The organism is Cytobacillus sp. BC1816, assembly GCF_051353635.1.
GTDB classification, from domain to species: domain Bacteria; phylum Bacillota; class Bacilli; order Bacillales; family Cytobacillaceae; genus Cytobacillus; species Cytobacillus oceanisediminis_C.
The window spans coordinates 763,323-994,008 of the sequence record NZ_CP195611.1 but is presented as its reverse complement, the minus strand read 5'-3'; the positions used below and the strand labels follow the sequence as shown (position 1 = coordinate 994,008).

233 protein-coding genes, 3 pseudogenes and 1 other annotated feature (2 of these 237 only partly in view) are annotated in these 230,686 nt (G+C 43.5%); of the genes and pseudogenes, 60 read left to right on the top strand and 176 right to left on the bottom strand.

Annotated features, from left to right (window positions below):
- The 8 genes from abc-f to ACR42H_RS05260 all read right to left on the bottom strand — a co-directional run.
- A protein-coding gene (gene abc-f, locus ACR42H_RS05295; RefSeq protein WP_436374962.1) for a ribosomal protection-like ABC-F family protein crosses the window boundary here: on the bottom strand, positions 1-246 show its beginning. Its footprint begins 1,635 nt before the window's first position; the window shows 246 of its 1,881 coding nt (coding positions 1-246); the start codon lies at positions 244-246; its stop codon lies beyond the left edge, outside the window.
- Between the two features lie 321 nt (positions 247-567).
- Positions 568-702, bottom strand: a complete 135-nt coding sequence (locus ACR42H_RS05290; RefSeq protein ID WP_258549820.1) for an RAxF-45 family protein — start codon at positions 700-702, stop codon at positions 568-570.
- A gap of 173 nt (positions 703-875) precedes the next feature.
- The gene (locus tag ACR42H_RS05285) at positions 876-1,826 is read right to left on the bottom strand and encodes a cation diffusion facilitator family transporter (RefSeq protein WP_113883067.1); all 951 of its coding nucleotides are present in this window, start codon (positions 1,824-1,826) and stop codon (positions 876-878) included.
- A 129-nt stretch (positions 1,827-1,955) separates the two neighbouring features.
- Positions 1,956-2,588 (bottom strand): response regulator, encoded by a 633-nt coding sequence (locus ACR42H_RS05280; RefSeq protein ID WP_436374961.1) that lies wholly within the window; start codon positions 2,586-2,588, stop codon positions 1,956-1,958.
- A 45-nt stretch (positions 2,589-2,633) separates the two neighbouring features.
- On the bottom strand, positions 2,634-3,650 hold the full coding sequence (locus tag ACR42H_RS05275) for a sensor histidine kinase (RefSeq protein WP_113883065.1): 1,017 nt from the start codon (positions 3,648-3,650) through the stop codon (positions 2,634-2,636).
- Entirely contained in the window at positions 3,647-4,381 is a 735-nt protein-coding gene (gene liaF / locus ACR42H_RS05270) for a cell wall-active antibiotics response protein LiaF (RefSeq protein ID WP_113883064.1), read from the bottom strand. The genes ACR42H_RS05275 and liaF overlap by 4 nt, the downstream gene beginning before the upstream one ends.
- Before the next feature lie 189 nt (positions 4,382-4,570).
- Positions 4,571-5,203, bottom strand: a complete 633-nt coding sequence (locus tag ACR42H_RS05265; protein WP_113883063.1) for a PspA/IM30 family protein — start codon at positions 5,201-5,203, stop codon at positions 4,571-4,573.
- A 16-nt stretch (positions 5,204-5,219) separates the two neighbouring features.
- Positions 5,220-5,567 (bottom strand): flagellar basal body rod protein, encoded by a 348-nt coding sequence (locus ACR42H_RS05260; RefSeq protein WP_113883062.1) that lies wholly within the window; start codon positions 5,565-5,567, stop codon positions 5,220-5,222.
- 247 nt (positions 5,568-5,814) lie between these two features.
- On the opposite strand from ACR42H_RS05260, the gene ACR42H_RS05255 reads away from it, so the two are divergent.
- Positions 5,815-6,327 carry a hypothetical protein gene (locus ACR42H_RS05255; protein WP_113883061.1) on the top strand — a complete coding sequence of 171 codons (513 nt, stop codon included), beginning with the start codon at positions 5,815-5,817 and terminating at the stop codon, positions 6,325-6,327.
- 636 nt (positions 6,328-6,963) lie between these two features.
- Here ACR42H_RS05255 and shc read toward each other — a convergent pair.
- Positions 6,964-8,856, bottom strand: a complete 1,893-nt coding sequence (gene shc, locus ACR42H_RS05250) for a squalene--hopene cyclase (protein ID WP_436374960.1) — start codon at positions 8,854-8,856, stop codon at positions 6,964-6,966.
- Between the two features lie 213 nt (positions 8,857-9,069).
- Between shc and ACR42H_RS05245 the strand changes: the two genes are divergently transcribed.
- On the top strand, positions 9,070-10,005 hold the full coding sequence (locus ACR42H_RS05245; RefSeq protein WP_436374959.1) for a VanW family protein: 936 nt from the start codon (positions 9,070-9,072) through the stop codon (positions 10,003-10,005).
- Between the two features lie 54 nt (positions 10,006-10,059).
- On the opposite strand, the gene ACR42H_RS05240 is transcribed toward ACR42H_RS05245, so the two are convergent.
- Positions 10,060-10,317: a hypothetical protein gene (locus ACR42H_RS05240; RefSeq protein ID WP_436374958.1), complete on the bottom strand. Its 258-nt coding sequence runs from the start codon at positions 10,315-10,317 to the stop codon at positions 10,060-10,062.
- 91 nt (positions 10,318-10,408) lie between these two features.
- The gene (gene rraA, locus ACR42H_RS05235) at positions 10,409-10,888 is read right to left on the bottom strand and encodes a ribonuclease E activity regulator RraA (RefSeq protein ID WP_436374957.1); all 480 of its coding nucleotides are present in this window, start codon (positions 10,886-10,888) and stop codon (positions 10,409-10,411) included.
- A 435-nt stretch (positions 10,889-11,323) separates the two neighbouring features.
- On the opposite strand from rraA, the gene ACR42H_RS05230 reads away from it, so the two are divergent.
- Positions 11,324-11,467: a hypothetical protein gene (locus ACR42H_RS05230; RefSeq protein ID WP_436374956.1), complete on the top strand. Its 144-nt coding sequence runs from the start codon at positions 11,324-11,326 to the stop codon at positions 11,465-11,467.
- Between the two features lie 33 nt (positions 11,468-11,500).
- On the opposite strand, the gene mutM is transcribed toward ACR42H_RS05230, so the two are convergent.
- Positions 11,501-12,310 carry a bifunctional DNA-formamidopyrimidine glycosylase/DNA-(apurinic or apyrimidinic site) lyase gene (mutM, locus tag ACR42H_RS05225; RefSeq protein WP_436374955.1) on the bottom strand — a complete coding sequence of 270 codons (810 nt, stop codon included), beginning with the start codon at positions 12,308-12,310 and terminating at the stop codon, positions 11,501-11,503.
- A 171-nt stretch (positions 12,311-12,481) separates the two neighbouring features.
- On the opposite strand from mutM, the gene ACR42H_RS05220 reads away from it, so the two are divergent.
- On the top strand, positions 12,482-12,973 hold the full coding sequence (locus tag ACR42H_RS05220; protein ID WP_436374954.1) for a hypothetical protein: 492 nt from the start codon (positions 12,482-12,484) through the stop codon (positions 12,971-12,973).
- A 3-nt stretch (positions 12,974-12,976) separates the two neighbouring features.
- Here ACR42H_RS05220 and ACR42H_RS05215 read toward each other — a convergent pair whose 3' ends face one another.
- From ACR42H_RS05215 to ACR42H_RS05195, 5 genes are all read right to left on the bottom strand, one after another.
- Positions 12,977-14,113 carry a trans-sulfuration enzyme family protein gene (locus tag ACR42H_RS05215; RefSeq protein WP_436374953.1) on the bottom strand — a complete coding sequence of 379 codons (1,137 nt, stop codon included), beginning with the start codon at positions 14,111-14,113 and terminating at the stop codon, positions 12,977-12,979.
- A gap of 124 nt (positions 14,114-14,237) precedes the next feature.
- Complete coding sequence (locus ACR42H_RS05210; protein ID WP_436374952.1) at positions 14,238-15,431, bottom strand: Ger(x)C family spore germination protein; 1,194 nt, start codon at positions 15,429-15,431, stop codon at positions 14,238-14,240.
- Positions 15,428-17,014, bottom strand: a complete 1,587-nt coding sequence (locus ACR42H_RS05205; protein WP_113883053.1) for a spore germination protein — start codon at positions 17,012-17,014, stop codon at positions 15,428-15,430. The genes ACR42H_RS05210 and ACR42H_RS05205 overlap by 4 nt, the downstream gene beginning before the upstream one ends.
- Positions 17,011-18,132 carry a GerAB/ArcD/ProY family transporter gene (locus ACR42H_RS05200; protein ID WP_113883052.1) on the bottom strand — a complete coding sequence of 374 codons (1,122 nt, stop codon included), beginning with the start codon at positions 18,130-18,132 and terminating at the stop codon, positions 17,011-17,013. The genes ACR42H_RS05205 and ACR42H_RS05200 overlap by 4 nt, the downstream gene beginning before the upstream one ends.
- 54 nt (positions 18,133-18,186) lie before the next feature.
- Positions 18,187-18,420 (bottom strand): hypothetical protein, encoded by a 234-nt coding sequence (locus ACR42H_RS05195; RefSeq protein ID WP_436374951.1) that lies wholly within the window; start codon positions 18,418-18,420, stop codon positions 18,187-18,189.
- 212 nt (positions 18,421-18,632) lie between these two features.
- Between ACR42H_RS05195 and ACR42H_RS05190 the strand changes: the two genes are divergently transcribed.
- A complete protein-coding gene (locus ACR42H_RS05190; RefSeq protein ID WP_436374950.1) occupies positions 18,633-20,159 on the top strand; it encodes an FAD-dependent oxidoreductase in 1,527 nt (508 codons plus the stop codon).
- A gap of 361 nt (positions 20,160-20,520) precedes the next feature.
- On the opposite strand, the gene ACR42H_RS05185 is transcribed toward ACR42H_RS05190, so the two are convergent.
- The 6 genes from ACR42H_RS05185 to ACR42H_RS05160 form a co-directional block, all read right to left on the bottom strand.
- Complete coding sequence (locus ACR42H_RS05185; protein WP_258549819.1) at positions 20,521-20,655, bottom strand: hypothetical protein; 135 nt, start codon at positions 20,653-20,655, stop codon at positions 20,521-20,523.
- Positions 20,656-20,717: 62 nt separating this feature from the next.
- Positions 20,718-22,193: an amidase family protein gene (locus tag ACR42H_RS05180; protein WP_436374949.1), complete on the bottom strand. Its 1,476-nt coding sequence runs from the start codon at positions 22,191-22,193 to the stop codon at positions 20,718-20,720.
- A 127-nt stretch (positions 22,194-22,320) separates the two neighbouring features.
- The gene (locus ACR42H_RS05175; protein WP_436374948.1) at positions 22,321-23,445 is read right to left on the bottom strand and encodes a DEAD/DEAH box helicase; all 1,125 of its coding nucleotides are present in this window, start codon (positions 23,443-23,445) and stop codon (positions 22,321-22,323) included.
- Positions 23,446-23,675: 230 nt separating this feature from the next.
- Complete coding sequence (locus tag ACR42H_RS05170) at positions 23,676-23,867, bottom strand: 5'-nucleotidase C-terminal domain-containing protein (protein ID WP_436374947.1); 192 nt, start codon at positions 23,865-23,867, stop codon at positions 23,676-23,678.
- A 118-nt stretch (positions 23,868-23,985) separates the two neighbouring features.
- Positions 23,986-25,224, bottom strand: a complete 1,239-nt coding sequence (locus ACR42H_RS05165; RefSeq protein WP_436374946.1) for an ATP-binding protein — start codon at positions 25,222-25,224, stop codon at positions 23,986-23,988.
- Positions 25,225-25,362: 138 nt separating this feature from the next.
- On the bottom strand, positions 25,363-26,496 hold the full coding sequence (locus ACR42H_RS05160) for a zinc-dependent alcohol dehydrogenase (RefSeq protein ID WP_113883044.1): 1,134 nt from the start codon (positions 26,494-26,496) through the stop codon (positions 25,363-25,365).
- Between the two features lie 223 nt (positions 26,497-26,719).
- Here ACR42H_RS05160 and ACR42H_RS05155 point away from each other — a divergent pair, with 223 nt between their 5' ends.
- Positions 26,720-27,976, top strand: coding sequence for a S8 family peptidase (locus ACR42H_RS05155; protein WP_113883043.1), 1,257 nt, complete (start codon positions 26,720-26,722; stop codon positions 27,974-27,976).
- A gap of 66 nt (positions 27,977-28,042) precedes the next feature.
- Here ACR42H_RS05155 and tatC read toward each other — a convergent pair whose 3' ends face one another.
- The 4 genes from tatC to ACR42H_RS05135 form a co-directional block, all read right to left on the bottom strand.
- Positions 28,043-28,768 carry a twin-arginine translocase subunit TatC gene (gene tatC / locus ACR42H_RS05150; protein ID WP_436374945.1) on the bottom strand — a complete coding sequence of 242 codons (726 nt, stop codon included), beginning with the start codon at positions 28,766-28,768 and terminating at the stop codon, positions 28,043-28,045.
- Positions 28,769-28,823: 55 nt separating this feature from the next.
- Positions 28,824-29,009, bottom strand: coding sequence for a twin-arginine translocase TatA/TatE family subunit (locus tag ACR42H_RS05145; RefSeq protein ID WP_113883041.1), 186 nt, complete (start codon positions 29,007-29,009; stop codon positions 28,824-28,826).
- Between the two features lie 9 nt (positions 29,010-29,018).
- Positions 29,019-30,659 carry a PhoX family protein gene (locus ACR42H_RS05140; protein ID WP_436374944.1) on the bottom strand — a complete coding sequence of 547 codons (1,641 nt, stop codon included), beginning with the start codon at positions 30,657-30,659 and terminating at the stop codon, positions 29,019-29,021.
- Between the two features lie 309 nt (positions 30,660-30,968).
- Positions 30,969-32,426, bottom strand: coding sequence for an alanine/glycine:cation symporter family protein (locus tag ACR42H_RS05135; RefSeq protein ID WP_113883039.1), 1,458 nt, complete (start codon positions 32,424-32,426; stop codon positions 30,969-30,971).
- Between the two features lie 263 nt (positions 32,427-32,689).
- Here ACR42H_RS05135 and ACR42H_RS05130 point away from each other — a divergent pair, with 263 nt between their 5' ends.
- The gene (locus ACR42H_RS05130) at positions 32,690-33,901 is read left to right on the top strand and encodes an MFS transporter (RefSeq protein WP_113883038.1); all 1,212 of its coding nucleotides are present in this window, start codon (positions 32,690-32,692) and stop codon (positions 33,899-33,901) included.
- 37 nt (positions 33,902-33,938) lie between these two features.
- Here ACR42H_RS05130 and ACR42H_RS05125 read toward each other — a convergent pair whose 3' ends face one another.
- The 9 genes from ACR42H_RS05125 to ACR42H_RS05085 all read right to left on the bottom strand — a co-directional run bounded on the left by ACR42H_RS05125 (position 33,939) and on the right by ACR42H_RS05085 (position 43,059).
- Positions 33,939-34,286, bottom strand: a complete 348-nt coding sequence (locus ACR42H_RS05125) for a VOC family protein (protein ID WP_243856188.1) — start codon at positions 34,284-34,286, stop codon at positions 33,939-33,941.
- A 101-nt stretch (positions 34,287-34,387) separates the two neighbouring features.
- Positions 34,388-35,722: a CoA-disulfide reductase gene (locus tag ACR42H_RS05120; RefSeq protein ID WP_436374943.1), complete on the bottom strand. Its 1,335-nt coding sequence runs from the start codon at positions 35,720-35,722 to the stop codon at positions 34,388-34,390.
- A gap of 101 nt (positions 35,723-35,823) precedes the next feature.
- Positions 35,824-36,612 (bottom strand): class II aldolase/adducin family protein, encoded by a 789-nt coding sequence (locus ACR42H_RS05115; protein ID WP_436374942.1) that lies wholly within the window; start codon positions 36,610-36,612, stop codon positions 35,824-35,826.
- 207 nt (positions 36,613-36,819) lie between these two features.
- Entirely contained in the window at positions 36,820-38,091 is a 1,272-nt protein-coding gene (locus tag ACR42H_RS05110) for a S8 family peptidase (protein WP_243507406.1), read from the bottom strand.
- 395 nt (positions 38,092-38,486) lie between these two features.
- Positions 38,487-39,548 carry an S-methyl-5-thioribose-1-phosphate isomerase gene (gene mtnA, locus ACR42H_RS05105; RefSeq protein WP_436374941.1) on the bottom strand — a complete coding sequence of 354 codons (1,062 nt, stop codon included), beginning with the start codon at positions 39,546-39,548 and terminating at the stop codon, positions 38,487-38,489.
- 13 nt (positions 39,549-39,561) lie between these two features.
- The gene (mtnK, locus tag ACR42H_RS05100) at positions 39,562-40,785 is read right to left on the bottom strand and encodes an S-methyl-5-thioribose kinase (RefSeq protein WP_436374940.1); all 1,224 of its coding nucleotides are present in this window, start codon (positions 40,783-40,785) and stop codon (positions 39,562-39,564) included.
- A 148-nt stretch (positions 40,786-40,933) separates the two neighbouring features.
- Complete coding sequence (locus ACR42H_RS05095) at positions 40,934-41,749, bottom strand: STAS domain-containing protein (protein ID WP_436374939.1); 816 nt, start codon at positions 41,747-41,749, stop codon at positions 40,934-40,936.
- Positions 41,750-41,869: 120 nt separating this feature from the next.
- Positions 41,870-42,166, bottom strand: a complete 297-nt coding sequence (locus tag ACR42H_RS05090) for a hypothetical protein (protein ID WP_113883030.1) — start codon at positions 42,164-42,166, stop codon at positions 41,870-41,872.
- 128 nt (positions 42,167-42,294) lie between these two features.
- Positions 42,295-43,059 carry a hypothetical protein gene (locus tag ACR42H_RS05085; RefSeq protein ID WP_436376844.1) on the bottom strand — a complete coding sequence of 255 codons (765 nt, stop codon included), beginning with the start codon at positions 43,057-43,059 and terminating at the stop codon, positions 42,295-42,297.
- A gap of 126 nt (positions 43,060-43,185) precedes the next feature.
- On the opposite strand from ACR42H_RS05085, the gene ACR42H_RS05080 reads away from it, so the two are divergent.
- On the top strand, positions 43,186-44,229 hold the full coding sequence (locus ACR42H_RS05080; RefSeq protein ID WP_436374938.1) for a lactonase family protein: 1,044 nt from the start codon (positions 43,186-43,188) through the stop codon (positions 44,227-44,229).
- 109 nt (positions 44,230-44,338) lie between these two features.
- Here ACR42H_RS05080 and ACR42H_RS05075 read toward each other — a convergent pair whose 3' ends face one another.
- The 7 genes and pseudogenes from ACR42H_RS05075 to ACR42H_RS05045 form a co-directional block, all read right to left on the bottom strand.
- Entirely contained in the window at positions 44,339-45,334 is a 996-nt protein-coding gene (locus ACR42H_RS05075) for a zinc-binding dehydrogenase (protein ID WP_436376843.1), read from the bottom strand.
- 192 nt (positions 45,335-45,526) lie between these two features.
- Positions 45,527-46,249 (bottom strand): annotated as a pseudogene (gene tyrS / locus ACR42H_RS05070) (tyrosine--tRNA ligase); the annotation flags it as partial.
- Positions 46,250-46,266: 17 nt separating this feature from the next.
- Positions 46,267-46,473: a binding site (T-box leader), on the bottom strand.
- Between the two features lie 145 nt (positions 46,474-46,618).
- Positions 46,619-47,359, bottom strand: coding sequence for a type I methionyl aminopeptidase (gene map, locus ACR42H_RS05065; protein WP_436374937.1), 741 nt, complete (start codon positions 47,357-47,359; stop codon positions 46,619-46,621).
- Positions 47,360-47,563: 204 nt separating this feature from the next.
- Positions 47,564-47,974, bottom strand: coding sequence for a hypothetical protein (locus ACR42H_RS05060; protein WP_436374936.1), 411 nt, complete (start codon positions 47,972-47,974; stop codon positions 47,564-47,566).
- A gap of 17 nt (positions 47,975-47,991) precedes the next feature.
- Positions 47,992-48,624 (bottom strand): NUDIX hydrolase, encoded by a 633-nt coding sequence (locus ACR42H_RS05055; protein WP_436374935.1) that lies wholly within the window; start codon positions 48,622-48,624, stop codon positions 47,992-47,994.
- Positions 48,625-49,446 (bottom strand): DUF2268 domain-containing putative Zn-dependent protease, encoded by an 822-nt coding sequence (locus tag ACR42H_RS05050; protein ID WP_436374934.1) that lies wholly within the window; start codon positions 49,444-49,446, stop codon positions 48,625-48,627.
- Positions 49,447-49,504: 58 nt separating this feature from the next.
- Positions 49,505-49,948 (bottom strand): GNAT family N-acetyltransferase, encoded by a 444-nt coding sequence (locus ACR42H_RS05045; RefSeq protein WP_436374933.1) that lies wholly within the window; start codon positions 49,946-49,948, stop codon positions 49,505-49,507.
- Positions 49,949-50,102: 154 nt separating this feature from the next.
- On the opposite strand from ACR42H_RS05045, the gene ACR42H_RS05040 reads away from it, so the two are divergent.
- The 5 genes from ACR42H_RS05040 to ACR42H_RS05020 all read left to right on the top strand — a co-directional run bounded on the left by ACR42H_RS05040 (position 50,103) and on the right by ACR42H_RS05020 (position 55,591).
- On the top strand, positions 50,103-51,872 hold the full coding sequence (locus ACR42H_RS05040; protein WP_436374932.1) for a LytS/YhcK type 5TM receptor domain-containing protein: 1,770 nt from the start codon (positions 50,103-50,105) through the stop codon (positions 51,870-51,872).
- On the top strand, positions 51,841-52,572 hold the full coding sequence (locus ACR42H_RS05035; protein WP_113883022.1) for a LytR/AlgR family response regulator transcription factor: 732 nt from the start codon (positions 51,841-51,843) through the stop codon (positions 52,570-52,572). The genes ACR42H_RS05040 and ACR42H_RS05035 overlap by 32 nt, the downstream gene beginning before the upstream one ends.
- Before the next feature lie 444 nt (positions 52,573-53,016).
- On the top strand, positions 53,017-54,468 hold the full coding sequence (locus ACR42H_RS05030) for a carbon starvation CstA family protein (RefSeq protein ID WP_436374931.1): 1,452 nt from the start codon (positions 53,017-53,019) through the stop codon (positions 54,466-54,468).
- Positions 54,468-54,614, top strand: a complete 147-nt coding sequence (locus tag ACR42H_RS05025; RefSeq protein ID WP_166672506.1) for a hypothetical protein — start codon at positions 54,468-54,470, stop codon at positions 54,612-54,614. The genes ACR42H_RS05030 and ACR42H_RS05025 overlap by 1 nt, the downstream gene beginning before the upstream one ends.
- A gap of 56 nt (positions 54,615-54,670) precedes the next feature.
- Positions 54,671-55,591 carry a ketopantoate reductase family protein gene (locus ACR42H_RS05020; protein WP_113883020.1) on the top strand — a complete coding sequence of 307 codons (921 nt, stop codon included), beginning with the start codon at positions 54,671-54,673 and terminating at the stop codon, positions 55,589-55,591.
- A gap of 42 nt (positions 55,592-55,633) precedes the next feature.
- Here ACR42H_RS05020 and ACR42H_RS05015 read toward each other — a convergent pair whose 3' ends face one another.
- Entirely contained in the window at positions 55,634-57,469 is a 1,836-nt protein-coding gene (locus ACR42H_RS05015) for a M6 family metalloprotease domain-containing protein (RefSeq protein WP_436374930.1), read from the bottom strand.
- A 209-nt stretch (positions 57,470-57,678) separates the two neighbouring features.
- Here ACR42H_RS05015 and ACR42H_RS05010 point away from each other — a divergent pair, with 209 nt between their 5' ends.
- Genes ACR42H_RS05010 through ACR42H_RS05000 form a run of 3 tightly spaced genes read left to right on the top strand, consistent with a single transcriptional unit; the run spans position 57,679 to position 59,360 of the window.
- Positions 57,679-57,867, top strand: a complete 189-nt coding sequence (locus ACR42H_RS05010; protein ID WP_113883018.1) for a hypothetical protein — start codon at positions 57,679-57,681, stop codon at positions 57,865-57,867.
- On the top strand, positions 57,867-58,061 hold the full coding sequence (locus ACR42H_RS05005) for a YwbE family protein (RefSeq protein ID WP_113883017.1): 195 nt from the start codon (positions 57,867-57,869) through the stop codon (positions 58,059-58,061). Before ACR42H_RS05010 ends, ACR42H_RS05005 begins: the two co-directional genes overlap by 1 nt.
- Positions 58,062-58,109: 48 nt before the next feature.
- A complete protein-coding gene (locus tag ACR42H_RS05000) occupies positions 58,110-59,360 on the top strand; it encodes an ATP-binding protein (protein WP_436374929.1) in 1,251 nt (416 codons plus the stop codon).
- Positions 59,361-59,415: 55 nt separating this feature from the next.
- Here ACR42H_RS05000 and ACR42H_RS04995 read toward each other — a convergent pair whose 3' ends face one another.
- A complete protein-coding gene (locus tag ACR42H_RS04995; protein ID WP_436374928.1) occupies positions 59,416-60,024 on the bottom strand; it encodes an exonuclease domain-containing protein in 609 nt (202 codons plus the stop codon).
- A gap of 70 nt (positions 60,025-60,094) precedes the next feature.
- A complete protein-coding gene (locus ACR42H_RS04990) occupies positions 60,095-60,319 on the bottom strand; it encodes a hypothetical protein (RefSeq protein WP_436374927.1) in 225 nt (74 codons plus the stop codon).
- Between the two features lie 114 nt (positions 60,320-60,433).
- Here ACR42H_RS04990 and ACR42H_RS04985 point away from each other — a divergent pair, with 114 nt between their 5' ends.
- Together ACR42H_RS04985 and ACR42H_RS04980 are read left to right on the top strand one after the other, a co-directional pair.
- Positions 60,434-61,156, top strand: coding sequence for a DUF3784 domain-containing protein (locus ACR42H_RS04985; RefSeq protein ID WP_113883013.1), 723 nt, complete (start codon positions 60,434-60,436; stop codon positions 61,154-61,156).
- 107 nt (positions 61,157-61,263) lie between these two features.
- Positions 61,264-62,220 (top strand): calcium/sodium antiporter, encoded by a 957-nt coding sequence (locus ACR42H_RS04980; protein ID WP_113883012.1) that lies wholly within the window; start codon positions 61,264-61,266, stop codon positions 62,218-62,220.
- A 34-nt stretch (positions 62,221-62,254) separates the two neighbouring features.
- Here the strand turns inward: ACR42H_RS04980 and ACR42H_RS04975 are convergent, their stop codons facing one another.
- The 4 genes from ACR42H_RS04975 to ACR42H_RS04960 form a co-directional block, all read right to left on the bottom strand.
- Positions 62,255-63,478 carry an MFS transporter gene (locus ACR42H_RS04975; RefSeq protein ID WP_436374926.1) on the bottom strand — a complete coding sequence of 408 codons (1,224 nt, stop codon included), beginning with the start codon at positions 63,476-63,478 and terminating at the stop codon, positions 62,255-62,257.
- Between the two features lie 87 nt (positions 63,479-63,565).
- Positions 63,566-65,032 carry a cbb3-type cytochrome c oxidase subunit I gene (locus ACR42H_RS04970; protein ID WP_436374925.1) on the bottom strand — a complete coding sequence of 489 codons (1,467 nt, stop codon included), beginning with the start codon at positions 65,030-65,032 and terminating at the stop codon, positions 63,566-63,568.
- Complete coding sequence (locus ACR42H_RS04965) at positions 65,025-65,576, bottom strand: cytochrome c oxidase subunit II (RefSeq protein ID WP_436374924.1); 552 nt, start codon at positions 65,574-65,576, stop codon at positions 65,025-65,027. Before ACR42H_RS04965 ends, ACR42H_RS04970 begins: the two co-directional genes overlap by 8 nt.
- Before the next feature lie 129 nt (positions 65,577-65,705).
- A complete protein-coding gene (locus ACR42H_RS04960) occupies positions 65,706-66,203 on the bottom strand; it encodes a DinB family protein (protein WP_113883008.1) in 498 nt (165 codons plus the stop codon).
- A 140-nt stretch (positions 66,204-66,343) separates the two neighbouring features.
- On the opposite strand from ACR42H_RS04960, the gene ACR42H_RS04955 reads away from it, so the two are divergent.
- The gene (locus tag ACR42H_RS04955) at positions 66,344-67,858 is read left to right on the top strand and encodes a glycine betaine uptake BCCT transporter (RefSeq protein ID WP_113883007.1); all 1,515 of its coding nucleotides are present in this window, start codon (positions 66,344-66,346) and stop codon (positions 67,856-67,858) included.
- A 116-nt stretch (positions 67,859-67,974) separates the two neighbouring features.
- Here ACR42H_RS04955 and ACR42H_RS04950 read toward each other — a convergent pair whose 3' ends face one another.
- From ACR42H_RS04950 to ACR42H_RS04935, 4 genes are all read right to left on the bottom strand, one after another.
- The gene (locus ACR42H_RS04950; protein WP_436374923.1) at positions 67,975-68,838 is read right to left on the bottom strand and encodes a GyrI-like domain-containing protein; all 864 of its coding nucleotides are present in this window, start codon (positions 68,836-68,838) and stop codon (positions 67,975-67,977) included.
- Positions 68,839-69,329: 491 nt separating this feature from the next.
- The gene (locus tag ACR42H_RS04945) at positions 69,330-71,417 is read right to left on the bottom strand and encodes a catalase (protein WP_113883005.1); all 2,088 of its coding nucleotides are present in this window, start codon (positions 71,415-71,417) and stop codon (positions 69,330-69,332) included.
- 134 nt (positions 71,418-71,551) lie between these two features.
- Positions 71,552-72,829: an MFS transporter gene (locus ACR42H_RS04940; RefSeq protein WP_113883004.1), complete on the bottom strand. Its 1,278-nt coding sequence runs from the start codon at positions 72,827-72,829 to the stop codon at positions 71,552-71,554.
- On the bottom strand, positions 72,830-73,282 hold the full coding sequence (locus tag ACR42H_RS04935) for an ArsR/SmtB family transcription factor (protein WP_113883227.1): 453 nt from the start codon (positions 73,280-73,282) through the stop codon (positions 72,830-72,832). It abuts the gene before it with no gap.
- 303 nt (positions 73,283-73,585) lie between these two features.
- Here ACR42H_RS04935 and ACR42H_RS04930 point away from each other — a divergent pair, with 303 nt between their 5' ends.
- The gene (locus ACR42H_RS04930; protein ID WP_436374922.1) at positions 73,586-74,845 is read left to right on the top strand and encodes an ATP-binding protein; all 1,260 of its coding nucleotides are present in this window, start codon (positions 73,586-73,588) and stop codon (positions 74,843-74,845) included.
- Positions 74,846-74,880: 35 nt separating this feature from the next.
- On the opposite strand, the gene ACR42H_RS04925 is transcribed toward ACR42H_RS04930, so the two are convergent.
- The 7 genes from ACR42H_RS04925 to ACR42H_RS04895 all read right to left on the bottom strand — a co-directional run bounded on the left by ACR42H_RS04925 (position 74,881) and on the right by ACR42H_RS04895 (position 78,624).
- A complete protein-coding gene (locus ACR42H_RS04925; protein WP_436374921.1) occupies positions 74,881-75,480 on the bottom strand; it encodes a histidine phosphatase family protein in 600 nt (199 codons plus the stop codon).
- A 151-nt stretch (positions 75,481-75,631) separates the two neighbouring features.
- Entirely contained in the window at positions 75,632-75,802 is a 171-nt protein-coding gene (locus tag ACR42H_RS04920) for a hypothetical protein (protein ID WP_166672505.1), read from the bottom strand.
- 48 nt (positions 75,803-75,850) lie between these two features.
- A complete protein-coding gene (gene lepB / locus ACR42H_RS04915; RefSeq protein ID WP_113883001.1) occupies positions 75,851-76,372 on the bottom strand; it encodes a signal peptidase I in 522 nt (173 codons plus the stop codon).
- Positions 76,369-76,908, bottom strand: a complete 540-nt coding sequence (locus ACR42H_RS04910; RefSeq protein ID WP_436374920.1) for a DinB family protein — start codon at positions 76,906-76,908, stop codon at positions 76,369-76,371. The genes lepB and ACR42H_RS04910 overlap by 4 nt, the downstream gene beginning before the upstream one ends.
- A gap of 58 nt (positions 76,909-76,966) precedes the next feature.
- A complete protein-coding gene (locus tag ACR42H_RS04905) occupies positions 76,967-77,791 on the bottom strand; it encodes an MBL fold metallo-hydrolase (protein ID WP_436374919.1) in 825 nt (274 codons plus the stop codon).
- 96 nt (positions 77,792-77,887) lie between these two features.
- Positions 77,888-78,286 (bottom strand): GNAT family N-acetyltransferase, encoded by a 399-nt coding sequence (locus tag ACR42H_RS04900; protein ID WP_113882998.1) that lies wholly within the window; start codon positions 78,284-78,286, stop codon positions 77,888-77,890.
- Between the two features lie 119 nt (positions 78,287-78,405).
- Positions 78,406-78,624, bottom strand: coding sequence for a hypothetical protein (locus ACR42H_RS04895; protein WP_436374918.1), 219 nt, complete (start codon positions 78,622-78,624; stop codon positions 78,406-78,408).
- A gap of 227 nt (positions 78,625-78,851) precedes the next feature.
- Here ACR42H_RS04895 and ACR42H_RS04890 point away from each other — a divergent pair, with 227 nt between their 5' ends.
- Positions 78,852-80,540, top strand: a complete 1,689-nt coding sequence (locus ACR42H_RS04890; RefSeq protein WP_113882997.1) for a hypothetical protein — start codon at positions 78,852-78,854, stop codon at positions 80,538-80,540.
- 40 nt (positions 80,541-80,580) lie between these two features.
- Here ACR42H_RS04890 and ACR42H_RS04885 read toward each other — a convergent pair whose 3' ends face one another.
- The 5 genes from ACR42H_RS04885 to ACR42H_RS04865 all read right to left on the bottom strand — a co-directional run bounded on the left by ACR42H_RS04885 (position 80,581) and on the right by ACR42H_RS04865 (position 86,793).
- Entirely contained in the window at positions 80,581-81,426 is an 846-nt protein-coding gene (locus tag ACR42H_RS04885) for an STAS domain-containing protein (RefSeq protein ID WP_436374917.1), read from the bottom strand.
- A 78-nt stretch (positions 81,427-81,504) separates the two neighbouring features.
- Positions 81,505-82,818: an MFS transporter gene (locus tag ACR42H_RS04880; RefSeq protein ID WP_436374916.1), complete on the bottom strand. Its 1,314-nt coding sequence runs from the start codon at positions 82,816-82,818 to the stop codon at positions 81,505-81,507.
- Positions 82,819-83,113: 295 nt separating this feature from the next.
- Positions 83,114-84,403 (bottom strand): C4-dicarboxylate transporter DctP, encoded by a 1,290-nt coding sequence (gene dctP, locus ACR42H_RS04875; protein ID WP_436374915.1) that lies wholly within the window; start codon positions 84,401-84,403, stop codon positions 83,114-83,116.
- Between the two features lie 121 nt (positions 84,404-84,524).
- A complete protein-coding gene (locus ACR42H_RS04870) occupies positions 84,525-85,211 on the bottom strand; it encodes a response regulator (protein WP_436374914.1) in 687 nt (228 codons plus the stop codon).
- Complete coding sequence (locus ACR42H_RS04865; protein WP_436376841.1) at positions 85,201-86,793, bottom strand: ATP-binding protein; 1,593 nt, start codon at positions 86,791-86,793, stop codon at positions 85,201-85,203. The genes ACR42H_RS04870 and ACR42H_RS04865 overlap by 11 nt, the downstream gene beginning before the upstream one ends.
- A gap of 89 nt (positions 86,794-86,882) precedes the next feature.
- Here ACR42H_RS04865 and ACR42H_RS04860 point away from each other — a divergent pair, with 89 nt between their 5' ends.
- Entirely contained in the window at positions 86,883-87,938 is a 1,056-nt protein-coding gene (locus ACR42H_RS04860) for a TRAP transporter substrate-binding protein (RefSeq protein WP_436374913.1), read from the top strand.
- Positions 87,939-87,998: 60 nt separating this feature from the next.
- On the opposite strand, the gene ACR42H_RS04855 is transcribed toward ACR42H_RS04860, so the two are convergent.
- The 3 genes from ACR42H_RS04855 to ACR42H_RS04845 all read right to left on the bottom strand — a co-directional run bounded on the left by ACR42H_RS04855 (position 87,999) and on the right by ACR42H_RS04845 (position 91,613).
- Positions 87,999-89,192 carry a class I SAM-dependent rRNA methyltransferase gene (locus tag ACR42H_RS04855; protein ID WP_436374912.1) on the bottom strand — a complete coding sequence of 398 codons (1,194 nt, stop codon included), beginning with the start codon at positions 89,190-89,192 and terminating at the stop codon, positions 87,999-88,001.
- Positions 89,193-89,299: 107 nt separating this feature from the next.
- Entirely contained in the window at positions 89,300-90,835 is a 1,536-nt protein-coding gene (locus tag ACR42H_RS04850; RefSeq protein WP_436374911.1) for an acetyl-CoA hydrolase/transferase family protein, read from the bottom strand.
- Positions 90,836-90,968: 133 nt separating this feature from the next.
- Positions 90,969-91,613, bottom strand: coding sequence for a LytTR family DNA-binding domain-containing protein (locus tag ACR42H_RS04845; protein WP_113882988.1), 645 nt, complete (start codon positions 91,611-91,613; stop codon positions 90,969-90,971).
- 138 nt (positions 91,614-91,751) lie between these two features.
- Between ACR42H_RS04845 and cbpA the strand changes: the two genes are divergently transcribed.
- Positions 91,752-92,396, top strand: coding sequence for a cyclic di-AMP binding protein CbpA (gene cbpA / locus ACR42H_RS04840; RefSeq protein WP_436374910.1), 645 nt, complete (start codon positions 91,752-91,754; stop codon positions 92,394-92,396).
- A 35-nt stretch (positions 92,397-92,431) separates the two neighbouring features.
- On the opposite strand, the gene ACR42H_RS04835 is transcribed toward cbpA, so the two are convergent.
- The 20 genes from ACR42H_RS04835 to ACR42H_RS04740 form a co-directional block, all read right to left on the bottom strand.
- A complete protein-coding gene (locus tag ACR42H_RS04835) occupies positions 92,432-92,887 on the bottom strand; it encodes a hypothetical protein (protein ID WP_113882986.1) in 456 nt (151 codons plus the stop codon).
- A 60-nt stretch (positions 92,888-92,947) separates the two neighbouring features.
- Positions 92,948-94,156, bottom strand: a complete 1,209-nt coding sequence (gene lhgO, locus ACR42H_RS04830; protein WP_436374909.1) for an L-2-hydroxyglutarate oxidase — start codon at positions 94,154-94,156, stop codon at positions 92,948-92,950.
- 18 nt (positions 94,157-94,174) lie between these two features.
- Positions 94,175-95,440 (bottom strand): (Fe-S)-binding protein, encoded by a 1,266-nt coding sequence (locus ACR42H_RS04825; protein ID WP_436374908.1) that lies wholly within the window; start codon positions 95,438-95,440, stop codon positions 94,175-94,177.
- Positions 95,433-96,848 carry an FAD-binding oxidoreductase gene (locus ACR42H_RS04820; RefSeq protein ID WP_436374907.1) on the bottom strand — a complete coding sequence of 472 codons (1,416 nt, stop codon included), beginning with the start codon at positions 96,846-96,848 and terminating at the stop codon, positions 95,433-95,435. The genes ACR42H_RS04825 and ACR42H_RS04820 overlap by 8 nt, the downstream gene beginning before the upstream one ends.
- Positions 96,845-97,564 (bottom strand): FadR/GntR family transcriptional regulator, encoded by a 720-nt coding sequence (locus ACR42H_RS04815; protein WP_113882982.1) that lies wholly within the window; start codon positions 97,562-97,564, stop codon positions 96,845-96,847. Before ACR42H_RS04815 ends, ACR42H_RS04820 begins: the two co-directional genes overlap by 4 nt.
- 13 nt (positions 97,565-97,577) lie before the next feature.
- Entirely contained in the window at positions 97,578-99,542 is a 1,965-nt protein-coding gene (locus tag ACR42H_RS04810; RefSeq protein ID WP_436374906.1) for a TRAP transporter permease, read from the bottom strand.
- 13 nt (positions 99,543-99,555) lie between these two features.
- Positions 99,556-100,572: a TAXI family TRAP transporter solute-binding subunit gene (locus ACR42H_RS04805; RefSeq protein WP_436374905.1), complete on the bottom strand. Its 1,017-nt coding sequence runs from the start codon at positions 100,570-100,572 to the stop codon at positions 99,556-99,558.
- A gap of 235 nt (positions 100,573-100,807) precedes the next feature.
- Positions 100,808-101,305 carry a GNAT family N-acetyltransferase gene (locus ACR42H_RS04800; protein WP_113882979.1) on the bottom strand — a complete coding sequence of 166 codons (498 nt, stop codon included), beginning with the start codon at positions 101,303-101,305 and terminating at the stop codon, positions 100,808-100,810.
- A 15-nt stretch (positions 101,306-101,320) separates the two neighbouring features.
- A complete protein-coding gene (locus ACR42H_RS04795) occupies positions 101,321-102,607 on the bottom strand; it encodes a M20 family metallo-hydrolase (protein WP_436374904.1) in 1,287 nt (428 codons plus the stop codon).
- Positions 102,608-102,860: 253 nt separating this feature from the next.
- Positions 102,861-103,313 carry a hypothetical protein gene (locus tag ACR42H_RS04790; protein ID WP_113882977.1) on the bottom strand — a complete coding sequence of 151 codons (453 nt, stop codon included), beginning with the start codon at positions 103,311-103,313 and terminating at the stop codon, positions 102,861-102,863.
- Complete coding sequence (locus ACR42H_RS04785; RefSeq protein ID WP_035326022.1) at positions 103,306-104,127, bottom strand: DUF3100 domain-containing protein; 822 nt, start codon at positions 104,125-104,127, stop codon at positions 103,306-103,308. The genes ACR42H_RS04790 and ACR42H_RS04785 overlap by 8 nt, the downstream gene beginning before the upstream one ends.
- Before the next feature lie 26 nt (positions 104,128-104,153).
- On the bottom strand, positions 104,154-105,014 hold the full coding sequence (locus ACR42H_RS04780; RefSeq protein ID WP_436374903.1) for an NAD(P)-dependent oxidoreductase: 861 nt from the start codon (positions 105,012-105,014) through the stop codon (positions 104,154-104,156).
- A gap of 11 nt (positions 105,015-105,025) precedes the next feature.
- Entirely contained in the window at positions 105,026-106,522 is a 1,497-nt protein-coding gene (locus ACR42H_RS04775; RefSeq protein ID WP_436374902.1) for an aldehyde dehydrogenase family protein, read from the bottom strand.
- 108 nt (positions 106,523-106,630) lie between these two features.
- Entirely contained in the window at positions 106,631-108,217 is a 1,587-nt protein-coding gene (locus ACR42H_RS04770; RefSeq protein ID WP_436374901.1) for a helix-turn-helix domain-containing protein, read from the bottom strand.
- 79 nt (positions 108,218-108,296) lie between these two features.
- Positions 108,297-108,659: a MazG nucleotide pyrophosphohydrolase domain-containing protein gene (locus ACR42H_RS04765; protein ID WP_436374900.1), complete on the bottom strand. Its 363-nt coding sequence runs from the start codon at positions 108,657-108,659 to the stop codon at positions 108,297-108,299.
- 77 nt (positions 108,660-108,736) lie between these two features.
- A complete protein-coding gene (locus ACR42H_RS04760; RefSeq protein ID WP_436374899.1) occupies positions 108,737-109,942 on the bottom strand; it encodes a benzoate/H(+) symporter BenE family transporter in 1,206 nt (401 codons plus the stop codon).
- Between the two features lie 104 nt (positions 109,943-110,046).
- On the bottom strand, positions 110,047-110,832 hold the full coding sequence (locus tag ACR42H_RS04755) for an STAS domain-containing protein (RefSeq protein WP_113882970.1): 786 nt from the start codon (positions 110,830-110,832) through the stop codon (positions 110,047-110,049).
- Positions 110,819-111,463 (bottom strand): cobalamin B12-binding domain-containing protein, encoded by a 645-nt coding sequence (locus ACR42H_RS04750; RefSeq protein WP_436374898.1) that lies wholly within the window; start codon positions 111,461-111,463, stop codon positions 110,819-110,821. Before ACR42H_RS04750 ends, ACR42H_RS04755 begins: the two co-directional genes overlap by 14 nt.
- A gap of 1 nt (position 111,464) precedes the next feature.
- Complete coding sequence (locus ACR42H_RS04745) at positions 111,465-111,830, bottom strand: hypothetical protein (RefSeq protein ID WP_113882968.1); 366 nt, start codon at positions 111,828-111,830, stop codon at positions 111,465-111,467.
- Entirely contained in the window at positions 111,827-112,132 is a 306-nt protein-coding gene (locus ACR42H_RS04740) for an antibiotic biosynthesis monooxygenase family protein (RefSeq protein WP_113882967.1), read from the bottom strand. Before ACR42H_RS04740 ends, ACR42H_RS04745 begins: the two co-directional genes overlap by 4 nt.
- A gap of 454 nt (positions 112,133-112,586) precedes the next feature.
- On the opposite strand from ACR42H_RS04740, the gene ACR42H_RS04735 reads away from it, so the two are divergent.
- On the top strand, positions 112,587-115,652 hold the full coding sequence (locus ACR42H_RS04735; protein ID WP_436374897.1) for an efflux RND transporter permease subunit: 3,066 nt from the start codon (positions 112,587-112,589) through the stop codon (positions 115,650-115,652).
- Between the two features lie 417 nt (positions 115,653-116,069).
- On the opposite strand, the gene ACR42H_RS04730 is transcribed toward ACR42H_RS04735, so the two are convergent.
- The 4 genes from ACR42H_RS04730 to ACR42H_RS04715 form a co-directional block, all read right to left on the bottom strand.
- Complete coding sequence (locus tag ACR42H_RS04730) at positions 116,070-116,624, bottom strand: CBO0543 family protein (RefSeq protein WP_436374896.1); 555 nt, start codon at positions 116,622-116,624, stop codon at positions 116,070-116,072.
- 209 nt (positions 116,625-116,833) lie between these two features.
- On the bottom strand, positions 116,834-116,971 hold the full coding sequence (locus ACR42H_RS04725; protein ID WP_436374895.1) for a hypothetical protein: 138 nt from the start codon (positions 116,969-116,971) through the stop codon (positions 116,834-116,836).
- A gap of 2 nt (positions 116,972-116,973) precedes the next feature.
- Positions 116,974-117,735 (bottom strand): MerR family transcriptional regulator, encoded by a 762-nt coding sequence (locus ACR42H_RS04720; protein ID WP_436374894.1) that lies wholly within the window; start codon positions 117,733-117,735, stop codon positions 116,974-116,976.
- A 330-nt stretch (positions 117,736-118,065) separates the two neighbouring features.
- A complete protein-coding gene (locus ACR42H_RS04715; RefSeq protein WP_009335095.1) occupies positions 118,066-118,437 on the bottom strand; it encodes a hypothetical protein in 372 nt (123 codons plus the stop codon).
- A 134-nt stretch (positions 118,438-118,571) separates the two neighbouring features.
- On the opposite strand from ACR42H_RS04715, the gene ACR42H_RS04710 reads away from it, so the two are divergent.
- Positions 118,572-118,829: a DUF3949 domain-containing protein gene (locus ACR42H_RS04710; protein WP_113882963.1), complete on the top strand. Its 258-nt coding sequence runs from the start codon at positions 118,572-118,574 to the stop codon at positions 118,827-118,829.
- A gap of 128 nt (positions 118,830-118,957) precedes the next feature.
- Here the strand turns inward: ACR42H_RS04710 and ACR42H_RS04705 are convergent, their stop codons facing one another.
- Entirely contained in the window at positions 118,958-120,571 is a 1,614-nt protein-coding gene (locus tag ACR42H_RS04705; protein WP_436374893.1) for an acyl-CoA dehydrogenase family protein, read from the bottom strand.
- Positions 120,572-120,664: 93 nt separating this feature from the next.
- On the opposite strand from ACR42H_RS04705, the gene ACR42H_RS04700 reads away from it, so the two are divergent.
- From ACR42H_RS04700 to ACR42H_RS04690, 3 genes are all read left to right on the top strand, one after another.
- Positions 120,665-121,054 (top strand): MerR family DNA-binding protein, encoded by a 390-nt coding sequence (locus ACR42H_RS04700; RefSeq protein WP_113882961.1) that lies wholly within the window; start codon positions 120,665-120,667, stop codon positions 121,052-121,054.
- 27 nt (positions 121,055-121,081) lie between these two features.
- Positions 121,082-122,566 (top strand): class I adenylate-forming enzyme family protein, encoded by a 1,485-nt coding sequence (locus ACR42H_RS04695; protein WP_436374892.1) that lies wholly within the window; start codon positions 121,082-121,084, stop codon positions 122,564-122,566.
- Between the two features lie 383 nt (positions 122,567-122,949).
- Entirely contained in the window at positions 122,950-123,828 is an 879-nt protein-coding gene (locus tag ACR42H_RS04690) for an aminoglycoside 6-adenylyltransferase (RefSeq protein WP_436374891.1), read from the top strand.
- Between the two features lie 25 nt (positions 123,829-123,853).
- On the opposite strand, the gene ACR42H_RS04685 is transcribed toward ACR42H_RS04690, so the two are convergent.
- On the bottom strand, positions 123,854-125,161 hold the full coding sequence (locus tag ACR42H_RS04685) for a uracil/xanthine transporter (protein WP_436374890.1): 1,308 nt from the start codon (positions 125,159-125,161) through the stop codon (positions 123,854-123,856).
- A 297-nt stretch (positions 125,162-125,458) separates the two neighbouring features.
- On the bottom strand, positions 125,459-126,685 hold the full coding sequence (locus tag ACR42H_RS04680; protein WP_436374889.1) for a DUF819 family protein: 1,227 nt from the start codon (positions 126,683-126,685) through the stop codon (positions 125,459-125,461).
- Between the two features lie 204 nt (positions 126,686-126,889).
- On the opposite strand from ACR42H_RS04680, the gene ACR42H_RS04675 reads away from it, so the two are divergent.
- Both ACR42H_RS04675 and ACR42H_RS04670 read left to right on the top strand, forming a co-directional pair.
- Positions 126,890-127,579 carry an ABC transporter ATP-binding protein gene (locus ACR42H_RS04675; RefSeq protein WP_436374888.1) on the top strand — a complete coding sequence of 230 codons (690 nt, stop codon included), beginning with the start codon at positions 126,890-126,892 and terminating at the stop codon, positions 127,577-127,579.
- Positions 127,576-128,913 carry an ABC transporter permease gene (locus ACR42H_RS04670; RefSeq protein WP_436374887.1) on the top strand — a complete coding sequence of 446 codons (1,338 nt, stop codon included), beginning with the start codon at positions 127,576-127,578 and terminating at the stop codon, positions 128,911-128,913. The genes ACR42H_RS04675 and ACR42H_RS04670 overlap by 4 nt, the downstream gene beginning before the upstream one ends.
- Before the next feature lie 39 nt (positions 128,914-128,952).
- Here ACR42H_RS04670 and ACR42H_RS04665 read toward each other — a convergent pair whose 3' ends face one another.
- From ACR42H_RS04665 to ACR42H_RS04645, 5 genes are all read right to left on the bottom strand, one after another.
- Entirely contained in the window at positions 128,953-129,405 is a 453-nt protein-coding gene (locus tag ACR42H_RS04665; RefSeq protein ID WP_436374886.1) for an SRPBCC family protein, read from the bottom strand.
- Positions 129,402-129,746 carry a MerR family transcriptional regulator gene (locus tag ACR42H_RS04660; RefSeq protein ID WP_436374885.1) on the bottom strand — a complete coding sequence of 115 codons (345 nt, stop codon included), beginning with the start codon at positions 129,744-129,746 and terminating at the stop codon, positions 129,402-129,404. The genes ACR42H_RS04665 and ACR42H_RS04660 overlap by 4 nt, the downstream gene beginning before the upstream one ends.
- Before the next feature lie 130 nt (positions 129,747-129,876).
- The gene (locus tag ACR42H_RS04655) at positions 129,877-130,047 is read right to left on the bottom strand and encodes a hypothetical protein (RefSeq protein ID WP_436374884.1); all 171 of its coding nucleotides are present in this window, start codon (positions 130,045-130,047) and stop codon (positions 129,877-129,879) included.
- Positions 130,048-130,111: 64 nt separating this feature from the next.
- Positions 130,112-130,267 carry a hypothetical protein gene (locus ACR42H_RS04650; RefSeq protein WP_436374883.1) on the bottom strand — a complete coding sequence of 52 codons (156 nt, stop codon included), beginning with the start codon at positions 130,265-130,267 and terminating at the stop codon, positions 130,112-130,114.
- Between the two features lie 103 nt (positions 130,268-130,370).
- Complete coding sequence (locus ACR42H_RS04645; protein WP_436374882.1) at positions 130,371-131,102, bottom strand: DUF1836 domain-containing protein; 732 nt, start codon at positions 131,100-131,102, stop codon at positions 130,371-130,373.
- Positions 131,103-131,277: 175 nt separating this feature from the next.
- On the opposite strand from ACR42H_RS04645, the gene htpX reads away from it, so the two are divergent.
- Together htpX and ACR42H_RS04635 are read left to right on the top strand one after the other, a co-directional pair.
- Positions 131,278-132,159, top strand: a complete 882-nt coding sequence (gene htpX / locus ACR42H_RS04640; protein WP_436374881.1) for a protease HtpX — start codon at positions 131,278-131,280, stop codon at positions 132,157-132,159.
- Positions 132,160-132,417: 258 nt separating this feature from the next.
- The gene (locus tag ACR42H_RS04635) at positions 132,418-132,651 is read left to right on the top strand and encodes a DUF378 domain-containing protein (RefSeq protein ID WP_436376839.1); all 234 of its coding nucleotides are present in this window, start codon (positions 132,418-132,420) and stop codon (positions 132,649-132,651) included.
- Between the two features lie 34 nt (positions 132,652-132,685).
- Here ACR42H_RS04635 and ACR42H_RS04630 read toward each other — a convergent pair whose 3' ends face one another.
- From ACR42H_RS04630 to kynU, 6 genes are all read right to left on the bottom strand, one after another.
- Positions 132,686-133,279, bottom strand: coding sequence for an SAM-dependent methyltransferase (locus ACR42H_RS04630; RefSeq protein ID WP_181782325.1), 594 nt, complete (start codon positions 133,277-133,279; stop codon positions 132,686-132,688).
- A gap of 67 nt (positions 133,280-133,346) precedes the next feature.
- Positions 133,347-134,183: an STAS domain-containing protein gene (locus ACR42H_RS04625; protein ID WP_113882947.1), complete on the bottom strand. Its 837-nt coding sequence runs from the start codon at positions 134,181-134,183 to the stop codon at positions 133,347-133,349.
- 213 nt (positions 134,184-134,396) lie between these two features.
- Positions 134,397-135,740, bottom strand: coding sequence for a sodium-dependent transporter (locus ACR42H_RS04620; protein ID WP_113882946.1), 1,344 nt, complete (start codon positions 135,738-135,740; stop codon positions 134,397-134,399).
- 82 nt (positions 135,741-135,822) lie between these two features.
- A complete protein-coding gene (gene kynA, locus ACR42H_RS04615; RefSeq protein WP_436374880.1) occupies positions 135,823-136,677 on the bottom strand; it encodes a tryptophan 2,3-dioxygenase in 855 nt (284 codons plus the stop codon).
- A gap of 315 nt (positions 136,678-136,992) precedes the next feature.
- Positions 136,993-137,622, bottom strand: coding sequence for an arylformamidase (gene kynB, locus ACR42H_RS04610; RefSeq protein WP_436374879.1), 630 nt, complete (start codon positions 137,620-137,622; stop codon positions 136,993-136,995).
- Positions 137,619-138,890 (bottom strand): kynureninase, encoded by a 1,272-nt coding sequence (kynU, locus tag ACR42H_RS04605; RefSeq protein ID WP_436374878.1) that lies wholly within the window; start codon positions 138,888-138,890, stop codon positions 137,619-137,621. The genes kynB and kynU overlap by 4 nt, the downstream gene beginning before the upstream one ends.
- Positions 138,891-139,007: 117 nt before the next feature.
- Between kynU and ACR42H_RS04600 the strand changes: the two genes are divergently transcribed.
- Positions 139,008-139,625, top strand: a complete 618-nt coding sequence (locus ACR42H_RS04600) for a TetR/AcrR family transcriptional regulator (RefSeq protein WP_436374877.1) — start codon at positions 139,008-139,010, stop codon at positions 139,623-139,625.
- 144 nt (positions 139,626-139,769) lie between these two features.
- Here the strand turns inward: ACR42H_RS04600 and ACR42H_RS04595 are convergent, their stop codons facing one another.
- The 5 genes from ACR42H_RS04595 to ACR42H_RS04575 form a co-directional block, all read right to left on the bottom strand.
- On the bottom strand, positions 139,770-140,468 hold the full coding sequence (locus ACR42H_RS04595; RefSeq protein ID WP_436374876.1) for an ABC transporter ATP-binding protein: 699 nt from the start codon (positions 140,466-140,468) through the stop codon (positions 139,770-139,772).
- A gap of 14 nt (positions 140,469-140,482) precedes the next feature.
- Entirely contained in the window at positions 140,483-141,943 is a 1,461-nt protein-coding gene (locus tag ACR42H_RS04590; protein WP_436374875.1) for an ABC transporter permease, read from the bottom strand.
- Between the two features lie 14 nt (positions 141,944-141,957).
- Complete coding sequence (locus ACR42H_RS04585; protein ID WP_436374874.1) at positions 141,958-142,836, bottom strand: peptidylprolyl isomerase; 879 nt, start codon at positions 142,834-142,836, stop codon at positions 141,958-141,960.
- Between the two features lie 14 nt (positions 142,837-142,850).
- Positions 142,851-144,050, bottom strand: coding sequence for a S1C family serine protease (locus ACR42H_RS04580; RefSeq protein WP_436374873.1), 1,200 nt, complete (start codon positions 144,048-144,050; stop codon positions 142,851-142,853).
- Between the two features lie 418 nt (positions 144,051-144,468).
- Complete coding sequence (locus ACR42H_RS04575; RefSeq protein ID WP_436374872.1) at positions 144,469-144,864, bottom strand: MmcQ/YjbR family DNA-binding protein; 396 nt, start codon at positions 144,862-144,864, stop codon at positions 144,469-144,471.
- Positions 144,865-145,053: 189 nt separating this feature from the next.
- Between ACR42H_RS04575 and ACR42H_RS04570 the strand changes: the two genes are divergently transcribed.
- Together ACR42H_RS04570 and ACR42H_RS04565 are read left to right on the top strand one after the other, a co-directional pair.
- On the top strand, positions 145,054-146,427 hold the full coding sequence (locus ACR42H_RS04570) for a PepSY-associated TM helix domain-containing protein (protein ID WP_436374871.1): 1,374 nt from the start codon (positions 145,054-145,056) through the stop codon (positions 146,425-146,427).
- Positions 146,428-146,452: 25 nt separating this feature from the next.
- Entirely contained in the window at positions 146,453-146,914 is a 462-nt protein-coding gene (locus tag ACR42H_RS04565) for a FixH family protein (RefSeq protein ID WP_436374870.1), read from the top strand.
- A 101-nt stretch (positions 146,915-147,015) separates the two neighbouring features.
- Here ACR42H_RS04565 and ACR42H_RS04560 read toward each other — a convergent pair whose 3' ends face one another.
- Both ACR42H_RS04560 and ACR42H_RS04555 read right to left on the bottom strand, forming a co-directional pair.
- The gene (locus tag ACR42H_RS04560) at positions 147,016-148,137 is read right to left on the bottom strand and encodes an NADH-dependent flavin oxidoreductase (protein WP_436374869.1); all 1,122 of its coding nucleotides are present in this window, start codon (positions 148,135-148,137) and stop codon (positions 147,016-147,018) included.
- Between the two features lie 222 nt (positions 148,138-148,359).
- A complete protein-coding gene (locus tag ACR42H_RS04555) occupies positions 148,360-148,809 on the bottom strand; it encodes a GreA/GreB family elongation factor (protein WP_113882934.1) in 450 nt (149 codons plus the stop codon).
- A 675-nt stretch (positions 148,810-149,484) separates the two neighbouring features.
- Between ACR42H_RS04555 and ACR42H_RS04550 the strand changes: the two genes are divergently transcribed.
- On the top strand, positions 149,485-149,634 hold the full coding sequence (locus ACR42H_RS04550) for a hypothetical protein (protein WP_166672503.1): 150 nt from the start codon (positions 149,485-149,487) through the stop codon (positions 149,632-149,634).
- A 103-nt stretch (positions 149,635-149,737) separates the two neighbouring features.
- Here the strand turns inward: ACR42H_RS04550 and ACR42H_RS04545 are convergent, their stop codons facing one another.
- Together ACR42H_RS04545 and norA are read right to left on the bottom strand one after the other, a co-directional pair.
- Positions 149,738-150,181 (bottom strand): SRPBCC family protein, encoded by a 444-nt coding sequence (locus tag ACR42H_RS04545; RefSeq protein ID WP_113882933.1) that lies wholly within the window; start codon positions 150,179-150,181, stop codon positions 149,738-149,740.
- Positions 150,182-150,272: 91 nt separating this feature from the next.
- Positions 150,273-151,460, bottom strand: a complete 1,188-nt coding sequence (gene norA / locus ACR42H_RS04540) for a multidrug efflux MFS transporter NorA (RefSeq protein ID WP_436374868.1) — start codon at positions 151,458-151,460, stop codon at positions 150,273-150,275.
- 99 nt (positions 151,461-151,559) lie between these two features.
- Here norA and ACR42H_RS04535 point away from each other — a divergent pair, with 99 nt between their 5' ends.
- Positions 151,560-152,387, top strand: coding sequence for a MerR family transcriptional regulator (locus ACR42H_RS04535; protein WP_436374867.1), 828 nt, complete (start codon positions 151,560-151,562; stop codon positions 152,385-152,387).
- Positions 152,388-152,635: 248 nt separating this feature from the next.
- Here the strand turns inward: ACR42H_RS04535 and ACR42H_RS04530 are convergent, their stop codons facing one another.
- Positions 152,636-152,836 carry a cold-shock protein gene (locus ACR42H_RS04530; protein WP_009335135.1) on the bottom strand — a complete coding sequence of 67 codons (201 nt, stop codon included), beginning with the start codon at positions 152,834-152,836 and terminating at the stop codon, positions 152,636-152,638.
- A 570-nt stretch (positions 152,837-153,406) separates the two neighbouring features.
- Between ACR42H_RS04530 and ACR42H_RS04525 the strand changes: the two genes are divergently transcribed.
- Positions 153,407-153,940, top strand: a complete 534-nt coding sequence (locus ACR42H_RS04525) for an MEDS domain-containing protein (protein WP_436374866.1) — start codon at positions 153,407-153,409, stop codon at positions 153,938-153,940.
- A gap of 133 nt (positions 153,941-154,073) precedes the next feature.
- Here ACR42H_RS04525 and ACR42H_RS04520 read toward each other — a convergent pair whose 3' ends face one another.
- From ACR42H_RS04520 to ACR42H_RS04510, 3 genes are read right to left on the bottom strand one after another with little or no spacing between them, the layout of a single operon-like run.
- Positions 154,074-154,490 carry a GtrA family protein gene (locus ACR42H_RS04520; RefSeq protein WP_243856182.1) on the bottom strand — a complete coding sequence of 139 codons (417 nt, stop codon included), beginning with the start codon at positions 154,488-154,490 and terminating at the stop codon, positions 154,074-154,076.
- Complete coding sequence (locus ACR42H_RS04515) at positions 154,465-155,502, bottom strand: glycosyltransferase family 2 protein (protein WP_436374865.1); 1,038 nt, start codon at positions 155,500-155,502, stop codon at positions 154,465-154,467. Before ACR42H_RS04515 ends, ACR42H_RS04520 begins: the two co-directional genes overlap by 26 nt.
- A 16-nt stretch (positions 155,503-155,518) precedes the next feature.
- Complete coding sequence (locus ACR42H_RS04510) at positions 155,519-157,192, bottom strand: DUF6044 family protein (protein ID WP_436374864.1); 1,674 nt, start codon at positions 157,190-157,192, stop codon at positions 155,519-155,521.
- Positions 157,193-157,322: 130 nt separating this feature from the next.
- Between ACR42H_RS04510 and galU the strand changes: the two genes are divergently transcribed.
- On the top strand, positions 157,323-158,183 hold the full coding sequence (galU, locus tag ACR42H_RS04505; RefSeq protein WP_113882926.1) for a UTP--glucose-1-phosphate uridylyltransferase GalU: 861 nt from the start codon (positions 157,323-157,325) through the stop codon (positions 158,181-158,183).
- Here the strand turns inward: galU and galE are convergent.
- The 6 genes from galE to ACR42H_RS04475 all read right to left on the bottom strand — a co-directional run bounded on the left by galE (position 158,163) and on the right by ACR42H_RS04475 (position 164,541).
- Positions 158,163-159,170 (bottom strand): UDP-glucose 4-epimerase GalE, encoded by a 1,008-nt coding sequence (gene galE / locus ACR42H_RS04500; protein ID WP_436374863.1) that lies wholly within the window; start codon positions 159,168-159,170, stop codon positions 158,163-158,165. The two genes, galU and galE, sit on opposite strands and share 21 nt — an antisense overlap.
- A 434-nt stretch (positions 159,171-159,604) precedes the next feature.
- Positions 159,605-161,467 carry an FtsX-like permease family protein gene (locus ACR42H_RS04495; RefSeq protein WP_436374862.1) on the bottom strand — a complete coding sequence of 621 codons (1,863 nt, stop codon included), beginning with the start codon at positions 161,465-161,467 and terminating at the stop codon, positions 159,605-159,607.
- Positions 161,442-162,206 (bottom strand): ABC transporter ATP-binding protein, encoded by a 765-nt coding sequence (locus ACR42H_RS04490; RefSeq protein WP_436374861.1) that lies wholly within the window; start codon positions 162,204-162,206, stop codon positions 161,442-161,444. Before ACR42H_RS04490 ends, ACR42H_RS04495 begins: the two co-directional genes overlap by 26 nt.
- An 88-nt stretch (positions 162,207-162,294) precedes the next feature.
- Positions 162,295-163,296 carry a sensor histidine kinase gene (locus ACR42H_RS04485; protein ID WP_436374860.1) on the bottom strand — a complete coding sequence of 334 codons (1,002 nt, stop codon included), beginning with the start codon at positions 163,294-163,296 and terminating at the stop codon, positions 162,295-162,297.
- Positions 163,297-163,310: 14 nt separating this feature from the next.
- Entirely contained in the window at positions 163,311-164,000 is a 690-nt protein-coding gene (locus tag ACR42H_RS04480) for a response regulator transcription factor (protein ID WP_436374859.1), read from the bottom strand.
- A gap of 73 nt (positions 164,001-164,073) precedes the next feature.
- Positions 164,074-164,541 carry a hypothetical protein gene (locus tag ACR42H_RS04475; protein WP_113882921.1) on the bottom strand — a complete coding sequence of 156 codons (468 nt, stop codon included), beginning with the start codon at positions 164,539-164,541 and terminating at the stop codon, positions 164,074-164,076.
- A gap of 188 nt (positions 164,542-164,729) precedes the next feature.
- Here ACR42H_RS04475 and ACR42H_RS04470 point away from each other — a divergent pair, with 188 nt between their 5' ends.
- From ACR42H_RS04470 to ACR42H_RS04455, 4 genes are all read left to right on the top strand, one after another.
- On the top strand, positions 164,730-164,888 hold the full coding sequence (locus tag ACR42H_RS04470) for a Spo0E family sporulation regulatory protein-aspartic acid phosphatase (protein ID WP_113882920.1): 159 nt from the start codon (positions 164,730-164,732) through the stop codon (positions 164,886-164,888).
- A 121-nt stretch (positions 164,889-165,009) separates the two neighbouring features.
- Complete coding sequence (locus ACR42H_RS04465; protein WP_113882919.1) at positions 165,010-165,462, top strand: hypothetical protein; 453 nt, start codon at positions 165,010-165,012, stop codon at positions 165,460-165,462.
- A gap of 495 nt (positions 165,463-165,957) precedes the next feature.
- Entirely contained in the window at positions 165,958-166,704 is a 747-nt protein-coding gene (locus tag ACR42H_RS04460) for an ABC transporter ATP-binding protein (protein ID WP_113882918.1), read from the top strand.
- A complete protein-coding gene (locus tag ACR42H_RS04455) occupies positions 166,701-168,656 on the top strand; it encodes an FtsX-like permease family protein (protein WP_436374858.1) in 1,956 nt (651 codons plus the stop codon). Before ACR42H_RS04460 ends, ACR42H_RS04455 begins: the two co-directional genes overlap by 4 nt.
- 6 nt (positions 168,657-168,662) lie before the next feature.
- Here ACR42H_RS04455 and ACR42H_RS04450 read toward each other — a convergent pair whose 3' ends face one another.
- The 12 genes from ACR42H_RS04450 to ACR42H_RS04395 all read right to left on the bottom strand — a co-directional run bounded on the left by ACR42H_RS04450 (position 168,663) and on the right by ACR42H_RS04395 (position 177,712).
- Positions 168,663-169,658, bottom strand: a complete 996-nt coding sequence (locus ACR42H_RS04450) for a sensor histidine kinase (RefSeq protein WP_436374857.1) — start codon at positions 169,656-169,658, stop codon at positions 168,663-168,665.
- On the bottom strand, positions 169,655-170,329 hold the full coding sequence (locus tag ACR42H_RS04445) for a response regulator transcription factor (protein WP_436374856.1): 675 nt from the start codon (positions 170,327-170,329) through the stop codon (positions 169,655-169,657). Before ACR42H_RS04445 ends, ACR42H_RS04450 begins: the two co-directional genes overlap by 4 nt.
- 129 nt (positions 170,330-170,458) lie before the next feature.
- Positions 170,459-170,938, bottom strand: coding sequence for a hypothetical protein (locus tag ACR42H_RS04440; protein ID WP_436374855.1), 480 nt, complete (start codon positions 170,936-170,938; stop codon positions 170,459-170,461).
- A gap of 63 nt (positions 170,939-171,001) precedes the next feature.
- On the bottom strand, positions 171,002-171,343 hold the full coding sequence (locus ACR42H_RS04435; RefSeq protein WP_436374854.1) for a hypothetical protein: 342 nt from the start codon (positions 171,341-171,343) through the stop codon (positions 171,002-171,004).
- 100 nt (positions 171,344-171,443) lie between these two features.
- Positions 171,444-171,929, bottom strand: coding sequence for a nitroreductase family protein (locus ACR42H_RS04430; protein ID WP_436374853.1), 486 nt, complete (start codon positions 171,927-171,929; stop codon positions 171,444-171,446).
- A gap of 51 nt (positions 171,930-171,980) precedes the next feature.
- Entirely contained in the window at positions 171,981-173,234 is a 1,254-nt protein-coding gene (locus ACR42H_RS04425) for a multidrug effflux MFS transporter (RefSeq protein WP_436374852.1), read from the bottom strand.
- 39 nt (positions 173,235-173,273) lie between these two features.
- Positions 173,274-173,663, bottom strand: coding sequence for a hypothetical protein (locus ACR42H_RS04420; RefSeq protein ID WP_436374851.1), 390 nt, complete (start codon positions 173,661-173,663; stop codon positions 173,274-173,276).
- 129 nt (positions 173,664-173,792) lie between these two features.
- Positions 173,793-174,692 carry an EamA family transporter gene (locus tag ACR42H_RS04415; RefSeq protein WP_436374850.1) on the bottom strand — a complete coding sequence of 300 codons (900 nt, stop codon included), beginning with the start codon at positions 174,690-174,692 and terminating at the stop codon, positions 173,793-173,795.
- A 92-nt stretch (positions 174,693-174,784) separates the two neighbouring features.
- Complete coding sequence (locus ACR42H_RS04410) at positions 174,785-175,477, bottom strand: AraC family transcriptional regulator (RefSeq protein WP_436374849.1); 693 nt, start codon at positions 175,475-175,477, stop codon at positions 174,785-174,787.
- 432 nt (positions 175,478-175,909) lie between these two features.
- Positions 175,910-176,338 carry a DUF4181 domain-containing protein gene (locus ACR42H_RS04405; RefSeq protein WP_113882908.1) on the bottom strand — a complete coding sequence of 143 codons (429 nt, stop codon included), beginning with the start codon at positions 176,336-176,338 and terminating at the stop codon, positions 175,910-175,912.
- Between the two features lie 311 nt (positions 176,339-176,649).
- Positions 176,650-177,147, bottom strand: a complete 498-nt coding sequence (locus ACR42H_RS04400) for a methylated-DNA--[protein]-cysteine S-methyltransferase (RefSeq protein WP_113882907.1) — start codon at positions 177,145-177,147, stop codon at positions 176,650-176,652.
- Positions 177,137-177,712, bottom strand: a complete 576-nt coding sequence (locus ACR42H_RS04395) for a bifunctional transcriptional activator/DNA repair enzyme AdaA (protein WP_436374848.1) — start codon at positions 177,710-177,712, stop codon at positions 177,137-177,139. The genes ACR42H_RS04400 and ACR42H_RS04395 overlap by 11 nt, the downstream gene beginning before the upstream one ends.
- A 119-nt stretch (positions 177,713-177,831) precedes the next feature.
- On the opposite strand from ACR42H_RS04395, the gene ACR42H_RS04390 reads away from it, so the two are divergent.
- Positions 177,832-178,752 carry a DNA-3-methyladenine glycosylase 2 gene (locus tag ACR42H_RS04390; RefSeq protein WP_436374847.1) on the top strand — a complete coding sequence of 307 codons (921 nt, stop codon included), beginning with the start codon at positions 177,832-177,834 and terminating at the stop codon, positions 178,750-178,752.
- Positions 178,753-179,089: 337 nt separating this feature from the next.
- Here the strand turns inward: ACR42H_RS04390 and ACR42H_RS04385 are convergent, their stop codons facing one another.
- The 11 genes from ACR42H_RS04385 to ACR42H_RS04335 all read right to left on the bottom strand — a co-directional run bounded on the left by ACR42H_RS04385 (position 179,090) and on the right by ACR42H_RS04335 (position 190,416).
- Complete coding sequence (locus ACR42H_RS04385; protein WP_436374846.1) at positions 179,090-180,034, bottom strand: 3-hydroxyacyl-CoA dehydrogenase family protein; 945 nt, start codon at positions 180,032-180,034, stop codon at positions 179,090-179,092.
- Positions 180,035-180,076: 42 nt separating this feature from the next.
- Entirely contained in the window at positions 180,077-181,534 is a 1,458-nt protein-coding gene (locus ACR42H_RS04380) for a purine-cytosine permease family protein (RefSeq protein WP_436374845.1), read from the bottom strand.
- Positions 181,535-181,621: 87 nt separating this feature from the next.
- Entirely contained in the window at positions 181,622-182,890 is a 1,269-nt protein-coding gene (codA, locus tag ACR42H_RS04375; RefSeq protein ID WP_436374844.1) for a cytosine deaminase, read from the bottom strand.
- 31 nt (positions 182,891-182,921) lie between these two features.
- Positions 182,922-184,181 (bottom strand): amidohydrolase family protein, encoded by a 1,260-nt coding sequence (locus tag ACR42H_RS04370; RefSeq protein WP_436374843.1) that lies wholly within the window; start codon positions 184,179-184,181, stop codon positions 182,922-182,924.
- 14 nt (positions 184,182-184,195) lie between these two features.
- The gene (locus tag ACR42H_RS04365) at positions 184,196-185,539 is read right to left on the bottom strand and encodes an FAD-binding oxidoreductase (RefSeq protein ID WP_436374842.1); all 1,344 of its coding nucleotides are present in this window, start codon (positions 185,537-185,539) and stop codon (positions 184,196-184,198) included.
- 71 nt (positions 185,540-185,610) lie between these two features.
- A complete protein-coding gene (locus tag ACR42H_RS04360) occupies positions 185,611-186,441 on the bottom strand; it encodes a creatininase family protein (protein ID WP_436374841.1) in 831 nt (276 codons plus the stop codon).
- A gap of 67 nt (positions 186,442-186,508) precedes the next feature.
- Entirely contained in the window at positions 186,509-186,934 is a 426-nt protein-coding gene (locus tag ACR42H_RS04355; RefSeq protein ID WP_436374840.1) for a cupin domain-containing protein, read from the bottom strand.
- An 87-nt stretch (positions 186,935-187,021) separates the two neighbouring features.
- Positions 187,022-188,485 (bottom strand): aldehyde dehydrogenase, encoded by a 1,464-nt coding sequence (aldA, locus tag ACR42H_RS04350; RefSeq protein WP_436374839.1) that lies wholly within the window; start codon positions 188,483-188,485, stop codon positions 187,022-187,024.
- A 143-nt stretch (positions 188,486-188,628) separates the two neighbouring features.
- Positions 188,629-189,354: a FadR/GntR family transcriptional regulator gene (locus ACR42H_RS04345; protein WP_436374838.1), complete on the bottom strand. Its 726-nt coding sequence runs from the start codon at positions 189,352-189,354 to the stop codon at positions 188,629-188,631.
- Positions 189,355-189,526: 172 nt separating this feature from the next.
- Positions 189,527-189,688, bottom strand: coding sequence for a hypothetical protein (locus ACR42H_RS04340; RefSeq protein WP_436374837.1), 162 nt, complete (start codon positions 189,686-189,688; stop codon positions 189,527-189,529).
- Positions 189,689-189,807: 119 nt separating this feature from the next.
- Positions 189,808-190,416: a YitT family protein gene (locus tag ACR42H_RS04335; RefSeq protein ID WP_113882904.1), complete on the bottom strand. Its 609-nt coding sequence runs from the start codon at positions 190,414-190,416 to the stop codon at positions 189,808-189,810.
- A 78-nt stretch (positions 190,417-190,494) separates the two neighbouring features.
- On the opposite strand from ACR42H_RS04335, the gene ACR42H_RS04330 reads away from it, so the two are divergent.
- Complete coding sequence (locus ACR42H_RS04330) at positions 190,495-191,004, top strand: GNAT family N-acetyltransferase (protein ID WP_436374836.1); 510 nt, start codon at positions 190,495-190,497, stop codon at positions 191,002-191,004.
- 92 nt (positions 191,005-191,096) lie between these two features.
- On the opposite strand, the gene ACR42H_RS04325 is transcribed toward ACR42H_RS04330, so the two are convergent.
- Together ACR42H_RS04325 and ACR42H_RS04320 are read right to left on the bottom strand one after the other, a co-directional pair.
- On the bottom strand, positions 191,097-192,980 hold the full coding sequence (locus ACR42H_RS04325) for a Xaa-Pro dipeptidyl-peptidase (protein ID WP_436374835.1): 1,884 nt from the start codon (positions 192,978-192,980) through the stop codon (positions 191,097-191,099).
- A gap of 271 nt (positions 192,981-193,251) precedes the next feature.
- Positions 193,252-194,514 (bottom strand): YeeE/YedE family protein, encoded by a 1,263-nt coding sequence (locus ACR42H_RS04320; protein ID WP_181782318.1) that lies wholly within the window; start codon positions 194,512-194,514, stop codon positions 193,252-193,254.
- Between the two features lie 171 nt (positions 194,515-194,685).
- Between ACR42H_RS04320 and ACR42H_RS04315 the strand changes: the two genes are divergently transcribed.
- Positions 194,686-196,116, top strand: coding sequence for a polysaccharide deacetylase family protein (locus ACR42H_RS04315; protein ID WP_436374834.1), 1,431 nt, complete (start codon positions 194,686-194,688; stop codon positions 196,114-196,116).
- Here the strand turns inward: ACR42H_RS04315 and ACR42H_RS04310 are convergent, their stop codons facing one another.
- Positions 196,117-196,635: a GNAT family N-acetyltransferase gene (locus ACR42H_RS04310; protein ID WP_436374833.1), complete on the bottom strand. Its 519-nt coding sequence runs from the start codon at positions 196,633-196,635 to the stop codon at positions 196,117-196,119.
- Positions 196,636-197,076: 441 nt separating this feature from the next.
- Between ACR42H_RS04310 and ACR42H_RS04305 the strand changes: the two genes are divergently transcribed.
- From ACR42H_RS04305 to ACR42H_RS04295, 3 genes are read left to right on the top strand one after another with little or no spacing between them, the layout of a single operon-like run.
- Positions 197,077-198,411 carry a spore germination protein gene (locus tag ACR42H_RS04305; protein WP_113882899.1) on the top strand — a complete coding sequence of 445 codons (1,335 nt, stop codon included), beginning with the start codon at positions 197,077-197,079 and terminating at the stop codon, positions 198,409-198,411.
- Positions 198,392-199,480, top strand: a complete 1,089-nt coding sequence (locus ACR42H_RS04300) for a GerAB/ArcD/ProY family transporter (RefSeq protein WP_436374832.1) — start codon at positions 198,392-198,394, stop codon at positions 199,478-199,480. The genes ACR42H_RS04305 and ACR42H_RS04300 overlap by 20 nt, the downstream gene beginning before the upstream one ends.
- On the top strand, positions 199,467-200,549 hold the full coding sequence (locus ACR42H_RS04295) for a Ger(x)C family spore germination protein (RefSeq protein ID WP_436374831.1): 1,083 nt from the start codon (positions 199,467-199,469) through the stop codon (positions 200,547-200,549). The genes ACR42H_RS04300 and ACR42H_RS04295 overlap by 14 nt, the downstream gene beginning before the upstream one ends.
- Before the next feature lie 448 nt (positions 200,550-200,997).
- Here the strand turns inward: ACR42H_RS04295 and ACR42H_RS04290 are convergent, their stop codons facing one another.
- A complete protein-coding gene (locus tag ACR42H_RS04290; RefSeq protein ID WP_436374830.1) occupies positions 200,998-201,438 on the bottom strand; it encodes a GNAT family N-acetyltransferase in 441 nt (146 codons plus the stop codon).
- 296 nt (positions 201,439-201,734) lie between these two features.
- On the opposite strand from ACR42H_RS04290, the gene ACR42H_RS04285 reads away from it, so the two are divergent.
- Entirely contained in the window at positions 201,735-203,702 is a 1,968-nt protein-coding gene (locus tag ACR42H_RS04285; protein WP_436374829.1) for a M6 family metalloprotease domain-containing protein, read from the top strand.
- Between the two features lie 75 nt (positions 203,703-203,777).
- Here ACR42H_RS04285 and ACR42H_RS04280 read toward each other — a convergent pair whose 3' ends face one another.
- The 9 genes from ACR42H_RS04280 to ACR42H_RS04240 all read right to left on the bottom strand — a co-directional run bounded on the left by ACR42H_RS04280 (position 203,778) and on the right by ACR42H_RS04240 (position 208,593).
- Positions 203,778-204,278, bottom strand: coding sequence for a hypothetical protein (locus tag ACR42H_RS04280; RefSeq protein ID WP_436374828.1), 501 nt, complete (start codon positions 204,276-204,278; stop codon positions 203,778-203,780).
- Positions 204,275-204,901, bottom strand: coding sequence for a DUF5957 family protein (locus ACR42H_RS04275; protein WP_436374827.1), 627 nt, complete (start codon positions 204,899-204,901; stop codon positions 204,275-204,277). The genes ACR42H_RS04280 and ACR42H_RS04275 overlap by 4 nt, the downstream gene beginning before the upstream one ends.
- A 172-nt stretch (positions 204,902-205,073) precedes the next feature.
- Positions 205,074-205,763 (bottom strand): response regulator, encoded by a 690-nt coding sequence (locus tag ACR42H_RS04270; protein WP_436374826.1) that lies wholly within the window; start codon positions 205,761-205,763, stop codon positions 205,074-205,076.
- Positions 205,748-206,854, bottom strand: a complete 1,107-nt coding sequence (locus ACR42H_RS04265; protein ID WP_436374825.1) for a sensor histidine kinase — start codon at positions 206,852-206,854, stop codon at positions 205,748-205,750. Before ACR42H_RS04265 ends, ACR42H_RS04270 begins: the two co-directional genes overlap by 16 nt.
- Positions 206,855-207,227: 373 nt before the next feature.
- Positions 207,228-207,428 (bottom strand): hypothetical protein, encoded by a 201-nt coding sequence (locus tag ACR42H_RS04260; RefSeq protein WP_113882890.1) that lies wholly within the window; start codon positions 207,426-207,428, stop codon positions 207,228-207,230.
- Positions 207,425-207,625, bottom strand: coding sequence for a hypothetical protein (locus ACR42H_RS04255; RefSeq protein ID WP_436374824.1), 201 nt, complete (start codon positions 207,623-207,625; stop codon positions 207,425-207,427). The genes ACR42H_RS04260 and ACR42H_RS04255 overlap by 4 nt, the downstream gene beginning before the upstream one ends.
- A gap of 297 nt (positions 207,626-207,922) precedes the next feature.
- Entirely contained in the window at positions 207,923-208,135 is a 213-nt protein-coding gene (locus ACR42H_RS04250) for a hypothetical protein (protein ID WP_436374823.1), read from the bottom strand.
- 27 nt (positions 208,136-208,162) lie between these two features.
- A complete protein-coding gene (locus tag ACR42H_RS04245) occupies positions 208,163-208,384 on the bottom strand; it encodes a hypothetical protein (protein ID WP_436374822.1) in 222 nt (73 codons plus the stop codon).
- Positions 208,385-208,416: 32 nt separating this feature from the next.
- The gene (locus ACR42H_RS04240; protein ID WP_166672502.1) at positions 208,417-208,593 is read right to left on the bottom strand and encodes a hypothetical protein; all 177 of its coding nucleotides are present in this window, start codon (positions 208,591-208,593) and stop codon (positions 208,417-208,419) included.
- A 72-nt stretch (positions 208,594-208,665) separates the two neighbouring features.
- Between ACR42H_RS04240 and ACR42H_RS04235 the strand changes: the two genes are divergently transcribed.
- The 5 genes from ACR42H_RS04235 (at position 208,666) to ACR42H_RS04215 (ending at position 214,693) form a co-directional block, all read left to right on the top strand.
- Positions 208,666-208,851, top strand: a complete 186-nt coding sequence (locus tag ACR42H_RS04235; RefSeq protein WP_436374821.1) for a hypothetical protein — start codon at positions 208,666-208,668, stop codon at positions 208,849-208,851.
- 24 nt (positions 208,852-208,875) lie between these two features.
- Positions 208,876-209,526, top strand: a complete 651-nt coding sequence (locus ACR42H_RS04230; RefSeq protein ID WP_436374820.1) for a pyridoxamine 5'-phosphate oxidase family protein — start codon at positions 208,876-208,878, stop codon at positions 209,524-209,526.
- 162 nt (positions 209,527-209,688) lie between these two features.
- Positions 209,689-211,251: a histidine kinase N-terminal 7TM domain-containing diguanylate cyclase gene (locus ACR42H_RS04225; RefSeq protein ID WP_113882886.1), complete on the top strand. Its 1,563-nt coding sequence runs from the start codon at positions 209,689-209,691 to the stop codon at positions 211,249-211,251.
- Between the two features lie 29 nt (positions 211,252-211,280).
- Positions 211,281-211,877: a hypothetical protein gene (locus ACR42H_RS04220; RefSeq protein WP_436374819.1), complete on the top strand. Its 597-nt coding sequence runs from the start codon at positions 211,281-211,283 to the stop codon at positions 211,875-211,877.
- Between the two features lie 311 nt (positions 211,878-212,188).
- Positions 212,189-214,693: a cyanophycinase gene (locus ACR42H_RS04215; RefSeq protein WP_436374818.1), complete on the top strand. Its 2,505-nt coding sequence runs from the start codon at positions 212,189-212,191 to the stop codon at positions 214,691-214,693.
- Positions 214,694-214,855: 162 nt separating this feature from the next.
- On the opposite strand, the gene ACR42H_RS04210 is transcribed toward ACR42H_RS04215, so the two are convergent.
- From ACR42H_RS04210 to ACR42H_RS04200, 3 genes are all read right to left on the bottom strand, one after another.
- Positions 214,856-215,206 (bottom strand): YciI family protein, encoded by a 351-nt coding sequence (locus ACR42H_RS04210; protein ID WP_436374817.1) that lies wholly within the window; start codon positions 215,204-215,206, stop codon positions 214,856-214,858.
- An 814-nt stretch (positions 215,207-216,020) separates the two neighbouring features.
- On the bottom strand, positions 216,021-216,680 hold the full coding sequence (locus tag ACR42H_RS04205; protein WP_436374816.1) for an NAD(P)H-binding protein: 660 nt from the start codon (positions 216,678-216,680) through the stop codon (positions 216,021-216,023).
- A gap of 55 nt (positions 216,681-216,735) precedes the next feature.
- Positions 216,736-216,927: a hypothetical protein gene (locus ACR42H_RS04200; protein ID WP_113882882.1), complete on the bottom strand. Its 192-nt coding sequence runs from the start codon at positions 216,925-216,927 to the stop codon at positions 216,736-216,738.
- A gap of 207 nt (positions 216,928-217,134) precedes the next feature.
- On the opposite strand from ACR42H_RS04200, the gene ACR42H_RS04195 reads away from it, so the two are divergent.
- Entirely contained in the window at positions 217,135-217,623 is a 489-nt protein-coding gene (locus tag ACR42H_RS04195; RefSeq protein WP_436374815.1) for a pyridoxamine 5'-phosphate oxidase family protein, read from the top strand.
- Between the two features lie 156 nt (positions 217,624-217,779).
- Here the strand turns inward: ACR42H_RS04195 and ACR42H_RS04190 are convergent.
- From ACR42H_RS04190 to plsY, 3 genes and pseudogenes are all read right to left on the bottom strand, one after another.
- Positions 217,780-218,000, bottom strand: a pseudogene (locus ACR42H_RS04190) (VOC family protein); the annotation flags it as partial.
- A gap of 183 nt (positions 218,001-218,183) precedes the next feature.
- A complete protein-coding gene (locus tag ACR42H_RS04185; protein WP_436374814.1) occupies positions 218,184-218,663 on the bottom strand; it encodes a DinB family protein in 480 nt (159 codons plus the stop codon).
- A 106-nt stretch (positions 218,664-218,769) separates the two neighbouring features.
- Positions 218,770-219,345, bottom strand: coding sequence for a glycerol-3-phosphate 1-O-acyltransferase PlsY (gene plsY, locus ACR42H_RS04180; RefSeq protein ID WP_436374813.1), 576 nt, complete (start codon positions 219,343-219,345; stop codon positions 218,770-218,772).
- Positions 219,346-219,674: 329 nt separating this feature from the next.
- Between plsY and ACR42H_RS04175 the strand changes: the two genes are divergently transcribed.
- Positions 219,675-220,733, top strand: a complete 1,059-nt coding sequence (locus tag ACR42H_RS04175) for a Ger(x)C family spore germination protein (protein ID WP_436374812.1) — start codon at positions 219,675-219,677, stop codon at positions 220,731-220,733.
- A 621-nt stretch (positions 220,734-221,354) separates the two neighbouring features.
- Here ACR42H_RS04175 and ACR42H_RS04170 read toward each other — a convergent pair.
- Both ACR42H_RS04170 and ACR42H_RS04165 read right to left on the bottom strand, forming a co-directional pair.
- Positions 221,355-221,789, bottom strand: coding sequence for an NUDIX hydrolase (locus tag ACR42H_RS04170; protein WP_436374811.1), 435 nt, complete (start codon positions 221,787-221,789; stop codon positions 221,355-221,357).
- A gap of 354 nt (positions 221,790-222,143) precedes the next feature.
- Positions 222,144-222,521, bottom strand: a pseudogene (locus ACR42H_RS04165) (DinB family protein); the annotation flags it as partial.
- A gap of 47 nt (positions 222,522-222,568) precedes the next feature.
- On the opposite strand from ACR42H_RS04165, the gene ACR42H_RS04160 reads away from it, so the two are divergent.
- Positions 222,569-222,766: a hypothetical protein gene (locus ACR42H_RS04160; protein ID WP_436374810.1), complete on the top strand. Its 198-nt coding sequence runs from the start codon at positions 222,569-222,571 to the stop codon at positions 222,764-222,766.
- A gap of 108 nt (positions 222,767-222,874) precedes the next feature.
- On the opposite strand, the gene ACR42H_RS04155 is transcribed toward ACR42H_RS04160, so the two are convergent.
- The 5 genes from ACR42H_RS04155 to ACR42H_RS04135 form a co-directional block, all read right to left on the bottom strand.
- Positions 222,875-223,402, bottom strand: a complete 528-nt coding sequence (locus ACR42H_RS04155) for an AAA family ATPase (RefSeq protein ID WP_436374809.1) — start codon at positions 223,400-223,402, stop codon at positions 222,875-222,877.
- A gap of 353 nt (positions 223,403-223,755) precedes the next feature.
- A complete protein-coding gene (locus ACR42H_RS04150) occupies positions 223,756-224,271 on the bottom strand; it encodes a DinB family protein (RefSeq protein WP_436374808.1) in 516 nt (171 codons plus the stop codon).
- 1,558 nt (positions 224,272-225,829) lie between these two features.
- Positions 225,830-225,907 (bottom strand): hypothetical protein, encoded by a 78-nt coding sequence (locus tag ACR42H_RS04145; protein WP_436376837.1) that lies wholly within the window; start codon positions 225,905-225,907, stop codon positions 225,830-225,832.
- 398 nt (positions 225,908-226,305) lie between these two features.
- Positions 226,306-227,037 (bottom strand): class I SAM-dependent methyltransferase, encoded by a 732-nt coding sequence (locus ACR42H_RS04140; RefSeq protein WP_436374807.1) that lies wholly within the window; start codon positions 227,035-227,037, stop codon positions 226,306-226,308.
- A 403-nt stretch (positions 227,038-227,440) separates the two neighbouring features.
- Positions 227,441-228,316 carry an RCC1 domain-containing protein gene (locus ACR42H_RS04135; protein ID WP_436374806.1) on the bottom strand — a complete coding sequence of 292 codons (876 nt, stop codon included), beginning with the start codon at positions 228,314-228,316 and terminating at the stop codon, positions 227,441-227,443.
- A 215-nt stretch (positions 228,317-228,531) separates the two neighbouring features.
- On the opposite strand from ACR42H_RS04135, the gene ACR42H_RS04130 reads away from it, so the two are divergent.
- On the top strand, positions 228,532-228,936 hold the full coding sequence (locus ACR42H_RS04130) for an RrF2 family transcriptional regulator (protein ID WP_113882873.1): 405 nt from the start codon (positions 228,532-228,534) through the stop codon (positions 228,934-228,936).
- Between the two features lie 76 nt (positions 228,937-229,012).
- The gene (locus ACR42H_RS04125; RefSeq protein WP_436376835.1) at positions 229,013-229,918 is read left to right on the top strand and encodes an NAD(P)/FAD-dependent oxidoreductase; all 906 of its coding nucleotides are present in this window, start codon (positions 229,013-229,015) and stop codon (positions 229,916-229,918) included.
- A gap of 201 nt (positions 229,919-230,119) precedes the next feature.
- On the opposite strand, the gene ACR42H_RS04120 is transcribed toward ACR42H_RS04125, so the two are convergent.
- Positions 230,120-230,686: the 3' portion of a PAS domain S-box protein gene (locus ACR42H_RS04120; RefSeq protein ID WP_436374805.1), read on the bottom strand. It continues 207 nt past the right edge of the window; only the last 567 of its 774 coding nucleotides appear in the window; its start codon lies off the right edge, out of view; it ends in the stop codon at positions 230,120-230,122.

Sequence of the window (230,686 nt, the reverse complement as noted above, 5' to 3'; positions counted from 1 at the left end):
CTTCATACCTGCCGGATAGTCCGGAATCTGTGTCAGATAGCCAATCTCACACCCCTTTCTCCAATGAATTTTCCCGGTATCCGGGACTTCTGCTCCAGCGAGCAATTTGAACAGAGTCGTTTTTCCGCTTCCATTTCTTCCTGTCAAACCAACCCTATCCCTCTCATGGATTTCAAAGGATATATTTTCAAACACTGTATTTCCGCCGTAACTTTTTCCGACTTGCTGTGCGCTGCATGCAATCATAGATTTTTCCTCCAAATTTATAAAAATATACATAAAAATAGCCATAGGAAACATACTCCTATGGCCTAGGTAAAATCTGATAAAATGAAGCTCTTACTGGACGGTTTTCGGCCCCAGTTAGCTGTGGGGCAATGCGCCGGCCACCCAGTTGCTGCCAAAATGCGGCAGCTTTATACTGAGTTCATTTAATCGGACTTTTATTGGAAGCTTAACGCATCAAGATTTCTATTGCGAAGCTTCCCACAATTAAACGGGATAAAAAAAAGAGAGCTTGAAGAAGCTCCCTTCACCGTTCTTTATAATGGCGTTAAAGAGATGTTCTCACTGTTTTGTTTTCATATGAAATTTGCTAAAAAAGGGCAGACTTGTCCCGTAAACAGCAAAACCATGAAAAATTGCACGGTAAATAGTCAGGAATTCAATCCATTCACCACGTGCCAAAACAGTTCCACTCATCTCTTCTCCACCTCCATTCAAATAAGTTAGTTTTATTTTAATATTTCTTCAATTTAAAAGCAATGGATACTTTTCCAGCATAATGCGCATTTTTTAGAAGCAGGGGTCCACGGATAAGGAAAAGTTATAATCGCTAAAAAAGGAAGCCCTTGGTGCGGGATTCCTTTTCAATATTATTTCCACGTTTGGATTTGATCTGTCTCAAGGATGCCAAGTGTAACGTCACTGATATCAGGGTCATCAAGCAGCTGATTTCTTACACCAATTTTTATATCATCCGCATCGGCAAGTGTGAGGCCTTCGACCAGCTCAATGTAACCTTCCACATGATATCTTCTTCCCTCCTGAATCAGCCGCAGCTGTTTAATATCCACGACCTGAGGATCTCCGAGAATAATTTGGGCGATCCGGTCTTCAATATCTTTTGGTGCCGCTACACCAATCAGGCCTAGCGTATTTTCAAATCCGATTTTTACAGCGATACCCACCAAAAGCAGCCCAATTAATATCGTGCCGACTCCATCCAGGAAGTAAAGTCCTGTAAAATGGGCAATTAATATCGAAACAAGGGCAAGCAAGGCGCCAAATGTCGCAATAATATCTTCATAAAAGACCAGCCGCGTTGGAGGGGAGGCCAGCCTTACATTTTTAAAAGCAACAGGCACAATGCCAAATCCTTTGGCAGGATTCCTGGTTTCATGGCCGATTTCTTTCATGGCCTTCAATAAAATAAATCCATCGACAGCAACGGCAAGAAGCATAACTCCTACATTGAGCCAGAGGTCGGTTGATTCCTTTGGATGCTGAGTTAATTCCCAGCCTTTATGTAGCGTTTCATAGGCCATGATGGAAATGACGATAACGGCAATTAATACGAACAGATTGATCACCCGGCCAAATCCTGTAGGGAATCTTTTGGTTGGCGCCTTTTCGGCAAGCGCACTGCCAAAAAATACAAAACCCTGGTTCAGTGCATCAGCAAGGGAATGGAGGGTTGTGGCAAGCATGGCCCCGCTCCCGCTTGCAAAAGCTGCAAGCCCTTTAGCAATCGCCAATGCCGTATTTCCGATTGCTGCCATTCCCGATGATTTGTTTCCTTTTTTCAATAAAGCAATCACAGACATTTCATCACCGCCTAATTTTTTTGTTTGGTTTTATTGTTACCCTCATGAGCCGATTCTGAATCATTTTTTTCCGGTTCATCTTATAGGCAAAAATAAAAAGAGCTAATATCACAATTAGCTCTCCAACATTTATTTAACCAGCGAGTGCTTGAAGGCATAAATGACTGCCTGGGTTCTGTCCTGCACCTGCAGCTTGCTTAATATATTGCTCACATGTGTTTTGACTGTTTTTAAGGCAATGAAAAGTTCGTCGGCGATTTCCTGATTCGTTTTGCCTTGTGTCATTAAAAGAAGAATTTCCATCTCTCGGCTCGTCAGCTCTTCATGGGGCAGCTGGTGATTTTTCTGCCTCATTCTCACCATCATTTTGCCGGTCACTTCCGGTTCCAGCACCGATTGTCCATGATAGGTCGAACGAACTGCCTCAGCTATCTCACTGGCTTTCGAGGTTTTCAGCATATAACTTGTCGCCCCTGCCTCCAAAGCCGGATAAACTTTTTCATCATCAAGGAAGCTTGTAACAATAATAATTTTAGCTTCCGGCCATTGCTCGATGATTCTTCTTGTCGCTTCTATACCGTCCATTTCTTTCATGACGAGATCCATCAGAATGATATCCGGCTTCAATTCGAGTGCCAGATCGATTGCTGTTTTCCCGTTATCCGCTTCTCCTATAACCTCAATATCCGGCTGTGCCGTAAGATAGGAAGACACTCCAATCCGAACCATTTCATGGTCATCCACAAATAAAACTTTAATCATTGGCCTCACCCTCAGAATTTAGTCTTGCCTAACAGCAGATATTATTTACATAATCGGAACCTTCACTTCAAGACGGGTTCCCTTATTTCTTACACTGACGATTTTCATGCTTCCGCCAACTTCAGCGGCACGTTCATACATATTCTGAAGACCGTAGGAGCCAGCCCTCGTTTCCTCTACATCAAAACCGACTCCATCATCAGCCACACGGAGAATGGCATAATCATCTCTTTGAATCAGGAGCACTTCAAGGTTTTGCGATTTGGAATGGCGGAGTGTATTGGATACAGCTTCCTGGAGGATGCGGAATAGGTGGTCTTCCACCCCTTTATCAAGCGGAAAATTCTCTACCTTCCATTCAATCTCCATCGCTACTTTTTGAAGCAATTCGACCAGAAGCTCTTCAATTCCTTCCTGCAGGCTTTTCCCCTTAAGGGCCGCTGGACGAAGGTGCAGGAGCAGGGCACGCATTTCCAGCTGTGACTGATGGATCATTTCTTCCACCATTTTCAGCTGTTTTGCCTGCCTTTCTTCCGGATCCTGCTGGGTTTCAGTAATCGCGGACATCATCATGGATGCTGCAAACAGCTGCTGGCTGACAGAGTCGTGAAGCTCGCGTGCAAGCCTGTTCCGTTCCTGGGAAACGATTTCCTGCATTCGGTTCTCGATATCTTCCGCTTTTTCATTTGCCAGCTTTTGAGAAATCTTTGCCTGATCTGTCATATGTTTTTGAATCTTTTCGGCCCTGACTGCTATAGAATGCAATTCTTTACCTGTTTCCTGCACATCCAACTGGCGTCCTTCCTCCACCTGATGGAGCATTGTATCTACTGCAAAAAGCTGCCGGCGCCAGTAAATGCCTGACAATAATCCAAAAATCAGGCCAAGAGCCAGGCTTACGCTCGGCACAAATAGGATAAACGGAATATCGAGTATTTCCGTTTCCCACAGATCCCGCCAGCCGGGAATAGGAAACATCGTAAAAAAAGAAGCTGTCAGGACAGCAAGAATAAAAAGGGACATGCCCGCTCCCCAGGCAATTTGCCGCTGAATGATACTCATACGCGCTTCACCTCGATATCCCCGACTGCAAGTGAAGTGAAAATCTTAATACGCTGTCCTGATTGATCATAGCCTGGAGTCTGAAGCTGAAGGAGCTGGTTAAACATTTTTGATTCTTCATGCTCTAATATTCTGGCCTTACCCACAATGGCTGAATGGCTGACACTAACCTCCACGTCATAGGGAACAAGCACCTGCACATTTCCGATGAAGTTCCGGATGAAAATAACGGTTTCTCCCTTGGGAATAACCGTATAGCTTAAATCTATGACCGTATCACCTATGCCGGTCTGGATATTTATATCATTCCATTCGTATACTTGCTCAGGTGTTTTTTGCTGGCCGACAAATATATTGGAAAAAAGAGGATTCTTTTTTATGACTGTTTCTTTCTGGAGATTCACTGCCGGTTCCTTGAACTCCGGCTGAATCCGTTTAGGTTCCTTTTTGGACTGCCCAAACTGAATCAGCAAGTGAATTAAAATAGCCAGCAGGAAAAATTTCAGCGTCATCATGCTGAAAATATTGATAAGCAGAAAAATTAGTCCAAGCCAGAAAAGCCATTTTCCGGAGCTCTTAGGCATCCTCTTCCTTCCGATATATACCATTCCAATTGGCACAAGAAGAGAGAATATCACACCGCTATTAAAAAAGGCTATTTCCACAAAGAGAAAGACAATGCCCAATATGATAATCCAGCTCATATAATCGCTTTTGTTGTTAAAGTTCATGTGGCATCCCCCCTTTTGTGTATATGGAATGATCAATTAAAGGCGCAGTATCCCTACGCCTTTTTAGAATACCATTTTTTGTTCATAAAATAGAAAGAGTTTTTATCTTTTTTGAGAAAAAGATAATACAGGCAGGCTTCATTTTTGTATTTTGCATGTTACAAATTTTTTCTGACTTGATATCAAATATTACAATACAGGCTTCTTCTCAAGCTCTTTTTCCAGCTGTGCGATGCGGGCATCGATTGTGCTCCGGTGATAGGAGCTTTTCACCTGATGTTCAAGCCGGTCAAGATAGGATTCGATTTCCTGGAATCTTGTAAAGTTTTTATCATTGTTTTGATCAAGCACCTTATCCATTTGGTGATTTGCGCGTGTGATGTTTTCACGGCCCATCAGCTCCATGCGGCGGATATGCATATCCTTCAGTTTATGCTTCATTTCCTCGTATTTTCTTTCAAGATCACCCATTTGCTGTACAGCCTGGTTCAGGAGATCCTTCAAACGGCTGGCACGCTCTTCATACTGCATATGCTCCTGAGCTGCAAACTGATAGAGTTCTTCCTCACCTGCCTGCGATGCAACTTCTGCCTGGCGCTTGCGTTTGTCTGCAAGGTTTTTCGCCTGCTCGTATTCTCGGGTGAACTCTTCTTTCAATGTATATTGACGTTCCAAAAGCTTGCGGACCTTTTCGGTTTCGCGCTCACATTCACGAAGGTATTGGTTTAAGAGTGCGATTGGATTCTTTTTCTCCTTTTTATCCAACACTTCATGAAGGTCTGCCATTACTGTATCTTTGATTCTCGTTAATAGGTTTGCCATATCTATCTCTCCTTTTTTAGTTTCTGTTTAAATCCGCCCATTGCTTCTCAAAGTTAGCAAAAGGGTCATTGTCTTCTTCCATTACACTTGAGCTTGAATCGTTCCACTTTTTATAGACCAGATATAGAACGTATGCAGCTGCGAGCCCTAAAATTGCCGGGAAGTTGGAAGCGGTGGCCATCAATGCGATGAACCCGATGATTCCATAGCCGATTTTTGCCATTGTGCTTTCTGCTTTTAAAAATTGTTTAAACACAAAATATAGAATCGCCGCGCTTACCGCCAGACCCACGATCGGTCCAAGATTTGAAACCAGCACCATAGCTGCAATTCCACCTGCTATCAGTAATCCAAGTTTTTTCATTTTCGTTTCCTCCTTTCTTGATTTCATCTTACCTGTATTGTGTAAATGCTATAACGAGCCTCAGCTTTATTTTCAAATAAGACCTGAGACGTAGCAGATGGTCGGCCCCTTACAATCCAGATGGGAAATATGGAAAAAGAATGTACGTTAATGGGGAAAAATGCAGGGTACACATGGGGTAGGCAAACAAATAATGAAGCTGCATCGCGCAGATTTTTCATACATCTATGGAAAAGGAGGTCCTCCAATGTTTGGGTATGATGATTTTTTGAAATTCATTCAAGCCTTTTTTGTGGTTTACCCGGTAGTCACACTGATTCATTTATTAGGTCATATATTCTTTGCAGGCATTTTTGGCGGAAGAGGGATCCGTGTTATTATTGGCACAGGCAAAATCCTATTCTCAATGAGGTTTTTAGAGGTTAGACGGTTTTACTTCTGGTATGGAGGATGTGAGTTTTCAGCATTAAAATACAGCAATAAACTGACCAAATCTCTTATCTTTTTAGGAGGGTCTATTTTTAACATAGGCAGCATTTTTATTGTGAATTACCTGATCCAGCTGGGCATTCTGGATGCTAGCATGCTGTGGTACCAATTTGTATATTTCTCCTTTTATTACGTCTTTTTCGCCCTGCTGCCAATGGATATGGCAGATGGCACACTTAGTGACGGGAAGGCTATGTACAAGCTCTGGTTTAATAAAAATAAAGATGATTCCTCAGCAGACTGCCAGCTGATTGATGAGGAGAAAAAATAGTGAGCAGGTTCATGAGCCAGAATTTCTGTTTTTTAGGCGGAATTTCAAAGTTATGAGCGAATTCTCAGTTTTATCGGCGATATTTCAAAGTTATGAGCGAAACCTCGGTTTTATCGGTGAATTTCCAAAGTTATGAGCGAAATTTCGGTTTTATCGGCGAATTTCCAAAGTTATGAGCGAATTCTCGGTTTTATCGGCGAATTTCCAATGTTATGAGCGAATTCTCGGTTTTATCGGCGAATTTTCAAAGTTATGAGCGAATTCTCGGTTTTATCGGCGAATTTCCAAAGTTATGAGCGAATTCTCGGTTTTTCGGCGAATTTCCAAAGTTATGAGCGAATTCTCGGTTTTATCGGCGAATTTCCAAAGTTATGAGCGAATTTTCGGTTTTATCGGCGAATTTCCAATGTTATGAGCGAATTCTCGGTTTTATCGGCGAATTCCCCAAAGTTATGAGCGAATTCTCGGTTTTATCGGCGAATTTCCAAAGTTATGAGCGAATTCTCGGTTTTATCGGCGAATTTCCAAAGTTATGAGCGAATTCTCGGTTTTATCGGCGAATTTCCAAAGTTATGAGCGAATTCTCAAACACCGCAAAAACCCAAATTAATAAGCCAATAAAAAAGGAAGTCCCGATCATTCGGAGCTTCCTTTTTGCATGAATTTCTTTTCATAATGGCCTAGTGCCAATAGCGGCCAAATATACCGGTAACTGTGATAGTGCATGTATAGGAAACCGGCCACTCCCTGCCCTTTTGGGTAATCTGTCGTCCAGTCATTTCTTTGGCCTTCGCGAATCAGGAAAGCCATGCCTTTTCTGATCTCAGGGCTGTTTTCATGAGAAACGGCAATTAAAGCATCAACGGCCCAGGCAGTATGTGTTAATGTACTGCTTCCCAATGAAACATAGCGTTTTTCAATGTCGCTTCTGCAGGATTCTCCCCACCCGCCGTCTTCATTTTGAACAGATTTCAGCCACTCAACCGCTTTTCTAATGTACTCCTCATCTTCCTTTTCCCCTGCAGCGGCGAGGCCGGTAAGGGCTGCCCAGGTTCCATACAGAAAGCAAATTCCCCAGCGTCCATACCAGGAACCGTCTATTCTCTGATTCTTTTTCAGCCAGCCTATTCCTCTTTTAATTGAAGTTTCAGCTCCTGTAGTGAAGGTGCCTAAATATTCAATCGTTCTGCCTGTTAAATCTGCTGTGGATGGATCAGTGAGAATAAACTCTGCTCCTTGAATGGGAATTAGATTCAGCAGGGGATTATCGACATTTTTTTCAAATGCCGGCCATCCCCCATCACGGTTTTGCATGGATAGAGCCCATTGTATTCCTTTCTGCCTGGATTTCTTGGCAGCTTTTCCTGTTTGATTGTGAATGCTCCTCAGATTGGCGGTCGTATCATCCACATCTGGATGCATGGTATTAAAGTCTGAAAATCCCCAGCCTCCAGGAACTCCCTTGCGGTTGTGGACCGTCCAGTCTCCATGCCGGGTTTGCTGTCTTGAAAGCAAATAGTTATTCGCCTTTAGAATCGCCGCATCTGATTCATCTGCACCTGCCTCCTGGAGGGCGTGGGAAATTAAAGCGGTATTCCATACTTTAGCGTCTGTTAACTGAAAATGGATATGTCCATCTATTGTGCAGGACATTCCCTTTAATCCCTTCACCGCCTTAATGATGACTGGATTTTTGGGAGAGCAGCCGAGAGCGAGGAGGGCAAAAATCATATAAAAAGTGCTGCTGAAATAATTTAATGATGTTCCGTCCGGTTCAATCCGCTCGAGCATATATTGCTTTGTTCCCTCATATGCCATGCTGCGGAGCCGCTCAGGTAATCCAATTAAGCTTTCGGCCATACCGGTAAGAACGTCAACAAGTTTTCTCCATTCATCAGAACGGCTTTCTTCCCATAGTTCTTCCCTGTCCCTTGTTCCATAGATTTCACCCAAATCCGGACTATTTTCCGTTCTTCGCCTGAATTTCTTACTGCCAAGCAGGACCACCGGCAGGAGATGTATTCTGGCAAAACTCGAAAGCTGGTAGATGCTGATTGGGCTGGATGGAGGAAGCAGCACAATTTCGATAGGGACTGGAAAAACGGCCGGCCATGGATATAGGCCTGTCATGGCAAGCATGATTTTTGTAAACATCCCTGCTTTTTTTATCCCGCCCTTTGATAAAATAAATTTCCGTGCAGCTGTCAGATGCGGGTCATTCTTCTGTCTATAGCCTGAGTATAAAAGGGCGTAATAGGATTCAATGGTTAAAGATAAGTTCCCTTCTTTTTCGTCTCTAAAAAGCTTCCAGGCACCACTCTCTTCCTGGCGGCTTTCTATTCTCTCCGCCAGTTTCTGAATTAGCTCTTCATCCTTCATTTTGAGCGTCCTCAACAGGATAATCATATAAGCATCAGTCATGATTCCAATTTCAAACGGATACGCCCATGAGCCATCCTGTGATTGGCTGCTTTTCAGCAAATCAGTTAGCCGGTTAATTTCTGCCTTGACTAGCTGCACATTCCTCATTCCCTCACTAAAGTTTTATTACACTATATTCCTTAATCAATTAAAGAATTCGACCTTCCAGGAGAGTGTGCTAAGGACTTTCTAACGGACAGAGAAGGATGCAGCAGTCCGGGGCATGATGACATGGCTTCATGGCAGCTGTAATCAATCATTTTTTTGGCACATGAAACAATTCTCTCCTGCCCATACTAAGGGCGGAGGTGCGCCAGCGATATGAAATTCTCATGGGTATTGGGGATCATGCTATTAACACAAACACAAACTGCCAGTCTTCCTGATGACTTATCCATTGAAAATGACGGTAAATCCATTGCAAGGGTCAACAGGACGGAATATGAACTGCCGTTTCCCGGACTTCCGCTAGTGGACAGTGAACAATTTATTACGCTTCTGGAAAAATTAGATCGCCAGACGTATATTCCGCCTAGGAACGCGTTCATAGGTGAAAGCGGACGTGTCGTTGCTGAGAAGCCTGGAAAAATACTGCACCGCAAAGCATTCACAGATATTTTTTATACTTATTTTTTTAATAATGGGCCAGCTCGCATTGAGATCCCAACGCTCCCCGTTTACCCGAGAGTGGATCGGGATCTTATCTCCCATATCCGAGTTAAAATGATCGGCCAGTATGTTACGTATTTTAATCCGAATAACGCCTCACGCTCCCATAATATCCAGCTTGCAGCCGAAGCCCTTGATAATTATGTTGTTTTTCCGGATGAAGTATTTTCTTTTAACCGTGCTGTCGGCAAAAGAACGGCGGGGAAAGGCTATAAGCGTGCTCCGGTTATCGTTAGAGGAGAACTGTCAGAAGACATCGGGGGCGGGATCTGCCAGGTATCCTCCACTCTGTTCAATGCAGTTGACCGGGCAGGAGTCAATGTGATCGAGCGTTATTCCCACAGCAAAAAGGTTCCCTATGTACCGCCTGGCCGGGATGCAACCGTAAGCTGGTATGGCCCGGATTTCTCATTTAAAAACCGTTATAGTTCTCCCCTGCTCATTCGGGCAAAAGCTATGCATGGCCAGGTGGTAATCAGAGTATACTCCTCTGATGAAATTGACTATGAGCCCCGCCAGGTCCCGAAAGCTTCAACAATGCTGCCGGAAGAAATCAGCATTGAAAAGGAGGCAGTTTTAGAGAACTGATAGCTTTGTTAGCTGCATTCAGGCAGGCATCCAAATCTGACTAATTTAATGGCACTATAAAAAAAGGCTGATGACCATTATTACCAGCCCGAAGATTGCAGAGCCGCGCTTCACGCTTCTATTCTGCCGGGGCTTTAGGAATAAACTGATTATAAAACCAACTGGCAAAACAATGCCATTAATGCTAAAAGTAAATGTGCCTAATAGATAATAACCAATCAGTTTCAGGATCAAATGCTCTTCTTCCTCATTCCTGCTGCGGAACAAAAGATAAATCCCGGCTGCCCAAAATAGTATAAAGATCATAAACATATGATGCACCCCCTCTTAAATACGGTATTCTGTGTTAAGCAGGAAAGTGCTATAAAAAGGAAACACCCGCTTATCAGGCGGGTGTTTAGCTTTAGATGAGGGCTTTTGAAGAGACTATCACGCCATCTTCATCTGCATAGACATATTCTCCCGGCTTCCAGTCAATCCCGCCGAACGTAACAGGGATGTTCCGATCCCCTTTTCCTTCTTTTCGGCTTTTTAAAGGATTGCTGCCGAGTGCCAAGATGCCTGCATCAAGTCTTCCAAGCTCTACTGTATCCCGGACGCACCCATAAATGATCACACCGGCAAGCTTTCGAGATTGAGCAATTTCACCAAGCCGGTCACCCATTAAGGCGCATCTTTTTGATCCGCCGCCATCCACCACCAGTACACTTTCCTCTGGAATGGACTCCAGTGCCTCTTTTACCAGCACGTTATCTTCAAACACTCTAACCGTCGAAATGGGACCCGAAAACTTTCTTTTTTGCCCATAAGATTTAAACTCCTGCTGACAAATGAGCAGTTCTTTGCTGTGGTCATCACATAAATTGGCCGTTTTGAAATCCAAAAGAGATCTCCTCCTTTAGCGCTATTGGCTGTAAAACACTTTATGCCATCCTCTTTACTTCGATATGCAGCAGCCTGTTCCCTTCCTTTTTTAATAATCGAAAGGAAAAGATTGAAGATTTCAGGCATATACCTTTTAGTAAGGAAATGCTCTTAGTTCAGAAAAGCGGAAGCGCCTTGCCCACGAAGGAACGCAGACTAAAAGCGCCACGTCCTGGCTATGTCTGCATGACCCCCATCCTGGGGGCCTCAAGCACAAGACGGTTCCTGTAAGAAGGCGTTATCCCTTCTGAAAGTAAACGGTTAATGACCCCGAGTCCCTAGGAGCCGCAACAAGACATGCTTGTGACCTTGAGGAGGCAGGTGCAGAAGCTAGACAGTTATCGACGTTCAATATTTTATACTTTCTATCTTATGAAAATAGGGAGGTTAAAGGATGGCTCTAATGTGGGCAATTACAATCGGTTTTATGGTTTCATTGGGACTGGCCGGATTTATGCTTGTCCATTTTTTAAAGGGGGCAATGGATTCCCGTGATTCGACGACAATTGATAGGATTCAGAGTGATCCGGAAGAGTAGGGAAAAGAGGCTGCAGGAAAGGCAGCCTCTTTCTTAGTTTTGGCAATTTGCGCAGTAAAACGTTTTCCGGGAAGATATTTCTTCTTTCACTATAGGGCTGCTGCAGCGGAGGCATTGTTCTCCTTCTCTGTCATACACTCTGCACTGCTCATTATACCCCCCGGTTTTGGCATCTCCTTTAAACAAAGGCTCTTCCATATACCCCCCAAACTGAATGGCCCGGGTTAAGACGCCCTTCATGGACTGATACAGAATTTTTATTTCATCCTCATTCAATTCATCTGCTTTTCTCATAGGCAGCAGCCCAGCCTCAAAACAGATTTCATCACTGTAGCAGTTGCCGATTCCCGAAAGAAACTGCTGATTGATGAATGTCGTTTTCAGCATGCCTCTTCTGCTTCCGATCAGTTCGCGGAAGGCCGGAAATCCCAGCGTTTGACCCAGAGGCTCCGGTCCAAGATCTGAAAGCTCCTTTTCCACCTCTGTATTTGTCAGCAAGTGCAGATAGCCAAGTCTTAGTCCTATAAAATAGAGCTTTTTATCTCCAAAAGAAATAATAACCTGTTTAGTGCGGTCAGGATTGTCCGATTCGCTGCCAATATACATCCAGCCGCCCAGCATCAGGTGCAGCAACATATTTTTACCGGAACTCAGCTTGAAAATAAGATGTTTAGCCCTTCGGGTGATTTCGGTTATTTGCGAATTTATCAGCTGACTTTTAAATTGGGCAGGCTGAATGTTGATGGACTTTTCCCGATTTACTTCTACATCAGTAATGACTTTACGTGCCAGCTGCTCCGTTAACAGCCTTCTGTATGTTTCCATTTCCGGTAGTTCAGGCATAGTGTCAGCTCCTTCCTAAAATACTGTTACCTTAGTATTTAATGGAAGGAATCACTTCATTCCTAAACTACAACTTGAATTTTTTTACAGTTATTCAATATTTCGTAACATCCGTTTCCAATATTTTAATGTTAGAAATGGTACGATGATGTTAAAGGGAGGTTTTTCCAGATGCAAAACAACCGTTCCAGCAAGCAAACTTTTATGTTTTTTATCATTTATTTTGCGTTATTATGCTGTTTAATTTTTGCGGCTGTCATCCTTAATCCTTCTTTTCAACAAGAAAAACCTTCAGAAATTTCTTCTGCTTTTTCAAAAGAACTCCAGATTCAGAAGCACAAACGGGAAATGAAAGAAGCTGAGAATGAAGGAAATTGGCAGCCATCCAATACCTTTGTGATCACAGCCATTTCCATTGGCTCTTGTTTAGATATTATCGTTGTGCTTCTCTGGGCCCGTCATGAAAATAAAAAGAAACAGCAAGGGCACTTCTCTAACCCGAATAGATTGACCAATAAGAGGTGGTTCTGGTACTTGGTTTCAATGGGGATTGTTCTGCCCAGGGATGGTAAATTGACTTTCAGCTTGAAAAACTTCATCTTAACTGTTACCTTTTTGGTTTTATTGAAGTTTTGGCTGTTTGACCAGCTTGAGAGCATCTAATATTCATCCCAGACTCCGAATAATAGCCTTATTCAGCTGCGCAATGATATCATCCGCATGCTCAATTCCGATGGATATCCGCACCAACTGCTTGGTTATGCCGAGTTTCCTGCATACTTCAGGAGGCAGTGCCCTGTGCGATGTTGTCAGCGGATGGGATACGGACGTTTCAACACCTGCGAGTGTCGGCACAATTTTAATCCACCCCAGCTCTTTAAAAAACTCATTCACATCAGCACTGTCAGCCAATTCAACCGTAACAATGGCGCCGAACCCCTCTTCACCGTGCTGAAAAGGATAATAGACATTTTTTATTTCTTGATTTTGTTTTAATGCCCTTGCCACTCTTGTAGCATTTGCTGACTGCTGCTTCATTCTGAGAGCCAGAGTTTTCGCTCCCCTGCATGTCAGCCAGGCTTCAAACGGACTTAAATTAGCCCCGAGGTTTACAATTTTTCCGCGTGCTTTTCCAATCAGCTCTTCATCTCCAGCCAGGACACCTGCTGTAATATCGCTATGCCCGCCTATGTATTTGGTTGCACTATGGACGACTAAATCAATACCTTTCAAATAAGGCTGGCAATGATATGGAGTGGCAAATGTATTATCGATCAGGGTTACGAGATTATGCTTCTTAGCCACGCGGACGGCTTCTTCAAGGTTTTCCACCCGCAATAAAGGATTTGTGATGGATTCAGAATAAAGAAGTTTTGTATTCTCCTGTATGGCTGCCTCTACATGCACAGCATCAGAAAAAGGAACAACGGTTACTTCTATACCTAGCTGTGTCAGCTCTTCCTTGATTAAATGGAAGCTGCCGCCGTACAGGTCATCTGCTGCCACAATATGGTCGCCGCTTTTTACCACAGCAAGAACTCCCGCCAGAATGGCGGATAAACCGGATGAGGCAGCCGTCCCGGCCGGTGCTCCTTCCAGGGTGGCAATTAATTCACCAAGCTCATCCGTATTCGGATTGCCGACCCGGGAATAAAGATAATTGCCGTTTCCCTGATAATATCCCTCCAGCTCATCCAGATCATTGAATGCGAAGGCGGAAGTTTGATAGATCGGTGTTACTTTACTTTTAATCTTGCGATTGCTCTTATTTTTCAAGTGCAGAACAGAAGTCTCGAATTTCATTTGGCCTTTCCCCTTTAAAAGAAATAAGGGCTGGACAATGCCCAGACCTTTAATGCGAAAATTAGCTGAATTATAGAAAAATTATATCAATACAACTTTTATGCGTCAATGAAGGAAAAGATCTCTACTTTACTTCATTCAGAAAGCTTTTAGTCCTGATGCCTGTTCGCCGGATAATTAAAGTTGTGTCTACATTTATATCAGCTTCAGCAAATTTTTCATCCCAGTTTTTCTTGACTTTTTTGAAATTCTGATAATCCTGCCTCATCACAACTTCACCAAAACCAAAAATATCGGTGCCATATTCCTCCTGAACCTTCTCAATCGTTTTTGTGACCATTTCATTAATCTGTTTTTGGGCAGTTTCCCCACTTTCTTTATATGTCTTTGCTTTATCAAACTGATCGTTGCAATGAGTCCCGTCAATATAGGCCTCTGCTCTGATTTTTATATTAATCTTTGCTTTTCCATTTTCGAGTTTCCCTTTAATCTTTGTCCTTGTATCATATACTCTAAGCCCCATATACTGGCTTTCACTGCATTTTACGGTAATTGATGTTTTATTGATTTTATTCTGGATCCATAAGTAATTTCTTGAATCCTCCAATGTCAAAAATCCTTCCAGCTTATCACCTTTGAATATAGCCAGTGAGTCCAGGATGACAAGAGCATCCGGGGTGACTTTCATCATATTTTCCGCACTGGGGCCAGCTTCCGGGTCTCCCTTAATACTGACAGCCGCCATTACAGGCTGTCGTCCCGGGGCGGTCCAGGCTGTAATGACATCATTCATCCTCACTCCTGGGTCTCCACCCCAATCCTTCATCATGGTGTCCAGCTGAGTGTGCAATTTTAAAGAGGTAGATTTCTGAAATTGATACGTCACTTTTAATACATCCGATCCCTTTCCCCCTCTTGCAATCAGAATATTAAAATCATCCCGGATTTCCCGGTTTCTCTCCAGAAAATCAATAAAGTCAATTATGCCTTCTTTAGCAAGTTCCTCTCCAATAATCAAAGTGCGCATGTGGGAATAGATCAAATGCCTGGAAATCCCTTCATTCACTCTATAAGTCAGTTCTGCCAGAGAGTTTCCTTCAGCAGAATAAACAATAGATGGCGCATTTCCGCTGGCGGTGCGGTTATTCAATTCTGTTGCATTTATGCCTTCTACAGTCAGAGTATACTTATCATCCTCGCCCTTATCCACAGCCATTCCTGTCACAACGGTTATTTCACCCAGCTCTCTCTGATCCCAGCACCCAGAGAGCAGTATAGCCGTCAAAAAGGCGGCGAACATCACACCATGTTTTCTCAATTGGACTGCTCTCCTTCCATTGGAGGAGGAGAAGGCGACCCGGTCTTTGGAAATTTCTCAGGATTCTGTGACTTTAGATAAGCTGGCCTCTTCCTCATACTCCAAATCGGGAATCGGAAAAAGACATCTTTCTGCTGCTCAATGATAAATGGCGCAACCGGTGAAAGATACGGAACACCAAAGGATCTGAGAGAGCTTAAATGGGCGACAATAAAAACAAGAACAATCAGGACTCCATACAGGCCCAGAAAGGCTGACACAATGATCAGCAGGAATCTTAATAGTCTTGCTGCTGCAGCAAAACTATAAGTGGGTGATACAAAATTGGCGATGGCTGTAATGGCGACAATGATGACCATTATGTTTGATATAATCCCTGCCTCAGCTGCAGCCTGTCCGATGACGAGAGCTCCTACAATTGAAACAGTCTGCCCTACAGCCCTAGGCATTCGAACACCGGCTTCACGCAGGATCTCAAAGGTAACTTCCATCAATAACACTTCAATGACTGCCGGAAACGGCACTCCTTCCCGCTGTGCAATGATCCCGAGAAGCAGAGGTGTCGGCAGAAGCTCATGATGAAAGGTTAAAATCCCGACATATAAGGATGGCGTAATCAAGGCAATCATAAACGATAAATACCTGATCATTCTTAAAAAGCTTCCCATCATGAAGTTTTGATAATAATCTTCTGCAATGGAAAAGAAATCTACCAGAACAGCCGGAACCACCAGCACAAAAGGAGTCCCGTCAACAAGGATGGCGATTTTCCCTTCAAGCAAATTGGATGCTACTGAGTCAGGCCTTTCTGTATTCAGTGCAAGCGGAAAAGGTGTGGCGGATTTGTCTGCAATCAGCTCTTCAATATTTCCAGATTCGAAGATGGCGTTCACTTTGATTTGGCCAAGTCTTTTGCGGACTTCCTGGACGATCTTCTCATTTGATATGCCTTTCATATACCCGATGTATACAGAAGTATTAGTCTCAGATCCAATGATGAATTTTTCAAAACGAAGATGTTTATTTTTAATTCTTTTCCTCAGCAGCCTTACATTTGTTGAGATCGATTCCACAAACCCATCCTTAGGCCCCCTAATGACCGTCTGGGTGCTAGGCTCTGTTATAGACCGGTCTTCACCTGAATCCATGGAAAGGGAAAGCGCTTTTTCCATATCTTTAAAAATAATAATGATGTTTCCATAAAGCAGAGCAGTAATGATATCATCGAACGATTCAACCAGCTGGTAGCCTGCCCCTCCAAATTTCTCCTTACATAGTGATTTCAGATCGTCCTCCGTTGTTAACTCAATGCCATCCTCCTTTACGCTGAGTGATTGAAGAATCGTTTCCTTTAATAATTTTGTATCAATCATAGTTTTAAGATAGATAAGCAAAGCATCTTTCCCTTCTGTTTTCAGCTCATCCATGCTTAAATCAACCGTGCTCCCGAACTCTGCATTTATTCTTTTTTTCAGCTGTTCCAGACTCATGCTTTTAAGATCTGGGCCAGTTTCAGCAGCTTCCTGAGGCTGAACAGGATATTCTTTTTTGCGCATTTTTAATAGTGATTTAAGAATACTCAAAACTTCATCCCCTTCACGCCGGGTTTAGCCTTTTTCTTTCGCCGCTTCCATAAAACTGTGATCAGCAGAAGTGATGGCAGTCCGAACTGCAATGGCAAGTGCAAAAAGTATGGAACTATCTCAAGCCCCTCCTGCCAATGATCACCGAAATTCACTGATATCAATATAGAAAATGATGAAACAATCATGGCTACCGGCAATGAAAAATACCTATAAGGAAGACGGAAGGTGTACTCAAGGCCTTTCAACCCTGCAAACATGAACACAGAGCCCTTAACCAAAATCCCCAGCATCATAATAAAAACAACGAGCGCATCAATTCTTTCAATGAAATTGCCGATGGAGACCTCACGAGCTGAGCTGAGCATGGGGAAATTGGAACGCTGCAAAGCATCAGCCCCCAGTGTGACAATCATCAGAAACATCGCAAATAATAAAAGCGAACCTGCAATTCCCACTCCCAGCATGGACACACGCAGGCAATATTTAAAGTTGGTTACAACTGGAAGAATGAGTGTAAATGCAATAAGCTCGCCAAAAGGGAACACGATCAATGTTGGAAATAGCGCATTCAAAACAGGCTTAAGCCCATCTCCGAGCACTGGCTTAATCTCATATAAATTGGCATTGCCGCTTGCAAATAATAGGATGGTTAGAAGAAACAAAAATCCGAATAAATAAGGAGTAAAAATTTCCGAAGTTCTGCCAAGGACTTCAAGACCGAGATATAAAATATAGGCCATCAGCAGACAGATAGTCAGCGAGATAATTTCAATCGGTGTCGATGGCAGAATGGCCGAAGCAATTAATTCACCAAAATCGCGGACCACCCTGCAGGCAAGGTATAAGAAATAAACCACGTAAGTTATAGAAAAAATGATAGCTATCGGCCTTTTAAAGCCAAACTCCATAATCTCGAAAAAATTTTGTCCCGGCACACGGCTAATTAGGAAGTAATAGAATAGCATGATTCCAAACCCTATCATTATGGCGGCTGCTATTGCAATCCAGGCATCTTTCTTGGCATCCCCGCCTACTCCGACAACGATGGCGCTTCCTAAAAGGAAATTGATCAACAATGTCAGCAGCTGGCTGAGAGAGATATTCTCTTTTAACATTCCACACCAATCCCTTTTAAATGTACGTTCAGTTAGCATGTCCAAGCGGTTCCTTTAACTGGATGAACCTGTTTTTTTTTTCGCTTTAAAGAGACGAAAATCAATGACTGCACTTGAAAGCAGTCCAATAAGTACAGAAACAATAACGATCATTCTTCCAGTGGCAATCTCTGTATACAGTAAATTCCTCAAAGATTCCCAGAACGTATAATCAAATATTTTCATATCAAAAAGTGCAGCTAATATAGTTAATAGCAGAAAAATGCTCAGATAGCTAAATGTAATCATGACTGTACCCCATTAACATTCGATACTGTATATCTTTTCTCGGGCTGCACATTTTATCCAGAAATGATGAAAAAAACAGTGGAGAGCCTGATTTGTCATTCCTCCTGATTAATTAACAATTTAATGGGTATGGTTAGAGAAGGAGAATTTGTATAGGAATAGGGTTTGCAGGAAAAATTATGAATGAATATAATGTTACAGGAGGACAGGGTATGACGACATCCAATCACAAAACGCCCCAATATCCAGAGCCTTATTGGAGGGAGGAGGAACTTCCGGCCTTCGATAAGCTCAGAGAAGATGCTCAAACGGAAGTTGCAATTGTAGGCGGCGGCATCACAGGCATTACAGCGGGTTACCTTCTTGCCAAAGAAGGCTATAAAGTGGCCATTCTTGAAGCCGGCAATATCTTAAACGGTACAACCGGCCATACTACAGCAAAATTAACAGCACAGCATGGATTAATTTATGATGAATTGATCAGTCATTTCGGCGAGGAAAAAACCAAACTTTATTATCAGGCTTCAAGAGATGCTATAGAATTTGTCCGGAACATTGTATCAGAAAAACAAATTGATTGTGATTTCAGCAACGAAGAAGCAATCATATATGCTGTTTCAGAAGAGTATGCACGAAAAGTTGAAAAAGAGCGGCAAGCATACGAAAAACTCGGAATTCCAAGCGGAATGAAAGAGAGCATTCCTTTTAACATCAACACAACAGCGGTGCTCTCCATGCTTGATCAAGCCCAGTTTCATCCGCTGAAATACCTGAAAAAGCTTCTTAAAGACTTTGTGGATTTGGGCGGTATTGTTTATGAAAATACAACAGCTGCAGACATTGAAGAAGGCAGCCTCCCTGATGTTGTGACCAGAGAAGGCCATCGCCTGAAATGCAAATATGTTATTTCTGCTTCCCACTTCCCTTTTGCGGATATGAAAGGTTTTTATTTTGCCAGATTATCTCCGGAAAGATCTTATGTACTTGGCGTAAAAACCAAAGAGGATTTTCCTGGAGGCATGTATTATAGTGCCGATTCACCAACCCGCTCACTGAGGTACACTCCCTATAACGGAGACAAACTTATTTTAGTGAGCGGCGACAGCCACAAGACCGGCCATGGACCAGATACGATGAAGCATTACGAAGCCCTTGAAGTCTTTGCGGAAGAGGTGCTCGGCATAACCGATTATCCTTATCGCTGGTCTGCCCAGGATTTATATACGCTCGATAAAGTCCCGTATATCGGCCCAATTACGTCCAAACAGAAGAATATCTTTGTCGCAACCGGCTACCGGAAATGGGGAATGACAAACGGGACAGCAGCCGCCATGCTAATAAAAGATCAGATTATGAAAAGGGACAACCCTTATGCCGACCTGTTTACGCCATCCAGATTTCAAGCTGACCCAAGCATCAAAAAATTAATTGCTGCCAATACCGATGTAGCTGGACAGCTGATTAAAGGGAAGCTTGAATTTGTGCCTAAAGAAACAGCAGATTTGTCTCATGATGAAGGCGGAGTCGTGATGATCAATGGCAAGCGGACAGGTGCTTACAGGGATCCTGACGGCAGCCTCCATCTTGTAGATACAACCTGCACCCACATGGGATGTGAATGCGAATGGAACCACGGTGACCGCACCTGGGACTGCCCATGCCACGGCTCCCGCTTCTCCTATGACGGAACAGTCGTTGAAGGTCCGGCTGCCAAGCCTCTGAAAAAGGTTGAAGAATAACTTGAAGAAAAAAGACAGTTCTCCTGAGAAAACTGTCTTTTTCTATGGATTAATCCGCATTTTCGCGAGGATTCACTTGCTTGGTATGGAAATAGTTCCGATTTATGTACACATAAGAATTTTTCTGTGCGGATATCCCAGTTTTAATGTGCGGAAGCACTTTTACTTAATAAATCTGGCCGTCTGAGAGATTATGCACTGCTTTTACTTTCGGCTAGCTGGATTTTACTTGCAGAAAGCTCATTTTTTTTCGGATAGACCTTTTTATTGCCGTATCACTCACTTTTATTTTCAGACAGCCTTTTTTCTTGGTGTCTGGCGGCAACAAAAAATCCCCCTTTTAAAAAGGGGAATTTTTTCATCAGTCCTGCACGTTGTTTTCTTTCTTTTCTTTGCTTCCGGTTGTGAATTCAACAAGCTCTTCACTTGTGCGCTGCGGTCTGTGTTTATTGTTATTGCGCTGTGCATTGCCGTTGCCGAGTTTAGTTCTGCCCATATTCTCATCTGCTCCTTTTTTGTTTTTCAGAAGTAGTATGAGTCAATTAACCGGCCGTTATTCTATGCCCGCACTCCAAGTTCTGGAGCCTTTCTATGCTTGGTGGCCTGCTCAAATGCATAAGCAAGCTTAATAAGGAGAGGCTCACTATAGGCAAGCCCTGTAAATGTAATGCCCACAGGCTCTCCTTCAGGGGTATAGCCGGCCGGTACTGTGATAGATGGATATCCCGCTTTTGCAGGAATGCCTGCTCCATAATTATTCGGGAACACGATGGCATCGAGACGATGCTCTTTCATCACGTAATCAATGCCCTTCTCTCCTGAAAAATAAATATCCTTCTCAAGTGCAGCTATATAGGCCATTTCCGTCAAATTTCCGCTTGATTCCTCCGCTTCAATCAGGAGGGATTGGCCGTATTTTAAGCACTTTACGCTATTATTTTCATTAAAATTAATAACATCGGACAGGGTGCGAATATTAAGATGCGGTGCGACCGTTCTCAGGTAAGCATTCAAATCCGCTTTAAATTCATATGTCATGACATCTCGGCTCCACTTCTCTTTTGTAGATGGAATCACGACATCGTCCACCACCTCTGCCCCCAGCTCTTTTATATGACTTACTGCCTTATTCATAACTGAGAGCTTTTCAGAACTTAGGTAGTCAAAATAAGTCTCCCTGGCAATGCCGATTCGAGCACCCTGCAAGCCGGCTTCATCAAGGAAAACGGTAAAATCCTTGCCCTGCAGATCTTTATTTGTCATGGTAATCGGATCATTTTCGTCAGGTACTGCAAGCACGTTCAATAATAAGGCGGCATCCTTAACCGTCCTCGCCATAGGACCAGCAGTATCCTGGCTATGGGCAATTGGAATAATGCCGGTTCGGCTGACAAGTCCGACTGTCGGCTTAATTCCAACGAGAGAATTCTGGCTGGCTGGACTTAAAATGGAACCTGATGTCTCCGTTCCAATGGCAGCGGCCGCAAAATTAGCGGCGATGGCTGCACCAGATCCTGCGCTGGAGCCTCCCACATCAAATTTTCCCGGCCCATATGGATTCAGCGTCTGTCCGCCTCTTGAGCTGTATCCGCTTGGCATCCCTTCCGTCATAAAATTGGCCCATTCTGTCATATTGGTTTTTCCTAAAATGACGGCTCCCGCTTGCCTTAATTGAGAGGCCACATACGAATCCATTTGTGCACAATGATTCTTCAAGGCGAGAGAACCTGCAGTTGTCTGCATATTGTCCCCTGTATCGATATTATCCTTTAACAATATCGGAATGCCGTGAAGAGTGCTGCGCGGCCCCTGCTCTTCTCTTTCCGCATCCAGAGCCGCTGCAATATGCAGTGCATCCGGATTGAGTTCTAAAACAGAATGAATGTTTTTATCCAGCTGTCCAATCCGGTTCATGTACATTAATACAAGTTGATTGGAGGTAATTTCCCCATTCTGCATTTTTTCCTGCAATTCATCTATCGTCGCCTCAAGCAGATAGTCATCATGAAATCTCTTTAGCCTTGGATTCTCCATTATTTAAATTCCCCTTATTCTTTAGTTAAATAAAGTTCCACTTACTAATTCGCTTAGAAAAGGATAAATTCCTTTTTATAAAAAAATGCCAGGCACCAACTGATATAGGTGCCTGGCTGTTTGATCTTTATACGATTTGGCCGCCGCGCATTACTTTCTTTTCTGCAGTGAGACCTAGTTCTTTTGCCATTTTCTTAAGTTCGCGCTCTTCCCTTTCAGTAACCAGAGAGATAACGGTTCCGCTTGCGCCGAATCTTCCTGTTCTTCCTGAACGATGGACATACTGATTCATATCTTTCGGGAAGTCAAAATGCACAACATGGGTTACTCCTTTGATGTCCAGCCCTCTTGCCGCAACATCTGTAGCAATCAGCATATTGGTTTTGCCGGTGCGGAAGTTCTTGATTGCTTTCTGTCTGTCGAATTTGCTCAGATCGCTGTGCAGCGTGCTTGAAGAGATGCTTTTAAAATCAAGCTTTTCGGCCATGACAGTCAGGTTGCCAATATCCTTAACGAATACCAGTGCTTTAATGTCGTCGAGTCTTGAGATTTTTTCAAGCATTTTAATTTTGTCCCGTGCTTCTGCTACAAAATAAATATGGTCCACACCTGCAGCCTGAATGGTTTCATCCTTCTCAACACGAATCACTTCAGCATCAGCTGTCAGTTCTTTCGCAAGCTGTTCAACAACCGGAGGCAGTGTGGCTGAGAATAGCAGGACCTGGCGTTCTTTAAGCGTAGATTTAACAATATTTTGGACAGTCTGAGCGTGTTCTGGAACGAGAAGCTGATCTCCTTCATCGAGAACAACCGTTTTTACTTCATGCATTTTCAGCTTTTTCTGTTTAATCAGCTCCAGCACCCGTCCTGGCGTACCCAAAGCGATATGCGGATGCTTTTTCAATTTCTCAAGCTGCCTTTTCACATTGGCTCCGCCAATAAAAGAAGCGGCTTTAATCCCGCTGCCTTCTGCCCATTTTTGGATCTCGCTTAATATCTGCATCACAAGCTCCTGTGAAGAAGCTAAAATGACGGCCTGAACCGCCTGTTTATCCGGGTCAATATTTTCAAGGACCGGCAGCAGGTAAGCAAGTGTTTTGCCTGTTCCAGTCGGGGACTCCGCAATAATATCCCTGCCTTCCAAAGCCAGCGGAACCGCCTCTGCCTGAACGGTCGTTGGCTGTGCAAATGCAGATTTTTTCCATGCCTCCTGGATAAATGGCTTCATATTTTGAATGATAGATTGTGTCATGGGTAACTCCTTTTTATGTAAATTAACTATTCTCCGCAAATGTTTTCTAGCCTATAGTATAGCCGATTATGAAAGAAAAGAGTACCAGCATATTCAGCTGGTACTCTGACATGTATTTATTCAATTTTGTAAATTCTTCGTTCAACTCGCTGGGTTTACTTCTTTCTGTCCTTTGTTGTAGTTGATTAAAGCATCAAGATCGACGATATTCACGGTGCGGTTCTTGCCTTTTAATAGGGCACTATTGCCGTCCCCGCCATCAGCATATAGTTGTTTACCATCACAGAATATTCTTGTTCTGCAGCGATTGGCGTTCCATCGATCTTTACTAAAGAAACGACCCGATCTCCTGCAGCTCTCCAAGAATCATACGTCACCTTAAAATGCATGATCTTTTCTTTTTGAACCCCATTACTGTTCACAAAGTTCCTTATCTAAATACAGCATCCTCAAAGGATGCTGCACGATTTCGAATATATTATTATAATGTCAGTTACTATTTTCCAGGCCTGCCCTGTACATTACCTCCCCTGAATTCTTTTATTGGGTTGGCTGCTCTATAGGAATAGTAAGGTTCACAATTGTCCCTTTTCCCTTTTCACTTTCAAACGTGATTCCCGCCTTGTGTTCATCCACAATCTGTTTGGTTACCATCAGCCCTAAACCGGTTCCATCCGGTTTAGTTGTATAAAATGGATCCACGACCCGTTCCATATTTTCAGCATCGATCCCGCAGCCTTCATCCTTAATGCTGATTAAAACCTGTCCACCCTCCGCCACTTTGGCCGAAATCAGGATCGTTCCGCCTTCTGTCATAGATTCCATCGCATTCTTGACCAAATTAATAAAAGCCTGCTTCAGCATATTTTCGTCACACTGAATTTTAGGAACAGCTTCCAGATTTTCTGTTTCAAGACGGATGTTCTGATTGGCTGCCTGTTCATGTATGATCGAGATAACATAGTTAATCACTGCATTCAGTTCTACTTTTTTAAACATCGGCAGCCTTGGCTTGCTTAGTATCATAAGGTCATCGGCAATTAGATTAATGCGGTCGATTTCCTCAATCATGATCTTATAGCGGTCCTGGTCTTCAGGATGTTTTTCCATCTGCAGCTGAGTAAATCCTCTTAATGCTGCTAAAGGATTTCTTACTTCATGGCCGACTGCCGAAGCAATCTGTCCGACAGCAGCCAGCTTTTCAGTCTGACGGAGCTCCTGGAAAACATGTGTCAGCGAGTGAATATAGGAATAGAAGCGGTTAAGCAAAACATATGAAACACTTGAAAAAATGGCCATAAGCACGATTGGCACCATTACATTTTGGCTGCTCAACAGTAACCCAGCCAGAAGATACTTTGCAATCATTCCGCCGGTTACTATCCAAAAATAACGCTTATTCACAAATATAGGCGCAAATATAATAAATAAAAGTTCTACTGCGCTCCCGCTCTGAAATTCCTTCGACTCACCGAAATAGATAAGCATGCTGTTACTAAAATCTATTAGGAAAAAACCTGCAAAAAATAAGTATTTTATCTGAAAAGGGCGTTTTGTCCTGATTAAATACAGCGCTAAGGGCAAGAGCGCGATAATAGCCAGATAATAAACCCATCCAAGCCCGCCCTTTGGCAGCCCGATACTGACGCCAGTATTGAGGGGAAGCAGATAATAATAAAACAAATCATAAAGTGTTAATATAATATAGAATAGCCATATAAAAAGCTTAACTGCTTTTGTTTCTTCTTTTATCAAAGTCTGTTGGTTAAAGCCTTTCATTTCAATGCTCCTTGGTTAACTCTATTAATAATGTGTCTTTAGCACTATTATATACGTTTATGTCGAAACATGTATATTATGTTATATTCTTAAACTTCAAAAAACCGGCCATGGTATATCCTGGCCGGTTTTTGTTTGTTAAGGCTTTAAGATGACTTTAATGCAATCATCTTCATGGTCATTAAAAATCTTATACGCCCGATCAGCTTCTTCTAGCGGTATCTGATGAGTGATGATAGACTTCGGATCGAATTCCTTATTCGTTATTTTTTCAAATAGCTCAGGCATGTAGTGCACCACAGGGGCCTGGCCCATTTTAATGGTGATGTTTCTCGAGAAAAATTCCTCCAGCGGGAACATATTATATGTCAGCCCATACACACCCGTCAGCTGGACAGTTCCGAATTTGCGGACAGCTTTCGTCGCGATTTGAATCGGGCCCAGCGTTCCGCCCTGGAGCTTAAGCTTCTGCTCGATTTTTTCAACAGCGGATTTCTTCCCGTCCATGCCGACGCAATCAATGACGACATCAGCTCCGCCCTGGGTGATTTCTTTTAGATAATCTCCCATGTCATCATATTTCGTAAAGTCATAGACTTCCACATCATTGGTAAGCTTGGCGTGATTGAGGCGGTAATCAAGATGATCTACTGCAATTACCCGTTTAGCTCCTTTCATCCAAGCAAATTTCTGGGTCATTAAACCGATGGGACCGCAGCCGAGGACGACGACCGTATCTCCCGCTTTAACGCCTGAATGTTCCACGCTCCAATAGGCTGTCGGCAGAACATCCGATAAGAAAAGCAGTGATTCATCCTCCAGTTCGCACGTTTCCGGTATAACAAATGGCATGAAATTACCAAACGGCACCTTTAGAAACTCTGCCTGACCGCCCGGATGGTTTCCGTATTTCTCGGTATAGCCAAAGTAGCCGCCTGAATCATTATGCGGATTCGAATTATCACATTGGCTTTCCATATTATGCTGGCAATAGAAGCAATGCCCGCACGATACATTAAATGGGATGACGACCCTGTCGCCTTTTTTTACCCGTGTAACATCTGGACCTGTTTCCTCAACGATTCCCATGGGTTCATGCCCGATAACATAACCGGGACGCAATGGCATATTACCCTGATATAAATGAAGGTCCGATCCGCAAATGGCGGTTGACGTGATCCGGACAATGACATCATCCCGCTTTTCAATTCTGGGATCCTCCACATTTTTTACCTGAATATCTTTCGCTCCCTGGTAGGTTACTGCTCTCATATTTCACACTCCTTTATTCACTTACTAGGCTATACCCTCCTCGGGGCTCAAGTAACTCCATTTATATCCAATTTATGAATTGAAATATTTTCCTTAAAAGTTAAAATTCTATTAATTTAGTAAAATAGTACAAAAGACCAGTTTGATTATTCTGAATTTTGTAAATATAATAGAGTCACAGCTTTTTAGCTGTAACCATACATATTCTGAGAGGAGATTTTGGATGAAGAAAAAAAGAGTCATTGGGTCAGCAATACTAAGTGCAGCCATGGGACTATCTGTATTTGCGTCAGGAGCGTTCGGTCAGCAGGTTGAGAGCAATGAAACCTATCGGGTCGTCATTCAGGGCCCAAGCGCAGAAAAGGCAAAGGCAAAATCGAACTATGGAGTACGATGGGATTTTGGCCAGAATGGTTTTACTACTACGGTTAATGCTAAACAGTATCAGGCACTTTTAAAAAATAAAAACTTAAAGATTGATAAAGTTGAAGAAGTGAAGAACTCACCTGTGACCGCTGCAAAACCTGGATCGGGGGCTGCATCAGCTCCGGCAGACGGTACACCTTGGGGAATTGAGGCCATTTATAATGATAGCTCCATCCAAAGCACTTCAGGCGGAAACGGGGTAAAGGTTGCCGTGCTGGACACAGGGGTAAATACAGCACATGCTGATCTTGCCGGACAAGCTGAACAGTGTAAGGACTTTACTCAAAGAAAGACCCCTTTAATTGACGGAAGCTGCGGGGATAAGAACGGACACGGCACACATGTTGCAGGTACTGTACTGGCTCATGGCGGTGCTAACGGACAAGGTGTTTATGGGGTAGCTCCAGAAGCAGATCTCTGGGCATATAAGGTGTTAAATGACAGAGGATCAGGGTATTCTGATGACATAGCCGGTGCTATAAAGCATGCGGCCGATGAAGCGGTCCGCACAGGATCTAAAGTGGTCATTTCCATGTCATTAGGCTCAAGCTCTAAGAGCACATTGATTGCAGACGCAGTTGATTACGCCTACAGCAAAGGTGTCCTGGTAGTGGCTGCTGCCGGAAATGATGGTCCTGGCGATAACACGATTGGCTATCCTGGCGCATTGGTGAATGCTGTTGCAGTGGCTGCTCTGGAAAATGTTCAGCAAAATGGTTCATACCGTGTTGCAGATTTTTCATCAAGGGGCAACCCTGCTACTGATGGCGACTACCTGATCCAGGAGCGTGATGTCGAGCTGTCTGCACCAGGCAGAGCAATTGAATCCACATGGTATGATGGCAGCTACAGCACAATCAGCGGCACATCCATGGCTACTCCTCATGTATCCGGATTAGCTGCTAAGATCTGGGCTCAGAATCCATCCATGAGCCACACCCAGCTTCGCACCGAGCTTCAGAATCGGGCCAAGCAAAATGATATTCTTGGCGGAACAGGAGCTGCAGCGGGTGACGATTATGCATCAGGCTTTGGCTTCCCGCGTGTAAAGTAAGAGAATAATAGAAAAGCTTGGACATTTACAGTCCAAGCTTTTTTCTGTTTTGATTTTAATTTAAAGTTACTGCAAAACAGCCTGCTTTTTCTGCTTTCGGGTATAAATGATTTTGGACAGGCTCACACTCGCCTCGTACAGCAGCAGGAGAGGCAATGTGACCAATATATCTGAAATAAAATCAGGCGGTGTAACTAAAATCGCAACCACAATCAGCACGAAATAGGCATACTTCCTTATCCTCTGCAGCGAATAGGGATTGAGGATGCCAAGGCTGGTCAAGAACATAATCACAACCGGAAGCTCGAACAGAAAGCCGAATGGCAGTGTTAAATGCAGCACGAATTGAAAGTATTTTTCCGTTGTAAAAAAAGCGGTGAACATATCTCCGGATAAGGCCATTAAAAAATTCAGAACCAGCGGCAAAAGAATGAAATATCCGAATGCTATACCGGTAATAAACAGGAAAAATAACGCGGGAATATAGGATAAAGCCACCTTTTTCTCCATTCCGGTAAGCGCCGGGCGGACGAACAGCCAGATTTGATGGGCAGCCACCGGGATGGCGGCTGCAATGGCGACAACAGACGCAAGCATAAAATAGACCCATAGAATCTCAGAAGGACCGAGAACAGCCAATTTAAAGTCCAGATCCCTAACCAGCCACTGGTAAATATCGCTGACAAAAATAAAGGATATTGCCAAGAACGCTATAAAGACAGCCGCTATAAGCATCAGCCTCTTCCGAAGCTCTTCAAAATGCTGGAGGACATTTACTGCCTCATTATTCATATTAATCACCTCACTATAAAAGGAAGGAAGATATCTCTCCCTTCCCTATTCATTCTTATAGCAATTCTTTTTTCTTTTCTTCCGGCTGTTCGTCTGAAACAAGTTCGCGTGTGGATTTCTTGAATTCTTTCAGGGTTGTGCCGAATGCCCTGCCGATTTCAGGAAGCTTGGCTGGGCCGAAAATGATCAGCGCCAGCACTAGAACAATAATTAATCCTGGTATCCCGATATTTGATAGCATAATAACCTCCTAGTATTTGAAGCCTGTAATTGCCACAACTCCCGGGCGCGGCATCGTATCTCCCTTGCGGTGCGGCCATTTGCTTGTCAATTTGTTCAGGTCTTCCGTCTCTTCTCCCGGATGCTGAATGGACAGGAACAGGGTTGTTTCATTTGGTGTAAAGGATGGTCCAGTTAGTTCTGCTTCTACGGGAGCTGAAGCAAACTGAAAGGCTTCGCCGGTATTTTTTCCGATAGTCGGGATGACGAACATGCCATTATTGGCAAAATGCGTGTAGATTCCTGTATTCAGCTTGCTAGATGACATATCTGTTACCGTCCATAGATTGCCAAGGCTATCGAAAGTTAGATTATCAGGTGCGCTGAAGCCGCTCTGTTTTCCGCCGGCTGCGAAGATTTCAAAATCAAAAGTCAGTGCACCCAAGTCATCTCCCTCTTCGATGAATCTAGTAATATGGCCGTGGAAGTTGCCATGTTTATCATTGTTGGTGTGGGCAATGAATACCGTTTTATCGAACGGGCTTATTTCCACATCTTCTGGTCGGTCAGTAGGTGTTCCGCCAACAAGAAGAGCTGCTTCATGACAGTGAACAGTCACATCGGCCTGTGTTTGGAATTTCTTTAAAAGATCTGCATTCCCCTTGACAGCTTTCTGCACATTTTCGATAGTTAATGGCACCCATTTTCCGCTGCCCATATTGGCCACATAAAGTGTCCCTTCTTCAAGAAGGTCTGCGTTGGCTTTTCCGCGGGATTTTACATATTTATTTTTGCTGATGAACTTATACACGCATGCATCTTTCTTATCATCACCCATATAAACCACAGCCCGATTGTCATTGGTCAGTCCGACTGCTGCATTTTCATGGTTGAAGCGACCAAGGGCGGTGTGCTTGCGTGGCTTGAAATTTGGATCAAACGGATCAATTTCCACAATCCAGCCATAATGTGTTTCATTTAATCCTGCATCCTTTGAGGTTGATTCGAAATTCTCCTCAGCTGATAAAACCGTACCCCACAATGTCATGCCCCCAGAACAATTGGCAAAAGTCCCCTGTACATTCGTTGCACCGCCCACTGCTTTTGAACCTTTAGCAGGACCTGTAAGCTGGAACGGAGTCAAGCCTGTAATACGGCGCGCATATTTGGAATCCGTGTCCATTTTCCAGGTACCTTCTTTATCACGGTATACCTCGATAATCGAACCTCCCTGGTTATATAGCATTTTCTGAATTTGCGCTGCCGTATACTTGCCATTTGCCGGCCTTGCACCATGAACAAAAAGATCGCTTGAATATTCATGATTCACCCATAAGAGGCCACGCTTGTCCTTATCAATTGGAAAATATAATGTAAAGTCATTGTTAAACCCGAATGTATCGCCTTTTTTGTTAATGACATCTCCATAGGCTACCACAACATCGTATTTGTATCCACGCGGCAAAACAAGGTCGTCTTTATCTGTCGGGCCAATCGGCTTAAAATTTAAACCAGAGATTTTCTTCTGGAATCCGAATAAATGGGAGGCTGCCTCAACACCCTTAGCTTCCGCTTTTGGAACCATTGCCCCCAAACCTGTCGAAGCTACTGTCAAAGCTCCCACACCTGTACCTACATATGTTAAAAACTTGCGGCGATTCAATTCAGTCATCCTAAGCACCTCTTCATATTATTTAATAATGTTTGCATCGTATTTATGTATCAAGCCCAAGTACAATACTAAAAGATGAATATTAAGAGAATGCTAAGAAATAACCTGAAAATTGTAAAAGAAGTTTAAAGATTGTAAAATCAAGAAAAGCTGAAGCACCTCGCCCACCCCCAAGAACCGCAACTAGACATGCTTGTGACCCTGAGGGGGGTGGCGCTGGGCGAAACAGTTATCTGCCTCAAAAAATAATACCTATCATATCTCTACAAAAAAAATGCCCGGCTTCAGCCGGACATCTCTTATCTTCTATTAAGATACTTTTTCTTCCTGCGGCTTGTATTCTTCTTCCCAATACTCCGCATTTTTAATGCCAAGCTTCTTGGAATTGAATACTGGATCAAGCCCTTGTTTCTTCTGGGCTTCGTAATCTTTGAGGGCAATCAGGGCCGGTTTTCTCAATATCACGATGGCAATTAAGTTCAGCCAAACCATCAGCCCCAACCCAACGTCTCCAAGTGCCCACGCAAGGCCTGCTGTTTTAACAGCACCATAGAATGTTGCAGCAAGCAAGACAACTTTCAGTATAAAAATAGCCAGCTTACTGTTCTTGCCATTAATTAAGTAAGCTACATTTGTTTCAGCTATATAATAGTAAGCCATAATTGTTGTAAATGCGAAGAAGAACAGAGAAACAGCAACAAATCCGGCACCAAAACCAGGAAGTGCAGATTCAACTGCAGCCTGTGTGAAACCAGGGCCGGCTTCCACTCCAGGAAGATTTTCTACAATTGGAGTCTTTCCATCAGCGCCAACTGTATTGAACATGCCTGTAAATAGAATCATGAAAGCAGTTGCGGAACATACGAATAGTGTATCAATGTATACAGAGAATGCCTGCACAAGACCTTGCTTTGCCGGATGGGAAACCTCAGCAGCTGCAGCAGCATGCGGGCCTGTACCCTGACCTGCTTCGTTTGAATAGATACCGCGCTTAACTCCCCACGCGATCGCGCTTCCTATAATTCCGCCAAACATGGAATCTGCACCAAAGGCACTGCTGAAAATTAACGAAATAACACCAGGCAGTTCGCCAATGTTCATGCCAATAATAATTAAAGCTACTAAAATATAACCCACAGCCATAAATGGTACAGCATATTGAGCCACATTAGCAATACGCTTAACACCGCCGAAAATAATCAGCGCAAGTAAAGCGATAATGACAAGGCCTGTTACTGTTTTATCAATGCCAAACGCATTTTCCATTCCAAGAGCGATCGAGTTTGACTGGATGCCAGGCATTAAAAGTGCCATTGCCAGCAATGCAGATATAGCGAAAAGGACGGCAAACCATTTAATTCCGATTCCCTTTTCAATATAATAGGCCGGACCGCCTCGGTATAGCCCGTCTTTTTTCACTTTGTAAATCTGTGCCAGCGTTGATTCAACAAATGCACTGCCTGCTCCGATAAAAGCGATGGTCCACATCCAGAATACAGCACCAGGTCCACCCATTGCGATGGCAGTGGCAGTACCTGCGATGTTACCAGTTCCTACACGGCCGGAAAGAGCAATAGATAAGGCCTGGAAAGATGAAACGCCCGCTGCGGAACTTTTCCCTTTAAACATGAGCAGTACCATATCCTTGACATGGCGGATCTGTAAAAATCGAGTTAAGACAGAGAAGAATAAACCTATTGCCAAACAGGTGTAAATAACAGGTGTACTCCATAAAATGCCGTTTAGCTGATTAACAAAAGCTTCCAAACAACTTCCCCCTTTTTAATATATATTCTGAATCTTTTTCCTATTAGGAATTATAGAATAAATACTGTTATAAGACAATGTTTTTTTCACGGACTCTGGTAAAAATGTCATAGAAAAAACGATTGTCCTATAAAAAAGCTGTTTTTATCATCGTTAACAGGCTATATAAAAACTAGAGTGATAGCATAACTCTTCCTCTTTTTTGAAATTTTTAGTATTATATATTTAGGGAAACGAAATGTTTGCCGGAAAGAAGTGTTTCTATGATAAAACAGACGAAAAGAAATTTAATGATCATGTGGTTTGCCAATTTCTTTGTAGCAGGCAGCATGACGATGGTGCTTCCCTTTATTTCGTTATATATAGAAAGTTTTGGCGACCACTCACCAACCTATGTACAGCATTGGTCAGGGTGGACATTTGCGATCACATTTGTGACTGCATTTCTTTTTTCACCTGTATGGGGAAGAATCGGGGACCTTTTTGGGCGCAGGAAAATATTGATACTGTCCGGAATCGGGATGGGCATATCCATATTCCTGATGGGGTATGTGACAAACGTCTGGCAGCTGTTTTTTCTCAGGCTGTTTACGGGGGTTTTTACCGGCTTCATCGGAATGTCCCAGGCGTTTATTTCCACGCAGACTCCGAAGGAAATTGCCGGCAGGGTGATGGGGACACTGCAGACCGGAAGCATTACAGGTTCATTGATGGGCCCGCTTCTCGGCGGAGTCCTAGCTGATTTATTCGGATTTTCAGATACCTTTAAATGGACCTCCATCGCCATCTTTATTTCTGCCTTTCTGGTCTTTTTTACAAAAGAACACAAAGTTCAAACAAAAAAAGGCGAGAAAACACGTTATTCAAGCAAGGCAGTCATCCAGCATATTACCGGCAATCCCGTCCTGCTGACAGTTATGCTGATTTCAACGCTTGTTCAAATCGCACACTTCAGCATCCAGCCTATATTATCTTTATATGTCAGTGAATTGCATGGACCGGAAAATCTGGCGTTCTTTGCGGGAATTGCCTTTTCGGCTGCAGGGCTTGGCAATCTGCTGATGGCCAGGCAATGGGGGAAAATCGGGGACCAGCATGGATATATAAAAACATTGGTTATTCTCCTCTTCCTTGCAGGCGTGTTTTATCTGCCGGGAGGATTTGTCTCAAATATGTGGCAGCTTGTTCTTGTTCGCTTTGCGCTTGGAATAACTATCGGCGGCATCATCCCTGTCCGGATCGCTTATATCCGCCAGGAAGCCCCGGTTGCCATGCAAGGTGAGGTGCTTGGCTACAACACTAGCCTCCGCTTTTTCGGCAACATCATCGGACCGGTCATCGGCGGTTTGATCTCCGGCTATCTGGGTTTTTCCGCAGTGTTCGTAGTCACAAGCTTACTCCTCATCCTGAGCGGGCTGATTCTGCTCGGAGCGATGAACCGCCATCCCAAGCTTGCGAAGGATTCTTATTCATAACTTTAAAAGCTGCCCTAAAGTGTGGCAGCTTTTTTCCTTATTCTTTAAAATGGCATACGCCCAGCTTATTGCCGTCAGGATCTTCAAACTCAAACCACTTTACCGTTCCATCATCCTGGATTGGACCTGCTTTCACCTTATGCCCTGCCAGATGCTGATGTGCTTCATCAATTTCGGAAACATAAAAGTTAAATGGCAAATGGGAGGAAGGAATTACTTTTTCAGAACGAACAAGGGTTAAAGGTGTTTCCCCGACTTCCAAAGCTGCATACCCTCCCCGGTCATCCCTCCATCTTACCGGGAAACCAAGCACTGTGCTGTACCAATCAATGGCTTTTCCAAAATCAGTTACCTGCAGAAAGACTGTATCGATTCTTGTAAACATTTCAACCTCCATAAAAGGGATTTTAAATGGACAATATTCAGCAACTTCTTACAAAAACCTCCTAAAAAAAATAAAAAGCCAGCGTTTCCGCTGACTTTAATCTATTTTTTCGCTGCGTTGCTTGCGATATGGACAGCATCCCAGACACCCGCAAAAGGCGGGGCATAACAAAGATCCACCATGCCAAGTTCTTCTGCTGCCATATGATTATGGATGGCAACGGCAAATACATCGATTCGCAGGACCACCCCTTTATTGCCGATGGCGTGGGCTCCGAGGATTCGGTTTGTTCCTTTTTCACAGATCAGCTTGATCCAGATAGGGGTCTGATTCGGGTAATAGCCCGGATGATCTGTGGCTTTCACAAATTCAGTTGTATAGCTGACGCCAAGCTTTTTTGCATCCTCCTCGGAAAGTCCCGTTCTTCCGAGCTCCATATTAAAAATTTTAATCGCGGCGCTTCCCAGAGTTCCCACATATTTTTCATGGCTCCCGGCTATATTGGCCCCAGCCAGGCGGCCGCATTTATTCGCGTTTGTTCCTAACGGGATATAATCATTTTCTTCAAGCACTTTGTGATAAACCTGAGAGCAGTCCCCCGCTGCAAAAACACCTTCAATATTTGTCCGCATTTCACGGTCAATGATGATAGCTCCATTTTCCGCCAGCTCTATACCCGAACCTTCCAGAAACTTTGTAGCGGGTTTTACACCTACAGCAACAAGAACTAAATCTGCTTTATAAGTTCCTTTATCGGTTTTGACACTCTCCACTTTTCCATTGCCGCTGAAGCTCTCTACCTTTTCTCCCAGGTTAAGTTCTACACCATGATCACGAATTTCTTTTTCAGCGATATCTGTTATTTCCTTATCGAAAGGAGCTAGGATTCTCTCCCCCATTTCAATGACACGAACATTTTTGCCAAGGGTTTTCATTGCTTCGACCACTTCGATTCCAATATAGCCTCCGCCGACAATGACCACATCTTTCACTTCTGATTTGCGGGAAATTTCTTTTAATACCATCCCATCTTCCATTGTTTTAAGCACCTGAACATTCTCAAGATCGGCTCCAGGAAATGGAGGCATGATGGGAAACGTGCCTGTACCGATCATCAGCTTATCGTATGTATCCGTAAACATTTCTCCTGAGGCAAGGTCTTTAACAGTTACCTCCTTCTTGTGTGTATCCACTTTTAATACTTCATGCTGAAGATGTGTTTTGATGTTCCTCTCAGAAAATTGCTCCTGTGTTCTTGCGATCATTTTCCGGTAATCATCATTTTCTCCTGATATATAATAAGGAAGACCGCAGGCACCGTAAGATAAAAATTGGCCTTTTTCGTAGACGGAAATTTCAGCTTTTTCGTCCATTCTCCTTAATTTCGATGCGGCAGACATACTCGCAGCCACCCCGCCAATGACCAGCAGTTTCATCGGAATCTCTCCTCACGTTTCAATAAGTTATTCAAGATAGGTTTCGTTAAAAGGTTGAAATTATACAATATTGCTTTACCCTTGCAGCTATTCCCTTTTGGCTATTTTAAAACGTTTTTCAAGACTTCTTCTGTTACTTTTTGAACAATGCTTTCGATCATTTCTTCCTGCAGGCCGGGGGCTGTCCGGATTTTTTTATCAATGCCAGGAACCGGTATTCCGCCTGTTTTAATGCCCATTTTCTCACGTATTGAGATCAGCTCTGCAATTTGTCCTGTACTTAGTTCGTTTGACTTGTGCATGATGTGATCGGAATACATCAGCATGAGTGCATAGTGTTCCAGGGATTCCATTCGAAAATAGGCCTCTGTGATGTCCCTGCCCCAGGTTAGGGCGCCATGGTTGGCAAGAAGAACAGCATTGTAATCCCTGCAGTATGGGGCAATTGAATCAGGAACTTCCTGTGTGCCCGGTGTGGCATACTGGGCAACCGGCACTTTGCCAAGCAGGACTATCGCTTCCGGTGATACAGGTTTTTCCAGGCTGATTCCGGCTATGGCAAACGAAGTGGCGACAGGCGGATGAGCATGGACAACTGCCTTTGCTTCAGAGTTTTCCTGATACACTCTGAGGTGCATCTTTACTTCGGATGAAGGTTTCAGATTGCCCTCAAGCACATTGCCTGAAAGGTCCATTTTGACCATCATTTCAGGGTTCATAAATCCTTTGCTTACTCCGGTTGGTGTTGTCCATAGTTCATGGTCGCCCACCTTAATGGAGATATTTCCGTCATTTGCTGCAACGAAGCTTTTATTGTACACTCTTTTGCCGATTTCGCAGATCAGTTCCTTTGCTTCCCGATCGCTTATATATGTATATTGAACAGCCATGGCTGTCAGCTCCCTTCCTATTCATATCCACTCCTTATTGTATATTCAAAAGTGATTTGCATCAGCAATTTTTATAAGTTTTCATCTTTCGCTAAAATATGATCATTTCCGCGGAAATATTTTGTAATTTGCGCTAATTCATTCTACTTAAAAGAAAACCGCCCGATCAGAGGATCGGACGGTTTTTCGGGGTATGATGCTGCTTGCTTATTTCACGCGTGGATATCCAAAGCCTGATGCATAGTCATCACCAGCTGCTGCTCCGTATCCGCCTTTAATGTCATATTGCTTGGCACGGTTTTGAAGCTCGGTGCGAAGCTGAGTATGGCTCATGGATGGGCTGGATGACCAAATTTTTGCTGCAAGACCAGCTACGTGAGGTGTAGCCATAGATGTTCCGCTGATCGTGTTATAGCCTCCGTTATACCAAGTAGACTCAATGCTTGCTCCCGGTGCAGACACTTCCACGTCTTTTTCCTGAATGACATAATCACCGTCAGTGTTAGGGTTTCCTCGGGACGAGAAGTTGGCTACACGGTATGTACCGTTTTGCTGAACGTTTTCAAGGGCTGCAACCGCAATCGCATTCTTTAATGCTCCAGGATAGCCGATTGTATTAGCGCTGTAGCCGGAGTTTCCTGCTGCAGCAACAACAAGGACACCTTTGCTGTAGGCATAATCAACCGCACTGCTGATTAATGAATCTTTTCCGCTTGAACCAAGTGACATATTGATGACCACTTTTGATCCTGTTCGGGATGCTTCGTCCGCAACGTGGCGGATTGCTGCTGCTATATCATCTGAGTAGCCTGAACCATTATCGCCAAGAACTTTGTACGCCCATAATTTCGCCTGAGGCGCGACTCCATAAATTCCCTGGCCGTCGTATCCCCCATGTGCTAAAACTGTCCCAGCTACATGTGTACCATGTCCCTGACGATCAGTACATGAGCCATTTACAATCGGGCTGGATTGAGTGAAATCCTTACATTGCTCTGCAGAGCCTTCGAGGTCGATATGACTTGTATAAACGCCTGTATCAAGAACAGCAACCTTAATGCCGCTTCCGCCTGATGTACTCGTAATGCTGCTGTTATTATAGATGGAAGCAATTCCCCATGGTGTCTGATCACTAGGGTATCCTGCTGCCTGAATAGAAACAGAATCCTTCTTGGACGCTTCCGTTCTGGCAGTATCAAGAGTAACTTCGCTTACCTTTTCAATCTTTAAGTTCTTATTTTTCAGCAGTGCCTGATATTGCTTTGCATTGACTTCTGCAGTCATGCCATCGCTGCCAAAATCCCAGCGCTTGTCTACCTGTGAATTTACAGAAGCTTTAGCGTTTGACGGTCCCTGGATCAATACCCGGTAGGTTTCGTTTTGAGTCTCGGGCTCCTTTGCAAATGCCCCCGCTGTGAAAACTGATAAACCCATAGTCATACTTAGAAGTGCTGCTCCTAATGCCCTTTTTTTCTTCATCCTTTTTCTCCTCTCGATTCTTTATTTTTCCTGTCGTTTCTTGTTGTAATTAAAGTATATTTAAAATATTCAGACTCTAACAATATGCTAAATTATTTAATTATCAGACTTTGGAATCAGGCACAGAAACATAGTTTCTCAAAAAGTATCAGGCATTTTGGAGGGTTTACAAATAGTTTCTACTATTCACACGTTGTTTTCTTCGTGAATTTTCTATAAATAAAAGAATTCCCCCAAATAAAATAGTACCTTTGATTGATGCAAAGAGTTAAATTACACTCCAATTTCATCGAATTCAGGGATATTTTCCTAGTTAAACGCTTTAAAGATATGAAGAATAGAAGTGTATTCATGAAAATGCCTCCTGACCACTTGGCCAGGAGGCGGTATTCTTCCTATTTAAACATTTTAGACAGACTTTCAGTGAACGGTGCATAAGCTATGCCGTTCTCCGTTATTATGCCTTTGATCAGTTCATGATCTGTTACATCGAATGCGGGATTATAGGTTTTCACGCCCTCCGGCGCCATCGGCTTTTCATACCATTTAGAAGTAATCTCTTCTGAATCTCTTAATTCAATATGGATATCGTCCCCTGTTTTGCATGCGAGATCGATTGTTGACAGCGGGGCACAAACATAGAAAGGTATATTATAATGTTTTGCGAGAATCGCAACGCCCGATGTTCCAATCTTATTGGCTGCATCCCCATTGGCTGCGACACGGTCACAGCCGACAAGTACCGCTTGAACCTTGCCTTCTTTCATGACAATGCTGGCCATATTATCGCAGATCAGCGTAACATCGACACCTGCTTCCCCGAGCTCCCATGCAGTCAGGCGGGCCCCCTGCAGAAGCGGGCGGGTTTCATCGGCGTATACTTTAAAATCATATCCCTTTTCCTGCCCTAAATAAATCGGAGCAAGAGCTGTCCCATATTTAGCGGTCGCAATTGTACCGGCATTACAATGCGTCAGAATGCCCCATCCAGGCTCAAGAACGGAAAGCGCGTGCTGTCCAATCGACTCGCACACCTTTTCATCCTCAGCGCGTATTTTTTCTGCTTCCACTTTCAGTGCCTGCTTTATTTCAGCTGCAGCTTTGCCTTCTTCCTTCTGGAAACGGGCTTCCATGCGGTCGAGCGCCCAAAACAGATTGACTGCAGTTGGCCGTGATGATGCCAGATATTCCTTCGCCTTTTGAAAATCCAGATAAAGTTCTTCATAGCTTACTGCCGCTGATTGCTTTGTGCCCAAATAGACACCGTAAGCCGCGGCTATTCCAATAGCAGGTGCACCTCGGACCTTCAAATGATAGATTGCATCCCATATATCCTTTAATTCTTTCAAATGCAAATAGTTCTTTTCATTCGGCAGAACTGTTTGATCTAATAGAATGAGCGTGTCGTTTTCATCGTCCAATCTGACCGACTGGATGACATCCACTGGTTTTCCCATCGTGCTGCCTCCTTTAGAATCTTTTTTCACAGTCTTTTAGAATATGTACAAAATCCTCACCTGTTTGAAAAGATTCCCTATCCATAATAAACATTTTTCCGGCTGCCAGACAAATCTTTTCCGCTGCAGCTCTGCTGCTGTATGCTTCAATGGAAGTAATATCCTTTACAGATGCCAGCCCAATAATCCTCCTGCACAGTTCAAGTCCCGTAACAGCTGCTGTGTCACGCAGGACTGTATCCAAATAATATTCTTTAAACCCCTCATAACGGGCTGTTTGCTCTGTTGCTTTTTCATCCCATGCCTGCATGAATTTCTTTTTGAACAAGTCGATAATATCTACCATTGTATTTTCGAGATATTCCAGCTGAACCTGTCTTTCTTCACCATCTGCCATTGTATATTTAGCGTTCACATAGGCAAAAATCAGGTTGGCAATCACGTTTCCGACATCGTATCCGGCTGGGCCGCAGAATGCGAATTCGGGATCAATGATTTTAGTAGAATCTTCTTTTACAAAAATCGAGCCAGTGTGCAGATCACCATGCAGAAGGGACTCGGCATGGGTCATAAACTCGAATTTAAGCTTTGCAGTTTCAAGCTGAAGCCTGGAATCTTCCCAAATTTCCTTTTTGACAAATTCCCTGGTACCTTCAAACACTTCATTTCTCGGACAATCGTAAAATGGTTCGGTGAAGACGAGGTCCTCTGAAATTTCACACAATTCCGGGTTGATGAATTTTTGGACCAGCTCTTTCTTTTCTTTATGCCCCATTACGACATCGGAAGTAAGCAATAGGGTATTTACCAGGAAAGTTGAGATATGGTCAGCAAACAGCGGGAATTTTTCATGCTGCATTAAGGCTGTTCTCATAATAGTGTAATCAGACAGATCCTCCATAGCGGTACAGTTCATTATGGGATCGTAGCTGAAAACTTTTGGCACAAAACCTGGGGCAAGTTTATTTTGCAGATCAAGAATCTCGTATTCAATGCGGTTACGGTCAGGAGACAGCTTAAATTCATCAGAGATTCTGGCAACAGGTCCAGCCTGCTTGATAATCAGAGACTTATTGTGTTTATGGTCAGACAGCCTGAACACATAGTTTAAATTGCCATCGCCAATTTCCCTGCAGTCCAATTCGGCATCTGGAGCAAAATAATTCAGTCTGGATTTGGCATATTCAATGGCTTCCTGTTCAGTCATTGTAAAATAGGCGGATGTAAAAACAGTCATGCAAAAGCCTCCAATATCTTTTTGATAGTATCTATGATTTTGTGAATTTAATATATTTGAAAATATCTAAATACTATCATGTGAGTGGGGGTTCGACAATATTTTTTTGTATAAAAAGAAGCTGCTTCAGCAGCTTTAACCAATTCATTTATTTAATACTTCTAATTGCCTGCAGCACGTTTGAATATACTTCAAGAGATGATAAGTCGATGCCAAGGGTAACTGCTTTCTTGGCTAAATCCGGTCTGACACCTGTGGCAATGGTGTTGACACCGATCAGAAGAAGGATATTCCGGATATCAAAAATGTGCTTGGCGATTTCAATATCTATATTTACCGTGCCGGAAAAGTCGATAATTAAGGTTTCAATTCCCAGCTGGCTTACGCGCGGGACTGTTTTCTCAATAATGATTTGCGCTCTGTCGTAGTCTATGCTGCCGATCAACGGTAGAATGGCAATGCTGTCCTGAATCGGTACAATGGCAGCAGACAGTTCATTTACCTGGTATTGCGTCTCCTTTAATTGTTCCTCCGAGTGCCGTTCAAAAGCAAATACGGTTTCATTAATGCTGATGTCGAGTATGTAGTTTACTTTTTTCACAATTGAAATAACTTCATCCGCTGTTAACTCAAATTCCATTCCTATATTACGTAATCTATCAGTAAAAACAATGCGGGTGTCCGGATATCGGGTGACAATATCGGAAATTTTTCCTCCCATGGAGGCAGCCCGTTCGCCGTTTCCTTTACTCCACTCGACCAGTCCTTCAGGAACCCGATCTTCGCTGTTCGCAATCATGGCTCCCAGATAATTTATAAACTCAACATACATCGAAACGGCCGCATCAATTTCCTGTTTGGGAATTTCGAAACCAAACCGGCTTACGATTTCTGCAACAATCTCTTCGGATAATACCTCCGCATTTTGAGTAAGATACGCTGAAACTTTTTGAATAGGCTCCATCTGTATGTATATCCCCCCTCTTATGTCTTGCTTCGATTATATCCTACTATATCTTCAAAATGACAGAATGGGAAATAAACAGGAGAATCTCCTCAAGAGGAAGAGTCATTATCTATGGTTTTAAAGCCAATCCTCATAATCCTCTTCCACTATATCGCTGATCAGCAGAGATTCAAACCTTCTGTAAAGCTCCTGGATGTCGGGATTGCTGTTAATCAGCGGCAGCTTGTTTTGATAGTCTTCTACCGACTTAAAAAAACTGATTTCTGTCCACTTTGTCTCATCTATCATGTTTTTTAACATTTTTGTATGAACATCGATGTACTTCCGGTAGATTTGACCGGCTTTCTGCTGGATCAGCAGCAGTTCCTGTTCGTTTTCGGGTCGGATATGATATTGATAGAGTTTTATATGCATGGCAGCTCCTTTAGTTTTTGGCGTTTTGGCGAAGTTTGGGATGTTATTTAGCGATTTTTTGTGTTTATAGGCGAAATCCAATTTTTGAGTGACATTCAGATAAAAAGATGCTAGCCCGCATCAGTTTTTCAACCTCCCAGCTTCTTGTAGAAGCCCAATGCTTCTATTAAAAACTCCCTATCATACCCTGTCTTATCATGAATCCTGGCTGCCCATTCTTCAATAGTATCCATAGGGGCGTCATGATACAGGCCTTCTGTTGTACTGAGGAAGCTTTTCCAATTATAAAATTCCCAATGGGCGGTTTCGTTTTTATAGAGGATCCGCTGTTCCAGCAATGCCTTTGGATAAATAGTGTTTTGAGATCGCTCAGCTGCTTCCAGGAAAATGTTCATGTCTGCCGCATCCGTATCATAACTCTGCCGAGATATTTTCCCGTTCGGCCGGTGATAGGCAATTACCAGCTGTCCGTCTTCAGATGAGACCTGAACATCTGCTGCCGGGAAAAATCCGCTTACTTTTTCCGGCGTAAAGTCTCTTGCCTCTTGATCAATTAATATGGGCTGCAGCCATTGGTCGCCCAGGTCACATAGAAAGCGGCGCCTCTCTTCATCCACTGCCACCACTGCCGCATGGGCTGAAGGTGTTTTCAATTCGTGGCCAACCGGATAGGCATGGATTCCAGCCTGCTTAAAATCATGAAGGAGCCAGATCGCCAGGTCAAAACAGTTTCCAGTAATGCCATACTGAGCATGGTGCTCCTTCATTAAGGAAACCTCCCGCTGCTTTTTAATGCCGGCTTTATTGTAAAACCATGCTTTTGTCAGGGTCTCCATCGGAAAGCGATCAAATTTTTTCCAAACTGACAAAATCGAATGGGGTGCGTTCAACAAAATCATCCTTTCATATAAATACCTTTTTACTATTCTTTTTCTATTGTAAAATTCCTCTTCCTTTTGTTTGAACTGCGATGTATGATAGAGTATTTTCAGAAGAATGTATTTAAAGGAGGCTTCGTTATGGCCAAGTACAGAGGATACATAGGAACATACACAAAGGGTGAAAGTGAAGGGATTTATTCATTCATTCTGGATGCAGAAGCAGGCAGAATTTCCGATGTGAAAACGGCAGCGAAACTGGATAACCCCACTTATTTAACAATCAGCCAGGGTAATCAACTTTTATACTCGGTTGCTAAGGAAGGCGAATCCGGCGGAGTAGCTGCATATCGTTTGGACATCAGCAGCGGTTCACTTGAAAAAATCAATAGCCAGGTGGCAGAGGGCTCTCCCCCTTGCCATGTCAGTGTGGATTCATCCGCACGAAATGTTTTCAGTGCAAACTACCATAAAGGGACTGTGGAGTCCTACTTAACAAATGAAGACGGCTCTCTAAACCCTGCTGTCTCAGTCATTGAACATAGTGGATCCGGTCCTGACAGCAGGCAGGAAAAACCCCATACTCACTATGCAGGACTTACTCCCGACGAAAAGTATTTAGTTGCAGTTGACCTGGGAACGGATCAGGTGATTACGTATGAAGTGAATGATGGAATTCTGAAGGAAAAATGCATCCTGTCTGTAAAGCCTGGAAGCGGTCCTAGACACCTTGTGTTCCATCCAAATGGAAGGTACGCCTATGTGATGACTGAGTTTAGTTCAGAGGTTCTTTTGCTTCAGTATCATGCGGATGGAAGCTTAGTTCAAAAGCAGGCCATTTCAACGATTCCGGAAGGTTTTACGGAAAATAACCAGGGAAGCGCCATTCATATTGCTTCAGACGGCCGCTTCATTTATGCCGGCAACCGCGGACACGACAGCATTGCGGTGTTCTCCGTCAATCCGGATAATGGAGAGCTTGCCTTTGTGGAACATGCCTCCACAGAAGGAAACTGGCCGCGCGACTTTGTGCTGGATCCAACCGAAAAATTTGTGATTGGTTCCAACCAGAATTCCAGCAATATTGTTTTGTATTCCCGTGATGAGAATACCGGGAAGCTTTCATTACTTCAATCTGATGTTATGGTTCCGGATCCGGTTTGTGTGAAGTTTTTACATGTGTAAGTAAAGCGGAAGAGCCTTGCCCACCCCGACACCCCGAGGGGGCAGGCTCTGTAGCTGGACAGGAAGAAACAGGGTGAGACACTGCTTTTCGCAGAATCTCACCCCTTTTTTATACACTAATTTTAAAAGCAATCTTCCCCCATTGTTCCGCGTTTTCGAGTCTGTCAAAAGCTTGCTCGAAATCTTCCAGCGGAAGCGCCTGATCCAATACCGGCCTGATTTGATGCTTTTCAATAAACTGGAGCATTTCATGGTATTCCTCCGCGCTGCCCATTGTTGAGCCAAGCAGGTTTTGCTGGGCATAAAAGAGGCTGCGGAGATTTAGTTCCAGCTGATCTCCTGTGGAGGAGCCAAATGTTACTATGGTGCCGCCATTACGCAGGATTTCGAGCGATTTATTGAACGTCGCGGGGCCAACTGATTCAATGACAAGATCCACCTTCTCCCCGCCAAGCACTCCATTCCAGTCTTCTCCGCTGTTCAGGGCTTTATCCGCACCGAGTTCAAGTGCTCTCTGACATTTTTCCTCCGAACGGGAAGCTGCGTAAACGGTTGCTCCCGCTGCTTTTGCGAATTGCATTAAGAAAGTCGCAACGCCCCCTCCAATACCAGGAATGAACACCTTCATGCCTGACTGAAGCTTTCCTCTTGTGAACAATGCTCTGTAGGCGGTTAGTGCTGCTAGGGATAGGACGCCCGCTTCCTCCCAAGTTAAATACGCCGGCTTGGGTGCCGCGTTTTCAGCCGGAATGATAATATATTCGGCAAATGTGCCATGAAATGGAAAGCCGATGATTTCAAAGCCTGCCGGAGGTGCATCACTCTTTTCCTTCCAGCCCAGTCCGGGATTGATGAGAACTTCATCGCCTGGCTTTACATCTGTAACCCCTTCTCCGACTGCGTCAATGATTCCCGCCCCGTCTGAACCGATGACAAGCGCTGGATCTTCTGGCTTGTGGCGATTCAGGACAAATAAATCACGATGGTTCAAGCCTGCCGTTTTTAATTTCACCCTGACCTCGCCTTTACCCGGATCGGACTTTTCCAGTTCACCATAAGATAATCCGGCGCGGCCAGTTTTTCCTTCATGAATGATCGCTTTCATTTCCTCCACCTGCTTTTCTTTAAAAATTTCGTCTATTCTATCATAGCTTGAAAGTGCCAGGAGGAAAAAGCGATTTGCCTGCTTTGCAGAGCTAAGCCTTAGTTTCACAAATTTTCTTGTGCCTGCTTGAAGAACTAATCCGTCTGTGATTTTTAAGAGCATCTGAACATCGCCGAAAATTGTTTTTTAATTGGACATTTTCTCTTTGCCCTCCAGGCCTTCAAGGAGCGGCATCAGGATGACCACCTGCTTTTTTTTTGGAAATGCTTCCTGCAGATGGCGTCCCATCAGGACATTGAAGTGCCGATTATTGCCGCCAAGCTCGATATCGCTTTCGAGTACCCCCGAGTCATAGCCCTCTGCATCTGTAGGTAGAAAAATTCGTGGACAGGCGCTCTGAAAAGTCATTGCGTTCCAGCAGCAGGCGGGCAACTGTAATGCTGGCAGACAATCGGATAACGAATTCGAACTGGAGGTCCGATAGCCATGCTGAGTTATAGTGAAGATCAACCTTATCCATGTCCAGCTCTTTGCTGAATTGCTCAAAGTATGTTTTGGCATTATGCTTCACCTCTTCATCGGTGAGCTGGTTTCGGACTCCCGATTTGCCTGTCGGGTCGCCCATTTTTCCGGTGAAATCCCCAATAATCAGCTGGATGATATGTCCGTTCTCCTCGAACTGTTTTAATTTATTCAGCACAACCTATGGACATCCGGGTGCAGAAGAGGGTCTGGACCCAGCTTAATGTTTAAAGGCTGGTTTTGAATAATGGATTTGGCTATTTTATTCTTTAGCTCCGCTTCAGTCAGAACTCCTGGACACCGGCGATAAACCTCCAGCTGCCTCTCTGTTTCGAGTTTTTGCTGGGCTGTTAATTTTCCATGTTCCCCATCCTTCCTGTTATCGGAATACAAAAAACCACGCCCCTAAAGTAAGGGACGTGGCAAACGCGGTACCACCCTTTTTGAAGACTGCTCTTCCACTCGGGGGATTAACGGACCGTGCCGTTCCCTGCTGCTCCTGTTCACAGAGAAGTTCAAGAAGGTAATTCACTGTTATCGATGTGCTGGTTTTCACCGTGCATCAGCTCTCTAAAACAGGGAGATAAGCAGCTGCTTATTTCTTTCATTACGTTAAAATTTAAAATTTTCATTATTTTAGCGGAATGGAAGGCACTGTTCAAGTGTATTTTCGCAAGCAATATTAAATGAAGGTTTTTTGGAAGGAATTTCAACCATAATACTATATAAAAACCAGGAACATGCAATGCCCCTGGTCCATGGTTATTTCGTTAAAATAATCGGTCCTTCTTTTGTGATGACAATGGTATGTTCACATTGGGCGACATGGCTTTTGTTAGGTGTAACGAACGTCCAGCCGTCGCTCATTTCCCTTACTTCTTCATCTCCGCTTGAAATAAAAGGCTCGAAGGCGACAACCATGCCTTCTCTTAACAGCTGTTTATCCCATGGATCAAAATAGTTCAGGATATGGTCCGGCTTTTCATGAAGGGAGCGGCCGATACCGTGTCCAGTCAGATTCATGATAACGTTGAATCCATTGTTTTTAGCAACTTTGTGAACTGTCTTTCCGACAAGGCTCAGCTTGCCGCCCGGCTTTAATTTTTTTACTCCTTCATCGAATGCCTCCTGAGCCGCATCACATAATTTTTGCAGCTTCTCGTCTTCACCAACGACAAATGATAGGCCTGTGTCTGCGAAGAAGCCATCCTTTGATCCTGAAACATCAATATTTACAAGATCGCCCTCTTTAATCACTCGGCTTCCCGGAATGCCATGGGCCACCTCTTCATTCACGCTTATGCATGTGAAGCCTGGAAAATCGTATTCTCCTTTAGGGCCTGAAATCGCTCCGTGCTTTTCAAAAAGCTCTCCGGCAAAGTCATCAAGTTCCTTCGTTGTTACTCCCGGCTTTGTACTTTCAATCATCGCATCGCGAATCTCCGCGACAATTATGCCGATTTCCTTCAATTTTGCTAATTCTTCCTCATTTTTTACAATCATAAGAATCCTGCCTTTTCTTTTGTTGTTATTTCTCTATTATAATCTAAATGTGGCACGCTTAATAAGATTTCGCCTTTTCACTTGCTAAAACCCTAATAATCAACAGGGAAGTGACAAGGCCTGTTAAGGAAAACAGCAAGACTTCAAGCAGATTTCCTCCTCCTTCATTTAATTTAGAAGGGCTGGGTGTTCTTCCTTCTCCACTCAGTATCTGTCCATAAAAATCCTCATTTCCTGATAAGCCTGCACTTGAACCATTCCATTGGGACCGGCGACGGGAACTAGAAAGCGGGCTTCCTTTGTTTTCTCCAAAAATAACAGGAACTTGCCGCCCTCCTGCTGAAATTCCTCTGCCCAACCATTATCGTGACTATCAATGCCTGCCGTAATGATTTCTCCTGCTTCTCCTTTATATACCTTTTCGACTTGAAACTGTCTTCCATAAAAAATACCCTTGCTTGATTTTTGTTTACTTTTAAAATTATATGTTCCCAGCACAATCACTTGTGAGCGGAATTTGACCTTTTCAGGATTAAGTTCAATCCATTTTGATGCAAATGATGGTGAACTCCCTGCCAGCAAAAGCGCAAAAAGTATGAAGAACACCTTTCTCATTGAACTCTTCCCTTCAATCATACCTTTGATTGAACTATCTGCTCACGCATCGAATGCAGCACACACTTATAATAGTAATCCTGGTGCGGGACAAAATCCGTTTTCCTTACATCTAAGGAGTTGGGGATTCTTATGCCATTATCCACCTGGAATCCTTCTGCCTCAATGAGCTCTGTTCCGCCAAACCACAATCCATAAAACTCCTCCAATGCAATCCGGTAAATCCCAGTAACCTCTTCAGGCTGCGGGCTAAACTCTTCTAAGGAATAATTGCTGTGATATAGGAAAACGTGGGCCAGTTCTTTGTCGATAAAATTTTCTTTCTCTGCGATGTAATCAATGACACCCAGTGGCACCAAGTCCGCAAAATCAACATAAATCCCCAGTTCTTCCTCCACTTCCCTCATGCCGTCCATGACAGATTCATGGCTTAAAAGGTGGCCAGCGGCAGTTATGTCCAAAAGTCCAGGGTAATCCTTCTTCTCCTTGCTGCGGTATTGAAAATAAATATAATCCTGATCTTTTTCCCTGCTGACGAACCAGCAATGAAATGTTTCATGCCAGTGGCCTTGTTTATGGACCTCCTCACGAGATGCGACACCGATTTGTTTTCGGTTATGATCAAATATATTCAGAAGTTCTGTCTCCAATTAAATGGCCCCCTTGATTATATAGCTATTGAATATTTCATGCGGGTCTGCCTGATATAAATCCCGATACCTCGCAATTTTCTCCTGCTCTGCATAATGCCTTGCCATTTTATAAGCAAAAGTATAGCCGGCAAATATCGGGATGCCCATCTCTTTATTGCCAAAACAGATTTTGCTTTTCAAAAATTCGTCTGCTGTATTCAGGTTTTGCCGGGCAATTTCCATATAGTTCTGCTCGATTTCCTCAGTAAATTCCTGCTTCCACCAGCGTTTATCCTTGTAAAGTGAAAGACTGAAATGCTCAGCGCCCCCCTCCATTTTGTACCAGTCCGCAAGAGTAAAGGTTTCCAATGTAAGATTGTAGATCGGATTTTCAGGGGAAGCATGATGGAGCTCATGGGCAAGCATATATTTTAAAAAGTCGGGGTCCGGCTGAGGAGGTATTGCAAGGAAAATGGTATCAGGACCTATTGTATAGCCATTTGTCCACAAAGATTGATCTACATTCTGAAACCATGGGAAAGGAAGGGCAGGCACGATTATTATGGTTAGGCTTTCAAAGTGAAGATGTCTCTCAGCTTCTCTGCACGTTTCTTCTGCGGTTGCTTCGATTTCCTCAGGATTCCAGCAGTATTTAAGAGCCTCCGCTTCTGGCAAAGCTGCAAATTTAAATAGCTGAAATCTTTTGGCCAGCTGTTCCCAGTTCTGCATCCAGGAATTGCTGCCGATCAAGGGACTGATTTGAGATTGAAGGAAGCCCTTTAGGTTTATCCGGTTTTCAATTAGTTCTTCTGGTGTAATTTGATTGAGGGTGTACTTCATAGAAAATCCTCCTTATTAGAGATAAGCAGAAGGGATACTCAGCTTCCGGCATCCCCTGTCACTGCTTTCCTGATTGATTCTGATAATTCCGCTGTACCATCCCGGAAGATTTAATCATTCCGAATCTTTCATAATACTTCTGCATGGCAGGGTCACACATGATGTCAATCATATAAATGCCGTCCAGCTCCTCCAGCATGCGGGTAACCAGCTTTTGTCCGATTCCCTGCTGCTGGTATTCAGGCAGTACTTCAAGCAGCGGAATGTAGGCTGATAGCACTCCATCGCTGATTGCTGTGATGAACCCAGCCACTGCATGTTTATCACGGTCAACGGCAAGCACGATTTTCGTGCTGTTTTTTAGAAGCATCAGATGTTTTTCAGGGGTCGGCGGATTTGGCCACCCATCAAAAAAACCTTCCAGCATTTCTGCTGATATTCCTTCTAGATCCACAGCATATTCGATCATTTTATCAGCTCCATTTCTATCAGAAAGAAGCATCAAAGATTCTCCTGCCCCTTTAATACAATAAATTTTCGACAATTATGCAGGAAAAGCCTGTACATTTTTTTGAAAAATTCAAACGGGTCATTTTTCATTTACTCTTTAATCCATTAGAATAATGTTAACAAACTTGGTTAAAGGGGTTCTGAGGATGCTGGAACTGCTGATTACGATGCTGGAGCGGCTTGGAATCATTGTCACCATTGCGCTGATTCTGACAAGGTTCCGCTTTTTCAGAGAGATGATTTATGGCGAAAGATTAAAACGGCAGCAGGAGTATAAAGCCATTCTTTTTTTCGGCTTCTTTGGCATCATTGGAACCTATTCCGGGCTGGCCTTCAATACGGATACACTTCAGTTTAACCGCTGGGCATCCGAGCTTGCTTCAGATGAAGCCATTGCCAATTCCAGGGTGATCGGGGTCGTGCTTGCCGGATTGCTTGGCGGCCCTAAAGTAGGAATCGGCGCAGGAATTATAGCAGGATTCCATCGATTTACGCTTGGCGGCTTTACCGGGATTGCCTGCGGTTTGGCGTCCATAGTGGCGGGACTCCTTGCCGGCTTTTTCCGCCGGAAAAATGAACATGTGAAGCTATCATCAGCATTCTTCATCGGTGCTACCGCTGAAGCCGTGCAGATGCTGATTATTCTAGGTATGTCACGGCCTATAGAAAAAGCGATTGCGCTAGTCGAAATGATTGGGATTCCCATGATTATAGCAAATGGTCTTGGCAGTGCCTTATTTTTGCTGATCATAAAAAATGTCATTAACGAAGAAGAAAAAGCAGGAGCTTTTCATGCACAGAAAACACTTCGGATTGCTGACCAGACGCTTGCACACCTTCGTGAAGGCATTAATCATAATTCCGCTCTGGCAGTCTGCCTGATTTTACATAAGGAACTTCAGATGAAAGCAGTTGCAATCACCAATCACACCGAAATCCTTGCCCATGTCGGCCTTGGAAATGACCACCACCGTTCCGGAAGCCCTATCCAGACCCAGATAACGCGGGATGTCATTCAGAACGGGGAAATTATGGTTGCCAATGACCAGACCATTCACTGCCGGCAGGAAAACTGTCCTCTTGGCGCAGCCATTGTCGCTCCTTTAAAACTGCGCGGCGACACCATCGGAACGCTGAAGTTTTACTTCACTTCGGAAAAAGAAATGACTAATCTCGTGATGGAGCTGATTTCCGGACTAAGTGTACTGCTCAGCAATCAGCTTGAGATCGCTGAGGCTGATAAAGCCTACCAGCTGGCAAAGGAAGCTGAGATTAAAGCGCTGCAGGCGCAAATATCACCGCATTTTTTATTTAATTCATTAAATACGATTATCTCCCTTGTGCGGATCGAGCCTTCCCAGGCAAGGAAATTGCTCGTTTCCTTATCTCATTTTCTGCGGCAAAACCTGACGGCCACGACAGTCAGCTGTACGACCCTTGAACAGGAGCTCAGACATGTAAAGGCCTATCTTTCAATTGAAGAAACCCGGTTTGTGGATCGGCTCGAAGTCATTTACGACATTGATGAAGATGCCCTTTTGGAAAGAATCCCGCCGCTCACTCTGCAGCCGATTGTGGAAAATGCCGTAAAGCATGGGATTAAGAACAAGGAACAGGACTGTATCATTATGATAAAAATTCAGAAACAGGACGGAATGACGATAGTAAAAGTGAAGGATAATGGACAGGGAATGAGCCGGGAAAGAGCCGAACAGCTCGGCAAGGAAACCCTGCAGTCAGAATCGGGCTCCGGACTTGCATTGTACAATGTAAATCGCCGGCTGACCATGATGTTTGGTGAGGAAGCTTCGCTGCAAATTGCCAGCACTCCAGGCATCGGCACTGACATTCATTTCGCCATTCCGCAAACGGAGGAAAAAACTGATGGAAAAAACGATCCGAACCTTAATCGCTGATGACGAACGATACAGCAGAGATGAATTAAAGCATTTACTGGAGGAATTTCCTGCGATCCAAGTTGTCGGCGAGGCTGAATCGGGCGAAGCAGCCGTAATGAAAGCCCTACAGCTTCAGCCTGACGTCGTTTTCCTTGATGTGGAGATGCCCAAGATGAACGGGATGGAAGCTGCCAAATCACTGCAGGAGCTGAAAAAAGTTCCGCTCATCATCTTTGCAACTGCCTATCCGCAATTTGCTGCTGAAGCCTTCCGCTATGAGGCAACCGATTATTTACTGAAGCCCTACGACGAGGAGCAGCTCGAACAGACCATCAGGCGAGTGGAAAAATTGATTGGTGCCAAAAAAGAAAACGACATCAGCAAGCCGGCCGGCAAGCTGGCTGTTGAGGAAGATGGGGAAATTCTCTACCTGGATCCCAAAGAAATCCTCTATATTTACCGGGATGAAAAGGTATCCCGGATCATAACCAGGACTAGTGAGCATGAAACCAAAACCCCGCTGAAAGATTTGGAGAGCCGGCTGCTTCCCTTCAGCTTTTTCCGGATTCATAAAAGCTATCTGGTGAATCTGGATTATGTCACACGACTCACTCCCTGGTTCAACGGGGCATACCAGCTTGAGATGGAAGGCCGGGAAGAACTTCTGTCTGTGAGCCGGAATTATGTGAAGGCACTGCGGGTGCGATTGGAATTGTGAAAGAGCATCGGAGACGATGCTTTTTTTGTTTTTTGAGGGGATTAAGCTTTTGAGGGAGATTGCGCTGATTTAGAGATTGATTGCGCTTTTTTAGGGGACTTGCGCTTTGAGATCGGGTTTGTGCTCTTTTTACTGGGAATTGCGCCAAACTGGATGAGGATCGCGTTTTCCTTGATTGAAATTGTCCTCAAAAGCTGTAATTGCGCCGCTTCAAAGCTTAAGTGCGCCAAACTCCATGAGGATTGCGCTCTCCTGCTAGTTTTGGCCCTATTTAACCGGACTGCCGAATATAACGAATTTTCTATACATTCACACCCTTCGATGCATGTTAATCCCCCATCACTGCATTTTAATCTTTGTTTTTTACATGTTGGACACAAATTGTTCAAATTTCCTCCTCTTCTTATATAATTAATGTAAACGCATTCATAAAGGGGGATAATGATGATTACTTTTTTAGTCTGTATTGCACTTTTAATTATTGGTTATTTTACGTACGGCAAGTTTGTTGAAAAAGTATTCGGTGTGAAGGAGGCACGGACGACTCCGGCCTACACGCATGCTGACGGTGTGGACTATATCGCAATGAGCACACCAAAGAATTCGTTGATTCAGCTATTGAATATTGCTGGTACTGGTCCGATTTTCGGCCCTATCATGGGAGCGCTATACGGACCTGTAGCCTTTATCTGGATTGTGGTCGGCTGTATTTTTGCCGGTGCCGTTCATGATTATTTAACTGGAATGATTTCGATCCGCAACCGTGGCGCGCATTTGCCTGAGCTTGCGAGCAAGTTCCTCGGGAAAGTTATGAAGCATGTTGTGAACGCTTTCGCCGTTCTTCTTCTGTTATTGGTTGGTACGGTGTTTGTTACAACTCCGGCTGATCTGCTTTATGTTGTAATGGATCAAAAAATCTCACTAACTCTAATCATTGCTGCTATTTTCATCTATTATATTTTGGCGACTTTGCTGCCTGTTGATAAAATTATTGGACGCCTGTACCCTTATTTTGGCGCATTGCTTTTAATCAGCGCACTTGGTGTAGGTATCGGTTTGGTTGCGACCGGAGCTGATATTCCGGAAATTTCACTGCAGAATTTCCACCCGGCTAACGCACCTATTTTCCCATTGCTGTTTTTCACTATCACTTGCGGTGCTCTTTCCGGGTTCCATGCAACACAGACACCGATTATTTCCCGTACAACCCAGAATGAGAATCAGGGACGCAAGATTTTCTATGGCATGATGATTGCAGAAGGTGTTATCGCCATGATCTGGGCGGCTGCCGCGATGAGCTTATTCGACGGCTATAATGGGTTAAGTGATTTCCTTGCTAACGGAGGTCCTGGTGCCGTGGTAAGCGAAGCTTCTACCTTGATGCTCGGGGCAATAGGCGGAACACTTGCGATTCTTGGTGTCGTGGTCCTTCCGATCACTTCCGGGGATACGGCTTTCCGAAGTGCACGTATGATTATTGCTGACTATATTAATTTCTCTCAGAAGAAAATATCAAGCCGTTTATGGATTGCTATCCCATTGTTTGCTCTTTCTTTGGCACTTACGCAAATCGACTTTAACATTCTATGGAGATACTTCAGCTGGGCTAACCAATCCACTGCGGTTATCGCGCTGTTTGTCGGTGCAATGTACTTGTATATCGCGAAGAAGAATTACTGGATCTCCCTTATACCTGGAACGTTCATGCTGTTAATGGTCCTAACGTATATCTTTAATGCGCAAATCGGGTTCGGTTTATCGATGAATGCTTCCTGGATTGGCGGAGCCATCGGTACAGTCATTCTTGTGGCACTATTCTTCTCCGCTGCTAAAAAGGCTCGGGCGAATAACCTGCCGCTGGAAGAGGATATTTCCGGCTGGAAGAAATCCGCTTAATGGGCTGCTGCAGCCCCAAATACCGTGAAACGGTAATTGAGGAAGAGAAGAAAGTAAACGAAAAAGGCACAGATTCTCTTCCTCTTCCTGCCAAGTTGATTTTTGGTGTAACATCTGTAATCGGGTTATTCTTCTATTTAACTTAGCAAAAGTGCACGTACATGCGTGCACTTTTCCAATTAACCTAAGGAGGCACTATAAAATGAGGATACTAGTTGTCGGAGCCGGAGCCATTGGCGGCTATTTTGGCGGAAGGCTTTTGGAAAAAGGCGAGGATGTTACGTTTTTGGTAAGGGAGAAAAGAAAGCAGCAGCTTGAGAAATACGGGCTTCTGGTGGAAAGTGTGCATGGGGATATGACGTTTCCTGAGCTGAAAACGATCCAGTCCGGAGAAAAGGCAGATGCATTCGATGTCATCCTGCTCTCTACAAAAGCCTATCATCTTGAGGGTGCTATAAAGGATATCCGTCCATACACAGGCGGTAATACCTTGATTCTTCCTCTCTTAAATGGAATTGCCCATGTGGATGAACTGACAGCCGCTTTTGGGGAAGCGAACGTTCTTGGCGGCCTTTGCTTTATTGAAACCACTCTTGGTGAAAATGGGGAAGTGATTCAAACAAGCCCGGTCCATGACTTTGTTTTTGGGGAACGATCCGGGGAAAAAACGGAGAGGATCCTGAAGCTTCAAGAAGCTTTTTCAGGTACAAAAGCAAACTTCCGCCTCTCCGAAAATATCGAACAGGAGATGTGGCATAAGTACCTGTTTATTTCCACACTTTCTGGCGTAACCTCCCTATTCCGCTCTCCAATTGGGCCGATCAGAGATCAGACATTCGGATTGAATTCGGTTAAAGAAGTTTTAAGAGAAGCATCTGCCATTATGAGGGACTTGGATGCTCCGCTGGCTGATGGGATTGAAGATGCCCAGGTGCAAAAAATAAAAGAAATGGGCTATGAAATGAAATCCTCCCTGCAGCGCGATATGGAAAAGCTGCAGGCAATCGAAGCTGATCATTTCTTTGGATATTTGCTGAAAAAAGCTGAGCTGCTGGATTTGGATGCTCCTATTATCGGTGCGATTTATGCTAACTTAAAAGTTTATGAAAAAAATAGTCTTTAAACAAAAATCCGAGCAGGACTCCCCGCTCGGATTTTTCATCTATTATTTTTTGCTGCTGTTTGTATTATAGTAGAATTTCGCTGTGATGGATCCATCGGCATTTTCTTTAATATCTGTTACATGGATTCCGGAATCAGCTGGCGTTGAGCTATTGCCCTTCCAGAAGTAGTAAGAACCGGTGTGAACATTTCCGGATACAGGTGTGATTTTCCCTCCAGTTTTGAAGAAATCACCTGCATCTCCGCGGTTTAGATTTTTCTCCAAGTCATACTTGCCATCAGCCTGAAGAACAGATAGGCCGTAGTGAGTTACAACTGTACCATCACTTGCTGTTTCAGACTGGTTATACTGGAAGCGTTTGTTCATCCAGTTTTCCACGTTATTCGGACGGAAGCCGGCAGTCTGGTACAGGTTGATGATGTTTTCATCTACATGCCATGCCATTAATCCTTTAGAATCGGCCCCCTGGCGGACTAAGCCCTTGTTGAATCCATCCTGCTGAACGTTTTCGAATAGGAAGTACTCTGTTCCGTTAGAGCCCGGCACTTCCATTTTGACGATGCCATTGTTTGCATCGGCTTTATTGATTGCCGGCAGTGTAATTTCCTGCATGCCGTCTTCAGGCTTCACTTCAATCGGATTTACCCATCCTAAGAAAATCTTAGAGAACGGATCAAAGTGAGTCGGAGAGTTTCCGGCATATGCAGCAGCATCCGGGTAGCGCATCCAGGAGCCGCCCGCCATCATCGAGTAATTTCCTACACCTTCAGAGCTGTAAACCGTATCATAGAAATCAGGCAATCCTAACGCATGTCCGAACTCATGGGCATAAACCCCTGTTTGTGCCGGGAATGGACCCGTTTTTGCTTCTTCTTTGTAAGTATTTGTAGCTGCATCAAAACCGGCAACGTTTCCGCCGATGCCCGGCTGGATATTGTAGTTGTTTACAATCACTCCATCGTAGGTCATATCTTCTGCAACGGTTTTATTAATCCAGGCATCTTCAGCCATTCCTTCTTCTGCTGGTGCCGGCTTCCCAGTTTCATAGTATTTGCCATAGTAAAGCGCACTAAGGATATTCCACTTATGAGACCAGAACTGCGCCGGGTCACGGCTGAATTCAGCTCCTGTACCTTCATGAATTACGAAGATATTAGGCACTTCTCCATCCTCGGCATACTTTGAGAAGTCAACCTGCTCGTCTGCCGCTTTCAGCAAATCACGGATGAATTCGCCTGTATGGGCATCCCCATTCACGTTGCCATTAACGTATGTACCGTTTTCAGCATATGTGCCTTCCTGATCCAAGTAGTATGATGCACCTTTTGGCATCTCTACCCAGACAAATTCAGTGTTTTCCTTGCGGACCAGGTTGGTTTTTCCATAGCTGGATTCTTTATAAGCGTTTTGCATCGTGCGGTCCTTTGGAACACTCTCACCATCATATTTCTGGAATTGAGGAAGCTCATAAGGATTATACTCTGTTCCAAAAATTAAATCCTCATAATACTCAGCTGGAACTTGTCCAGGCATATCACCGACCGGCTCATCACCATCCGGATACTTTGCGAGAAGAACCAGAACCGGTATATCCCCTGTTGCTTCCCTATACGCAACATGATTGTCACCAGGCTGCTGGAATTTTGCACCTGCCATGGCTGCTTTCTCACCCGGATCCACTTTTGATAGATCAATCCCCAATTCCTTCGCCTTTGCTGCAAGCTCCGGCGATGCACCTACATGATGGGCAAGACTGATTTGATGCTTACTTTCCTGCTTGGCCTGAGTATCTGCCGGTCCCGCTCCTGCAAAAACGGCACTTCCTGCTAAAGCAAGGGATAAAGCTGAAGTTGATAGAACTTTTAACAATTGACTCACTCCCTATAATCTATTTCTGTAATCTAAATAGTACAAAATATTCAGTATTTTCTAAATAGGACCAAGGGATGGTTTGATAAGATTTATTATGGTATAAAAGACTTATTTTTCTGAAAAGTTACAGGTAAAAAGATTATTTCTCTGGGAAATTTCCTTTAACTGTTTAATGATTTATAATAGAGGGATATGTAGATAAAGGAGACTCTAACATGACTCATATAGAAGACAATGATCGAAAAAAAATCAGTCTAAAAGAAGCAATGAAACAGCAGCTTATGAATAAAAAACAAGAGCAGGCAGGCGGAAAGTTCAATAATACTCCGGTTAAATCGGCGAAAGCATTGAAAAGCCAGCAGACAAAGAAGACCAATAATCAGCGGAAACGGACGGGTGTGTAATGGAAGGGCAGAATCGCGCTGCAATCGCGCCTGGATTAAAAGTAAAAATTGTTCTTAAAAAGGATCAGCGGACAGGTGTGCTGACTGAAGGAGTCGTGAAAGACATTCTAACAAAGTCACCATCTCACCCGCACGGTATTAAAGTGAGACTTGAAGATGGACAGGTTGGCCGGGTAAAACAAATTTTACGTTAATAGGGATAGATCCTTTTCACTAGATTTGATTATACTGGGAGGAGACTATTGGTTACACTGATCAAGCCTTTACTAGTAAACATTACAATACTTTTTTCATTTACGTTTAACGGGAATTTGTTTTTTCCATATCAGACAAAGACCCCTCTTACTCTTAAACAAAAATTGATTTATGGACTTCTCGGCTCATTCGGAGCACTTTTGTGCATGTTTTATCCAATTGAAACGCTGGGGGAAACCCATTTTGATTTGCGCATGGTCGCAATCATGATCGTGACGCTGTATACAGGATGGCTTCCCGGATCTATTGTGATGCTAAGTACCGTCATTACCCGCTTTTTAATTGGCGGACAGTTCATTTATATTGGAATTTTGGTTTCCATTCTGGCATTTGTGATTACCCTTTCCCTAAGACGAGTGTTTCTTAATTCCAGCCATCGGGTGGTGACTGGTTCTTTCATTCTGTTCTTTTATTTTTACTTATATATATCCATCATTTCTACAGCCGTCATTTTTCTGGATACATTCTTTTACCTGACTTACTTCGCAGCGTTTTACCTGACATTTATTGCTCTTATTTTTGTCATCGAAAATCTTTTCAGAACGAATAAACAGATCAGTGAAATGATGTATATGGATAAGCTGACAATGGTCGGCCAGCTGGCAGCTTCCATCGCACATGAAATCAGAAATCCTTTATCCACTGTGAGGGGCTTCATTCAATATTTGAGCCAGGATACGGAAGATGAAAGCTTAAAAAAGTTCTCCCCGCTCATTATTGAGGAATTGGATCGTACAAACAGCATCATTACGAACTATTTAAAAGTCTCAAAGCCCGAGCAATTCCATCTGGCTAATGTCCCCCTGCATGACGTGATTCAGGATTGCGTACTGCTCATGAGGCCGCTTGCTTCTTATTCCAATGTGGTGATTGAGTACGCGGATAAAGGGCCTTTTTATGTGCAGGGAGATGAACACCACCTAAAACAGGCCATCATGAATGTGATCAAGAATGGTATAGAATCAGTTCCGGAAAAGGGAAGGATTCAAATTTTCACCTCTGCAGATTATTTTCACAACACGGTTCATATAACCATTGCAGATAATGGCCGGGGCATGACATCCGAGCAATTAGAGAATATCGGACTGCCTTTTTATACAACAAAGACTAAGGGAACAGGCCTTGGCAGCATGGTTACGAACAAAATCATCCGTGAAATGCAAGGAACGATTGAATATGATAGTGATATTGGCAAAGGAACGACAGTGAAAATCATACTGCCCCTGCTGAGTGAATAAACAAAGAGAAATTTAAAAAAGAGTGCCTGAGTGCACTCTTTTTCTGTATTGCCTTTTAACCAAACCGGCCCTGAACGGCGGGCTGGTATTTTCTCATCGGACCTTTTGCCAGAACATCACGCATATAGAAATCCCCGGCAGGATTTGTTTTTTTCAGCAGTTCTAAGAGGTATGTAATATCATCCATGGCCCTATGCGTCTGGCTTTCTGCAATCTGATGGGACTGAAGGAGCGTCAGCAGCTTGCTGTCTGTATAACCGTATTCCTTCCATGGGACACTTCTCATCGTGCAATACCATTTTAATTCGTTGATGTCTTCAGGATACATCCGGTATAAAAAACTGCGGTCAAAGGATGCATTATGAGCGAAAACAGAATCGGCATGAAAGAAATATTTTTTTATTTTGATATCATCAAAGCTTTTACCGCTGACAGCTTCATAAGGAATTCCGTGGACCCTGAAAGCGCGGCTGTAATTATTTTTGGCCGATTTGCTAATTGGCTCCCGCAGGAATGCAGCTTTATCCTTAATATCAAGGATTTCCCCAGTATCCGCACGGTACGAAAACAGCTTTAATGCCAGTTCGATAATTTCATCGGAATTTGGTCCAAGACCCGTCGTCTCCACATCCAGCAGCAGCCCCATCTTTTCCTGGTTTCTCATGGCCAGCCTCCTCTATTCATTTTAAATTAAGCATATAATAGAGGAGTGCTGAATGCCAGCGGAACCACTATTAGATCTTTTTATCGTTCTTTAAGCGGTCCACATAATCGGCATGATAATTCTGATGCATATATTCGCGGTTTTTCATGGAATAGAAATATCCTGTGGAAAGAGACAGAAATGCGAACAGGAACCCTACCCCAAAGCCGAATTTATAGTAGCCCATGACAATGCTGACAACGGTAGTGAGCAAAAGTACCAGCAATATATAAAACAAAATATTTTTGCCTTTCAAGGATGGTCCTCCCCTTATTTCAATACATTTTTTTAAAGAAACTGTCTTATTATTATACCAAATATGAAACAAAACTGCGGTTTTCTCCGTAAGAATAGTAAGGAGGTTTTTCCCATGATCGGACTTGTCATTACAAAGATTGCAGTGATCGCACTCTTCCTGATTCTCGGGTGGGCTGTAAGGTTCAAAAAGGCTTATTGGCTCATTTCGGGATTTGCTTCGCGGCCCGAAGAAGAGAAGGAAACATTAATAGAAAAAAGGTATCCGCAAAAAATCGGCAGCCTGCTCATCGGCACCGCTATCGGAATGCTGGTGCTCCTGCCTCTCTCGTTTACCGAATTCAGATTCGCAACCGAAGCGCAATTCGGCTTCATGCTGGTCATATTGCTTTGCGGACTCATCTACTTATCCAGATATGAAGTGCCGGCCAAAAGAAAACGCAGTTATATAATTGCCAGCATCCTCTTCATTGTAACGTTTGGCCCTATCGTTTATTTAACCGTCTCCAGTCAAAAAGGCTATGAAATGGCATTAGCAGAGGATTCTTTTGAAATCTCCGGTATGTACGGAGATGAATGGGATTATCGGGATATTAAGTCCGTACAATTATTGGAGGAGATGCCTGAAATAACCTGGAAACAAAATGGCATCGGCCTCCCAACCCTTGCACAGGGACATTTCAAAGTGACTGGCTATGGCAGCAGCCTATTATTCATCCAAAAAGACCATACGCCCATACTATACATTGAGGTCAAGGATGAGCAGATATTTGTTAACAGCAAAAATTCCGCAGTAACTCAGAGCTGGTATGAGGAGCTTAAAAAAGAAGCGGAATAACAAACGAAGCCGCCGGCAAAACATTTCCGTCGGCATTTAGTTGAAGATTTACTTAATCCAATCCATAATTGGATAATCATAGTAATTATTAGGAGGTGCTTCGAAAAGTGTCATATTTACTTCTGATCATAGGATTTGCCCTTTTGATCGCAGGGGCAAACTTCTTTGTGGATGGCGCTTCAAAAATTGCCGGGTTTCTCAAGATTTCTCCGCTGCTGGTCGGGCTGACAATTGTTGCGTTTGGAACAAGCTCGCCTGAAGCCACCGTCAGCATTCTGGCAGCACTGGATGGCAATGCCGATGTGGCTATTGGGAATGTCGTCGGCAGTAATATTTTTAACATCACACTGGTTGTCGGCATTACCGCCATGATTTTTCCCCTGAAAGTGGACAGCACCACCATCCGCAAGGAGATTCCATTTACTCTGCTTGCCACAGCAGCACTTATGATTTTCATTAGTGATACATATTTGGACTCTATCGGCAGCAATGTGGTTTCACGCAGTGATGGCCTTGTTTTGCTGCTGATTTTTGCTGTATTCATGTACTATTTATTTGAAGTGGCCCGGGAAAGCAGAAGCAGTACCCAGGCTGATCCTATTAAGACAAGTGCTGGCCAATGGACGAAGCAAAGTCTTTTGACGATTGCCGGATTGGCTGCCATTATTTTTGGCGGTAATTTGGTAGTCAGAAGCAGTACAGAGATTGCTTACTCTTTGGGAATGAGTGAAACATTGGTTGGCTTAACAATTGTTGCCATCGGGACTTCTCTGCCGGAACTGGTGACCTCTGTCGCCGCAGCCATAAAAAAAGAAAGTGAGATCGCTCTTGGAAATATTGTTGGGAGCAATATCTTTAATATTCTGTTTGTCCTCGGGGCTTCAGCTGCCATATCACCGCTCCCTGTAGACCCTAAAATATTCATCGATATTACGATTTTAATTTTAATCACATTTGTGCTCCTCATATTCTCAAGAAGCCACTATGCTGTAGGAAAATATGAGGGAGGCTTTCTCGCAGCCTCTTATATTATGTATTTGATTTATATCATTATGAGGAATTGATGCCAGCGCCGGTCCGATTGGGCCGGCGTTTCTTTTAAGCGGGGGTTGTTTCTGAAAAATACTGCTGCTTCCCCGGCTTCAGCAGCTGACGGCAGACATAAAGAGAAAGGATTAAATTCAGGACTGCTAAAATGACAATCGTATAGCGAAGCGGAAACAGATCTCCGAGAACACCGATTCCAAAGAGCAGGATAATCTGAGCAAAGCTTTGAATGACACCGATCACACTTGTCATTCTGCCCATAATTTCCACAGGCACATTATTCTGATAAAAGGTTTGGTATCCCGCACTTGAAAAAGCATTAAAAATACCCAGTACAGTAAATCCCATGACCACCAGCATAAAGGAGTCTGCCATTGCATAAATCAGATAGCCCACTGCTGTCAAAAGCATGCCATAGCCCATGAGCTGTTTGATGCTAAGCAATTTTGAAACGATTGTGATAAAAAGAGCTCCCAGCGCAAAGCCAATACCGCTGATGCTGACAAGGAAACTATAATCCGCTTCTGTCAGCCCCACAACATCCTGGATAAAAACAACCTCCTGGGAATCCATTGCGAGCGAGAACAAACCGAATGCCAGGAAACACCCGTAAACAGAAATGATAAAAACTTCTCTCCCAGCAAACGTGATAACCTGCTTCCAATCATCCCGGAGCGTTTCATAGGCTGATGTTTGTACCAAAGGGGGCTTTAAATCTTTATCCATATCCGGAAGCACCCAGATGATGACAGCCGAAAAGACAAAGGAAGCCGCATTTAAAAAAATGGCAGTTTCGATGGTTCCAATCAGAAATAATCCGCCTGCGATAGCTGGCCCCACGATAAAAGCGCCTGAGGTAACAAGACTGTTGATGGAGTTGAACCTTTTTCTGCTTTCAATCGGAACCAGCTTGGCTATATACGTTGCGGAAGCCGGCATAAATAGAGCCTTCGCCATACTGATTAGTAAGAGGACTGCATAAATGAAGCCAATGCTTCCGAGAAATGGTATCAGAGCTACACCCATGGCCCTGGCCAAGTCCGTCCAAATCATAATGCTCTTTTTATTTTTCCGATCTATCAAGCCTCCGCTCCATGAATTGGTTAAAACGGAAGTGATTGGCCCTATGATCCATAATCCTGCAACAGCAGCAGCTGATCCGGTCATGTCATAGACAATCAAATTAATAGCAATCAGGTAAATGAAATCTCCCAATCTGGATATTCCAATCCCTGTCAGCAGGCAGGACGCCATTTTCCAATTAAATTGTTTCATAGATCACCTTTATATATTTAGAATTTTCCTAATTGTTAGTATAGCATAAGAAAAGCCCTGGAGAAGAATCTCCAGAGCGCCTATTTCTCAGCTGGCCGCTGATTTTTTTGGGTAAGGAACCTTACTGCCAACACTTCTTAACCCGGAAAAAAATCTTGTGGTGAAGATGATCGCGGCCAGAACGATAAAGATTCCGCTGACTGCGCCTGCCTGGTCGGACAGCACCCATTGCGGCAGGTGTTCCGCCCATCTTCTTGGTGCACTGATTCCGCCTGCATAAAGGAAAGAGCCCACAAGTCCCATAAAAAAGGCAAAATAGAGAGCAATGGTGAACGTATCGATCCCCCTGTGCTCCTGATTGCCTTCGGTCTTATTAAAATAGTACATAAACCCAATAATCATGGCGACTACACCCATTCCCATATACGTATGGAAATGGCCCGGAACCCATTTCGTGTTATGCATCACATGATTGACAACAATGGTGGCATCAATGATAGCCGGAATCGCTCCTGCCACCCATCCGAACATGGACAGGAAGAACAGGCTTGATGCAAAGTCCCATTGCATCCGCGAGCGATAGACAATCATCAGCGCTCCGTAGGCTGTAACGACCATAACGGGCAACCCGTTTGCATAGGAAAACACCTGCCCGATGATGAGCATCCATTTTGGCACCGCAAAGTCCATCAGTAAATGGTGCGTATAGATCATTAAGGTAAAGAGTGTCGAACAGTTCCACGCAATTAAAAAAACCTTGTTAGCTTTCCACGGCCGTTTTGTATATTCCGGGAGGACCTCATAGACGGCAATAACAGCCATATAGATGGTGCAATTCGCAAAGATATGGCCGAACGCATAGGTAAGATGCTTGGCAAGCAAGGGGTCCATCGTGACGGCCGGATTGATAATATTTACGAGGGATGCCGCCAGCACCGTGGCTCCTGCCAGCAGTGCAGTCGAATTGGTGATGATGACCATGGCTGTCGCCACGACAGCAGCAGGCGGACCATACCCTTTCTTCCCCCTGAAAATGATATCCCATCCGAGTGCCTTTCCAAGGCCCCCATAAACTGCTGTCAGCCTTGCAGCCAGGTACATATAAAGAATTAAAAAACCAATGCCAAGAACCAGCATGCCCGATAAGAAGAATACCGCCCCTGCCGCCCCATACATTTTGGCTGACTGAGCAGGAAGCGGATATAAAAATGTCCAGCCATCGGAAAAGTCAAAGACAAAAATGGCGATAAGAACCATCGAGACTCCTGTTAAAAAAAGAACAAAATTTACAATGAGGATGCCAGGGTTCAGTTTTACATATTTAGACAGGAAGTACCATAAAATGGCCGTTCCGCCCAATGCAGCAATGCCGACCATGCCTGTTCCGTGTGCAGTCATGATTTTATAAAACCACTGCGGCGTGATTCTGATCATTTCACCCTGATTCATCAGCATAATAACACCAAAGATCATCATAAGAATTAAGACAAGTGAAGTTACAGCCAGATACCAGACCACTGTTTTCTTGGCTAATGGGTGAATCGCTTCATTCATAAGAAGCTCCCCCTTCCGGTTCGACAACAATTTCCTTAACCATCACATGATGTCCGGCTGAACAGTATTCAAGGCATAATATTTGATAAGTTCCAGGTTCTTTAAAAGTATAATAAACTGTATTTGTATATCCAGGCATAGCCTGAGTTTGTGCGACAAGCTCCATATTCTCATTGTATAAGCCAAAACCATGGGTAACGTCCGAGGCCGTCACATCAAATTGGACTTTGTCCCCTGCTTTGAATGTTTCCTCACTCATCTCCCACGCATATTGGATTCCAGTTACCTGCACTACTTTCGCATCATTAAAGCCTTCCGCTTCGGCCTGATTGCTGTTGTACGGCAGCCTGCCAAGCGTCATGACAGTAGCAAAAGCCATAATGGCAATTAGCCCCAGAAAATAGAATTTCCTGATTTTATATCCTTTTTTCTGGATGGTGCTATACTCTCCGCTTCGCTTGGATTCACCGTAGACAAACGCAAATGCCAGCGCCAGCAGGAACACAAAGAAAACAGTCGCATACATGGCGATTTGCTGATACATTCATACCCCTCCAATAAAATTTTCAAATCCCCCCAAACCTTATTTTATGGAAACTCGCTATTTAATTCGGTGATATATGTCCTATTTGACTATTTTTTTGAAATTTTCCCGTAAAAAAAATGCCCTGGATCAGGACATTTTCTCTTCATTTGCCACTCCCCTTATTTGATTTAATTCCCTTCCTATCAGATTTGCTGATATCGGCGTTAGATTCATCTCTCTTGCCCATACAGACAGCTGGCCGATATGATGGATTTCATGGGCAATAACATGATTCAGGATATCTCCCTTTTTATATTGCCTCTCCTTCCATGGAGGTGTAACAAACTCATTGTATGGAACTGGCCATTCCTCCTGAAAAAAGCTTTCTAATTCCCTGCGGTATTCTTCAGATAGAGTGATTACTTTTTCCAATTGATCATAGTCAGAAAACAGCGGGTCTTTTACTTCCTTGCCCCGGATAACACAAATCCAGCTGTATTCTACATCCACGATATGAAAAAGGGTTTCCAGGATGCCTCCTATTCCTCCGGTCCGATTGACATTAAGCGCCTCGGCCGGGAGCTGCCGGCACCATTCAAACCATTCATCACGCACCTGCCAGTTATAGCGGAATAATGTTAACAAATCCTCTTACCTCCTTGTCCTGATACAATGGAAATTCGTCAGCATAAGAGAATTTCCTTTAAATTTCTTTTTCACCCGCATAATTACTTCAAATGTATTTAATCCTAAAGGAAGCGATATGTGAAGAAAGGGGATTGTATGTGAAGAAAAACTTAACGGTTTTCTATATATCGGTTGGCATTTTATTATTGCTTGTTTTATTCGGTGTTTTTGTCCCGGATTCGCTGGAAAGTGTGACAGCAAATGTACAGGCTTTTATCACCGATAAATTCGGCTGGTATTATTTAATTCTTGTATCATTTATCGTTATTGTTAATTTGTACTTTTTAATAAGTCCATTAGGCAGAATTAAGCTCGGGAAGCCGGATGACAAACCCGAATTTTCCCGCCCTACCTGGTTTGCGATGCTGTTCAGTGCTGGTATGGGGATCGGGCTTGTTTTCTGGGGTGCTGCTGAACCAATTTATCATTATGCAGTCGGGTCTCCAACAGGCGGGGAAGTAGGGACTGACCAGGCCATCAGGAATGCCATGAGGTACACTTATTTCCATTGGGGAATCCATGCATGGGCCATTTATGGTATCGTTGCGCTTGTTTTGGCTTACTTTATCTTCCGTCAAGGGGAGCCTGGTTTAATCAGTGCCACTTTGAAGCCGATTTTAGGTGACCATACACAGAAAGCTGCAGGGAAGGTCATTGATATACTTTCAGTCGTAGCGACTGTAATTGGCGTGGCAACAACACTTGGATTTGGTGCTGTGCAGATTAACGGAGGGCTGTCTTATCTTTTTGGCATACCGGTTAGCATTACAGTCCAGTTTATTATCGTGGCGATTGTTACAGTTCTTTTCATGATATCCGCCTGGTCGGGACTTGGAAAGGGCATCAAAATCTTGAGTAATGCCAATATGATTTTAGCAGTGGTTCTATTCCTGCTCACTTTTTTTCTGGGACCTTCTTTGTTCATCTTAAACCTGTTCACCAATACTCTCGGGTCTTATCTGCAAAATTTGCCTGGCATGAGCCTAAGAATTGCACCATTAAACCCAGAGGTCAGGGAATGGATTAATGGCTGGACGATATTTTACTGGGCCTGGTGGATTGCCTGGGCACCTTTCGTAGGGATTTTTATCGCACGCGTTTCAAAAGGAAGAACAATCCGGGAATTTGTATTTGGTGTCCTCCTTGTACCATCTCTAATAGGCTTCTTATGGTTTTCCGCATTTGGTGGTACTGCCATAATGCAAGAGTATAATGGTGTTGCCAAAATTTCCGAATTAGCTACTGAGGAAGCATTATTTGGTGTATTTTCGAACTTGCCGATGGGGACGATCCTTTCAGTTATCGCCATTCTGCTCATTTGTACGTTTTTTATAACCTCTGCCGACTCCGGCACATATGTATTGGGAATGATGACGACAAATGGCTCACACCATCCTGGCAACAAGATAAAAATGGTCTGGGGAATATTGCTTGCTGCTATTTCATTGGTTCTGCTCTATTCCGGCGGGCTTCAAGCACTGCAGAACACAATGATTGCAGCAGCACTTCCTTTTTCCGTTATCATGGCTTTAATGACCTTCAGTCTGATCAAGGCCTTGCAGAAAGAAGCGAAGGAGCTTGGGATTGGAAAGATTCCGAAGAGGAAGGTTTAAAGAAAAACGGAGGGAGACCGCCTATCGGCTTATGACCTAGAGCCGATGGCGCTAGGAGCTAGACAGTTATCGAAATAAAAACCTGCAGATATAGCGTCTGCAGGTTTTATTGCTGTTTATTTTACCGGAATCCAGATCTCTGAATAATAATCAGGATTGGACGCATTACCGGCAGAATAGACTTCCAGTTCCGGTGCAGCAGCATGCTCATAGCCGCTGGATGGAAACCATTCCGATAAGATTTTTTTCCAGGTGTTTTGCATGGCATGCGGCATGGCCCCATGCACTTCGAATACCGCCCATTTAGAGGCCGGGACTTCCAGGCACTCGAAGCTGTCAGGCTTATCTCCTTTGAAGCTTGCCCCAATCCAATAATCCATGCTGTCAGGCTTTTTGCTGCGGTTATCGACACACACACCGAGAACCCCTTTAATTTCGCCATTATTCAGCATGAATAGGTTGTCAGCGGTCCCGTTACTATTTACTTCATCCCACATTTTCGGGATGCCGGCCAGATTCTCTTCATTGCACAATGAGAACTCCCTTTTGATTCCTGCTACTTGAAAAGCTTCTTTTTTGACAATTGCATATTGCATTGGTTCTGCCCCTTTCAGACTCACCTGGATTACCAGGCGGTTATATGATTTCAGCTTTCCGGAAAAGTTTCTTGCTTCAGTCGGGGTCATGCCATGCTGCCTGCGGAAAGCCTTAGTAAAAGCTTCGGGAGTGTCATAGCCGTATTTATAGGCAAGATCAATCACTTTGCGGTCTGTTCGGACCAGTTCCTGTGCTGCGAGGGTCAGTCTTCTTCCCCGTATATATTCGCCCACCGGCATATCAGTCAAAATGGCGAATGTACGCTGAAAATGAAATACGGAGGAGTTGGCTTCCTCCGCGGCTTTCCCGATGGAAAGATCCTCATCCAGCAAATGCTCCTCTATATAATCAATCGCCTTCTGCAGCGATACGATCCATGACATTACTGATCACTCCCTTGACTATATCCTACCGTTTTCTTTTTCTGCCTTCCTGTCATTTTTTGCTTTGTTTTGGCAGGTTGTTATTAAAGAATTCTTATTTTAGGAGGGGAATACCTGCATATTGGGGAAATTTTGATGCGGCTGCTGGCGGACGGAGCAGAATCAGGAAAAAACCGGCCGAAATGGGGTATTTATCGGCCAATTTTGCCGTTTCACCGGCCAAATTAGGAAGATACCGGCCAATGTGGGGCTTTTACCGGCCAAAATTTAAGACTTATCGGCCAAACTCAACGATGGACGAACAATTTTCCGTTTATCGGTCACTTCATCAGCTTTATCGGTCATAATTTTAATTTATCGGTTACTATTCGATTTTATCGGTCAGTTTCTCCAATATTTCGGTCAGTTTCCAGCTATATCGGTCAGTCCTTAATCTATCAAGGATTCAGAAAAAAAGCCAGCCGTCCGATAGCGGGCAGCTGGCATCAATTTTATATGGCACGTCCCCAATGACGGTGCATGGCAATGCTATTAATTAAATTCTCGCTTGCGGATGCATCGCCGCTTTTGATTTCGACGATTCCCATTTCCGATAGGGTTTGGGATTGCCCCAGCGTGTCCATTGCTTCTGCAGGCAGCAGTTCGGCTCCTTCGCCTCCAAACGCAATGGTTTTAAAATGCTTGTAAGCTTCGCTGACGAATTCCTTGGCCTGAGGCACCTTCTTCAGGGATTCAGCACTTTCTTTTCCTCCTGCTATATAGATAGCGTCATACATAACGGAGTGGGAGGTCAGGAATGTTTTCACTACTTCCAATTCTCCGCCGTCTCCTTTGATCATGCCCAGGTTTTTGCTGACAATCTCCGGCATGATCCCAGCACTTTTCAAAGCTTCCATTACGCTTTTGACTTCAGAATAGCTGAATCCATTTTCAGCGAGAATGGCGACTTTTCGGGTCTTAGGTGATTTGGCTGTATTCATTTGGCTTAATGCTGGTGAAGAGAGCGTCACTTTGGATTCATTCACTGCTTCCGGCACTTTTGCGCCAACTCCGCGGGCAATTTGCTCAGCCAGGAAGCTATCTACGTTGCTGAACATGTCGACAACCTGCTGCTTCACATCCTTGTTCTGCACCTTTCCGACTTCAAAGCGGAACGCCTCGATCATATGCTGTTTTTCCACTTCAGACATGCTGTTCCAGAACATTTTCGCCTGGCTGTAATGGTCCTTGAAGCTATCACTGCGCTGGCGTACCTTTCGTCCTTCAACCTTTTCCTGATAATGAACATAGCCTCCCTCTTCTGCTGTGGCAGGGCTTGGATCATTATTCTGCATCGAGTTTTTATGATAAGCAACCGGCCCCTTATTAATTGTCATGCGATGGTAGCCGTCATATTGATTATTATGGAACGGGCACACCGGACGATTGATCGGGAGCTCATGGAAGTTCGGACCGCCAAGGCGGATCAGCTGAGTGTCGGTATAAGAAAATAAACGTCCCTGCAGCAGCGGGTCATTTGAAAAGTCAATGCCAGGTACTACATGTCCAGGGTGGAAGGCGACCTGCTCTGTTTCAGCAAATACATTATCCTGGTTGCGGTTCAGGGTCATTTTCCCGATAATTTTAACCGGGACCATTTCCTCCGGCCATAACTTTGTCGCATCCAGAATATCAAAATCAAAGGAGAATTCATCTTCCTCCTCAATCATTTGAACACCGAGCTCAAATTCAGGATAGTCCCCCATTTCGATGGATTCCCAAAGATCACGGCGATGGAAATCCGGATCCTTTCCGGCAAGTTTTTGGGCTTCATCAAAAACCAGGGAATGCGTGCCAAGAACAGGCTTCCAGTGAAATTTCACAAAACGTGCCTTGCCCAGCTCATTCACAAATCGGAACGTGTGAACGCCAAATCCCTCCATCATGCGGAAACTGCGCGGAATGGCACGGTCTGACATTGTCCACATGATCATATGGGCTGTTTCAGTATTGTTGGCGGCAAAATCCCAGAACGTATCATGGGCCGTTGAAGCCTGCGGCATTTCGTTATGCGGCTCCGGCTTGAATGAATGAACGAGATCCGGGAATTTGATGGCATCCTGAATGAAAAACACCGGAATATTATTGCCGACTAAGTCGTAGTTGCCCTCTTCCGTATAAAACTTCGTTGCAAATCCGCGGGCATCACGTACAGAGTCTGCCGAGCCGCGGGAGCCGGCAACAGTCGAGAAGCGAACAAAGACCGGGGTTTTGACAGATGGATCCTGCAGAAACTTTGCCCGGGTATATTCTGTCATGGGTTCATACACCTGGAAATAGCCATGTGCGCCAAAACCGCGGGCGTGGACAACCCGTTCAGGGATGCGCTCATGGTCAAAATGCGTCATTTTTTCCCTGAAGTGAAAGTCCTCCATCAAGGTCGGGCCACGGGAACCAGCTTTTAACGAATGCTCATCCTCCGAAACCTTGACTCCCTGATTCGTCGTAAGCTTCTTGCCTGTGTTATCCATGCGAAATTCTTCAAGCTGTTTGTCCTTGCTGTGCGCATTTACACCTTTGTTTTGCGGATCTTGTTTCAAATGGTTTTCCTCCTTATATAAAGAAGCAATCGCTTCTGGGCTACGATGTAAACTATGTATCTATATGTTGAAATACCCCAGAACGAATGCGATAAACGGCAAAATAAAAGAAAGCAGCGGAAAACTGCTTTCTCTCAGGCTTGTGAGCTAATCTCTGTTTTAGGCTGATCTTCATCTCTCAGAAGCTGGATAAAGGTTCTTTTTTGCAGATGATACAGGATGAGCACCAGAATACATCCTCCGCATGCAGCCATCAGGATCCAGACAGGCATTTTTTCAAGCAGGATGCCAAAAAAGATAAAGCCGAGCGGTGTCATGGCACTTGCTCCTGTTTCAAGGAGTGACATGACCCTGCCCCGATAGGCATCAGGCGTGCCTTTTTGCAGTAAAACCATCACAGGGATATTGACCACCATGATAACTGATGATAACAGCAGGACCATACCAATTAAAAAAGGAAACATGATGCTGTTTGAAATGCCCATTAAGCCAGGAAAATTCGGGAGGCCAAGCAGAGCAATGATCAGGGACATGGCCATTATGCCCCCAAAGATGGTCACTTCTTTTCTCTTTACTTCAGGACGGGCAGAAAGAGCGACCGACATAATCAGCATCCCGACAGAAAAGGCTCCTTCAATAATGCCCAGCTGAAGGGAACTCATTTCCCGTACAGTCAGAACCAGATAAGGCATGGCAACGGGAAAAACCGCGAACCAAAAATTCAGCCAGATGCTAATGATAATGAGATTTTTTATGAATGGCTGATTTTTCACATATGAAACACCCATTCTCAGATCATAGATCATACTCTTTTCTTCTGGTCTTTCTTTTTTCTCTGCAAATAGATTGTATTGAATTAGTAAACTGGTGATGCCGGAGACTGTGAAGGCGATGATGTTGATAAGCATGAAGACTGATAAATGAAAGATGCCAAAGAAGACGCCCCCAAGAACGGGTCCCAAGATGGCGGATGATGAAGCTGCGGCCTGATTGAGTGACATCGCTTTTTGCAGAGTATCAGGACCGACCATATTGTAAATCGCTGAAGTGACTGCCGCTGAATAAAAGGTATTCAAAATGCTTAGAACGGCTGTGGCTGTGTAGAGGAGCCAGATTTCCTGTGTGGCAAAAAGATACAGCAGCAAAATGGCAAGAAGCCAGACCGCACAGGCAAAATCGGAAATTATGATGATTTTTTTGCGGTCCCACCTGTCACTGAGCGCGCCCGCAACAGGGGAAAGCAGGATTCTTGGCAGCGCACTAAGAATGAGGGTTATGGCAAAGTTCAGGCTGGACCCTGTTTCTGCAAGGATATATAAGCCAATGGCAAAGCCGTAAATGGAGGAACCGAGCACCGCTGTCATTTTCCCTGTCAAAAACAGTGTTATATTTTTTTTGATCTGGGCTTCCATCTAATCTTCCTCCTCGGAATTAAGCAATTTGAAGCTGCAGGAGATTTCATATGAATTGCGCTTTATAGCTCCCTTTACGCTCTTTTCCATGTATTTAACCATTAGTTCATACAAATCGTCCTGAAATTCCTTTACTTCATCATCTGTGAGGGAGATGCTTATTCCCATAGAGCTGCTGGATCCTTTATCCTGCCCGTTCACTTCTTTCAAGTTGAATTGCGTCGCTTTTGAACGGTAATACTTTTCGATAATTCCCCTGTTTTCTTTCGTTTCCTCAATTTCCAGTATTTCGCCTTTATAAAGCTGCTGAATATGGTAATGAATGCTTCCTGCAGACTTTCCGAGCTCTTCAGCAACCTGTTTGGCTGTCATGGCTCTTTTAGCGAGGAGGTAAATAATTTTTATCCTTAACGGGCTGGATATCAGCTTCTGCTGTTCCAGATTGATCTCCATCGTTTTCTTGATTAAATCCAAAGTGGCTTCACCCTTTCTAATTCATTTATTTATTCTGATTTTATTATATGTTCTAAAAATTTTGAATGATACATTTTTTTAAAAAAATAACAAAGACATATCCCTACAGGGATAAGATTGTTTTCGGCAAACCAAATTTCACTCGCATTGAAATAGTAATCTTTACCCTCGACAATTTCGTATTTTCTGACAATATTATATAAAAAAAGCAAATGAGTATTGTCATAAATAGTAAAACAATATAGAATTTTCTTATAACCTCACAAAGAGGCAGGTGAAACGGTGGAAATCACAAAGCATTTTTTCTTTAATCTATCGCTCTTGATTGTCATCTTGTTTATTGTGCTGGTATGGGCGGAAAAAAGCTCTAAATTCCGGTTTTCCAAAGGCTGCTCTTTTATATGGCTTTTGTTCATGATCTGGATATGTTTTCAATTTTCCTATCAGCCAAGCACGCATTACTTTTTTGATTTACGATTGATACCTGTCATCATCGGCGGTTTATATGCGGGAATCGGCCCCGCATTAGCCGGGAGTGTGATTTTGATGAGAAGTTTTTATGGAATAGAACCTGGGTTTTATTCTAATATTCTTTTATATTTGCCCCTTGGGATTATTCTTTGGAGGCTCTATCCCTGGTTTTGGAAGCAGGTGCCGCGAAAAAGGATTCGCCTTTCGATTATCATTACCCTGATTTTAAGTGTGCAGACTGTTGTTGTTATGGAACTATCGGTGCCCCCTCAAAACCGGTTTGATGCCTGGTTTGCCTTCCTGGTGATTCCGCCACTGGGTGTCTTCATGATTTCATATGTATTTGAGTTTGCCAAAAGAAATCTGGATATCCGTGAAAATCTCGTACGGGCAGAAAAACTTGAAGCTGTGGAGCAAATGGGAGCTGCCATCTCACATGAAATCCGCAACCCTCTGACGGCTGCAATCGGATTTGTGCAGCTGCTGCAGGAACAGCGGCTGCCGCCACGAAAAAGGGTCGAGTATTTGGGCATCGTGAAAGCCGAACTGGAATCGGCAGAACAGGTCATTCAAAATTATTTAACCTTTTCCAAGCCTTCCTTAGATAAAATCGAAGAAATTAATGTAAAAAAAGAACTAATTCAAGTCATGAATATATTAAAACCGACCGCCAACCAGAATTCCGTAGAGATCAATGCCCATTTTGCCCTTCTCGGATCGATTAAAGGTGATCGGCAAAAATTCCACCAATGTTTTCTGAATGTAATTAAAAATTCAATTGAGGCCATGCCGCGCGGCGGGCAATTATACATAGAAACACACTATAGCAGCAGCCAGATCACCATCGAAATAAAAGACACCGGTGTCGGCATGACGTCCGATCAGCTTCAGCGTTTAGGTGAACCCTACTATTCCACAAAAGGCTCCAAAGGGACCGGCCTTGGAATGATGGTTGTTTTCAGTATTGTAAGGGCCATGGATGGCAGTGTTCGCGTCAAAAGCGAAATCGGTAAAGGCACCGTTTTCAGGTTTACTTTTCCGAACTTTAAGTCGAAGATACATAATGAATAAAAAACAGCAGGGGCAGCCTGCTGTTTTTTTACTGCTTAACATGATTCTACTATCTGCTTCACTTCAAGATGCTTCGTGCAGTTATACAGCTCACAATCCCACTGGCTTTCTTTGATCAAAAGCTTTGTGATGGATGTGTTTTTCAGCGGGGAGGACAGATCCGTGTGCGGCACCAGTTCTCTTAAAAGATGGCGGATGAAGGAGCCGTGGCTTACGATCAGCACGTTTTCGCCCGGGTGCTTATCTGTAATTTCCTGGAGGAACTCAAGTCCTCTATTAATGATGTTTTCTTTCGGCTCAAAACCGAGGTCCATTTCCCGCCAGTCTTTGCCCCATTTTTCAAGACGCTCTGCTTCGGTTGTGCCTTCAATCATTCCGCCGCCGACTTCCCTTATTCGGGGATCGAGGTGAAGGGGAATGGAACCGATTTTCTCCTGGATGGCTTCTGCAGTCTGCTTTGCCCTCAGGAGATTGCTTGAGTAAATCACATCCCAGCTTTCTCCGCCAAGCCGTTCTGCCAGGCGTCCTGCCTCAGTCAATCCTTCTTCATGGAGAGGAATATCCGAGCTTCCCTGCGCCCGCCCCTCCTTATTCCAGGCTGTAATCCCGTGCCTGATCAATCCGATATTTGTCATCTATAACACGTCCTTTCTTTCACTTGCTTCGAATTCAATTAAAATAGGGATTTTGCTCTTGGAGGATTCAAATAGATGGACAGCTTTCGAAAAATAGAATCTCGCCATCTGCAAATGGAATAGCGGCTTCAGCAAATAGGCTTCACCCTCATCACCTGCCGAACCAGAAATATCCGCTCAGGACTAGGAAGCTGATCAAAAAGATAAAGCTCTTATGCCTTAGTGCGTTTTTTCCAGCCGGTTTTCTTACTCCGCCGAAAAAGAAATAAAAAGACCCGGCAGCAAAGATAAAATAGGCAGCTACTTGAAGAAACAATTCCATAAGATCCCCCCTATTATGTAAAAAGAGCGGTGCTTGCCGCTCCTGAAGCTAATCTACTTTTCTTATGCTTGTAAAAGGATACCAGACAAATTCGCTGACGCCGATAATCCGCTCCTTCTCAATAAATCCGAGTCCATTTCGGCTGTCCAGGCTGACAAGGCGGTTGTCGCCCATCACGAAATAGTGATCTTCCGGAACAGTGAGGGGGCCGAAGTCGCCGGTCAGTTTGTTGACAATTCCTTCTGCTGCTTTGCGATTTTCTGAGAGATAGTCTTCATCCCGCTGCTTGCCGTTTATATACAGGTGGTCATCTTTCATTTCCAGTTCATCGCCAGGGAATCCTATTAATCTTTTAACATAGTTTTTTTCTTCGCCCTTGATGATGACAATATCGCCTCTGTCCGGTTCTTCAAATTTATTTACGAATATTTTTTCTTCGTCATGAAGGGTAGGATCCATGGAGGCTCCTTCCACATAGTAAGGTGAAAAAAGGAAGACCCTGATCACCATAGCGATTCCAAAGGCAATCAGAATAGATTTCAGCCAGCTCGCTATTTCATGTTTATTCAATATGTTCCACCAAAGCTTTCTGCAGCCATATACCGGTCTTTGATTAAGGTGCGGTGATGAAGTTCATGGCCGGCAATGATATAGGCGATGGCCCGGGCGGTTACTTCCGTGCCGTTGGCATTCCCTCTCCTTAGCAGTGACTCATCATCCAGGCTTTTTAGTAAAGCAATCGTGTTTTGGCGTACATAGGACAGCTGCTCTACTAGTTCCCGGATGCTGAAACGGTTGAATTGCCCATTCTTCACATACTCATTATCATCATAGCCCGGCAGCTTGGCCAAATCCCCTCTGCCAATGCAAAGCAGGCGGTAGCTCATAATGCGTTCGGTATCTGTGATATGCCCGATAACTTCTTTAACGGTCCATTTTTCCGGAGCATAACGGAATTGAGCCTGATCCTCATTCAGATCTTTTACCAGATTCATCGTTTCCTTTATTTGCTCATCGAGGATCTGCAGCAGGTCCCCTTCCGGTACGGAGCTGACATATTTCTCATAATAGGGTGCATATTCATTGGATTTAGGTTTCTTTAACATCGTGTTCCCTCCCATTCTGTTACCTTATTTTACTAAATTTCTATTTCCAGAGCCAATATTAGGTTTGAAATAGCTCGCCCCGGACTGCTTTTATATAGCGTTTTGCTGACCGCTGCACTGCAAGGTCTGCCTCTTTTTTTATTACTCTGTGGAACGCGTTGTAAAGCCGCTCAAATGTTAGCGTTTTTATTTTGCCAGCCATTCGTTCTACCGTTTCAGCCGGAAGAGGGATGAGATTCGGGTAGCTGTACATGAAACTGACCCACCCACTGTCTGCGACAACCTGAATGATGTCGCCGGTGAGCAGAACGCCTATGCCATGATTCCCATTTTCCCAATGAAGGACAGCACCGCCTTTAAAATGGCCGCCAAGGCGGTGGATGACCAGGCCATCTTGAACTTTAAGCGTTTCTCCGCTCCAGAAAATAATGTGTTTACTGTCCTTCATCACCCATTCCCTATCGTCTTCGTGTATATAGATCGGCACATTGAATGTTTCCGCCCATTCCGCCTGAGCTGAATAGTAATGAGGATGTGACAGTGCGATAGCGTCTATTCCTCCCAGATCTTTTATCGTTTCAATCGTGGGCTCATCAAGATAGGTAATACAGTCCCACATCAGATTAAAACCGTTATGCTGAATAAGATAAGCTGTCTGGCCGATGGCAAACTCCGGCACTGTTTTCATGCTGTATAGGCTGGATTCCTCCTGCTGTATTTTATTTATATAAATTTGGCTTTCCTCCATTTCATGTAATGTTGTCCATTCCTGGCCGCGAGGGCCAACGTACTGGCGCTCTTCCATGCAGATCGGGCAGCTTTCAGGCTGATGGACCGAAAAAGGAAATTGTGTTCCGCACGTTTTGCATATATATTTTTCCATAAGAATTGCCTCCGTTTCTCATATTGGTTACATTACCCATTTTAATGCTGGAAACGTTATGCTAAATCGCCGTTCTGGCTGAAAATGGCTACAACTTTAGCCTGAAAACTTATACTTTAAGCCTAAGGTAAAAACCTCAAAGTCCAGCTTTTCATAATAGCCCGCTTTCTCCTCCTCAGCCATCAATTGTACATGCAGCCGTGCCTTCGAGCACTCTTCTGCCAGCCTTCGCACCATTTCCTTTCCGATGCCCTGGCTGCGATAAGCTGGATCAACGATTAATCCGCAAAGATAGGCGTTAATGACTCCGTCTGAAATAATGCGCCCTGTCCCGATCAGGCACTCTCTATCAAAGGCACCGATCACAAGCCAGCTCTGCTTCATCGCCTGATGCAGCTTTTCTTTCGGCAGCTTCAAAAATTCATTCCAGCCGTCCTTTTCATATAACTGAAATAATTGATCCTGATCCGGTATGGCAAATTCATATTTGATCATAAAAAATCTCCTTATCAATGGAATGATACTCTTATTCTGGCTTCAGGCGGAAAATCCTTTTTCTTAACGTTTTTCAAGCATTGATACACAGGCTTCCTCAATAGGTTCCGTATTCTCTGTTACAAACTCATATGTAGAAGAGCATTTTTCACAAAACTTAACGACATCCCAAACCACTTCTTTTTACCATAGTAATAGATTATGTTCGGCTCATCTTTGAAAATGATATAATAATGGGCCTGGTAAAAATCAAGATTGATGTCCATTTTAGGTATGTTATCGCTGTGCTCCTGAAAATCATTTTCGTCATAGCCTGTTCCATCCAGATGCTTCTTCACCTCATGGGTTATCCATTGCTATTATTCAATACATAAAGAAAAAGGACAGGGGAAGCCAGAAATAACTAGCCTGCAGTAATCAACAGTAATTTTTTCATGACTCCCAGGTCATTTGTTTAGTGTAATTTTACATCACCAACAACTTAGGATGGTGATTTTTCTTTATGAAACTTTTTTGGCTGCCGCCCGTATTACATAATAACGAACTAATATTAGGAGAGATTCTTATGGGAAATATTTTTATTTTTTCACTGATTGCCGGACTGGCAATTTCTATCCTGCTGATTCCGTTCAGCTATAAACCGAAGACTAAGGCGAAGGAAAAGGAACGCAGGAAACTTGGGACCGGAATTATGGCCGGCACCGCCGCTGTGTCTGTGCTGCTTGTTTTTTCCGTGTATTATTTCACCAATCTGGACCGGAACTTGACCGGCCTATGGCTATTTGCGGTTATCTCTTCATTAATTGGAGCTGTTCTTGCGACAGGCAGGGAACGAATGATCAAAACGGGTCTGTTTGCCATCAGTCTAATCGCAGGGATATTCTTTCTGACAGCTTTTCTATTCAATGCAGATGATAAATATGAAAGTGCCAAAATGAATGAAAAAACGGAGATTGAGGCGTTTGATGAAAAGGAAACACCAGCGAGCGTGCCGCCGCAGTTTGCGCGCAATAAGATGAAGAAGGCATTCGGGCAGGTTCCGAACACGAGCTATTATGAACTTGGCAGCCTGCAGATCCAGAAAGTCGATGGGAAATATGTTTATATTGCGCCTGTAGAGTTTTCGGGTTTTTTCAAATGGTGGAATGGGGATAAAACACCTGGTTATTTTACAATCAGCGCGACTGACTCCTCAGCCAATCCAAAGTTTGTGAAAAGCGATATGGTGTATACACCATCCTCTTATTTTAATAAAAATATTGAGCGTCATATCCGGATGCAGTATCCGCAGGCCATTTTTTACGGAGATGTGCAGCTGGAAGTGGATGACGACGGAAAGCCGTTTTATATCCGTTCATATGGAGAGTTTATTTCGGCGAGAAATGGCTTTGATGTTCAAGGAGTGGTCATGGTTGACCCGCTGAACGGACAGACGAAGTCCTATAAACTTGCGGATGTGCCGGCCTTTATTGATGGAGCTGTTTCCCCTGAAACGGTCAGTCTGCAGAACAGCTATTTCGGGAATTATGTCCACGGCTTCTGGAACAGCAAATTCGGAAAATCCGATGTAAGGCTTCCATCAGATGAAGGAACGGAAGCCAATGTGAGTCCGATTTTTGATGAAAATGGCGACATGTATTACTTTACAGATTTTACAAGTCCAAAAGAAGGCGTCGATTCAATGCTGGGCTATTCTCTGACAAATTCAAGGACGGGCGAAGCGACCTTCTTTACAGGTAATCTTGAGGACTCTTATATGGATTCCCAGGGCGCCCTCCAGATTATCGAGAAGAAATTCATCGAGAAAAAATGGAGCGGCGAAATGCCTGTTCTTTATAACTTCTACGGGGAAGCCAGCTGGCTGACACCTGTGCTTGATGCCAATGGATTCCTGCAGAACTACTTTATTGTATCAGCTGCCAATCCGGAAATATCTGTATATGGGACAACGCCAAATGAAGCATTGCGTTTATATAAAACCGCTTTGCAGCGAGGCGGAGGCACGGTAGACGGAAGCTCGAAAGCAGAGGAAAAACAGATGAGCGGAACTGTACTGCGGGTGTACAAGGAGAAATCCGGCGAATTCACAATCGTATCATTCCTGATGGAAAACCGCCAGAGCTACGTGGTTTCATCTGAAACCGTGCCGATGGCCATTTATCTTCAGGAAGGCGATCAGGCAGACGTTAACTACCTGGATACAGGTGAGGCATTCCTGCCAGTGAAGGAAATGACCATTAAAGGATTGGAATAGATCAAAAACACGATGAAGACATCCTTCATCGTGTTTTCTATTACTCTGCTATTATGTTCGCTGATTTAATGGCACTGGATAGCGTGGATTTGATGCTGACGTGATCAAATGACAAACCGAGCTGTACTGCGGTCTGGGCAATTTCCGGTCTTAAGCCGGAGATTGTTGTCTTTACGCCGATCAGGCTTAGCGCTTCTATCAGCTGGAAAAGCTGATGGGCTACCATGGTATCAATCATGACTACGCCTGAAAGGTCAAGGAACAGCTGGTTGACGCCTAATTTATTGCATTGCTGAAGTGTATTTTCTAGCATGGCTTTTGCGCGGGCCGTATCAATATCCCCAACAAGCGGCAGAAGTGCGATATCTTCTGTCAGAGAAATGACCGGGGAACTGAGTTCAAGGATTAAAGCCTGCTGAGCCTGCAGCCTCTTTTGGGAATGATTATTATACTCTTCCGTGAACCAGGTAACCACCTCACCAATGGTTCTAATAATCATCCTGCGCCATAAGGTAATTTGTTTTTCATCATATTGGCCCTGGTTAAATTCAACGAACTGCTCAAGCAAGTTCAAATATTGTTCCTGGGTGTTAAAGAACTCCTGCAGGATCATCTCCAGAGGCGTGCGGAGGTGTTCATCATCCTGCGCCACTTTGACAATCCAGCTTTCCAGCTCATGAAAGAAAGCGACTTCTTCTTTATGGAAGACTTCGGAGAACTGCTTGTGGAATTCGTAATTTTGCTTCTTTACTCGTTCAATCACAGCGGGGTCTTCTGAGGTATATATTCCGCCGCTCTCTTCTTTGTTCACATTTTTATACCATTCTTCTGTTAAGTCCCAGGTTTTTTCAAGGAAAAATTGATATAGATCATGATTACGATGCATGCCTGTCTCCCCTAACCGAACTGCTATTTCAATATTATTATTTTAACCTATGAGAAATAAAGTGTCGATTTTAAGCCCTTAACTATTTTCCGCTAATTCCCTGCTGTTCGCATACTGATGGTCTGCCCCTTGTCTCGGAAGCATAATGCTTAAGGCGGATGCCAGAACAAGAAGTACGATGGACGCAATGAAAGAACTGTCATAACTCCCTGTCAGATCAAATATTACACCAGGGAAGAAGGAACCAAGTGCAGAACCCAGCTGATGGCTCAAATAAATCCAGCCAATCACCGCTCCGGCGGAAAGATGGCTGAAATATTCCGCAGCCAGTTTCATCGTCGGCGCGACAGTGGCAAAATTGACAATCCCAAAGCTGATGGCAAACAGAATCAACAAATGGGATTGAGTGACGAAATAGCCAAACAGGGAAGCATCATTCACGATGATGAGCAGAAGAACAATGGTCAGGGCCCGAATTCCATAGAGAAAGGCAAGGATCCTTCTGCAATTCCACCTATCTGCGAGGAACCCGGAAACGACTGTGCCGAGAATATTAAAGCCGGCAAGCAGACTGACAGCGGCACCGGTAACGCCAGGCGTAAATCCGCAATACTGGGCAAAGGGAATAAGATGGGTATCCATCAGGCCTGTAGTGGTGACGCCGCAAACGAAAAACGGGAGCATGAGAAACAGGAATTCTTTTCGCTTTAAGAGCTGGAATATAGATAGCGTTCCTTTTGTCGCTTCCTTTTTCCCCTGCCTCTCCTTCGCATTATCACTCACTTTCACTCCATAAGCCTCGATATTTAGATCTGCCGGGTTCGAACGGATAAAGAGCAGAAGAAGCGGAAAAATGAATACAATCAAGAAGCAGCCGAGCACAAGAACGGTTGTCTTCCAGCCCATCTGGTCAATTAGGAATAAGGACAGCGGCACAAGAATAAGCTGCCCTGCGGCTGTTCCTGCAGACATCAGTCCCATGGCCATTCCCTTTTTATCGGCAAACCAGGTCGCCACTGCCATCGTTCCCGCTACATTGGATGCACCTCCAAAACCAACCGAGGCGATTACACCATAAATGATAATCAGCTGAACAGCATTAGTAGTGAAAAAGGTCAGAAGTGTTGAAAAACCGATCACCAAAATGCTGCAGGACAGAATATAGCGGATGCCATATTTATCAATCAGCCTGCCAACATACGGCTGTGAAATGGCAAAAACAATATAGCTGACAAAGGCAACGAAGGATATGACACTGCGATTCGCGGAAAACTCATGCTCCCATGGCGCCATAAACGCCCCGAACGACAAGCGTACACCCTGTGCAGCCAGCAACGCCAAAAACGTCAATATTAAAATAATCCATGCATAATGAACCTTCAGGCGCTTCACGATGTGAACCTTCTTTCCGGTGATAGGCACCTATACAGGTTGCTTAAATGATATAGATGCCTGCCACTTTTTTAAGAATAATCATACCATACAATTTTTACAACTTTCTAAATTTTGCCTGTTTTTCGTGGTTATTCAACAATTATCCTTTCAATCAAACGTTTGATTGAAAGAACAGACATTCCTTCTTATACTTGATTTTTTCCCGGGAAATAGGTGCAGGAATTGTCGGAGCTTTGGATGGTTTTCGACAATAAATAAAGGCCATTCCCTTGTTGGAAATGGCCTTTACCTTTTATACAGCCTGTTTTTGCTGTTCCTGCTTCATTAATTTCATTTCACTAATGGCTTTCTTAGCCTTATTTTCATCAAATTCATTCTCGCTTTTTGCTACAACCATCGTTGCGATTCCGTTTCCGATCAGGTTCACTATTGCTCTTCCTTCACTCATGAAGCGGTCTACACCAAGAAGAAGAGCCAATCCTTCAAGAGGGATAACCTGTAGTGCGGCAAGCGTCGATGCCAATACGATAAATCCGCTGCCTGTGACACCCGCGGCACCTTTTGAAGTCAGCATGAGCACTAAGAGAATGGTAACCTGCTGTCCGATTGTCAGATCCACTCCGAACACTTGTGCAAGGAAGACAACTGCCATGGACAGGTAGATGGATGTACCGTCCAGGTTAAAGGAGTAACCTGTTGGAATGACCAGACCCACAACCGATTTGGAGCAGCCGATGCGCTCCATTTTATCCATCATTCTCGGTAGCACTGATTCTGATGAACTTGTGCCTAATACGATTAAAATTTCATCTTTGATGAACTTCAGATAATTCCATAAGCTGAATCCGTACATTTTGCAGATAATATTTAAAACAACAAAGATAAATAAGAACATCGTCACGTACACGGAAACCATCAGTTTGCCAAGCGGAACAAGTGAAGCCAGTCCGAAATGTCCGATGGTATAGGCCATGGCTCCAAAGGCTCCAAGCGGGGCTGCCTTCATGACATAGCCGATGATTTTAAAGAAGACTAATGATAGCTTATCCAAAAATTCAATGACGATTTTGCCCTTTTCTCCAAGTGCAGCCAAACCGACACCAAATAAGATAGAGAAGAATAATACCTGCAGGATATCCCCTTTTGCAAAGGCATCCACCATGTTGGAAGGAACAATATGTGTCACAAACTCAATCCAATTGATGCCTTCTCCGCCATTGGCTGTATACTGTGAAACATCCCCTTTTTCCAATTCATTAAAGTTCAGTCCTGCACCAGGTTTTATGACATTAACGACGATCAGACCGATCATTAAAGCAAGTGTAGTAACAACCTCAAAATAGATGAACGCTTTGCCGCCAACCTTGCCGACTTTTTTCATATCACCCATTTTGGCGATTCCAAGGACGATGGTCAGGAAAATAATCGGGGCGATGACCATTTTGACTGCGCTGATGAAGGTGTCGCCTACCGGCTTCATTTCTTTTCCGACTTCCGGCCAAATCAGTCCGACCATAACACCGATAAAAATAGCCGTTAACACCTGAAAGGTTAAATTCTTATAAATCCGCTGCTTCTTCACTTTTATCTCATCTCCTTTTTTCTAACTATTCATTCTATTAGAAATGATAGCGTTTTCAGATAAAAGCGAGAAGCTTATGGTCATAACGGATATTTTGTTCATTTTGGTCTCGGGATGTTAACTAAACGATGACATACCGATTGACTGGCCTGCCCACTCCCCCGTATTGCACATCCAGCCGGATTGCACCGCCTTTTTCAAGATAATCGAGATAGCGGCGGGCGGTTACTCTGGCTATGCCGATGCCGTTGGCGACTTCTTCGGCAGAGCGGGGTTCGGTCTGCTGCTGCATGAAAGAAGTAATTTCATTCAAGGTGAATTCATTCAGTCCTTTTGGCAGAACATTTTCTTCTTTTTTCGCCTGCCTGGCATAAATAAGGGCATCGAGCTGATCCTGTGACAATGTGCCTGATTCCTTCAGGCTCTCCCTGTAATGGCGGTATTTTTCAAGAGCCTGCTGAATTCTGTTCAGCTTAAAAGGTTTAATGATATAATCTCTTGCGCCATTTTGAAGCATCAGCTTAATGGTTTCCTTATCTTTTGCAGCGGAAACGACGATGACATCAGAATCGAGGTGCTGCTTTCTGAATTCATGCAGAGTTTGTATGCCATCTTTTTTTGGCATAAAAATATCCAAAATAACCAGGTCAGGCTTCAGTTTTTCCGCAAGGCTGATGCCTTCCTCCCCATTTCCGGCTGCCGCAATAATCTTAAATCCATCCACACTTGCAATGAATTCTCTATTAACTTCCTGGACCATTGGGTCATCTTCAATCAGCAGCACACTGATTTCTTCTTTAACCGCCATATGCTTCTCCCTTCGCTTCCATTGGAAAAGTGATCGTAAAGGAAGTTCCTTCATCCCTGCCAGTTGAAACCTCGATCGCTCCTCCGCCTTTTTCTGTAATTTGTTTGACAAGGTAAAGCCCATAGCCTGTTCCGCCTGATTTTTTGGCGGTAAATCCTTTTTCATATAGCTTCGGCAATATCGCTTCTTCTATCCCGCTGCCGTTATCTTCCACCAGCACCGCACAAATCTCATCCGTCTGTTCAATGCTGATATCTATTTTTCGATCTTCACGTTCACTATGCTCAAAAGCCCCGAAAGCATTCTCAATCAGATTGCCCAGGAGCAAAACAAAGTCATGGTGATCCAGGCGGTTTGGAAACTCCTCCAGATTACTGTTTGGGTCGATAACCACCGTGATGCCCAATTCCTTTCCGCGCCGTACCTTACTTAATAATAGGCCTGCAATGGCATCGTTCCTGATTTTATCGCTGAGGAAATTTGAGAGGTTTTCCTGCTCTTCAGATGCATCAAACGTCAGCTTTAAAGCTTTGTCTGCTTTCCCGAGCTGAATCAATCCGGCAATGGTGTGAAGCTTGTTCATATGTTCATGGTTCTGCACTCTCAGCGCCTCAACAAAGCTTTTTACACCGGTCAGCTCTTCGGCTAGCTTCGTGACTTCCGTGCGGTCCTGGAAAATAGCTACCGCTCCGATCATTTCGCTGTCTTTCCGGATGGGAATTCTGGTGCTTAAGATGACCTTGCCGCTTACAATGATTTGTTCATTATAAACTGCACGGCTGCGCTCCACTATTTCAGGAAGCCTGGTGTCTTTTAAAACAGATCTGATTTTTTTGCCGGCGACATCGCCAGTTACGTTAAAAATTTTCTTTGCCTTTTCATTGAAAATCGTAATGTTTTCCTGGTTATCGATCGCGATTACGCCTTCATTGATCGAATGAAAGGTGGCTGTCCTTTCCTCCAGCATCCGTTTGATTTCATGGGGCTCAAGCTGGAACATCTGCTTTTTAATATGATTGGCAAGCATCAAAGAGCCGATCAGTCCAAATATGAGCGTCAGCAGGACAATAATGCTGATTTCGTCTGTAAGATCAGTGATAATCTCCGTAATTGAAGGGATCTTATTGCCGACAACGACCACTCCGATTTGATTGAGGCTTTCATCTTTAATCGGGATAAATGCGCGAATAAAGGTACCGACGTCTCCCTCTGCCTTGGAAAAATAAATATGCTCGGCAAAAGCCGGTTTCTCGTCCTCACCTGCAGATGGTTGGCCGATCAGTTCCCTGACCGGATGGGAATAGCGGATACGCTCCATATTCATGATCACGATATAGTCTGTTTCATTAATAATCCGGATTTCCTCTGCAACTTTATTAACCGTCTTCCAGCCCTGCGGCTGCAGGATTCCTTTTTTTACATCTGACAGCTCTGCCACCGTCCTGGCTGTATTCATCGAACGTATCCTCAGTTCTTTTTCTTCCTGCTCCTGGATGTTTGCAATAACGACCATTCCGCCAATCAATAAAGAAAAAATAACGACTGCATAAGACAGGATGGTAATCTTCCAGCGGATGGGCATCTGATTCACAAAGGTCCCTCCCTTCTGTCTTTACGGATAGAATTCTTGTAAGTATGATAACATTAATAGTTTTAAAAAGGAGGATTCAAATGAAAAGCGCCGCAGGCTATATTCTCCTTGCCGGTATGGTTTTGCTGCTGGCTGCCTTCTTTGGGTATCAAAGCTTTTTTCCAAGGGAAGCGATTCCCTATGATGATGACCAGGAAGGGCTCAAGGATCAAATTGTCTTCAAGTTCAGCCATGTGGTGGCTGAAAATACGCCAAAGGGCCTTGCCGCCCAAAGGTTTGCAGAGCTTGTCGCTGAAAAGTCGAATGGCCATATTAAAATAGAAGTGTTTCCAAACGGCAGTCTCTATTCCGATATTGAAGAAATTAATGCTCTTAGAGAAGGCCAGGTTCACTTTATTGCCCCTTCCACCTCCAAGCTAGGTATGCTTTCACCGCAATGGGGAGTGCTGGATCTGCCTTTTGCGTTCCCTTCGCGTGAAGCTGCTCTTGAAGGCCTGAACGGAAAAATCGGCCAACAGCTGCTGAGATCCCTGCAGGGGGATGGCATTAAAGGGCTCGCCCATTGGCCAAATGGATTTAAGCAGATCACTTCAAATCAGGGTCCTATCCAAAAACCTGGGGATCTGAAAGGGCAATCTTTCCGGATCATGCAAAGTGATGTGATATCCGCCCAATTCAGCCGCCTGAAGGCAAAGGCTGTTCAGGATTCATTCAATTCCACTTATAAACTCCTGGAAGAAGGCGATGTGGATGGTGAAGAGAACACAATTTCCAATATCTATTCAAAGAAATTTTATAACCTGCAAAAGCATATGACAATCAGCAATCATGGCTATCTTGGATATGCGGTGATGATGAGCGAGAAGGTCTGGAATGAACAGACAGAGGAAACAAAGAAGATTCTGCTCGAGGCAATGGAAGAAACAACCGCCTGGAACAGCCGGATGGCATTTGAAATGAATGAAGAACTGCTTGAAAAAATTAGGCAGAATTCCTCCATTCAAATTTATGAACTCTCACCTGAAGAAAAACAGGAATGGCAGGCTAAGCTGGATCCAGTCTATGAAGACTTTTTACAGGAAATCGGGAAGAACCTTGTGGAAGAGATGAAGGAGCTGCGGGTTAAATATGAATAAAAAGGTGACAGGAACCTATACCAGCTGGCCAAAGTGGTATAGGTTCCTGTCACTCTTTTTTTACAGTTTCTGTATGAATACTACTTTAAGGTAGTCTCCTTCTTTGAATTCCTTAATGGTGCGGAAGTCTTCAGGAAGGGTGAATTCCTCAATGATTTTGTAGCGGTCCCCTGTTTGTGCGAACGCTTTTTTGATAAAGTCTTTGAATTTTTTCATGTTGAATGTGCTGCAGTTTGATGATGCCACAATGATTCCGTTCTTTTCTGTTATCTGAATGGCCAGCGCAAGCAGTTCCGGGTAATCTTTTCTGGCGCTGAATGTATGCTTTTTGGAACGGGCAAAGCTTGGAGGATCAAGGATGACCATATCAAATTTCAGCTGCTTCCGAACGGCGTATTTGAAGTAGTTGAACACATCTTCCACAATGATATCCTGTCCCTCAAAATCAATGCCGTTGACGCTGAACATTTCGATGGTTTTGCTTTTGCTGCGGTTGGCAAGGTCAACACTTGTTGTTCTCACTGCTCCTCCTAATGCGGCAGCCGCTGAAAAAGCGCCCGTATAAGAGAACGTGTTCAGTACCGTTTTCCCTTCGGCATACTTGTCCCTGATCGTCTTTCGGACATGCCTCTGATCAAGGAATACACCTACCATGGCGCCATCATTCAGATAAATGGGAAATCTGATTCCATTCTCCTTCACCATCAGCGGAAAAGATGCCCGTTCTCCTGCTGCGAAATCATCATCCTCTATATAGGTGCCTTTTACAGCAAACCGTTTCTTTTCATACAGGCCTTTTACATCAGCACTGTTCATCATTGCCTGAATTACCGTATCTCTGAAGGTGTAAACCCCTTCACTGTACCAACTGATCACGTAAAAGCCATCGTAATAATCAATCGTGATGCCTCCGATTCCATCTCCTTCTCCATTGAAAACCCGAAAAGCGGTTGTTTCGGGATCATGAAATAGGGCTTCCCGCCTTTTTAAAGCTTCTTTAAATTTTTTCGCAAAAAACGCTTCGTCGAAGGTTTCCTGAGGGTTTCGCGAGAGAATCCAGCCCCTGCCTTTATTCTGCTTTCCATAATACCCTTTGCCGATAAACCGCCCGCTCTCATCAGTCAGTTCAATGACCGCACCCTCTTCAATCCCCTTCGGAATCCGCTGCACCGATTCCTCCGTCACCAGCGGATAGCCATCCTTAAACCCATTCTTATATTTAGAAGCAGCAATTAATTTGATCGCTTTACTCATAGTTCCACCCAATCATTTTGTTAGTATACTATCATTGTAACATTAAAAGTGCCAGGCACCTATACCAGCTGGGTGAGATGGTATGGTGGTGGCTGGCACTAGTTGTTTCAGCAGAAGCTCCACTGAAGAGGAGCAGCTGCCGCTGTTTCTTTCAGCATCGTTCCATTCCTGGCGAAGTCTGTATGCCAGGAAAGGGCTTTTTCCAGTACATGCGGAGTCTGTCCACCTCTTGTGAGGGCTTCCCGGTAATATTCGCGAAGCTGCTCGCGGTACAGCGGATGTGCGCAATTCTCGATGATCAGTTCGACACGCTGCCTTGGAGCCAGCCCGCGAAGGTCTGCAAAGCCTTGTTCTGTCACAACGACATCGACATCATGCTCGGTGTGGTCGACATGGGAAACGAATGGGACGATGCTTGAAATCCTGCCGTCTTTGGCAATTGATTTAGTCACGAAGATCGCCAGTCGCGCATTTCTGGCAAAATCACCGGATCCGCCGATGCCGTTCATCATTTTCGTTCCAAGGACATGGGTCGAGTTCACGTTTCCATAGATATCAAGCTCCAAGGCTGTATTAATCGAAATCAAGCCGAGGCGGCGGATGATTTCAGGATGATTGGATATCTCCTGCGGACGCATGATTAAACGGTCTCTGTACCGGTCAAAGTTCGTGAAAACCTCTTTCATTTTTTTATCTGATAGTGTGATGGAACAGCAGGAAGCAAAGTCCACTTTTCCGGCATCCATCAAATCAAATACCGCATCCTGCAGCACTTCTGAATAGACTTCCAGATTCTCAAACTCTGAGTCGAGCATTCCATGAAGCACGGCATTCGCTACGGACCCTATACCCGACTGCAGCGGTGCCAGACTATTTGTTAGCCTGCCTGCTTCAATCTCCCCGCGGAGAAATTGAAGCAGATGCTGTGCCATGATAGCGGTTTCTTCATCCGGTGGTACGATCGTTGAAGGAGAGTCCTGCTGATTCGTGAATACGATACCCCTCACTCTATCCAAATCCACTTTAATTCCCGGAGCGCCGATACGGTCGTCGGCTTTGGTCAGCGGAATCGGCTTCCGTTCCCCCTGCCTGCCAGGTTCATATAAATCATGCAGGCCTTCCAGCTGCGTGGATTGTGCCAGATTGATTTCGATAATGATGTGTCTGGCATTTTCAGCGAAAGATAGCGAGTTTCCTATTGAAGTAGACGGAATGATCAGCCCATCCTCCGTAATAGAAACCGCTTCCAAAATGGCGAAATCAATAGGATCCATGACATTGGCGCGAACAAGCTCTGCCGTGTGGGATAAATGCTGATCGATAAATAAGAAATCCCCCTGGTTAATCCCTTTTCTCATGGTCGGATCGGCCTGAAACGGCAGCCTTTTTCCCAAAATCCCTGCTTCCGCAATAAGCTTATCCACATCAGATCCCAAAGAAGCCCCCGTATACACATTCACTTTAAAACTCTCATGCCTGGCACGGTCAGCCAGCGCGAATGGCACCGCTTTCACATCGCCTGCACGTGTAAAGCCGCTTAGCCCCAGAGTCATGCCATCCTGAATCCAGGATGCTGCTTCTTCAGGTGTAACTACCCGGTCATGCAGGCGGCTGTCGCGAATTCGATCTAAAATTTTCTCCATGTTGCTCATCCCCTTTGCCATGATATATATAATCATTTTACCCGGATAAAGGGGGGAGTCAGGACTTTTCCGATTAACTTACGGAAAATTCGGATAAAACAGCAGATTAGAAAGATGAAACAGAAAGAATTTTCTAAAAACCGAGCAACTTACGGAAATAGCTGGAGTAAGACTGGCTGACAGGCACCCGGTCCCCATTTTTCATGACGAGGAGAAAGGTGGAATGCGTGTCAGGAAAGATTTCCTTTATATGATTAACATTTACAATGAATGAGCGGTGGCAGCGGATAAAACTGTCCTTCGGCAGCGAATACTCAAAATCCTGAAGCGAGTATTTATGGGTGCCTGAATGGCCGCCAGTATGTACATAGGTCTTCTTATCCTTTGCCTCAAGGCAGACAACCTCGGAAAAAGGAATCGGAATCCAGCCATCATTCGTTTTCATTGTCACAACCGATTTGCCGTCCGTCAAAGCCGGAAAAATGGCGGTTACGCAGCCTTCAAGTTTTCCTTCATGCAAAAATGGCACGGCCATGCCGTGATACGGAACACCAAATACATCGCGATCAATAAACTCCGACACCCTTTGCTGTGTCCCTAAAGCCTTAAAGGCGATGGTTCCTTCCTTTACCCTGTCCCCCGTCCTGATTTTCAAATCGATGCGTTTGCTCGGCCTGTAATAAATATATTCACTTGTATTGGAAACCGCTATGGAAATCTCATCGGAAAACAGCTCTCCAATTACATCCAGCAGCGACACAACTGTAATGCTTTCCACGTTCTCTCAGCACCTTTCCTGATAATGGCTTTTTCTTATTTTACAAGTTTTCAAAGGGGGATTCACTTAATTTCTTATCATGGCCAAAAAGGCACCGGCATAGAATAGAGAAGGTTAGGGGTAAAGGAGGATGCTGGTATGCTGATTCGCCATCAGATGGTGGAGAAAAAAGATGTTCGGTTTTGTGATGAAACCTTTAATTTGGAACAGGCGCTGCAGTTTTTAAACGAAACTGGTTACCGCTGTGTCCCTATTCTGGATGCCACACATACAAAGTTTGTCGGCAATATCTATAAGGTTGATATTTTAGAATATAAGGAGAACCATTCTTTGGAAGAACCCATTACGGCTCTGGCTAAAGACCAGCAGACCGTAATTGATGAGGATGACTCTTTCATGAAAGCCTTTTTCACGCTGAAGAGATATCCTTATCTGCCGGTTAAGAATGAAAATGGGCAGTTTGTCGGATTGCTGACGCATGCTGCCGTACTGGAACTGCTTGAGGAAGCGTGGGGACTGAACCGCGGAAGCTATACCCTGACTGTGGGAAGCTATGGCACACAGGGAACACTGAAAAAGATAAGCAGTATTATCAGTAAATATAGCGATATCCAGGGAGTCATCTCACTGGACTCATCCAACTTTCATGTCAGCCTGATCCGCCGTATCCTTTTTACATTGCCGAAGGATACGACAGAAGAAACCTTGGATAAAATCAAGAAAGAACTGGACGCAAATGGCTTCCGTGTAATCGGGGTCGAGTGTCATAATGGAGAATGCTAACGAGAATAGCCGTTCCGTGAAGGAGCGGCTTTTTCTTATCTTTGGTTCCGATGAAAGAATTCCTGGTATCCATAAATAATCCATGCGTACGTGGTGAAGAACAGGAAAATATAGATGGGCTTAAATTTGACTAGCTTATATAAGTTAAATTTTTCATACAAATAATTAAGCGGATAGGCGAATAGAAAGTCCATGATAGCGTTGACAGCCAGGTAACGCTTAAAGTTTCCGAAGGTAAAATGAAAAATCCATAAGGTCCCGATAAAAAACGGACCCAATATGAAGGTTAAATCATTGAGCAGTTTCTTGAAGTGACCGCCCTCTACTGTCCACCATTTAAAAGGAATGGCCAGGATGCTCATAATGAACACTAAAATTCCCGCAAAAACCGAGACTGTGGAAAATTTATTAAATGACTTTTTCGGCAGAAAAAATATGGTCAGCCAAGGAATGACCAAGTGAAGCAGCCTGATCGCTGTAGTTGCTTTCATATAAAAATCCCCTTTCTTCCATATTATGGTTCAGGGGATTTTGAATTATTCTCCAATTACTTAAACAGCTGATTCCATCTTAAACATCCCGTCCATCTTCCTGACGATTTCTTTTCCAATTTCAATGGACGCCGTCGCGGCCGGAGATGGTGCGTTTAAAACATGAATGGAGCGTTTGCTCGGTACAATGAAAAAGTCATCGACTAATGAGCCATCGTCCTTCAAGGCTTGCGCTCTGACACCAGCCGGACCGGGCACAATATCATCCTTCTGGATGTCCGGCATGAGCTTCTGGACATTTTTCATGAAGAGCTCCTTGGATGCTGAGCGGACCATTTCTTCCACTCCCTCTTTCATATATTTCCTTGCGAGCTTCCAGAAGCCTCTATAAGCCACAACCTCCATAAGGTCTGCCACATTGAGATCCGTCTTTTTATAGCCTTCCCGCTTAAAGCTTAGAACGGCATTTGGACCCACATCAATGGCTCCACTAATCATGCGGGTAAAATGGACCCCAAGGAACGGGAAGTTAGGATTTGGCACAGGGTAGATCAGATTTTTGACGAGGCTGCTTTTCTCCGGTTTGAGCATGAAATACTCGCCCCTGAATGGCACTATTTTAACATCCGTTTTCAATCCGGCAAGCTTGGCGATCCGGTCTGACTGCAGGCCGCCGCAGTTAACATAGTAAGCTCCCCTTACCTCTCCCCTGCTGGTCTGGACGATTACTTCCTGGGCTGTTTCGTCAATGGCTAATACTTTATGATTCAGCAGGATGTCCCCGCCTTTTGCTGTAATGATCTCAGCCATCTTTTCCGAAACCTGCTTATAGTTGACAATGCCAGCCATTGGCACGTGAATGGCCTTTTTTCCATTCACATGCGGCTCGATTTCATGGAGCTCGCCATGGTCAATCATGCGGATGCCAAGGCCGTTGTCCAACCCGCGCTGATATAAATTGTCTATGAGCGGCAGCTCGAAATCTTCGCTCGCGACAATGACTTTTCCGCAGATATCCACTTCAAGCCCATGCTTGCGGCAAAATTCCGTCATGGATTCGCTGCCTTTTTTGGCAAGCCTTGCTTTATAGCTTCCAGGCTTATAATAGATTCCGGAATGGATGACTCCGCTGTTATGGCCTGTCTGGTGGGCCGCCACATGGCTTTCTTTTTCCAGGATGGCCACTTTTGCAGATGGAAACCGGTTCAGCAGCTCCATTCCTGTTGACAGGCCGACAATGCCCCCGCCAATAATGATGTAATCATACATGATCCTCCACCCTTTCTCTTATTTATGATCAATCCCGCAGGCTTCTGCCAATATTTCAATAATATGGACAACACGCACCTTGTCTTCAAGCCCCTCGCGTTTGACCCCGAGGCACATCTGCAGATGGCAGCCTGGGTTGGACGTGACGATGGTGTCCGGCGAGATACTTTGGACATGTTCCATTTTGGCATCAAGAATTTCCATGGATTCTTCGTAGTGGACAATATTATAAATCCCCGCCGATCCACAGCACATATCCCCTTTCGGAAGCGGAACATATGTAATGCCTGGTATGCTTTCAAGGAGCTGAACGGGATCATCCGCCACCTTCTGCACATTTAACAAATGGCAGGATGGCTGATAGGTCACAGCACCTGAGAGTTCCCGGCTGAAACTGATTCCGAGTTTGTTCAGTATTACACTTACATCCTTATTCTTTTGTGCGAACACCCTGGCACGCTCTGCCCATTCCGGGTCATTTGCGAGAAGGTGATCATATTCAACGAGCATCGCACCGCAGCCGCCAATCGCATTTACCACAAAATCAAAGTTCCCTTTTTCAAAAGCCGCAATATTTTCCTTCGCCAGTTTCCTGGATGTTCCCGTATCCCCGCTATGGTTCTGCAGCGCGCCGCAGCAGGTCTGTTCCTTGATTACGGTGACTTCGCAGCCAGCATGCTGAAGCAGCTTGATGCTGAGGTCATTGATCTTGGCAAAAAACACATCCATAATGCACCCTGTAAAAAAAGCGACGCGTGCTTTCGGCTCCCGCTCTGGCAGAAGGATGCCTGTTCTTAGCTGTTTATTTGGCATCTCAACATAAGGTGCTATCTCTTCAAATGCCCGAAGCTGTTCGGGAAAAATGCTTAGCGCCTTGCTTTTGCGGGCAAGCGAGTCCATACCCGTTTTTTGATAGGCCCGAAGTGAAGCTCTCATGGCTGCCAGCAGTTTCTTATTCGGCAAGACCTTCTGCAGAGCCATGTTCTCCATGAATGGAGCTGGTGCTTCGGCAGCCTTTACTCCCTTAAATGATTCGAGAATTTTTCCATATTGTACATTCGTTGGGCACGCCGTCTCACAGGCGCGGCAGCCGAGGCAGAGCTCCATTGATTCTGTAATTTCTTCGATGGTTATTTTCCCTTCCGCCGCCATTTGCACAAGATTGATCCGGCCCCGTGGAGAATGTCTTTCTTTCCCCATGCTGGCATATGTGGGGCAGGCAGGAAGACAATAGCCGCATTGGACACAGTCAAACGTTTCTTTATAGGCGAGCTGGCTAGTCATGGACTAACACCAGCCTCTGCCCTTTTGTCTCGGGAAAAATCTTGCCCGGATTCATTATGTTGTTCGGATCCCACGCTTTTTTCATTCGTATCATCATTTCCAGTCCCGCTTCCCCAAGCTCCATCTCCATAAACGGCGCCTTCATGGTCCCGATTCCATGCTCGCCTGATAGAGTTCCTCCCAATTCAATCGCTGCTGTAAAAATCTCCTCTACGGCTTTTTCCACACGTTTCATCTCTTCTTTATCCTGCTTATCGGTAATGATATTCGGATGCAGATTTCCATCACCCGCATGACCGAATACGACTAAGTCAATTTCATATTTTGCTTTGATTTCCTGAAGCCTTCTGAACATTTCAGGAATCTTGCTTCTTGGAATTGTGGCATCCTCGGAAATTTTCGTTGGCTTTTTTCTGACGATGGCCGGCGAAACGAGTTTTCTCGCTTTCCATAGGTTCTCGGCAGATTCCTCATCCCTTGCAATGATAGCTTCCCTTGCTCCAACTTCCAGGCACACCTGCTTCACCTGCTCGCTTTCATCCCTGATGGCGATTGGATGGCCATCAAGCTCAATCAGGATAATGGCATCTACATCTATCGGGAGTCCTATCGGCTGAAATTCTTCCACCGCCTGGATTGAAGCCTGGTCCATGATTTCCATTTTCGAAGGCAGGATACCTGATGTGAGCACAGCCGATATTGCTTTTCCGGCATCAATAATGTCATCAAATATGACCATCATCGTCTGGGTGGCCTGAGGTCTTGGAATCAGCTGAAGGGTGGCCTCTGTGATGATGCCCAGCGTCCCCTCCGAGCCAACAATCAGCTTCGTCAGGTCATAGCCTGTGACGTTTTTGACCGTCCGTCCGCCTGTCCGGATGATGTCCCCTTCTGGCGTGACGATCTCCAGACCCAGCACATAATCTTTTGTTACCCCGTACTTTAAGCCGCGCGGACCGCCGGCATTTTCAGCGAGGTTCCCTCCAATTGTGGAAACATGGGAACTGCTTGGGTCTGGCGGATACAACAGCCCATGCCGCTGTGCTTCACGGTCAATATCAGCTGTAATGACACCTGGAGATACAATCGCAACGGTATCTTCCGGGTCGATGATCAGCTTCTGGGTCCACCTGGAAAAATCAAGGACCATCCCGCCGTGGACAGGGAGCGGGCCTCCGCTCAGACTCGTTCCCCTGCCTCTTGGATAGACTGGAATTTTCATGTCATTGGCTAGCTTTACAATGCCTGCCACTTCCTCAGTCGAAACTGGCTGCAGGATGACCTCGGGATTATAGGCTCCAAACGAGCCATCGTATGAATAAGAAACCAGGTCTGCTTTTTCAAGCAGAATGCGCTTTTCTGATCCCATGATGCTTTTAAGCCGCTCAACAATCTGTTCGGTGATCACAACGGCACCTTCTTTCCTTCCCCTTCGTTCACCTTCAATTTCTTTGTCACATTCTCAAGATGCACCCGCATTGCCTTTGCCGCTCTTTCTTCGTCCTGTTCTTTAATAGCTGAAAAAATACTCATATGCTCCTGATATACCTGTTCGCGCTTTTCCGGAAGACCCACATTCTTCTTAAGGGAAAAGGCTATTGCTTTTCGGTACAGATCATCGATATTTTCCATTACCTGTATCATGAATCGATTTTTCGTTGCTTCGATAAGATGTTTATGAAAATTAACATCTGCCAGATCGCCTACTGCTTCGGGATTCGTCAGTGTGATTTCAAATTGATCGAGCGCCATCTTCATTTTTTCAAGGTCGGCCTCTTCACGACGCAAGGCAGCAATCGCTGCTGCCTGTGTCTCCATAACCATCCGCATTTCCAATAGCTCAAAAACCTGTTCCACAGGAATGTATTCAATCGCTAAAGCACCAAGCATGTCTGCCATATTAACTTCTTTGACGAAGCTTCTGCCCCCTTGCCTGGATTCAATGATCCCGCTGGCAGATAATACGCTCAATGCTTCTCGAACAGGCGCACGGCTGACGCCGAACAGTTTGGCCAGTTCATTTTCGGATGGCATCGGCTCATTTAGCGGGAACTTGCCTTCCTTTATCATTTCCTTGAGCTGATCAAGCACCTGGGCCGAGATTTTTTTCCGTTCGATTTTCATGGATGTTAACTCCTTATATGGTGATTTCGACTGAACTGCTTTTCTTAACTCTGATGATATGGAAGAGAATCGCAAACACACAAAGTCCGAATCCGGCAATATCCGTTATCATGCCTGGCTTAATCAGCATTAAAGCTCCGGCAAACATTAGGACTCTTTCAACAATCGTCAGCTTGGCATTCAGGTAGTTTCCAAGTGAACTTGCCAGGGCGTAAATACCCAGCGTGCTTGTGATGACCACAAGTGCTACTGATAAAATGGATATCGTTTCTCCCTCTGCTGCCTGAAGCAGAATAATAGGGTTATAAGCAATCATGAACGGGATTATAAAGCCCGGAAGTGAAATTCTAAGCGCCTCCCATGATGTCTGCATCGCATTGGCGCCAGCCAGTCCCGCTGCGGTATATGATGCCAGAGCCACTGGCGGCGTAATGTTGGACAATGCACCAAACCAGAACACAAAGAAATGTGCAGCGATTGGATTAACGCCAGCTTCCACAAGTGCAGGAGCTGCGGTAACCGCAACAACGATGTAAAGAGCTGTGGATGGAAGCCCCATACTTAAAACGATGCAAGTGAGCATGACGACGATTAAAATCAGCCAAAGCTGGCCGCCCGTTAATTCGACAATATTATAAGCTAATGTAGATCCAATTCCCGTCATGGTGACAACGCAGATGATGATTCCGATGGCTGCGCAGGCAATCCCGACTTGAATTGTCCCTCTTCCGCCTTCAATGAAAGCCTCAATTGTTTTAGAGATTGTGATTCTTGAAGATTTATCCTTTGCCAGCCAGCTCGCCACAATGACTGCACCAATTCCGGCAAATCCGGCAAATAAAGCTGTCTTTCCCATTAATAGCGTGGTAATGACAACAATGATCGGAATAAGCAGGACGCCGCGTTCCTTCAGAATTTGGACGACATCCGGAATATTTTCTTTACTGATGCCTTTCAGGCCTTGTTTTTTCGCTTCAATATCAATGGCAAAAATCAATGCGATATAATAGAGAAAACTTGGAATGATCGCTGCCAGGATGACCGTCGTATAAGAGATTCCAAGGAAACCGGCCATAATGAAGGCCGCAGCACCCATAATCGGCGGCATAATCATTCCGCCTGTTGAAGCAGCCGCTTCTACTGCACCGGCAAACTTTGGCTTAAGGCCAATGGATTTCATCAACGGAATCGTAAAAGCTCCTGTTGTCGCAACGTTGGCCACTGCACTTCCGCTCAAAGATCCTGTCAGCGCGCTGGAGATGACCGCTACTTGTGCAGGGCCCCCTCGCTTTCTGCCTGCAATGGCCAAAGCCAGATCATTGAAAAGCTGGGTGGCACCGCTCACAGACAGGAAGGCACCAAAGAGGACGAACATGACGATGAACGTGGATGCCGTCGAAAGCGTTAATCCCAGCACACCCTCAGTCGTCATATAAAGACGGTATAGAAGGCGTTCCAGTGAAAAGCCGGCATGTCCGAAAATCCAAGGGAAGTATGTGCCAAACAGAGCATACACAATAGCTCCTCCACAAAGGATTGGGATAAAGATCCCAACAGCCCGTCTCGAAGCTTCGAGGAGGACGATGATCGTAATGGCTCCAAAGACATAGTCAATCATAATCGGCTGGGAGCCCCGATCCACATGAATCGTTGTGTAATTCAGGAGCAGGTAGCCAAGACCTGCAATGGCAAGTGCCGCAAATATATAATCAGGGGCTGTAAACCTTTTTTGATTAGAAGATTTTCCGGCCGGATAATAGAAAAAAGTCATAACCAAAAGGATGCCCAGGAAAATCAGGTTTCTATAAATCTCTTGAATATTGGATAATCCATTCGAATAAATGGCAAAAACAGAAAACAATACTGCGATGATGGCAGCCGCTTTTTTGTATGGACCCTCCAGCAGACGCATGCCGCCCCCTGCTTCTTTATCCAGATCGGCTGACTGTACAATTGGTTCGCTTGTTGATTTTGTCATCGTTTTCCCTCCTTTACTTCGCTTCCGGCGGAATTAGATTTTCAGGTATATCAAGACCTGCTTCTTTAAAATATCTATAGGCTCCGGCATGCAATGGAACAGATACGCCATCAAGTGCCGTTTCCAGTGTCATTTCCTTTGCAGAGCTATGAACCTCATACATTTCATCCAGATTTTCATAGAGTGTTTTGGTTAAAATATAGATGGTTTCTTCATCCATTTCTTTTGTTGTGGATAAAAGGTTCGGCTGGGCAATGGTGTTGATATCTTTGTCAATGCGGGGATAGGTCCCTCCAGGAATCACATAGCGGTACCAGCTGTCAGATACTACATTAATGGCATCCAGCTGCTCATCAGTTACTTCCAAAATCGACGCTTTGACATTACTTGCATACATATCTGTTACAGCGGAAATCGGGATTCCTGCCGGAAGCGAGCCACCATCCAATCTACCGTCACGCATCGCCGAAACCGTGTCACTGTAGCCAAGATACTCAGGAGAAATATCCTTTTTCGTTAGACCAAGGCCATCCATCATCACGACCGTGGATTGCTCCGTACCGCTTGCCTGCGGCCCAACAGAAAATTGCGTTCCTTTAATATCATCGATGGTTCCGCTTTCAATCTTGCTGTTCATCAGCACGAAATGCTCTACATTGGGCCAGAGCATGGAGATTGTGCGGAGATCCTCATAGCGTTTCCCTTTAAAGGAACCATCTCCGGCATAGGCCTGGGACGAAATTAACCCCTGAAGAATGGCAAGCTGCGCTTCCCCTTCACGCAGAAGTTCAATATTTTCAATGGATCCGGCAGAGGACTGGCCGCTTGCCTGGATTTTCTCACCCTTTAAATGGCTGCTCCATACATTGGCCATTCCAACCCCAATCGGGTAATATGTACCTCCTGTTGAAGCGGTGGCGACAGATACGAATTTTTTATCCTTGTTCTCGGCCGCTGTCCGCACGCCAACAATGGCAATAAAGACTAGTGTCAGGACCGATATGATAATCTTCCACTTTTTTCGAATCATAATATCCTCCCTTTCCAATAAGAATGTAAGCGCTTTTCAAAACTTGTATTACAAGTATACAAGATTATAGGTTTTGAATTCAATTAAAATTCTGATTTTTTGTTTTATTTCGTGAAATAGTATAGCCTCACCCCATGATATAGCGGGATTTTCATTTGATAAAATAGGAGATTTTACCTGGCAGTGTTACAAATAAAGAAAGGCCATTTTCTCTGTGCAGAAAATGGCCTTTCTTTTATAACAGCTTACCCATATAGTATTCATCGACAAATTCACCGTTTATCAAAAGCGAATGTTTTTTAGTGCCTTCAATCTGGAATCCCGCCTTTTGGTAAAGGGAGACACCTGCCTGATTACGGATAACAACTGTAAGTTCCAGCCTGTGGATATCGTGTTTACGCGCCCAGCGGTCAAGCTCTTCAAACAGCTTCGTGCCAATCCCCTGGCCTCTGTGTTCGCTGAGGATTCCTGCAACGAGATAGGCTGAGTGCTTATTCCTCCTTGCCGCACCGCCAATGGCCATTACAAAGCCGATCAATCGGTTATCTTTTTCCGCTGTGATGATGGTCGAATGATCTTCTTTTTCAATGGCTTCAATTCTTTTTCTTTGTGCCTCGGCTGACGTCTTTCTTTCACCTGGCTCGAAAAGCATGTAGTCTGATTCGTTTTCTGTTTGTGTGATCAGGTTGGCCAGGGCCTCGGCGTCTGCTGGTTTTAAGTGGCGGATGATCATGAGGATTTCTCCTTTTTATTGTTTTTTCATAAGCCCTTCAACAAAATCCTTTAAAACATGTACACCATATACACAGTCATTTAATGACGTCCATTCCTGCGGATTGTGGCTGATGCCATCCCTGCTGCGGACAAACAGCATGGCTGCTGGCATTTCCGTTCCGACGATCATCGTGTCATGGCCGGCTCCGCTCGGGATGTAAACAGGATTAATATTGAACTTCCCAAGGGATTCTGCAATACCAGCCTGCAGGCTTTCACTAATTGGCAGAGGTTTAATTTTAGCATTCAGCTTCATTTGCACACCGATACTTCGCTCCTCTGCTATTTTCACCGCATTGGTTTTAATTTGATCAAGCAGCTGATCCCGGGATTCTTCAAAAATATCCCTGATATCAACGGTTAGTATTACTTTCTGGGCAATGACGTTGAAGCCATTTGGATGCACGTTCAGTTTGCCGACAGTGGCAACAGCTGTATCACTGACCTGCTTTGGGAAATTCTCAATGGCAGCTACAAACAATGAGGCAGCCACAAGCGGATCTTTTCGACCAGCCATCGGTGTATTTCCTGCATGTCCAGCTTCTCCTGTAAAGGTAACCTCCAGCGAGGCTGGCCCTGCAATGCCTTTTACCACTCCAACTGGCTGATTCTCTCTTTCCAGCACCTTCCCCTGCTCAATATGGACTTCCACAAAGGTTTCGATTTCAGGTCTATTTTCTCCTGCCTTTAAGCACTCTTCCGCACTGCTGCCATATTCATTCAATACATCGCGAAACGACTTGCCATTTTCATCCCGCAGGCTATCTAATTCTTCCGGCCTCAGCTGACCCATAAATGCCCGGCTGCCTGTTAAGCTGCTCTTGAATCTCGAACCCTCTTCATCTGAAAATATCACAACCTCATACGGCTTCTCCGGTATGTAACCTGTTTCTTTCCATGACTCTGCAACTTCCAATGCTGAGAGAACCCCTAACGGCCCATCGAAGTGCCCCCCATTTGGAACACTGTCAACATGTGAACCGGAAGCGATTGAAGGTCCTTCTGTTTTTCCTGCGAGTCGTCCAAAAACATTTCCTGCTCCATCTGATGTCACGGTAAGACCAGCGTTTTTCATCCACTTGATTACTAGCTCTTTCGCTTCTTTCTCTTCGGCAGAATAACCCGGGCGAGTCACCCCGCCGCTATCCATGAGGCCTATCACTGAAAGCTCTTCAAGTCTTGAGGCCAATCTTTCGCCGTTTACACCTGAGTGGGTCAGTTCCTGATTATAATCTTTTATTAACTGTTGATAAAGGTTCATGGTTTTCACTCTTTCTAATTTGTTTTTTTCTCTGTGAGATTAATAGATTGCTGATGGAACGCGAAGTGACCGATATATCGGAAATCTGACCGATAAAGTGGCATTTTTGACCGATATATCAAAAAAGTAACCGATAAATGTCAAATCTGACCGATAAACCTGTAAAAGTGGCGATATATTTTGAGGCAGTGCTAAAAAATAACTGATGCAGAGCAAAAAGCCCGGCAGATATCCACCTGCCAGGCCAAAAACATCAAATAATCCCCTGCATACGTAAAATAATCTCAGCAATTACTGCAGATCCGATGAAAGTACCGAAGAACACAAAGACTGCAACAATAATGCTTCTCCAGCCCAGCTTGGAAAAGTCAGCCCAGTTCTTTCCGATTGAGATGCCCGCATAAGCCAGAATTGGGGTAGCAAGAGCCAAAATATTGACCTGAGTGGTCCATTCGACAACATATTCAGATCCCGGTACTCCTGGAATGGAAACGATGATTCCGATAATACCGATATATCCGACGCTCGGGATATTGCCAGGCAGCACTTTTTCAAGAACCAGACCCAGCACACTGATGACAATTAAAACAAGCATGCCCGGAATGGCTGCAGACGGCAGGATATCGTAGCCTACCCAATTGCCGATCAGCGCTGAAAGTCCGAATATACCTAAAATCAGGAACCACTCTGTTATATTTTTAAGCATGGATATCTCCCCCTTTGTCCGCAGCCTTTTTCTCTTTGCGTTTCATCATGATGCTGTACAGCTTTTCAGTGAGAGGCAATCCAATGAAAATACTGGCATACAGACCTGTTGAAAGAGAAAGCAGGTTACTGGCGCCTGCGAAGGCAACAATCTGCGCTTCCATTTCAGGGAAGGCAGCGACAAGCGATCCGCTGGCAGCCGCCATCATGCTGCCGCTTCCTACCCCTGATGCCATCGCAAAAGATAGCGGATGGAGCGGAGTAATGGTGGCCAGGAATCCGGAAATCAATCCCAGGAAGGCAGCACCAAACACAGTACCGAAAATATAAATAGCCATTACTCCTCTGCCTTCTGGCGAATCAAATCCGTATTTATTCATAATCAGCCCGACGTTCGGCTCCCGGCCAATCGAGTGGGTCATGCCAATGGCTTCTCTTTTAAAGCCAAGAAAAATGGCCACTGGCAGTGCAAATAAGATCGTACCCAAGTTACCAAGTTCCTGCAGCAATAATGATGGCCCTGCCGCAATGATTGCCTCGATTTGCGGCCCAATCGTTACGCCAATTTTCGCAATTAATAGAGTAACCCCGAGCACGATGAGGGGCTCTGCATTTTTAGCCTGTTTCTCCTTAATAAGCGGAGTGAAGTAAAGACCGAGCCCCAGGAAAAAAGCATAAAGCATAGGCAGCAGCAGAATCACCCCTGCGCCTACTTTAAAGCTGATCTGTCCAATCGCTTCAGTGGCCGCAACCAGAACTAGCACAACGGCATGCAAGCGCCAATCTTTTAAAATTTCTGTCTTTTCGTTTTTCATGTTTCCCCCCCTAGATTATAAGATTACTAGATAGATCCGCACACGGCGGAAGAATCAAGCTTGCCCTTCCCTTGCTCCATTGCCTTTTCATAGATATCGCACACCAGCTGACCCAAAGGAGAATCTTCGCTATAAAATTCAGCTGTTTCCTTGTATAGGTGAATATCCTTATTCATGTGCTCCAGGCTGAACAGCACATTCTCGTATGTATGCTGAAGGATATTTTCACCGAATACGGTCAGGACGCGATTATGCGCAGACCCGCTTTGAATGACTTCAGCCAGCTGAGACCGGCTGACACCTGCTTTCTCACCTACTGCAAGGACCTCCCCCAGGCCTGCAGTCGTTAAAGCAACCAGCAAATTATGGCACAGCTTTGCCACCTGGCCTGATCCTGAAGGACCGAGCAGAAAGATATCCTTTCCTACGCTCTCCAGGACCGGGCGAATGTCCAGCAAATATCTATCGTCTCCCCCAACCATTATGGTCAGCGTACCGGCATCAGCACCCTTTGGTCCCCCGCTTAACGGGCAGTCATAAAAATGGATGCCTTGCTCCTTTGCAGCCTGATTCAATTCCTGGGCTGTTTTTGGGTCAATAGTGCTCATATCCAGCACAAAACTATGAGGCTTTAAAGCAGAAAAGACTCCACTTCCACCCATCATAACATCTCTCACAATACTTGGTCCAGGCAATGAAGAAATGACTAGATCCGCCTGTCTTGCTGCCTCAAATGGAGAAGGCTGGGGAATGGCCCCCAGCGCCTCGCATATCGCCAGTGCATCCTGACTTGGATCATAAGCATACACCTTATACCCGTTATTGATTAAATTTTTCACAAGGCCCTTTCCCATGGCCCCGCAGCCAATTACGCCTATGTTTTTCATCCTCTCCCTCCTTAAGGTTTAATATAAACGGTCTTAGTATCCAGCCAGAAATCCAATGCAGTACTGCCCTGTTCACGCGGCCCGATGCTGGATGTTTTTTTGCCGCCAAACGGGAGCTGGTTTTCATAATGGTTGGATGGGATATTCACGTGCGTGACGCCTGTTTCAATTTTCCGGACAAAATCGAATGCCTTCTGAAGGTCATTCGTAAAAATGGCGGATGACAAGCCAAATTCCGTATCATTTGCAAGCTCAATCGCCTCTTCGTAAGAATCCACTTCCATCACTGCCACAACCGGCCCGAAAATCTCTTCTTGGGCGATTGTAAAATCCTTCGTAACTTTACTGAAAACAGTCGGAGCGACGAAATAGCCATTCGCCATATCGCCATCTGTCAGCTGCTTTCCTCCATATTCAAGCACCGCTCCTTCCTCGATGGCGCTATTTACATAATGGAGATACGTATTCAATTGATGCTTATTTGCAACCGCACCGTTGTCATATCCTTCCTTAACCCCATTGCCGACCTTTACTTGCTTCGCTTTTTCAACTAGCAGCTCAATGACCTTTCGGGAAATAGACCGGGGCACAATCACACGGCTGGTTCCCGTACAGCTTTGGCCGTTATTATAAAATCCGCTGATGACCACACTCTGGACAGCCTCTTCCAGATTGGCGTCCTCCAGAATGATCGTCGCATTCTTTCCGCCCATTTCAGCCTGCATTTTTCCGCCATGGGCTGTCACAAGCTTGCCAAGATGGATGCCCACATCAGAGGAGCCTGTAAACGAGACGGCCTTAATTTCCGGATTGGTTCCAAGCTCTTCTCCCACAACAGAGCCCGGGCCCGTGATCATATTCAGCACGCCAGCTGGCATTCCAGCCTTTTCAAACAGCTCTACTACCTTCACTGCGATTAGAGACGTGTCACTTGCGGCCTTATAGATGATCGTATTTCCCGCCAGCATGGAAGGCGCAATTTTATAAATGGCAATTCCGAGCGGAAAATTGAATGGCGTAACGACAGCCACCACTCCCAGCGGCTCCTGAATCGTGCAGGCAAAGGTTTTAGGGTCAATCGCAGGAACGGTTTCGCCTGAGATCCGGTTAGCCTCTCCGCTGAAGTGCTTCAGAGCCTGAACCGTAGCCTCCACTTCCTTTCGGGCTGCCTCGATCGTTTTGCCGACTTCCTTTGTAATGATTTCTGCTAATTCCTCTTTTTCCTGCTGGATGAGAAAGATCAGTTTAAAAAGGATGTCCCCACGGCTGATTGGAGATGTATTTTTCCATTCGGGAAAAGCCCTCTTTGCACTCTCGATTGCTTTTTGCACATCAATCTCATTCGACTTCTGAAAGTAACCCAGTACCCCATCTGTATTGGCTGGATTCACACTCGGATACGTCTCCCCTGTCACAGAAGGAACCCATTCCCCGCCAATATAATTGTAAAAAGTTTCTGCACCAGCATTGACGGCCTCAGTTTTCTGGCTATTAACCTCTGTACTCATCTAATCTCTCCTTATCATATCAAGTTTAGGTTATTATAATATTTAGAATATTCTATGTACATGTGCCAACAGCCAAATAATTCTTCCTTTCTTTGTGACTAACACCAATTAGGGGTTTAAAAAGTCAAAGACCTGGAATGCAAGGACCACTGTGATCCAATCTTCATTCCGGGAAAAATCCAGCTGCAGCTCGCTCTCGATTTTTTTCAGCCGGTAGGCAAGGGTATTGGGATGAATATGCATCACTTCTGCTGTTTGTTTATGACTTTGATTATGTGCCAGAAAGGCTTGCATCGTTTTTAGGTATTCAGGCTCCATTTTTAAAAGAGAACCTATTTTATCGGAGACAAATTTGTTCAGCAAGCTGCGATCGGTGTTGAGCCACAGTCTTTCAGCACCAAGCTCAGAATAAGTGATAAAGGTTTTGTGCTGATGGCTTTTTGCAAATGATAAGGCTTCGGCAGCTTCCTGGTAGGTATCTGTCATATCTGTTAAAGCAACCTCTCTGCACAAACCAATGACAGCTCTGTTCACTTTTCTCTGAATATCATCAGCTAGACAATGGTCATACTTTTTCCGTCCATTCATCATGAGTGCTATGATTTGGTTTGATTTCGCAAAAACAATCGGAGTTTCACAGTATTTTATGGTGATCTGCTCGATCGCTCGGATGAGTTTTTCTTTTTGAAGGATGGAGGCTTCATTCCATAGAAAACCAGACTTGCAGTCCACCATCATACAGGCGATGCTGCTTTTCTCATTCAAGCGGAACTTTTCCAGAATCCTTGGATCCAGACGTCCGCCATTGATCAAATCATGAAAGGCCTCTTCCCTTAGATGCATCTCTTTTTCAAAAAGCGTATTCTGCCTGACAAACTCCAGTGACAAAGCCGTTGAAGCATGCTCAAGAGCGGCCTTCTGGATATTCGTCAAACGGTCAACTGGCTCATCCAGAAGGAAATATCCGAAAAGTTCGTTGGAGTTTATGATCGGAAAAGAACTGGATGGATTTATTGGTGACTCTGCAAAGATGACTGGGAAGCCCAAAATGTGACTGATGGTCTCCAGGATATACGAAGTCCCCCTTCCCTCCAGCAGAATCTTCGTGAATTTCCGGTGGATATCAAGTGATTGGCTCAGTTCCTCATTTTTTCGCCTTACTTCTTCGTAAAGCTTCGAGTTCATGATGGCAATAGCCGCCTGGTCTGCCACCACCTCCAGCACTTGAAAGTCAGCTTCAGTAAACTGTACATCCTTGTCGAAGTTATCCACCACAAGTACACCGATACAATTCTCCTTATAAACCAATGGGACAACGATGCCGCTCTTCACTTCACGCCGATAGACTCCATTAAAAAAATGCATATAATTTATCTCAGACATACGGCTCATATGCTCCCTGAACTCATGTCCTGACGCAATGACGCCCTTTTTAGTCAGAAATACCTGTCCCGTCAAGGATTCACCAGGCTCAAACTTCACCTGGCTCATAAAGCCTGTCTCCACCCCAACCCCGCTGGAAAAATGCAATAATCCATTTTCCTTTAACGTGTAAAGAATGGTCGTATCAGCATGGTCTACTAAATCAAAGGCAGCTTGTACGAGCCGCTTCAGAATCTCCTCCAGTTCAAGAGACTGGGTTAAACTGCGATTTATTTCCAGAAGGCTTGAGATTTTGTCCTGCATGATTGTCATGGCTGTTCTCCTTTCTAATGAGGCTTCCAGCTTGGTGAAGTTCTCAAAGTCATTACAATCTCTTATTGCTGCAAATTATCTATTTTTCTGCGAAACTCCCACCCTTATTCCTTCTTTTCCTGACTTCATCCATTTTCCCGTAAAAACTATCCTCCAGGTCAATGCCAAAGAAGTTATAGAATTTAATCAGATAGGCCAGGCAGTCTGCGAGTTCTTTGCCAAGCTCTTCTTTTACCTGATCACTAGCTAATTGAAAGGCCAGTTCTTCATCCATTCCTTCTTTTGTATAATCGCTGACAAGGTTAAAGGCCTTGCGCAGCTCTTCAGCAACCTCTGCAACTTCGGTTGTCAGCAGCATATAGTTATTTAATAGGGAATCGCGGCTCCTGGCATAATTCTCACCGCTGATTTCCCAGCCCATCTCTTTTTGATACTTTCTCATAAAGCATTGCAATTCATTCAATCTATTAACACCTCTTCTGATATATTCGAGAAATTCCGGGTGGTGCCAGTCACCATTTATCTTTCTATTGTCCGGGCCAATACCGCCCCAGCAATGAGTCCCCAAACGGGTGCGCTGATATGGAGAAAGCTCACGCCTGATAAGGTGACAATGAAGGCAGCGAGCGCGCTTAGCCGGTAGCGGTTTTCGGAGAAGCCCATTTGCAGGCTGGAATGCAGGACGCCGATCAGGGCGAACCCAGCCAGCAATGAAATGAATGCCTGCGGAAGCGACTGGATAAAGGGCACGATTTTCCAGGCAAAAATGCCGAAGACGATCGTAATCGCGCCTGAAACAACAGCTCCCATATACCGCTTTTCCTTAGGCCCTGAATCCGGTCCGGCACAGATGGCGCTCATCATGCCGGCGATATTGGCACACTGGCCGCCAAAGAAGCTGGTGATTACGGAGAAGAAGCCGCTTGATGAGACAATTTTACGGATAGGCGGCTTGAAATCCTCACTTTCAAGGGCCCCGATTCCCGGTGCAGCGTCATTGCTCAGTATCAGCATCGCGAGCGGCAGGGCAATCGTCACAAGACCCATCCAGCTGAATTCCGGCACTTGAATAGATGGCAGGAAATAAGCAATCTCTTTAGCCGGATTTAAATCAGCTGTCAAATACAATATCGCAAAGGCAATTGCGACGGCCGCGAGCACGGGCGGAAACTTCTTCACATATCTCGTAAAAAGCAGAAAACTGATTAAGGCCGCTCCTCCGACAACAGGCATTTCCTGGATGGCCGGTACGAGCTTCACGACATAGCCGGCAACCAATCCGCCAAGCATGGAGGCGATGACTTCTTTCGGCACCCAGCCAATGATTTTTGTAAACATCCCTGAAATGCCGACCAGAAAAATCAGCAGCCCGGACATCACATACCCGCCGATCAGTTCCGGATACGAATATTGGGCAGTCACAGTCGCCAAAAAGGCCGCTCCAGTAATCGAATGCCCTCCTGTGATGGGAATCCTATATAGAAGCGGCAAGAGGATGCTGTATACACCCCCGAAAAAATAAACCGCAAACATCCAGTTAATCGTCTGCTGATCAGTAAATCCCCCTGCTGAGGCAGCCTGTAAAATGATCAGAGCCGGCCCCGTCATAACCAGTGTGCTTGCAATGATTCCAGATGAAATGTTTTCTGCTGTCAGATCCTTTATAAACGAACCCTTCTTTACTTCTTGACTGTATCCGCTATGCCTTTCCTTCGGCAAACCCATTTTTCCTGCCCCCGAATTCCGATTATTTTACTTACTATCATGATTTTAAATGAGTTAATTGTCAAACTATTTCGCATTCGGAAGTTTTGACAAAAAAAGACCTCCTAAGAGGCCCCTAACTCATTCCGATTAAAGTAGACATTTAATACTTGCTTCAGGGATTGATCGATCTGCACCCATTCATCCAGCTTATAGTTATTCAGCATTTTTGCCAGGTTTGGCTTAATGCCAATCAATTTGATGATGCTGCCGGTCATGAAGTTCAGCGTTTTAATCAGCTGGGTGAATTTCTCAATTCCTTTTCCTTCAATTTCCCCAACCGCTGTCAGATCAAAGAGAATTTCTTCAAATTCGCCGGCAAAAACGGCTTTCAGACAGCTTTCGGAAATAACGTTTATTTTATCTGCTGTTATATCCCCAAATAAAGGAATCATGCACAGCGTTTCCGACAGCGGAATAAACGGCCCGGACAGCTGATTCAAGCGGATGAGCACCTGCTCAAGCTCTTCTTTTTTCTCCAGAAGTTCAAAGTCGGTAGAGGACAGGCGCTGCTGCAGCTGCATCAGCTTATCCATCAATCCTTCATTAGAGCTGTCTTTTGGCAGAAATAGCATATTGGCAAAATCCTCGCTGTCCCATTGAATATGGACCTCAAATAAAGATAGCGATGTTTCCCTGGTCTTCATATTCAGTTCCAGTTTTACAGGATCCAATCTGGGATCCCAGCTGTATTGAATCAGCTTTTCAATGCTTTCCTCATCAATGATTCCTTTTAAATGCTCCTCGCTCAGGTCAAAGTGTTCCCATGCTAAGGTCGAGTAGCTTACTAGTTTTCCGTTCCTGTCAGCTTTTAAAAACGCAAGCGGAAGCGGCTGATCAAAATATTGCATTTTGCTGTCCTCCCGCTTCATAGTTTTGCAGCCATTCCTTTGTTTCCGGCAAATCCCTTAGAATGACTGTATGATCGGAGCAATAAGGAAGCAGGTCATACTTCCCTGCTAAACGCCCGCCAAGAAGAACAGCCGGCTTATGCGGCAGTTTGGCAAATGCTTCGGCGTATTCCTTCAGCTTCGGCAGATGATAGACAATGCTGACCGATAGACCGATTACACTCGGCTTCCAGTCTTTTGCCGTTTTCAGCGCATATTCCAAAGGCAGGCTCGGGCCAAAATACTTCGTCTCCCAGCCGTGCTCTTCAAAAAGGCTGTTGACCATTTTCAGGCCAATATAATGCTGTTCTCCATCCAGGCAGAGAAACATGGCTTTTTGGCTTGATTGTCTTTTTTCCCGCTGGTAAGTGAGTTTTGACAGCACAAAATCACAGGTAGCTGTTGCCAAATGTTCGTCTGCGACTGTGATCTGATTTGTCTGCCATAGGTGGCCAATGTGCTGCATCGCAGGTGTAATCAGATTATGAAAAACTTCAAGGCGCGATAGCTGCGGATGCTTTTGAATGTTCTCCCAAACTTTCGCAGAATTGCCTTCCAGCAGCAGTGAAGCGAGTGTTTCAGCCTGTTTCATCTTACACTCCTCCCTTCACTGGTTCACCTTTCAAAACAGCAATGGATTCTGCAAGATAAAGATTAAATTTCTCTGTCTTTTCAGCAGTATCTGTATCATCAGCCAGCACAGCCTGAATGATTTCGAAATTGTCGATCAGATGCTGGGTCTTCATCCCGTGCTTATTTAAAATGCCAGCAAGCCAAACGGCATAATCAGTGAAAAAAGCAGATTGGTTCAGCTCATACGCTGTCTCGAGATGCTTCATATGATGATGGTTATCTTCGCGGCACTTCTCTTTTCCTTGTTCGCCAAACCGCTCCAGCAGGAATGGCTCGCGTTCATAGATTACTTCGGTAACACGGTTTACGATCTTTTCAAAATTCACTTAGCCACCACCTTGTATTGCGAAACCTTTGGAACCACTGCAGCCAGTTCCTGATCAGGATACTTTTTCTCTAAATCATGGATTCTCTTAAAATCCTCACTGCGAACCCAATTTAAATAGTTTTCTTTTGTATCAAAGATGAGCTGCACCGTCAATTCGCCAGGGCGCTTATCATTCTGCAGCAGCAGAAAATCGATAAACCCCTCCGCCTGATCGACCGACCGCGAGCGATTTTTATATATGCTAATGACTTCCTCCGACTTTTCATCGGGTACGTCAAATGTTGAAAAGACTGTATACATGAACTCTCCTCCAATCTTGGGAGTTTTCTGTTTTTTTCAGTATAACATACTGATTGGGGTTGTCATTTTGGAAGGGTTATGGGCAATGGTTGAAGTTTTTTTGTTTGCTGGAGGAATAACTGCAGTTTCTATATGAATCTTTTTCGTCATTATTTTGGACGATTAACTGCCATTTTCTCTCTTCCCCCCACTTTTCGTCTTTAATTTCCATCCCCTCTCTCTAAGCCTTAAGACTGATACCAAGATATGTCTCTGGCTCGTTATGGCTCTTGTTAATCCCGGTTAAGATAGAATCTGTAAGAATTGTTAAGTTTTACCTGTAAACAAGATCATATTTTGGCGAATTAGGTCGATGAATTATTGGAAAATCATATAAAAATTAGCTATTGATACCTATTTCCCTCTGTATAATTAGATCTTGGGTACGAATTTCCATTATTAGGGGGCAAGGAGAATGTTTATGAAATTACTAAAAATGATTGTGCAGAGAAAGATTTTGGTCGCCCTTATGACGGTGCTGATTTTGGCCATCGGCAGCTTTTCCATTATCGAATTAGATAAGGAGCTGATGCCGCCGGTAACGATGGATGGTGCTTATGTTGAGGTCAGTGCCGGTGAAATGGCAGCTATTGAAGTGGAACGATCGATCACCAACCCCCTGGAGCAACAAATCAGGGGGATTGAGGGAGTGGACTCGGTTGACTCCACATCCGCAATTGGACGGAGCTCACTTCAAATTACGTTTGAACAGGGCCGGGGCGATGAACTTTTTAAAGAAGTAGAAACGGCTGCAAACGCCGCTAAAGGCGAGAATGCCGCGATCACGGATGTCACGTCTGGGCAGTATGGGACCACGCAAAGCTATGAATTCTATATGGATGTATCCAGCGGCAGTATGGAGGAGATGACCACTTTTGCCAAAAAGGTCCTTGAACCGCGCCTGGAAGCATTGCCGGAAGTCCGCGACGTATCGCTTGCAGGGGTTCAGGAGCACGAGGTAATCATTGAATTGGACCGCAGCAAATTGGCAGAAAAAGGGGTGGATTCTGCAGCTGTGATGGGTGCGATTCAGCAGGTTAACAGCGAAGCCACACTGGGAGAACTCAGCAGTGATGCCAATTCTCCTTCCCTCCGCTGGAATACGAAGCTTGAAAATGTGGAGGATGTACAGAATATTAAAATCCCATCACAAAATGGATTTGTTGATTTGAAAGTTGTTGCAGATGTTCAATTTCAGCCGATTAAAAGTTCATCGTTCGTCTGGAAGAACGGCACGAAGGATTTTATTTTTGTCCAGGTTGGCCGTGCTGCAGGTGCCACACAAATTGACATGGCAGCTGCGGTCCGCGATGAAGTGAAAAACATCCGCGAAAACGGACTGGTGAAAGGCTTTGAACTGAACGAAATGGTGGCACAGGCAGATTATGTACAGGAATCAATTGAAGGTGTGACCGGCAACATTTTAATCGGCGGCGTCATTGCCATTGCCATTCTGCTGTTATTTTTAAGGAATGTAAGGGCCACCTTTATCATCGGCCTGTCAATCCCCACTTCCATCCTGCTGACGTTTACGGCGATGTGGGTTTTTGATTACAGCTTTAATATCCTGACCCTGATTGGGCTTGGCCTTGGGATCGGGATGATGGTGGATTCTTCGATTGTTATCATTGAATCCATCTATCGAAAGAAAGAACAGGGACTTGGCAAGCTTGAGTCCGTTTTGGAAGGAACGAAAGAGGTTTCATCAGCAGTTATTGCTTCGATGCTCACTACAATCGTGGTATTCCTGCCAATCGGCCTTATTGGCGGCGATGTGGGCACATTCATGATCATGCTGTCTGCTGTTGTAGCCATTACACTCATAAGTTCGGTTATTGTCTCATTTACTTTAATCCCTTCGCTTTCAGAAAAATTGCTGAAGCTGCGCAAGCCGAAGAAGGAGCGCAAAGAAGGGCCGATTATGCACCTTTATAGCCGGATTGTGGCCTGGACCATCCGGAAAAAGCGTTACAGTTTTGCGGTCATAGCGATTTTCTTCCTGATGTTTGCCGGCTCATTAACACTTGTGACAAAAATTCCAATGACGATTATGCCCGATATGTTTAACCGCTACACAGAGCTGATGGTTGACCTGGAAACGGGTATTTCGATTGAAGATAAAGAAGACATCGCTCAAGGGATTAATCAGAAACTTCAATCAATTGAAGATGTAGAATCCAATTATGTCATGGACAGCGGCGGAATGTTCTATGCGATCATCAATATGACAAAAGGAGATGACATAACAAGAGAGCAAAAAGATGTCAATGAAGATATAATGAAACAGCTTCGAAGCCTATCGGATTCCCTCCCGGTTAAAAATGTCCAGAGTGCAATGTCGGCTGGCAGCGGATCACCGGTCCAGGTGAATATTACAGGCGAAGATTTCGCAGATCTGCAGAAGCTTACCGGTGATTTTTCTGAGGAGCTCGAAAAGATTGACGGCATCGTCGGTGTGACCAACACGATGGAGCGCACTTCAGAGGAGCAGGTTGTTGTTTTAAAAGAAGAAGCAATTGAAACGGCAGGCTTAACCCAGCTGCAAATCAGGCAGTTTATTGAGCAGGCATTCATGGAAATGCCTGTCGGGGAAATGGCCATGAATGAAGAAAATGTACCGCTTGCCTTGAAATGGGCTGAGAAAACTGATTCCAGGTCAGATCTGCTGGATTTAAAAGTTCCAACTGCCCAGGGCGAGAAAGCATTATCTTCCTTCATTGAATTCAAGAGTGTAGATACACCTAATGATATTTCCCATCATGACGGGGAGCGCTTCATCTCCATTTCGGCTGATATTGAAGGTAAGGACCTTGGTGCCGTAAACCGAGATGTCCAAAAGCTGATCAAAGATTTTGAAGCCCCTGCTGGCTATAGTGTGGCAGCTGCCGGGGATCTTGAACAGCAGCAGGAATTAATCATGGATATGGTGTTTGTTTTAGCGATTGCGATTTTCCTTGTGTATTTGGTGATGGCGGTCCAATTTAACCACCTTGGCCATCCGATGATCGTCATGTCTGTCATACCGATGACCATCGTCGGCGTCATTCTTGGTTTGTTCCTGACGCAGATGGAGCTTAGTGTAATGTCAGGAATGGGAATTGTGATGCTGATTGGGATTGTGCTTAATAACGCCATCCTGCTGATCGACCGTACGAATCAGCTCCGTCTGGAAGGCTTCTCTGTTGAAGAGGCACTTCTTGAAGCAGGCAAAAACCGGATCCGGCCGATATTCATGACTACTCTTACTACGGTTGGCGGAATGCTGCCGCTTGCCCTGGCATCGGGAACTTCCGGCAACTATCAGGCGCCAATGGCAATGGTCATAATTTCCGGCCTGCTGTTTGCGACCTTTATCACACTGCTGCTGATCCCGGCAGTTTACCGCTTGTTCACCACAGCCAGTCTCCGTTTTGGCTGGCTGAAGAAAAAGCAAAAAAAGAAAAGCAGTGATGTTAAAGTGATTCCGGAGACGGTTAAGTAACATAGTTCCGCCCCCTCAAAAACCGAGGGGGCTTTTGCGGATTTTCAAGCACTATGGACAAGGGCTCTTTCCTTCTGTTCTTTCCTTCATATATTAGTAGGAGAGAAAGGAGTGAATCCCATGTGCCAATATTGTGTTGAAGAATATTATTACAAGAAGAAAGTCTGCTGCAAAAAGAAGGACAAACATGAACATCACGGCTGCAGGAAATGCACGAGTGATTTTAAACCTCACTGTTCCTGTAAAAAATGCTCTGATGAGCATAAAAGATGTTCCTGCAAAAAATGCTCACCGGAAATTCATCATTGCCCTTGCAAGAAATGCTCATTCGAACACCGGCATTTTTGCTGCTGTAAAAAATGTTCCCATAGCTCTGACTATTAATCCAGTAAAACAGCGGCCAGCTTTGCTGACCGCTTATTTTATTTTTTCAGCCGTACGCTTTAAGGACTGCATTAAAAGGCGTACGCCAAGAAAAAAGATGATAAAACCGATAAAGGAATAGGTGTGTTTCCAGTTAATAAGGACAAACATATTCAAAAAGCTGAATAACGGTTCAAAGATAAAAGCAAACAGGATTCCAAGGCCTACCGCTGCAGCTGCATAGCTTTTCCACGTGTTAAAATACTGATAAATAAGCATTCCCGAAATGGGTATCACCACAAAATCTGCAGGCACTAACGGCGGAATAAAGTAGAACAGCTTATCCGGATATCCCCACAAAAGAAAGTTTAATCCCACAACATCAAGAAAACAGGCGAAGATCGCACATAGCAGCCCGAAAGCAAGTATCTCAAAGAGCCGCCCCTTATCCACCAGCCTCCACCAAATAAAAAACGGCAAAATGCTGGCAGCCAGCAGCAGCCACCAATTAAAGCTGAACAAATCCTCCTTCAGCCAATGTTCAAGTGAAACATCTCTTAACTTGTCCCTAAGGTTTTGCTCATCTGTAAATGAAGGAATACGGCTCATCTCATCACCTGCCTGCCCGAGTTGGTATCATGTTATTCATCTTTCCCCATGCGATGAGTTACATACAGTAAGCCGATGGTTCTAGTGAAATATTGGGGGGTGGCGGGATTGCACAAATATTCTGCTGGTGGGCACAATTATGGTGGGGATGGCGCAATTGTTGATTGAAATGGCGTATATCTGGTTTGATGGCGCATTTACAGGTGTTGTTAACCCATTTTATAGGCGAACGGCGCAATCATGATGCAGAACAGCACAATGATCCACCAAAACAACGCAATCAGCAGCAGCAGCGGCGCATAAAGTTTTCTCACAAAAAAGCAGCTGGCAGAGCCAGCCGCTTTCATTCCTATTGCTGTCCAGTATAAATGTTAATCGCATCTCTTAAAAACTCGGCCGCACCTGGGCGGACTTTATCATAATACGCTTTAAACCTTTCATCTGCCACATACATTTCTGCCAGGCCGGCGTGGGCCTCTTTGCTGTATTCACTCCAATAGAAAGTGATCCACTGCTTGTGCAAATCTGCTCCTTTTTGTGCAAGCTCGCCTGCCGGATCGCCAGTTTGCATGGCTTCGGCTAGAGTGGTGTTCACCTCTTCAGCCAGTTTTGTTACGGCCTCATGCTCCTCCTGGGTCATGTTCATGAGTTTGGCATTGGATTTTTCAACCGTTTCATCGCCATATTTCTCACGGATTTCTTTTCCGTATTGTTTTTCATTATCTTCAATCATTTTCTTTTTGAATCCTTCAAACTTCTCTTTGTCTGACATGGTCGTTCTCCCTTCAGCTGACGCTATGGTTTTTTCTACATTCGTAATAAGCAGATCGAGCTGCTTTCTTTTCTCAAGGAGTTTCTCGCGGTGCTCCTTCAGTGCGTCCGCAGCATCGAAAGCGGGTGCTGTGATAATTTCCATAATCTGATCAAGGCTGATGCCAAGTTCTCTGTAAAACAGAATCTGCTGGAGTCTGTCAACTTCCTGCTGGCCATAAATCCGGTATCCTGACGAATTGGTTCTTGCCGGCTTAAGAATGCCAATTTCATCATAATACCTGAGGGTTCTCGAGCTGACCCCAGCCAGCTGCGCAAGCTTCTGCACTGTGTATTCCATGCGATAGGCCTCCTTTCAAGAAAAGCGGATGTGCCTCCAGATGAACTTCAACTAAAAACCGCCACGTCCTGTGGCGAACGTTGAAGTCAGCACATCCTGTGCAAGCCCGACAGGCATAAGACGAATCACGCAGGAAACCTCCCAAAGCAAGCTTTGGTCGGGCGATGTATCGCTGCCGAAGCTTTCCTTTCCTGATTTCTGGAGTGATTTGGCTTATGACCCCGAGGGGCTAGGCACTGCAGCTAGACATTGAAAAATCTAGAAAGTACTTTCTGTTTATTACGATACACCTTTACGCAGCGTGAAGGTCAAACACTTTTGATAAAAAAATTAATCCAGCTTTTTAATCAGGAGAGCTGCGGTTGTCTTGGAAATTCTGCATCCTTCCAGATCCGCCTCCTTAATCAATCCCAGATCCACAGCAGATTTTATTTTCCCTTCGTCAGGCCGCTTTTGAATCAGGTCGAGAAGATTCAGCTCCTCCAGTTTGCTGACAGTCGGAGCGGGGTCGAATTTTTCTGTCCTTCTAATCTGCCTCTGCAATTTATAGCTGTCAATCTTCACTTCTCCTTTTTCATTCTGTCCCACTGCTGTATCGAAATACTGGTGGAACATATCTTTGAGTTTATCGAGTTCGGCTTCCAAATCCTTTTTCCTGCGGTTCAGCTCATCAAAACGGACCAGCATCTCTTTTGTAATCATGTGTGGATCGCCCCTTTTCTTGGATGATACTTCATCTTATTTTGGAAGCTGCGGTTTTATGCATCATTAAAGAACATATGTTCTAATTCAAACACCAATGATTTGGTGTAAAATGGAATTAACTAGGAGGGGACATGATGCTTTTAAACATTTTTTGGGGAATACTCGGACTATATGTATTACTATCTCTTCTGATCCTGCCGATGCAATACCGCTTTTTAATCGCTTTAAAAAAAGAAGAAGCCCAAAATAAAGCAAAGGGGAAAACACATGGAAAAATGTATGACAATATGAGAGCAGGGGAGCTGGTTCTACATGAGAACATTCAGGGAAACCCGGTCTTTTTTCTGGCTAATTTCCTGGCATCGATTATCTATCGGATTAAGCATTAACCGGTTTCACGGAAAAGTTAAATTTCGAAGTTATATTGAGATTTTTAAAGGATTTATTTATTTTTTTTGTAAATCTTCACGGTTCTGTGATTAAAATAGCCTGGCGTGCTTCCGCCAGGCATCTCTTTTTACTGCAATTCTTCCAGCGCAATTTTCTGATACGCTTTAAAAAAGGAATCACAAAACACATCCCACTCTTCAGCCGCTTCCATGGAGGCTTCACTGACTTCCCCGCACACCGGACGCTGCAGCAGATCTGTCAGCTGCTCGGCAAATCGATCAATCGTTTCCTGTGAAGCTCCTTCAAGCACATTCGCTACAAAATCAGCTGGCGGATACCAGTCTGTCACTCTCTGAATATCGCGGTATATTTGCGTCAGCAGCAAATTGCGCGGGCCTTCCCACTGTTCATTGACGACAATATCGCGGAAAATGCGCGGCAGTGAAGAGAATTCCTCCATGACACCATGGCCAGCAAAGACGGAGATGGCATCGCGCAGCACCTCTGCTCCTTCGTTTGTTGCACAGATTTTCTGCAGAAGCACAAGCTCCCTAAGGTTAAACAGCTGCTTTCTCAGTTCAATTGGCTGATCAACCGGAATACCCGCATTCAGCGGCTGATCAAGAAACAGGAATTGATGATAGATTTTAAAAGCTCCTGCCGTTGTGCGGTGTGCGGCATCTTCAATTTTCTTCAGTGTTCTCACTGATAGCGGGTAATCTTTTACCTTTTTGCCAAAAACAGTCCGGAAGTTGCCATAGAGACTGGCTTCACGTGCTGCTCGGAGCATGAATCCTGCGCAGGCAATGCCAATTTCAAGGCGGGATAGTGTTAGGACGATGCCAGCTGCAACGGCCACCCCTTTTCCTGCCGGCCCAACCGGGTAAGCAAGAGCCCCATTATACTGAAATTCCCCTGTCGGCAGCTCGGCCGTGCCCATTTTCCACTTGATCCGGTTGATTTCATACCCATTGCGTTTTTCTTTATCTTTATCTCCCGAAAGCCAGGAAGGAACGATGAATGTCGATACTTTATCAGTGCCTGAAATTTTCGCCGTGACCACCGAATAGTCGGCATGGGCAACCGAACAGAAAAATTTATTGCCGAAGAGGCGATAGTATTTTCCATCTGGAACAGCTTCAAGCACATTGGCCGGCAAATCCGATCCTCCCTGGATTTCTGTCATGAATTGGGCACCAATCGCAAAGTCCCCCTCCAGCCCCTCTTTCGTATGCTGTAAAATTTGCTCCAGCTCTGGAATATCTTCATTCGGATATTGTTCAAGGAGTGCAATTAATCCAATCGTGCATGTCAGCGGGCAGGCGACACCTGCTTCCCCCAGCTGATGAATCAGCATCCGCTTTGCAAAACTTTCCCAGGCTGGCATTTTGCTTGAAAAGAGACCTGCACCGAACACTTCTTTTTCCAGCTGATGCGTTTCCATTGGACGGACGACACGGTCAATGCGGTGATTGAAGGCATCAAAATGAAGCATAGACGGACGGGCTTCCGGCCTTGCCGCTCTTTCTGCAAGGGGGTTCCATCTGGAAGAAACAGCAGAAGAAAAATGCTGCAGTTCATTATGTATCTGTTCATATTTCGCGCCTGCATATTTCTTTAAGGCCTTTTGCAAAATTGGATCATTCTTATACCAATTCAGACTGCTGCGCTTCTCTAAAAACTCATCAAATGTGTATGAATTCTTTCCTCTTACCTTTTGGTCCTGGGAAGTTATCGTCATGGAAAAATCACTCCTTTTTTTAATTGACAAATACTAATTTTCAGAATTATTATAAAACTATGTTAACGTTTACGTCAACTAGGAGGATGCATAATGACAGAAGAAAAAGTTTTTACCATCAGCGAGCTCGCGACGATGTTTGACATCAGCTCCAGGACGATCCGCTATTACGAGGAAATTGGAATGCTGTTTTCGGAAAATCGGGACAGCCTGACCAAGCAGCGCACCTATACGAATCGTGAGCGCCGCCGCCTGAAGATGATTCTGCGCGGAAAAAAGCTCGGCTTCAGCCTTCAGGAAATCAAGGAGATGATTGGTCTTTATGAATCAAATCCGGAAGGTGAAGCGGAAAAAAGCAGGATTATTGCCTTCGCTGACAGCAAGCTAAAGGAAATTGAAGAGCAGATTATGCAGCTGCAAATGCTGCGGGAAGACATTCTGACTTACAAAGAAAAGTATGAAAACAGCCGGGTGAAAACATAAAATTCATTTTAAAAGGGGCTGAGCTGAGTGGGAACAACGATTCACGGAGTATTGGAGAGAAACGCAAGGAAGTTTCCTGAAAAGGACGCCTTTATTACGGCGTCGAACCGCCTTACATACGGTGACATGAACCGCACATGCAACAGGCTCGCAAGATATCTTCAGGATGAAGGGGTCCGACACGGCGACCGGATTGCAGTGATGTCGCGCAATAATGAACACTTCTTTTTTGCTTTTTTTGCCTGCATGAAGATCGGCGCCATTCCGATGCCGATAAATATCCGTCTGACACCGAAGGAATTGGGGGCTATTTTTCAAAATGCGAGCGCTGCAGGGATTCTGTATGAGGATGAGCTTGCTGAAACGGTGACCTCGTTAAAAGAAAATTTGAATTACTATTTTTCGATTCAGGATATTGTTGGGGCTTCAGCTCAATTTTCTGAAGGCAATCTACATGTGCCGATTGATTCGCGGGATGTCTGCGAGATTCTTTTTACATCCGGAACAACCGGTATGCCAAAGGGAGTTGTGTTTAACCATGAACGCATTCTTGCGATTGCCGCCGCGGTTTCGGTTAATTTCAGCTTGACCCATCGAGATTCCATGCTTACCCTGATGCCGCTCTCCCACTCTGCTCCACTAAATACATTTTTCATGAGCGGATTTTATTGCGGAGCAACCCATGTGATCAGCGACTTTACACCAAAAGGATTCCTGAACTGGATTCAGCAGGAAAAGACGACCTTCTCATTTGCGGCACCAGTCGCCTATTTGCTTGCGGCCAAGGATCCGGATTTAGCTTCTTATGATTTATCGAGCATGCGTGTTTTTGCGTATGGCGGCGGTCCGCTGGCACTGGCCTCCTATCACCATGTGAAAAAAGCATTCCAGAATGAAAATTTCTATCAGGTTTACGGGCTGACGGAAGCGGGCCCGAATGGAATTTTGCTATATCCGGAGGAGCATCTGGACAAGGCCGGAAGCATCGGCAAAAATCCGACTGTTAATATGGAAATCCGGGTCGTCCGGCCGGATGGCACTGATACGGATCCGAATGAATATGGCGAGATTCTCCTGACAGGTGACAGCCTCATGCTGGAGTATGACAATAACCTGGAAGAAACGAATGCCGCGATAAAGGATGGCTGGCTCTATACTGGCGACATTGCCTATCGGGATGAGGATGGCTACTTTTACATCGTCGACCGCAAAAAGGATGTCATCATTTCGGGCGGCGTCAACATTTATCCGCGTGAAGTCGAAGAAGTACTCGCAAAGCATGACGCGGTTTTGGAATCCTGTGTGGTCGGTGTGCCGCATGAAGATTGGGGCGAAACCGTTAAGGCTGTTGTCGTGCTTAAGGGAGATGCTTCAGAGGAGGAATTGCGCGCATTTGCCGCTGAACATCTGGCTGAGTTTAAATGTCCGCGGATTTATTCCTTTGTGGATGAACTGCCGCGGAATGCAAGCGGGAAGATTTTGAAGCAGCAGGTAAAGTTGGTGCATTCTTAATTGGAAGGGGGATCGGGTGCTTGGAAAGGCGCCTGGTTCTTTTTGTTTATGGAGGTTTTATGGCGACCGTTTTTCTGGCTCTGGTTTCTTTTTCGGCTTCATGAAGGCTTCATGGCGACCATTTTTCTGGCTCTGGTGCCTTTTTCGGCTTCATGAAGGCTTCAAATTATTTAATCTCAAGGTATAACAACGAAAAGGGAGATCCATTCTTAAAGAATAATCGGTAATCCGTGCTATTAACGACCAAATAAGGGATACAGCAGAAATATTAAAGCACTTCCCTCCAACTCAGTTGCCCTTTTTCGGGTTTATAATAAAAATAGCAGGAATTCCCCCCTAAAAAAAGTATCTTAATAGTATAACCAAACAATCCAGGAGGCCACATGAAGTCAAGAACCGAAACCGAGATGATGAATCTGATTGTATCAACAGCCCGGGAAGATGAGCGGGTGCGCGCAGTTATTCTGAATGGTTCGCGCGCGAATCCGAATGTGAGGAAGGATATTTTTCAGGATTACGATATTGTGTACGTAGTTAGGGAAATGGAGTCCTTTACCTGTGATCATAGCTGGGTGAATGTCTTTGGTGAGCGGGTTATGATGCAGATGCCGGAGGAGAAGGTGCTGCCGCCTGCCGATGGGCATGGACGCTTCCCTTATCTGATGCAGTTTATGGACGGGAACCGGATTGATCTGACTTTGATTCCGGCTGAAAAGATAGATGAACTGCTGGAGCCCGACAGTCTGAGTGTGCTGCTTCTTGATAAGGATGGGCTGATTGGGTACCTGCCGCCAGCCAGTGATCGGGATTATCTTATCAAGAAACCGAGTGCGCAGGAATTTGCGGATCTCTGTAATGAATTTTGGTGGATCACGATGAATATCAGCAAAGGGATTTGGCGCAGGGAGCTTACTTACGCAATGTTTATGCATGAGCAGATTAACCGCCATGTGATGATTACAATGCTGGAATGGAAGGTCGGCATCACAGACGATTTTACAAAAAGCTCAGGCAAAGCAGGCAAGTATCTGCCCGATTTTCTTCCTGCCAAGGTATGGGAGCAGTTCAAATCCACCTATTCAGACGCCGATTTTAATCACATATGGGAAGCCCTCTTCACAATGTGCTCCCTTTTCAGAAATACAGCCGTCGAGGTCGCAGAAAAACTTGGCTTCGAGTACCCATTTGAAGATGATAAGCGTGTAACTGCATTTTTAAAGCATGTCCGAACCCTGCCTGCCGATGCATCATCCATCTATTAAAAAATCCCCTTCACAGGGGATTTTTCTAATTATTCTTTAACTCCAGCTGTTCGAACGCAGACCAGTTCACCATTTTTTCAAGAAGAATGGAGATCAGGACGCCCATCAAAAGCCCGTTGGATAGGAATGGCTGAATCAAAACCGGCAATTCCGCGAATACCGCAGCAGGTGTATTCATTAAACTGATGCCGATTAGAACGGGTGCGGCTAAACGGAAGATTGTGTCTGAGTTGAACACTTTTCCGCTTAAGCTGTTGAAAGCAGTCCCGAACAGCTGCAGGTACGCGACAAACAGCACGGCGTTTCCGACTGTTACCGGCATGCCGGCAAGCCATGAACCCAGGTGCGGGATCAGGCCAATGACCGTCAGGAGCGCGCCTCCAATGAAGAATGGTGTTCTCATCAATATCCTCGTGCTTTGCAGAAATCCGATCGATGAGGTGAATGGAGTATACGGCACGAGGCCAAACCCGCTTCCCATCACTGTAAATACTGCGGTGATAAAAATCGATCCGCGGTACTCGCGTTTCCCGGATTCTTTTTTAAATAAGCGGTCACTGGAGCTGATGGAAGCGACTGTGTTGCTCAGGTTCATCAGACTGGCAAAAAAGGCGACGGCTACAATTCCGATTTCGAGGTTAGGCTGTCCCAGCGGAAACAGCGTAAAGCTTAACTCTCCGGACGCTGTCCCCTGCATTGCTTGACCGGCAAACAGGAGATCATAGCCGATCCATCCTGCCAGCAACCCTATTAAAATAGAAAAATTGCTGATGACGGCGTTCCCTTTTAATTTTAATAAACTCACAAAAATGACGAGTGCAAAGGAATAAAGGGTGATGGGAACATCAATGGTGCCCTGTTCACTAACCTTCATCATGCCTTTAAAAAAGATAAAAATCAGCTGGAAGGTTAATAGGAACAGGTAAACGGACATCACCATAGGGCTGAATATTGATTTTAGCAGTGAGATGCCGTTGAAGGCTGCTAGAATTAGGGTAACAGCCGAAGCGAGCAGGACGCCTGTCGCAATTCCGCCCCCGATTTCCGTATAGCTCATGCCAAGGGACGATGCCGACAGGCCAAGGTTTAGGATGACTCCCCACAGCAAGCCGGAATGGCCTTCCATGAGCGGATAGCGATGCCCTTTCCAGCCTTGAAAAATGGTTGCCAGCCCCGTAAAGATAAGCGAGGCTCTCAGCATCAATGCAATCGTTTCCCCCGGCAGCCCGAAGACTGTTCCAACCGAAATCGGGACCATCACAGTATTTGCAAAAATAAAAAATAGCCATTGAACAGAAGAAAATATCGTTACGGTACCAAACCGTTTATCCAAGGTATCAACACCGCTTTCTATTATTTCGTTTCTCTAAAAATAAACCAGCTATTATTATAGTACAAATCAGGAAAAATATCTTTGGATTTTTCTTGAAGAAGGATGGAATTTGGGAGAATGAGGAGCTGGAGTCTGGAATATCAGCGGCTGACCGATATAATAAGAAGCTGACGATAAAAGTGAAATTATGACCGATTTTAATTTTTAATTGACCGCTATACTAGAGATGTTAACCGATGTGAAGGGCATGCAAAAGGACAAGCCCGCAAAAAATCCATTGCGGGCGCAGCTCCACGTTTACATAAACCCGGAAAACCACAGTCCTAGCGCGGTTCCGACGTAGTTCCCGATGATATAGCCTAGTGTTCCGACAACGAGTATCGGCCCGATCAGATCCTTCCAGCCTTTGGCGATGGCCATGGCGGCAGCGGTGGTCGGGCCGCCGACATTGGCATTGCTTGCCAAAAGGATTTCTTCGAGGTCATATTTTAATAGTTTGCCTGCTGTTAAAGATACGGTCAGGTTCACTACGACGATAATGAACACAAACACCAGCAGCAGAGGGGCATTTTCGATAATCAGCGGGATCGATGCCGGGATGCCGATCACGACAAAGAACAGGTATATCAGGAATGTGCCGATTTCCTGGCTTCCGTTAATAGACTCGAAGTATCTCGGAAACATGGCCAAAACCAGGAACGTCAGAGTGGTCAGCATCAAATACTTGTCGCCAAACAGCCCGTTTACGAGATTGATAAAAAAAGAAACGTCATCCCCCGAAGGAATGGCTGCGTCCAGGAATTCAGCGACTTTAAACGAAACAACCACCAGCAAAAAGGCTGTTCCGACGGATAACGCGATATCCTTTAAGGAGATGTCCTTTCGCTTCCAAAAGCTCTCTGCAAGTGTCTTCCCCTCTTCTCCTATACTACCGCTTTCCACCTGATCAACATGCGGCGTTTTAAACCGGCGCCGAAAAAAGCCAATGGCCGGTACCGTCATAAGAGCGACGAAGTAAATGGCCATCATTAAATTATCGGCGACAACTGCTGCTGATACCATTTCTCCTGGCGTCTCGAACTTTGCCGCCATGGCCGCGAAGTTTACCCCGCCGCCAATATAGGACGCGGTGAGCATCGCGCCCAGTTTATCAAGGACAGGTATATGATCTTTCAGCAAGAAGAAGCTGATGATTACCCCTGCCACTGTCCCGATGGAGCTGACCAGAAAGATAATCAGCAGCCGGCCGCTTTCCTGCCAGATTCTTTTAATCTTCACATGGAAAAGAAGCAATGGGATCGCAAGCGGAATGATAAAAGTCCAGACTGCATCATATACAGGCGATGCTGTCGGAATAATGCCGGTATTGGATAGAATAATGGCGCCAATCAGGGCAACAATCGCCCCTGAAATTTTTGCTGCCCAGCTGTATCGCTGCTCCAGATAGATGCTTGCCGATGCCCACACCACAATAATTCCCCATAGTGTTACATAATCATCGGCTTTAATAAGTGTCTGCTCCAATAGCATTTCCTCCTTTTTTACAGTGTCACTACTACTCATATTAGCCCTATCTCTTTTAAAATTCAAAATATTCAAACCACACGAAAATGATTCGACAAATTGGGCGGCGCCTGTCACCAAAAATTATTTTATATTTTTTTGAAGCCGAAAGTGCTGTTTCGTACGTCTAGATTGCAGACACTTTTTTAGAAGGAAGGTTATTGTGTGATTGAAGTTAGAGAATTAAGCCATGCTTTTGAGATTGGCAAAAAAGAAAAGAAGACGGTTATTCCTGTATTGGAGGATGTTTCTTTTTCGGTGGAAAAAGGCGAGATTGTCACGATTGTGGGCAGGAGCGGATCCGGGAAGTCAACGCTTTTGAATATCATCAGCGGTTTTATTAAGCCAAAGCATGGAGAGGTCTGGATTCATGGTGAAAAGGTCAGTGACTATAACGAAGGCAAATTCGCTGATTTCCGCCTGGCGTATCTCGGATTCATTTTCCAGAGTTTTCAGCTGATTCCGAGCATGACAGCTTACCAAAATGTTGAGCTCCCTCTCATTCTCAAAGGGATGACTGAAAAGGAAAGACAGCAGAAGACGGAAGAGACGTTAAAGCGGGTAGGCCTTATCGAATATAAAGATCATTATCCAAGTGAGCTTTCCGGCGGACAGCAGCAGCGCGTCAGCATCGCCCGGGCGCTTGTCGTGAATCCTCCCCTCATTCTCGCTGATGAACCGACAGGAAGCCTGGACAGCGAAACAGAAAACGAGCTGCTGCAGTTTATTCAAGAGCTGAACCGTGATCTGGGCATTACGTTTCTGATTATTACGCACGACGAAAAAGTGGCAGCCATCGGCCATAAGACAATTGAAATCACAGATGGAAGGGTTATGGAGGGTGTATTGGCATGAATTTAAAAGATCAATTCAGATTTGTAAGGCAAAATATGAAAAAGAATAAAACAAGGCTGTTTATGACGATTTTAGCCACAGCGATTGGATGTACCTTTCTGATTGTGCTGGCATCAGTCGGATTCGGGCTTCATAAATCGATCATCCAGGATGTAATGGAAGACAGCCTCGTAACGGAAATCCAGGTTCACGGCAAAGAAGCGGGTGAAGGGAATTTCCAGGGCATCAAAGATGAAGATATCCAACATTTTCGAGAAATCACAGGGGTAAAAGCAGTCACCCGCAGGCAATCTCTGCAGCAAAGCCCGATCTTTAAAACTGAGGATTATACCGCTCAATCAGAAGCCGTTTCAGCCTATTTTCCGGAAGAAGTGAAAGCAGGATTCGAGCTGTCTGAAGGAAGACTCCCAGAAAAAGAGAATGAAGTGGTGGTTGGCTCCTCCTTTGCGGATGGTCTGTCTCTGGAGCCGAAAGAAGGAGAAAACGCCTTTAATGAAGATGGTTCAATAAAAGAAGAATACGCCTACAAGGGTGCGTTAGTCGGAAAGACAATTGAAATGGAAGTTATCAAAATGGAGGATGGCAAAGAGATCAAGAAGTCCATTCCCCTGACCATAACCGGGGTTACGAAAAAGCCTTCTAAAGAATGGATGCAGATCCGCACGGTCTTCATTTCCGAAGATATCTTTAAGGAAGTGGAAGCATTCACCGGTACACCTGGCGGCAGTCCGGAGCAAGTGGAAGGAGCTTCCGGGGATACCGGCCGAATTTACGATAGGGTCAGCCTTTACGCTAAAGATGTTGAGGCTGTCACAGGCATCAATGACCAATTGAAAGACGGCAATTATATGGTTTATTCTATCGTGAACGAGATGAAGCAGATCAATATGGTTTTTACGATTCTAAAAATCGGCCTTCTCTTCATAGGAACCATTGCTTTGATCATTGCCTCCATCGGCATTTATAATACGATGACGATGGCTGTTACGGAGCGCGCCCCTGATATCGGCATCATGAAAGCGATCGGTGCCCATCCGAAAACGATTAAGCGGATCTTTGTCCTTGAAAGCAGCTATATCGGACTGCTTGGAGCCCTGTTTGGCACGATTGTTGCTTATGGAATAAGCTATGCGGTCAACCTGGCCCTTCCGCTCGTGCTGGAAAGGGTATTTGAGGAAGCCCCGCCTGAGGGCCTCATGCTTTCCTATATTCCATGGTCCCTTACTCTGATCAGTGTGGCGATTTGTCTGACTGTCACCATCTTCTCCGGCTGGCGTCCGGCCAAGAGAGCCACACAAGTCGATGTGCTGAAGGCGATGAGGCGGGAAGTTTAATAGATAAAACATCGCTGGTATAACCGGCGATGTTTTTTATTATAGCTTGAATGCTTCTTCGCGAACCTTCTGCAAAAATTCCTCAACCACTTTCAGGTTGTTTTTGTCGCCGCCAAGCTTCAGCATGGCCCTTCCAACGAAGTTGACCCCTTTATTTTCCCCTTCATAAATAAACCTGGTGAGGGAGTCATCGATTTTAATCAGCGTAAATCCGAGGGTGATTTCAAAGGCCTTTCCCAATACAAAATGGATCTGCTTATGCTTTTTAACCTCTGAATCCTCATAAGCCAGTGTTTCGACAATATAGGTCTCCAGGCGCTTGCCTTCTCTGTAGGTTTGCCTGTGCTTTGCCCCTGCTTCATTTTCTCTTTTTTCGATCAGGGTATGCCCTTCGACCTTAGGCATGATTTTCTTTATGTGCTGGTCGGAAAACAAGCTCCACACCTTTTCAATATTTCTTTCAATCATGATTTCTTCTTTCCATTGAATCACGATTCTTCCTCCTTCCCCGATTCCAAAAAGGCATCGATTTCTTCCATTTGACCTTGAAGCTCCTCCACCTGCTTCTTGATCAGCTTTCTTTTTTGCATCAGCAATGCTTCCAGATTGGCGAATGATTCATCCTCCATCACGGAAATCATTTCCTGAATGGTGAAGCCTAATCTTCTTAGCTTTAGTAAAAGGATAGCCAAAAAGTAGCTGCCGTCATCGTAATACCGGTAATGATTAGCAGGGTCAATAAAAGCGGGCTCCAGCAGCTTCACTTCCGCGTAGTATCGCAATGTTTCCTTCGTTAACCCGGTCATTTCCGCAAAATCGCTAATCTTGTACATCGCTTCCTCCCTTATATCTTAAACTGTGGGGTGCACCACACGGTCAATGTGCTATTTTCAGTGTACATGAAAAAAGCCTTAACGGCATTTTCCGTTAAGGCTCCTGGTCATTATGGGTTCAGCACAAATCTCAATGCATGCGGTCACAGATTGAGATCAGCGTTCCTGATGGATAAAAAGGGATTTCCTTTTTAGAAGGGAAGGCATTTTTATCGATTTTAAGCCCGCCTGTACCGCTGTCGAGGAAGATACCGAAACGGAATAAATACAGTTCAAAGGCTCCCGGAGAATCTGCTGTCATTTCAAAAGTGAACTCCGGCGAAATCCAATATCCCTTATTCTCCTTAAACCGAAAGCGGTCCTTTTCAATCGTTAAATTCTCCCGTTCCGTTCACAACGGCGAGCAATATATGCTGATTGGTAAACTGATGCTCCAGCTGCCACTGCATTTCTTCTTTTATGTATTCTATTTTTCTCAGCCTGAATATCAGGTCTTCTAATCCAAAGCAATCTGTATTCATCTCTAACACTCCTGTTTCATTCTATCAACAATGATAATCATTATCACTGTATAAAACAAGAGCATAAAAAAACATCGCCCTCTAGTGGCGATGCTTTCCTGGCTTACCCATTTAAAAATAAGGTAGCTGTTACATATTTCTTTGTCAGCGACTTGTAATAGGCCGATAAAACAGTCAGTGAAGCCGTTACAAGAATATTGGAAACGATGTCTTTCTGCTGATCAGTAAAATCCTGAAAACTCTCCAATGTTTTCAATGCCTCTTTTTTAATGCATTGTTCTGTCTGATCGTACATGCTTTTTTCGGTACTATTGTGATGATGGGCTTTTTCAAAAATGGCCGCGTATGCAGCATAAAAAGGGATCGGCTCAATCAGGTCGTCTGAGCGGTCATCCAGATCATTAAAAAGGAGAGCAAGAATTTTACGGATCGAATCGAAATCAAGCGTCGCTTTCAGATCCTCCACGATAAAAAGCATGGCAGCCTGGTCGGCCGAATATTTCTTGCCGAGCTGCGGACTGCCAATCAGGTCCTTCACATCCCGCTTTACCCAATTTTGCACGGCAGTCGAAGATAGATGGGTAAATTCGATCTGGTTTCCCAGTGCGACGATTTCATTGATGGAAAAGCCGATTTTCTGCAAATCTGCCCGCAGCAATTTTTCAAATATAGCCGGCATTTTGGTATCCAGAAAAGCTTCCGTTGATATTCCATTCTTTTCATGAGCGGCCGCCCATGCCTGCTGAAGGATTTGTTTGGGCGAATGCCCCCCTTCCCCCTTCAGCGACAGAAGGAAATCAGCCATGCTTTTCCTCGATAGCTGGAATAATTCCAAGATAATCAGCCCCTGCGTTCTCTTTTCGATGCTTTCATCCTAATAGTTTCAAGGATAACAGTCAACGTCTATTTCCTTACCGTCTAGTTTTTACTTGTCATTTCAATTGAAAAATTATATTATATAGTCAGATGACAAGTTCATATGAACTCAAAATAGATTAAAGGGTGAGGAAATGGGTAAACGTATATTTTACTTTTTATTGACGAACGTGCTGGTTCTATTGACGATCAGTATTATTTTCTCGCTGATTGGCGGAGGTAATTACATCAATGCCCAAGGCGGTATTAATTTTGGCTCATTGCTTGTGGTTAGTGCCGTGATTGGTTTCACTGGCTCCTTCATTTCCCTTTGGATGTCCCGCTGGATGGCCAAGAGAATGATGAATGTCCAGGTGCTGGATTCAAATAGTTCCCTTTCAGCAGCCGAACGTGACATCGTGGAAAAAGTTCATCGCCTATCAAGAGCAGCAGGTTTAACACATATGCCTGAAGTGGGAATCTACCATTCCCCTGAAGTGAACGCTTTTGCAACCGGTCCTTCGAAGAAACGCTCTCTTGTGGCGGTTTCAACTGGATTGCTGCAGGAAATGGATGACGATGCCATTGAAGGCGTCATCGCCCATGAAGTGGCACACATCGCGAACGGAGACATGGTCACCATGACCCTTCTTCAGGGGGTTGTCAACACATTCGTTGTCTTCCTTGCACGAATTGCAGCCTGGGTGGCATCCCGATTTGTCAGAGAAGAAATGGCGCCGATAGTACACTTTATAGCTGTAATCGTGTTCCAAATCGCCTTTTCAATCCTTGGAAGCCTTGTGGTCTTCGCCTACTCCCGCCACCGCGAGTTCCACGCCGACCGCGGAGGTGCAGATCTGGCAGGCAAGGACAAAATGACACATGCCCTGCAGATGCTGAAGGCCTACTCCAGCCGCATTAAGGGTGAAGAACAGACAGCAATCTCCACTTTAAAAATTAATAACAGAAGCAAAGCTTCGCTGTTCTCGACCCATCCTGATTTGGATGAGCGTATTAGACGTTTGAGTGCGAAGTAAGCAGAAAAGCGCAAGCTCCTGTCCATCCCCGACACCTCCGAGAGGGGAGGCCCCGGAGCTAGACATGTAAAAGGGTGCCCTGAAATGGGCACCCTTTTCATATTTTTTTCATCTCCAACTCTCTGAAAATTGTTTGCCCCCCCAATATCCGGGTAATCTTCTAATAGACAGCAGGAAAAGCATCGGTACTATGGCTGGGACGGTTTGTCCCGATGCAGCACCCTGGTAAATTAATTAACACGAGGAGAGGATATGAACATGAACGGTTTCCAGCGCATTGCACTTGTACTGACAATCATTGGAGCCATCAATTGGGGGCTGATTGGGTTTTTCCAATTTGATTTAGTTGCCAGCTTATTCGGAGGACAGGATGCAGTTTTATCAAGAGTAGTCTATGGTTTAGTGGGAATTGCCGGATTGATCAATCTAGGTCTCCTCTTTAAACCGAGCCGTGAATATGAAAGAGAACCGGAATCAAGGCCTGTTCGATAAAAGGAATGCCCCACACAATATGGCTGGAGGGGTTTCAATCAAACGTTTGATTAAACCGATAGACCAAAAAACGCTCACTTTCGTTGCCCTGGAGGACCACCTCTTTTATCAGCTCAAATGGGGTACTGTTTTCCAGATAAAAAATATAATCTTCTGAAGGGTAATATAAGATGATGTCCATTTTGCGCGGGTTCTCTTCCGCTGAGAGCAGGATGCTGTTGACGACTTTTATAAAAATCTGCACCGAAAACGGATTGAAAAAGTAAAAATGGCTGTCCTGCGGTGTTATTTCATACTCCTGAGCCAGGATGCACTGAAAGCTGATTCTGTCTTTTTCCCCTTGGTAAGTCTGCAGATTTTCCAGTGCCTCACGGTAAAAGGTTTCACTCATCTCGACGCCGGCAGCAGATGCCCGAAATGTATAGTGAATATAAAATGGCAGTCGGCCTTTGCCGCAGCCGAAATCCACCAGGCGATCACTGCTTCTTAGCCCGTATTCGCTGAACAGTTTTTCCAGGCCCTGATATGGAGTGGGCTCGTAGCGGTGGTAATGGAATGATTTATGGAAACCTTTTTGGTCACCGTTTGTATGAATGTTGAGCATTTCATCAAAATTTTTCATGCTGATCTCCTTTGCTGAAAAAAGGCCTGCCACCATCCAAAAAGGACAGCGACAGGCACGTAAATATCTGTTCTTAATTCGGTTCGATCACTAAATATTCCCGTAAGGTCTGCTGCAATGTTCCCTTTGTTTCTGCCTGGCTCTCGAATGTTACACCGGCGTGGATCATTTTACGGACAAGTTCAGCACGCAGGCCTGTAAGGACTGCATCGCATCCCATCATTTTGATGCCGCTCAGGATCTTTTTAAAGTGAACAATAACGTCAATTTCCATATCGGCTATTCCGGAAAGGTCCATAATTAAAGTTTGGATTTTAATGGATGAGATATCCATCAGAACTTTCTCTTCAATCGTCTGAATTCGGTAAGAATCAATCATGCCAATCAGCGGCAGTACAGCAACAGAAGTGCTGATCGGAATAATCGGCACCGACAAATGCTCAACCAGTTTGCGCTGTGATTTAAGCATTTCATCTTTATAATCAGAATAGCTGATGAAGAAGTTATTCAAAAATTGGTCAACATGATCATTGACTTCCTTTTCCATATTATAAAATTCATCACCTACGGTCTGCTGCCCTTTGACTTTGTCAAACTGATATAAAAAGTACCACAGAGTGCGTCGGATGGCCTGTACCCATTCCAGCTTAAATGAAAGCGTCAGGGAATGCTCCGCCCAGGCAACGCCTTCCTGTCTGGCAAAAGCAATCAGCTCTTCTTCTTTGTTTTCAGCCACATATAAAGCCAATATCTCGGCATTTTTTAAAAGATCGATATTGCCTCTTTGGAGGATTTCATTGATCTTGGAGGCCACATTCACAGCCTCGGATAATAATTTTCGCTGAAAATTCTCACGATTTGCGACAATAAATCCTGCTATATCCTTGGTTTCTTTGTAAGCTGCTTCCATTTTAAGCACCCGCCCCTTGGTTTATATATTATACACTTTCGTTTCTATCACGAAAAATCCTTCTCTTGAACTTAAATATTGAAGATATCATCCTCATCCTTCCAAACCCCTATCACTTAATACCCTTTCTATTTTGCCCATAAACCTCGAAATTGATTTTTTTAGTGAATCCTGTGCTCTAACAAGTAAAAAAGCGCCGGGATGGCGCTTTTTTCAAAAAATTCCCGATATACTTATAAACACAACAACAATCGTAGCAGGAACCAATACTTTCATCAGGATGCTCCAGGCTGTGTACATGGCTGGCGAAACATTGCTGCCGAGCATAAATTCCTCTTTTACAAGCTCTTTATCCATTCTTAAAGAAATAAACAGGGCAATCAGCAGGCAGCCTAGAGGAAGCAGGATGTTGCTGACCAGGTAGTCGGTTGCATCAAATATATTTTTCCCGAAAATGGTGAAATCCCCCAGCAGGCTGAACGACAGAGCAGCAGGAATCCCGGCGGCGAACATGACAATGCCGGAGATCCAGGAGATTTTTTTCCGGGAATGCTTTCCGTTTTCGATGAATGCAGAGACGATGATTTCCAGCATGCTGAACGATGACGTCAAGGTGGCAAATAAGAAAAGCAGCAGGAAGATCGCCAGGAACACTTCCCCTAATGGGATCTGTGAAAAGACGGCCGGCAGGACCATGAACAGCAGACCCGGGCCTTCCGCCGGTTCAAATCCGAATGCAAACACAACCGGGAAAATCGCCAATCCGGCCAAAACAGAGATAATAATGTTCATGATGACAACAGAGCCCGCTGAATTTGGGATGCTGACTTTTTTGTCCAGATACGAGCTGTAAGTGACCATACATGAGAAGCCGACAGCCAGTGCAAAGAATGACTGTCCCAATGCATAAAGGGCCGATTCCGCTGTGATTTTGCTGAAGTCCGGATTCAGGAAGAACTTGACTCCTTCCATCGCTCCATCCAGTGTCAGTGCGCGCACCACAAGCACAATAAAAAAGATAAATAATAGCGGCATCATATATTTGCTTGCAGCTTCGATCCCATTTTGGATTCCGAATGTGATGACCACAATGTTAATAAGCAGAAAAACTGCCAGCCCTATAAGAGTCCAGCTTGGCGTGGATGTGATCATGCCAAACAGTTCCGGATAGGCTGCACCAGGCGTGATGATTTGGCCGCCAATCGACAGGACTGTATAAATCAGCACCCAGCCCCCAACAACCGAATAAAAACTAAGCAGCAGGAAGCAGCCAACAACGCCAAGCTTGCCGGTAACGGTCCACGGACTGTTGGGCGCCAGTTTATAATAGGCAGACACCGCTTCTTTCTGTGCCCCGCGCCCGATAATAAATTCTGAAATGAGCATCGGAAGACCAATCAAAATCGTAAATGCGATAAACATCAGCAAAAAGGCGCCCCCGCCGCTCGTTCCGGCTACATACGGGAACTTCCAGATCGCCCCCAGGCCAATCGCAGCACCGGCAGAAGACATGATAAAGCCGAATTTAGAAGACCATTGTTCTCGATTTGTACTCATAGTACCCCCCTGTTCTCTTTTTTTATGTAAAGGCCCGATTCAGGAAGACTTTCGGGCCCCGATTCCCCATTTAAATCCTAGATTACAGCTCCGTGCGAATATCCCAAAGTTCAGGGAAGAAGCGCTGATCCAATACTTTTTTCAAATAGCCGACGCCGGATGAACCGCCTGTTCCCATTTTAAAGCCGATGATCCGTTCCACCGTTTTCATATGGCGGAAGCGCCACTGCTGCAGCCAATCTTCGATATCCACAAGTTTTTCCGCAAGCTCGTATAACTCCCAGTACGTTTCAGGATTTTTATACACCGTCATCCAGGCTGCACGGACTGAATCATTTTCTTTGTATGTTCTGGTTACATCTCTGTTCAGAATGTCTTCATCAACCGGCAGGCCTGCTTTGTGAAGCGCCCGGATGGCTACATCGTATAGGCCTGGCTTTTCGAACGCTTCCTTTAACTTCGCATGCAGATCCGGATCTTTTTGGTAGATTTTCAGTACATGTTCAGTTTTATAGCCTAACGCAAATTCTACCATACGATACTGGTAGGATTGGAAGCCAGATGCCTGGCCGAGTGAATCGCGGAACTCCATATACTCGGACGGCGTCAATGTGGACAGCACATCCCATGCCTGAATAATCTGCGATTGCGTCTTTGAAACGCGCGCTAATCGCTTCTGTGCTGTGGATAAATCATTGTTTTCAATCGATTCGATGGCTGCACCCATTTCATGAAGAATCAGCTTCATCCACAGCTCGCTCACCTGGTGGATGACGATGAACAGCATCTCATCATGATGTCCGGAAAGCCTATTTTGTGCGGATAGGATTTTGTCGAGCTGCAGGTATTCTCCATATGTCATGTTGTTGGTGAAATCTGTATGTATGCTCTTTTCAGCGGTTGTCGCGTTTACGTCCTGGTGTTTTTCGTTGCTCATGTGGGTTCCTCCTTGGAATTGGTTCTTGTCGTTCCTGATTCGGGCTGGTTCTAAGGCCCGGTACATCAGCGACTGACCGATATATCTGGAAAGTGACCGATATATTAGAAAATCTGACTGATATTGTTATGTGATTGACCGATATAAAAAAACTTTGACCGATATGTTACTTTTTTGGCCGATAAACCTGCTGCGGGTTGCAGTCGATCTTTATTTGGCCGGTAAACCTGACCATTTGGCCGTTAAATAGGCTGGTTTGACCGATAGGTCATCCATATTGGCCGATAAATTCGATGTTTTGGCCGTTACCCCGCTTTAAATCGGCCGAATAACCGCCCGCACCGGGCTGCCGTCTCCTTCTTTTATTGGAAGCGGCAAGGCAATTAGCTCGTAATTTCCTTCTTCTACCTCATCCAGCATGATATTTTCCAGAATATGAATGCCATTTCGATATAAAGCATGGTGTGTTTCCATCTCTTTGCTGTCGATCGCATCGACGGATGGGACATCTACTCCGAGCAGACGCACACCTTTACTGCCGAGGTAGTCCGCCATATCCACGGTCAGTTCAGGGATCCGATTCGGAAACACTTCCGAATTATTCGGAAGCGCGGTCCTGAGCAGGACACGTGCCACGCCTTCGAGATCAAATCGGTTCAGAACTTCCGAATCCACCGTTTCATAGGCAGATACATCAATCACACGCGCCGGCCCGATATACAGTTCGATGTCCAGGTCTAAGATCTTTTCGCCCTCGTCATTAAAATGGAATGGCGCATCGACATGTGTGCCGGTATGCAGGCTGGTCGTAATCCTGCCAATATTGACAGAGCCGGTTTGTTCTTTTGTAAAAGCTGTTTCATAACTGAATGGCGTATCTCCTGGCCAGTGGGCAATGCTATTAGTCAGCGGCTGTGAAATATCGATCCAACCTTTTTTCATCATGCTACGACTCCCCGTTTATTTTCGAATTGCTTGTATTTTTCTTCTTCCATAATGCCTTTAAGGATTTGAACTGTTTTCCAGACATCCTCAAACGTATTGTACAGCGCCACCGGTGCCAGACGGATTCCGTTTGGGGCACGGAAATCCGGGATAACTCCTTCTGCCTTCAGCGCCTTGCAGATCCTTGCTGCTTCCTGGTGCTCGAGATAAATATGGCCGCCTCGCTTCTTTTCATCAAGCGGGTTGCGCAGGATAAATCCGTGTCCGTCAAGCTCATGCTGAATTAGTTCAATCATATAGCCAGTCAGTTTAAGAGATTTTTCACGGATTCTTTCAAGGCCAGCTTCATTAAATATGCTGAGTGATCCAATAATTGGTGCCATGCTAAAGATATTCGGAGTTCCAATCTGATATGCGCCTGCATCCTCTGCTGCTGTCAGCACATGTTCCATATCGAACTGCTTATCCTTGCGGGAGCTGAACCAGCCGGCAAGTCCCGGGACCTGGCCAAAATGGCGCTTGTTCACAAATAATCCGCCTGTTGATCCTGGTCCTCCATTCAGATGCTTATAGTTGCACCAGAACGCGAAATCCACATCCCAATCACTCAGAGAATGCGGGACGGATCCAACCGAATGGCATAGATCAAAGCCGATCTCAATCCCGCGCTTATGTGCTTCTGCAGTCAGATACTCCATATCCAGTACCTGGCCGCTTCGGTATAAAACACCCGGCAGGACAATCAGTGCGATTTCGTCTGTCATCGCCGCGACAATGTCTTCTTCCCTCAGCGTATGGCCATCCGCGCTTTTCACCTGGACAAGATGATCATCAGGATCATAGCCCTTCAGCTTGACTTGGCTTTGCAGCGCATAAATATCACTTGGAAAATTCAATTCATCAGCCAGTATCTTCGTTCTTTTTCCTTCCGGCTTATAAAAAGTCGAGACAAGCTGGTGCAGGTTAACGGTTGTGGAACCGCTTACAATCACTTCTATCGGATTTGCTCCCACGATTGGCGCCAATTCTTTTCCTAGTTTTTCAGATAGATAGAACCAGGGATTGTCCCCTTCTGTCCAGCCGTCAATAGCATGGTGCTTCCAGGAATCCAGCAGATCAAGGAGTGACTTTTCTGCACGCTTTGAAAGCAGTCCAAGTGAATTGCCATCCAGATAAATTCCGTCTTCTTTTATATAAAACTCTTCCCGGTAGGACAGGTCACTGCCAGTATCCAGTCCGATTGCATACTCTCTTGTAAAAAAATCCATAGATTTCCAACCTTTCAGAATATTTATTATTTACGAAAATTATATTGTTTGATTGACACTATGTCAATGATATAATGTCAGTATAGTTGCCAGAAAATGAACAAAGGAATGAAATAAATGAAGAACCCGATAGATCATTTGCCGGCAAGGCAGCAGCAGGCCCTGAAAACACGCCAAAGGCTTCTCCAGGCCGGAAAAGAAGTTTTTCTCGAAAGCGGCTTCCAGAAAGCAACCATCTCCCAAGTAATCAAAAAAGCAAAAACTGGCTACGGAACGGCGTACGTCTATTTTAAAAATAAAGATGAGCTTTTCATTACCTTAATGGAAGATCTCATGAACCAATTTTACGAAGTGGCAGAGATGCCCTTTAAGCCGCAGGCCAAAGAAGAGGCATATGAAAATATTAAGAATCAGGTCAGGCTGTTCCTGCAGCTGGCTTTGGACGAGCGGGACATGATGAAGGTCGTAAAAGAGGCAATCGGCGTCTCACCTGAGATAGAGGGTAAATGGTATAGAATCCGCGAACGCTTCATCGAGCGGATTTCAGTCGATATCCGCTACGCCCAGGCGCAAAAGCTCGCCAAAGAGCACCTCGATCCGGCCCTTACCGCGAGAGGATGGTTTTATTCGAATGAGATGTTCATGTGGGAGCTGGTGATGAATGAGGAGAAGTATCAGATGGATGACGTGATTGTGAATCTGACGAGCATGTATACGGGCGGGCTGTACGAATAAAGATTCATGTGCCACTTTTTCATTTTACGATCCAACTTTGCTTTATTTAATTGCCACTCTTCGATTATATGGGCCACTTCCCATTCCATTGTCTTTTTTAAAGTCAAAAAAGGTGCCTTCTCCGTCAGGAAAAGGCACCTTTTTTCAATTCGAAACAAGCTCAGGTTCATTCGCTGTTACCGTAATACTCCCTTTCGAAAGCTTCACAACCACATCCGAATCTCCCGCAATGTCGGGATCGTGGGTAACAACGATCACGCATTTCCCTTCTTCGTGGGCCAGTGCCCGTAAAAGCCCGACAATCTCCCGGGCCGTCTCTTCGTCCAGGTTGCCGGTCGGTTCGTCCGCCACAATGAGCTCGGCGTCACAGCACAAAGCCCGGGCAATGGACACACGCTGCTGCTGGCCGCCGCTTAAAGTAAGCACTTTTTGCCGGGCCTGGATTTCAGAAATCCCGACCCGCTTCAGCATCTCCACAGCAACCGCCTTTTTATTTTTCGCAGTAGAACCTGTAATTTCCATCGCCGTTAATACATTCTGAAGAGCCGTCATATACGGAAGCAGGTTATAAGATTGAAAAACAATCGAGACATATTTGTTCCGGAACCGCGTAAGCCCGATTTTTCGGATATCCTTTCCTTCGTAAAGAACTTCTCCTCCTTTCGGAACATCCAGGGCACTGGCCAGAGCAAGGAATGTCGTTTTCCCGGATCCGGACGGCCCGATTATACTGTAAAAATTCCCTTTTTCGAAACTCACATTTATATTTTTCAAGATATCGTGTTTTTTATTTTCGTGTTTATACCAGTAGCTGATATCTTTAAATTCCAGCAATGAATTCATTTTTCCATCTCCTTTTAATCCTGCTTGCTTAGAATGGCTTTTGGCTGAAGGCGCAATACGGATAAGGAAGGCAATAATGCCGACAATGCCGCAATCACGAGGCCTATTAGCGCAAGGAATCCAAGATCTTCCCCCGTCACCTGGACATTCATTTCATCTACCCTCTCCACTGATTCCTGAGCCTGCATCATTTCCGGTCCAAAGCCGCCCATGCCCCTTCCTCTGAAGGATTCCGGTGTATTCGTCTGTTCTGCTGATGCCAATTCCTGATTCAGGAGCTGGTCGCCAAGCTGGCTCGCCACCACATTGCCGCTCGCTGTGGCAATGCCGAGCGATAAAACAGCCACGACTAAAATTTCCGCCATAAACTGGCCTGCGAGCTTCCACCTTTTTTCCCCGATCGCCAGCAGGACGCCCATTTCATACTTCCGCTCACGGATCGACATCATAACGATCAGACCCAATATGACCGCTCCGGCAATGGACACCAAGTACACAATATTTTTCGAAAATCCGGCTACATTCTCAATCGGGCCGACCATCTGCTGATAAAGCTGGTCATCGGCATCAAGCTTGAACGTTTCGAAATCGATGCTGCTCTCTGCTTTTGCCTGATCGATAAAGCTCTGCATATCGGCAGGATCATCTATGTAGTAGATGGCGCTATCGATTGTATTTTCATAGTCAGATCCCTTTAGTGCTGCAGCAGCAGTGTATGGAACGTACAGCTTGTTATAAGGATTCAGTGCTGTAAAATCCATCGCCTGATCAGATCCGGCAGAAGCTGTTTGATAGATTCCGATCACTTCAAGCTCCATTTCAGCCGTTTCATCACGTGGGTTCGTGACGGTAATCTTATCGCCAACTCCCAGCTCGTTTTCTTCCGCCAATGTCTGTTCAATCAGCGTGACATTTTTCCCGATATGCTCCTCAGTGATTCCGGTTCCTTCAACAATCGAGGAGGTTCCATCCATAAACTCCGCAACCGAGTCTGTAAATGCAACCCCCTGCAGGCTCACATCCCCCTGCATCATTCCGCCCGGCATGCCTCTCCCAGGCTCCTGCCCTTCACTGCTTTCCTCAGATGTGTCAGAGGCAGCCGAATCACTTTCAATCGGATCAAAACCGGAGGCCAGCCCAGTGGTGGATGAGTAGAAATTATAGCCTTTTATCTGGTCATAAGAAGCCAGTTCCTCTGCGGCATCAAGCGGGACAGGCACTGACTGGAAACGTACCCGCTCCCCTCCGCTTTGCTGCTCGGACATCGCCTGTTCTCTCAGTTTTTCCATATCTGCCTGCAGGGTGACATCCGCCCCCAGCTTCTGGCGAGCAAGATCTCCCGACTTTTCGGCGGCTGTCTGGATCGATAGTCCAGCCAGCACTAATACACAAATCACGGTAAATACGAAGATCTGCAGAATGCTTTTCCCTTTTCTGGCCTTCACGCTTAAGAACGCTCGTTTTAAAAAATTCATCTTAAAAATTCCCCTCAGCCCTCTAAATAATTCTTAATCTCATACTCTTCAAATTTCTCTTCCAGCCATGCTGTGTATTCAGTCTGCATCTCTGTTTCAAATAATGTGTTTCTAACCTCTTCTTTCACATCTTCATAAACTGCTTCTTTGGCTTCCTGCTTTTCTGCTACCCTGATGACATGATAGCCATATTCCGTTTTAACGGGTTCACTGATTTTGCCAGGCTCGAGTGCGAAGGCAACTTCCTCAAATTCTTCGACCATGTCTCCCCTCCCGAAAAAGCCGAGGTCTCCGCCAGCATCTTTGTTGCTTTCATCGGTCGAGTATTCAGCCGCCAGCTCTGCAAAATCGCCGCCATCATCCAGTTTCCCGATGACTTCCTTTGCTGTTTCCTCATGCTCTACTAAAATATGGCTCGCTGATACTTGTTCCTCCTGGGCAAAGCTTTCTTTGTTTTCGTCAAAATAGGTTTTCATATCTTCTTCTGAAATCTCAATCCTTGGTTCCAGAAGCTTCTTCGTTGCCAGGTAGGATTCGATATCCTCCTCAAAATCAGCCATCGAGAGGCCGCTTGATTGGAGCGTCTGCTTTAAAGCATCCTCCCCGCCGTATGACTCTGCATATACAGCCTTTTCCTTATCTATTTCTTCCTGTGTCACTTTCACATTTTCCTTCTTCGCTTCCTGATCAATCACTTTCTCGGTGATCAGCGAATCGAGAAGCTCCTGCCCGTACTGGTCAACGAGACGCTCATGCAGCTCATCCCTGCTGATTTCTTCCCCGTTTACGGTCGCAGCAGCATCATCCTCCTTTATTATAAAAAAGATGGCTGCCGCTGCCCCGATTGTTAATACACTGCCTAAAATCCAATAGAAAACTTTCTTATTCTTCATCCTGTTCCCCTCTCCTAATTCGCTTTCTGATTGCTTGTCAGCGTGACTTCCGCCGTTTTCAATTCGCCCCCGCGGTAAAATTCGATTTTCACCTTATCGCCAATCGAAAAACCGCTGTATAAATGCTTGCGCAAATCTCCGGAATTCGTAATTTGCTTTCCGCCAATGCTGACGAGAATGTCCTCTACCTGAAGTCCGGCTTTGGCAGCGGCCGAATCCGGATCCACATTCGCCACAATCGCTCCGCTAGTCACCCCATCAGGAAGATTGCGCAAATATTGAGGCGGCACTTCATCAAAGCTTGCCAATCCAACGCCAAGATACGGTCGGATCACTTGTCCACTTTTAATCAGCTGATCAATCAGTGTTTTGACTTCGTTGCTTGGGATTGCAAACCCAAGGCCTTCCACTCCGCTATCCGCGATTTTCAGACTGTTGATCCCGACCAGCTGGCCGGCTGTATTCATCAATGCGCCGCCGCTGTTGCCCGGGTTAATCGCTGCATCGGTTTGAATAACATTCAAGTTCCATTCCCCTGCAGAAGTGCTCACTTCAATAGAGCGGTCCACTGCACTCACAATGCCCTGTGTCACCGTTCTCGATAAATCCAGGCCAAGCGGATTGCCGATCGCCAGCACCTGATCGCCGGCTCTCAGCTTGGAAGAATCGCCAAACGTCATGGCTGCAGCGTCTACATCCCCTTTGATTTTCAGCACCGCAATGTCTGTCAGGGCATCGGTTCCAATCAATTCTGCAGTTTCCTTCTCCCCATCATGCAATGTCACCTGAATCTTACTCGCATTTTCAATCACATGGTTATTGGTCACAATGTATGCCGCATCATCAGTCTTTTTAAAAATAACCCCCGAACCCGTGCCGCTTTCTGAAGCTTCACTCGACTGGCTGAACGGATTATTGTTTTGCTGCTGCATATTCACAACGCCGACAATCGCTTTCGATGCCTGCTCAATGGTATCCGCCAGGGAATTGGATGAGGAGGATACTGGCGTCACATCGAGATTGGATGAGCTTTCAGCTTGTCCAGCTTCTTCTGGAACTTTTGCCTGCGGCGTATCATCCTGGAAATATGGAACGGCTGTCAGCGTAAGCGCCGAACCTAGCACACCAGCCGCCACTGTTGACAGGAACCCTTTCCATACCGGTTTTTTCGCCGTCCGATTTTCCGTTCTGCTTTCTTCGTTAAACTCTGTCATGATTAAACACTTCCTTCTTATCTATTTTGAATTTGAATTAGTTTTCGTTTGCCTTACAAGTCATACTTTAAAGGCCCAATGTGTCAAGAGAATGTCAAAGTGGATTTTTTTTCAAAAAAGACCCCATCTCCATAATAAGAAGGGATTCTCCCCTCGAAAATCAGGTGCCCTTAAAGTCACTGGCGGCTGCCTGTATCAAAAGGTAAGGAACCCGATTCCACAAAAAAATGCCCAGAGAAAATTTCTCTGCGCATGTCATGAATCCTTTTCAATCCCAAATTGTACTATTATTTAACTAACTAAAAAGTGAGGTGCGGAGAATGTTTATTAGACTTTTTGATAAATCTGGCCGCACAGATAAAATCGCCATTCTAGCAAGTACCATCCTTTTATTAATAGGCGGGTTGACTGCACTTTTCTAGGATGGACTCCCCCCTATTTTCAAGCTTTTCAGGATGGATTTAGGCGCTGTCCGCAAATAAGCTTCTTTTATCAAGCCTTCTGCCTCAACCCAATCTAATTCATGATCACCTAGAATCGAGGTCCAGCCATGCTGCCCAATATAGGGTGTCTTAAAAAAACGGCTGCCTTCCTGCACTAAAAATTCCTGTGTTTCTTTCGATGTTTTCATAGCAATGGACGGAATGCCCTCTTCGTTTTCTCCCAAAATAACAAAAGGCTTATCTTTTATCCTAAATGAAGTATGGCCAAACTTATCTATATGCTCGGCGGTTTCAGGAAAACCAATGGCAATCTCCCTTATCTTTGTCAGAATCTCTATGCTTTTTTGTGATTTTAATTGTTTATGGATCATTTTAAATCTCCCTTGTCTATTCTTTAATGACAATATTCAACACTATACTTAGAAATCCTTGTCTAAAAAAGAAAGTTTCTGTCTGTTATGACAGCTTTTTGCCAAAACCTTTTTTCAAAACTTCATTCATTTCTCACATTCCCCTTTTAAGATATGAAAAGAAGATGGACGAAGAGGAGCTTTGATGACATGGAAATGGTTAAAGAAACGACTGATATACAGAAACCGCCTCAGACTAACACATCTCTTTACAGAACGGTTTGGAGATGGCACTTTTATGCGGGCATTATTTTTGCGCCATTTCTCTTTATTCTGGCGGTAACCGGAGCAATCTATTTATTTAAGCCGCAAATCGAGGGAGTCCTTTATCAGGACTACTACGATGTGACCCCTCAAGGTGAAAAGATTCCCGCTTCCCAGCAAATTGAAGAAGTGAAGAAGCTTTATCCGGATGCAGCAGTGACGGTGTACCGTCCCGGGGAAAGCGCAAATCGTTCCAGTGAAGTCGGAATTGCGAATAACGATGAATCACTTACTATTTTTATCAATCCTTATACAGGTGAGTCCCTCGGGGAATTAAACAGCGAAGACCGGATTATGGATAAAATCGAAGAGTTTCATGGGGAACTGATGGCCGGCACGCTGGGAGACCGGATCGTGGAGCTGGCGGCCTGCTGGGCAGTCGTGCTCATTGTAACGGGACTGTATTTATGGTTTCCGAAGAAAAGGCCTGGCATGGGCGGCGTCCTTTTTCCGCGTCTGAATAGAGGGAAAAAGATTTTCAGAAGAGATTTACATGCCGTTCCTGCCTTTTGGGTCACAGTGGGGATGCTCTTTTTAATCATGACTGGACTTCCGTGGTCCGGATTCTGGGGCACCAATTTTCAGTCTATGGCAACCAATACCGGGCAAGGTTATCCTCCTTCTGTCTGGGTTGGAAGCGGACCACAATCAACCATCCAAACAAAAGACATTGCCGATGTTCCATGGGCTGCCGAAAATCTGGACGTGCCTGCGTCAGACCTTCAGGGATTTATTCCTCTTTCGATTGATGATGTGGTTTCTGCTGCAGAACGGGAAGGCGTCCATCCTAGCTATTCCATTTATATTCCACAGGATAAAACGGGAGTGTATACAATTTCAGCCTTCCCGCCAAAAGCGCAGGATGAAATTACGATGCATGTCGATCAGTATACTGGTGCGGTTTTAACAGATTACCGCTATGACCATTACGGGTGGATCGGGAAATTGGTAGCGTGGGGAATTACGCTTCATAAGGGGACACAATTTGGTCTGATTAACCAATTAATCAGTTTATTCATCTGCCTCGGCATCATCCTTGTGGCGGTAAGCGGATATTATCTGTGGCTCAAACGCAAGCCCCAAAAAGATATGGGCGCACCAAAAACAGCTGGGTTTAACAGCACAAAGGGATTCTTCCTTCTGTTAATTGCCATGGGAGTCCTCTTCCCATTAGTCGGTTTATCGGTCATCGCTGTTTTGATGATTGACTTAACCTTGATCCGGAGAATCCCTGCGTTAAAGAGGTTTCTGAATGTGTAAGTTTAGGATAAGGGAGTCTATTGCCGTGAAAAAATATATCTTTATGATCCTGCTGCTGTCTTTCCTGAGTGCATGTTCACTTGATAAGAATGCAGCAGAGCTTTACAAACAGGAAACTCCGCTGAAACTGGAAATACAAACACCTGACACTTTTACAGCTGGAGAACGGGAAACAATTAAAGCCACTCTCACACAGGACGGCAAACCGGCTGTTCATGCTGATTTTGTTCATTTCGAAATTTGGAAGCTGGACGGCACTGTCCAATATGGGATGGAGGAAGCAGTCAATGAGGGCAGCGGTGTCTACAGCATCAGCAAGGATTTTGACAAGGATGGCCTTTACTATGTAAAAGTACACGCCCAGCAAGGCGACAGCCTGATTATGCCGCAAAAGCAGTTTATTGTGGGAGAGCTGTCGAAAAGCGACATGGAATTCCTGCAAGAAGGAACAGCCAAGCAGGAAGCTGTGCAGGGGCATCATCATTAAGGAAAGATGAATAAATATGAAAACAAAAGGGCAGAAGTGACAGTAAAGGCTGTCACTTCTGCCCTTTAAAACTAATTATAAAGGCACTGCTATCCAATCAATTAATCTACAACCGGAAACCACCCCGGAGTGTTTACAATTGCCTGCCAGAGCGGATCTGGGATGACCAGCTTTTCCTGATCCTTCTTGGATAAAGTGGTGGCAATTTCAGACTCTTTTCCTTCCTGCACCTTCTGCACCCAATCCGGCTCCATAATCAGTTCCCGGCCAAGGGCGACCATGGCCACTCCCGTTTCCAGTGCATTTACAGCTTCATCAGGAGTATGGATTGACCCTACTCCGATAAGCGGCAGGCGGTTATTCATTTTTTCTAACAGATGCTGAATTCTGGGCTTAGATTCATCAGCCCCTCGTCTCGGTTTGGACCAGAAGTCCATCAGGGAGACATGAAGGTAGTCCAGCCCTTTATCTGACAGCACATCTACCAATTGAAGAGTATCTTCCATGGTGATTCCTGGCTCAGTAGGCTCTTCCGGAGAAAAACGGTACCCGACAATGAATGGCTCTTTCGCATGTTCTTTTACCGCTTTTTGGACTGCGTCTACCACAGCAAGAGGGAATGTCATGCGCTTTTCAAGGCTGCCTCCGAATCGGTCCTCACGGTGATTCGAATGCGGAGAAAAGAACTGCTGAATTAAATAGCCATTGGCTCCATGAATTTCAACGCCATCATACCCTGCCTGGATGGCCCGGCGGGTGGTCTCGCCGAAAGCAGCAATGATGTCCTCCACTTCCTTTTCCGTCAGTGCTCTTGGCGTGTTGCCGCTTCCTTCAGATGCAACCGAACTGGCACTGACTGTTTCCCCATTTGGAACGAGCTCTGGAGGGCATTCCCTCCCGCCATGAAAAATCTGGAGTACTGCTTTGGCACCCTGCTCTTTAATGCTGGCTGCCAGCCTCGAAAGACTTGGAATCATCCCATCGTGATCGCCGCCGAATTCACCATGAAATCCCTTTCCGTTGGCTGTCACATTTGTACAAGCCGTAATCACCATTCCTGCCCCTTTGGAGCGGCGTACGTAATAATCGATCTCGGCATCTGACACCGTTCCATCCGGGTGGGATGAGAAATTAGTCATCGGAGCCAGGACCACTCTGTTTTTTAACTCCGCATTATTTTTTAACTGAAGAGATTCTAATAGCGGTTTATAGCTTTGATTCACAAAAAAACACTCCTTTTTATAACCTTTCAAACCTAGTGTGTTATATATTCCTTCTGTTTACGCATCGTAAACTGCGCAAAATGACCATTGCCCTGCAGGAGGGCAGCGAAAGATTACTGTAATGTTATATGTTACAGTTTAGGAAGTCAATTATTTGAATCGCGAGCTCTTTCTGCCAGGGACAGAGGGACGAATTTATCCCTCCGCTCCAAATAATATCCGTTAGCCTGTCTCCTTGTCCCAGTACGATATTTTTTCGATAACTACATCCAGCTGGCCGCTTGGGATAATCAAGGATGTTTGTTCACCCATATTTTTTAACAGAAGCTGCCGGCCAACCGGGGACAAGAATGAAATGCAGCCATTATCAGGGTCAGACTGGTCGGGCAGGCAGATATGATAATCCTCCCGGTCATCCTCCCCGTCGAATAACACAGTTACTTTCGTTCCAATCAATACTTTTCGCAAAGGGGGTTCTGCTGGTGCTTGATTACAAAGTGCAATGTATTGCTCCACTTCATTTACATAAACACTAAGGAAGTCCTTTTTCCGCTCCTTGAGCGGAGTGGAAGATAAATATAGGCTATTCAGATCCTGATAGTTCTCATCAATAAACGTCAGCTGCTTAATAAAGTACTCTTTTTCTGTAAGTGCCTCAAGACTATGGTTCATAGTAGATAACCCCCCTGCTGGGATCAAACACCTTGCAAAACTTCAATTCTACTGTCATTTCCATGCACCATCCTTCTTTTGAATATATAAAAAGCAGACCTTTCCCGTTTACAAAGAAAGGTCTACTATATATTTACAACATAGCATATATGCACCTGAAAAGCCAGTTGACTTGTGGATCATAGGCAGGCTCCCGGAGAATTCCTTCGAGGAGTGTAGTATTAAATTCAACCATTTGTAAATCCGCGAAAAAACCAATCCTTCTCCCCTTTTACTTCTCCTTTTTGTATTATTTTTACTTTTTATCTAAGACGATTTCGGCAAAAAAAAGCGCTCCTGCTTTTACAGGAACGCGTTTTGCACATGCTGGAATTTAGGTGCCGGGTTCGTACTCCTTACTTGGATTTTTCCTTCTCGTGTCCGAAGTTCCGCTAACTTCGGACTATTCGCCTGGGATTTTCACCTAATTTGTCCGAAGGAGAACCAGCTTCGAACTCCTCCCGGATTTTCTCAGATTCCTGTCCTAAGGACCACCTTCTATTGTCCGAACAGAAAAAAAGGGACAGGTGTCCTCTCCCTCTTTTCAAAAATCGCTCTTGCTGCACGTTTCCTTATCCCTATTGAATAGTTTCACAATTATTAAGCAATCTAAACTGTGTATGGGAGGTGAAGATATTGTCACGTGAGAACGGCAAGTCAGAGAAGCAAGCAGCGAAATCCTCAGTTGATAATCGTCAAGGTTCAGGTTCAGAATACGAAAGAGAACGTGCTGGGAAAGTAGAAGGGTACGGTCAGCCATACCCTGATAATGGAGCTAAAAATTAATTCTGGTAAGAGTGAATTAGACTTTAATTCACTCTTTTTGCTTTATAAACGAGCCTTCCAATCATTAGGCCTGGTACCAGTCGATAACAGAACTGAAATCTTATTAATGGATTAATGATGCTCTCAAATCAGTAATGCCATGTTCCAAATAGCCCTTGAGGCAAGTCAGCATATAGATCCAGCCTTCTTTTTGCCCCAGCATTTTGCTTACGGCTTCAGGGTCACTTTCGTCAAGACCGGATTCGTACACCTCAACGATTGTACTCAAATGATCCGGCTCATTCAGTGTAATGGCAACAACTGTTTCTTCATTCGTTTCTCCGCCCCATGAAAACACGATTTTCTTGTTTTCCTCAATTTCTAATACATTTAAAATGCCTTCTGCATTATATTCATCATATTTCACTGTAATAGACTTGCCTTGCTGCCATCTTTCGGAACTTGATGAGAACCAGAAATGACCGATTTTAACTGGGTCTATTATGGCATCAAACACCTCACTGGCTGGCTTATTTATTTTAAGTTTAGCAGTTATTTGAGTATCCAGAAAAACTCAACTCTCTTTCAGGGTATTTCATACTTCTTTTATTATAACCTGCACTCTTTTATTTTTGTGAAATGATACTTTAATTAGGCTTCTATATAGCCTTTACCACTTTGGCTGCCTTCTCTGCAGGTTTTTTCCATACCAGGGTCAACCCAATCCCCAATGCCAGTATGACGGTTGCAAAATAGTATGGGTAGTTAATATCGATATCAAACATCATCCCTCCTATAATTGGTCCGCTGATATTCGCCAGGCTTGTAAACATTGAGTTCATGCCGCCCACAAAGCCTTGTTCATTACCTGCGATATTGGAAAGATAGGAAGTGACAGCCGGACGGAATAAGTCGAATCCTACAAACACAATGAAGGTTACAAGTAAAATCGCGAAGTAGGAATGAACAACAGTCATTAAGAACACAAGCAGGCTGGATAGTATTAAGCTGTAGCGGATCAGTTTGATTTCGCCCCAAATCCGGGTCAGGCGGTCAAACAGGAGGATTTGCGATATTGCACCGAATATGGCTCCTCCCGTGATCACAATGGCGATATCTGATGGTTTAAAAGCAAACTTGTGATCCACAAATAAGCTAAAGAATGATTCAAAAGCGGCCAGCCCAAATGAGGCAATGAAAATCAAAATAAAGGCCAGGAGATATTTTGGCTCCATCACGCGTCGGAAGCCGCTTCTGCCCTCTGCAGCCCCTTCTTCATTCTCTTCTACACTGCGTTCAGGCTCAGATAATAGAATCATCGAAAGCACAGCTGCCAGTGCACCCAATGCTCCTGCAAAGAAAAATGGGACGCGTGTTCCAAATTCCGCTAAAAATCCGCCGATGCCGGGACCGATAATAAATCCCGTACTAATGGCTGCTGACATATACCCGAGTGCCTTTGGTCGGGTATCCGTCGTCGTGATATCCGCGATAAAGGCTGTCACTGCCGGCATAATAAAGGCTGCACTAATTCCGCCCAAGATCCGGGAAACGAATAACAGCTCGATCTCTTCGCCGATCCCGAATAAAAACTCCGATAAACCGAAAATAAAAAGGCCCGTAACAATCATGATTTTCCTGCCCCATTTATCGGCTGCTCTCCCTGCAAACGGGGAAACAATAAGCTGGGCCAATGCAAATGCGGCTGTTAAATACCCGATCGTTGTGCCCGTTATGCCCAATTCATTCATCAATGTAGGCAGGACAGGAATGACCAATCCAATTCCCAGAAAGGCTATGAATAAATTCGTCAATAATAACCCTAAAGTGATTTTTTGTGTCTTCATCTATATCATGCTCCTTACAAAACAGTCAAACTTGATTTAATTATACGTTTTATCCTAGTGTATATAGTAACTATATAGTCAAGGGCAGTGATGTAAAAAATGAGTAAAAAAGATGGCAAATATTTAACGACTGGTGAATTCGCAAAGCTTTGCAAGGTTAACAAGCAGACAATCTTTTATTACGATCAAATCGGGATTTTGTCCCCGGTAAAGAAAAATGAAAAAGGCTACCGCTATTATTCCATTCACCAATTAGAGTTATTTTTTGTGATTGATTTATTAAAGGATCTTGGCATGTCGCTTAACGATATTCAGCAGTATATGCAAAATAAATCGCCCGAAAGCTTTTTAACCATCATGTACCGGAAAAAAGAAGAGATTGTGAAAAAACGGCAGGAAATCGAAATGAAGGAGAAAATGATCGTGGCCAAAATCGGATTAATGGAAGAAGCTTCTCAGCTGGATTTTAATCGAATTACGCTTCAGCCATTGCCGGAAGCAACCCTCTATCTGAGCAGGAACATCCAAAATATATCTGATGAAGAATTTGTGGAGGTCATCTCGGATTTTATTAATGAATTGCAGATCTCACAGCTTGATTCAGGGTATCCCATTGGGTCTATTACGAAGAGGGAGCAGGTCCTGAAAGGGGAATTCTCCAATTACAGCTATTTGTATATTGAGCAGCCTAACCCAAAGGAAGGACATCCGTATTTTCGGGCAGTAAAAGGGGATTTCCTTATTGGCTATCATGTTGGAAGCGAAAAAACAATCAGCCATACATATAAGCGGCTTTTCTCAGAGATGGAGAGGCTGCATTTAACATTAGGAGAGCATGTTTTTGAAGAATACATTTATGATACAGTTGTACATAATAATAAGGAGCATTACGTCACTAAAATTATGATGCAGGTTGACAGGGGATAGGATTTCTGCCGCTCTTTATCAAAGCATGTTAGGAAAATTCGCAATAATATGATACACTTTGTTTACCATTTGATTTACTGTGTACATGTGCCCTGCTCATCCGTGAGCGGGGTTCCTTATTTTCAAGAACAAAGGGCTATGCGCTGGACCTGGAAACAGATCATTTTCCCAAAGGAATATCACATCGATATATTTTTCCTAAACATAAAAAAGCAGGCCCATAAAGAGCCTGCCCTGAGGTTTTTTAATTAAGCTTTGCGCACGTTAGCTGCTTGAGCTCCACGCTGACCTTGCTCAACATCGAAAGTCACTTCTTGACCTTCTTCTAAAGATTTATAACCTTCGCCTTGGATAGCTGAGAAATGAACGAATACGTCTTCTCCACCTTCGCGTTCGATGAATCCGAAGCCTTTTTCACTGTTAAACCATTTTACTTTACCATTTTCCATTTTTGTTGCCTCCTTGTGCGTATAAACACACATTGTGTTACTATCCTTGCTCTCAGTGATCATCAAGACGTAAAGTTATACTCAAACTATCCTTTACACCGAACAAAAATAATTCTTATTTAGATTAACACTTTTCTGAATTATATGCAAGAAAACACACAAAGAAAAACATCATTTCTCCATTCGAGCATGCACAAACTCCGAAAATAACATAAAAAAACTGCTAATTCATAGCAGTCATTGATAGTGCCTTAAGAAGTAATAGAATATCCTGATGAATGCTGTTGCGTACTTGATCATCGCTACAGTTGTATAAATCAGCCTGTAAACGTCCAAGTTCTCTAATGAATAGTAAGTTTTCTTCCTTACTAAGCATAGTGTATTCGCTCCTTTTTACATAGGAAAGACACTATGTCGTTTCAGGGTAACACTATTGCATTCTATTTACAATCAATCAACAGAGCTTAAGAATTAAGAATTTCTCCTTTCGCTTGTGAACCCTTTTTAATATCAATGTATGATAAACTGAAATGGCAGGCATAAAATGTCAAAATTCATTGGGGTGCAAATTTGGAAAGTATACATTTAAAAGAAGTCCATGAAATTCAAGACCTTACTAAGGGACATGTATTATATTTTTCCAAGAAGCAGGATCAATATATTTCAAATGTCATGGAATTTGTTCTTTCCGGCTTAGAACGTAATGAATACTCCATTATTATAGAAAATGACCGAATGACTCCATTGATTAAGAAAAGTCTCACAGAGAAGTTGAATAATAACTGCCTGGAAAAAGTAATGTTCGTCAATAATTATGACTTCTATTATGCCAAGGGGGACTTTAGAGTTAATTCTATTTTCGATTATCTTCCGAACTTAATTGAAGGTTATTCAGAACAGGATTTAGCTGTCCGGAGCTGGGCTCATGTCGAATGGCGTGATGAACCGGAAGTAAGTAAAAAATTATCGGTATCTGAAAAAGAAGCTGATCTAATCGTTGCCAAAACAAAACTTCTATCTGTTTGTGCCTATGATTCAGAAAGGGTTAGTCATGAATTAAAAGAAAGGCTTCTATTTTGCCATAACTTTCTTTTAAATGAATGAGTGAAGCAACAAAAAATGCAGACAGGCTTTACTGTAAATAAAATTAGTCTCACCTTTAATAAGTGAGACTAATTTGGTTCCCAATGCCCCCCCCCTCAAAAACCTGCTCTGTTGGCAGTTCATTTTAGTTTCTCTATTTAGTAAAAACGAGGTATTTTTGCCCGATATAGTTAGTTGATGTGTAAATGCCTGCTCCTAAAAGAACCGCCATTTCTTCCGGCGAAACATTATGCCCAAAAAAAGTAAAAGTCTGTAAATACCCTGCAGCCATGCCGCTTATGGAATAAGAAAGAATATAGCACAGAAACAGAATAAGAATAAAGCGCACCGCACTGCTTTGAAGGCTGGCCCTGCTCCTGAAGGTGAACGTTCTGTTCAGAAAATAACTGACCGCTGCCCCCATACTGTTTCCCAGAAATGTAGCAGTCCAATACGGAAGCCCCGCCAAATCCAGCAGCATAAATATCATGGAAAGCCCAACAATTGTATTGCCTATTCCCACAAGCAAAAATCGAATAAAGGTATTAGTTCGTTTCAGATAATGTTCCAAAAGGAATGTCCGCGTGCTCATCATCAAGGTCTCCGTCCGTGATCAAATGGCGGGAAATCGGCAGATTAAACGCATCTATCTCAATTGAGAATTTAGGTCTGCGTTTTGTTTCTTTATAGATCTTCCCGATATATTCCCCCACCAGGCCAATGGCTGTCAGCTGAAGTCCCCCCAGCATCCAAATCGAAGTGATCAACGAGGTCCAGCCGGTTTCGGTTTCACCAAAATAGCGCAATCCAAGAAAGTAGAGGCCAAATAAAAAGCTAATACAAAAAGAGCCGATGCCCAATGCCAATACCATTCGGATCGGCGTAACGGAAAAGGAAGTAATGCCTTCAAAGGAAAAGGCCAGCATCTTTTTCAGCGGATACTTTGTTTCCCCGGCAAGACGCTCTTTGCGGTCATAATAAACATTGGCCGTTTTAAAGCCCAGCAAAGGCACAATTCCGCGCAAAAAAAGATTGGTTTCCTCATAGCGCTGCAGTTCTTCCAAAGCACGCTTGCTCATCAGGCGGAAATCTGCATGATTATAGATTAGATCGACACCCATTTTCTTCATTATTTTATAAAATCCCTGTGCAGTGTTTCTTTTGAAAAACGTATCACGGTCCCTCTTTTTTCTTACTCCATAGACAATGTCATATCCTTCGCGGAATTTCAGGATAAACTCCCGGATCACGGCAATATCGTCCTGAAGATCGGCATCGATAGACACCGTGCAATCCGAAACCTTTCCTGCAGCTGTTAAGCCTGCAAGCAGAGCATTCTGGTGTCCTGCATTTTTGGCAAGCTTCAGCCCCCGCACTTTGGGGTTATTCAGGCTCTGCTTATAAATGATCTGCCAGGTCCGGTCCCTGCTTCCATCATCGACAAACAGAATTTTGCTTTTATCAGAAACAAGATCATCACCCAACAATCCTTCAAGCAGCCCATTCAGCTGATGAATTGTATCCGGCAGTACCGCCTCTTCGTTATAGCAAGGAACTACGATGGTGAGTACTGGGTTGGTCATTCTTAATTCCTCCTGCTTATATGGCTTTATAAAGGTAGATTTTCCACACAGATCTTTTTGATACAAAAACCTTCTCCAGCCGAAGCAGATTATCTTCCGCATTGTCGATCGGGACGGATGAAAAAAGATAGGAACCGCCCATGGCCTTAAAGGCTTCTGTATTTAACTCAAGATTCTTCAGCCTTTTTTTCGTCCGCTTTTTGAACATATAATGCTTGCCAAGCTCGTCCGTGAAGAGATAGCATCTTCCGCCCCATTCATCAAAATAAATGCGGAGTGTTTTATTTTTTTCCAGCTCTTTCTCAATGATTTTCCGAAACTGATATTTGTATGTTAAGGGGTAGAAATTATTATACGAGTCCAGCGTGTAGAAGCCATTATACTGGGCAATGGCCGGATGTAGCCCGATGCTTGCCACCCGGTAATCCTCCTGCGGAAGCCCAATGTATTCTTTAATAGCCGAGAACTGCTCTTCTGCGTAAAATTGCTTGACCGTTGGCCTATCCTGAAAAAGAATTTCCTCGTTAAAAAAAGAAACGGCCATGACCTGTGCCAGCACAAAAATCGGAACAAGCCGCCTCCAGAACGGCCCATGAGTCCAAATGATTTTCAAGGTCAGCGCGAAAAGCACATAGATAACCAGCGGCCTTAAAAAGTGATACCTGGCAAAGTTGAAAGTATCAAGAACATGAAAACGCTCTGTCAGCGGCAGCCACCCTTTATAAAACCAGAAGGCATACCATGCTGATAGGGCAAAGTTAAGAAAGAACAGGAACAAAAACACCTTGTCCTTCTTCCCCTTTTTCTGCCTTAGCGTCATAAAAAGGGCTACAAACATAAGCGGGAGAATGACCAGAGTATGCATCGAGGCTGCATGGTGGTGCCCCAGAGCAAAGTTCTTGAATGTCAGCCTGACGCAATGCCAGAAAGTGAGCCGCGCATGAAAGTACTCATCCCGGCTGTTTGGCTCATCGTCAAAAAGAAAGGAATAAACGAGTCTGTATTCCACGATGAAAAAAATCCCTGTCATATAAACAATCGATAAAAGAAATGGCCAATTCCATGCTTTTTTCCTGATGACATCCGTCAGCCAGAAGATCCCCATCGCACTCAGAAAAAAGAAAAATCCAAGGACAATGCTCGCATATAAAGGCAATAGGGTTAATACAAGGACATTTTTCCACGACCTTTCCCCCTGCCTGATATTTAATAAGGCCCACAGAGCAATCGGCATCCCAAGCGTGCTCAGCATACCGGAAGGCCAGAATGGCGTGAAAGCAAAAGCAAGGGCTGTCCCAATCGTAATGGGCGCCCATTTTTCTTCTTTAAGAAAGTGCTTTTTCAAAAGCAAATACATACCGATAAAAGCAAACACCCTTGTGATCGTCTGGCTGAGTGCATAAGCAATCATCGGCGGAAAAAGGGCATACAGCCAAACAATTAATGTAAATTCCGAGCCAAACGCATTGCGGGACAAATTTCCGTTCATAACTTGCGGAATGACAGCGTCAATCGGTCCTGTCAGCTGTCCGCTTTCAGCCAGAACTTTATACCATGCCAGATTGCTGTCAAGATTATCATGAACGCGGATATGCGCGTCTTCACCTAATATGTACAGGGGGGATACAAAAAGGGCCAGTGCAATTATGGCCAGAATAAGGAGATTTTTCTCGGCTGTATTTTTTTTCAAAAGCAATCTCTACACCTCTGGGTTCAAGATTATTTACAATTTTATGGTTCACGTACTGGAGCAAAATATTCAGGAAGGGATAATACAACCTTCCTCCGACATAAAAATAGAGTGGAAAGGGGGGAATTTTATGATTAAAAAAGCGGTCATTCCTGCAGCAGGCCTCGGGACCCGTTTCCTGCCTGCCACAAAGGCACAGCCCAAGGAAATGCTCCCCATTGTCGACAAGCCCGCCATTCAATACATTGTGGAGGAAGCCATCGCTTCCGGGATTGAAGATATCATCATTATAACCGGGAGAAACAAACGGGCGATTGAAGACCATTTTGATAAGTCGGTTGAAATGGAGCTACTGCTGCAGAAAAGCGGAAAGCTTGAAATGCTTGAGGAAGTGCGCGAAATAACCAATCTGGCTGATATCCATTATGTCAGGCAAAAGGAGCCGCTCGGATTGGGGCACGCCATTTTATGCGCCAGAAAATTCATTGGCAAGGAGCCGTTTGCTGTCCTCCTTGGCGATGATATCATTGACGGGGAACCTCCTGCCATGCTGCAAATGATTGAGCAGTATAGCCAAACGGGGGCAAGCATCCTCGGATGCAGTGAAGTTCCTCTGTCCGAAGTAAATAAATATGGAATTGTCGGCTATTCAGAACAGAGAGGACTATTATATAAAGTGGATAACCTCGTTGAAAAACCCCCTGCTGAGAAGGCGCCTTCAGCTCATGCCATTATTGGCCGCTATATCTTAACACCGGCTATCTTTGATATGCTTGAAAACGGAAGCCCCGACAGCAAAGGCGAACTGCAGCTGACAGATGCCCTCCATGCTTTGCTTCGCCGGGAAAACATTTATTCGTATCTGATTCAGGGCAGCCGTTATGATATTGGAGATAAATTCGGCTTTCTTAAAGCCTCGATTGATTATGCCCTGCAAAGACCTGAGCTGAGGGAAAAGCTTTCACTATACTTAAAGCAAGCTCGCTTTTGATTTGTGATATCCGTCAGGATGGGACCTGTGCCAGCTCCAGGCATCCTCGACGATCTGGCGGATACTTGTTTTTTGCGGCTTCCATTTCAGCAGTGACCTTGCTTTTTCTGATGAAGCAACAAGTTCTGCCGGGTCCCCAGACCTGCGGGGAGCAATCGTAACTTTAAAATATCTGTTTGTTACCTCTGCTGCGGTTTCAATCACTTCTTTAACAGAGATCCCTTTGCTGCCTCCCAGATTAAAGACATTGCTTTCCCCTCCATCTTCCAGGTAGCGGAGTGCCAGCAGATGGGCTTCAGCCAAATCCTCTACATGAATATAGTCCCTTATGCAGGTACCATCCTTTGTTGGATAGTCATCTCCAAAAATGGAGACAGATTTTCTTTTTCCAAGTGCCGCCTGCAGGATAATCGGGATCAGGTGTGTCTCGTTCTGATGGTCTTCGCCAATTTCCCCTGAAGCTTTTGCCCCTGCTGCATTAAAATAACGGAGCGACACGAACCTTGCTCCTGATGCCTGCGCCCACCAGTGGAGCATTCGTTCAATGGCAAGCTTCGTCTCGCCATACGGGCTTGCAGGCTCGAGCGGCGCGTCTTCCCGTATAGGCTGGCTTTTCGCCTCACCATATACAGCAGCAGTTGACGAAAACACGAGCTGTTTAACCTTATGCGTGTCCAAAACTTTTAGAAGGTTAAGAGAACCAAGTACATTATTATCATAGTAATTGAGCGGATTTTTCATCGATGCCCCTACCAGGGATGATGCCGCAAAATGAAAGACTGCCTCTATTCGTTCGCTGCAAAAGACACTATTCAGAAAATCCTGCGACCTGATATCCCCCTCATAGAAAGCTGCCTTCGGATGAACCGCCTGCCTGTGGCCCGCAGCCAAATGATCAACTACCACTGTTTCATACCCTTTTCGTATTAGAAGATCTACTATATGTGAACCAATATAACCTGCTCCACCTGTAACCAAGATTGCCATTCCATCACTCCTGTATAGATTTACTTTCCCTTTTCTATATGCAGGTGTGAGGTTAAGTATGATAAAACTGCGGAGTCCTCATTCCCCGAATGAGTACCAGGTTCGGCTCTCCTGTTCGGATTTCTTCTTCTCCTGTCTAAAGCAGCTCTAAGTTCGGACAACACCACGCTGATCTCTCCTCCCCTTGTCCGAAGTTGCTCTAAGTTCGGACAACATATCGCGGAATTCTACTCCTCCTGCCCGAAGTTGCATCAGGTTCGGACTCTTCAGACCAGTTCTCTTCATTTCCTATCCTAAGCAAGCCCTGATTCAGACAGCATCTCCAAGTTTTCTCCCTCTCATGTCCGAATCAGCACCAGGTTTACTCAATTCCACTCTCCTCTGTATTAAAAAAGGACCAGATTTAGTCTGGCCCCCTCAATTCTTTATTAAATTTAAATCGACGCCTTTATCTGCTTCGTATAGAAAAAGCGCACAATAAAGAAGTAAACAACCTGAATGGCTAGGAAAACACTCAGAACAGCTACTGATTCCTTAAATAGGTTAAAGTAGAACAAGTTCGATAACGCTGTCAGAGCTACAGCACCATGGATGAGAGCGACGAGGATCGGTGCGAAAAACAAAACCATAGTCTGTCTGTTTAAAACCTTTTTCAGCTCTTTCTCGGTTAACCCCATCTTGGAAATCGATCTGAATTTTTGTTTATCTTCATCCAGGTCCATGTAGAGCCTGAAGTACAGGAAGCTTCCGGCTGATACGAAAAAGACAATCCCGATAAACAGACCGACAAATAATATGGGCCCGTAGCCTTTCATAATTTCATATATTTCGTAGTCTACTGATGTAATTTCATATCTTGGCAGTTCCTTGTACAGCTTTTCAGAGGCAGCCATTACCCTTTCCTCTCCATCTGTTGCCTGCCAGGCGTAATAGCTTTCCTGAAACTCTGGTTCAGGAAGCTTTTGATAGTCTTCATCTGACACGATAAAATAGGAATCTGTTGCCGGCAGTGCTTTCGAATGAATGACTTCCTTCGGCTTCAAAACGGTGCCGGAATTCAGTGTAATAGTTTCATTCAGGAGTTCCTTCGTTTGCCCGAAGTTGGTCCCTTCAAACTCCACTGTCATTACTTGCCCGTCTTTTAAGTCAATCGGATCTTCGTCAATGAGCGCTGCAAAGCCGTTAAAATCGGATTGACTAGCAATCAGAATGCTATCCCCGCCAACTTCAAAGTAGCGTAAAACAGTATTCTCCGAATCCGCTTCAATCTTTTCTTCTTTTAACGTTTGATTGATAAACTCAACATTCTTCACTTCATTTTCTTCAGATGTTTTATAGGAAAACGTTGTGGCATTGACATTTTTTATGTTTGAAGTAAGCACGGTTTGAAATCCGAATAAAGAGCCAATTGCACTGAACGCAACTGTTGAAACCATTGCAACCATGAAGAAGGTTCGCGCATTATCCTTCATGCGAAAGGCCAAATCTGAAAACAGCAGCATATTGGTTTTAAACCAGAAAACACGTTCATTTTTCTTTAATCTTCTAATAATATAAACACTTAATTGCGTAAATAACAGGTAGGTGCCAATGCAGACAACGATGATCACCGGCACCATTGCCGCTACAACGACTAACCCTTTTGCGATTAGTGCAACAGCATATCCCGCTCCTAATAAAAGGATAGCCAGCATCGTTAAGAAAAGATTCGCTTTTGGCTCACCCTTTGACATTTTATTTCCCTTAATTAATTCAATCAGCTTTTTGCTGCGCAGAACATACGTTACAAATAAGGAGATAAAGAAAAATAAAATAATAAAAGAAATGAAGGTGATCAGGATGGCCTTCACTGGGAAATAAAAAGACAGTGCCCGCTCAATAATCAGCACATTTTCAGCCAGCAGCAATATCGCCTTTGCAAACACAACGCCAAGGAGGATTCCGCTTAGAGTTGCCAGTAAGCCAATCAGCATATTTTCCAAAAACACCATGAGACGGATCTGTTTCATGGACATGCCCTGGATCATTAATAACCCAAACTCTTTTTTCCGGGATTGCAGAAAAGAGCTCATCGAATATAAAACAAAAAAGAACGAAAACACGTAGATAATGCCTGCTGCTGCATTCATACCCTTCGTTACAGTTGAATTCATGCCATCCCCGCTTAATGCAGGATGATTCGCAAAAATCGAAAAGGTAAAGAAGACCATGACCGTAAATAAACTGCTGAGGAAGTAGGCTGCATATAAGCGTTTGTTCCGTATAACGTTATTAAACGCGAACTGACGAAAGGTCATGTGCATCCCCTCCAAGCAAAGAAAGTGTATCAATGATCTTCTGGAAAAAGGCCTGTCGGTTATCACCGCGGTGTATCTCTGAATAGAATTTTCCGTCCCGGATGAAGATGACCCTGTTGCAATAGCTCGCTGCCTGGGCATCATGTGTGACGAGCATCATGGTTGTCTTCTCAGTCTTATTAATCGATTCAAGCATTTCCATAACATCCTTGGAAGACTTGGAATCCAGATTTCCTGTAGGTTCATCCGCCAGCAGCAGTTTCGGCGTATGAATCATCGCTCTTGCCACAGCAGCTCTTTGCGCCTGTCCTCCTGATATTTCATACGTCCGCTTTTTCATAATGCCTATAATCCCCAGTTTTTCAGCAATTTCGTATGCCTTGTCTTTCATTTCCTTCACTTTTTTCCCGTCCAATGTTAGCGGCAGGACTATATTTTCTTCAACCGTCAAGGTATGAAGCAGGTTGAAGTCCTGGAAGACAAATCCTAATTCACGGCGGCGGAATTGGGCCAATGCCTCTTTTTTTAAAACATGGGGATTTCTTTCATTTATCAGGATTTCCCCTGTTGTCGGTTCATCAATAGTGGCAATCATGTTCAGCAGTGTCGTTTTTCCGCTTCCCGAAGGACCCATGATTCCGACGAACTCACCTTCATCAATAGATAAGTTAATATCCGTTAACGCACGATAGGCGATTTTTCCTTCATAAATCTTGCTTACTTGCTTCACTTTTAGCATCACAAGTTCTCCTTTCACATTCAGTTGACTTGTGATCAGTATATCTTCTAGACCCATTTCAAAAAAATCGATTTTTCTTTCACTTACCTTACAAGCCTGTAAGGTTCTGTGTTTTTCCAAAAATCAGCCGGAAAAGAGACCCTTCCCCCATCTTGGATTCCAGTTCAATGCGATGGCCAAGGTGATCGGCTGCCTCCTTCGTCAAGTACAGCCCCATACCTGTGGATTCCCTGAATTTCCGTCCATTTTCACCCGTATAAAAAGGTTCAAACACACGGCGCTTGTCCGCTTCCGGAATCCCGGCGCCAAAGTCCTTCACTTCTAAGACAGCTTCTCCGTCTTTTTCTAAAATGGAAATATCAATTCGATTGCTCTTCCCTCTGGAATACTTGACCGCATTATTGATCAGCTGAGAAAGCATAAAAAACAGCCATTTCTCATCTGTCTCCACGATCATGTCCTGCTTTTCCTGCAGGAGATTCGGATACACCCCGTTCCGAATATAAAACCGTTTGTTTTCGCCATTCACTTCATGAATGATATTGGACAAGTGTACAGGTTTGATATGAAAATCCTGTTCAATTGTCCGGAGTCTCGCCATATAGAGGATGGTGTTCAAGCCCGTTTTCATCCGGTCCGTCTCTTCACGAATACTGGAGGAGTCAGGTTCATCCAAGTTTTGCGCAATCAGTTCAATGACAGAAAGCGGTGTTTTCATCTGATGAACCCATTGATGCATAAACTTCAGATGCTCCTCCTGCCTAGATTCCAGCTCTTTGATTCTTGTCTGATAATGCCTGTACTGATCCTTCAGAAGGTGATCAAGCGCCTGTGAAACTGGTGAGTTTTCTGTTGTTTGAAAGGAATCGTCAAGGGAAGCAAGTTCCTCCGTCAGCCTCTTATAAAACTTGCGGCGGCTAAAATAGTGGTATGCCAGATAGGCCGTGAGAAAGAATAGTCCAAGAAAGATGCCATAGAGGGCTGGTAATAGATGACGATAGCCATCCAGCCAATAGATAGCCAGAATTATAAAAAATTGAACGATCTGTACAGCGATTAGTAACGCATGCTCTTTAAAGAATAGTTTCATTTCTCTTCAGCCTTTCACCAGGTAACGACCAAACGATAGCCTGCGCCTCTCACTGTTTCGACCGCTCCTGAAAGCCCGATTGCATCAAATTTCTTTCGTAGCCTCGCCATATTTACATTCAGCGTATTTTCATCCACATAGACCTGTTCATCCCAAAGTTTTTCCAGCAAATCTTCACGCCCGGCCACACGCGGGTACCGCTCCAGTAAATTCTCAATAATATCCGCTTCTTTTTTGGACAGCGGAACGGTTTTATCACCGAAACACAACTCCAGCCTTTCAGGAAACAGCTTCAATCCCTCTGCCTCCAGAACTCGTTCCTGGGCCTGTGATGCATACTCCCCATAGGCCCGGCGAAGCTGGCTGCGGATTTTCGCCATCACAATTTCCGGATGAAACGGCTTGGTGATGAAATCATCGCCGCCATTCTCAAGCGCCATCACCTGGTCCATCTCCCCTACCCGTGCAGAAATGAAAATAACCGGACAAATCGACTCCTTCCGGATTTGCCTGCACCAGTAATAGCCATCAAAGCTCGGAAGATTAATATCCAGGAGCACAAGATCCGGTTTATGCTTATGAAACTCCCCCATCACATCATCGAACTGTTCCGCAGCCGCAGCATCATAGCCATACTTCACTAAGTGTGACTGCAGGTGCTCCGCGATTTTCGGATCATCCTCAATAATGAATATTTTCTGCATCCTCTCACTCCTTGTCTTAGAAAATTATGCCATAAGGAGAACGGGAAAAAAAGAGCTGCTTCTGCAGCCCTTTTTAGATACAAGCTTTCTTTTCTAATACACTAATCCATTTGTAATACCCTATTAGTATGGTTAATAAAATCGGATTAACAATGGCAGAATGCCATATACTCCACCATCCATAATGAAAGAAACCAAAAGGATGAGGCAGCATGGCAGCAGCTTCATAGCTGAGCAGGAAGAGCTCCCAAATAATAAAGTAACGTACCTTTTTCTTGAAAGAGCTATTAAAAGGATACCAATTGATAAACATCAAATTTACTGGCGGGATTAAGATTGTGTAAGCAGGAAATGCTATCCAATCTATTCCTTGTGTAAAGTACCAGTATCCTTTGTATTTCAAATCGATAAAAATATCAAAAAATAATTGGAATGCAATAGTAAAAACCCAAATATGGACAATTTTATTGGCTGAGATCCCCTTAATGGTCTTATATAATATTAAATTAAACACAACAACTGAGGAAATTTGTAAGATCATTTTCTACTCCGGAAAGCTTTTTAGATATTATTTGCATTGAGCAGGGGTTCAATCCTTCGAAAACACTCTTTGCCTATTATTCATAATTTTTTTGTCAGTTAGAGACAAGTTTTGTCGAAATTATTCAATACGTTTCCTTTATTTGCAATAATAGTTCCTGGACTTTTATTATTTAAAGGAGCAAACTAATGTGTCATTTCTGCCGTGAACTTAGAAAAAAAATCCACTTTACTAGAAAAACACTTATTGAAACTGGAATAAAGAAAGGATTAGAGCATCCTGAGACCATAAAAAATAGTCAGATATTGGATGGACTTATCTTTATGTTCCAGTCCAAATGTAAATAGGAAAAATATCATAGAGACATACTTTTAATAGAATCTAACTTCACCGCCAAATAAGCAGATAAATTTCTAAAAGAGGGCAAGATAGATAAGAAATAAATCTATAAAAACCCGGAGAATATGAATGGTCTATATCTTTACAATTACAACGCTTGCTATCAACTCCATATTGCTTTTCATTATTCCGTTAAAATTAACCCGGCAGGAGCTTTACACAACCTGGCTGGCTGTCACTTTAAATGTGCTTCTTGCAGATTTAATTGTTGGCCATGTTTTAGACCTATACGACTTAATGGATCCAGGTCCCCAGCCATTTGATTTGTTTATTGAAATCACCTTGCCGGCAACATTCGGAATCCTATATGTAAACTTCATGCCTAAACCCAGGAAGAAATTTTTGCCTTACCTTTTGTTTTGGGTCAGTTTTTCTGTATGTTACGAAGTCTTATCCAGTTACTTTGGCTACATAGTATATAAGGGCTGGCATGTATGGTGGTCAGCCCTCTATTATATTGGAGCCTGCCTTTATATGCGTTGGCATTTTCGTTTTTTAAGGAAAGAAAGGAATCAGCAATAAAAAGGAAAAGGACAAGCGAAGAAACAATATCTCAAAAAATGCATATACAACTCAATGCAAAAACAAGCAGTTCACACACTCAATGTGAACTGCTTGTTTTTCTTAATTTTAGGCTGTTTCGCAAGGTGTGTTACATTTTGTATATTATATGCTGAGCTGATTGCAGCGAAGGTGGGAGATCCTCGAAAATGCTATCGCATTTTTTCCGAAGAAGCTTATTCAACGTCCTGCGGAAGTAGCGGGACAGGTGAGACCCCGCTTTCCGCGGAGCGTAGAGGAAACTCCGCTGAAAGCGAACAGCCTGGAGCGGAAATCAACGGACAACATTGATAGGCGAAAAATACCATTTTGTAAGAAAAGAGCCTTATTTTTTTAATGGACACGTTTATCCGATTCTTCCCTCAATATGACAAAAGTGTCACTTTACATTCTGTTACATCGATGGTTCACAGGAGAAATAGCCGGTATAGTATGGCAGTGAAGGAGGTCGAAACCATGACCAAAATGATACAAACAAAAAACCTATCGAAATCTTATGGAAAAACACAGGTCTTAAAAAATATTGATTTGACTGTTGAACGCGGGGAATTCACTGCCATTATGGGTCCCTCCGGCTCTGGAAAAACGACGTTAATGAATACCCTATCAACCATTGATTCCTTTAGCGGGGGAAATGTTTGGATTGAGGGAAATTCCCTTTTAGATATGAAAAAGAAAGCCCTGCGGGAGTTCCGCCAAAAAAGAATGGGATTTATTTTTCAAGACTATAATTTACTGGATACCTTAACGGTGAAGGAGAATATCCTCCTCCCGCTCTCGCTGCAAAAAACACCTGTTGCAGAAATGGAAAAGCGATTAGCGAAATTAATTGATGCCCTAAATATTGAAACAATTTTACATCAATATCCTTCTGAAATTTCCGGCGGTCAGAAACAGCGCACGGCTGCCGCGCGGGCGATTATTACCAGCCCCGCAATTGTATTTGCTGATGAACCAACGGGTGCACTCGATTCCCGATCTGCTACCCAGCTGCTGGAACAAATTCAATTACTCAATGTAACATTCAAGACAACCGTTCTGATGATTACTCATGATCCGTATGCAGCCAGCTACTGCCAGCGCGTAGTTTTCCTTCGTGACGGAAAAATCGTCAATGAGATGTTTAAAGGCGAGCAGACTGAAAAGGAATTCTTTGACCGTATCCTGACGATCCAAAGTGCTATAGGAAGTGACCGGCGATGAACTTATTAGATTTATCATGGAGGAACATGAAGCGGAACTTCCGTTTGTATACCATTTATTTCATTTCCATGTTTGTCGGGGTTGTCATTTACTTTACCTTTTCTGGTTTAATGTTTAACAAAGATGTAGTCGCAGCCATTCAAAATAAAGAAAACTACAAAATGGTGATTTCCCTTGCTTCGGTGATTGTCTTTTTGTTTATTGTCTTCTTTATTTTGTACGCGAACTCCTTTTTCATGAAGCAGCGAAAAAAAGAATTCGGCATGTATTTACTTTACGGAATGAAGGAAAGACAAGTTGCTGCAATGGTCTTCTTTGAAACATTATTCTTGAGCGCCATTTCGGTTTTCAGCGGTATCTTAATCGGCGGATTGCTATCTAAGTTTTTCGGTGCGGTATTAATGAACTTAATGCGCTACAATGAGGATATTTCTTTTGCTTTTCCATTAGAAGCGATTGTATCAACAGTTCTGTTATTTGCCTTATTAATCATCATCATTACAATTCAAAGTTATTTTAACGTCCGGCGTGTCCAGTTAGTGGAATTATTTCATGCAAATGAAAAGATGGATAAACCGTTTACTTTTTCTTTTGGCCTGGCGTTATTGTCTATTATATTGATTGCCGGGTCTTACTATATGATTACCATAGGAGATACGGACATCTGGAAAGATCATTTCAAAGAAACATTAGCAGCTGTAACAGTGGCTCTGATTGCCGGTACGTATTTATTTTTCCGCCAATTTTCCGGCTGGATATTACAAGAGCTGAGTCAAAGAAAAAACTATTTTATTGGCAGTAAGATGTTATGGATATCCTCTCTCCGTTTTTCTATTCGAGGAAATACAGTCAATTTTACATTCAATTCACTGATTAGTGCGATTGTCATCTTTACAGTCGGATTTATTGCTGTGGATTACGCTGTTAAAGGTGAGGTTGTGAAAAAAGAATTCCCAAACCATATTGCCTTTTCGTCCCAGGATGATGAAACTCAAAGACAAATTGAACAGCTGATGAATGACTCACATCCAATCATTGATCATGAAACAATTACGGGCATACAAACAGAAAAAATCCAGAATAGAAACGCATTTTTTAGCCATCCCGAATATTACACCGAAGAGTTTTACCTTTTTCCGGAGTCCCAATTAAATGCAATTGTTGATTTGCGCAAAGCTGGTGAAAAAGCAGATTTAGAAGGTGAAGAAGCAATTGTATTAACAAGAGGAATTGATGAACCGGAAAAATATAAAAGTTCGCAGCCTAAAATGACCGTTTTGGAAGACAATACATTTCGGGTAGTCGAAAAAATACGATATCCGCTGTTAAGCATCCCAACAAGTCCTGGCGGCAATACAAAGCCCCAGCCTTCTGTACTCATTATTTCAGACGAAGCATTTGAGAGCTTAAAGGAACATCGCACCCTTTCTTCATTTGAAATTTATCATATCGAAGATCCCAAAACATCAAATGATGTATCTCGAGAAATATACGACCTCGTTATGAAAACAGATGGAGCCTATTATTCGGCCTATATTGATATGTATTCCGTTGATACGGAGTCGTCTTCTTTAATCTTGTTCTCGGTTGCCTTTTTTGCCGTTATTGCATTGTTTGCTTTAGGGAGTGTCATTTACTTTAAACAACTGCGAGAAGCTACAGAAGAGCGGGAACACTACGCCATTTTACGAAAAATCGGTGTTGACGGCAAAGAAATGAAAAAGATTATCCGAAAACAATTGCTGTTCGTATTTTTGCCGCCGCTCCTGCTGGGGCTGCTGCACAGCTGGTTCCTTTTATATTACACAGTCATCCTGGTCATAAAAGATTTGCCTTCTTTAACGACCATTATTTTTTCGGTCATGGGATTATATGTGTTAACGTATCTAATTTTTTACGTTTCCTCCGTATCTATTTACTACAGAATTGTCAGCGAAAAAAACACACGATGAGTTACTCTACTCATCGTGTGTTTTTTTCATTATTAAAAACGGATCGCTATCAAGCGGGAAGTGAACGATAAATAGGGTGTACTCTCTCACATTCGACGTACAGCTAATGTAATGCCCTAACTTGTTGCTTAACTGCTGGGCTAAATATAAACCCATTCCGGTCGACTTCGAATACAATCGCCCTGTTTCTCCGGTAAAACCGCGATTAAATACTCTCGGAAGATCTTTCTGGCTGATGCCAATCCCATTATCCCGAATCAAGAGCTGTTTTTCTTGTGGGGTTTCCGATATGGAAATGGTGATCTCTCCGCCGGATTCTGTATATTTCAAACTGTTTGTCAGAAGCTGATTGACGATGAACCGGAGCCATTTAGGATCACTTTGGACCTCCAGCATATCTGCCTGAATGTGAATGCGGATATTTTTTGAAATAAAGGTTTTTGAGTGGGACTTTACAATATCCTTAAGAATCTTGATAATATCACATTTCTGGATATCGTAATCTTGATTAAAGCTGTCTAGTTTAGCGTAATAGAGTGCTTGATCAACATAATTTTCAATTTTTGTGATTTCTTCTCTTAAACTGCCGGCGTCCATATCGGTTTGCTGCAGCAGGCGAAGAACGGCAATTGGTGTTTTTATTTCATGGAACCAGGAGACGATAAAATCGTAATGATCCTTCTGCCTGTCCTGAATCCGATTCATTTCACGGATATGTTCACGCTTCAGCTCATCGATGTGTGTTTTAGCGAATTCTCCTTCCAGAGACAGGCTATCATAACCCTCCCCTTCCAATTGCCGGATCACACGCAGATTTTGCTGGTACCGGTATAATAAAAACCCGATTAACACAATTGAAGATAAGGCGAATGCATAAAGGAATGTCCCCCATGCCAGGCTGCCATTGATATCAGTAAAAAATATCGCTGCAGAAATCAGGAAACTGATCAGATAGAGGACTATATAGGGTTTTTCATAAGATAGAAAGCTAAGGAAGTTCATTCAATTAAATACCCTAACCCTTTCCGAGTGACAATGAAGTCCTCTAGTCCAATTGCTGCAATTTTCCTTCGCATCCGATTCACATTCACAGTAAGGGTATTATCATCGACAAACTGTTCCTCATTCCATAGTGCCTGCATTAAGTCATCCCTCGAGACGATTTTCCCGATATTCCGCATCATCAATTGCAAAAGGATGAATTCATTCCGGCTTAGCTCATTGCTTTGTCCATTAAATTCAATCGTCGAATTGGTTACATTTAATTTCAGGCCGCGATGGATAAAACGGATATTCTCCTCTTCCTGATATGTATACTTCCGGCGGATAAGCGCACTGATTTTCGCGAGAAGGATATCCAAATCAAAGGGCTTCTGGATAAAATCATCCCCGCCCATATTAATGGCCATTATTATATCCATATTCTGATTTCTGGAGGAAAGGAAAATGATCGGCACTTTTGAAACAGAGCGTATTTGCTGGCACCAGTAGTATCCATCAAAAACGGGAAGATTGATATCTAATAAAATCAGGTGTGGACTTGTCTGCTCGAATTCCGTCAGCACCTGTTCAAATTGGGTCACCTCCACCACATCATATTGCCATTTTTTTAGTGTATCAGCGACAATCCGTCTTATTTTTTCATCGTCTTCAATCATCATGATTCTATACATAAATATCCCTCTTTACTGGAATAATGGTCTCGTCATTCTTTATGGCACAAATTTCTTAAGTCTTTCGGGCTATGGCTGTCACTATTATTCTATATAGTATATCTGAAATTGAAATGATCCATTTACACATTAGTGATTGAGCTCATCAATTGTCTTAAGAATTCTCGAATACACATCACGAATAGATTCATCAGTCAATTCGTCATTATACAACCCATACCCCCAACGATGAAATGTGTCATTTTTTTTCGATTTAAGTACTCCCACAGCATAGCTTTTACCAACTTCCCATTTCCATGAATCATTATATTCTATGTCATTAACAGTAAACGGGATATGACTGCTGGCTGATATAAAAAAGAATGGAATGGACGAATCTGTATATGTATCTGCATATTTGGCTTCAGCAGCTTTAGGAAGATTGTTTTCCGTCATTATAACTGCATCATAAGAGCTCAATTCCTCATTTGTAAGTTCATCAAAAGAAATTTCATTAAACTTCACTTGCTCTGCATTCACATCTGGCGGGTCTCCAACGACCGCAATCCTTAATGCCCTTCCATCATATGGCTCGAAGTCAGGGGTTTGAGTACAAGCTGTTAGTAACATGGGTAGAATTAGCAATATATAAGAAATCTCTCTCGTCATTCTTGTCATACTCATCACCTCTGCCTAGATAATATAAATAATTGCGCCAATTATCCCCACAATCATTAAGGCCAGGCCCTTTATAACCTGTCTCTGTCTGAAAGCGGCCATACATCCTGAAACAAAGCCGATGAACACTAAGCCTGCACCTATATGCTGAATGATTTTGATTTCTGAAACGCTGCCGGTAATAAAGACTTGAAAACCAATGCAGCCGCCTCCAAAAATCAGGAGAAATGAAGGGTTTTTCAACTCTTCTTTAGCATCCTGCTGTTCCTTTTTGTCCATTTTTTTATAAGTTTTTATAAAAAGGAAAATCGGAATCTCCCATATTAAAATGATGATAATTGCCTGAAAGATCATCATATGAACCCCTCTGGTAAGATATAAATCTATTACTTCAAAATCATACCATATTCTAACAAAAAAAAGCGCCATCCATTGGATAGGCGCCCTATAAAAATACTTATGATAAATGCTTTATTTTCCTTTCAATCGGTGTACGCTCCTTCGCTTCAGGTACCTCCTCAGGAAAGCCTACCCCTAAAATACCAACTACATCGCAGTCATCCGGGACATTTAAAGCAGTTCTTGCTGCAGCTGAAACCCCCAGGGAAGACCAGAATGTCCCCACTCCTGATTCCCATGCCATCAGCATAAAGTTCTGGATAAAACATGATACTGCAGCCATGTTCTCATTTCGTTCCAGGTCGGTTGCTCCATGCTTGGATAGGATGGCCAGCACGACTGGTGCCTGGCAGAAATCGGTTTTGTGATTCAGCTTAGCCCTTGTTTCCGGACCAACAAATAATACTTCCCATGGCTCCGTCATTTTATGGTTGGGTGCCATGGTTGCAGCCTCCAGCCAGGATGTGATTAGACTGTGCTCTACTCTATCAGATTTGAATTTTTTTATGTTGCGGCGAGTCGTGATTATTTTCTGTATATCCACTGTTAATTTCCCCTTTCCTTCATAACTCACTTTACTAGATTAATAGGTTATTTACATGGCAGCTTTCTCATTATCAATGGATTTCCCACTGGGCCGGGCTGCCAGGAACATATAGGACAATACAGCCCCGGTACTTGCACAAGCTATGACAATCCCCATCGATATGGCCGGGCTGTCTCCTAAGCCGACAAGGGGAGCCACACATCCCCCAAAGATTAAGGATAGTACCCCCAGTAATGCGGAGGCACTCCCTGCAGACTTACCCTGATTTTGCATGGCAAGCGAGAAGCCTGAAGTACTCACCATCCCAATACTTGAAACAACAAAGAATAACGGTGTCAGAATAGCGTACAAGCCTGCATCTAAAAGAAGCATGATTAACAGAGTAATAGCCCCAATGAAAGAGATGCATATGCCAGCCGTAAATAGCTTCCTTTCACTGATCCTCCCCGCCAGTCTTCCCGTGATTTGACTGAAAATGATGATTCCAAGACCGTTGATGGCAAATATCAGACTAAACATCTGCGGGGAGGCCCCATAAATGTTCTGTAGGACGAAGGGTGAGCCGGATATATACGCAAACATGGCAGCAAACACCAGGCCTTGCGACAATGCATACCCTATGAAACTTCGATCCAATAAGAGCTGCTGAAATGTCGTTAATGTGTTTTTTATGCCGCCCAGTGAACGGGAATCATCTGGCAGCGTTTCTGGCAGACCGAATAGTACGACAAGAAACATCACCAAGCCGATTACACTCAAAACGATAAACACTCCCTGCCAGGGAGCAATCCGCAATAGCTGGCCGCCAAGTATTGGAGCAAGTATGGGGGCCACGCCATTCACTAAAGCGAGCAGAGAGAAAAATTTGGTCAGCTCAGTGCCTGAGTATAGATCCCGGACAATAGCACGGGAGATGACAATCCCGGCTGCCCCGGCCAGGCCCTGAATAAACCTCAGCACAATCAAACCCCAGATGGAATGACTAAAGGCGCACAAGAGAGAAACGGCAAAATAAATTAATAACCCGATAAGAAGAGGCTTCCGGCGTCCGCGGACATCACTGAGCGGGCCTGCAAGCAGCTGGCCTAAGGATAGGCCGAGCAGGAAAAATGTTAAACTTAGCTGGACCAGTGACGGATTCGTATGCAGATCATTTGCGATATCAGGCAGAGCCGGCAAATACATGTCGATGGATAACGGGGCAAACGCGGCTAAAGTACCAAGCACGATCGCCATCCATAATCGCCTTGACTTGGAATGTGCACCTGGGGCATTTCTAATACTTTCTAAAGAATCATTCATCGATTTTCCTTCCTTTTCTATGAATTTTGAACTTTAAGCTCAAAGGTTATGGATAAGAATCCGTATGGCTTCTGAAACATCCACCTTTTTTTCCTGGCAGAAATGATTCAGCTTTTTGAACATTTCTTCATCCAGCCTGACATGGATGGAATGCTTAAGTTTTTGGCCTTCAGGCTTCTTTGGCCGCCCCCTGCCAATTTTCCGCTGCCCTGTTTCATCCCTCCAAACGGCTATAGTCACATACCCGTCTTTTTCCAGCCATTTCTGAAGATCATTTTCCTTCCAAATGCGCGCAGCATCCTTTTCATGTTTTTTCAGATATTCTGCAAGACCCTCACCTTCCAGGCCCTTCTTTTTCGCTTTATGAATCATCTTGTTTTTAAGAAACTCTTCATATTGTTCGAATGATGTAAAGGTTTGTTCTTTCATAAACCCTCCGGATTATTTTTTGTTCTACAAAAAATAATAAAGAATTTCAATTCACAATGCAATCTTTTTTGTTCTACAAAAAAAGAAAGCCTGATTTCTTCGAGAGAAATTAGGCTTTCTATATGACTATCAATGTTTCTGAACCACCCCAGGCTCAAGATCTCTTTCAGAACTTTTTGAAGACCCTATTAATACGCCAATTCCAAGCAGTAAGAGAAGGATCCCTAACCAGGAGGTCATGTTTAACGATTCACCCAATACGAAAACCCCTAATAGTGCGGCTGTTAAAGGCTCCGCCAGCGCAAGTGTGACAGCCGTTGAAGAGGAAACATGGACAAGCCCTTTTGAAAAAAGGAAATAGGCAATTCCCGTAGCCAGAATCCCCAGGTGCAGGCTGACAGTCAAACCCCGAACACTCCCAAGCCAGGACATATCAAAAATAAATAAGAATGGAGATAGAAAGATGGCGCTTAAGGTGAAAACAACTGCCACTACTGACAAGGATGAATAGTTTTCAACCAGGTCCCTGCTGACAAGCGTATAGCCTGCAAATGTTAAACCAGCCCCTAATGCCATTAATAGGCCAATCGGGTCCATATGAACCGAATTTTTGTTCATGAAAAGCAAAACACAGCCCAAAATGGACAGGAAGGTAGAACACCACCAAATGGCAGTCGGTCGTTTTTTCAAATAAAGCCATTCAAGAAAACCCGATAAGATCGGCGCACTCCCGATCGCTGTCACGGTCCCAATGGCCACCCCTGTAAGAGTGACCGCTGAAAAGAACAATGGCTGGTAAAGCGCCATACAAGTTGAGGCCATCAGGGTGTTCTTAATAGGCCAATTTTTCAGGTCCAGCTTCCCCGCCAGCAGAACCATGCATAATAAAAATAAGCCGCCTGCCGCCAGACGGGCAGCCCCGATGGCAATCGGGTGTGCGTTTTCCGGCGCAAATGCCTGTGTGGTACCCGTGGTCCCCCAGAACACTCCGGCAAGCAATATATAAAACGGAGCTATTTTAACACTCATGTTCTCACCTCAATAAAAAAAGATAAAAGGAATCATTAAACTTATCTTAGAAAATCCCCTCAGAATTTTCTTTACCTAGTTTAATATCCCTTTTATCCATTCTTAAGGATCCTGTACTTTTGTGGTGCTACCCCTTCACAGCGGTTGAACCACCTGGTAAAAGAGGAGGAATTTTCAAAGCCTAATTCTCCGCTGATCACCGACATGGACCAGGAGGTTGACTTTAATAAATGCTTCGCCTCTTTCAAACGAAGATCAGATATGTAGGCTTTTGGGCTTCTCCCGGTTTTCTTCTTAAACCATGCGGAATAATAGGCTGGATGGTAATGTTCGATTTGCGCTAAAGTCTCTAATCGGATGGACTCCTTAAAATGCCTATGAATATAATCAATCGACGGGGGCTTGGCGATTTGCAGTTTACTGGCCACATACCTGGTCAAATCTGCCAGAGAAGATGTATTTCCCTGATTCTCCGCCTCTTCCAGCAGCAAATAACGGATCGAAGACCATTGCTGATCCAGTTGAATGTACATACTGCTAGACTCTTCCGGCAAATAGGCCGTCGGGATATCCAGGACCAAAAATTCATTCCTGTCCATCGACCGATAGTTATGATCAACCCCCTGCGGAAGGAAAAAACAATACTCGGGGTCAAGCTTAATCTCCTGCCATTTCGTCTGGATATCCAGTGAGCCCTGCAATGGGAAAAGAAACTGGCCAAACTCATGCTGGTGCGAATGAAACTCTCTGGAATAGGATCTTTTTTCGCAGGTGATGCTTTGCATTTTACTCCCCCCCCCTGATCATGCTTTAGTTTATTATAATCCGAAACTATGAGGGATTAAAGATTGGATAACAGATCGGGAATAAAAAATCCGGATGGCCATTATTCACGATTAACCTGTGGGTATTCATTTTATATATGTAATATTCTCGCTCTATGCCTTAAGCAATCTAATCTGGACCTATTATTCGCTTTTCCCTTGAGTGCACTGTTTCAAAAGATTGGCCATTATAAGTTAAAATCAAATTCGATAGGCTTATTTATTATGTATTATGCCTTTGCATTATTAAGTTACAGATTTCAAATGCTTTTCGAAAAAGAAGTTAAACACTAAAAAATAAAAGGACTGCCGGGAATTTTCCGGCAGCCATACAAAACCGGTACCGTAAAGCCACTTTGAGTGCCTAGCCGCCTGTTTGACAGCTAAATCAACCTATAGCATCCAGAAAAAATCAGTCTTAAGAACTGTCAATATCAATAGTAAAGTAAAAACCAGCTGGCAAAGGGTCACAACAAAAGCCTTGCGATTTTCGTCATATTTCCACTCCATAAAAGCTCGGGCCGTTTCGGTTGTAACGATTAAAACGATCAGCAGAAACCACGGTTCCAAAAACCATAGCCATTCCAGCGGGTCTCTCCCAAGGTTAATCCCGCCTCCGATCAAGAGGATAATTAAAAAGGAAATCCGAATGGTCCAATCCAATTTTTTATGCTTATCATTGACATGGTTATAAGAAAAAAATGTTCTCTTCTCCACTTTCAGCCATTTTCTTAAACCCATTTCGAAGAAATAGATTAACGTTACAACAATAGCTATTAAAAGAACTAACTTCGGCCAGGCCATTGGATCAACTACATACATCCTTTTCCCACCTCCGCCTTTGAAAACAGAAATAATGCGTTATCTAATCTGTTCTACGGATTGCGGGAGGAAAAAGTTCCCTTTGCCTTTTTTTATTGACTGCTTTTTTTCAGGTTGTCTCTGGAGACTGGAAATATAAGCGGAATGCCTAGTTCGGGCTCAAGACCTCGGATTCCTACTTACCTGTCCGAATCAGCCCCCACTTCGGACTCGGGCACTCTGTTTACTCCTTATCCTGTTTCGCATCATGTTGTATATTAAATTCCGAACGACTGAACACGAATTAATAAAAGCCGAAGAGGACCATCTCTTCAGCCTTGTTTCTCCAATTCAAGCAGAGTCTGCTTCATTTCTATGCCCCCGCGATAGCCGGTTATCGCACCATTTTTACCAATGACACGATGACATGGGACCGCGATTAACAGCGGATTGGCACCGATTGCTTTCCCTGCTGCCCGGACTGCCTGCGGCCTGTTTATTTTCTCTGCGATGTCCGAATAGGAGACAGTATTACCGTAAGGAATCTGAGCTAATGCCTCCCAGACTTCCTCTTGAAACGGAGTGCCTTTCACATCCAGGTCCATTGAAAAAACTTGTCTTTTCCCAAGAAGAAATTCCTGTAATTCCACCATGTATGGCTGCAGTGCTGCTTTATTTTCCACAAGCACTGCAGCTGGGATATATTTTTTCAGCGACCTTTCAAAATCCTCAAACTCCGGGTCAGAGCCTATATAGCAGATACCTTTTTCTGTTTTAGCCAGATACAGGTTCCATTCATCTTCCTGCAGGTTCGCCCATTCAATGTTCATTATTCCGCTCCTCCCTTGTTTTGTTTCTATATGCTGCAGGTGTTGTGCCAAGCTTCTTTTTGAATAAAGAGATAAAATAAGGGGTGCTGGGGAATCCTGCTGACGCACCAACATCGGCTATCGATTGCTCCCCGGACTCCAGCATATCAACGGCTTTTTCGAGCCGGATAGCCTGAATATACTCTGTGGGCGACTTCCCGGTGACCCGTTTGAACACCCGCTGCAAATGATAGGGACTTCCATGAAACAGGTCTCCCAATTGATGCAGTGTAATCGGGTCATTATAATGCTGATCGATCCACCCGGTTATTTGTTTTACCCATTCTTCTGCAGGCAGGCTGAGGCCTTCCGGTTTGCATCGCTTGCACGGCCTGAAATTTTCCGCCACTGCTTGAGCGGCATTTCGAAAAATAGCGACATTACCGATATTCGGGACTCTCGACCGGCACGATGGCCTGCAGAATATCCCTGTCGTTTTAACGCCATAAAGAAAGAGATCATCATAGGTTTTGTCGCAATCCTTTATCGCGTTCCAATATTCTTCTGGAATCTGTTCATAAGCCACCTGCGCTCACCTCTGATAAAAAGTATACACAAAAAATGTTCATCATCAGCGATTTCCTAAATATAAACGCAAGATAACGTAATCCTGAAGGATTACAATAAAGATAAGGAGGAATCTACATGAGCTCTCACTTTGTTAACTGGAAAGAGGATGAAAATGGCCTAGTCCTTTTCACTCCCCATGAATTCAGCTTTTCCGAAAACCTGCGATACTTATCAAGATCGGCAAATGAATGCCTTTATGAGATTTCCGGGGAGACAATTAGACGTGCCCTTTCCATCGGTAAGGTTAAGCTGCTTCTTGAAATAAGCGGGGAGTCAGATCAGTTCCTATCCGTCAGCATTCATAAGCCCGTCACGCATCAAATGAAAGCGGAAATTGCGGCATATGTTCACGATTGGTTCGACCTTGGAGCCAACCTGACCCCATTTTATGAGATGGCACAAACAGATCCCTTGCTGCAAAAGCCTGCAGAGCAATTTTTCGGGCTCAGAGTTATGGGAATTCCCGACTTATTCGAGGCTTTTGCGTGGGGAATCCTTGGGCAGCAGATTAACCTTACATATGCGTATACACTAAAGCGGCGCCTCGTTGAAAAATATGGGGAGTGGCTGGAATATGAAGGGATCAGATATTGGCTGTTTCCTGCAGCGGAAACGATTGCCGGGTTAACCATCGAAGATCTGGCCGACTTAAAAATGACCGTAAAAAAATGTGAATATCTAATAGACGTAGCCCGCTTAATTTCAAATGGCGAGCTTTCAAAAGAGGACTTGCTGAAAGAGGGAGATGTAAAAGCTGCAGAAAAAAAGCTAACAAAAATACGCGGCATCGGCCCCTGGACTGCCCATTATGTCCTCATGCGGTGCCTGCGCTTCCCGAACGCTTTTCCAATCGATGATGTCGGCCTGCATAATGCGATCAAAGTGATCACAGGCTCTGAAAGGAAACCGGCCAAAGCGGAAATTTTGATTTATTCGGCTGCATGGAAGAATTGGGAAGCTTATGCTACTTTTTATTTGTGGAGCGTTTTGTATTAAAGGGACTAGCTGAAAAAAAGGTGAATTGCATAATTTAAAGACAATACATACAGTTTGCTTTCACATGAATCATGGCATCTATTCCATTTAATATACCTTCTCTTAATCCCAAATTTAAAGATACTTGGACAAGGAAACTAAAAAATCAGTTTTCGCATACAGGCACTTATCTTTTAGGAAGTTTGATTTGGATAGTGTAAAATAATAAGCAGTGCGTCAGTGAGAATCTTTGTACCTTAAACATAAATCGCGGAAAATATAAAAGCGAATTAAGGCACCATAGCACCGTAATTCGCAATGTTTTTATCAAATAGAGAACATGGCTTCTATTATATCTTCAATTTTTAGCCATTTTCTTAGTTTTCATATGGAGCAGCCTTAGAAAATTCAAATCCCTTTCAGTTAATAAGTCATTTATCGGTGTATCCTGATATGAATAAATCCCTTCTCCAGTCTTTGCCCCAAGTTTGTTTGCATCAACAAGATCATTGATGTGTTTTGGTGCACTTTGCCCGTTATTAAGATCTGGAAACAGATGATCAAAGATTCGTTTCCATGTATCCAGTCCGCCATAATCCACGGTTTCCATTGGCCCAATAAACGCCCATCTGAACCCCGGTCCATCTTTAATGATCTGATCCATGTCCTGTGCATCAACAACCCCATTATCAATCAAAGCCAGTGCTTCCCTTAACAGAGCTGCCTGTATCCTATTTACAACAAACCCCTTTATCTCTTTCTTTAAGAAAATAGGAGTCTTTCCTGCCTTTTTTAATAGTGACATTGTTGTATCAGCAACATAATCGGAAGTATTCTTATGTTTAATCACTTCAACTAAAGGCACTAATGGTGCAGGGTTTAGAAAATGGGCAATGATAAATCTCTCAGGATGAATGCTGTGCTGAATTAATTTTGTGAGAGGTATAGCGGATGTATTGGATGCGATAATAACATCTTGAGCACAGATCGACTCTAAGGTTCGATATAGATCCCATTTCAGCTGTAAATCTTCTGGAATAGCCTCAATGACGAATGATGAACCAGCCAGGCTTTCTTCTAAATTGCGTGTAAATTGAATTTTCCCTAAAGCGAGTTCTTTTTCTTCTGAGGAAATCAGTTCGTTATTTACATATAAATCTAAATTGATGCTGATAGCTGTCATTGCATTGGTTAATTTATCTTTTGTTAAATCATATATATGCACAGGGAATCCCGCTAGCGCAAATACCTGGGCAATGCCATGCCCCATAATCCCTGCACCAATAACAGTTATTTTTTTCATGTTTGCCATCCTTTTTTAGTATTGAATACACTAAAGCCTCTGTTACATTTCATACTTTTCCAGCAGCTTTTCCTCCACCTCAATAGAGTTGTTTACATCAGCAGCTTCTGCACCAGCATTTAATACATCAGATGATTTCCGCAAGATCATGACGGTTGCCCAGTACAGGAATCCAACAATTACGGCTGTCCAAATAATATTTATCCACCCAACCGGGATGCTTTTATTAATGAAGAACCCTGCAAATGTCCAAAATATAGCAACCCAGTTAAATCCGCTCCAATACCAATAGCGGCTTCCTCTAATAAACAGAGATGGGATATCAAGCCTGCTTTTAGCCAGCAGCATATAATGAGCTATGAACACACCGCCCATTGGTGCAAATATATTTCCTAAGATTGACATATAGCCGATATATCCATTCACAAGCTGCGGCAGCAGGGAAAATACTACCCCTACAACACTAACGATGATCGTACCCCAGAAACGGCCCAATCGGGAGAATATATTACTTAGCGATAATCCTCCTGTATACAGGTTTTGGACATTAATTGTCCAGTTATCCAGCACGATATATACAGATATGAGGAGCAAAAACCACATGGCGCCATTTGATGCGCCAACAATGACATCAAATGGATTATCGTTTTTGCCTAATGATGCCGCAACAGCATATCCCCCGACAAATGAACAGATCAGCTGACCCAGCACCGCGGCTGCAAATGTGCCAATCCACATGTCTACTCTTGTTTTCGAATAACGGCAAAAATCTGCTGCATCAGTGAAATTCGAGAACCAGGCAGCTGCCATACTCGTTGCCCAAAGTAAAATTAAAGCCCATTTGATTCCTTCACTGCTTGCAAAGCTGAAAACTGCTGAAGGGTGATAAGAGGAAGATGGATAGTTCATTAATACAAAGATAATCGTAATTGAAAAGAGTAACTTCAAGAAAAGAGAGTAACGGGATAAGATTTTTAAGGAGTTGTAGCCAAAGGTTGCAATTAACACCTGGAGCAGGGCAAATATCAAACTGACAAACACTAAGCTGACCGGTCTGTCCAAAATAATTTCCAGCACAGCGGTTAATCCCAGGGCACCAGAAATAGTCTGAAAGGCAAACCAATAGACACTAGATACTGCACGCAAACCTGAAGCAAGCCAAGAGCCTCGAATTCCAAAAACACTGCGCATGCTAACTAGCCCAGGAATCCCATAATCAACTCCGACAGTAGCCGCAATCAGGTAAACTGAAAATCCAATTGCGATACTAAGAAATCCAGCAAATACGGCTTGCCAAAACGACAGTCCCGCAGCGATTAAGGCTCCGCTAATTAAAATGGTGCCCGGATTCACGACAAAGTTTAATACCATGGCAGAAATATCCCACCACCGCACTGTTCTCAATTCTTCCGGGACCGCCTCAATCCCAAACTGTTCAACACCTTTAGGCTGACGGTACTTCTTAGCTAAAGATTCTTCAATTTTACTATGCTGATCCAATTCATTCACCCCCGTAAGTGTAAAAGGAAAGTTTTAAATATTCTGATATTTTATATCAAAATGATCTAACATCCTTAGATACAGAACTTAACGACGCTGCCTTTTAAGCAAAACATCCATGTTTACTCTAGGAAGATGGTATTCATTTTCTGAAATAATTTTCCCTCTGCTGACTACATAGCGGCACATTGGCTGATGGCGGATTAAGTCAAATGAGTCCCTGGCAGGTAAAGTAACAAAACTTGCAGGTTTTCCAGCATCGATGCCATATTGAGCCTCAATTTGCAGTGTAATTGCCCCTCTATGGGTAATCATGTTTATTATTTCTTCTGCCTCATGTTTTCCAGTCATTTGCGCAAGGTGTGCCGCCATATGAGCAGCCTGTAGCATGTTTCCAGTCCCAAAAGGATAAAAAGGAGTTAATATATCATCATGTCCAATACTAACGTTGATGCCAGCTTTCCATAATTCCTTAATACGTGTTATTCCTCTCCCTTTTGGCCATGAGTCAAAACGCCCTTGCATGGCGGAGCTTACAAGCGGGCACGACACAATATTAATATCGGAATCTCTTACCAACCCAATCAATCGCGCCATATAAGGTTCAGAGTAATGAGCCATCGCATTTGCATGACTAGCTGTTACCTTATTCTTTAAGCCCGTTTCTAACGCCAGCATAGCCACGACTTCCAAGAACCTGGATTGCGCGTCGTCTGTTTCATCGCAGAACACGTTAATCATTCGATTGTACTTTTGAGCAAGCGAAAAACAAATTTCCAGTGATTCGATGCCTTGTTCACGTGTATATTCGTTATGAGGAATGGCTCCAGCTGCATCTGCCCCCAGACGAAGAGCTTCCTCAAGTCTGTTCTGATTGTCTTGATTTGAAATAAGGCCGTCTTGCGGAAAAGCAACTATCTGCAGACTGAGATAAGGTGATACCTGTTCTTTTAGTTCGAGCAGTGCCCGTAATGCTGTAAGATCAGGGTCAGAAATATCTACATGAGATCGTACATGTAAGACTCCGTAAGAAATCTGGTTCTGCAATACCTCTAAAGCTCTTGTTTTAACATCACTGGCGGTTAAGTTTTTTTTGCGCTCTCCCCATATCTGAATTCCTTCAAATAATGTGCCGCTTTCATTCCAGCGTGGCGTTCCAGCTGTTAAAACCGTATCTAAGTGAATATGTGATTCAACAAATGGAGGGAGCACAAGATCACCATATCCCTCTACTTCCTTTTTCCCGCAGGCGGAAATAGTTCCAATTTCTTTAATCAGTCCATCATCGCCAATCGCAATATCTTTCAGGTGGGGATCCGACGGAAATTTAAGATTTCGAATGACTAGATCATACATAGCGCCACACCTTTTTTATCAGGAATTTCACCTAAATTAATGAAGGATCCAGTTTTTTTGACCACGCAACAGACTCAGAAACTTTGCAAATAGGCTGACCTCTTTTCCAGGTTTCCCGTGATGCAGGAAGTTCTGATAAAACCATCCTTATATCTTTAGTATCTAAAATAACAAAGTCTGCCCAATTGCCGGAGTCTATTCCATACCCCTCAAGGTTCATAAAATTCGCAGGGACGGAAGTGATCATTTCAAGCAGCTGTTTCATTTCTTCCTCTGTTGAAAGATGAGCACCATAGCTTGTTAAAAGCGCAATTTTAAGCAAGTCCGCTTTCCCATATGGGTGGAATGGGTCCTGAATATTATCAGAAGCTGCCGCCACAAGTACATTTGCTTCAAGCAGCTGTTTAACACGTGTTAACCCCCTGCGTATAAGTCCCGCATCTTTTCTTCCCATCAAAAACATATTAGAAGAAGGAAGTGTGACAATCCCAATCTGCGCCTCTCGAACAAGCGAGATCAGTTCTTGTGCTTCTGATTCATTCATCGCAGATAAGGAAGTACAATGTCCTGCAGTGACTCTCCCTTGATAGCCCGTCTGTATGGTCCATTTACAAACATCCTTTAAAGATTTAGCTGCCGGGTCATCCGATTCATCAATGTGCAGATCAATATCAACATCTAAGGAAATCGCTAATTCGAAAATATCTGCTATATTAGTCTTGGGATTTTCAGCTAAATGAGGTGCCCCTCCCAATAGGTGAACCCCATTATTTATCGCCCATCGAATATCCTTTTCTGCTTCCTTCGTGATATCAAAAGGACACATTAATACAGCCTCAAGCGTAATGTACCCTGAAAAGGAAGATTGGACTTTTTGATACGCTTCCACTGCCTTATACAAATAGGCAGATGTACCATAATTAAGATGGGTGCGGATCGCTGTTGTCCCATGCTGTATGGCTTTGCGTACAGCAGCAGTCATCCGTTCTGTTATGGAGTCTGTATCCATATCAGCCTGAGCTTCTTCAAATCGCCAAATGGCTTCCTGCAGAGTACCTGAGCGATTTGGTATGGAAGGCCAAGTCAGCGCTTTATCTAAATGCATATGCACATCAACAAAACCTGGTAAAACTACTCTTCCTTCAACGTTTAAAATTTCATAATCCTTGTTTTCCGGAAATTCAATACTGGCATCTGCCACGGAAGTAAATCTTCCATTTTTAATAATTAAATTCTTCAGGTCAGACGAACCTAAAAGTCGAGCATTGTGTATAACAGTTCCAGCTTTCATAGCAGCCTCCTAAACTATCCTTTTACTAAGTCAGTAATCACTCCAATCTTTCCTGGATTAAGTAAGCCAAAGGGATCATTTTCTTTTTTCTTCTGCACAACGGAGTCGATGTATGCCTCCCATCCGCCTTCTTCAAGCAGGTTTGTATGCGGATCGAAAATCTTGACACCAATTGACTCACAGAAAGCAATCATTTCATATAATTGCTCTTTCGTACTGTATCGAATGAGAGGAATTTGCTGAGGAATAAGCTCTCCCTTGCTTCTCATCCAATCAAAGTGGTTATAGAATTCATCTTTATACTTCTCTTTAATTAATTTAATTTGTTCAAGATAACGGTCTAAAGTAAAACTTCCTTGTAAATATGTCATCTTTTCATTAGCCTTTAAAGCCCACAAGGTCGTATGATTCCAGGTAAAATCGGATAACCTGATGCCTTTTTGGTAATTAGATGATGGAATTTCATACGTAATAGCACCGTCATGTTCAACTGCTAATGTTTTTACAAGTTCAAAGTGCTGGTCTTCCACCTCTAATATAACGATATGCTTATCCGGTTCAATCACTTTTTGAAGCGGCTGAAAATAGGATGGGATAGGCCATTCACATGTAGAAATTGAGCGTTTCTTAATTTTGGAATCCTTTGCAGCCTTTTCTGAAAACAGCAAGGAGTTTTCCAGATTGGAAAAAGATGCAATACACTGTGTCCATTCAACACGCTGAGTTGTCCTAAAAACAATTTCCGTAATGATTCCAGTCGTTCCGTAACTATGAATATAATTCATCATGTCTTCACCTTTAACCATTAAAACACGTGGAGTTTCCTCCATAGTGATGACCCTTAATTCTAAGACATTTCCATCCCATAAATTTCCCCAAGTAATAGAACCGATTCCACCGGACCCTCCGCTTACAAAGCCGCCAGCAGTCGCTTTGATATAAGTAGTTGGATAAATGCATAATTCCTGATTTAATTCTCGTAATTTCTTTTCCACTACTCCTAATTTGATTCCTGGTTCAACTCTTACTGAGCCATCTTCAACCTGTATAATCTTATTCATTCTTGTTGTATCAACGAGAATACCGCCATTCATCGGAATAATCTGTCCGTAATTCCCTGTTCCTGCCCCCCGAACGGTTACAGGAATGTTATTTTGTACGGCCAAAATTAAAATATCTTTAATTTCCCCTTCATGTGCTGGCTTTACGACATAGTCAGCAATTTTGTCCTCAAACATTTCTGATAAAACTGGGGAATACCAATAGAAATCCTTTGATAATTGTTTTCTCAAAGGCAACTCTGTAATTACATTTTCTTCCCCAAGAAGAGTAATTAATTTACTATGGAAATCATTCAACTCATTCATCCTTTCTTTTCTGAAAAATGAAGGCGTACATATAAAAAGTTTTAGAGGCTATTAAAATAAAGTTATCCTCTAATTTCTGCGGAAGCTTTATCGATTAAGCTATCAATCTCAAAATTCATCATATCTATTAACATTTCTGCAACCTGTTTTCCGTGGAGTTCATAGATTTCTCTTCCTTTTCCTGCTGAAGCAGTCTTGGCATTTCCTAAAATACCTGAAGAAGATACATCATCAATCGTCCAGGCAAAATTTGATTTCTGAAAGCGCAAAAACTTGGATTTTTTTAATAATTCAGGATATTCACAAAGCACCTCTCCTTCTGTTATCCAATCCGGATAGGCAGCCATAATTAAGGAAGTTTCGTAATCCCCTCCATGGATGCCTAGTAACCTTTCCGTTTCACTAAGAAGACTTTCCTCTACTGAGAGCCCCCCGACATTCAGCCGAAAAACCATTAAGCCTGTTTCCAGCCGCACCTCCCTTGCTGTCAGATTTAGCAGATCGCTGTTTCCTCCATGAGCATTGAATAATAATAACCGCCTAAAGCCGCTTTCTTTTATGCTCCTGCCTATATCCATAATCACTGACTGCAATGTAGACGAAGATAGTGAAAAAGTTCCTGCCCGCCCGAGATGTTCATTGCTTTTTCCATAAGGTAAGGGGGGTAAAACCCATATATTAGTGACAGAAGGAATATGTTTAAATGACTCCTCTAAAACGGTCTCCGCAAGTAGTGTATCGGTGAATACGGGCAGGTGAGGACCGTGCTGTTCTACCGCCCCAATAGGTAGAATGACCAAAGAGTCTTTTTTAGGCATTTCTTGAATTTCTGCAGATGAAAGTCTGGGCAAAAAATGATCCTCCCAGACTCTGCCCGAATATCTTCTCTTCAATTTTTAAGCCTCCTAATTAATTTTTTCTCTATTAATATAATTTCTACATATTATTAAAATTTCTTTTTTATTTTTTGGGAATCATGCAGAGATCCGTTTCAACAATGATTCTTTCTACATCTGCTTGTTTAAGGGATTCATCAATTTGAGAGTAAGCCCATAAAATGACTAGTTCTTCCGAATTGCTGGCATTTACAAATCTGTGAGGGATATTTGCAGGAATAAAAGAAGTATCATACAATTCCAATGCGGTGCGGACACCTTCTACATCACAAAAAGCATTTCCTTTTAGAATAGTTACAGATTCTTCTACATTATGAATATGACAGGGAAGCTCTTTGCCCGGCTCAAATGTAGCCAATCCAACAATGATAGTTTTCGGCCCCATTTCTTTCATCATCATATCGTGAAATTGAACGCCTTTATCCATTTCAAAAGGTTTAATATCTTTATATTTACTTATAACGGGTTTATAAATAATTTCGTTCAACATGTCTCCTCCTTAAAATATGCTGATAAAATTAATTCCAGGGAGGAAAGTTGCTGCAACAATCTCTTTCCTCCTTGAACGAGTAAAGATTTATTTTTTATTTTGATTATATTGAAGGTAAACTACATGTGTTTGAAGATACTCTTCTAGGCCATGCTTGCCATCCGCTCCGCCAATTCCGGATTTTCTCCAGCCTGCATGGAACCCTTGAATGGCTTCAAAGTTTTCCCTGTTGATATAGGTTTCTCCGAACTTCAATTCATTGCATGCACGCATGGCAGCGTCAATGTTTTGGGTGAATATGGAAGATGTTAAGCCATATTCACAGTCATTAGCCAAGCTGATCGCCTCATCCAAGTCTTTAAAGGTCGCAATTGGCAAAACCGGACCAAAAATCTCCTCTCGCATAATTCTCATTTCATTAGTAGCATTTATAATAACGGTTGGCTCAAAATAATAACCGGCATCTCCTGCTTTCTTGCCTCCCGTTAATAACTTAGCACCTGAGGCTATAGCATCTTCAACATGTTTTTCGACAGCTTCCAATGAACCCTTGTTAATCAGCGGGCCCATGTCAATATCAGAATGAATTAAAGGATTTCCAAATTTGGTTTGTTTCATGGCTTCTGCCATTTTTTCATAGAATTCTTCCGCTATATCCTCTTGAACATATACGCGTTCAGCACAATTACATACTTGCCCAGAGTTGATTACACGTGATGCCGCAATAGATTTGACCGCCAAATCTAAATCCGCATCTGCCATCACTATTGCTGGAGCTTTCCCGCCTAATTCCAGCGATACCTTTGTAATATTATCTGCAGCTGCACGCATTACTTCGGCACCTGCATGGTAACTTCCTGTTAAGCTTACTAATCCTACATCTGGGTTAGATGCAAGCTCTTTGCCAATCACACTGCCGCTACCTGTGACAAAGTTGATTACACCTTTGGGCAAGCCCGCCTTTTGAACAATCCTGGCAAATTCAAGCGCATTGTTAGGCGATTCAGCACTTGGCTTAAGTACAATGGTATTTCCAGTGATCAAAGCAGGCGCAGCTTTGCGCGCAATGAGAAAAAATGGAAAGTTCCAAGGCAGTATTCCAGCAACAACCCCTATTGGCTGTTTGAATAATAAAATGTTTTCGTTTGGACGATCACTTTGAATGATCTCCCCTTCATAGCGTCTGGCCCATTCTGCTGTATAGTCCATATAATCTGCCGTAAAGTTAACTTCAACTTCAGCTAATGCGAGGGTTTTACCCATTTCTTCTGAAATGACTCTTGCTAGTTGTTCTGCATTTTCACGAATTCCTTTAGAGATAGCTCTTACGTGCTTTGCTCTCTCAATTGCAGGGATTTTTGCCCATTCTTTCTGTGCCCGGGCGGCAGCATCAATGGCCAGCCTTGCATCAGCTATTGTCCCCTTTGGCACCTGTGAAATCACTTCTGTTGTTGCAGGATTGATTACTTGGGAAGTTTCATTTGAACTAGAGTCAACAAATTCACCATCAATATACATCTGGTATTCTTTTAAACTCTTTGTTGCAGACACAATAATTCCCCCTTTAGCATTATCATCTTAACATCAGACCATATAACCTTAATCCAAGTATAAGGTACACAAACTTTCTGCGTCAATAAGTTTTCTTAAAATTCTGAATGAAAAAAATAAAAAAAAGAGGCTGACTTGGAAAGTCACCCCTTATGCCTTTTTTGTTCCATATTATGATATTCTAACAGCAACTTACTTACTATTGTAAGATGCTCTAACATGGCATCTCTAGCTTCTGCTTTATTGTTTTCTTTAATCGCCTTAGCAATTCTTACATGATGGTTTATAGCTCTTTCCTGAATGGCGGAAGACTCAATTACTTTAGCCATCCATTCCTTTGTTATATCATGTAATATATTCATCACTTGAAGCATAAATGAATTTCTGGCTATTTCTGCAATCGCCGTATGGAATTCCAAATCCGTCTTTAAAAACTCTTCGTTACTTTTAGCATTTCTCATTGAAGAGAGAATATTATCCAGCCTTTTATGATCAATGCCAGTGGACTTCTCAGCGGCCATTTCTGCCAGGTCTGTCTCATATCTTACTCTAGCTTCAATGAGTTCACTAATATTATCAAAGCTGATCTTTGACATAAGGGCCAGGTGTTTTGTGAAAAATCCACCAAATGAATCTGTTGCAAATGTCCCTTCTGGCACCCTGACTTCGATCAGCTCCAATGCAGCGAGCGCACGAGTAGCTTCTCTGAGAGTACTTCTTCCGACACCAAATAACTCCATTAACTCTTTCTCAGAAGGCAGCTTTTCACCTGGAGAAATTGTTCCGTTTATGATTAACTCCATTAATTGCTGAACAATATCTTGGGATAATGTTGTTTTCTTCAATTGATTAATTTTTCCCTCGAGCATACAACCCCTCCATTCATCTGAACATCAGACATTAAATCCTTATTTCTTATTATAGTATGAATTCAGAAGAGTTTGTTAGCTAATTTTTATTTTTTTATAATATAGATAGAGGATATTTCAGCAAGCAAATGAAAAATGCGGAGACAGCGCCCTTGGTCATGTCACACAAAACCTATGTCAGAAAAATATATATTGGTGTCATCACAAGAAACAAAGCCTGAAAAAAACACCCGCCGGCACAGCCAAGACAGCCCTCATCTGCCAGCTGTTCCCCTGCTTCATATGTATTCTCGCCTACATCCCAGCCATTATCCTCTTCTTCATTCTTCTTCATTCTTCTTCTTCTCCTTATCTTCTTGCAGCTGAATCAAGTATCCCCACTTTCCTGTTATTAACCTGGAATAATAGTAAATTATTTTCCATAAAAAAGAAAAGGCCTGCACGGCCCTTTCTTTAGTAATGAATTTTATATTTCTCCGCAAGGATTTTTATATCAACCTTGTAAATAAGATCAATCATCCGCGTCCCGATCATCTGGCAGATCACCGCATAAACAATAACCTTCCAGTCCACGACCACCCCTGTAAGCAAAAGCAGACTGCCATTTATGTAAAATAACGTCCGTCCCGGCGCACTTCCCCTTGCTTTGGAAATAATTAACGCGAGGATATCCATGCCTCCTGAGGAAGCGCCCATCCTAAATAAAATACCGACCCCAACTCCAAAGACTGCTGCTCCAAGCAAAAGATCCAGGAGAACCGGATTCAGCGGTTCCGTTATGTATGGTGTCAGAAAATCGATCGTAACCGAAGTAACCGAAACACAAAACATCGTCCAAATCACACTGCTTTTCCCGAGCCATTTGGCCGCTGCAAGCAGCAGGCCCGCATTCAAAATCCACAAAGTCACCGAATAAGGCGTGTCCAACAGATAATTGAATAAAACCGCCAGACTTGCCGCACCGCCGGATGGAATAAAATGCGGAAACAAGAAAAAGGTCATCGCGATCCCCTGGATGCTGGCGGCCATTCCCAAAATCAAAGATTTATAGAGTACGTGCATAACAAAAACTCCTAACGTTTTTCCTTACTCTATCTTATAATATTTTCATAGAAGAGAAAACCGCACGAGGTGAACAGAGTGACCATTCCTTTTGAAACAGACCGGCTACTGCTCCGGACCATGCAGGCCAATGACTTGGATGCAGTCTATGAGATTTGGGGCTGCCCGGAGGTAATGAAATACTGCGGCGGGGCCAGTGCAAAAAGCAGAATCCAGCGCTCCATCGATTTTTACCGGAGGCTGCAGAATGAAAAAGGCTACTCTGTTTATACTGTTCTGCTAAAAGAAACCTCCTCCATCATCGGGGTTTGCGGGTTTAATCCTTCAGAAAATGAACACGAAGTCGAGCTCCTCTATCATTTTAATCAGCATTACTGGGGAATGGGATATGCTGCTGAAGCTGCCGCAGCATGCGTGGCCGCTTTAAGGAAAAATAGCCCGAACCTCCGAAAAATAATCGCGGCTGTGGATCCAGCCAACCCTGCATCCGGAAAAGTGCTCAGAAAAATCGGCATGACCGCGGCTGGAATGAAATGGTTTGACGATTCACAGCAGGAAGAACTCTGTTATGAAATGGAACTTAAGTAAACAACTGGCCTTCTTTTTTTGCTGTGAAAAAGAAGCTAGCCACAATAAAAAAACGAGTCTGCACTTGCTGCAGACCCGCCTCTTCTATTCTATTAAAATCCAACTGCCTTTTTTCCGCCCACAACAGGAAGGCTGATATAACTTTGCCCAAGCTTTACTTCAAACGTGGCCCCTGTTGCTGATGGAATGGTACGTCTTCTATCGCTTCCGGCGATGATGATGCCGATTCGGTGACCTTCCTTAAAAACATAGTCTTCAGGCAAAACATCCCATTCAAACTTATAGCTCTTGCCCTCTTTTAAAGGGTCATCCTTCTCAATCGTTTTCCAGTTCTGCGGATCAAACCATCCTCTTGTCACGACTTCATATGGTGCTGTGTGAGCAGTTTTTTCTGTTTCTTTGTAACATGCATCATCTGTTAAAATACTTTCTCCCCAACAGCTTTCTGTATTCAGAGTCCGGACTCCCTCTCCAGGGCCTTCATGATGAATGCGGGTATCCGTTCCATAGTCGACAATGAGAACTGTCAAATTAGAGTCTTCTTTATTGACCTTTGCCCGAAGTGAAATTTCAGGTATGCCGCTCATACGGACATCTTCTTCAAGCTGAGGAGATAAAAATGCCAGACGGTCGCTTTTGACAGCCATTTCATTGGTGACCATCTGCTGCTCGGTTTGTGCTGGGTTATCTGTAAAGGATTGCTGAAAATTGCCCTTCACAGGTCCAGTTGTCAGCATGCCATTTGTCTGATCATTCTCGCCTGGCGCTAATCGTATTTTAACATTTGCCGCATTTTGATCCGGCCACGAGGATTGGGTTTCCCAATTATCCGCACCTCTTTCAATATCAACGGCAGGCTCGTCCATAATGCCATTCTCGATGTCCATCAGCCAGTAATCGAACCAGCGATGCAGTGTATCAACCCACTCTGCTCTGCGGAAGTCGAATGGATCGACATGGCCAGTCTGGGTGAGCCACAGTTTTCTCGGAACCTCTTCTTTGGATAGAGCTATCCACCAATCCGCAAGGTGATTCATTTTCACATTGAAATCATTTAATCCATGGACTGCAAACACACTTGCTTTTACATTTTTTACATCCTTAACGTAATTTCTTTCATCCCAGAACTCATTATAATCTCCTGATGGATCATCTGCTTCCGCGTTCAAACGATCAAACACCGGCCTGCAGGCATCTTTGCGGGAGCTGCTGGCAACTCTGCTGGCCAAACCTCCAGGCCCGTTGTTGTAATATGTAAGTCCCTCATAGCGGTAATAATTGTACCAGCTGCTAATGGCCCCAATGGGAACGATTGTTTTTAATCCCTCTACGCCTGTAGCCGCTACCCCATTGGCCAGCGTACCATCATAGGACTTTCCGATCATGCCGACATTCCCGGTAGTCCAGTCCGCTTTCACTTCATTATTATTTTTATCCCACGCTTTTGCTCTGCCATTCATCCAGTCAATCACAACCCGGATGCTTTCAATTTCTTCATATCCGCCTGTTGTCGGACAGCCATCCGAATTATTGGTCCCAACCATTTCAGGCAAAGCGACTGCATAACCTCTCGGTACAAAATAATTATCATAAAATAGAGGGAACTTCTCATTAATGCCATCCTTGTCCCGATCTTTCACTTCACTTTCATTTCCTCTTCCAAGGCTTTCATAATATGGACTCGCATCCATAATCACAGGAACCTTCAGGCCTTCTTCTGTTTCTTTCGGACGTATGATATCCACGGCAATCCTGTCTGCTTTTCCGTTTTCATCCGAATCAAGTGTGGATTCGACATACACTGTCTCACGAATTGCCTCTTCATATGAATAGATTGGCTGAGACCTTACCTCCTCGATTCTCTGTGCAGGTTTTTCTTTCGCAGCAGCATTTCCAGGAGTGTAGGCAAATGATGATAAAGTCATAGAAATGACAGCTAACACAGCTGCAGGCTTGAGAAGTTTATTTCTTTTCATATAATCCCTCCTCTACTATTTGCCACTCATTATATTTCGAGTTTAGAAATATTAATAGATTACTTTTTCCTAAAATTCAATAATTTTCAAAAATTGTTACTCAGTTAATAATAGTAGGAAAGTCTTGGAAATGTCAGGATTCCTTTCAACGGAACGGTAAAGAACTAGTCGAGGATTAGCTGGTGCAGCTGGAGAGTAATCATTTTGACAGCAGAAACTGATTTTTTTGACAAAAAAAACCTGGCACTCATCAAGTGTGCCAGGCTTTCCATTAACAAACCGAATCCGTAGATTTCGGGTTCTTTAATCCAAACAGCGGACGGATGAACAGCGCAACGCCAGTACCAAGCATGGCCATGATGGCCCATACCCAGCCGTGCAGGCTGAAAGATGCGATTCCCCCGAAGTAGGCACCGATGTTGCAGCCGAATGCAAGACGGGAACCATACCCCATCAGCAGTCCGCCGACAATCGCAGCACCTGCGACACCCGGCTTGATTTTGCCAGGCTTGAATGTTCCCTGTGATGCCGCTGAAATGAAGGCACCAAGAATGATGCCGAAGTTCATAACGCTTGTAGAATCAGCAAGCACTGTATTTTTCAATGCCGCTAAATTCGGCTCTGATGCAAAATAGCCCCATGAGGTTACGTCGATGCCCATTGCCATCAGCGTTTTTCCGCCCCATAATGCGAATGCGGATGTGATGCCCCAAGGCGTTCCGCGGACAGTCAGAGTTAGCGCATTCAGCAATGCCAGCACAATCGCTGCTGCGAACAATGGCCAGGATCCTCTCAGAATTTTTTTCCATCCGGCCGTTGTAGGCAGAGCTTTCATCATTGGCGCTTTACGCTTTTTCGCGATTTGCAGAGTTACCCAATAGATCAATGCAAATAAGGCAAGCTGCAGAACCAAAGCTCCGCCGTAGCCGAGTCCCGTAGATGTAGCAAGGGAGATTGGCGGCAATGCCGGTGTTTCTTCCATCCAGAATGAGAAATGGTATGCTCCGATCGTGGAACCAGCGATGAAAGAAATCAGTGTCAGGATCATAGAGGATTGTCCTCCGCCTACCGAATACAAAGTACCGGATGCACAGCCATTCCCAAGCTGCATCCCGATTCCAAAAATAAAGGAACCAAACAGGACGCTAACTCCTACAGGAGACACATATCCTTTAGGCTCGATTCCTGTAAAACTAAAGCCGGTGCTTAAAATAATCGCAAATAATGCTGAAGCAACTGCCAGCATCAGCATATGCGCCTGCAGGCCCTGCCCGTTTCCGACGCTTGCAAAGCGCCTGAATGCAGATGTGAAGCCGAAGCGGGCATGAAGCAAGGTCATGCCGAGTGCAATTCCAATAATAAATAGAACTCCCTGTGTCATGTTCGCTGCATTTATAATGGAAATGAATAAAATGATAGCTGCAAGAACGCCAGCTGCAACAAAAGGCTTTTGAATTGGATTTAAGTTTGAAACAACTGTTGTTGGTGCCAAAACCCAGGATTTACTTTTTACTTCTACTTGAGCCAACCTCATTCACTCCTTTTCTTATCTTTTTAGTCGGATTAAAGTGTAATTTTAAACTATATTTTTTTAAAAGTAAATGGTGAATTTTTCACAAGCCCGATGATTTTTTCCCTTTTTTACCTGATATAATTATATATTTGGAGAGTCATAATTTTAAAGACAGGAAAGGAAAGGATATCATTGCTTAAGCGGTTAAAATGGCCATCGTGGGTATTATTCAGCATCTGCGTTATGGGCATCTATTATTTCATCAGCTCTGGAACTGACACCAGCCTGCAGGCTTTTTCCAGAACAGAAACCACTTCCCCGGCAGCTTTCCCCGGATTAAACCTTGAAACCCGGACAAAGGAAACAAAATCTTATACCCTAGCGATCAGTACTCCGATCACTGAAATTGAGAATTTGAACAAACCCATGAAAGAATGGATTCAGACTCAGGAAAAGGATTTCCTGGAACTTGTGAAGGCAAACAGACAGGTGCTGGACAGCGAAGAATTCCGTGCCCATCTTAATATCAAGGCGGAGCCGAAAAAAGTATCCGATACCATGTACACCCTGGTATTTGAAGCCTACCAGTACAGCGGCGGCGCAAATGGGCAGGCCGCGGTCAAAACGTTCACTATCGACCTTGCGAATCAGAAAATGGTACAGCTTGCAGATGTGATCCGTATGGATGAGAAGTCCCTGACGACTCTCAGGACATTGATAAAAAACCAAATCGGCGAGAAAGAAGAACTCCAGGACTATCTGTTTGATGACATGCTTGACGAAGCTCTGGAAAATCCACCGGGCTGGAAATGGTCACTGAGCGGCAAGAGTTTCACCCTTTATTTTAACGAATATGAGATTGCGGCCGGTGCAGCCGGAGCGGTCAAAGTGAAAATTCCAATCGAACAGATTCGTCCCCTCTTAAAGGATGAAATCGCCCAGCACTTGAAGCTCCCTGACATTCAGCTTCCTGAACCGGAAGTAAAGGAACCAGAAGCTCCCCCGCTGGATCCAAACGGCAAGTATATTGCCCTTACCTTTGATGATGGGCCACACCCGAAAGTCACACCGCTTATTCTGGATATTTTAAAGAAGCATAACGCAAAGGCTACCTTTTATATGCTTGGCAGCCAGGCGCAATTCTATCCTGCCCTCGCAAGCCAAGTGGCTGAAGAAGGCCATGAAATCGGAAATCACAGTGACAGCCATGCAGACCTTTCATCCCTCGGCGAAAAAGAGATCCGCAAAGAAATGGAGGAAGCCAGCGCCAAAATCAAAGAAGCAAGCGGCCAGCTTCCAGCAACCGTCCGCCCGCCTTATGGGGCCATGAATGAAGATGTGAAAAAAATTGCCGGAATGGCCCATACACCGCTTATTCTATGGTCGGTCGATTCATTGGACTGGAAAACACTCAATGCCTCGGCTATTCAAAAAATCGTGAAGGCCAATGCTGTGCCAGGCTCCATCGTCTTGATGCATGATATCCATAAGCCAACTGCTGAAGCACTTCCAGACCTGCTGACCTACCTTGAAAAAGAAGGCTACGAATTCATTACCATCTCCCAGCTACTATCCCTGCAGGAGCAGGAAGTGACCGGTACGTTTTTTGGAAAACGGCAATAATCATTCAACAAGACGCTCAGGATTTTCCTGGGCGTTTAGTTTTTGTCGTTCCCTGCTAGAAGATACGCCAGTATCCTTTTCATATAACTTAATGGAATCCCCGCTCGCCCCGTATACCTCTCCACTATGTGTCCAGCCGTATTTTTCATAATACCCTTGCAAATCCGTCTGTAGATGAAGTTTCTTAAATCCAAGCTTTGCCGCTTCTTCAATAGCATGATCAAGCAGCCGGGCGCCAATCTTCTTCCCTCTGCTGTTAGGATCAACGTACAGACATGCCAGCCACGGATGCAAATCCTGCCGGCTATTGAGGTCATTGCGGATTAACGCATACGTGCCTATGATTTCCTCATTCCCTATCCCAACATAAAACCTTGGGATGCCGTCCCCCGATTTTCCTGAATGGATCATGCAATCCTGATAAAAGCGGAAGTTTTGCTCATTCCCCCACTGTTCCCAGAAAAATTGAACTGCGCTATTAAATAAATGCAGATGTTCATGAACTGCGATAATATTCATTTGTCTTTCCCCCCGCATTAATTATTCCTCTTTAGTTTTGATAATTCCTTTTTTGGCGGCGGAACTCTCTTCGAAGAAACCCCGAGGGGGATTAAGGCTGTTTGTTTGCAGCAGGCTGATTTGAGGGGGCTATGTGGTTTGATTAGTACCATTCACGGATGTTTGCCAATGTAAAAGAAACTATACTGCTTGATTAGTGCCGTTCATGAACGATTTTTTGATAAAGGGTGCTCTTGTGCTCGATTCGTGTCCTCACAAACGGTTTCCCTATACAAAGGGTACGATCCATCAAACTCTCAATCTTCAGTAAACCGCAAATCGCCCCCTGTTATCCATAACATAAGGTCTCTCGTTAAAACGCCAAATAAAGTTTATAGGGATAAAATTTTCCAGCAAGCGCAAAGTAATAATATTTATGTCTTTATAAAGGGGTAACCCGCAATGGATCGATTTATTAATGAAATAAAAGCAGAGCTTGGGAACAATGGCGATTTTCATCTTCAAAGGGACTATCTTGCGGATGCTGCCGTGATGCTGCTGGGATTTAATACACTCATTGATTTTATCAAAACAAGAACGGTGCTTCACAAGCATGCGGAGAGCATCCTTTTGCAGAATCAGCCTTCTGAGGATTTATGGGGGGCCATAGGGGAATTGATGGAAGGGGATGTCCTGAAAGCCATTTCATCCATTTATGAAGGCAAACTGATTATCCATTTTGAAAACACCTCACGGTTTATCATTATGGAGCCTGTACCCGCTATGCTCGATCGTTCGATTGATTCACCCACAAATGAAAATGTTATTCAAGGAGCATTGGATTCCTTTACAGAAGGAATCGATATTAATATCGGCATCGTCCGAAAACTGGTGAACTCGGACGAAATCAGAATCGACTCTTTTTCAGCCGGCCGCAGCCGCAAAAACAAACTATCCTTGCTGTATATAGACGGCCAAGCAGATATAGAACTGGTTAACAGCATTCGTAATCATATTGAAAAAAATATTCAAATGGAAGCCTATAATCTGCAGGGGCTGGCCAAAATGCTGGGGTTTCCGTCTTGGAACGCTATTTCAAAGTTTAATACAACCGAGCTGCCCCATCATGCGGTCCAGAATCTGAGAAAAGGAAAAGTCATTCTGTTCGTGGATCGCTTGCCTTTTGCGCTCATTCTTCCAAGTCTGTTCTGGGATATGTTTGCTGCTGAAAATGACCGGAATTTCCCCCTGCCCATCATGTTGGCCATCCGGCTAATCAGAATCATCGGCATTTTAATTACACTAATAACACCCGGGTTGTATGTGGCTCTGGTTTCCGTAAACCCTGAAGTCCTGCAAATCCAACTAGCTTTATCAGTTGCCCAAAGCCGTGAAGGGGTTCCCTATCCGGCTTTGGCGGAAATCATTTTCATGCTTCTTATTCTGGAATTAATCCTGGAAGCCAGTGTAAGACTGCCAAAATCCATTGGCCCCACCATTACAATGGTCGGAGGAATTATCCTGGGGCAGGCTGCCGTGGAAGCGAAATTAGTCAGCAATCTGCTGATCATCATTCTTGCCGCCACAACCATTGCCAACTCAACCATCGTCGGGTTTCAGAATTCTGTGTCCATTCGGCTGTTCAAATATGCCATTGTGATTCTGGGGGCGATATTTGGCATCCTGGGGCTGGTTGCCGGTTTGGTTTTCCTTAGCGCTTACCTGGCAAGCCTCAATACCTATGGCAAGTCCTATCTCTATTTAAATGTAAAAGGGAATGAAAATAATGGCGGATAAAAGTTTGCATGTCATGCTGATGTATGTCATCAGTCATTTGGGTCTTATTTTTTTTATGTATCCGGGCAATGTGATTTCAAGTACAGAGCAGGGCCATTGGCTTCCTGTTCTGGTAGGAGTGGTCATTCACTTCATTTTTATTAATATTTATATGAAGGGGCTAAGCTATTTTCCGAAAAAAGACATCATTCGCATCTATGCGGGAATCGGAAAAGGGACAGCTATCCTTTTTATTGCCCCGGTTTTCTTATATTTCAGCATGATTTTATTGATAACGCTCCGGGCTTATGCCGAAATCATTACCATAGTCTTTTTATCAAAGACCCCTTTATGGGCCATCATGCTTTTATTGATATCCATTTCGACCTATATAGCAGCCAAAGGAGTCGAAACCATTTTTCGCACCGGACTTCTTCTATCCCTTTTATTTCTTCCCATCATTATCTTTATTTTCTTCACTTCTTTTCAAAACGTGGATTGGAGGTACGTGGTTCCTTTAGATGCAGATCTCGGATTCATTATAAAACGAACTTATTTGGAAAGCTTTTTTGCTTTCTCCGGAGGCTTTCTGTTTCTCGGCTTTGTTCAGCCTTATTTCTCCTATGACAGAAAATATATATTATGGGCCGCCGCCTTCCTTATTCCCTTTTTCCTTTTTTCAGTCTATATTCCAGTTCTGACTTTTGGTCAGGCCACATCAGCCACAACCTTCCTTCCATATGTTGTGGCCGTGGACGCCATCAATATTAATTGGCTGATGTTCGACAGGGTCACAATGTTCTTTCTGCTGAGCCTCATCTCCTTTATCATGCTTTACCTTGCCCTTGTGTCCTGGAAAGCAATCCGAATCTTAAGTCATTACCTTCCTTCCATTAAACCGGTCAAATTATTGCTCGCGCTGGCCGCTGCAGTCTATATTGCCTGCTTTTTTATTCCGGACTGGAAAGATGTCGAGAAATTATTTTGGTGGAATACGTTTCTCAGGTTCTATATTTTGATAGCCATTCCATTTTCACTCTTTTTCTTTGGACGCCGCATGAAAAGGAAGGGTATTGATGAATCCATTTAATCTAAAATCTAAAGCCCCTATTACCGTCTGTCTGCTTTTGACAGTGATGATTTTAACTGGATGCTGGGACATTAGGGATATCAATCATCGGACACTTCCTGTTGTCCTTGGCATTTCCACCATTGAAGACGATCAATACAAGGTTTTTCTAAAAATTCCTGAGCCTGTGGAAGGGTCTATGGAAGTAAAGATAGTATCCGCTACGGGGGAGACCATTTCCCACGCGGTCGATGTCATCAGCCGAAACATGGAGACCAGCGTTGACCTGCTTCATGTAAAAGTAATCATGATTGAGCGGAAAACAGCGGAGGAAGGCATGAAAGACATCATCGCCGGTTTCATGAGATCACGGGAAGTTTCCTCAAAAGCACTCGTCACGATTTGCGACCAGAATATGGATGAGTTTTTTTCCATACTATCAGAATCAAAGAATCTTAAAGGAACCAACATGTTCGATTATTTCGAAAAAAACGCAGGCTGGAATCCGGAAATTGCCCTTACAAGAATATGGGAAGTTTACCGCAGCATCCATTCCTATACACGCGATGTGGCCATCCCCCTGATTGTTACGGGAGATACGACAACTTACGAACAAGTAGGCTCTGCCGTAATTAAAAATGGTAAGATGGTGGAGCAGATCAGCAATGACGAAACCCTGCTATTCAATGCCTTTAACGATGAAAGCACCCATGGACAAATTGAAGTTCTAAATCACGCAAGTGTCATGATCATCGGCAACTCCATGAACCACCATACTGAATTGACTGATAAACAGCCAGTATTGCAGAGCCGAATAAATCTAAAGGTTGTCGTCCTCGAGACAAGGGGCAAAACATCAAGTGATATGATCAAAAAAGAATTGAGCCATCTCCTGTCAAGTCGATTCAGCAGCATGTTAGCCAATCTCCAGGAAAGCGAAGCAGATATTCTGGGCTTAGGACAATTGTATCGTACTAAAATCGACCGGAACGAGCTAAAAAACTGGCGGTCCGTTTACTATCCAAATTTGAAATCTGATATCCAATTTCAGATAGACATTCAAAATGAAGGGTATTTAAGAACAACCTGATGGGACAGTATACCTGGCCTTTTTCTGGTCAGGGGGGATTAAGCATGATTATTAAGAGCGCTTAATGTCGGTTGGCTAATTTAAGGGAACCATTCGGTTTATTTAGTGCCGTTCGTTGTCAGTTTTCTAATTTAAGGAGAACTATTCAGCTCGATTAGTGCCGCTCATAATCAATTTCTCATTGAAAAGAAACGATTTCACTCAATTAATGCCATTTAAGAACAATTGCTCGTTGCGAAGGATAGCATTCCATCCGATGCGTGATGTTCACAAACGAATTCCCAGCAAGCACAAAGGGCGAATTTCTTCTCATTCATGCCGCTCTTCAGGATTTCCCACACAAAGGGAACAATCCCCCACATTCGATTACCCATTAAAAAGACAGGATGAAAAGAAATTATCAAACTTTCGTGAACAAACAAATAAAGGCTGCCCATTTTCGGCAGCCTCAGTTATGTAATCGTTTCTCCAGTACTATCTTATGCAATCCTTTTACATCCGTATAAGTTTCAATCACATCAAATCCATGCTTAATATTTAAAATCAGCATGCTTCGCCATATATTCATTGTCTTCGTCCTAACCACTTTATATCCCGTTTCTTTTAGGTATTCATGCTGCTTTTCCATCAGCATGGAAGCAACACCGTTTTTCCTGTTATCAGGGGCCACTCCGCCCAGCCAGCTATAAAACGTAACCTCATCAATGGCATACCCCATTTTATACCCGATCACCTTTTCTCCATCCACAGCCGCCAGTACCAGCAATTGGGGTTTGCTTTTCATTTTGCTCACCAAACCTTCAGAATCACCGAATATGTTTTTATGAAGTTCTATGATTCCACTTAATATGCCAGCTTCTGGCATCGTGCAAAAGATTGTTAATTTCATCTTGTCCCTCCAGTTTTTATCAAAGACTATACTATTCCTTCAACCAAATTGCCATCAATCCTTCTTTCCTATGTAAAACTTCTAAATTCTTCCCCGCCATTTTTAGGTTAGCAACTCTATTAATTAAAGGATACCACTGCACTCATCGGGATATTTTCGACAAATGTCGGGAGATGACAGGTAACATTATTAGGACTTCTATATCATTTTGAATATTTTAAATATTTTATATTTTTAATAACGAAATAAAATTGTATAATTTACCAGAATACTAGAATTAAGGGAGGCGAAATAAGTTGAAGCAATTGAAAAAGTCTTTTATCTTGATGGTTACATTTCTTTTACTGACAGTCTCTTCTGCAGCATATGCAGAAAAGCCAGGTCTCGAAGACTTCCCGGATCCTGCAGATGCGCAGTCATGGGAGCTTCCTGAAAATATGGCCTGGGAAGATTACCGCCCTGTACCGGGAATTGACTGGCGCACGGCTGATATTGAGCCTGAAAGAGTATTAAGGGGAGCACTTGTTATTGTCGATTTCCCTGACCGGGAGTTTATTTTAAGTCAGCCTGAAGGTTCTGAAGTGGCAGGCAACCCCATTGGCACTGGAAATATTCCACGGGAGGAAATCGGCCAGTTTTGGGTGGATTTCCTGAACAAGCCCCAGCCACTTAATCATTATCGGACGATTAATGAATATTGGAGAGAAAATTCATATGGCAAATGGGCTGTGGAACTGGATTCATTTGGAACTTATCGGATGGATCATAATGAATTCCAATACGGACTAAACGAGTTTGGACAGCAAGCAAATATGCCAAAAGAGTACGAGGCAAAAAGCTTAAGAACTGAAGCTATGGAAAAGGCAAAAGCTGATATGGCAGCTTCAGGCAAGGATTATGATTTCACCTTCATCCTGCATGCCGGATATGATGAGTCAGGTGTCTGGCAGGAGTTTGGGGAAATGATGTTCCAGACAGCAGAAGATGTAGCAAAGGAATTTGGCCCGCCTTTTGAAGGGTTCCCCAATTCCGCCAATACACGCTATGTTCCTTGGACTTCCTGGCTTGCTGCGAAAAGCATCTGGTCAAGTGCCAGCCGGGGGGTTTCGATCCAAGGCGAAAATGATGGAATGGGCACCTTCGCTCATGAATTTGGCCATATTATGAACTTAGGGGATAACTATAACAATCCATATGGAAAGCCTGTTTCCCGCTCTTATTCCGGACCTTGGGAATTAATGAGCCGCGGAAGCTTTAATGGGCCTGCGGGGCCGCATACACGCTGGATGGTACTCCCTACTCTAGGTGGGTCAGCGCCGTCCCATCATATGCTCCGGAACAAAATCAAGCAAGGCTTCTTATCTGAAGACCAGTATCTGAACATCAGCCGGGAAGAATTGTCAGAATCCGGGCCTGTGTTTGCAGATATCCTTGCACGTGCCGTACCAGCCGGGGAAAAATTTGGCCGTAATGCACTTAATGGCATTAACATCAGCATGGAGGATCTGACTCCGAAAAACTCGCTTGAGGACGACTGGCGTGCTGATATGCAGCGCGGGGAAAAATGGTATAACAACTATACTGTTGAAGTTGTTGACCGAGTAGGATTCGACTCTTTCACTCCAGATTCCGGCGTTCTTCTTGCAAAGACAAAAAATACTGAAGCAGCACCAAACATTTGGGTCATCGACTCACATGCCGAAGACATTAACCAGGTTGACTTTAAACGTCCTGACGGAACAGAAGCCATGTATTCCAAAGGTGATTATAGGCAGCTTTCCGATTCCCTCTTTAAGGCAGGTACTGCTGATGGTGTTGTCAGCGAATATAAGGACGAGCATAATCGGCTTCACTTTTACATTTTAAATAAAAAGCTCGATGATCAAGGGGCACTCTCCTATCGAGTCGCTGTACGACATATGGATGACTCCGGCTCGTTTACAAGAGGTGTTGCTGCAGAAAACAGCAAAGTCCAATTTGCCGCTCCTGGCAGGGTTGCAGCCTATTACTTTAAAGTAACCAATACGGGCAATGCAGCGGAACTTATCCGCCTCGATGCAAATACCGAAGCTGGATGGGAGCTTATGCTCGAGCATAATGTCATTGAGGTGCAAGCCGGCGAAACCGTGGAAGTTCCAGTTTACGTGAAAATTCCAAAAAACAAGCCTGTTCCAACAAACCTTACATTTACTAGTACATCTGAAACAGATCCCGCCAAAAAAGATACTATTACACGCCGGGTTGGTCCAGGGGCAGGGAAATAATCTATACACAGACACTCATTGCCTTCTCCAGATTACATTAGAAGGGACAGGCCCCGCCTGTCCCTTTTCATTTGCCTACTCACTATGACGTAATCTGCACTGATAAAATTTCAAAAATCCTGCAAACACCATGATTGCCCCAAACGTGTTGCATGCAACCCTTATCCAATTGATCATCAGAAATTCACGCGCTGTCTGTTTCAGAAATTCGACTGAATGGACACTCTGCCCCTCAATAAACATAATTTCGTTCCTCGGCCATTCAAACACCATGGATATGACACCAAGCAGAATCATGACAAGGATACTTCCCAGAACCCAGTTTCGGGCAGATTTCATTTTCCAGACCAGGAGCAGCGCCCCACCCCCAGTGACCCAGCTCGCAAACCCGAGCGGCGGGAAAAAGGTATGGGGACTTGCGGCCTCCATAAAATTCATCGATACATCAAACGATTCCGGGATTTTATGAAAGATATTCGGATAAACCATGAACACCTCCAAGACAAAGGCACCCAGCATAATGAAAGTGATCCATAAATACGCAGCCATAAAGAAAAATGTCAGTTTTTGTTTCATTCCTTTTCCTCCTCCATTTTGCGTCTCTTTTTTAACTGCCAAGCCGGCAGAAGCACTGCGGAGCATGCAGCCAGATAGAACGGCAGAAATTTAATGCCCATTGGTTTATCGAATAAAGTCAGGCCAAGAATCCCGATTAAATTGGACAAAATGACACCTGCCGTTAATCCGCCGGCTGCCCCTGCCAATGCCCAAATCAGCATCCCCTTGTTCTTTTCTTTTGAGTGGCCTGCCTCCCGTGGCCCCTTCAAGACCTTCCGAACCGCTGCCGTGCCTGCTCCTAGCAGTAAAACCCCCGCAATCGGGTGAAAAGCACCCAGCCAGCCGATTCTCCAGCCCATGTTTGCGGTGAAGTACATGGCAAACAACAGCAGGAAAATGACCATGATCTCCTTATAGATCAACTTGAAAAATCTTCCTGCCAGCGCAGTTATGATCATCAGCACTGGAATGGCATAGCCAAACATATGCACAAAAAGTTTATGGGCGGCCCACTTGGATGGATCTTCAAAGATTGACAAGCCCGCCAGTAGAAATTGCACCAGCAGGCAGCCCAGATACATTGCGCCCAGACCTATATAAATATTTTCAGCCAAGGTCCTCCTTGGCAGGTTCTCCTTCATTTCGTTCCCTCCCGGCTTTTTCCTGAATGTTGAACTTCATGATGCGCTCAAGCGACCAGATTTCCTTTACAAAACCTATTCTAAGCAGGGATTCTAACATCACTCTTATCAATTTCTTACAAAAATATTAAATCCGGGAATAAAAAAAGAACGCATAGAAATCTATACGCTCTTACCGTTTAAATCGATAGCCCACACCCCAAACTGTTTCAATATACTCAGGTTCGGATGGGTCTTTTTCAATTTTCTCCCTCAGTCTTCTGATATGAACCGTAACGGTTGTCACATCCCCATAGAAATCAAATCCCCACACCTGCTCCAGCAGATGCTCTTTGCTGAAAACCTGGTTCGGTGAAGAAGCCATAAACAGAAGCAGGTCAAACTCTTTGGCCGTAAGCACTTTTTCCTGGCTGTTCACAATAACTTTTCGGGTCACCGGCTGAATCTGCAAACCCCTGATCCTCATGTCTTCTTCTTTGTTTTGTCCGCGGGAAACCAGCCGATCAAACCTTGCTATATGGGCCTTCACCCTGGCAATTAATTGATTGGGATTAAAGGGCTTTGCGATATAATCGTCTGCGCCGCGGCCCAATCCCCGAATCATATCAATATCCTCATTTTTGGCCGTTACCATAATAATCGGGATCTCTGATATCTCCCGGATTTGCCTGCAGACTTCGTACCCGTCCATATCCGGAAGCATCAGATCCAATAGAACCAGCCGGTAAGAGTTCTCCTTTAATCGCTCCAGCCCTTCCTGCCCTGTTGCAGCAATATCGGCTTCATAATGATTCAGTTCGAGGTAATCCCGTTCCAGTTCGGCAATATTGAGCTCGTCTTCTATAATTAAGATTCTTTCCAATCATTACCCCCCTTTTTTAACGTGAAACATATACTCAGTCCCTGTCCGGTGCCTCCTCTTGCCCAAATGGCCCCCCCATGGCCTTCAACGATCTTTTTCACGATCGCAAGCCCCAGCCCGGTGCCTCCTGTAGCAGAGTTTCGGGATACATCTGTACGGTAAAAACGGTCAAATAGATAGGGCAGCTCGTCCTTTGAAACACCTGCTCCATTATCCTGAATTTCAACTAAGACTTCCTCCGCTTTTGACGAAAGCCTGATCATTAATTCTTTATTTTCCTCATTCATGTATTTCAAGCTGTTTTGAACAATATTGGCAACGACGCGATTCAATTTCCCCCTGTCCGCATGCACCCGATAGGAATGATTCGGCTGACACTCTAGGCTTAGAGTGACATTTTGGCACGCAAGATTAAAACGCAGCTCCTCCAAATAATGATCAAAATAGGACACTAAATCCAGCTCCCTCATATCATAAGGCACATTGGGCAAGTCAAGCTTAGAATATAATAAAAGCTCAGAGATTAAGGATTCCATTTCATCTGATGTTTTTTCAATCGTGTGAATGTATCGCTCCATTTTCTCTGGTGTATTGGCCACACCATCTGATATTCCTCTGATATAACCTTTAATGCTCGTTAACGGCGTTTTTAAATCATGGGAGATACTCGCAATCAATTCCTTCTGATTTTTTTCATATTGCTTTTGTATGTCAGCAGCTTCCTTCAATCTCCCGCGCATGATTTCAAATGCCATCGCCAATTCGTTCAGCTCATCCTTTCCCCCGGAAACCTCTATTTTTGTATCCAAATTTCCTCTGCTGATATCGTTAGCAGCACTTTTTAGCTTTAGGAGCGGCTTAATAATGCTTTTGGAAACAAGGAATGTTAATAGCCCGTTTGTTAAGACCAGCACCCCAACTAACAAATAAATCCGAATCGACCGAAAAAAATTAAGATCCCCCTGATCCACCTCGCCTTTCACAGGATAAAATAATAGATATCCAATAATCATTTCCAGTACTAAAAATAAGACAACAGGGAGCAGAACCATCCCTATATTCGATAAAAGCAAACGTCTTTTTATGGACACTCTGTCACCCCAATTTTTATAATAATGGACGTATCGATCCCGGCCAGGCACTCTTTATTCTTTACATCATAGTCCGGGAATAATAAGTGTAACCAAAGGTTCTAACCAAATCATTATGTAGTTATTACATTTTTCTTAACAAAAAGCTGATATAAAAGATTGATGATTTAGCTTTTACAAGCTTTCTCTGTTTACCACTTTTTCTATCCGAATGCGCAAAATGTATCAGCACGGAAAAATAGCGGTGTTTTCGAGGAATAGGTATTAAAACTCAAGTTTAAGTTAAAAGCACAATACAGCCTAACTAAAAAATGTGTACAGATTTCTTTCTGTACACAGCCATTCGTAAAGCCATTTTTCATTAAATCACCTGCTACCTATTCTTCTCTTCCATTTTCAAAAGGAGATGATCGATTGTTTCCTCCACACGCTTCAGTCTGTCGTTTCTTCTCTTGAAAATAAAAAATAAAATGACAATAATCGCTGGAATCGTCAGTAAAAAGGCAAAAGCCAACAGCTGAAATAAAATATCGCCAGCATTAAATCCGGCTTGAGATAAGATTAAAAAATTCATGAAGATTCCCCTTTCTGGGATGCCATTGTTAAATTATATAAATGCCTGAGGGATACCACGAGAGCAAAAACAGCCAGAACATTAGTCACGGAAAAGAATTCTATACCCATTATCATGTTTCTAATCATCAATAATATGGCTATTACAGAGATGATGATGGCCGAGTAAAAATCAAACCTGCTGCTGTTTTCTTTCAAAACTATTCCCCCTTTTATGATAGTTTACGATTTTACTGAAGGGAAAGTTTCATGGACAGTTCTAAAAGTGCCCGGCAAGCCCCAAAATCTTATCTAGCAAAACTACTATTTGAGGTTCGGGGACTCTATTTGCAGAACTAAGACTTTAATTTCAGGTTCAACCTATCAATTTACAGGTTTCCCCATCCTATATGCAAAAACAGTCGATCTATTTACATGCTGCCCCTTCCTATTCGCAAACCCTTCCCAAAAAGAAACCCGGCTCCTCTTAAGGAATCCGGGTCTCACCAAACCTATTTATTTATCTTTCTTCCCATTCCCTTTCCCAGGCTTTGCCGGGCCATCTGGGGTTTCATGATTCTGGGGTGGCTGCTCGCCTTTTTTCAGCTTATACAGTTCGACTGTTTTGGTCGTTTTATTTCCTGCCAGGTCCTCCGCTTCGAAAGTAAAGACATTTAAGCCTTCTTTTAATGAGAGTTTAATGTTATTGAATTCTTTCTTCCATTTCAATATCCGGTTTCGTTTTTACGGTCCTTGTCAGCTTTCAAAGGCATACAATATAATCTCCATCCCGCTATGTGTCTTGCGCCAATCATAAACGACCAGTACGCTCTTATCTGTCCTGTTTTCCACTTGAGCCTTAAATCTGTTTTTAACCTCTTCGATAATGATTCTCTTATCCTCATACTTTCCTGAGTTTACTTGTTTTCGATCATCATAAACAATTGCATAGTCTAATAATTTGTTAGAAATATTCATCTGCTTCCTCCTTCCAAAAATGGATATTTATGTTAAAATGTAGTTTGCAGCCTTTCTTTATTCTTTAAACTATCCAGAATCTCATGATTTAACTTGATAATATATTCCTGCTCTTTCTTCATTACGTGCTGCCTATAGGAAAGGAATACGAAAAAACATACGCACAGGATCATGAATAACAGCCAAAATAAATCCGCAAAAAAGTCCATTTCCAGCCCTCCAGTAAAAGATATGGCTATTTTAACACACAGGATTTTATAGAATTGAAGGCGGTGAAAGTTTTGAATAAATCACAGCGATTTTTATTAACCCTATTAGCCATCATTTTGAGTTTTGCTCTATTTGTGTTTGGAATACTATTTGCTGAAAAAGTGCCTTTCCTGACTGTGTTGGGGATATTGGGGCTTAGCGGGGTTTATTATTTTGTTTTCCGTATTGTCAACAGATCATCCAAGACAGAACACTAAAGATACCTATTCCAATAGAAAAAGGTGAAACTTATGAGGTCAAAATATTTAGATATTATAACTACCAAAGAAGATTTTGCGTCTTTTCGGGAAGAAATCGGCCAGCCCAGTGTGCGTGCCGCAAGCAAAGTCATTACTTTCATCGATGAGCATTGCATTGACTTTATTTCCAAATCTCCTTTTTTAACTTTGTCCACTTCAGATTCTGACGGCAAATGTGATGTTTCTCCGAGGGGGGATACTCCCGGATTTGTGACGGTTCTTGACGAGCAGCATCTTTTTATTCCGGAACGGCCGGGCAATAAAAGAATGGATTCCGCTCATAATATCATAGCAAACCCCAATATTGGACTCCTTTTTCTCATACCTGGGCTTGGAGAAACACTAAGAATTAATGGCAAAGCCTATATTTGCCGTGATCCTGAGCTCTTAGAGAAAAGCAAGGTAAAAGACCGAGTTCCCTTATTTGGGATTTTAGTAGAAGCAGAGGAATGCTTTATCCATTGTGCGAAAGCTTTGATCCGATCGGAATTATGGAACAGGGAGTCATGGCTTGCGAAAGAAGCCCTTCCCTCTGCCCATGCAATGCTGGCTGCTCATGCAAAATTGCCGAATGATACGTCCGAACAAGCGGCGAAGGACCTCCAGGATAGTTATAAAAATAGGTTGTATTAAGTCAGCCTCCAGAAAAGAGCGGCTGTCCTGGCACCCTGCGATGCTGCAGCAATGAAATGACCTTTCCTGAAACGCAATGACCCCCATAACTAATAAAGCTAGTGTTATAGAAAAAGGAATTATATAATAGGAGAAAATATTTACATTTTGGAGATAACTTATATGGGGCACGAATTATGGATGTACATCCTCATTCTCACTTTTTCAGGGGCACTCAGCTTATCGCTTTGTTTCTTTGCACACTTTAAACTAAGGAATGCACCGGGAGCAGGACCTTATAAGATCTTAACACTGCTGTCCGCGATCTTTACTTTTTCCTATGCATTCGAACTGTCGAGCTCCACTTTACAAGAAATACAATTCTGGCTGGGCATTGAATATTTGTTCATGCCATTCATTCCTCCTTTCACCTTATTGATGTGTCTGGAATATGCCGGACACAAGCTGGGCAGGCGCCTGTATTTTTCCCTGTTCATCATCCCGATTTTGACCATCTTTATGCATCATACCAATAAGCTCCATCATTTCTACTACTCAGCAGTCAGGCTGAGAAAGGGTACGCCATTTCCCGTGTTGGATCTGGAATATGGATTCTGGTTTTACGTGCATGCCATTTTTCTGTTCATGTGCCTTATGTTCAGCATTATTATCCTGCTTCTGCGCTTAAGAAGATCCTTCTGGCGATTCCGGATGCAAATCCTTTTGATGACCGCAGGACTCTTTGTTCCGATTGTCGCCAATCATTATTATCTGAATGATCTGAGCCCCTACGGCATTGATTTAGGCCCTGTATCCATGAGTATTTCCTTCATTCTGCATGGCATAGCGCTCTTCTCATTCCAGATGTTCAATCTCGCCCCAATAGCAAGGGACACGGTGTTTGAAAGCATGAAGGAAGGGGTCATCGTTCTCAATCAGAACGGAGCAATCGTGGATTATAACCAGGCGATGCTGCCTGTTATGCCTGACTTGAAGCAATCTGCCATCGGCAAGCATATTCATGATGTTCTGCATGGAAACAGCACGCTTAGAAAAGTGATTTGTTCTGGAAAGAATGGTGATTATGTGTGGGAAAAAGAGGGGGAACAGGTCCACTTTCAAGTACAATTTTCACCAGTCTATTCCCTAAACAAAGACCCAATTGGACGAATCATCTCTTTGGCTGATGTAACTGAAAAAGTAAATATGCAGAAAACCCTTAAACGTTTGGCCAGCATTGACAGTTTAACCCAGATTTATAATCGGGCCTATTTTTTAAGTGAGATGGAAAGCTCCCTGAGCACCCTATCTCCAGGTGCGGATGTTTCACTTATTATGTTTGATATTGACCACTTTAAACATGTCAATGATACATATGGCCACGAAGCTGGCGATCTCGTGCTGATCCATATTGCAGGCCTCGTGAAAAACAGTCTTCGAAAAAGGGATATCATCGGGAGATATGGCGGAGAGGAATTCATGATTTATTTGCCTGGCACGCCTGCACAAGAAGCACACCTGCTGATCGAAGAGATCCGCCTGGGCATTGCCGGGAGCCCAATCGTTGTGGATGATAACATAATTTCCATCACCTCAAGCTTCGGCCTATCACATACGAAAGTCTCAGCGGATAATCTGGATACTCCAGCCAAAATCCTATTGAAGAACGCCGACCTCGCACTTTATGATGCAAAAAGGAATGGCAGAAACAATGTCCAGCGTTATGGTGAAATACTCCAAGTATGACCCTAATATCGGGAAAGGAGCTGATTGTTTTGTTTGCTAAGAAGAAGGCATCCACGGGAGTGAAAAACGGTGTTTCCTACCTGAATGGCCAAATTAAGTTTCAGGGTGTTTCATTAAATGTCTACAGCTATTTTTGGGGAAGAAGAAAGCCATTCCAGGCCCAGGCCACACCTGACTCGTTTTCATCCCGAAAAGCGCAGTGGGATGTCATCGATACCCCCGGCCACGCTTTCGATCATAAATCCTTCTTAAACAGGGAAAACGGCCAGTTGTTTACTGGCGATTTATTCGTCAGCGAAAAGACCAAGGTCGTTTTAGCGGAAGAAAGCATTCCGGAAATTATCCGATCGCTTGAACGTGTTCTCACTTACGACTTTGAAGATGTATTCTGCAGCCATGCAGGCTATGTAGAAGATGGACGTGCAGCACTCCAGCGAAAGCGGGATTATTTGCTATCTATCCAGGATGATGTATTCGCTCTGCACAAAGAAGGGAATTCAGCCGAAGCGATCCGTCAAAAGCTTTTTCCAAAAAAATATCCGATCGTCAAATTTTCAGGCGGCGAATGGGATTCACGGCATATTGTCACATCGATATTAAATGAATGCCAAATGTTAAATCGGTAAACTGGGGATTATTCCCCGGCTCCTCTTTTTCCTCCACTGCTTGTTCATTAAAATCTGCTTTTAGCAAAACACCTTCCGCTGCAGATCCCTCTTCGTTTCCAATTAAAACAGGATCTATTTATTATGTGCGGAGATCCTGTAAATTCACTGCAGAAAACTGGTTCTATCCCTAAATGGCTACGCCAATAACAACCATTTACCACCCAATAAGATGGCTTCTCATTAAAGTTTACTGATTTTTCAGAGTCTTCACTTTGGCACAATACTTGCAACTGCAAAGGGAGACATAGAAAATGAAAGGAGTCAGGCTTATGAAAAAATGGATTGTTTTCACCCTCCTGCTGCTGCTTTTCGGCAGTACAGGAACCTCAGAAATCCACGCAAAGAAGAACTCAGAAGATATTAAGGGGAATCTCGTGATTGCCGGAGGTGCTCTCGGCAGCACGAACCGGGATGTTTATCAGAAATTCATCGATTTAGCCGGCGGGACTGAACAGGCTAAGATCGGGATCATCCCTGCTGCATCGGGTTCACTAAAATCCTCCTATGCCTTTAAAAAGGACTTGCTGTCCTATGGAGTGATGGAGTCATCGGTAGAAATCCTTCCTGTCTCTTCACACGACTTCAGTGGAACAGAGGAAGATGAAAGCAGCTGGAAGAAGAACAGCGAAAGCAGGGAGCTCGCTGAGAAAATTGAAGGAATGACAGGGATTTGGTTTGTCGGCGGGGATCAGCTCAAAATAACTGATGCTCTTCTAAAGAAAAATGGCAAAAACTCAAAAACACTAGATGCGATTTGGAAGATTTATAGAGATGGTGCCGTCTTGGGCGGAACCAGCGCAGGGGCCGCTATTATGAGCGATGTGATGATCACCGGCGGAGACAGTCTTGGCGGCTTTAACCAGGAATTCACCAATAAAGAACGATCTAACTCGTCCGGGGAATATGCTCCTGTTTATATTGAAAAAGGGCTGGGATTTTTCCAATGGGGAATCGTAGACCAACATTTTGACGAGCGTGCAAGACTTGGCCGATTAGCAGCCACAGCGATCAAGTCCAAGCCCCGTGATCTTGCTTATGGTGTTGATGAAAACACCGCCATGATCGTCAATAATCAGATGCAAACAATAGAAGTTACTGGAAGAAGCGGAGTGGCAGTCTTAGATGTCACAGCGGCCAAAAGAATAGGAAAGCGAATAAAGAATGTTGACATCAGTTACATGTCTGCCGGCGACAAGCTTCATGCCAAAACTAGGGAATTCACATTCAAAAATGATAAAGCAGAAACGAAAGGCTACGAGTATTATAACTTCAAGCCGCTGCCGGCCACAGGAGTCCTTTCCTCCTATGGATCGCTGAAACATTACCTTTCTTATTCACTGGTTGACAATGCAAGCACGAATAAGGCAGAAAGCTATTTATACAATTCAGCTGGAGAAGGATTTAAGCTTATTTTCGAAAAAGGGGAAGATACAAACGGGTATTGGGGCTATGAAGACGGCCAGAAAGACTCCTATTCCCTCTTACATGTAAAAATGAGTGTGGAGCCTGTTACTGTCTCTTTTGAGAAAAGTCCAGAACTATTTAAGAAATCCTATCAGAGCTCCAGCTTCACTGCAGAGGAAGAAGGAGTTGAAGCAGTCAATAAGGGCAGCCTTGTGATCGCAGGCGGCGCACTTGGTAGCAGTAATCAGGAAGTTTATGAAGCGTTCATATCCAGAGCAGGCGAAAAACCTAAAATCGGAATCGTCCCTGCTGCCAGTTCCAGTTTGAAATCTTCCTACGCCTTCAAGTCAGATCTTGAACATTATGGGGTGCCTGCAGATAACATTGATATTCTGAAAATCGCCAGCCTCGATTTCAAAGGAACACCAGAAGATGAATCTCTCTGGAAAAATAACAAGAATGATCCGGAGCTGGCAGATCAGATAAAGAACTATGACGCCATCTGGTTTGTCGGCGGAGACCAGACAAATATTTCAGCTGCTCTTCTTAATGGAGACGGATCAAGATCATTAGTACTTCAAAGCATCTGGGATATTTATCATGATGGAGCTGTTTTGGGAGGAACCAGTGCGGGTGCAGCCATTATGAGTGATGTCATGCTCGCAGGCGGCGGAAGCTATGACACGCTTGCATCAGGATTTACCGAAACTTATGACAGTATGACCCAGCAGGAAGGCGGTCCGGGCTACCTGGAAAAAGGATTGGGCTTCTTCCCTCATGGCATCATTGATCAGCATTTTGATAAGAAGGCGAGACTTGGGCGCCTGATTGCCACGGCAGCCGCACATGGAAAACAGGATGAGTTTTCATACGGAATTGATGAGGACACTGCTCTAGTGCTGGACAATGACACTGGTAAGATAACAGCTGTCGGGAGAGGCGGAGTTTCCGTCATCGATCTATCTCAGGCTGAAAAACAAAAAGACACGCCATCCCTATATAAAAACATCCGCCTTTCCTGGATGAAGTCAGGAGATGTGCTGGATCTTGAAACGAAGGAATTCACCATTAGAGAAGGCAAACTTTCCACAAAAGACTATGAGTATTATGACTTTGAGGCGGCTCCCCATTCAGGTGTACTATCGCCGCATGGAAGCCTAGGAAACTTCATTTCCTATAGTTTAGCCGATAATAGTGCTGAGGATGAGGTGAAAAGTTACAGCTTTTCTGAAGGAAAAGGATTTGAATTGACTTTCCGCAAAGGTTCCCAAACAAAAGGATTCTGGGGATACAAGGACGGCAGCAAAGATGATTATTCCTTCGTTGGGGTTGAATTGAACATAGAACCCGTAACCGTAAAAATCCGGTAACGGCCGGAACACATATCCGGAATAAAAAAGACTCGTCGGGTACGAGTCTTTTTTGCCCCCTTTATATGTATCCGTTAATTTTTATTACAACTTGTCCGAGAAGCCTATTCAGCTTCTCTTCTAAGTTTCCAGCGAATCCGGTCCCCCAGGCAGCTCTAGCTCCTAGAATACTTGACGCAATTCAATTTGGCCTTCCCCATATCCTTGTGGGTCCGGCATCCGCATGGCCCACTCGATGGCTTCTTCCCTCGAATTCACATCAATCAAGATGAACCCGGCAGCCAGTTCTTTCGATTCGGTAAATGGGCCTTCCGTAACCACAGGCTTTTCCCCTGGTCTCTTATAAGAAATGCGAATCCCATTTGAACTTGGATGAAGTCCTTTAGCCATAACCCTTACGCCCGCCTGAACTAATTCTTCATTATACTTCGTCATGGCATACATGAGTTCCTGGCTTGGGAGCATTCCAGCTTCCGAATTCTTTGAGGCTTTGACAATCATCATAAACAGCATAACTATTTCCTCCTTTTTTAGTTGCAAATCCCTGATTAACCTATTTATCAACGAACTGGCACCTTCGAAAATCTGCATCTAAAAATGTTCAATTGATAGTGATGCTAAGGACTGTCAAAGTGTCTAAAGCTATAACGGAACTGCCGGCATCCTTAAGTTATTAATACTTAGATTCGCTGATGAACAGCAAAATCCTTCTTAATCAGACCTGCTTGACAGCCGCTGAAGAGTAGCATGCCCTCCCCCCTCCTAAAAATATCATCTTATAAATTTTAAATATTTCAGATATCTGAATTAAATTTGCTACATTCGAAATGTACTAAACGAAAAAAAGGAAGGAATGAAAAATAATGAAATTTAAAGTTGAAACAATTCAAGACTATCATGTTGCTTATTTACGATGAACCGGTCGATATGGCTCTGCCAATACGGAAGTAATGGAGAGGTTAAAAATAAACCGTAACAAACCCTTGTATTCTTTTTATATCCATTATTCATATTCTTTTTCGAAACCTGTGGCTTTCTCGACTAATCTATCCTTTTCCCTTCGAAGCTCCTCAGCCGCATTTGAATTATTTACACCGTCCATGATATCTAAAAAGCAATAATCAATAGAACGGCAAAAGCATATATTCTGTAGTTTTTTATTAATCAAATTCCTCCTAACCCAGCTACCTTGCAGCCATACCGCACCACAACTAAACCTCCAAATATCCCCTATATTTTATCAACCATCCCTTGTCCATTTTATAAAAAATAACTTTGACCTTGTTAGCCAAAGTTATTAGTATCTTACTCTATGATGTACATGTTATTAATCGATATTATTCAGCCCTGCACATTCCCAAATGGCTTTGCCTTCTAGCGTAGAAAGCCCGTTATCTTTAGTTTTAGCGGAATTGATCATGGCAGCCGCCAATATTTCTGTCGGCAGAGGCTTTTGAGTACGAAGTATTCCAAATTTATTAAAAAACTGTACAGCTTTCAATCCGGCAACTTCCATTGTTCTATCACTATTTTTCCGAATCAATACAGGCGGCTTGAAGATTGATAGCTTTGGAAACCCTAAAGCTTTTACCGCTTCTTCTAACTGTCCCTTCATTCTTGGATAAAAAAAGAGAGAATTAGGCGAAGATCCCCCTGAAGATACCAATACATAAGTGCTCACATTGTTTTCTCTGGCAGCTTCCGCAACCTGATATTGATAATCGTAATCAATTTTCCATTGAGCTTCTTTACTTCCCGCAGCTTTAAGGGTAGTTCCCAAACAAGAAAACAAAACATCGCCCTTCACCAAATGCTTCCAATGTTCTGGGTTGTCAAAGTCAATCACATGCACCTTTAATTTTTCATGCTGGATATGAAGTTCACGCCTGACAAAAATATCAACCTGATGAAAAGAATCATCATCCAGCAATAAATCCATCAAGTCCTTGCCGGTTGCTCCCGTTGCCCCTATTAATAATGCGTGCATTTTTTTCTCCTTATATTTTATATAGTCTATTTGAAATTATATACCAGGTCATTCTTTATTTGTCATTGTCCAAATCTCGCTCCAGAAATGAGTCCCTTTCCTTTTTAATTCCATACTTGGTTTCGATGAATTGACCAGCCACAGACTTGTTAATGCCATCCCTGACTGCTGCAGAAATGACTATATACAGAATAAATAATCCAGCAATCCAAAGAATGATAGAAAATAAGAATGAACCAAAAACCATTTATACCCCCTCCAAACTTTTAAGCCATTCACTTTCAATTCTCTTCTATTCCTCTAAATACTTATGTAATGCTAATTATTTGACTTCCTTGTTCAATTACCCTGCCTCACTGTTCAAAAAGATAAAAAGCTGCCTTGTTAGACAATCTGAATAAAAGCTGGTATTAAGGGTAAAATACCTCTATAAAACTTTAACGGGGTGATGAAAATGTCTAACATGATGAATCAAGAAGAAATAGAAACATTAAGAGAGTTAATCAAAGACATAGACACAGCCATGCTAACCACGGTAACGGAGGAAGGGCTTGTTTCCCGTCCAATGAAAACACAGGAAGTAGAGTTTGATGGTGACTTATGGTTTTTCACTAAAAAAGAGACTAAAAAATATGATGAAATTTTACATGACCAGGATGTTAATGTGGCTTATGCAGGTAAATCCTATGTTTCCGTCCGTGGAAAAGCGGAAATAGTTGAGGACTTAGATAAGAAAAAGGAATTGTGGAGCAAAGCATATGAGGAAATTATGCAATCTTCTTATGATGATCCAAACGTTGTCTTGATAAAGATAAAAGCAGAAGCAGTCGAATATTGGGAAACCGGTAACTTTACGAAGAAAATAGCCTTTCTCTTTAAACGCATGTCAGGGCAAAGTACCAAATCGACAGATGTGAATGAAACGGTTGAATTGAATAAATAACAGCAAAAATGGATTGCCTAATTATAGGGCAATCCACTTTATTTGTTGACTATGCTGATCATTTGTTTCTATATGAATCTCTGTTTTTTTAGCTGGTTTTAATTTAGTACTTTAAAATACTCCGAGAAATGCTCTTGAATAAAATTATCCGTGACATTACGGTACTGCGAGTTCAACTGTTATCCTATCAGGATCTTCAAAATAAACCGCGTAATGATTAGATCCTCCTGAAAATAGATGTTTATTTTTGTAAAGGATAGTTACCCTTTAGATTCCAATATTTTTGTTACCTCTTCAACATGAAGGCGTGATTCAGCGTGAAATGCTAAATGATTTAGCCCTACTCGGCATTTATGATATGGAATATCCAGAAACCGTTATGATGAAGCAATCCTTTCGACAAAACTATTCCTCCTAATGAGCCAATAGCAGCTATTCTCACAAAACAGCTCCCTTGTTGGCAGCTGCTCAGTTACTTTATTTCCGCTTCTTTTCCTAAGTTCCCTTGTTCAGCTAACCTGCCGGGATTTACTATTGATACCCCCGAAACCCTATTAATCCTACTTGTTTTTCCAACTCTTTTGCAGTTTCCGGATGTAAATGATTTGTCCTATATGGTAGGCATTATGTGTAGATAGATTCCCGAGTATTGCCCACCACTCTGCAGCTTCAGGGAAACCGTCAATTTCACTTTCTAGTTTTTCTTGGGAAAGCAGATCTTGCCACTGCAAGAGCACCTCTACTAGCTGCTCTTTCAAGTCAGTAAAATTTGCATTTTCCGGGATTACAAAGCTTTCATTATTATTACCTAGGGGTGGTACAGCATTAACATGAGATTTATGATACCTCTTTTGCCAGGTTTCATTCCAATAAAGAAGATGCTGCACAATTTCAGCGATGCTATTGCTTTCCTCATTCGGCTTCCAAAACGCATCTTCCTCTGATAAGTTTGCAACTGATTCTGAAAACGGAATATACCAGCTAGGATCATTTGCATTTGCTGACAATTGATCGGCCAAAACATCAATTGCATAAGACATATTCGCCACGCTCCCTGTAATTATATTTATATTACTAATCAGTAATCATTAAATCCATTATTCTCCTTTTTTAGTTTATACCACCTTGTGATTTTTTTGTATTTCATTACCATAGCTTGTTTTCAGTACCACTTATCAATCTTTTGATATTTTGTCTATGCAAAATTATCACTAATACACTTATAAAGAATGAAAGAGCAATAATGACTTTTTCTTCAAATATAAGGCTGTAAATAAATATGGCTATTCCAGCTAGCATGGAACTTAATGAAACATACTTGGATAATATCAAAGTAAATAGAAATACAACAAAACCAGTCAAGGTACCTAAGGGTGTCAAAAATAATAAGACACCGGTTGCTGTCGCAACAGCTTTCCCGCCTTTAAACCCTGCAAAAACAGGAAAAACGTGTCCCAATATGGCTAGTAAACCACAGATAATAGGGCTAACCGCAGAATTAAGGATTTGGGGAAGTAAACAAGCCAATGTACCTTTTAATAAATCAGCAATGGCAACAATTAGTCCCGCTTTCTTTCCAAGAACCCTATAAACATTGGTAGCACCAAGGTTCCCGCTGCCATAACCTCGAATATCGGTTTTATAGAAAAGTTTACCGATAACCAAGGCAAATGAAATAGAACCAATCACATAACTTAAAAATAGAGATGAAATATGGAGCATAGTATACCTTTCTTACTTCAATTATTTATATTGATATTCAATTTAGGAAACTAATTTTCCTTCCTGCATCGTTCAACTATCCTGCCCTTCTATTTATAGAGAATTCATCCCCCTAATGCATCTGCTTTCGCCTTAATAACTACAACTTCCTTAATTCAGGAATTCCCTTATTACGAATATTCTCCCATATAAAGATTAATACTAATTGTGTACTCATTTTTATCATGACATGGTTTTGTTTATGCCAATAGCAATTGGCATAGCGGCTTTAATTATGTGGAATGTAATTCACAGCTGTCATAATTGCCAATAGTAAAGGTGAAATTGAAATGAAAAAAGTTTTACTAATATGCCTGTCCTTGCTGCTTTCAGGCTGTGTTGATAAAGAAATCATTGATGATATAAATATTGAAGTAGGAGTCGGCTACGATTTAGCAGAGGATGAGAAAGATAAGTATAGAGGAACTGCATTATTCCAGGAATTCCAGCCTGATCAAAGTGTAATTAACAGGACAATTTCCGGGAATGGAAAGCTTAGGCAGGACGTACGTCTGGATATTTCTAAGCAAACATCAGAACCAGTAGTCACAGGTGGATTAAAGCTGGTTGTATTCGGACCTGAAACTTCCAAAAAAGGGGTTTTTGACTTAATAGATTCTTTTCAGAGAGATGCAAGTATGGGGGCACGCGTATTTGTTGCAACAGCAGAGGGAAAAACAGAAGAATTGTTAAAAGGTGAGTATGGAACCATGGGAAACGGCACCTATATCTATAATCTTATTCAACATAATATGGAACATCGCGATATTCCCATAACCAATTTGCATATTTTTTCGCATGATTACTATCTGGATGGTAAGGATCCCTTCCTGCCCCGGCTAAAGAAAGCCGGAAATGATAAGGTCAAGATAGTTGGAGTTAGTCTTTTCCAAAATGATAAAGAAGTGGCCATCCTCCCTGTAAAGGACCTGTTCTATTTTAAATTGCTGGTAGATAAGTATAGCGAAGGAAACTTTGATGTTAAGTTAAAAAAGGGAGAACGAGCTGCTATAAAGAGTATAAAATCAAAAAATAAAATCAAAATGACTGATAATCACGCTGCCATAACCCTTAACCTCGAAGGAGTTATTCGTGAGTTTACGGGAGATCTTTTAACCCCTCAGATTGTTGGAGAGATTGAAAAGAACCTGGAGAAAAAAATTGAAAAGGAATGCTTAAGATTATTAATACAATTTCAGGATATCGGAATAGACCCTGTTGGCCTGGGTCAAAAGAAAAAAAACCGGAATCGGAACTTTGACTTTAAAAAGTGGGAAGACGATTACAAAATGTTAGGCTTTGATGTTAATTGCAATGTAGTGATAGAAGAAACAGGCGTTCTTGAATAAGAGCGGGTATAATAGTATTCCCAGCTTATTAGGAATGGTATGGCAGAAGAGAAAGAATAAAATTGAAAAATTCAGATCCATTCCTTCCGCCTCTTCCTATTACTCCCAATAATACTTTTCATGAAAGTAGGCGCTTTCTTTATTTCAGAAATGCGTCTGATTGCTGAAGATCAGCAGCCTGTCTTTGTATTAGGAATTAGGAGAAGAGTCTTCCGCTCTAGAATCAGAACTTCCATTTTTCAGAATTTCATTGATTTCGCCAACATCGCACTTTGGTATTTATTATTTCAAATATCTGATTCAATCCTTCGGCAGTTTCCTGATCTTTGTCTTTCATCCGAATCCCTCCTTATAAAATTAATTCATAATAGGTTTTCCAACTTTCCCTCTTATATCCAGAGCGAACACTGTTTTTGCATAATCAGTCTAAAAATCCTTCTTCAACAAACCTGCCTCGTTTGTTCAACAAAAAGAATGCCGCCTATTGGCGGAAAATATTGAGTACTACAATCTCTAATTAAATAATGACTTGAAAAAAATACGGTCTACTTTTACTCGGATAAAACTGGAGCTTCTATCTTTATGGATTGTTAGGCGATTACCTTTTTATAAAAATGAGAATTATGACAAATGAATTGGAATCAGCGTCTCTGCTTTTCTGATACTTTCTTTTAAATAAATAGGTGATTTTGGGTGGTTTAAAGTTTCTTCTGAAGTTAACCAAAACACTCCATCTACCTCATTAGAACTTATAGGAAATGCCTCACCAGATTCATATTCGCAAAGAAAAATAACATCCACTACATTTTGACCGGAATCTGTTACGAAAGAAGTGCTAGATACATACGTTAAGCTATCTTTTACTTTTATACCGACTTCCTCTAAAATTTCGCATTTTACAGTTCTTTCCAATATGTTTGAAGAATTTCCTTCTATATCCACCTTACCTCCAACAAGGGAAAGCAGACCTCCAGCGTGTTCCTCTTTTTTACTTCTTTCAATAATTAGCCACTTGTCAATTTTCCTTATAGCACCTTCAACATTTACAATAAACATTTTAAGCCCCCAATTCTTTTTGATTTTATTCCTTCAAATTTTACTCATTTTCCTTCCAGTTACTTTCTTTAAACTACCAGTCATTCTCTAAACAGAGAGCCTTACAAAAAAAGAATGTCTGGTTATAGACAAGAGCCAAAAACAACGACTCCCACAAAACAAGCTGCCCTGGCGCAGCTGCTCTTAGATAAAAACAAAGTTACTTTACATCTATTTCCTCGTCTTTTCTAAAGAATCCTTGTTCCGCTAACATGCTCGGATCTTGAATGAAAATAATTGGCTTTATTGCTGACACTTTAGAGCGGTATATTTTTTTACTATTGATACTTCCGAATCCCCATTTAATCCTCTTACTTATTTTTTCCAATTCATTTGCAGTTTCCGGACGTAAATGATTTGTCCTATATGGTAGGCATTATGCGTGGATAGATTCCCAAGTATTGCCCACCACTCTGCAGCTTCAGGGAAGCCCTCAATTTCACTTTCTAGTTTTTCTTGGGAGAGCAGGTCTTGCCACTGCAAGAGCACCTCTAATAGCTGTTCTTTCAAGTCAGTAAACTTTGCATTTTCCGGAATGATAAAGCTGTCATTATTATTACCTAGGGGTGGAACAGCATCAACGTGAGATTTATGTAACCTCTTTTGCCAGGTTTCATTCCAATAAAGAAGATGCTGCACAATCTCAGCGATGCTGTTGCTTTCCTCATTGGGTTTCCAAAATGCATCTTCCTCGTCAGTAAACTGTTCACCCCTACTTGTATAAACATGTTCCAGGCTGGTTGAGACAACGATCTAGAGCTGCTGTGGATCTAGGCTTTGAGACTACACTGATTGAAGATGCATGTGCGAAAAGAGACTTATCTTATCAAGATAAGGTCGTGCCAGCTGAACAGGTTCATTATGCGTTTGTCAGCGTACTTAACGGTATGTATGCCAATGTAATTTCGAACAAGGATTTCCTGCAAAAGAAAAATTAATTAAATAGAAAAGGGAGTTTGTTTAAAAAGAAATTTCCTTTTTTGCTGTTGTTTATAAAGTACGAATCTCTCCATTATTTGAATATATTTTTTACCTATTTGATAGCTCTAATTTTCAATCACAATTTCCCCTTCACCATTTGGTATTTCAAAACCATTAAGGTAAGAAGTTAAGATTTCTTCTGAAATAGGGAACGCGTTTGCATCAAATCGTTTGTTGCGTAACTTAAGTCTTTCACGTAAATCATTAGGTTGAACTTTTAAATAAACAAGTTTCCATTTACCCCCAGAATCCTCAATAAGTTTTTTATATTGGTACCTTCTTGCACGATCCCAAAAACTGAAGTCGATTACCACCTGTTGTTTATCGTGTATTAACTTTATTAAACGATTGAGTAAATTTTTTTCTGCATCTTTCTTGTATTCTTCAATTTTTTCAATTGGGTAATCAATCCCATAACGACCATTAACAGCCCATATTTCTTCATCAATAGAAAGACGTACAAAACCTTCCTTTTCTATTTTTTTTGAGAAAGTAGTTTTTCCAGAACCAGCCACACCACACATCATCACCACTAAAGGGGTTAAATTATTGCGTTCACGATAGATCAATTCAAAATTAAATTTTTCAAACACCTTTATATCCCTCCATTCAATTAGGAATTCCTTCCTTGTCATGAGTTAATCCTCAATCGACTTTATGGTAAATGCCACTTCCTCTATTTAATGAATCGTATCGGGAATCAGTAGGATTATTTTTTAATCGTTCTCTTTTATCTTCAGGCGTTTCAGTTATTATTTACCCTAAAAACCTATATACAATAATTCCTATAGTGAATATTCTATATTTTATCGTCTATACCTTTTAAAGCTAGCCTGCCTCTATAGTTAAATAATAAAAAGCTGCCTAGTTTGGCAGCTGGATCTTAAATCGGTTATTTTGGTCTTTGTATATTGATTAAATCTACTTTCAATAGTGGCTCTAGAATTTAATCAAATAAAGTTTGTCTTGGCTCAGTCATGCCAAATTGTGTCCATTCTTCTTTTGAGGGACCATAAATCCCTGGTACACTAAGTCCTGCTTGCCTCATTAGTATAGTCATTTGTCCCCGGTGATGAGTTTGATGTTGGTTTAAAAATAATAACAGACTTCCCTTTGTCATTTTCATGCCAAAAAAATCAATTTTTTCCAACAGGGTCTCATCAGTCCAATGAGTTTCCAAAGCCTCGACCAGGTTATTTGAAGCATCAGTATAGCTTTCAGCAATGAAATTAGCTGAAGATGGAACAGACCAGTCTTCGCTAGGAGCTGTAAACCTTAAACCTGCCTGTGAACTAATCACTTTAATAGCAGTGACCGTATGCCACGCAATACGCCCTAAAGACCATTGACCTGGTGTAACTTCCTCCTTTAATGATTCATCTGTAAGATTCTTCAGAACCTTGCTTGTAGCCCCAGCCTCAAATTCCCAGGATTTAAAGAAATCGCTTAAGCTATGATACATTTTCAGACTCCTCTCAATTTATGTTCATATTAACATTCTCCCTCTTAATTAAATTACCTCCTCTTTTTTTCATTAAGGCTGCACCTCAGAAATTTGGGGATTTTCGATCATCAACTGCCACGTATTTTTAATTAAATTAAAAAGTAAAGTACATAATTTTTATACCTACTAATCAAACTAAGAAAAAAAGTGGTGAATCCAAATGGCTAATTCAAGAACTAACCGACTGCTAATTGGAAGTACAATCTTATCTAGTGCTCTTAGTATCACAATTATTGCTTTAACAATATATCACCATGTGACAATTCAAGATAAAATCGATGAACTTAAGAAGGCTTAGGAAACTAAGCCTTCTTTAACTACTTGCTCCATTAGTTGAATAAGAAAATGAGCAGCCGCAGAACCTTTTTTCCAGCAGCAATCATAGTTTAATCAAGAGAAATAACGACAAAAAGGGCGGGGACGAAGGAAAATGGTAGTTAATCCAGAAGGATAACGTCGAAAAGGACGAGGATCCAAGGAAAATGGTAGTTAATCCAGAAGGATAACGACGATAAGGACTGGGGGCGAAGGAAAATGGTAGTTAATCCAGAAGGATAACGACGATAAGGACGAGGGGCAAAGGAAAATGGTAGTTAATCCAGAAGGATAACGACGATAAGGACGAGGGGCAAAGGAAAATGGTAGTTAATCCAGAAGGATAACGACGATAAGGACAGAGGGCGAAGGAAAATGGTAGTTAATCCAGAAGGATAACGACGATAAGGACTGGGGGCGAAGGAAAATGGTAGTTAATCCAGAGGAATAACGTCGAAAAAGACGAGGTTCCAAGGAAAATGGTAGTTAATCCAAAGGAATAACGTCGAAAGGGACGAGGATCCAAGGAAAATGGTAGTTAATTCAGAGGAATAACGTCGAAAAGGACGGGGGTCAAAGGAAAATATCATTTACTTAATAAGAATTTGTAATATAGAAATTCATTAGTTCTGTTTCTTTAATAACGTAGATAGGAAGATTAATTGAGGAAATGGCTCTAACATTAAATTGTGATCTATGTCTGTTTTTAGGAAGACATTCTGTCTAGTTTAATAGTCATTTAAAGTAATGGCATCATTACAAACAAGATCTATATTTGCTGGAGTAAGCAGCAATAGCCCATTTGTTTCGGAGATTAAGTTATCTCCTTCTTTTGTGGGACCAACCTGAAATATAAATAACCCTTTATACAAAACAAAGGCACCCCATTTCTTACAATCTTTTAAAATAACTATTTTTTGTCTCCCCTTGCGCCTTCAAGGCTTTTGAGATTCTGATTATTTAGGATTACAAAAAAGCTGCCGATGGAAGCAGGAATATTTCTCTTAGACACTTAGTTTATGAATGGGCGGTTTGCCATTAACCATTTAACAGCTTCGTTGAAATTTTCCGCAGCAAAATCGGGCTTTATTTCTGCCCAACGGCCAATATACTCTTTGTTTTTGTACTTCTCAAAGGACTTTTCCCCACCGCCATTCTTTACTAATATTTTTTACAGCCAACATCATCTGTAGCTAGCATGTCAGTCCATCCATCTATCCCCAATCACTGCACAATTCCTTAAATCCAAATTATTTTCTTTGGCCGCCTTTTTCAGCATTCCTGAAGAGGGCTTCCTGCATTGACATCCTTCATTATGTTTGTGGGGACATAGGTAAACCTGATTCTTTTTCAAAGCTGAAAAAAGTTGCTTTCCCTAAGATACTCCAGGTTGATTAGTGAAAGAACAAATTAAATTCCCCGATTTTTTCAATTGCTGTATTGCCTCTGCAACATCGGAAAATAGTTAAAGTCTCCTGTCACTTCCACCGATAGTTCCATCCCTATCTTAAAAACTGCTTGTAAAAACATAAAATATTTCCCCGAATATAACCCTCATTTATAATAAAATATTCTGTATAATTACAGAAAACCCTGTATTTTGGAAATGACTAACCTTGCACCTTCTGTTGAATAAGAAAAACGTCCCTGCATTTGCGCAGGAACGTTTAAACAAAATTACTTTTCTGCTGAGATTATTAAGAACATAGGTCTCCGGAGTTCATCTTTCATTTCAGGAATACTGATTAACATTTCCTCAGAGGGAATTGGTTCCTTAATTGTCCTTATATTAAAGCCAGCATTAATTAAGGCATTGATATAAGTTGAAAATGTGCGATGGTATTTTATAACGTTTTCAGTTAGAAATGTTGTTTCACGTAATCCTTCCAATTGGTAATTGTCAACTGCCCAATGCAAACGATTCCCTTTGTCATCATGATACCAATCTTGTTCGTTCCGAGAAGTGAAGATTGGATGTTCAACTGAAAAGACAAAAGAACCTCCAGGCTTTAAACAATCATAGACCTTCTTACAAGTTGCTTCAAAGGACTTAATATAATGAAAAGCCAATGAGCTGATGACAACATCAAATGGAGAGTCTGTAAAATCAATGTCTTCAATTGGCATTCTAATGTATGAAATGAAGGAATCCTGAGTCATTTCACGAGCTTGTTCAAGCATTTTTTCAGATATATCTATTCCAATAACAGATCTTGCTTGCTGTTCACGAGCATAACGGCAATGCCAGCCGAAGCCGCATCCCAAATCTAGTACACTTTTATTTTGGAGTTCGGGTAAAAGTTCTTTTAATACATGCCATTCTCCTGCAGCTTCAAGTCCTTCGACTGAACGTGCCATTTTTTTATATGCAGAAAAGAAATTCATATCATCATACTTGTTTTGCTTCATTTTATACAACTCCTAAAATATTTGTTAGCCTCCTAAAATTAATACAACATATAATTCAGGAGGCTATCTATCTCCTTCTAACCATTTCTTTCACCTCATTAAAAATCTAATATAACACATTGCTTATTAAACAAACCTGCCCTGTTTTTTCAATAAGAATTCAATAAAAAAGGGGTTAGTTTAAGTTAAAAATCCTCAACACTTTTGTGCTAGAGCATATAAAAAAGAGCGTTCTTACTAAAGAAAAGCACCCGATTACTGAAGATCGTTATTGAACAAAAGCGCACGGTTGTAAAAAATCTTAAACTTACCCACCCGGTAGCTGAAGAAGGAATTTTTCCTATTATAATTAATTCTTTTATGGATATATTGGCTGCAGGAAATGTATCCTTTAACCCGAAAACTAATTGTTGGGAAGCTGGATGCCAATCCAGTGGCTTACATCGCATTGGCCATATTCATTATCGCCCACAGCAACCACCGTACCGTCTGATTTAAGGCCGAAGGTATGCGAACAACCCGCCGAAATCGCTACAATATCGACCCAATCTCTTACATTACATTGGCCATAATCATTCCATCCCGCAGCAACCACAGTACCGTTTGATTTAAGACCAACTGTATGATTACTACCCGCCGAAATCGCTACAATCCCCCGCCAGCGGCTTACATCGCATTGGCCTAACTTATTTTTACCCACAGCAACCGCCGTACCATCCGATTTTAGTCCAACAGTATGAAGATACCCCGCCTTAACCGCCACAATATCGACCCAATCTCTTACATTGCATTGGCTAAACCGATTATTCCCCACTGCCGAAACCGTGCCGCCCAATTTAAGACCGATTGTATGCCAGTCACCCGCCGCGATTGCCACAATATCATGCCAGTCGTTCACATTGCATTCACCATCATTATTTCGGCCCACTGCAACCACCGCACCATCCGATTTAAGGCCAATAGTTCGTCGCCATCCCGTAGCAACCGCTACAATATCGCCCCAGTGGTCTATATCACATTGTCCATAATTATTCCAACCCACAGCCTCCACAGTACTGTTAGATTTAAGACCGATTGTATGAGCATTACCAGTGTTCGTTGCCATATGAACATTACCCGCCGCGATCGCCACAATATCGTGCCAGCCGCTTACATCACATTGGCCATATTTATTATCACCCACAGCCTCCACAGTACCGTCAGATTTAATAGCAACAGTATGACGACGCCCCGCCGCTATGGTATCTTTAGACCACCGCTTTATTCGATGAAATATCATCCATGTTTTACCTCCTTTATAACAAGAGCTAATTTTATTTTAGTATCATTTTCGCTACTTAAACAAACCTGCCCCTGTTTATTGCATAAGAAAAGGCTGCATTTTAGCAGCCAGACCTTTAAGCAAAGCACCCTTTTGTTGACTAAACTTAGTATTTGACATTAAAAACTTAAGTCGATATTATAGATATATTAAATCTACAATAGGAGTAATATATGAAGTTAACAAAAGCAACGAACTATGCTCTCCACACCATGTTATTTTTAGCTGCTAATCCGCCTGATGAGCATATTGGTGTGGCAAAATTAGCTGAACGCCAAGAAGTTTCAACCACATATTTATCTAAAATACTAACAAAGTTAGTAAAGGCGGGTATGGTTGAATCTGTCTCAGGTGCAAATGGTGGCTATAAATTAAAACCTGGCTGGGAAGAACTTTCATTACTTGATGTTATAAAATCTATTGAAGGTTTGATGCCTATTTTTGATTATTGCCTCAGTCATAATCCTGACTGTTTAATTCAGAAGGCGATCGAATCAGCCGAGGAAAAGTTTTTAGATGAATTGAATCAAACACGTATAGTTGACCTGGCTAACAAAATGAATGAGACATCTATATAAATCATGATGTCTTTTATTCAAATTATAGATATTAAAACTCTATAATATATATTATAGACAAGGAGGAAAATAAATGATGGATAAATATGATTGTATTGTAATTGGTGCAGGGCCTGCCGGATTAAGTGCAACCTTAACTTTAGGGAGAGCGCGCAGAAAGGTTGCCCTATTTGATAATGGAACAAATCGAAATCGTGTAACTCATGAGTCACATGGTTTTTTAACAAGAGATGGAATTAAACCAAAAGAATTTAAAGATATAGCAGTTAAACAATTAGAATCGTATCCTTCTGTTTCTATTTCGAATGAGACAGTTATTAAGGTAATTAAAGATGTTCAAAGGGATTTATTTTTAGTCAATACATCAAACAATAAATCTTATATAACAGAAAAAATACTGTTAGCTACCGGAATACAAGAAGAATTTCCCTTATTACAGATTAGACAATATTATGGTAATAGTTTATTCAGCTGTCCATATTGTGATGGCTGGGAGCTTAGAGACAAGCCGTTAGCTATAATTGCAGAAAATGATGAACACATTATTCATATGACTAAATTGGTTTTTAATTGGTCAAGGGATTTAATCGTTTTTACTAATGGTCATCAACTATCCAATAAAGTGCGAAATGATTTTGAAAGTAAAAAGATTAAGGTTTATACAGAAGTTATTAAAAACTTACACGGAGATAATGGTAACTTAGAAAGTATTGAATTAGAATCAGGTGAAAACATTCTAAGAAGTGGCGGCTTCGTAGTTCCAAGTTTTTATCGCCCAAATAAATTTGCAGAACACTTAAATTGTCAAGTTGATGAAAACGGAGGGATAATCACAGATAGTGCTGGACGAACAACAGTAATTGGGATATATATTGCAGGTGAAACTGAAAAGGCAGGACCCTCTTCTTTGATGATTGCTGCAGCCGACGGCAATAAGGCTGCTTCAAGCATAAACATGGATATTACATTAGATAGATTTTAAAATGCAAGCTGATGAGTTATAAATGCAACTCATCAGTTTTTGTATTATTGGGTTTAACAACTTAAAAGCCTTACTACATTAAATGGCCCGATTGTTTAACACAAATTAAACACCACTCTTCCACAAACCTGCCCCGTTAGCTCAATAAGAACTTAAATAAAAAAGCCGCTAATCCTTCCTGGATTAACAAGCCCTCTATTTTTAGTAAGATGTATCTGTTTTACTATTTACCCCGAGAAAGTATAAGGCATCCTTAACATTAGAAAAAGTAATTATACTATTTAAATTAAGGCCAATTTTAACTGCCTCTACAGCTAATTGGGGCCTTACCCCAGTTAGAATGCATTTTACCCCAAGTAATTTTAGTACATTGTTAATTTTAAATAGGTAGTCAATAACTAAATTATCAATTTTATAAATTCCCGAGCAATCTATAATCAAACGGCTAACCCCTTGCTCTTGAACATTGACCGGTACTAATTCTAAGAGTTGTTCAGCTCTATTCTGATTTATTACGCCTAACAGTGGTAGAACAGCAATGCCTTCTAGAAGAGGGACAATTCTTGACGCTAGCTCATTTATTTGCATATTCATTTCATATTGTGCTTTATCTTGTTTTTTTCTCTCCGTGATGTCTTTTACGTAAGTTTGGATCGCTCTTGTGCCCTCTACTTTAATAGGGTGACAATATAACTCAACCTCAACTGGCGTTCCATCCATTCTATATATAGTTTCCTCTATAACCTCTGCGGGTTTACTATATGCCCC

Coding starts and splice junctions, on each gene's coding strand:
- ACR42H_RS05290 (WP_258549820.1), bottom strand. CDS start 702: ATGAGTGGAACTGTTTTGGCACGTGGTGAATGGATTGAATTCCTGACT.
- ACR42H_RS05285 (WP_113883067.1), bottom strand. CDS start 1,826: ATGTCTGTGATTGCTTTATTGAAAAAAGGAAACAAATCATCGGGAATG.
- ACR42H_RS05280 (WP_436374961.1), bottom strand. CDS start 2,588: ATGATTAAAGTTTTATTTGTGGATGACCATGAAATGGTTCGGATTGGA.
- ACR42H_RS05275 (WP_113883065.1), bottom strand. CDS start 3,650: ATGAGTATCATTCAGCGGCAAATTGCCTGGGGAGCGGGCATGTCCCTT.
- liaF (WP_113883064.1), bottom strand. CDS start 4,381: ATGAACTTTAACAACAAAAGCGATTATATGAGCTGGATTATCATATTG.
- ACR42H_RS05265 (WP_113883063.1), bottom strand. CDS start 5,203: ATGGCAAACCTATTAACGAGAATCAAAGATACAGTAATGGCAGACCTT.
- ACR42H_RS05260 (WP_113883062.1), bottom strand. CDS start 5,567: ATGAAAAAACTTGGATTACTGATAGCAGGTGGAATTGCAGCTATGGTG.
- ACR42H_RS05255 (WP_113883061.1), top strand. CDS start 5,815: ATGTTTGGGTATGATGATTTTTTGAAATTCATTCAAGCCTTTTTTGTG.
- shc (WP_436374960.1), bottom strand. CDS start 8,856: ATGAGGAATGTGCAGCTAGTCAAGGCAGAAATTAACCGGCTAACTGAT.
- ACR42H_RS05245 (WP_436374959.1), top strand. CDS start 9,070: ATGAAATTCTCATGGGTATTGGGGATCATGCTATTAACACAAACACAA.
- ACR42H_RS05240 (WP_436374958.1), bottom strand. CDS start 10,317: ATGTTTATGATCTTTATACTATTTTGGGCAGCCGGGATTTATCTTTTG.
- ACR42H_RS05230 (WP_436374956.1), top strand. CDS start 11,324: ATGGCTCTAATGTGGGCAATTACAATCGGTTTTATGGTTTCATTGGGA.
- mutM (WP_436374955.1), bottom strand. CDS start 12,310: ATGCCTGAACTACCGGAAATGGAAACATACAGAAGGCTGTTAACGGAG.
- ACR42H_RS05220 (WP_436374954.1), top strand. CDS start 12,482: ATGCAAAACAACCGTTCCAGCAAGCAAACTTTTATGTTTTTTATCATT.
- ACR42H_RS05215 (WP_436374953.1), bottom strand. CDS start 14,113: ATGAAATTCGAGACTTCTGTTCTGCACTTGAAAAATAAGAGCAATCGC.
- ACR42H_RS05200 (WP_113883052.1), bottom strand. CDS start 18,132: ATGTTAAAAGAGAATATCTCTCTCAGCCAGCTGCTGACATTGTTGATC.
- ACR42H_RS05195 (WP_436374951.1), bottom strand. CDS start 18,420: ATGATTACATTTAGCTATCTGAGCATTTTTCTGCTATTAACTATATTA.
- ACR42H_RS05190 (WP_436374950.1), top strand. CDS start 18,633: ATGACGACATCCAATCACAAAACGCCCCAATATCCAGAGCCTTATTGG.
- ACR42H_RS05185 (WP_258549819.1), bottom strand. CDS start 20,655: ATGGGCAGAACTAAACTCGGCAACGGCAATGCACAGCGCAATAACAAT.
- ACR42H_RS05180 (WP_436374949.1), bottom strand. CDS start 22,193: ATGGAGAATCCAAGGCTAAAGAGATTTCATGATGACTATCTGCTTGAG.
- ACR42H_RS05175 (WP_436374948.1), bottom strand. CDS start 23,445: ATGACACAATCTATCATTCAAAATATGAAGCCATTTATCCAGGAGGCA.
- ACR42H_RS05165 (WP_436374946.1), bottom strand. CDS start 25,224: ATGAAAGGCTTTAACCAACAGACTTTGATAAAAGAAGAAACAAAAGCA.
- ACR42H_RS05160 (WP_113883044.1), bottom strand. CDS start 26,496: ATGAGAGCAGTAACCTACCAGGGAGCGAAAGATATTCAGGTAAAAAAT.
- ACR42H_RS05155 (WP_113883043.1), top strand. CDS start 26,720: ATGAAGAAAAAAAGAGTCATTGGGTCAGCAATACTAAGTGCAGCCATG.
- tatC (WP_436374945.1), bottom strand. CDS start 28,768: ATGAATAATGAGGCAGTAAATGTCCTCCAGCATTTTGAAGAGCTTCGG.
- ACR42H_RS05145 (WP_113883041.1), bottom strand. CDS start 29,009: ATGCTATCAAATATCGGGATACCAGGATTAATTATTGTTCTAGTGCTG.
- ACR42H_RS05140 (WP_436374944.1), bottom strand. CDS start 30,659: ATGACTGAATTGAATCGCCGCAAGTTTTTAACATATGTAGGTACAGGT.
- ACR42H_RS05130 (WP_113883038.1), top strand. CDS start 32,690: ATGATAAAACAGACGAAAAGAAATTTAATGATCATGTGGTTTGCCAAT.
- ACR42H_RS05125 (WP_243856188.1), bottom strand. CDS start 34,286: ATGTTTACAAGAATCGATACAGTCTTTCTGCAGGTAACTGATTTTGGA.
- ACR42H_RS05120 (WP_436374943.1), bottom strand. CDS start 35,722: ATGAAACTGCTGGTCATTGGCGGGGTGGCTGCGAGTATGTCTGCCGCA.
- ACR42H_RS05115 (WP_436374942.1), bottom strand. CDS start 36,612: ATGGCTGTTCAATATACATATATAAGCGATCGGGAAGCAAAGGAACTG.
- ACR42H_RS05110 (WP_243507406.1), bottom strand. CDS start 38,091: ATGAAGAAAAAAAGGGCATTAGGAGCAGCACTTCTAAGTATGACTATG.
- mtnA (WP_436374941.1), bottom strand. CDS start 39,548: ATGGGAAAACCAGTGGATGTCATCCAGTCGGTCAGATTGGACGATGAA.
- mtnK (WP_436374940.1), bottom strand. CDS start 40,785: ATGACTGTTTTTACATCCGCCTATTTTACAATGACTGAACAGGAAGCC.
- ACR42H_RS05095 (WP_436374939.1), bottom strand. CDS start 41,749: ATGGAGCCTATTCAAAAAGTTTCAGCGTATCTTACTCAAAATGCGGAG.
- ACR42H_RS05090 (WP_113883030.1), bottom strand. CDS start 42,166: ATGCATATAAAACTCTATCAATATCATATCCGACCCGAAAACGAACAG.
- ACR42H_RS05080 (WP_436374938.1), top strand. CDS start 43,186: ATGGCCAAGTACAGAGGATACATAGGAACATACACAAAGGGTGAAAGT.
- ACR42H_RS05075 (WP_436376843.1), bottom strand. CDS start 45,334: ATGAAAGCGATCATTCATGAAGGAAAAACTGGCCGCGCCGGATTATCT.
- map (WP_436374937.1), bottom strand. CDS start 47,359: ATGATTGTAAAAAATGAGGAAGAATTAGCAAAATTGAAGGAAATCGGC.
- ACR42H_RS05060 (WP_436374936.1), bottom strand. CDS start 47,974: ATGAGAAAGGTGTTCTTCATACTTTTTGCGCTTTTGCTGGCAGGGAGT.
- ACR42H_RS05050 (WP_436374934.1), bottom strand. CDS start 49,446: ATGAAGTACACCCTCAATCAAATTACACCAGAAGAACTAATTGAAAAC.
- ACR42H_RS05045 (WP_436374933.1), bottom strand. CDS start 49,948: ATGCTTCTTTCTGATAGAAATGGAGCTGATAAAATGATCGAATATGCT.
- ACR42H_RS05040 (WP_436374932.1), top strand. CDS start 50,103: ATGCTGGAACTGCTGATTACGATGCTGGAGCGGCTTGGAATCATTGTC.
- ACR42H_RS05035 (WP_113883022.1), top strand. CDS start 51,841: ATGGAAAAAACGATCCGAACCTTAATCGCTGATGACGAACGATACAGC.
- ACR42H_RS05030 (WP_436374931.1), top strand. CDS start 53,017: ATGATTACTTTTTTAGTCTGTATTGCACTTTTAATTATTGGTTATTTT.
- ACR42H_RS05025 (WP_166672506.1), top strand. CDS start 54,468: ATGGGCTGCTGCAGCCCCAAATACCGTGAAACGGTAATTGAGGAAGAG.
- ACR42H_RS05020 (WP_113883020.1), top strand. CDS start 54,671: ATGAGGATACTAGTTGTCGGAGCCGGAGCCATTGGCGGCTATTTTGGC.
- ACR42H_RS05010 (WP_113883018.1), top strand. CDS start 57,679: ATGACTCATATAGAAGACAATGATCGAAAAAAAATCAGTCTAAAAGAA.
- ACR42H_RS05005 (WP_113883017.1), top strand. CDS start 57,867: ATGGAAGGGCAGAATCGCGCTGCAATCGCGCCTGGATTAAAAGTAAAA.
- ACR42H_RS04995 (WP_436374928.1), bottom strand. CDS start 60,024: ATGAGAAACCAGGAAAAGATGGGGCTGCTGCTGGATGTGGAGACGACG.
- ACR42H_RS04985 (WP_113883013.1), top strand. CDS start 60,434: ATGATCGGACTTGTCATTACAAAGATTGCAGTGATCGCACTCTTCCTG.
- ACR42H_RS04975 (WP_436374926.1), bottom strand. CDS start 63,478: ATGAAACAATTTAATTGGAAAATGGCGTCCTGCCTGCTGACAGGGATT.
- ACR42H_RS04970 (WP_436374925.1), bottom strand. CDS start 65,032: ATGAATGAAGCGATTCACCCATTAGCCAAGAAAACAGTGGTCTGGTAT.
- ACR42H_RS04965 (WP_436374924.1), bottom strand. CDS start 65,576: ATGTATCAGCAAATCGCCATGTATGCGACTGTTTTCTTTGTGTTCCTG.
- ACR42H_RS04950 (WP_436374923.1), bottom strand. CDS start 68,838: ATGTCATGGATCGTATCGCTGCAGAAGGCGATTGATTATATAGAGGAG.
- ACR42H_RS04940 (WP_113883004.1), bottom strand. CDS start 72,829: ATGGAAGCCCAGATCAAAAAAAATATAACACTGTTTTTGACAGGGAAA.
- ACR42H_RS04935 (WP_113883227.1), bottom strand. CDS start 73,282: ATGGAGATCAATCTGGAACAGCAGAAGCTGATATCCAGCCCGTTAAGG.
- ACR42H_RS04925 (WP_436374921.1), bottom strand. CDS start 75,480: ATGACAAATATCGGATTGATCAGGCACGGGATTACAGCCTGGAATAAG.
- ACR42H_RS04920 (WP_166672505.1), bottom strand. CDS start 75,802: ATGGAATTGTTTCTTCAAGTAGCTGCCTATTTTATCTTTGCTGCCGGG.
- ACR42H_RS04910 (WP_436374920.1), bottom strand. CDS start 76,908: ATGTTAAAGAAACCTAAATCCAATGAATATGCACCCTATTATGAGAAA.
- ACR42H_RS04905 (WP_436374919.1), bottom strand. CDS start 77,791: ATGGAAAAATATATATGCAAAACGTGCGGAACACAATTTCCTTTTTCG.
- ACR42H_RS04900 (WP_113882998.1), bottom strand. CDS start 78,286: ATGATCAAATATGAATTTGCCATACCGGATCAGGATCAATTATTTCAG.
- ACR42H_RS04890 (WP_113882997.1), top strand. CDS start 78,852: ATGGGAAATATTTTTATTTTTTCACTGATTGCCGGACTGGCAATTTCT.
- ACR42H_RS04885 (WP_436374917.1), bottom strand. CDS start 81,426: ATGCATCGTAATCATGATCTATATCAATTTTTCCTTGAAAAAACCTGG.
- ACR42H_RS04870 (WP_436374914.1), bottom strand. CDS start 85,211: ATGGCGGTTAAAGAAGAAATCAGTGTGCTGCTGATTGAAGATGACCCA.
- ACR42H_RS04865 (WP_436376841.1), bottom strand. CDS start 86,793: ATGCCCATCCGCTGGAAGATTACCATCCTGTCTTATGCAGTCGTTATT.
- ACR42H_RS04860 (WP_436374913.1), top strand. CDS start 86,883: ATGAAAAGCGCCGCAGGCTATATTCTCCTTGCCGGTATGGTTTTGCTG.
- ACR42H_RS04855 (WP_436374912.1), bottom strand. CDS start 89,192: ATGAGTAAAGCGATCAAATTAATTGCTGCTTCTAAATATAAGAATGGG.
- ACR42H_RS04850 (WP_436374911.1), bottom strand. CDS start 90,835: ATGGAGAAAATTTTAGATCGAATTCGCGACAGCCGCCTGCATGACCGG.
- cbpA (WP_436374910.1), top strand. CDS start 91,752: ATGCTGATTCGCCATCAGATGGTGGAGAAAAAAGATGTTCGGTTTTGT.
- ACR42H_RS04835 (WP_113882986.1), bottom strand. CDS start 92,887: ATGAAAGCAACTACAGCGATCAGGCTGCTTCACTTGGTCATTCCTTGG.
- lhgO (WP_436374909.1), bottom strand. CDS start 94,156: ATGTATGATTACATCATTATTGGCGGGGGCATTGTCGGCCTGTCAACA.
- ACR42H_RS04825 (WP_436374908.1), bottom strand. CDS start 95,440: ATGACTAGCCAGCTCGCCTATAAAGAAACGTTTGACTGTGTCCAATGC.
- ACR42H_RS04815 (WP_113882982.1), bottom strand. CDS start 97,564: ATGAAAATCGAACGGAAAAAAATCTCGGCCCAGGTGCTTGATCAGCTC.
- ACR42H_RS04810 (WP_436374906.1), bottom strand. CDS start 99,542: ATGACAAAATCAACAAGCGAACCAATTGTACAGTCAGCCGATCTGGAT.
- ACR42H_RS04805 (WP_436374905.1), bottom strand. CDS start 100,572: ATGATTCGAAAAAAGTGGAAGATTATCATATCGGTCCTGACACTAGTC.
- ACR42H_RS04800 (WP_113882979.1), bottom strand. CDS start 101,305: ATGATCATCCGCCACTTAAAACCAGCAGACGCCGAGGCCCTGGCCAAC.
- ACR42H_RS04795 (WP_436374904.1), bottom strand. CDS start 102,607: ATGAACCTTTATCAACAGTTAATAAAAGATTATAATCAGGAACTGACC.
- ACR42H_RS04790 (WP_113882977.1), bottom strand. CDS start 103,313: ATGCTTAAAAATATAACAGAGTGGTTCCTGATTTTAGGTATATTCGGA.
- ACR42H_RS04785 (WP_035326022.1), bottom strand. CDS start 104,127: ATGAAAAACGAAAAGACAGAAATTTTAAAAGATTGGCGCTTGCATGCC.
- ACR42H_RS04780 (WP_436374903.1), bottom strand. CDS start 105,014: ATGAAAAACATAGGCGTAATTGGCTGCGGGGCCATGGGAAAGGGCCTT.
- ACR42H_RS04775 (WP_436374902.1), bottom strand. CDS start 106,522: ATGAGTACAGAGGTTAATAGCCAGAAAACTGAGGCCGTCAATGCTGGT.
- ACR42H_RS04770 (WP_436374901.1), bottom strand. CDS start 108,217: ATGACAATCATGCAGGACAAAATCTCAAGCCTTCTGGAAATAAATCGC.
- ACR42H_RS04765 (WP_436374900.1), bottom strand. CDS start 108,659: ATGAGAAAGTATCAAAAAGAGATGGGCTGGGAAATCAGCGGTGAGAAT.
- ACR42H_RS04760 (WP_436374899.1), bottom strand. CDS start 109,942: ATGGGTTTGCCGAAGGAAAGGCATAGCGGATACAGTCAAGAAGTAAAG.
- ACR42H_RS04755 (WP_113882970.1), bottom strand. CDS start 110,832: ATGCAATATTTTGATCAGCCGCTTCCGCTTGCGTTTTTAAAAGCTGAC.
- ACR42H_RS04750 (WP_436374898.1), bottom strand. CDS start 111,463: ATGAAACAGGCTGAAACACTCGCTTCACTGCTGCTGGAAGGCAATTCT.
- ACR42H_RS04740 (WP_113882967.1), bottom strand. CDS start 112,132: ATGTATACAGTCTTTTCAACATTTGACGTACCCGATGAAAAGTCGGAG.
- ACR42H_RS04735 (WP_436374897.1), top strand. CDS start 112,587: ATGTTTATGAAATTACTAAAAATGATTGTGCAGAGAAAGATTTTGGTC.
- ACR42H_RS04730 (WP_436374896.1), bottom strand. CDS start 116,624: ATGAGCCGTATTCCTTCATTTACAGATGAGCAAAACCTTAGGGACAAG.
- ACR42H_RS04725 (WP_436374895.1), bottom strand. CDS start 116,971: ATGAAAGCGGCTGGCTCTGCCAGCTGCTTTTTTGTGAGAAAACTTTAT.
- ACR42H_RS04720 (WP_436374894.1), bottom strand. CDS start 117,735: ATGGAATACACAGTGCAGAAGCTTGCGCAGCTGGCTGGGGTCAGCTCG.
- ACR42H_RS04715 (WP_009335095.1), bottom strand. CDS start 118,437: ATGATTACAAAAGAGATGCTGGTCCGTTTTGATGAGCTGAACCGCAGG.
- ACR42H_RS04710 (WP_113882963.1), top strand. CDS start 118,572: ATGATGCTTTTAAACATTTTTTGGGGAATACTCGGACTATATGTATTA.
- ACR42H_RS04705 (WP_436374893.1), bottom strand. CDS start 120,571: ATGACGATAACTTCCCAGGACCAAAAGGTAAGAGGAAAGAATTCATAC.
- ACR42H_RS04700 (WP_113882961.1), top strand. CDS start 120,665: ATGACAGAAGAAAAAGTTTTTACCATCAGCGAGCTCGCGACGATGTTT.
- ACR42H_RS04690 (WP_436374891.1), top strand. CDS start 122,950: ATGAAGTCAAGAACCGAAACCGAGATGATGAATCTGATTGTATCAACA.
- ACR42H_RS04670 (WP_436374887.1), top strand. CDS start 127,576: ATGAATTTAAAAGATCAATTCAGATTTGTAAGGCAAAATATGAAAAAG.
- ACR42H_RS04660 (WP_436374885.1), bottom strand. CDS start 129,746: ATGTACAAGATTAGCGATTTTGCGGAAATGACCGGGTTAACGAAGGAA.
- ACR42H_RS04655 (WP_436374884.1), bottom strand. CDS start 130,047: ATGACAGCAGATTCTCCGGGAGCCTTTGAACTGTATTTATTCCGTTTC.
- ACR42H_RS04650 (WP_436374883.1), bottom strand. CDS start 130,267: ATGAATACAGATTGCTTTGGATTAGAAGACCTGATATTCAGGCTGAGA.
- htpX (WP_436374881.1), top strand. CDS start 131,278: ATGGGTAAACGTATATTTTACTTTTTATTGACGAACGTGCTGGTTCTA.
- ACR42H_RS04635 (WP_436376839.1), top strand. CDS start 132,418: ATGAACGGTTTCCAGCGCATTGCACTTGTACTGACAATCATTGGAGCC.
- ACR42H_RS04625 (WP_113882947.1), bottom strand. CDS start 134,183: ATGGAAGCAGCTTACAAAGAAACCAAGGATATAGCAGGATTTATTGTC.
- ACR42H_RS04620 (WP_113882946.1), bottom strand. CDS start 135,740: ATGAGTACAAATCGAGAACAATGGTCTTCTAAATTCGGCTTTATCATG.
- kynA (WP_436374880.1), bottom strand. CDS start 136,677: ATGAGCAACGAAAAACACCAGGACGTAAACGCGACAACCGCTGAAAAG.
- kynB (WP_436374879.1), bottom strand. CDS start 137,622: ATGATGAAAAAAGGTTGGATCGATATTTCACAGCCGCTGACTAATAGC.
- kynU (WP_436374878.1), bottom strand. CDS start 138,890: ATGGATTTTTTTACAAGAGAGTATGCAATCGGACTGGATACTGGCAGT.
- ACR42H_RS04600 (WP_436374877.1), top strand. CDS start 139,008: ATGAAGAACCCGATAGATCATTTGCCGGCAAGGCAGCAGCAGGCCCTG.
- ACR42H_RS04595 (WP_436374876.1), bottom strand. CDS start 140,468: ATGAATTCATTGCTGGAATTTAAAGATATCAGCTACTGGTATAAACAC.
- ACR42H_RS04590 (WP_436374875.1), bottom strand. CDS start 141,943: ATGAATTTTTTAAAACGAGCGTTCTTAAGCGTGAAGGCCAGAAAAGGG.
- ACR42H_RS04585 (WP_436374874.1), bottom strand. CDS start 142,836: ATGAAGAATAAGAAAGTTTTCTATTGGATTTTAGGCAGTGTATTAACA.
- ACR42H_RS04580 (WP_436374873.1), bottom strand. CDS start 144,050: ATGACAGAGTTTAACGAAGAAAGCAGAACGGAAAATCGGACGGCGAAA.
- ACR42H_RS04575 (WP_436374872.1), bottom strand. CDS start 144,864: ATGATCCATAAACAATTAAAATCACAAAAAAGCATAGAGATTCTGACA.
- ACR42H_RS04570 (WP_436374871.1), top strand. CDS start 145,054: ATGGAAATGGTTAAAGAAACGACTGATATACAGAAACCGCCTCAGACT.
- ACR42H_RS04555 (WP_113882934.1), bottom strand. CDS start 148,809: ATGAACCATAGTCTTGAGGCACTTACAGAAAAAGAGTACTTTATTAAG.
- norA (WP_436374868.1), bottom strand. CDS start 151,460: ATGAAGACACAAAAAATCACTTTAGGGTTATTATTGACGAATTTATTC.
- ACR42H_RS04535 (WP_436374867.1), top strand. CDS start 151,560: ATGAGTAAAAAAGATGGCAAATATTTAACGACTGGTGAATTCGCAAAG.
- ACR42H_RS04530 (WP_009335135.1), bottom strand. CDS start 152,836: ATGGAAAATGGTAAAGTAAAATGGTTTAACAGTGAAAAAGGCTTCGGA.
- ACR42H_RS04515 (WP_436374865.1), bottom strand. CDS start 155,502: ATGACCAACCCAGTACTCACCATCGTAGTTCCTTGCTATAACGAAGAG.
- galU (WP_113882926.1), top strand. CDS start 157,323: ATGATTAAAAAAGCGGTCATTCCTGCAGCAGGCCTCGGGACCCGTTTC.
- galE (WP_436374863.1), bottom strand. CDS start 159,170: ATGGCAATCTTGGTTACAGGTGGAGCAGGTTATATTGGTTCACATATA.
- ACR42H_RS04495 (WP_436374862.1), bottom strand. CDS start 161,467: ATGACCTTTCGTCAGTTCGCGTTTAATAACGTTATACGGAACAAACGC.
- ACR42H_RS04490 (WP_436374861.1), bottom strand. CDS start 162,206: ATGCTAAAAGTGAAGCAAGTAAGCAAGATTTATGAAGGAAAAATCGCC.
- ACR42H_RS04485 (WP_436374860.1), bottom strand. CDS start 163,296: ATGAAACTATTCTTTAAAGAGCATGCGTTACTAATCGCTGTACAGATC.
- ACR42H_RS04480 (WP_436374859.1), bottom strand. CDS start 164,000: ATGCAGAAAATATTCATTATTGAGGATGATCCGAAAATCGCGGAGCAC.
- ACR42H_RS04475 (WP_113882921.1), bottom strand. CDS start 164,541: ATGATCTTACAAATTTCCTCAGTTGTTGTGTTTAATTTAATATTATAT.
- ACR42H_RS04470 (WP_113882920.1), top strand. CDS start 164,730: ATGTGTCATTTCTGCCGTGAACTTAGAAAAAAAATCCACTTTACTAGA.
- ACR42H_RS04465 (WP_113882919.1), top strand. CDS start 165,010: ATGGTCTATATCTTTACAATTACAACGCTTGCTATCAACTCCATATTG.
- ACR42H_RS04460 (WP_113882918.1), top strand. CDS start 165,958: ATGACCAAAATGATACAAACAAAAAACCTATCGAAATCTTATGGAAAA.
- ACR42H_RS04455 (WP_436374858.1), top strand. CDS start 166,701: ATGAACTTATTAGATTTATCATGGAGGAACATGAAGCGGAACTTCCGT.
- ACR42H_RS04450 (WP_436374857.1), bottom strand. CDS start 169,658: ATGAACTTCCTTAGCTTTCTATCTTATGAAAAACCCTATATAGTCCTC.
- ACR42H_RS04445 (WP_436374856.1), bottom strand. CDS start 170,329: ATGTATAGAATCATGATGATTGAAGACGATGAAAAAATAAGACGGATT.
- ACR42H_RS04440 (WP_436374855.1), bottom strand. CDS start 170,938: ATGTTACTAACAGCTTGTACTCAAACCCCTGACTTCGAGCCATATGAT.
- ACR42H_RS04435 (WP_436374854.1), bottom strand. CDS start 171,343: ATGATGATCTTTCAGGCAATTATCATCATTTTAATATGGGAGATTCCG.
- ACR42H_RS04425 (WP_436374852.1), bottom strand. CDS start 173,234: ATGAATGATTCTTTAGAAAGTATTAGAAATGCCCCAGGTGCACATTCC.
- ACR42H_RS04420 (WP_436374851.1), bottom strand. CDS start 173,663: ATGAAAGAACAAACCTTTACATCATTCGAACAATATGAAGAGTTTCTT.
- ACR42H_RS04415 (WP_436374850.1), bottom strand. CDS start 174,692: ATGAGTGTTAAAATAGCTCCGTTTTATATATTGCTTGCCGGAGTGTTC.
- ACR42H_RS04410 (WP_436374849.1), bottom strand. CDS start 175,477: ATGCAAAGCATCACCTGCGAAAAAAGATCCTATTCCAGAGAGTTTCAT.
- ACR42H_RS04405 (WP_113882908.1), bottom strand. CDS start 176,338: ATGTATGTAGTTGATCCAATGGCCTGGCCGAAGTTAGTTCTTTTAATA.
- ACR42H_RS04400 (WP_113882907.1), bottom strand. CDS start 177,147: ATGAACATTGAATGGGCGAACCTGCAGGAAGATGAATGGAACCTGTAT.
- ACR42H_RS04390 (WP_436374847.1), top strand. CDS start 177,832: ATGAGCTCTCACTTTGTTAACTGGAAAGAGGATGAAAATGGCCTAGTC.
- ACR42H_RS04385 (WP_436374846.1), bottom strand. CDS start 180,034: ATGAAAAAAATAACTGTTATTGGTGCAGGGATTATGGGGCATGGCATT.
- codA (WP_436374844.1), bottom strand. CDS start 182,890: ATGTATGATCTAGTCATTCGAAATCTTAAATTTCCGTCGGATCCCCAC.
- ACR42H_RS04370 (WP_436374843.1), bottom strand. CDS start 184,181: ATGAAAGCTGGAACTGTTATACACAATGCTCGACTTTTAGGTTCGTCT.
- ACR42H_RS04355 (WP_436374840.1), bottom strand. CDS start 186,934: ATGTTGAACGAAATTATTTATAAACCCGTTATAAGTAAATATAAAGAT.
- ACR42H_RS04345 (WP_436374838.1), bottom strand. CDS start 189,354: ATGCTCGAGGGAAAAATTAATCAATTGAAGAAAACAACATTATCCCAA.
- ACR42H_RS04340 (WP_436374837.1), bottom strand. CDS start 189,688: ATGAAGAAGAATGAAGAAGAGGATAATGGCTGGGATGTAGGCGAGAAT.
- ACR42H_RS04335 (WP_113882904.1), bottom strand. CDS start 190,416: ATGCACGTACTCTATAAATCTTTGATTTTGGGAATGGCCGCCAGCATC.
- ACR42H_RS04325 (WP_436374835.1), bottom strand. CDS start 192,980: ATGAAAAGAAATAAACTTCTCAAGCCTGCAGCTGTGTTAGCTGTCATT.
- ACR42H_RS04320 (WP_181782318.1), bottom strand. CDS start 194,514: ATGAGGTTGGCTCAAGTAGAAGTAAAAAGTAAATCCTGGGTTTTGGCA.
- ACR42H_RS04310 (WP_436374833.1), bottom strand. CDS start 196,635: ATGAATATTATCGCAGTTCATGAACATCTGCATTTATTTAATAGCGCA.
- ACR42H_RS04305 (WP_113882899.1), top strand. CDS start 197,077: ATGGATCGATTTATTAATGAAATAAAAGCAGAGCTTGGGAACAATGGC.
- ACR42H_RS04300 (WP_436374832.1), top strand. CDS start 198,392: ATGAAAATAATGGCGGATAAAAGTTTGCATGTCATGCTGATGTATGTC.
- ACR42H_RS04295 (WP_436374831.1), top strand. CDS start 199,467: ATGAATCCATTTAATCTAAAATCTAAAGCCCCTATTACCGTCTGTCTG.
- ACR42H_RS04290 (WP_436374830.1), bottom strand. CDS start 201,438: ATGAAATTAACAATCTTTTGCACGATGCCAGAAGCTGGCATATTAAGT.
- ACR42H_RS04280 (WP_436374828.1), bottom strand. CDS start 204,278: ATGAAACAAAAACTGACATTTTTCTTTATGGCTGCGTATTTATGGATC.
- ACR42H_RS04275 (WP_436374827.1), bottom strand. CDS start 204,901: ATGAAGGAGAACCTGCCAAGGAGGACCTTGGCTGAAAATATTTATATA.
- ACR42H_RS04260 (WP_113882890.1), bottom strand. CDS start 207,428: ATGAATTTTTTAATCTTATCTCAAGCCGGATTTAATGCTGGCGATATT.
- ACR42H_RS04245 (WP_436374822.1), bottom strand. CDS start 208,384: ATGAATATTTCTAACAAATTATTAGACTATGCAATTGTTTATGATGAT.
- ACR42H_RS04240 (WP_166672502.1), bottom strand. CDS start 208,593: ATGGACTTTTTTGCGGATTTATTTTGGCTGTTATTCATGATCCTGTGC.
- ACR42H_RS04225 (WP_113882886.1), top strand. CDS start 209,689: ATGGGGCACGAATTATGGATGTACATCCTCATTCTCACTTTTTCAGGG.
- ACR42H_RS04215 (WP_436374818.1), top strand. CDS start 212,189: ATGAAAAAATGGATTGTTTTCACCCTCCTGCTGCTGCTTTTCGGCAGT.
- ACR42H_RS04210 (WP_436374817.1), bottom strand. CDS start 215,206: ATGCTGTTTATGATGATTGTCAAAGCCTCAAAGAATTCGGAAGCTGGA.
- ACR42H_RS04205 (WP_436374816.1), bottom strand. CDS start 216,680: ATGCACGCATTATTAATAGGGGCAACGGGAGCAACCGGCAAGGACTTG.
- ACR42H_RS04200 (WP_113882882.1), bottom strand. CDS start 216,927: ATGGTTTTTGGTTCATTCTTATTTTCTATCATTCTTTGGATTGCTGGA.
- ACR42H_RS04195 (WP_436374815.1), top strand. CDS start 217,135: ATGTCTAACATGATGAATCAAGAAGAAATAGAAACATTAAGAGAGTTA.
- ACR42H_RS04185 (WP_436374814.1), bottom strand. CDS start 218,663: ATGTCTTATGCAATTGATGTTTTGGCCGATCAATTGTCAGCAAATGCA.
- plsY (WP_436374813.1), bottom strand. CDS start 219,345: ATGCTCCATATTTCATCTCTATTTTTAAGTTATGTGATTGGTTCTATT.
- ACR42H_RS04175 (WP_436374812.1), top strand. CDS start 219,675: ATGAAAAAAGTTTTACTAATATGCCTGTCCTTGCTGCTTTCAGGCTGT.
- ACR42H_RS04170 (WP_436374811.1), bottom strand. CDS start 221,789: ATGTTTATTGTAAATGTTGAAGGTGCTATAAGGAAAATTGACAAGTGG.
- ACR42H_RS04150 (WP_436374808.1), bottom strand. CDS start 224,271: ATGTATCATAGCTTAAGCGATTTCTTTAAATCCTGGGAATTTGAGGCT.
- ACR42H_RS04145 (WP_436376837.1), bottom strand. CDS start 225,907: ATGCTGAAAAAGGCGGCCAAAGAAAATAATTTGGATTTAAGGAATTGT.
- ACR42H_RS04140 (WP_436374807.1), bottom strand. CDS start 227,037: ATGAAGCAAAACAAGTATGATGATATGAATTTCTTTTCTGCATATAAA.
- ACR42H_RS04135 (WP_436374806.1), bottom strand. CDS start 228,316: ATGATATTTCATCGAATAAAGCGGTGGTCTAAAGATACCATAGCGGCG.
- ACR42H_RS04130 (WP_113882873.1), top strand. CDS start 228,532: ATGAAGTTAACAAAAGCAACGAACTATGCTCTCCACACCATGTTATTT.
- ACR42H_RS04125 (WP_436376835.1), top strand. CDS start 229,013: ATGGATAAATATGATTGTATTGTAATTGGTGCAGGGCCTGCCGGATTA.